The sequence below is a fragment of the Nitrospirillum karajorum genome (assembly GCF_036348415.1).
In the GTDB taxonomy this organism is placed as follows: domain Bacteria; phylum Pseudomonadota; class Alphaproteobacteria; order Azospirillales; family Azospirillaceae; genus Nitrospirillum; species Nitrospirillum amazonense_B.
This window is the reverse complement of sequence record NZ_JAZBQB010000002.1, coordinates 991,912-1,222,597: the sequence shown is the minus strand read 5'-3', so window position 1 is coordinate 1,222,597 and position 230,686 is coordinate 991,912. Positions and strand designations below refer to the sequence as shown.

Annotated in this window: 172 protein-coding genes, 12 pseudogenes and 1 riboswitch (1 of these 185 cut by a window edge); of the genes and pseudogenes, 114 read left to right on the top strand and 70 right to left on the bottom strand. The window is 65.8% G+C overall.

Features of this window, described 5'->3' with window-relative positions; translation table 11 throughout:
* Window positions 1-201, bottom strand: the start of a protein-coding gene (locus tag UCD39_RS12885) for a glycosyltransferase family 2 protein (RefSeq protein ID WP_330496397.1). It extends 1,884 nt beyond the left edge of the window; only the first 201 of its 2,085 coding nucleotides appear in the window; it begins with the start codon at window positions 199-201; the stop codon falls past the left edge of the window.
* 191 nt (window positions 202-392) lie between these two features.
* Window positions 393-3,113, bottom strand: coding sequence for a response regulator (locus UCD39_RS12880; RefSeq protein ID WP_330496547.1), 2,721 nt, complete (start codon window positions 3,111-3,113; stop codon window positions 393-395).
* Between the two features lie 243 nt (window positions 3,114-3,356).
* Between UCD39_RS12880 and UCD39_RS12875 the strand changes: the two genes are divergently transcribed.
* Entirely contained in the window at window positions 3,357-5,420 is a 2,064-nt protein-coding gene (locus UCD39_RS12875) for a methyl-accepting chemotaxis protein (RefSeq protein WP_330496396.1), read from the top strand.
* A gap of 58 nt (window positions 5,421-5,478) precedes the next feature.
* Complete coding sequence (locus UCD39_RS12870; RefSeq protein ID WP_330496395.1) at window positions 5,479-5,943, top strand: GNAT family N-acetyltransferase; 465 nt, start codon at window positions 5,479-5,481, stop codon at window positions 5,941-5,943.
* A 161-nt stretch (window positions 5,944-6,104) separates the two neighbouring features.
* Here the strand turns inward: UCD39_RS12870 and UCD39_RS12865 are convergent, their stop codons facing one another.
* The gene (locus UCD39_RS12865; RefSeq protein WP_330496394.1) at window positions 6,105-6,527 is read right to left on the bottom strand and encodes a rhodanese-like domain-containing protein; all 423 of its coding nucleotides are present in this window, start codon (window positions 6,525-6,527) and stop codon (window positions 6,105-6,107) included.
* Between the two features lie 192 nt (window positions 6,528-6,719).
* On the opposite strand from UCD39_RS12865, the gene UCD39_RS12860 reads away from it, so the two are divergent.
* From UCD39_RS12860 to UCD39_RS12840, 5 genes are all read left to right on the top strand, one after another.
* Window positions 6,720-7,067 carry a VOC family protein gene (locus UCD39_RS12860; protein WP_330496393.1) on the top strand — a complete coding sequence of 116 codons (348 nt, stop codon included), beginning with the start codon at window positions 6,720-6,722 and terminating at the stop codon, window positions 7,065-7,067.
* A 127-nt stretch (window positions 7,068-7,194) separates the two neighbouring features.
* Window positions 7,195-7,557: a hypothetical protein gene (locus UCD39_RS12855; protein ID WP_330496392.1), complete on the top strand. Its 363-nt coding sequence runs from the start codon at window positions 7,195-7,197 to the stop codon at window positions 7,555-7,557.
* Window positions 7,554-7,907 (top strand): hypothetical protein, encoded by a 354-nt coding sequence (locus UCD39_RS12850; protein ID WP_330496391.1) that lies wholly within the window; start codon window positions 7,554-7,556, stop codon window positions 7,905-7,907. Before UCD39_RS12855 ends, UCD39_RS12850 begins: the two co-directional genes overlap by 4 nt.
* 75 nt (window positions 7,908-7,982) lie before the next feature.
* Complete coding sequence (gene ftrA, locus UCD39_RS12845) at window positions 7,983-8,984, top strand: transcriptional regulator FtrA (RefSeq protein WP_330496390.1); 1,002 nt, start codon at window positions 7,983-7,985, stop codon at window positions 8,982-8,984.
* A gap of 217 nt (window positions 8,985-9,201) precedes the next feature.
* On the top strand, window positions 9,202-10,299 hold the full coding sequence (locus UCD39_RS12840) for an IS5 family transposase (protein WP_330495033.1): 1,098 nt from the start codon (window positions 9,202-9,204) through the stop codon (window positions 10,297-10,299).
* Between the two features lie 138 nt (window positions 10,300-10,437).
* On the opposite strand, the gene UCD39_RS12835 is transcribed toward UCD39_RS12840, so the two are convergent.
* Window positions 10,438-10,809 carry a hypothetical protein gene (locus UCD39_RS12835; protein WP_330496389.1) on the bottom strand — a complete coding sequence of 124 codons (372 nt, stop codon included), beginning with the start codon at window positions 10,807-10,809 and terminating at the stop codon, window positions 10,438-10,440.
* A gap of 228 nt (window positions 10,810-11,037) precedes the next feature.
* Here UCD39_RS12835 and UCD39_RS12830 point away from each other — a divergent pair, with 228 nt between their 5' ends.
* Both UCD39_RS12830 and UCD39_RS12825 read left to right on the top strand, forming a co-directional pair.
* Window positions 11,038-13,344 (top strand): beta-glucosidase family protein, encoded by a 2,307-nt coding sequence (locus UCD39_RS12830; RefSeq protein WP_330496388.1) that lies wholly within the window; start codon window positions 11,038-11,040, stop codon window positions 13,342-13,344.
* A gap of 110 nt (window positions 13,345-13,454) precedes the next feature.
* Window positions 13,455-15,076, top strand: a pseudogene (locus UCD39_RS12825) (GMC family oxidoreductase).
* A gap of 15 nt (window positions 15,077-15,091) precedes the next feature.
* Here UCD39_RS12825 and UCD39_RS12820 read toward each other — a convergent pair.
* Window positions 15,092-15,421 (bottom strand): ArsR/SmtB family transcription factor, encoded by a 330-nt coding sequence (locus UCD39_RS12820; protein WP_330496387.1) that lies wholly within the window; start codon window positions 15,419-15,421, stop codon window positions 15,092-15,094.
* Window positions 15,422-15,544: 123 nt separating this feature from the next.
* Between UCD39_RS12820 and UCD39_RS12815 the strand changes: the two genes are divergently transcribed.
* From UCD39_RS12815 to UCD39_RS12800, 4 genes are all read left to right on the top strand, one after another.
* Window positions 15,545-16,291, top strand: coding sequence for a glucose 1-dehydrogenase (locus UCD39_RS12815; RefSeq protein WP_330496386.1), 747 nt, complete (start codon window positions 15,545-15,547; stop codon window positions 16,289-16,291).
* Window positions 16,292-16,412: 121 nt separating this feature from the next.
* Window positions 16,413-16,871 carry a putative toxin-antitoxin system toxin component, PIN family gene (locus UCD39_RS12810; RefSeq protein ID WP_330496385.1) on the top strand — a complete coding sequence of 153 codons (459 nt, stop codon included), beginning with the start codon at window positions 16,413-16,415 and terminating at the stop codon, window positions 16,869-16,871.
* Entirely contained in the window at window positions 16,868-17,113 is a 246-nt protein-coding gene (locus tag UCD39_RS12805) for a toxin-antitoxin system HicB family antitoxin (RefSeq protein WP_330496384.1), read from the top strand. Before UCD39_RS12810 ends, UCD39_RS12805 begins: the two co-directional genes overlap by 4 nt.
* Window positions 17,114-17,348: 235 nt before the next feature.
* On the top strand, window positions 17,349-19,865 hold the full coding sequence (locus tag UCD39_RS12800; protein ID WP_330496383.1) for a PepSY domain-containing protein: 2,517 nt from the start codon (window positions 17,349-17,351) through the stop codon (window positions 19,863-19,865).
* Window positions 19,866-20,012: 147 nt separating this feature from the next.
* On the opposite strand, the gene UCD39_RS12795 is transcribed toward UCD39_RS12800, so the two are convergent.
* Window positions 20,013-21,071 carry a LacI family DNA-binding transcriptional regulator gene (locus UCD39_RS12795; protein WP_330496382.1) on the bottom strand — a complete coding sequence of 353 codons (1,059 nt, stop codon included), beginning with the start codon at window positions 21,069-21,071 and terminating at the stop codon, window positions 20,013-20,015.
* Window positions 21,072-21,694: 623 nt separating this feature from the next.
* Between UCD39_RS12795 and UCD39_RS12790 the strand changes: the two genes are divergently transcribed.
* The 4 genes from UCD39_RS12790 to pgmB all read left to right on the top strand — a co-directional run bounded on the left by UCD39_RS12790 (window position 21,695) and on the right by pgmB (window position 28,892).
* On the top strand, window positions 21,695-24,133 hold the full coding sequence (locus tag UCD39_RS12790; RefSeq protein WP_330496381.1) for a TonB-dependent receptor: 2,439 nt from the start codon (window positions 21,695-21,697) through the stop codon (window positions 24,131-24,133).
* 148 nt (window positions 24,134-24,281) lie between these two features.
* Complete coding sequence (locus tag UCD39_RS12785; RefSeq protein WP_442943631.1) at window positions 24,282-25,760, top strand: MFS transporter; 1,479 nt, start codon at window positions 24,282-24,284, stop codon at window positions 25,758-25,760.
* Window positions 25,761-25,918: 158 nt separating this feature from the next.
* The gene (locus tag UCD39_RS12780; RefSeq protein WP_330496379.1) at window positions 25,919-28,261 is read left to right on the top strand and encodes a glycoside hydrolase family 65 protein; all 2,343 of its coding nucleotides are present in this window, start codon (window positions 25,919-25,921) and stop codon (window positions 28,259-28,261) included.
* On the top strand, window positions 28,248-28,892 hold the full coding sequence (gene pgmB, locus UCD39_RS12775) for a beta-phosphoglucomutase (protein ID WP_330496378.1): 645 nt from the start codon (window positions 28,248-28,250) through the stop codon (window positions 28,890-28,892). The genes UCD39_RS12780 and pgmB overlap by 14 nt, the downstream gene beginning before the upstream one ends.
* A 61-nt stretch (window positions 28,893-28,953) precedes the next feature.
* Here pgmB and UCD39_RS12770 read toward each other — a convergent pair whose 3' ends face one another.
* The 5 genes from UCD39_RS12770 to UCD39_RS12750 form a co-directional block, all read right to left on the bottom strand.
* Window positions 28,954-29,226: a hypothetical protein gene (locus tag UCD39_RS12770; RefSeq protein WP_330496377.1), complete on the bottom strand. Its 273-nt coding sequence runs from the start codon at window positions 29,224-29,226 to the stop codon at window positions 28,954-28,956.
* Window positions 29,208-30,896 (bottom strand): RiPP maturation radical SAM C-methyltransferase, encoded by a 1,689-nt coding sequence (locus UCD39_RS12765; protein WP_330496376.1) that lies wholly within the window; start codon window positions 30,894-30,896, stop codon window positions 29,208-29,210. Before UCD39_RS12765 ends, UCD39_RS12770 begins: the two co-directional genes overlap by 19 nt.
* 399 nt (window positions 30,897-31,295) lie before the next feature.
* Complete coding sequence (locus tag UCD39_RS12760) at window positions 31,296-31,544, bottom strand: Os1348 family NHLP clan protein (RefSeq protein ID WP_145727543.1); 249 nt, start codon at window positions 31,542-31,544, stop codon at window positions 31,296-31,298.
* Between the two features lie 119 nt (window positions 31,545-31,663).
* Entirely contained in the window at window positions 31,664-33,754 is a 2,091-nt protein-coding gene (locus tag UCD39_RS12755; protein ID WP_330496375.1) for an ATP-binding protein, read from the bottom strand.
* Between the two features lie 221 nt (window positions 33,755-33,975).
* Complete coding sequence (locus tag UCD39_RS12750) at window positions 33,976-35,670, bottom strand: ABC transporter substrate-binding protein (RefSeq protein WP_330496374.1); 1,695 nt, start codon at window positions 35,668-35,670, stop codon at window positions 33,976-33,978.
* A 294-nt stretch (window positions 35,671-35,964) separates the two neighbouring features.
* Between UCD39_RS12750 and UCD39_RS12745 the strand changes: the two genes are divergently transcribed.
* The 7 genes from UCD39_RS12745 (at window position 35,965) to UCD39_RS12715 (ending at window position 48,511) form a co-directional block, all read left to right on the top strand.
* Window positions 35,965-37,326: an SAM-dependent methyltransferase gene (locus UCD39_RS12745; protein ID WP_330496373.1), complete on the top strand. Its 1,362-nt coding sequence runs from the start codon at window positions 35,965-35,967 to the stop codon at window positions 37,324-37,326.
* Window positions 37,327-37,597: 271 nt separating this feature from the next.
* Window positions 37,598-41,344, top strand: coding sequence for a two-component regulator propeller domain-containing protein (locus tag UCD39_RS12740; protein ID WP_330496372.1), 3,747 nt, complete (start codon window positions 37,598-37,600; stop codon window positions 41,342-41,344).
* Between the two features lie 268 nt (window positions 41,345-41,612).
* On the top strand, window positions 41,613-42,452 hold the full coding sequence (locus UCD39_RS12735; RefSeq protein WP_145731899.1) for a p-hydroxycinnamoyl CoA hydratase/lyase: 840 nt from the start codon (window positions 41,613-41,615) through the stop codon (window positions 42,450-42,452).
* Between the two features lie 153 nt (window positions 42,453-42,605).
* Window positions 42,606-44,060, top strand: a complete 1,455-nt coding sequence (locus tag UCD39_RS12730; RefSeq protein ID WP_330496371.1) for an aldehyde dehydrogenase — start codon at window positions 42,606-42,608, stop codon at window positions 44,058-44,060.
* 97 nt (window positions 44,061-44,157) lie between these two features.
* Entirely contained in the window at window positions 44,158-45,978 is a 1,821-nt protein-coding gene (locus tag UCD39_RS12725) for a feruloyl-CoA synthase (protein ID WP_330496370.1), read from the top strand.
* 247 nt (window positions 45,979-46,225) lie between these two features.
* The gene (locus UCD39_RS12720) at window positions 46,226-46,765 is read left to right on the top strand and encodes a MarR family winged helix-turn-helix transcriptional regulator (protein ID WP_330496369.1); all 540 of its coding nucleotides are present in this window, start codon (window positions 46,226-46,228) and stop codon (window positions 46,763-46,765) included.
* Between the two features lie 175 nt (window positions 46,766-46,940).
* Window positions 46,941-47,023: riboswitch (Fluoride riboswitch) on the top strand.
* 129 nt (window positions 47,024-47,152) lie between these two features.
* Window positions 47,153-48,511: a voltage-gated chloride channel family protein gene (locus UCD39_RS12715; protein ID WP_442943630.1), complete on the top strand. Its 1,359-nt coding sequence runs from the start codon at window positions 47,153-47,155 to the stop codon at window positions 48,509-48,511.
* Window positions 48,512-48,523: 12 nt separating this feature from the next.
* Here the strand turns inward: UCD39_RS12715 and UCD39_RS12710 are convergent, their stop codons facing one another.
* The 3 genes from UCD39_RS12710 to UCD39_RS12700 all read right to left on the bottom strand — a co-directional run bounded on the left by UCD39_RS12710 (window position 48,524) and on the right by UCD39_RS12700 (window position 51,760).
* Window positions 48,524-49,381 (bottom strand): ParB/RepB/Spo0J family partition protein, encoded by an 858-nt coding sequence (locus tag UCD39_RS12710; protein WP_330496367.1) that lies wholly within the window; start codon window positions 49,379-49,381, stop codon window positions 48,524-48,526.
* A complete protein-coding gene (locus tag UCD39_RS12705) occupies window positions 49,371-50,357 on the bottom strand; it encodes an AAA family ATPase (protein WP_276509090.1) in 987 nt (328 codons plus the stop codon). The genes UCD39_RS12710 and UCD39_RS12705 overlap by 11 nt, the downstream gene beginning before the upstream one ends.
* Before the next feature lie 263 nt (window positions 50,358-50,620).
* A complete protein-coding gene (locus UCD39_RS12700) occupies window positions 50,621-51,760 on the bottom strand; it encodes a replication initiation protein (protein ID WP_330496366.1) in 1,140 nt (379 codons plus the stop codon).
* Window positions 51,761-52,947: 1,187 nt separating this feature from the next.
* Between UCD39_RS12700 and UCD39_RS12695 the strand changes: the two genes are divergently transcribed.
* The gene (locus tag UCD39_RS12695) at window positions 52,948-55,176 is read left to right on the top strand and encodes a hypothetical protein (protein WP_330496365.1); all 2,229 of its coding nucleotides are present in this window, start codon (window positions 52,948-52,950) and stop codon (window positions 55,174-55,176) included.
* Window positions 55,177-55,198: 22 nt separating this feature from the next.
* On the opposite strand, the gene UCD39_RS12690 is transcribed toward UCD39_RS12695, so the two are convergent.
* From UCD39_RS12690 to UCD39_RS12655, 8 genes are all read right to left on the bottom strand, one after another.
* Window positions 55,199-55,624: a GtrA family protein gene (locus tag UCD39_RS12690; protein WP_330496364.1), complete on the bottom strand. Its 426-nt coding sequence runs from the start codon at window positions 55,622-55,624 to the stop codon at window positions 55,199-55,201.
* 8 nt (window positions 55,625-55,632) lie between these two features.
* On the bottom strand, window positions 55,633-56,910 hold the full coding sequence (locus UCD39_RS12685; RefSeq protein ID WP_330496363.1) for an NAD(P)/FAD-dependent oxidoreductase: 1,278 nt from the start codon (window positions 56,908-56,910) through the stop codon (window positions 55,633-55,635).
* 22 nt (window positions 56,911-56,932) lie between these two features.
* A complete protein-coding gene (locus UCD39_RS12680) occupies window positions 56,933-57,904 on the bottom strand; it encodes an NAD-dependent epimerase/dehydratase family protein (RefSeq protein WP_330496362.1) in 972 nt (323 codons plus the stop codon).
* Complete coding sequence (locus tag UCD39_RS12675; RefSeq protein WP_330496361.1) at window positions 57,904-58,656, bottom strand: SDR family oxidoreductase; 753 nt, start codon at window positions 58,654-58,656, stop codon at window positions 57,904-57,906. The genes UCD39_RS12680 and UCD39_RS12675 overlap by 1 nt, the downstream gene beginning before the upstream one ends.
* A 19-nt stretch (window positions 58,657-58,675) precedes the next feature.
* A complete protein-coding gene (locus tag UCD39_RS12670) occupies window positions 58,676-60,004 on the bottom strand; it encodes an FAD-binding oxidoreductase (protein ID WP_330496360.1) in 1,329 nt (442 codons plus the stop codon).
* Window positions 60,005-60,007: 3 nt separating this feature from the next.
* Window positions 60,008-61,456, bottom strand: coding sequence for a UbiA family prenyltransferase (locus tag UCD39_RS12665; RefSeq protein WP_330496359.1), 1,449 nt, complete (start codon window positions 61,454-61,456; stop codon window positions 60,008-60,010).
* A gap of 289 nt (window positions 61,457-61,745) precedes the next feature.
* Window positions 61,746-62,063 (bottom strand): hypothetical protein, encoded by a 318-nt coding sequence (locus UCD39_RS12660; RefSeq protein ID WP_330496358.1) that lies wholly within the window; start codon window positions 62,061-62,063, stop codon window positions 61,746-61,748.
* A 12-nt stretch (window positions 62,064-62,075) separates the two neighbouring features.
* Window positions 62,076-62,330, bottom strand: coding sequence for a hypothetical protein (locus tag UCD39_RS12655; RefSeq protein ID WP_330496357.1), 255 nt, complete (start codon window positions 62,328-62,330; stop codon window positions 62,076-62,078).
* Between UCD39_RS12655 and UCD39_RS12650 the strand changes: the two genes are divergently transcribed.
* The 6 genes from UCD39_RS12650 (at window position 62,323) to UCD39_RS12625 (ending at window position 69,715) form a co-directional block, all read left to right on the top strand.
* The gene (locus UCD39_RS12650) at window positions 62,323-62,988 is read left to right on the top strand and encodes a calcium-binding protein (protein WP_330496356.1); all 666 of its coding nucleotides are present in this window, start codon (window positions 62,323-62,325) and stop codon (window positions 62,986-62,988) included. The two genes, UCD39_RS12655 and UCD39_RS12650, sit on opposite strands and share 8 nt — an antisense overlap.
* 210 nt (window positions 62,989-63,198) lie before the next feature.
* A complete protein-coding gene (locus UCD39_RS12645) occupies window positions 63,199-63,912 on the top strand; it encodes a hypothetical protein (protein WP_330496355.1) in 714 nt (237 codons plus the stop codon).
* 13 nt (window positions 63,913-63,925) lie between these two features.
* The gene (locus tag UCD39_RS12640; RefSeq protein ID WP_330496354.1) at window positions 63,926-67,006 is read left to right on the top strand and encodes a glycosyltransferase; all 3,081 of its coding nucleotides are present in this window, start codon (window positions 63,926-63,928) and stop codon (window positions 67,004-67,006) included.
* A gap of 14 nt (window positions 67,007-67,020) precedes the next feature.
* Window positions 67,021-67,617: a class I SAM-dependent methyltransferase gene (locus tag UCD39_RS12635; RefSeq protein WP_330496353.1), complete on the top strand. Its 597-nt coding sequence runs from the start codon at window positions 67,021-67,023 to the stop codon at window positions 67,615-67,617.
* The gene (locus UCD39_RS12630) at window positions 67,614-68,921 is read left to right on the top strand and encodes a glycosyltransferase family 4 protein (protein ID WP_330496352.1); all 1,308 of its coding nucleotides are present in this window, start codon (window positions 67,614-67,616) and stop codon (window positions 68,919-68,921) included. Before UCD39_RS12635 ends, UCD39_RS12630 begins: the two co-directional genes overlap by 4 nt.
* A gap of 137 nt (window positions 68,922-69,058) precedes the next feature.
* Window positions 69,059-69,715: a hypothetical protein gene (locus UCD39_RS12625; RefSeq protein WP_330496351.1), complete on the top strand. Its 657-nt coding sequence runs from the start codon at window positions 69,059-69,061 to the stop codon at window positions 69,713-69,715.
* A gap of 10 nt (window positions 69,716-69,725) precedes the next feature.
* Here UCD39_RS12625 and UCD39_RS12620 read toward each other — a convergent pair whose 3' ends face one another.
* The 3 genes from UCD39_RS12620 to UCD39_RS12610 all read right to left on the bottom strand — a co-directional run bounded on the left by UCD39_RS12620 (window position 69,726) and on the right by UCD39_RS12610 (window position 75,466).
* Window positions 69,726-72,533: an ATP-binding protein gene (locus UCD39_RS12620; protein ID WP_330496350.1), complete on the bottom strand. Its 2,808-nt coding sequence runs from the start codon at window positions 72,531-72,533 to the stop codon at window positions 69,726-69,728.
* 132 nt (window positions 72,534-72,665) lie between these two features.
* On the bottom strand, window positions 72,666-74,222 hold the full coding sequence (locus tag UCD39_RS12615) for a hypothetical protein (RefSeq protein ID WP_330496349.1): 1,557 nt from the start codon (window positions 74,220-74,222) through the stop codon (window positions 72,666-72,668).
* 242 nt (window positions 74,223-74,464) lie between these two features.
* The gene (locus UCD39_RS12610) at window positions 74,465-75,466 is read right to left on the bottom strand and encodes a LysR substrate-binding domain-containing protein (protein ID WP_330496348.1); all 1,002 of its coding nucleotides are present in this window, start codon (window positions 75,464-75,466) and stop codon (window positions 74,465-74,467) included.
* A 137-nt stretch (window positions 75,467-75,603) separates the two neighbouring features.
* Between UCD39_RS12610 and UCD39_RS12605 the strand changes: the two genes are divergently transcribed.
* The 3 genes from UCD39_RS12605 (at window position 75,604) to UCD39_RS12595 (ending at window position 78,984) form a co-directional block, all read left to right on the top strand.
* Window positions 75,604-76,230, top strand: a complete 627-nt coding sequence (locus UCD39_RS12605; protein WP_330496347.1) for an FMN-dependent NADH-azoreductase — start codon at window positions 75,604-75,606, stop codon at window positions 76,228-76,230.
* 148 nt (window positions 76,231-76,378) lie between these two features.
* Window positions 76,379-76,837 carry a DUF1810 domain-containing protein gene (locus UCD39_RS12600; RefSeq protein ID WP_330496346.1) on the top strand — a complete coding sequence of 153 codons (459 nt, stop codon included), beginning with the start codon at window positions 76,379-76,381 and terminating at the stop codon, window positions 76,835-76,837.
* Between the two features lie 74 nt (window positions 76,838-76,911).
* Window positions 76,912-78,984 carry a multicopper oxidase family protein gene (locus tag UCD39_RS12595; RefSeq protein ID WP_330496345.1) on the top strand — a complete coding sequence of 691 codons (2,073 nt, stop codon included), beginning with the start codon at window positions 76,912-76,914 and terminating at the stop codon, window positions 78,982-78,984.
* A gap of 56 nt (window positions 78,985-79,040) precedes the next feature.
* On the opposite strand, the gene UCD39_RS12590 is transcribed toward UCD39_RS12595, so the two are convergent.
* Window positions 79,041-79,490, bottom strand: coding sequence for a helix-turn-helix domain-containing protein (locus UCD39_RS12590; RefSeq protein WP_330496344.1), 450 nt, complete (start codon window positions 79,488-79,490; stop codon window positions 79,041-79,043).
* A 742-nt stretch (window positions 79,491-80,232) separates the two neighbouring features.
* Between UCD39_RS12590 and UCD39_RS12585 the strand changes: the two genes are divergently transcribed.
* Complete coding sequence (locus UCD39_RS12585) at window positions 80,233-81,927, top strand: methyl-accepting chemotaxis protein (protein WP_330496343.1); 1,695 nt, start codon at window positions 80,233-80,235, stop codon at window positions 81,925-81,927.
* 45 nt (window positions 81,928-81,972) lie between these two features.
* Here the strand turns inward: UCD39_RS12585 and UCD39_RS12580 are convergent, their stop codons facing one another.
* On the bottom strand, window positions 81,973-84,048 hold the full coding sequence (locus UCD39_RS12580) for a M1 family metallopeptidase (protein WP_330496342.1): 2,076 nt from the start codon (window positions 84,046-84,048) through the stop codon (window positions 81,973-81,975).
* 415 nt (window positions 84,049-84,463) lie between these two features.
* Here UCD39_RS12580 and UCD39_RS12575 point away from each other — a divergent pair, with 415 nt between their 5' ends.
* The 4 genes from UCD39_RS12575 (at window position 84,464) to UCD39_RS12560 (ending at window position 89,315) form a co-directional block, all read left to right on the top strand.
* A complete protein-coding gene (locus UCD39_RS12575; protein WP_330496340.1) occupies window positions 84,464-85,948 on the top strand; it encodes a methyl-accepting chemotaxis protein in 1,485 nt (494 codons plus the stop codon).
* Window positions 85,949-86,098: 150 nt separating this feature from the next.
* Window positions 86,099-87,622: a cryptochrome/deoxyribodipyrimidine photo-lyase family protein gene (locus UCD39_RS12570; RefSeq protein ID WP_330496339.1), complete on the top strand. Its 1,524-nt coding sequence runs from the start codon at window positions 86,099-86,101 to the stop codon at window positions 87,620-87,622.
* Between the two features lie 17 nt (window positions 87,623-87,639).
* Window positions 87,640-87,789: a DUF2256 domain-containing protein gene (locus tag UCD39_RS12565; RefSeq protein WP_211101984.1), complete on the top strand. Its 150-nt coding sequence runs from the start codon at window positions 87,640-87,642 to the stop codon at window positions 87,787-87,789.
* Window positions 87,786-89,315 (top strand): cryptochrome/photolyase family protein, encoded by a 1,530-nt coding sequence (locus UCD39_RS12560; protein ID WP_330496338.1) that lies wholly within the window; start codon window positions 87,786-87,788, stop codon window positions 89,313-89,315. The genes UCD39_RS12565 and UCD39_RS12560 overlap by 4 nt, the downstream gene beginning before the upstream one ends.
* Window positions 89,316-89,318: 3 nt before the next feature.
* Here the strand turns inward: UCD39_RS12560 and UCD39_RS12555 are convergent, their stop codons facing one another.
* Together UCD39_RS12555 and UCD39_RS12550 are read right to left on the bottom strand one after the other, a co-directional pair.
* Window positions 89,319-90,170 carry an oxidoreductase gene (locus tag UCD39_RS12555; RefSeq protein WP_330496337.1) on the bottom strand — a complete coding sequence of 284 codons (852 nt, stop codon included), beginning with the start codon at window positions 90,168-90,170 and terminating at the stop codon, window positions 89,319-89,321.
* A gap of 130 nt (window positions 90,171-90,300) precedes the next feature.
* Window positions 90,301-91,203, bottom strand: a complete 903-nt coding sequence (locus tag UCD39_RS12550; RefSeq protein WP_330496336.1) for a LysR family transcriptional regulator — start codon at window positions 91,201-91,203, stop codon at window positions 90,301-90,303.
* 229 nt (window positions 91,204-91,432) lie between these two features.
* Here UCD39_RS12550 and UCD39_RS12545 point away from each other — a divergent pair, with 229 nt between their 5' ends.
* Together UCD39_RS12545 and UCD39_RS12540 are read left to right on the top strand one after the other, a co-directional pair.
* Window positions 91,433-92,848 (top strand): aminotransferase-like domain-containing protein, encoded by a 1,416-nt coding sequence (locus tag UCD39_RS12545; protein WP_330496335.1) that lies wholly within the window; start codon window positions 91,433-91,435, stop codon window positions 92,846-92,848.
* 182 nt (window positions 92,849-93,030) lie between these two features.
* On the top strand, window positions 93,031-94,440 hold the full coding sequence (locus tag UCD39_RS12540) for an esterase/lipase family protein (RefSeq protein WP_330496334.1): 1,410 nt from the start codon (window positions 93,031-93,033) through the stop codon (window positions 94,438-94,440).
* A 281-nt stretch (window positions 94,441-94,721) separates the two neighbouring features.
* On the opposite strand, the gene UCD39_RS12535 is transcribed toward UCD39_RS12540, so the two are convergent.
* On the bottom strand, window positions 94,722-95,576 hold the full coding sequence (locus tag UCD39_RS12535; RefSeq protein ID WP_330496333.1) for an SDR family NAD(P)-dependent oxidoreductase: 855 nt from the start codon (window positions 95,574-95,576) through the stop codon (window positions 94,722-94,724).
* Between the two features lie 437 nt (window positions 95,577-96,013).
* Here UCD39_RS12535 and UCD39_RS12530 point away from each other — a divergent pair, with 437 nt between their 5' ends.
* The 8 genes from UCD39_RS12530 (at window position 96,014) to UCD39_RS12495 (ending at window position 103,158) form a co-directional block, all read left to right on the top strand.
* Window positions 96,014-97,747 (top strand): IlvD/Edd family dehydratase, encoded by a 1,734-nt coding sequence (locus UCD39_RS12530; protein ID WP_330496332.1) that lies wholly within the window; start codon window positions 96,014-96,016, stop codon window positions 97,745-97,747.
* On the top strand, window positions 97,747-98,691 hold the full coding sequence (locus UCD39_RS12525) for a 2-dehydro-3-deoxygalactonokinase (protein WP_330496331.1): 945 nt from the start codon (window positions 97,747-97,749) through the stop codon (window positions 98,689-98,691). Before UCD39_RS12530 ends, UCD39_RS12525 begins: the two co-directional genes overlap by 1 nt.
* Window positions 98,692-98,730: 39 nt before the next feature.
* Window positions 98,731-99,360, top strand: coding sequence for a 2-dehydro-3-deoxy-6-phosphogalactonate aldolase (locus UCD39_RS12520; protein ID WP_330496330.1), 630 nt, complete (start codon window positions 98,731-98,733; stop codon window positions 99,358-99,360).
* Between the two features lie 93 nt (window positions 99,361-99,453).
* Window positions 99,454-101,019 (top strand): sodium/sugar symporter, encoded by a 1,566-nt coding sequence (locus UCD39_RS12515; RefSeq protein WP_145731818.1) that lies wholly within the window; start codon window positions 99,454-99,456, stop codon window positions 101,017-101,019.
* Window position 101,020: 1 nt separating this feature from the next.
* The gene (locus tag UCD39_RS12510; RefSeq protein ID WP_330496329.1) at window positions 101,021-101,956 is read left to right on the top strand and encodes an SMP-30/gluconolactonase/LRE family protein; all 936 of its coding nucleotides are present in this window, start codon (window positions 101,021-101,023) and stop codon (window positions 101,954-101,956) included.
* A 30-nt stretch (window positions 101,957-101,986) separates the two neighbouring features.
* Entirely contained in the window at window positions 101,987-102,430 is a 444-nt protein-coding gene (locus tag UCD39_RS12505; RefSeq protein WP_330496328.1) for a FadR/GntR family transcriptional regulator, read from the top strand.
* Window positions 102,427-102,714, top strand: coding sequence for a FadR/GntR family transcriptional regulator (locus UCD39_RS12500; protein ID WP_322486246.1), 288 nt, complete (start codon window positions 102,427-102,429; stop codon window positions 102,712-102,714). The genes UCD39_RS12505 and UCD39_RS12500 overlap by 4 nt, the downstream gene beginning before the upstream one ends.
* Before the next feature lie 48 nt (window positions 102,715-102,762).
* Window positions 102,763-103,158 carry a methylglyoxal synthase gene (locus UCD39_RS12495; protein WP_330496327.1) on the top strand — a complete coding sequence of 132 codons (396 nt, stop codon included), beginning with the start codon at window positions 102,763-102,765 and terminating at the stop codon, window positions 103,156-103,158.
* A 726-nt stretch (window positions 103,159-103,884) separates the two neighbouring features.
* Here UCD39_RS12495 and UCD39_RS12490 read toward each other — a convergent pair.
* The gene (locus UCD39_RS12490) at window positions 103,885-104,472 is read right to left on the bottom strand and encodes a DUF4142 domain-containing protein (protein ID WP_330496326.1); all 588 of its coding nucleotides are present in this window, start codon (window positions 104,470-104,472) and stop codon (window positions 103,885-103,887) included.
* Between the two features lie 196 nt (window positions 104,473-104,668).
* Between UCD39_RS12490 and UCD39_RS12485 the strand changes: the two genes are divergently transcribed.
* The 11 genes from UCD39_RS12485 to rfaD all read left to right on the top strand — a co-directional run bounded on the left by UCD39_RS12485 (window position 104,669) and on the right by rfaD (window position 120,423).
* The gene (locus UCD39_RS12485) at window positions 104,669-106,462 is read left to right on the top strand and encodes an HAD-IIIA family hydrolase (protein WP_330496325.1); all 1,794 of its coding nucleotides are present in this window, start codon (window positions 104,669-104,671) and stop codon (window positions 106,460-106,462) included.
* A 168-nt stretch (window positions 106,463-106,630) separates the two neighbouring features.
* Entirely contained in the window at window positions 106,631-108,598 is a 1,968-nt protein-coding gene (locus UCD39_RS12480) for a M61 family metallopeptidase (protein WP_330496324.1), read from the top strand.
* A gap of 315 nt (window positions 108,599-108,913) precedes the next feature.
* Complete coding sequence (locus UCD39_RS12475) at window positions 108,914-109,504, top strand: helix-turn-helix domain-containing protein (RefSeq protein WP_330496323.1); 591 nt, start codon at window positions 108,914-108,916, stop codon at window positions 109,502-109,504.
* A gap of 113 nt (window positions 109,505-109,617) precedes the next feature.
* Entirely contained in the window at window positions 109,618-113,268 is a 3,651-nt protein-coding gene (locus UCD39_RS12470) for a hydantoinase B/oxoprolinase family protein (protein WP_330496322.1), read from the top strand.
* On the top strand, window positions 113,268-113,948 hold the full coding sequence (locus UCD39_RS12465; protein WP_330496321.1) for a DUF969 domain-containing protein: 681 nt from the start codon (window positions 113,268-113,270) through the stop codon (window positions 113,946-113,948). The genes UCD39_RS12470 and UCD39_RS12465 overlap by 1 nt, the downstream gene beginning before the upstream one ends.
* The gene (locus UCD39_RS12460; protein ID WP_330496320.1) at window positions 113,945-114,901 is read left to right on the top strand and encodes a DUF979 domain-containing protein; all 957 of its coding nucleotides are present in this window, start codon (window positions 113,945-113,947) and stop codon (window positions 114,899-114,901) included. The genes UCD39_RS12465 and UCD39_RS12460 overlap by 4 nt, the downstream gene beginning before the upstream one ends.
* Window positions 114,898-115,926: a DUF2891 domain-containing protein gene (locus UCD39_RS12455; RefSeq protein ID WP_330496319.1), complete on the top strand. Its 1,029-nt coding sequence runs from the start codon at window positions 114,898-114,900 to the stop codon at window positions 115,924-115,926. Before UCD39_RS12460 ends, UCD39_RS12455 begins: the two co-directional genes overlap by 4 nt.
* Window positions 115,927-115,956: 30 nt before the next feature.
* Complete coding sequence (locus tag UCD39_RS12450; protein WP_330496318.1) at window positions 115,957-116,859, top strand: homocysteine S-methyltransferase family protein; 903 nt, start codon at window positions 115,957-115,959, stop codon at window positions 116,857-116,859.
* Window positions 116,856-117,761, top strand: coding sequence for a DMT family transporter (locus UCD39_RS12445; RefSeq protein ID WP_330496317.1), 906 nt, complete (start codon window positions 116,856-116,858; stop codon window positions 117,759-117,761). Before UCD39_RS12450 ends, UCD39_RS12445 begins: the two co-directional genes overlap by 4 nt.
* Before the next feature lie 103 nt (window positions 117,762-117,864).
* Entirely contained in the window at window positions 117,865-119,334 is a 1,470-nt protein-coding gene (gene rfaE1, locus UCD39_RS12440) for a D-glycero-beta-D-manno-heptose-7-phosphate kinase (protein ID WP_330496316.1), read from the top strand.
* Between the two features lie 102 nt (window positions 119,335-119,436).
* A complete protein-coding gene (rfaD, locus tag UCD39_RS12435; protein ID WP_330496315.1) occupies window positions 119,437-120,423 on the top strand; it encodes an ADP-glyceromanno-heptose 6-epimerase in 987 nt (328 codons plus the stop codon).
* A 21-nt stretch (window positions 120,424-120,444) separates the two neighbouring features.
* Here rfaD and UCD39_RS12430 read toward each other — a convergent pair whose 3' ends face one another.
* On the bottom strand, window positions 120,445-121,377 hold the full coding sequence (locus tag UCD39_RS12430; RefSeq protein ID WP_330496314.1) for an alpha/beta hydrolase family protein: 933 nt from the start codon (window positions 121,375-121,377) through the stop codon (window positions 120,445-120,447).
* Between the two features lie 767 nt (window positions 121,378-122,144).
* Between UCD39_RS12430 and UCD39_RS12425 the strand changes: the two genes are divergently transcribed.
* Genes UCD39_RS12425 through mmsB form a run of 3 tightly spaced genes read left to right on the top strand, consistent with a single transcriptional unit; the run spans window position 122,145 to window position 125,748 of the window.
* Window positions 122,145-123,656 carry an aldehyde dehydrogenase family protein gene (locus UCD39_RS12425; protein WP_330496313.1) on the top strand — a complete coding sequence of 504 codons (1,512 nt, stop codon included), beginning with the start codon at window positions 122,145-122,147 and terminating at the stop codon, window positions 123,654-123,656.
* A gap of 29 nt (window positions 123,657-123,685) precedes the next feature.
* Window positions 123,686-124,828, top strand: a complete 1,143-nt coding sequence (locus tag UCD39_RS12420) for an acyl-CoA dehydrogenase family protein (protein WP_330496312.1) — start codon at window positions 123,686-123,688, stop codon at window positions 124,826-124,828.
* Between the two features lie 29 nt (window positions 124,829-124,857).
* Window positions 124,858-125,748: a 3-hydroxyisobutyrate dehydrogenase gene (gene mmsB, locus UCD39_RS12415; RefSeq protein WP_330496311.1), complete on the top strand. Its 891-nt coding sequence runs from the start codon at window positions 124,858-124,860 to the stop codon at window positions 125,746-125,748.
* Between the two features lie 45 nt (window positions 125,749-125,793).
* Here mmsB and UCD39_RS12410 read toward each other — a convergent pair whose 3' ends face one another.
* Genes UCD39_RS12410 through UCD39_RS12400 form a run of 3 tightly spaced genes read right to left on the bottom strand, consistent with a single transcriptional unit; the run spans window position 125,794 to window position 128,077 of the window.
* A complete protein-coding gene (locus UCD39_RS12410) occupies window positions 125,794-126,507 on the bottom strand; it encodes a nucleotidyltransferase family protein (protein ID WP_330496310.1) in 714 nt (237 codons plus the stop codon).
* A complete protein-coding gene (locus UCD39_RS12405; protein ID WP_330496309.1) occupies window positions 126,504-127,088 on the bottom strand; it encodes a D-sedoheptulose-7-phosphate isomerase in 585 nt (194 codons plus the stop codon). The genes UCD39_RS12410 and UCD39_RS12405 overlap by 4 nt, the downstream gene beginning before the upstream one ends.
* On the bottom strand, window positions 127,088-128,077 hold the full coding sequence (locus tag UCD39_RS12400) for a GHMP family kinase ATP-binding protein (protein ID WP_330496308.1): 990 nt from the start codon (window positions 128,075-128,077) through the stop codon (window positions 127,088-127,090). The genes UCD39_RS12405 and UCD39_RS12400 overlap by 1 nt, the downstream gene beginning before the upstream one ends.
* Before the next feature lie 584 nt (window positions 128,078-128,661).
* Between UCD39_RS12400 and UCD39_RS12395 the strand changes: the two genes are divergently transcribed.
* The 23 genes and pseudogenes from UCD39_RS12395 to UCD39_RS28505 all read left to right on the top strand — a co-directional run bounded on the left by UCD39_RS12395 (window position 128,662) and on the right by UCD39_RS28505 (window position 154,294).
* Window positions 128,662-135,339: a glycosyltransferase gene (locus UCD39_RS12395; protein WP_330496307.1), complete on the top strand. Its 6,678-nt coding sequence runs from the start codon at window positions 128,662-128,664 to the stop codon at window positions 135,337-135,339.
* A 5-nt stretch (window positions 135,340-135,344) separates the two neighbouring features.
* The gene (locus UCD39_RS12390) at window positions 135,345-136,511 is read left to right on the top strand and encodes an acyltransferase family protein (RefSeq protein ID WP_330496306.1); all 1,167 of its coding nucleotides are present in this window, start codon (window positions 135,345-135,347) and stop codon (window positions 136,509-136,511) included.
* A 238-nt stretch (window positions 136,512-136,749) separates the two neighbouring features.
* Window positions 136,750-137,217: a GtrA family protein gene (locus tag UCD39_RS12385; RefSeq protein WP_330496305.1), complete on the top strand. Its 468-nt coding sequence runs from the start codon at window positions 136,750-136,752 to the stop codon at window positions 137,215-137,217.
* 37 nt (window positions 137,218-137,254) lie between these two features.
* A complete protein-coding gene (locus UCD39_RS12380; RefSeq protein ID WP_330496304.1) occupies window positions 137,255-138,076 on the top strand; it encodes a glycosyltransferase family 2 protein in 822 nt (273 codons plus the stop codon).
* Window positions 138,063-139,049: a lysylphosphatidylglycerol synthase domain-containing protein gene (locus UCD39_RS12375; RefSeq protein WP_330496303.1), complete on the top strand. Its 987-nt coding sequence runs from the start codon at window positions 138,063-138,065 to the stop codon at window positions 139,047-139,049. Before UCD39_RS12380 ends, UCD39_RS12375 begins: the two co-directional genes overlap by 14 nt.
* On the top strand, window positions 139,046-140,527 hold the full coding sequence (locus UCD39_RS12370) for an aminoglycoside phosphotransferase family protein (protein WP_330496302.1): 1,482 nt from the start codon (window positions 139,046-139,048) through the stop codon (window positions 140,525-140,527). The genes UCD39_RS12375 and UCD39_RS12370 overlap by 4 nt, the downstream gene beginning before the upstream one ends.
* Complete coding sequence (locus tag UCD39_RS12365; RefSeq protein WP_330496301.1) at window positions 140,524-140,949, top strand: HAD family hydrolase; 426 nt, start codon at window positions 140,524-140,526, stop codon at window positions 140,947-140,949. Before UCD39_RS12370 ends, UCD39_RS12365 begins: the two co-directional genes overlap by 4 nt.
* An 11-nt stretch (window positions 140,950-140,960) precedes the next feature.
* Entirely contained in the window at window positions 140,961-141,695 is a 735-nt protein-coding gene (locus UCD39_RS12360; RefSeq protein WP_330496300.1) for a glycosyltransferase family 2 protein, read from the top strand.
* 39 nt (window positions 141,696-141,734) lie between these two features.
* Complete coding sequence (locus UCD39_RS12355) at window positions 141,735-142,370, top strand: hypothetical protein (protein ID WP_330496299.1); 636 nt, start codon at window positions 141,735-141,737, stop codon at window positions 142,368-142,370.
* 60 nt (window positions 142,371-142,430) lie between these two features.
* The gene (locus UCD39_RS12350; RefSeq protein WP_330496298.1) at window positions 142,431-144,182 is read left to right on the top strand and encodes a glycosyltransferase family 39 protein; all 1,752 of its coding nucleotides are present in this window, start codon (window positions 142,431-142,433) and stop codon (window positions 144,180-144,182) included.
* A gap of 602 nt (window positions 144,183-144,784) precedes the next feature.
* A pseudogene (locus UCD39_RS12345) lies at window positions 144,785-145,580 on the top strand (IS256 family transposase); the annotation flags it as partial.
* Window positions 145,581-145,642: 62 nt separating this feature from the next.
* Window positions 145,643-145,957 carry a transposase gene (locus UCD39_RS12340; protein WP_330496297.1) on the top strand — a complete coding sequence of 105 codons (315 nt, stop codon included), beginning with the start codon at window positions 145,643-145,645 and terminating at the stop codon, window positions 145,955-145,957.
* Window positions 145,954-146,466: an IS3 family transposase gene (locus UCD39_RS12335; protein ID WP_330496296.1), complete on the top strand. Its 513-nt coding sequence runs from the start codon at window positions 145,954-145,956 to the stop codon at window positions 146,464-146,466. The genes UCD39_RS12340 and UCD39_RS12335 overlap by 4 nt, the downstream gene beginning before the upstream one ends.
* A 549-nt stretch (window positions 146,467-147,015) precedes the next feature.
* The gene (locus UCD39_RS12330) at window positions 147,016-147,441 is read left to right on the top strand and encodes a reverse transcriptase domain-containing protein (protein ID WP_330496295.1); all 426 of its coding nucleotides are present in this window, start codon (window positions 147,016-147,018) and stop codon (window positions 147,439-147,441) included.
* Window positions 147,438-148,529 (top strand): reverse transcriptase domain-containing protein, encoded by a 1,092-nt coding sequence (locus UCD39_RS12325; RefSeq protein ID WP_330496294.1) that lies wholly within the window; start codon window positions 147,438-147,440, stop codon window positions 148,527-148,529. Before UCD39_RS12330 ends, UCD39_RS12325 begins: the two co-directional genes overlap by 4 nt.
* A 67-nt stretch (window positions 148,530-148,596) precedes the next feature.
* A pseudogene (locus tag UCD39_RS12320) lies at window positions 148,597-149,052 on the top strand (IS3 family transposase); the annotation flags it as partial.
* Between the two features lie 482 nt (window positions 149,053-149,534).
* Window positions 149,535-149,837 (top strand): annotated as a pseudogene (locus tag UCD39_RS28510) (IS5/IS1182 family transposase); the annotation flags it as partial.
* A gap of 108 nt (window positions 149,838-149,945) precedes the next feature.
* Window positions 149,946-151,183, top strand: a pseudogene (gene istA / locus UCD39_RS12310) (IS21 family transposase).
* Entirely contained in the window at window positions 151,180-152,028 is an 849-nt protein-coding gene (gene istB, locus UCD39_RS12305) for an IS21-like element helper ATPase IstB (RefSeq protein ID WP_330496293.1), read from the top strand. The pseudogene istA and the gene istB overlap by 4 nt, the downstream one beginning before the upstream one ends.
* Window positions 152,029-152,085: 57 nt before the next feature.
* Window positions 152,086-152,412 (top strand): annotated as a pseudogene (locus UCD39_RS12300) (transposase); the annotation flags it as partial.
* A 185-nt stretch (window positions 152,413-152,597) separates the two neighbouring features.
* Window positions 152,598-153,305 carry a hypothetical protein gene (locus tag UCD39_RS12295; RefSeq protein WP_330496292.1) on the top strand — a complete coding sequence of 236 codons (708 nt, stop codon included), beginning with the start codon at window positions 152,598-152,600 and terminating at the stop codon, window positions 153,303-153,305.
* 342 nt (window positions 153,306-153,647) lie between these two features.
* A complete protein-coding gene (locus tag UCD39_RS12290; protein ID WP_330496291.1) occupies window positions 153,648-153,962 on the top strand; it encodes a transposase in 315 nt (104 codons plus the stop codon).
* On the top strand, window positions 153,959-154,294 hold the full coding sequence (locus UCD39_RS28505) for an IS3 family transposase (RefSeq protein ID WP_442943626.1): 336 nt from the start codon (window positions 153,959-153,961) through the stop codon (window positions 154,292-154,294). Before UCD39_RS12290 ends, UCD39_RS28505 begins: the two co-directional genes overlap by 4 nt.
* A gap of 95 nt (window positions 154,295-154,389) precedes the next feature.
* Here UCD39_RS28505 and UCD39_RS12285 read toward each other — a convergent pair whose 3' ends face one another.
* Window positions 154,390-155,487, bottom strand: a complete 1,098-nt coding sequence (locus UCD39_RS12285; protein ID WP_330495033.1) for an IS5 family transposase — start codon at window positions 155,485-155,487, stop codon at window positions 154,390-154,392.
* An 83-nt stretch (window positions 155,488-155,570) separates the two neighbouring features.
* On the opposite strand from UCD39_RS12285, the pseudogene UCD39_RS12280 reads away from it, so the two are divergent.
* The 5 genes and pseudogenes from UCD39_RS12280 to UCD39_RS12260 all read left to right on the top strand — a co-directional run.
* Window positions 155,571-155,702 (top strand): annotated as a pseudogene (locus tag UCD39_RS12280) (IS3 family transposase); the annotation flags it as partial.
* A gap of 631 nt (window positions 155,703-156,333) precedes the next feature.
* A complete protein-coding gene (gene ltrA, locus UCD39_RS12275; protein ID WP_442943625.1) occupies window positions 156,334-157,848 on the top strand; it encodes a group II intron reverse transcriptase/maturase in 1,515 nt (504 codons plus the stop codon).
* A 67-nt stretch (window positions 157,849-157,915) separates the two neighbouring features.
* Window positions 157,916-158,371, top strand: a pseudogene (locus tag UCD39_RS12270) (IS3 family transposase); the annotation flags it as partial.
* A gap of 31 nt (window positions 158,372-158,402) precedes the next feature.
* Window positions 158,403-158,570 (top strand): hypothetical protein, encoded by a 168-nt coding sequence (locus tag UCD39_RS12265; RefSeq protein WP_330496289.1) that lies wholly within the window; start codon window positions 158,403-158,405, stop codon window positions 158,568-158,570.
* A gap of 98 nt (window positions 158,571-158,668) precedes the next feature.
* Window positions 158,669-159,451, top strand: coding sequence for an IS5 family transposase (locus UCD39_RS12260; RefSeq protein WP_330496288.1), 783 nt, complete (start codon window positions 158,669-158,671; stop codon window positions 159,449-159,451).
* A 72-nt stretch (window positions 159,452-159,523) separates the two neighbouring features.
* On the opposite strand, the gene UCD39_RS12255 is transcribed toward UCD39_RS12260, so the two are convergent.
* The 6 genes from UCD39_RS12255 to UCD39_RS12230 all read right to left on the bottom strand — a co-directional run bounded on the left by UCD39_RS12255 (window position 159,524) and on the right by UCD39_RS12230 (window position 167,925).
* Entirely contained in the window at window positions 159,524-161,011 is a 1,488-nt protein-coding gene (locus tag UCD39_RS12255; RefSeq protein WP_330496287.1) for a M20/M25/M40 family metallo-hydrolase, read from the bottom strand.
* 89 nt (window positions 161,012-161,100) lie between these two features.
* The gene (locus tag UCD39_RS12250; RefSeq protein WP_330496286.1) at window positions 161,101-162,249 is read right to left on the bottom strand and encodes a phosphatidylinositol-specific phospholipase C1-like protein; all 1,149 of its coding nucleotides are present in this window, start codon (window positions 162,247-162,249) and stop codon (window positions 161,101-161,103) included.
* A 68-nt stretch (window positions 162,250-162,317) separates the two neighbouring features.
* Window positions 162,318-164,570, bottom strand: coding sequence for a GH92 family glycosyl hydrolase (locus UCD39_RS12245; protein WP_330496285.1), 2,253 nt, complete (start codon window positions 164,568-164,570; stop codon window positions 162,318-162,320).
* A 45-nt stretch (window positions 164,571-164,615) separates the two neighbouring features.
* A complete protein-coding gene (locus UCD39_RS12240) occupies window positions 164,616-165,335 on the bottom strand; it encodes a TonB-dependent receptor domain-containing protein (protein ID WP_330496284.1) in 720 nt (239 codons plus the stop codon).
* A complete protein-coding gene (locus tag UCD39_RS12235; RefSeq protein WP_330496283.1) occupies window positions 165,317-166,807 on the bottom strand; it encodes a TonB-dependent receptor plug domain-containing protein in 1,491 nt (496 codons plus the stop codon). Before UCD39_RS12235 ends, UCD39_RS12240 begins: the two co-directional genes overlap by 19 nt.
* A gap of 428 nt (window positions 166,808-167,235) precedes the next feature.
* A complete protein-coding gene (locus tag UCD39_RS12230; protein ID WP_330496282.1) occupies window positions 167,236-167,925 on the bottom strand; it encodes a TetR/AcrR family transcriptional regulator in 690 nt (229 codons plus the stop codon).
* Window positions 167,926-168,104: 179 nt separating this feature from the next.
* Here UCD39_RS12230 and UCD39_RS12225 point away from each other — a divergent pair, with 179 nt between their 5' ends.
* Together UCD39_RS12225 and UCD39_RS12220 are read left to right on the top strand one after the other, a co-directional pair.
* Window positions 168,105-169,919: a DUF885 domain-containing protein gene (locus UCD39_RS12225; protein WP_330496281.1), complete on the top strand. Its 1,815-nt coding sequence runs from the start codon at window positions 168,105-168,107 to the stop codon at window positions 169,917-169,919.
* 72 nt (window positions 169,920-169,991) lie between these two features.
* Window positions 169,992-171,089, top strand: a complete 1,098-nt coding sequence (locus UCD39_RS12220; RefSeq protein ID WP_330495033.1) for an IS5 family transposase — start codon at window positions 169,992-169,994, stop codon at window positions 171,087-171,089.
* Between the two features lie 186 nt (window positions 171,090-171,275).
* Here UCD39_RS12220 and UCD39_RS12215 read toward each other — a convergent pair whose 3' ends face one another.
* The 4 genes and pseudogenes from UCD39_RS12215 to UCD39_RS12195 all read right to left on the bottom strand — a co-directional run bounded on the left by UCD39_RS12215 (window position 171,276) and on the right by UCD39_RS12195 (window position 177,803).
* Window positions 171,276-171,716, bottom strand: a complete 441-nt coding sequence (locus tag UCD39_RS12215; RefSeq protein ID WP_330496280.1) for a TM2 domain-containing protein — start codon at window positions 171,714-171,716, stop codon at window positions 171,276-171,278.
* A gap of 217 nt (window positions 171,717-171,933) precedes the next feature.
* Window positions 171,934-173,432: pseudogene (locus UCD39_RS12205) on the bottom strand (efflux transporter outer membrane subunit).
* Window positions 173,432-176,607 (bottom strand): annotated as a pseudogene (locus UCD39_RS12200) (efflux RND transporter permease subunit). The pseudogenes UCD39_RS12205 and UCD39_RS12200 overlap by 1 nt, the downstream one beginning before the upstream one ends.
* 14 nt (window positions 176,608-176,621) lie before the next feature.
* Window positions 176,622-177,803, bottom strand: a complete 1,182-nt coding sequence (locus UCD39_RS12195; protein ID WP_145731762.1) for an efflux RND transporter periplasmic adaptor subunit — start codon at window positions 177,801-177,803, stop codon at window positions 176,622-176,624.
* Window positions 177,804-178,031: 228 nt separating this feature from the next.
* Here UCD39_RS12195 and UCD39_RS12190 point away from each other — a divergent pair, with 228 nt between their 5' ends.
* A complete protein-coding gene (locus UCD39_RS12190) occupies window positions 178,032-178,754 on the top strand; it encodes a TetR/AcrR family transcriptional regulator (protein ID WP_330496278.1) in 723 nt (240 codons plus the stop codon).
* Between the two features lie 17 nt (window positions 178,755-178,771).
* Here UCD39_RS12190 and UCD39_RS12185 read toward each other — a convergent pair whose 3' ends face one another.
* Window positions 178,772-179,080, bottom strand: coding sequence for a hypothetical protein (locus UCD39_RS12185; protein ID WP_330496277.1), 309 nt, complete (start codon window positions 179,078-179,080; stop codon window positions 178,772-178,774).
* Between the two features lie 240 nt (window positions 179,081-179,320).
* Between UCD39_RS12185 and UCD39_RS12180 the strand changes: the two genes are divergently transcribed.
* Together UCD39_RS12180 and UCD39_RS12175 are read left to right on the top strand one after the other, a co-directional pair.
* A complete protein-coding gene (locus UCD39_RS12180) occupies window positions 179,321-179,956 on the top strand; it encodes a TetR/AcrR family transcriptional regulator (RefSeq protein WP_330496276.1) in 636 nt (211 codons plus the stop codon).
* Between the two features lie 70 nt (window positions 179,957-180,026).
* Window positions 180,027-180,620 (top strand): 3'-5' exonuclease, encoded by a 594-nt coding sequence (locus UCD39_RS12175; protein ID WP_330496275.1) that lies wholly within the window; start codon window positions 180,027-180,029, stop codon window positions 180,618-180,620.
* A gap of 154 nt (window positions 180,621-180,774) precedes the next feature.
* On the opposite strand, the gene UCD39_RS12170 is transcribed toward UCD39_RS12175, so the two are convergent.
* The 3 genes from UCD39_RS12170 to UCD39_RS12160 form a co-directional block, all read right to left on the bottom strand.
* Window positions 180,775-182,646: a hypothetical protein gene (locus tag UCD39_RS12170; protein WP_330496274.1), complete on the bottom strand. Its 1,872-nt coding sequence runs from the start codon at window positions 182,644-182,646 to the stop codon at window positions 180,775-180,777.
* A gap of 815 nt (window positions 182,647-183,461) precedes the next feature.
* Complete coding sequence (locus UCD39_RS12165) at window positions 183,462-184,403, bottom strand: glutaminase (RefSeq protein ID WP_040843375.1); 942 nt, start codon at window positions 184,401-184,403, stop codon at window positions 183,462-183,464.
* Between the two features lie 179 nt (window positions 184,404-184,582).
* A complete protein-coding gene (locus UCD39_RS12160) occupies window positions 184,583-185,302 on the bottom strand; it encodes an ArsR/SmtB family transcription factor (protein WP_330496273.1) in 720 nt (239 codons plus the stop codon).
* 132 nt (window positions 185,303-185,434) lie between these two features.
* Between UCD39_RS12160 and UCD39_RS12155 the strand changes: the two genes are divergently transcribed.
* The 7 genes from UCD39_RS12155 to UCD39_RS12125 all read left to right on the top strand — a co-directional run bounded on the left by UCD39_RS12155 (window position 185,435) and on the right by UCD39_RS12125 (window position 194,476).
* The gene (locus tag UCD39_RS12155; RefSeq protein ID WP_330496272.1) at window positions 185,435-186,265 is read left to right on the top strand and encodes a metallophosphoesterase family protein; all 831 of its coding nucleotides are present in this window, start codon (window positions 185,435-185,437) and stop codon (window positions 186,263-186,265) included.
* A gap of 633 nt (window positions 186,266-186,898) precedes the next feature.
* Window positions 186,899-187,264: a c-type cytochrome gene (locus tag UCD39_RS12150; protein ID WP_330496271.1), complete on the top strand. Its 366-nt coding sequence runs from the start codon at window positions 186,899-186,901 to the stop codon at window positions 187,262-187,264.
* Window positions 187,265-187,327: 63 nt separating this feature from the next.
* Window positions 187,328-188,731: a D-arabinono-1,4-lactone oxidase gene (locus UCD39_RS12145; protein WP_330496270.1), complete on the top strand. Its 1,404-nt coding sequence runs from the start codon at window positions 187,328-187,330 to the stop codon at window positions 188,729-188,731.
* The gene (locus UCD39_RS12140; RefSeq protein WP_330496269.1) at window positions 188,724-190,037 is read left to right on the top strand and encodes an alanine racemase; all 1,314 of its coding nucleotides are present in this window, start codon (window positions 188,724-188,726) and stop codon (window positions 190,035-190,037) included. Before UCD39_RS12145 ends, UCD39_RS12140 begins: the two co-directional genes overlap by 8 nt.
* Before the next feature lie 147 nt (window positions 190,038-190,184).
* Complete coding sequence (locus UCD39_RS12135; RefSeq protein WP_330496268.1) at window positions 190,185-192,485, top strand: TonB-dependent receptor; 2,301 nt, start codon at window positions 190,185-190,187, stop codon at window positions 192,483-192,485.
* Between the two features lie 128 nt (window positions 192,486-192,613).
* Window positions 192,614-194,047 (top strand): coniferyl aldehyde dehydrogenase, encoded by a 1,434-nt coding sequence (locus UCD39_RS12130; RefSeq protein WP_330496267.1) that lies wholly within the window; start codon window positions 192,614-192,616, stop codon window positions 194,045-194,047.
* Between the two features lie 42 nt (window positions 194,048-194,089).
* Window positions 194,090-194,476: a hypothetical protein gene (locus UCD39_RS12125; protein WP_330496266.1), complete on the top strand. Its 387-nt coding sequence runs from the start codon at window positions 194,090-194,092 to the stop codon at window positions 194,474-194,476.
* 39 nt (window positions 194,477-194,515) lie between these two features.
* Here the strand turns inward: UCD39_RS12125 and UCD39_RS12120 are convergent, their stop codons facing one another.
* From UCD39_RS12120 to pcaF, 4 genes are all read right to left on the bottom strand, one after another.
* A complete protein-coding gene (locus UCD39_RS12120) occupies window positions 194,516-195,739 on the bottom strand; it encodes a GGDEF domain-containing protein (protein ID WP_330496545.1) in 1,224 nt (407 codons plus the stop codon).
* A 178-nt stretch (window positions 195,740-195,917) separates the two neighbouring features.
* The gene (locus UCD39_RS12115) at window positions 195,918-196,589 is read right to left on the bottom strand and encodes a 3-oxoacid CoA-transferase subunit B (protein WP_330496265.1); all 672 of its coding nucleotides are present in this window, start codon (window positions 196,587-196,589) and stop codon (window positions 195,918-195,920) included.
* A 17-nt stretch (window positions 196,590-196,606) separates the two neighbouring features.
* Window positions 196,607-197,290: a 3-oxoacid CoA-transferase subunit A gene (locus tag UCD39_RS12110; protein WP_330496264.1), complete on the bottom strand. Its 684-nt coding sequence runs from the start codon at window positions 197,288-197,290 to the stop codon at window positions 196,607-196,609.
* Window positions 197,291-197,307: 17 nt separating this feature from the next.
* Window positions 197,308-198,513 carry a 3-oxoadipyl-CoA thiolase gene (pcaF, locus tag UCD39_RS12105; RefSeq protein ID WP_330496263.1) on the bottom strand — a complete coding sequence of 402 codons (1,206 nt, stop codon included), beginning with the start codon at window positions 198,511-198,513 and terminating at the stop codon, window positions 197,308-197,310.
* A 255-nt stretch (window positions 198,514-198,768) separates the two neighbouring features.
* Between pcaF and UCD39_RS12100 the strand changes: the two genes are divergently transcribed.
* Window positions 198,769-199,533 (top strand): IclR family transcriptional regulator domain-containing protein, encoded by a 765-nt coding sequence (locus UCD39_RS12100; RefSeq protein WP_330496262.1) that lies wholly within the window; start codon window positions 198,769-198,771, stop codon window positions 199,531-199,533.
* Between the two features lie 3 nt (window positions 199,534-199,536).
* Here UCD39_RS12100 and UCD39_RS12095 read toward each other — a convergent pair whose 3' ends face one another.
* Both UCD39_RS12095 and UCD39_RS12090 read right to left on the bottom strand, forming a co-directional pair.
* Window positions 199,537-201,765 (bottom strand): helicase-related protein, encoded by a 2,229-nt coding sequence (locus UCD39_RS12095; RefSeq protein WP_330496261.1) that lies wholly within the window; start codon window positions 201,763-201,765, stop codon window positions 199,537-199,539.
* A gap of 89 nt (window positions 201,766-201,854) precedes the next feature.
* Window positions 201,855-202,622: a substrate-binding periplasmic protein gene (locus UCD39_RS12090; protein ID WP_330496260.1), complete on the bottom strand. Its 768-nt coding sequence runs from the start codon at window positions 202,620-202,622 to the stop codon at window positions 201,855-201,857.
* A 190-nt stretch (window positions 202,623-202,812) separates the two neighbouring features.
* Here UCD39_RS12090 and UCD39_RS12085 point away from each other — a divergent pair, with 190 nt between their 5' ends.
* Entirely contained in the window at window positions 202,813-203,037 is a 225-nt protein-coding gene (locus tag UCD39_RS12085; RefSeq protein WP_330496259.1) for a hypothetical protein, read from the top strand.
* A 102-nt stretch (window positions 203,038-203,139) separates the two neighbouring features.
* Here UCD39_RS12085 and UCD39_RS12080 read toward each other — a convergent pair whose 3' ends face one another.
* The 3 genes from UCD39_RS12080 to UCD39_RS12070 form a co-directional block, all read right to left on the bottom strand.
* A complete protein-coding gene (locus tag UCD39_RS12080) occupies window positions 203,140-204,300 on the bottom strand; it encodes an efflux RND transporter periplasmic adaptor subunit (protein WP_330496258.1) in 1,161 nt (386 codons plus the stop codon).
* A gap of 19 nt (window positions 204,301-204,319) precedes the next feature.
* Window positions 204,320-207,535, bottom strand: a complete 3,216-nt coding sequence (locus UCD39_RS12075; RefSeq protein ID WP_330496257.1) for an efflux RND transporter permease subunit — start codon at window positions 207,533-207,535, stop codon at window positions 204,320-204,322.
* A gap of 229 nt (window positions 207,536-207,764) precedes the next feature.
* A complete protein-coding gene (locus UCD39_RS12070; protein ID WP_330496256.1) occupies window positions 207,765-208,949 on the bottom strand; it encodes a glycosyltransferase 87 family protein in 1,185 nt (394 codons plus the stop codon).
* Window positions 208,950-209,294: 345 nt separating this feature from the next.
* Between UCD39_RS12070 and cobU the strand changes: the two genes are divergently transcribed.
* The 4 genes and pseudogenes from cobU (at window position 209,295) to bluB (ending at window position 212,602) form a co-directional block, all read left to right on the top strand.
* On the top strand, window positions 209,295-209,813 hold the full coding sequence (gene cobU / locus UCD39_RS12065) for a bifunctional adenosylcobinamide kinase/adenosylcobinamide-phosphate guanylyltransferase (protein ID WP_330496255.1): 519 nt from the start codon (window positions 209,295-209,297) through the stop codon (window positions 209,811-209,813).
* Window positions 209,814-209,833: 20 nt separating this feature from the next.
* Window positions 209,834-210,463 (top strand): cob(I)yrinic acid a,c-diamide adenosyltransferase, encoded by a 630-nt coding sequence (gene cobO / locus UCD39_RS12060; protein WP_330496254.1) that lies wholly within the window; start codon window positions 209,834-209,836, stop codon window positions 210,461-210,463.
* A pseudogene (locus UCD39_RS12055) lies at window positions 210,463-211,952 on the top strand (cobyric acid synthase). Before cobO ends, UCD39_RS12055 begins: the two are co-directional and overlap by 1 nt.
* Window positions 211,949-212,602 carry a 5,6-dimethylbenzimidazole synthase gene (bluB, locus tag UCD39_RS12050; RefSeq protein WP_330496253.1) on the top strand — a complete coding sequence of 218 codons (654 nt, stop codon included), beginning with the start codon at window positions 211,949-211,951 and terminating at the stop codon, window positions 212,600-212,602. The pseudogene UCD39_RS12055 and the gene bluB overlap by 4 nt, the downstream one beginning before the upstream one ends.
* A 5-nt stretch (window positions 212,603-212,607) precedes the next feature.
* On the opposite strand, the gene cbiB is transcribed toward bluB, so the two are convergent.
* A complete protein-coding gene (gene cbiB / locus UCD39_RS12045; RefSeq protein WP_330496252.1) occupies window positions 212,608-213,591 on the bottom strand; it encodes an adenosylcobinamide-phosphate synthase CbiB in 984 nt (327 codons plus the stop codon).
* A gap of 16 nt (window positions 213,592-213,607) precedes the next feature.
* Between cbiB and cobD the strand changes: the two genes are divergently transcribed.
* Complete coding sequence (gene cobD, locus UCD39_RS12040) at window positions 213,608-214,648, top strand: threonine-phosphate decarboxylase CobD (RefSeq protein WP_330496251.1); 1,041 nt, start codon at window positions 213,608-213,610, stop codon at window positions 214,646-214,648.
* A gap of 18 nt (window positions 214,649-214,666) precedes the next feature.
* Here the strand turns inward: cobD and UCD39_RS12035 are convergent, their stop codons facing one another.
* From UCD39_RS12035 to UCD39_RS12025, 3 genes and pseudogenes are all read right to left on the bottom strand, one after another.
* Window positions 214,667-215,599 carry a substrate-binding periplasmic protein gene (locus UCD39_RS12035; protein ID WP_330496250.1) on the bottom strand — a complete coding sequence of 311 codons (933 nt, stop codon included), beginning with the start codon at window positions 215,597-215,599 and terminating at the stop codon, window positions 214,667-214,669.
* A 124-nt stretch (window positions 215,600-215,723) separates the two neighbouring features.
* Window positions 215,724-216,224, bottom strand: a complete 501-nt coding sequence (gene ybaK, locus UCD39_RS12030) for a Cys-tRNA(Pro) deacylase (protein ID WP_330496249.1) — start codon at window positions 216,222-216,224, stop codon at window positions 215,724-215,726.
* Between the two features lie 32 nt (window positions 216,225-216,256).
* Window positions 216,257-217,062, bottom strand: a pseudogene (locus tag UCD39_RS12025) (alpha/beta hydrolase).
* A 444-nt stretch (window positions 217,063-217,506) separates the two neighbouring features.
* On the opposite strand from UCD39_RS12025, the gene asnB reads away from it, so the two are divergent.
* Window positions 217,507-219,429 (top strand): asparagine synthase (glutamine-hydrolyzing), encoded by a 1,923-nt coding sequence (gene asnB, locus UCD39_RS12020; RefSeq protein WP_330496247.1) that lies wholly within the window; start codon window positions 217,507-217,509, stop codon window positions 219,427-219,429.
* 42 nt (window positions 219,430-219,471) lie between these two features.
* Window positions 219,472-219,768, top strand: coding sequence for a putative quinol monooxygenase (locus tag UCD39_RS12015; protein ID WP_145731707.1), 297 nt, complete (start codon window positions 219,472-219,474; stop codon window positions 219,766-219,768).
* A 7-nt stretch (window positions 219,769-219,775) separates the two neighbouring features.
* Here UCD39_RS12015 and UCD39_RS12010 read toward each other — a convergent pair whose 3' ends face one another.
* Entirely contained in the window at window positions 219,776-220,801 is a 1,026-nt protein-coding gene (locus UCD39_RS12010) for an NAD-dependent epimerase (protein WP_330496246.1), read from the bottom strand.
* 169 nt (window positions 220,802-220,970) lie between these two features.
* Between UCD39_RS12010 and UCD39_RS12005 the strand changes: the two genes are divergently transcribed.
* The gene (locus UCD39_RS12005) at window positions 220,971-221,195 is read left to right on the top strand and encodes a hypothetical protein (RefSeq protein WP_145731703.1); all 225 of its coding nucleotides are present in this window, start codon (window positions 220,971-220,973) and stop codon (window positions 221,193-221,195) included.
* Window positions 221,196-221,211: 16 nt separating this feature from the next.
* Here the strand turns inward: UCD39_RS12005 and UCD39_RS12000 are convergent, their stop codons facing one another.
* The 6 genes from UCD39_RS12000 to UCD39_RS11975 form a co-directional block, all read right to left on the bottom strand.
* The gene (locus UCD39_RS12000) at window positions 221,212-221,661 is read right to left on the bottom strand and encodes a toll/interleukin-1 receptor domain-containing protein (RefSeq protein WP_322485969.1); all 450 of its coding nucleotides are present in this window, start codon (window positions 221,659-221,661) and stop codon (window positions 221,212-221,214) included.
* Window positions 221,662-221,919: 258 nt separating this feature from the next.
* Window positions 221,920-224,994 (bottom strand): multidrug efflux RND transporter permease subunit, encoded by a 3,075-nt coding sequence (locus UCD39_RS11995; RefSeq protein WP_330496245.1) that lies wholly within the window; start codon window positions 224,992-224,994, stop codon window positions 221,920-221,922.
* A gap of 92 nt (window positions 224,995-225,086) precedes the next feature.
* On the bottom strand, window positions 225,087-226,343 hold the full coding sequence (locus tag UCD39_RS11990) for an efflux RND transporter periplasmic adaptor subunit (RefSeq protein ID WP_330496244.1): 1,257 nt from the start codon (window positions 226,341-226,343) through the stop codon (window positions 225,087-225,089).
* Between the two features lie 475 nt (window positions 226,344-226,818).
* Window positions 226,819-227,385 carry an arsenate-mycothiol transferase ArsC gene (locus UCD39_RS11985; RefSeq protein ID WP_330496243.1) on the bottom strand — a complete coding sequence of 189 codons (567 nt, stop codon included), beginning with the start codon at window positions 227,383-227,385 and terminating at the stop codon, window positions 226,819-226,821.
* Window positions 227,386-227,419: 34 nt separating this feature from the next.
* Window positions 227,420-227,932 (bottom strand): arsenate reductase ArsC, encoded by a 513-nt coding sequence (locus UCD39_RS11980; RefSeq protein ID WP_145731693.1) that lies wholly within the window; start codon window positions 227,930-227,932, stop codon window positions 227,420-227,422.
* Window positions 227,933-228,130: 198 nt separating this feature from the next.
* Window positions 228,131-229,543, bottom strand: a complete 1,413-nt coding sequence (locus UCD39_RS11975) for a methyl-accepting chemotaxis protein (RefSeq protein WP_330496242.1) — start codon at window positions 229,541-229,543, stop codon at window positions 228,131-228,133.
* 320 nt (window positions 229,544-229,863) lie between these two features.
* Here UCD39_RS11975 and UCD39_RS11970 point away from each other — a divergent pair, with 320 nt between their 5' ends.
* The gene (locus UCD39_RS11970) at window positions 229,864-230,637 is read left to right on the top strand and encodes a ferredoxin--NADP reductase (RefSeq protein WP_145731689.1); all 774 of its coding nucleotides are present in this window, start codon (window positions 229,864-229,866) and stop codon (window positions 230,635-230,637) included.
* Window positions 230,638-230,686 lie beyond the last annotated feature (49 nt).

The window sequence follows — 230,686 nt, the reverse complement described above, 5'->3', positions numbered from 1 at the left end:
CCAACGCAAAGGAGATGTCAATCGCCAGCTGTGCGATTTATGGATCAGCGCCAACTCCTGGCGCAGGACACTCCTGTCTGCGTCGGATGCCTGCAATTGATATGTGCGCTCATCCACCAACTGATTGAGACGCTCAATGTTGAGATCACGATCCGCCAGCTCGCGGACAAGTTCCGCAATGCGCTCGTCCCGCTTATCCAATGTGAGCGCTTGGCCACCCCCCTTCGGGGAGGCTGGCATTTCTGTCAAGGGCATCGTGACTACCAACAAATTATTCCAAATATATCTCAGCCGATCCGCCAAATCAGACAATTACTTCAATGAACCGGATAGACAAAGAAGCCCTGGTTAAAATATAGAGAACAGACATTTCTGTCAATAAACCCCACCAGTTATTCAGCTCCCCTCACTGCAGCGGAAAGAGGTTCACCGCCAAAGCGCTCTGCTACCGCGGCCCAGCCCTGGCGCCCCGCCGTGACAGTATCATCCGCCAATGACAATATTCGGTCGGGCTGCCGGTCCGGAGCGAGACAGGCGGCGTGCAGCGCCTCGCCCAGGGCCTGCAGCCGCTTAAGACCCGCGCTGCCCGCCGTTGAAATCAGATCGTGGGCTTCAGCGCGTAACCCGTCCAGGTCGCCTCGTGCCCGTAAAGCCGCCACCCGGTCCAGCCGTTCATAGCCGTGCGCCACCAGGCTGGCGATCAGGCCGCGGAATTGATCACGGCCGGCGATCGCCTCCAGCCGCCGCAGGACGCTCTCGTCCAGCACCGGGGTGGACGCCAGGGGATCAACCGCCGCCGCCCGGGCGGGTTCGTGAGGCGAGGTGCTGGTCCAGCGCGCCACCGCCGCCAGGAACTTCCCCTGATCGAAGGGCTTGGCGACGACGTCGTCCATGCCCGCCTCAAGGTATTCCTCCCGCATGCCCGCCATGGCATTGGCTGTCAGGGCGATGATGGGCACCCGCTCATCCGCGTGTCTGGCCCGGATCAGGCGGGTGGCCTCCAGCCCGTCCATACGCGGCATTTGCACATCCATCAGGATCAGGTCGAAGACAGCGCCCGGCGCCGTGGCCGCACGCACGCCTTCCTCGCCATCCTCCGCCAGGGTCACGTCGTACCCTTCCTTGCGCAGCATCAGTAGGGCGACCTGCTGGTTTATCTGGTTGTCCTCGACCAACAGCACACGGCGGCCCGTGGCGCCAGCCGCTGTGACCGGGGCAATCCCTTCGCTGCCCGCCTCCTTGCCGGGACCGGTCGACACCTGGCTCAGGAACAGGCGGCTCAGGACGTCCAGAAGGGTTTGGCGCCGCACCGGCTTGGCCATCACGGCCGCGAAGACATCGACATCCGCGTTGCCCCGGTCGATCACCCCGAAGGAGGAGATGAGGACCAGCTTGGTCTCGGCAAAACGGCTGTCACTCCGGATGCGCTGGCCCAGGATGTCACCCCGCCCGTCCGCCATGGCGAAATCCAGCAACACCAAGTCCGGCGGTTGGCCTTCCGCCCAGCTCCGCTCCAGCGCCTCAAGGGCGGATGTGGCCCCATCGGCCAAGCTGACCACGAGGCCCAGGTCGCCCAGGGCACGTTTCAGGATTTTCTGGTGCAGGGGGATGTCGTCGACCACCAGCACCCGCAGGCCCCTGATGCCGCCCGCCAGGGTATGCCGGTCCACCAGCGTGGCGGCCACCGGGCGCAGGGGAACGACGAACCAAAATGTGCTGCCCTTGCCGGGATCACTGTCCACCCCGATTTCGCCCCCCATCAGTTCCACCAACTGACGGCAGATGGACAAGCCCAGGCCGGTGCCCCCGAAACGGCGGGTGATGGAGCTGTCCGCCTGGTTGAACTTCTGGAACAGGCGGGCGCGCTGCTCCGGCGGAATGCCGATGCCGGTATCGCTGACGGCGATGCGCAGACGGCATCGGCCATCGGCATCGGCGACCGCGCTGGGGGCGGCCGCGCCGGATGCCAGGCCGATCTCGATGGCGACGGAACCGCGGCTGGTGAACTTGATGGCGTTGGCGACCAAATTGGTCAGGACCTGGCGCACGCGGGTGGGATCGCCGCGATAGGCGCCATGGGCCGCGTCCTCGACGTAGCAGACCAGGTCCAGCCCTTTTTCCGCCGCCTTCGGCGACAGCAGCATGGCGACGCCATCGGCCAGTTCATCCATGGAAAAGTCGATCTCTTCCAGATCGACCTTGCCGGCCTCAAGCTTGGAAACGTCCAGGATGTCATTGAGGATGGACAGCAACATTTCGCCACTGTCGTGAATGGCGGAGGCCAGCATCCGTTGCTCGCCATCCAGCTTGGTGTCCAGGATCAACTGCGCCATGCCCAGCACCCCGTTCATGGGCGTGCGGATCTCGTGGCTCATGTTGGCCAGGAATTCGGATTTGGCGCGGCTGGCCGCCTCGGCCGCGAGGCGGGCGTGGTCGCGCTGTTCCGCCAAGGTCGCCATTTCCAGCGCCTGGGCCTGGAGCGCCGCCTCGGCGCGGCGGCGCTCCGCCACCTCGACCTCAAGCCGGGCGACGGTGGCCGTCCGTTCCTCCAGCAGGAGCTGCTTTTCATGGAAGCTGAGTTGCTTGCCCAGCGCCCCGCCCAGGGCCTTGGCCATCATCTGAAGCAGGGCCACGTCCTCGGACGAGAAGGCGTTGGGTTCCGTGCCCATGACCTTCAGCACCCCGACGGCGCGCCCCGCCTCGAACAACGGCGCGCAAATCATGGAACGGACACCCACGGTGCGGCAGGCGGCCCGGTCCACGCGGTCATCGGTTTCACTGTCCGCGCACATCAGGACCCTGGCGGTCTCGACGCAATAGCCGGAGAGGCTGCCCTTGCGTTTCAGGCGCACACCGACGAACTGGGACACCGCACCGCTGGCGGCGCGATAGACCATGTCCTCGCCCTCGGCCAGCTCGACCACCGCGCCCTTGGCCCCCGTGAGGCGCTGCAACCGGTCCACCACCGTCTGCATGAAGGCGCCCAGGTCCAATTCGGAATCGGCCAGCAGGGACTGGGTCAGCACGACTTCGCCCAGGCGCTCCACCTGATGCTCCAGCGCGCGGATACGATCCGTCTCAGACACCGACCGGGTCACGCCTGCCTCTTCCACGCTCAAGCTGTCGCCCTTAGCTATATACCAATGACCACTATACGTAAGCCGCGATCAGTGGGCATCGTCAGAATTGGAACTTCGGGATTATCTTTGGCAGTAAACGTTGTGCGAGGCCGCCAATAAAGGGGCGGCAAAGGCCAGCACACCCTGGCCCGTTCATACATCCTTAACCTTGGCACTTTAACGCTACTTTCAGTGGAAGCACCCTCTGTCCCGTAAAGGCCAGCCAGAAGGTACCCAATGAATATCAGCAAGACAGTCTTGTCCGGTATTGGCGGCGTCGCCGCCTTGGCCGTCGCCTTGTCCGGCATCATCGCCTTCGTCGCCGCCCGCGACCTGGCGGCCCAAGCATCCGCCGGACGCTACTTGGCCGCCTATGGCCAAACCTTGAAGCTGGGCGCGCTGCTGGCCTCGGAACGCAGCGCCTGGAACGCCGCCTTCAGTGCGGAAGGGTCCGCGGACACCGGCCCCGGCAGCGCGCAAGCCAAGGCGATGGCGGCCACGGATGCCGCCCTGGCGGAGGCGCGCGCCAGCACAGCGGCGGCGCACCTGGACCTTGCCGGCCTGGCGCAGGCGGAAAAGCTGCTGGCGGACACGCGGGCGGGCGCCAAGGCCGCGACGGCCCAGACCAAGGCCGACCGGCCCGCCGACGCGGCCGGTCGCATGCAGGATGGCATCGCCGCCACCGCCACCGCCGTCGACCACGCCGCCGACCTGGCCTTCCGCCGCACCGCCGCGGCATCGGCCGACCTGACCGTCCCCTTGCAGATCGCCGCCATGGCGCAGGACCTGCGCGCCGCCGCCGGTACCCGTTCCGCCATTCTCAGCCTGTTCCAATCGGGGCAGACGCTGGACGCGAAGCGCCTTCACACCGCCACGCAGCTGACCGGCCAGGTCGCCACCCTGTGGCGCCTGCAAAAGCAGGCCGTCGCCAACCTGGGCAGCCCCGCCAAGCTGGCAGAGGCGCTGACGACCGAGGAAAACACCCTGATCAAGGAGGGTGAACCGCGCTACCAGGCCATCCTGGAGGCGGCACGCACCGGCGGCCCCAGCCCCATGGACAATGCCGCCTGGCGGGCCTGGACCAGCCCCATGCTGGACAACGCGCTGATCCTGCGCGACCGGGCGCTGGAAACCGCCCGGGACATGAATGAGGAGGCCTTGGGCGACGCGCGCCTGCAACTGTTGCTGGGCTGTCTGACGCTGGCCTTCGTGGCCGCCATCACCGCCCTGGTGGCCTGGGTGCTGCGCCGGCGCGTGACCCTGCCCATCAAGGACCTGACCCAGGCCATCACCCGCCTGGCGGAGGATGATCTGGATGTGCACATCGCCGCCCCCCGTGTGCAGGACGAGGTGGGCGCCATGGCCACCGCGCTGACCGTGCTGCGGGACAACGCCGCCAAGGCCCGCGCCACCGAGCGCGACGCCGCCGCCGCCCGGCAGGCGGCGCTGGATCGCGCCCTGGCGGTGGATGGCCTGTGCCGCACCTTCGACAGCCGCGCCAGCGCCGGCCTGAACGCCGTGGAGGAAGCGGCCGGCCACCTGGCCGCCACTTCCGCCGCGATGACGGAAACGGCGCAGCAATCCAGCCGGCAGGCGTCCACCGTCGCCAGCGCCGCCCAGACGGCCTCCAACGGCATCAACACCGTGGCCGCGGCGGCGGAGGAACTGTCCGCCTCCATCGCCGAGATCAGCCGCCAGATGGCGCAGTCCACCACCATCGCCAACGAGGCCATGGTCAAGGCGGAGGAGACGGACCACGCCATTGCCGCGCTGGCCGCCGCCAGCGCCAAGATCGGGGAAATCGTGGGCCTGATCACCGCCATCGCCAGCCAGACCAACCTGTTGGCGCTGAACGCCACCATCGAGGCGGCCCGGGCGGGCGAGGCCGGCAAGGGCTTCGCCGTGGTGGCGTCCGAGGTGAAGCATCTGGCCAACCAGACGGCGCAGGCGACCGAGGACATCACCCGCCAGATCAACGAGATCCAGACGGTGACGCGCAGCGCCGTGGACGGTGTGCGCGCCATTTCCGACGTCATCCACACCATGGGCGGCATCACCTCCGGCATCGCCGCGGCGGTGGAGGAGCAGGGGGCCGCCACGCGGGAAATCGCCCGCAACGTGCAGGAGGTGGCCGCGTCCACCCACCAGATCACCGCCAGTATCGATGAGGTGCGCGAGGCGGTGGAGCAGTCGACCACCGTGGCCGGCGACCTGCGCCAGGCCGCCACGTCCATGACCGACAGAGCGGAGCGGCTGAAAAGCGACGTGGCGGGCTTCCTGGGCGGGGTGCGCGCCGCCTGATCTGGTCAAGCGGTGCGTCCCGCCTTAAAAGGATTTCCCGCAACGACGGGGAAGCCCCATGGCGCCGACGCACCGCCCATTGACACCGGATGACCTGGACCTGGTGTGCCGGCACCGGGCCGCCATGTTCCGCGACTCCGGCCGCCCGGAGGCCGCAATCACGGCCATGGTCACCCCCTTTCGCGCCTGGCTGGCGCCCCGCCTGGCCGATGGACGGTACTTCGGGTTCGCCTTGGCCGATGCCGATGGCGCGGTCGTGGCCGGCATAGGCCTGATGGAACTCGACTGGCCGCCCCACCCGGCGCATCCGGAGGAGGCGCGGCGGGGCTATGTCCTGAACGTCTATGTCGAGCCTGGCCACCGGCGCCAAGGCCTGGCCCGCCGCCTGATGACCTTGGCGGAGTCGGCGTTCCGTGAGCGCGGCATCGCCTACGCCGTCCTGCATGCGACAGCCGCCGGCCGGCCCTTGTATGAGCAGGCGGGATGGGCCCCGACCACGGAAATGGCCAAGGCCCTGATCTGATCGCTCATACCAAGTAGCGATGATCCTGACCTATGGCCAGGCTCATCGCCCTCAGTCGCCGGCGCCGCCATCCGGCGGCTTGGCTTCCGCGCCTTACGCCGCGCGGCGGCAGTCGCCGCCGATACCAAGGAGCGATGAATGGAAATCATCGCTCCTTGGTATCAGCCGCGCGCCAGGCCCAGGCCCTCGTCGATCCAGCCGGTCAGGCCGCCGATCATCTCCTTCACTGGGCGCCCCAGGCGCGCCAGCTTCAGCGCCGCCTTGGTGGAGCCGTTACAGTGCGGGCCGGCGCAGTAGACGACGAACAGCGTGTCCGCCGGGTAGTCCGCCAACCGCGCCTCGGTCAACTGCCGGGTCGGGATGTTGACGGCGCCCGGCACATGACCGGCGGCGAACAGGGCGGGGGTGCGGACGTCCAGCAGCACGAAATCCTTGGTCTCCTGGGTCGTGGCGTGCCAGACGTCGGCGCAGTCGGTCTCAAACGCCAGTTTGGCGGCGAAATGCGCCACGGCGTCGTCCGGCGCGGCGGCGGGCGTCTTGGCGACAACGGAGGGGCCGGCGGAAATGAGAGCGGGGTCGGCCATGGCGGGATCTCCTGTCAAACGGTGGCGATGGCCCTTTGTCCCCGATGCGGCGTTCGGCCGCCAGGGGCACGCCCGCCAAAAGACGGGTGGTTCCGGCCAACATCCCGCTGACTGTCCTACTGACAGGGGCTGTCATCAACCTGGGTTAAGATTCTCCCATCGACGACAACCGCCGACAGGAAGACACACCCCATGGCCCGGCCCAATTACAGCGAACTGCCCACCCGCGACCTGGCCGCGTCGCGGACCTTTTATGAACAGGCCTTCGGCTGGTCCCTGACCGGCTTCGGCCCCACCTACGCCTGCACCATGACCGGCGACGTGGACATCGGCCTGCAGGCCGACGCGGCGGAGGCGACCCAGGCCCCGCTGACGGTCATCCAGGTGGACGCGCTGGAGGAGGCACTGGCCGCCGTCAGCGCTGCGGGCGGCACCATCGTCCGCCCCATCTTCAGCTTTCCCGGCGGCCGCCGCTTCCACTTCACCGACCCCTCGGGCAACGAGTTGGCGGTGATGCAGGCCCAGGCCCACCAGGACTGACCCACGCGTTGTGCGCAAGGCTGGGACGGCGCGGTCCTGCATCAAAGGGTGGCAGGCCGGCGTTAAAATGCGCCCAACGCGGGTGACCCACGGATCATCGTAGGCTCCACCCGGATGGGAGGTTCCCGTGGTTCATACCCATTCCCTGCCCAGCCTGGCCCTGCTGTTGCTGATCCTGGGGGCCCTGTTCACCTTGGGCTTCGGCGTCGTGCTGTTTCATGTGCCGGGGGAGCCCGCCGTGCGGCGCGCCATCCTGCCCTATTACTGCGCGGTGCCTGTCGTCCTGTTCGGCGCCGCGCTGCTGCTGAGCGTGGGCCTGGCCCAGGGCTGGCCCGGATTATTGCTGATGGGCGGCATCGCGGCCGTGGCCCTGGCCACGTCCCGAGTTTGCAACCACTGCGGCATCGCCGCCCAGCCCCGCAGCCTGATCCCACCCAAACACTGCGCCCGTTGCGGCCAGGCGTACAGCGACGCGGGGGACGCCCGGTGAGTCCGGCCTGGACCGTCATCGGCGGCATCCTTCTGGGCCTGGCCGTGGCACCGCTGGCCGCCGCCATAGCCTGGTGCCATCTGGTTCCCGGCAACCCCGTGCGGCGCAACCGGACCTATCACTGGCTTTATGTTGGCATCGCACTAGCCGTCTTTCTTTACGCCTGGGCGTGCTGGGGCTGGACGCAGGCTTGGCCTTTGGCCCTGGCCGCGCCCTTCATGATCGGCGGGGCCTTGACGGGATTCCGGCTGTGCCCCGCCTGCGGCATCGTCAGTGGCCGCGTCGTCCGGCATTGTCCGCAGTGCGGCGCCGCCATAAGGGCACCGGGCGGTGAGGGCACGCCGCCATAGCCATTCCGCCAATAGGCGGGTATTTCCGGCCAAGCCGCCACCAGCCCCTGGCGCCCCTGGGGCGCTGGTGTTTTCATGGCATCCATGACTCTGCACCGCCCCGCTCCAACCGCCCCGACACCCCCGCGCAACCGCGCCGTGGCCGTGCTGGCCTATGACGGGCTGTGCACCTTCGAGTTCGGGGTGGCGGTGGAGGTGTTCGGCCTGCCCCGGCCGGAGATGGCGGACTGGTACCAGTTCCGCGTCTGCGCGGCCGAGCCCGGCCCCCTGCGCGCCGTGGGCGGCATCCAGGTGCTGGCGGACGGCGACGTGCGCGACCTGGCCGCCGCCGGTACCATCATCATTCCCGGCTGGCGCGGCAAGGATGCCCCGGTGCCGCCGGCCCTGCTGGATGCCCTGCGCCAGGCGCACGCGGGCGGGGCGCGGCTGGTGTCCATCTGCTCCGGCGTTTTCGTCTTGGCGGCGGCCGGCGTGCTGGCGGGCAAGCGCGCCACCACCCACTGGCGCTATGCTCAAACCCTGGCGGAGCGGTTTCCCGACATCCGCGTGGAACCCGATGTGCTGTACGTGGACGAGGGGTCGGTGCTGACCTCCGCCGGCAGCGCCGCCGGGCTTGACCTGTGCCTACACATCGTGCGGCGCGACCATGGCGCCCGCATCGCCAACCAGGTGGCCCGCCGCCTGGTCATCCCGCCCCACCGCGACGGCGGCCAGGCGCAGTTCGTGGAGGCGCCCCTGGCCGATGAGGCCGCCCCCCTGTCCGCGCTGTTCGACTGGATCCGCCGCAACCTGGACCAGGATTTGACCCTGGCCCGCCTGGCGTCCCAGGCGCGCATGAGCGAGCGCAGCCTGGTGCGCCGCTTCCGCGAGGCCGCCGGCACCAGCCCCAAGGACTGGATCCTGACGGAGCGGCTGGGCCGCGCCCGCACCCTGCTGGAGGCCACGTCCCTGTCGCTGGAGCAGGTGGCGGCGGAGTGCGGATTCGGCGGGGCCGACACCCTGCGCCACCATTTCCGCGCCCGCCTGCGCACCAGCCCCACGGCCTATCGCGCCCGCTTCGCCGCTGCGGCCGAATAGCCGCCCGTCACGAGTCCGGCCACCCGCAGGAGAAGGCCCTTAGAGCAAGATGCGATCAGTCGTGATCGCATCTTGCTCTTAACCTGTTCATGATAGAGCGGATTTACACGATCAGGTGACTCCACCTGATCGCGTTCCGCTCTAACAGGATGCGGAAAAACCCTTCCGTCTGAGTTCCTGTCGTGATTCGCTTCCTCATGACGCTGAGGAGGATGGGATGCGTGGCGGAGACATTCGGACGGAAGGCTTGTTTTCGTACGTGAGTTGCGAAGCGCGTGTTCCGCCAAGGCATCCGCTTCGGGCGATCCGGGCGATCTGTGACGAGGCGCTGGAGGTTTTGTCGCCGGACTTTGAGGCGATGTACGCGAAGGTGGGTCGTCCTTCGATCCCGCCGGAGAAACTGCTGCGGGCGCTGCTGCTCCAGGCCTTCTATTCGGTCCGGTCGGAGCGACAACTGATGGAGCAGATGGACTACAATCTGCTGTTCCGCTGGTTTGTCGGGTTGGCGATGGACGCCCCGGTGTGGGACGTGACGGTGTTCACCAAGAACCGTGAGCGGCTTCTTGGAGGCGACGTCGCGGCGAAGTTCCTGGGGGCGGTGGTGGCCCAGGCGCGAGGCCGGAACTTGCTGTCGGACGACCACTTCTCGGTGGATGGCACGCTGATCGAGGCCTGGGCGTCGATCAAGAGCTTCCGGCCCAAGGATGGCGGTGGCGACCCGCCGGGCCCCGGTCGCAACGGGGAGCGCGACTTCCACGGGGAGAAGCGCTCCAACCAGACCCACGCGTCCACCACCGACCCTGAAGCCAAACTGTACCGCAAGAGCAATGGCCAGCCATCGCGCCTAGCCTACATGGGGCATGTGCTGATGGAGAACCGCAACGGCCTGGTGGTTGGTGCGACGCTGACCCAAGCGACCGGCACCGCCGAACGCGAGGCGGCGTTGGCATTGGTCGACGGGCTGAAGCCGACGCGGCGGATCACCTTGGGCGCCGACAAGGCCTTTGATGCGCGTGAGTTCGTCCGGGAACTCCGTGCCCGCAAGGTGACGCCGCATATCGCCCGGAATGATCACCTGACCAAGACCGGGGCGCGGCGCACGTCCGCCATTGATGGACGCACCACCCGCCACCCCGGCTATGGCGTGTCCTTGCGTATCCGCAAGCGTATTGAGGAGGTCTTCGGCTGGATCAAGACCACCGGCACCTTGCGCAAGACGCGCCACAAGGGAACCGATCGCGTCGGCTGGGCCTTCATGTTGACCGCCGCCGCCTACAACCTCGTCAGACTGCCCAAGCTGATGGTGGCGGCCTGACCATGCCCGGATTCCGCCTGCAAACGGCGGAAGCCGGGGAAGATGGCCGCAAAAGCGGCCCGTAGCCCCTCGATCAAGCCTTCAATCGGCTTGGCTCATGGGGAAAGGGGCCTTAACGCTCCATTCTTCCGCACCCTGCTAAAGGCTCCCGCCGTGGGCGTTCACGGCCGCCAGGACGGCGGCGACATCCTCCGCCACCGTCTGATGGCCACCGCCCACGACCAGCGTCGCCTTGGCCGTGCCGCCCGGCGGGATTTCCGTGGGCAGAGGCGGTCGCACCAGCGAGACCGAGGACCCGCGCACCCAGAGGGGCGATCCGTCGGGCCGGGTCAGCCGCGCGAAATCCGCCTCCACACCCAGACGGGCCAGCAGGGCGTCCGGCGCCTCCGCCGTCGCCACCGCCTCCCCCAGGCCGCCCAGCGTCGTGCCGCCGGGTCCGCCCGTCAGCGTGCCAATATTCCCGGCGTCGATGTGAATGGTGATGCCTGCGGATGTCCTGATCTCGGCCATGCCTGTCCTCCCCTCACGATTTCCCCCAGCCAAACCCGGCGCCGGCGGACGGCATAGACGCGCATTGGGAGGTCCCCCATTCGGCCCCATCCAGGCCCCATTCCGCCTGCCCCACAAACCGGTTGCGCGCCCCAGAGGCGAACCCTTAGAGTGCCCGCCATATGACAAGGTTGTCATATGCTCCGCCGGGCCCGTCCGGCGGCAATAAAATCCAGGGAGTATCCGTCCATGTCCCGCGCCCCCCTTCGCCGCCTGGCCGCTGGCGCCGCCCTTTGCGCCCTTGCCGCCGGTGGCGCGCTGGTTTCCCCCGCGCATGCCCAGATCCCGCTGGAAGCCGAAATGTCGGCGCGGGCCACCGCCGCCGCCGTTCCGCCCACCCCGTCGGTGCCGGGCCCCTGGATGGATGCCAAGCTGTCGCCGGATGAGCGCGCGCGCCTGCTGGAAAGCCAACTGACGCTGGATGAGCGCATCGGCATGCTGCACGGCATCATGGCCCTGCCCTACAAGATCGACCGCCTGCCGGACGGGGTGGTCTGGTCCGCCGGCTACATCCCCGGCGTGCCGCGCCTGGGCATCCCCGCCCTGCGCGAAACGGACGCCAGCCTGGGCGTCACCACCCCCCACCGCCTGCGTCCCGACGGCGCCACGGGCCTGCCCGCCGGCCTGGCCATCGCCGCGACGTGGAGCCCGGAGCTGGCCTATCAGGGCGGCGCCATGGTGGGCGACGAGGCGGCGCGCAAGGGCTTCAACGTCCTGCTGGGTGGCGGCGTGAACCTGACGCGCGAGCCCCGCAACGGCCGCAACTTCGAATATCTGGGGGAGGACCCGCTGCTGGCCGGCACGCTGGCGGGCCAGGCCATCCGCGGCACCCAGGACCAGCACATCGTGGCGACGGTGAAGCACTTCGCCATCAACAGCCAGGAGTCCAGCCGCCGTGCCGTGAACGCGGTGATCGACGAGGCGTCGCTGCGCGAAAGCGACCTGCTGGCCTTCCAGTTCGCCATCGAGGCGGGCAAGCCCGGCTCCGTCATGTGTTCCTACAACCGCGTCAACGGCCCCTGGGCCTGCGACAATGATTTCCTGCTGAACAAGGTGCTGAAGGGCGACTGGGCCTATCCCGGCTGGGTCATGTCCGACTGGGGCGCCACCCCGGCGTTGAGCGCCGCCATGAACGGCCTGGACCAGCAGTCGGGTGAGCAGATCGACAAGGAGGTGTTCTTCGACAAGCCGCTGAAGGCGGCGGTCGAGGCCGGGCGGATTCCGGCGACCCGCGTGTCGGACATGGTGCGGCGCATCCTGCGCTCCCTGTTCGCCACCGGGGTATTCGACGTGAAGGCCCCCACCGGGCCCATCGACTTCCAGGGCCATGCCGACCTGACCCGCACGGTGGCGGAGCGCGGCATCGTGCTGCTGAAGAACAAGGGCGGCGTCCTGCCCCTCGCCAAAGGCAAGCGCATCGCCGTCATCGGCGGGCTGGCCGACGCCGGCGTGCTGTCGGGCGGCGGGTCGTCCCAGGTGCTGGCGGCCGATGGGCCCAACCATGATTACAAGAACGGCGCCTTCATCCACATCGGCGGCACCGGGGAACTGGTCCACATCTCCGACGCCGTCTACCAGCCCGACGCGCCGCTGAAGGCCATCGAGGACAAAGCCGGCAAGGACGCCGTGTTCTTCGCCGACGGCCGCTACGTCAGCGAAAGCGTGGCCGCCGCCAAGCAGGCGGACGTGGTCCTCGTCTTCGCCACGCAATGGAACATCGAGGGTCAGGACGTGCCGGACCTGACCCTGCCCCAGGGCCAGGACGCGGTGATCGCCGCCGTCGCCGCCGCCAACCCCAACACCATCGTCGTGCTGGAAACCGGCGGCCCCGTGGCCATGCCCTGGCTGGACAAGGTGGCCGGCGTGGTGGAGGCCTGGTACCCCGGCATCCGGGGCGGCCAGGCCATCGCCAACATCCTGTTCGGCGACGTCAACCCCTCGGGCCACCTGCCCATCACCTTCCCCCGGGATGAAAGCCAGTTGCCCAGCCCGGAGCTGGCCGGTTTTTACGAGCGCGACCGCACCAAGCTGATCGACGCGCATTATCCGGAGAAGGCGGACGTCGGCTACCGCTGGTACGCGGCCAAGGGCCTGACGCCCCTGTTCCCCTTCGGCTATGGCCTCAGCTACACCACCTTCGCGCAAGGCGGGCTGAAGGCCGCCGCCGGCGCCCATGCCGGGGAGGCGATGAAGATCAGCTTCACCGTCACCAACACCGGCGCCCGCCCCGGCCAGGACGTGGGGCAGGTCTACCTGGTGTCGGGCCCGCAGGGGAAGCGCACCCGGCTGTTGGGCTTCGGCCGCGTGGACCTGAAACCGGGCGAGCGCAAGACGGTCAGCGTCACCGTCGACCCGCGCCTGCTGGCCGATTTCGATGCGCAGGCCCATGAGTGGAAGGTGGCGGCCGGCAGCTACACCGTGGCCCTGGGCAGCGACGCCCTGACCCTGGGCGAGACGCAGACCGTGACGCTGAAGGCCCAAACCCTGAAGCCGTGATCCTGAAGCTGCTGTGACTCTTGGCCTGGCAAGCGCCCTCTCGGCGCTTGCCAGGGGGCTTGTGGACGGCCGACACTGGCGGGAAACAACCGCCTGGGAGGGCCACCCGCATGACCACCGCCACCGCCGAAACCGACATCTTCGACTACATCGTCGTGGGCGCGGGTTCGGCCGGGTGCGTGCTGGCCAACCGGCTGTCGGCCGACCCAGGCGTGCGCGTGGCCTTGGTGGAGGCCGGGGGCAAGGATGACTGGATCTGGTTCCACATCCCCGTCGGCTATCTCTTCGCCATCGGCAACCCCCGCGCCGACTGGATGTTCAAGACCGAGGCGGTGCCGGGCCTGAACGGCCGCAGCCTGGCCTATCCGCGCGGCAAGGTGCTGGGCGGCTGCTCGGCCATCAACGCCATGATCTACATGCGCGGCCAGGCCGCCGACTATGAGGGCTGGCGCCAGATGGGGTTGCCGGGCTGGGGCTGGGACGATGTGCTGCCCACCTTCCTGGCGCAGGAGGACCATGTGGCGGGCGCCAGCCCCTTCCATGGGGCCGGCGGCGAATGGCATGTGGACCACCCCCGCATCCGCTGGGCCCTGCTGGACGCCTTTATCGACGCCGCCGGACAGTGCGGCATTCCCCGCACCGAGGATTTCAACCAAGGCGACAATGAGGGCTGCGGCTATTTCCAGGTGAACCAGAAGGGCGGCCGGCGGTGGAGTGCCGCCCGCGCCTTCCTCGACCCCGTGCGCCACCGCCCCAACCTGACCGTCATCACCGGCACCCTGGCGGAGCGCCTGACCTTCGACGGCACGCGCGTCCGCGGCGTGCGCCTGCGCACCCCGCACGGCCCCCGCACCCTGGCGGCGCGGCGGGAGGTGGTGGTGGCCACCGGCGCCGTGGCGACACCGGCCCTGCTGGAACGCTCCGGCATCGGCGCCGGCGCGCGGGTGCGCGACCTGGGTGTCGCGGTCATCGCCGACCGGCCGGGGGTGGGGAGAATTTGCAGGACCACCTGCAACTGCGCCCCATCTTCAAGGTGACCGGCGTGCCCACCCTGAACCTGCTGTACAAGTCCCTGCCCCGCCGGGCGTGGATGGCGCTGGACTATGCCCTGCGCCGGCGCGGGCCCCTGACCATGGCGCCGTCGCAACTGGGCGCCTTCACCCGCAGCGGGCCGGAATACGCCACCCCCAACCTGCAATTCCACATCCAGCCCCTGTCGCTGGACAAGTTCGGCGATACCCTGCACCCCTTCGGCGCCTTCACCGCCAGCGTCTGCAACCTGCGCCCCAGCAGCCGGGGCAGCATCCACGCCCGTGGCCCCGACCCCGCCGACGCCCCGGTCATCCAGCCCAACTACCTGGCGACGGAGGAGGACAGGCGGGTGGCGGTGGACAGCCTGCGCCTGGCCCGCCACATCGCCCAGGCCCCGGCGTTGGCCGCCTTCCAGCCGGAGGAGTACAAGCCCGGCGCCCATCTGCGCAGCGACGCCGACATCGCGCAGGCCGCCGGCGACGTGGGCACCACCATCTTCCACCCCGTGGGCACCGCCCGGATGGGCAGTCCCGACGATCCCCTGGCCGTCACCGACGCCCGCCTGCGCGTCATCGGCGTGCAGGGCCTGCGCGTGGCCGACGCCTCGGTCATGCCGCGCATCACCTCGGGCAACACCGCCGCCCCCACCATGATGATCGCGGACCGGGCGGCGGCAATGATGGTGGAGGACGCGCGGTAGCTTTGGCCGGTGTCCCTATGCCCCTGCCTTCGCGTAGGCGCTCAGGATCGCCGCGATGAGGCCCGGGAAGCGCTGATCCACCTCGGAGCAGCGCGAATGGTTGCGCATCTCCACGCCATGCCGCTCGCACCGGATCAGGCCGGCCTCGCGCAGCACCTTGATGTGGTGGGACAGCGATGATTTGGGGATGACCCGGTCACCCACCGCCGCGAACGCGGAGCATGCCTGCACACAGCCCATACCCGCGATCTGGGTGAAGATCGCCGCCCGCACCGGATCGGACAGGGCGTGGAGGATCGCTTCCGGTCGTACGTCGTCAAGCGTGGGGTGAAAAAGGGGCCTCATGATTTTTTTAATATGTGGGGGGTTGTTGGCCGGTTCAATAGTTCCGATATTCCGAACTAAGGGACAAAGCCGGCATCCTGCGGCTGACCCCAGTTCGGCCCCCAATTCAAAGGAATGGAAAACATGGGAAAGCTTACCGATAAGGTCGCCGTGGTGACGGGCGCGTCCAAGGGCATCGGCGCCGGCATCGCCAAGGCGCTGGCGGCGGAAGGCGCCGCCGTGGTGGTCAATTACGCGTCGAGCAAGGCCGGCGCGGACGCGGTGGTCCAGGCGATCACGGCGGCGGGCGGCAAGGCCATCGCCGTGCAGGGCGACGTCACCAAGGCGGACCAGGCGCAGGGCCTGATCGACACGGCCGTCAAGGAATTCGGCCGCCTGGACATCCTGGTCAACAACTCCGGCGTTTATGAATTCGCCGCCATCGGGGAGGTGACCGAGGCCCACTACCGCCGCATCTTCGACGTGAACGTGCTGGGCCTGCTGCTGACCACCCAGGCGGCCGCGAAGCACCTGGGCGAAGGGGGCAGCATCATCAACATCTCCTCCGCCGTCACCAGCCTGTTCGTGCCGAACTCGGCCGTCTATACCGGAACCAAGGGCGCGGTGGACGCCATCACCGGCGTGCTGGCCAATGAGTTGGGCCCGCGCAAAATCCGCGTCAACGCCATCAATCCGGGCATCGTCGAGACCGAGGGCACGCAAGCCGCCGGGTTCGTCGGCTCCGACTTCGAGCAAGGCATCGTGGCGCAGACCCCGCTGGGCCGCACCGGCCAGCCGGACGACATCGCGGCCATCGCGGTCTTCCTCGCCTCAGACGACGCCCGCTGGCTGACCGGCGAACGCCTGACCGCCAGCGGCGGCCTGCGCTGAGCGGGATGCCTGCTTTCCGTCGTGTGCTCCCCTTTTGGGGAGCACACCGCAATCGACGGGGAATGCCCTCAATGATCAAGCCGTCGTTTCCTTAGGGTGACATCACCAACGACATCAGCCTATGGACGCCCGGGACGATGTCATATACGATATCATCATTGTGAAAATCGTCATCGACACCGACGTCCTGTTTGCCGCCTTCAACAGCCCGGATGGGGCTTCCCGCCGCCTGCTGCTGGATATCATCGACGGCAAGGCGTCCCTGCTGCTGTCCGCGACGTTGTTGCTTGAATACGAAGCCGTGCTCACCCGACCGCACAATCTCGAACAATTTGGGATCGGGGTTGCCGACGTGCTGGCCGTTCTTGATGAGTTGGCGCGAATATGCGTGCCCGTGGCCTTCGACTACCGCTGGCGGCCATCCGCCAACGACCCCGATGACGACCATGTCGTTGAGACGGCGGTCAACGGGAACGCGGACGTGGTCGCAAGCTTCAACCTGTCGGATTTGGCTGCTGGTGTTCGGCGCTTCGGGATCGAGGTGGAACGGCCGAAGGATGTTCTCAGGAGGTTGAAATGAGCAGTTTTCCGCTACGCATACCCGACGACCTGAAGGCAGAGGCCGCACGCTTGGCCGATATCGCCGGCGTCAGTCTGAATCAGTACGTGGCAACGGCCCTGGCATCCCGCGTTGGCGCGCAAGCGGAAGCGGAACGGTATTTCAGGAAAAGGGGCGCCCGCGCGATTCCCGGCCGTGCCAAAGAGGTGCTGGAGCGGTCCGGTCAGGGCAATGCCCCCCGTGACGATGACCGGCTGGAGTGACAGGCCATACATGTTTGTGGCGATATGGAACCGGCGGACATACAGGAATGAGCCCGACTGGCGACACCGCCCAAAGATGAACGACCGAATGTCTCGACATCGCCGCGCCGCATGCACCCGGCAGTGTGATCAGCCGGTCAGTTGACGCCCCTTCCCAACCCCCGGCCAGCCCGCTATAAGAGTTGCGAGTGATTTGCAATATCGGGCGATGGGACGTCGCCCGGGGGACGTGACCGTGACCAGCGTGACCAGAGACCAGGCCGGCGGCGATGCCGGGACCAGCCAGAGCAGCCGTGCGCCCATTAAGGTAGGGCGATTGTTCGGCGGGGGTGTCAACCGGGCGGGCGGCATCACCGGGCGGTGGGTGGTCTATCAACTGCACTGGCTGCTGGGCATCACGCTGGGCTTCGTCCTGGCGCTCATGGGCATCACTGGCGCCACCATGAGCTTCGAGGACCAGATCATGCGGGCGTTGAGCCCCGGCGTGGTCACGGTGGCACCCCGCGAAGCGCCGGTGCTGACGCCCGACGCGCTGCTGGCCCGGGTGCGGGCGCAGCGGCCGGAGACGCGGGTGGAGGGGGTGTTCCTGTCCGCCCGCACGGATGAGGCGGCGCGCGTGCTGTTCGCCGGCGGGATGGGCGGCAACCGGGGGGAGCGCGCCTATGTCGACCCCTATGACGGCACGGTGCTGGGCCACGCCACGGGGGAGGAGTTCTTCGCCTTCGTCCGCCGGCTGCACCGCTGGCTGGCCCTGCCCGGCAATGGCGACGGCATGGGCCGGCAGATCACCGGAGCGGCGGTGATGGCCCTGCTGTTCTTCTGCGCCTCGGGCCTGTACCTGCGCTGGCCACGCCGGCCGCTGGACTGGCGCGCCTGGCTGGCGCTAGACACGGGGGCCAAGGGCCGCGCCTTCCTGTGGTCGCTGCACGCCGTCATCGGCACCTGGGTGCTGCTGGTCTATCTGGTCATCGGCCTGACGGGGCTGTGGTGGTCCTATGACTGGTATCGGGACGGCGCCACCCGCCTGCTGACCGGGCAGCCGCTGCCGGCGCGGGAGGAAGGCCCCCGGGGCGAAAGGGGTGCCGGGAAGCGCGACAATGGCGCCGCCCCCGTTTCCATCGACACCGCCTGGGCCGCCTTCCTGGCGCGTGAGGGGGACCGGTACGCCACCGCGCTGGTGAGCGTGCCGGGCAAGCCGGGCGCCCCGGTGCGCGTGCGCTATCGCCCCGTGGGCGCGCCGGCGGACCAACCGCTCGATGAGATGGCGCTGGACGGCGCCACCGGGGCCGTGACCTCGGAAAGTCATTTCGCCGACAAGGCGCTGGGCGCCAGATTGCTGGCCGGGGTGTTGACCCTGCACCGGGGCACCTATTTCGGCACCGGCGGGGCCGTGGTGTTCATGGCGGCGGCCGGGGCCATGCCCCTGTTCACCATCACCGGCCTGCTGATGTACCTGGACCGCCGGCGCAAGAAAAAGGCGGCGCGGGTGGCGCGCGATGGGATGGGGGATGGCGCCGCAGGCCCGCTGGCGTACCCCACCGCTGACACCACCCTGACCATCGCCTATGCCAGCCAGACGGGCACGGCGGAGCAGTTGGCCTGGCGCACCGCCGGCGTGCTGCGCGAGGGCGGCCGGGCGCCGCAGGTGCTGCCCCTGGCCAAGCTGGACCTGAAGGCCCTGCGCGGCCGCCTGCTGGTGGTGGCCAGCACCTATGGCGAGGGGGAGCCGCCGGACGACGCCCGCGCCTTCGCCAAGAAGCGCATGGCCGCCCCCGCCGATCTGGCCGGGGTGGACTTCGCCGTGCTGGCCTTGGGCGACCGGCAGTATGAGACCTTCTGCGGCTTTGGCCGCGCGCTGGACCGCTGGCTGGGCGAGAGCGGCGCCACCCGCCTGTTCGACCCGGTGCTGGTGGATGACAACGACGCCGACGCCCTGCGCCAATGGCAGGGGCAGCTGCGCGCCCTGGGTGCCGGCGCCACTCCCGACTGGGCGCCCGACGCATACGGCCGCTGGCGCCTGGCGGAGCGCCGCCTGCTGAACCGGGGCAGCCCCGGCGGCCCCGCCTATCACCTGTCGCTGGAACCGCTGGACCAGCCCATGCCCGTTTGGGCCGCCGGCGACATCGCCCAGATCCTGCCCGGCAACGACAGCGGCGCCCACCACCGCGACTATTCCATCGCCAGCCTGCCGGCCGAGGGCCGCGTGGACCTGCTGGTGCGGCAGCAGACGCGGCCCGACGGCACCCTGGGCCTGGGTTCCGGCTGGCTGACGGCCGGCGTGGCGGTGGGGGGCGAGGTGCGGATGCGCCTGCGCGCCAACCCCGGCTTCCACGCCCCGTCCGGCCCGGCGCCCCTGATCCTGGTCGGCGCCGGCACCGGCCTGGCCGGCCTGCGCGGCCACCTGAAGCACCGCCAGGCCCTGGGCCTGGGCGACGCCTGGCTGCTGTTCGGGGAGCGGCATGCCGCCACCGACGCCTGGCATGCCGAAGAGATCGCCGCCTGGCAGGCGGACGGCACCCTGGCGCGCGTTGATCTGGTCTATTCCCGCGACGGCCAGGGCTATGTCCAGGATCGCCTGGCGGCCCAGGGGGACATTGTGCGCGTATGGGTAGACCGGGGCGCCGTGATATACGTCTGCGGCAGCCTGGAAGGCATGGCCCCGGGCGTGGACCGGGCGCTGGAAGCCATTCTGGGCCGCGACCGCCTGGACGCGCTGACGGCCGAGGGGCGCTATCGGCGGGATGTGTACTGAGGTCCTTTTACAAGCAATGAGCCCACCTCATCGCTTGTCAGGCCGCGACGGCGGCCGCCGGAGATTTCCGGGGGGCCGAAGGCGGACTGGAAATCGAGGACAAGCCCAGGGCCCGGATGGGCCCGCCCGGCGTCTGAGGGACAAAAACTAAGTCGCCCGCACCACCAGCCGCGTCGGCAGGATCAGCGACTCCGGCCGCTCCCCGTTGATCAGCGCCAGCACGCTCTGCGCCAGCCGCACGCCACCCTCCGTCCAGTCCTGGTGGACCGAGGTCAGGGCCGGGGTGTTGAAGGCGGCCATGGGGGTGTCGTCGTAGCCGATGACGGACACGTCGTCCGGCACGGTCAGCTTCGCCTCCGTCAGGGCGCGCATGGCGCCCAGCGCGATGGCGTCGCTGCAGGCGAAGATGCCGTCGAACCCCCCGGGGGTATTGGCCAGCAGGCCCCGCACCGCCGCCACGCCGGCGTTGAAGGTGAAGTCGCAGGGCGCCAGCGCCACCAGCGCCGCCCCGCCGGCGGCCAGCGTCTGGGTGAAGCCGTGCAGGCGTTCCGCGTTCTCGCGGTGGTGGGTGTCGCCCAGGAAGACCAGGCGGCGGCGCCCCGTCTCGACCAGGCGGGCGGCGGCCAGCGCCCCGCCCTGGTGGTTGTCGCTGCCCACGAAGACCGGGTCCATGCCCGCCTGCGGCGCCCCCCACACCACCAGCGGCACGCCCATGGGCAGCAGTTGGCGCACGGCGGTGTCGTCCGCGCCCTGCCCCAGCAGGATGGCGCCATCGGCCGCCTGCACCGCCGCCGCCGGCTGTGACGCCCCGGTGGTCAGCAGCACGTTGTAGCCCGCCACCGTCAGTTCCTGGCAAATGCCACCCAGCAGGTCCAAGGGAAAGGGGCCGGACATGGGGCGTTCGGGCGACGGCGTCATGTCCACCACCACGGCGATGGTGTGGCTGCGCTGCAGGCGCAGGTTCCGCGCCGTGGCGTTGAAGCGATAGCCCATCTCGCGTGCCAGTTCCTGGATGCGGCGGCGCGTATCCTCGCGCACGGCGGGGCTGTCGCGCAGGGCCCGCGACACGGTGATGATGGACACCTGCGCCTTGGCCGCCAGATCGGCCATGGTCAGCCGGCCGGCGTCCGCGCCGTCCGGCAGGGCTGGGACCGGGGTCGGAGATGGCGGCGCCGGGCGGGCGGACTTGGCGGGGCGCAGGCTCATAAGCGGTTCCAGGAAAGACGGGAGGCCGGTGAAGGGGGCACACCTGCGGAAGACTGTTCCATAGCCGAGGCCCGCTTGCCAAGCCGGGGTTGCTGCATGGGAACCCGAGTCGCGTCATCCCTTCCCCTGGAATGGACGTTTCGGCCCGCGTAATCCCCTATGCCGGGAAAGGGCCCCGGGACACCGCACCGCACCAGTCCCCGGTGTCGGCACCCCCGTAGGCGTAACAGCGAATGACATCGATAACAACACCGGCGACGCCCGCGCCGCCCGATGCCCGGATGCGAGGCCCTGAAATGCCAAGGATTTAAGACAGCGGCTGACTTCTCCGGCGGATTTGCTGCGTTTGCGAAGCGCAACCGCAGCAATGGATGCCGACGTGCGGGACGATTCCGCACCCCCTCCAGGCCGTCACCGGCAAAATGATATCGATGTCTTGTTATCGATGTCATCCAATGTTATCGAAGCGTCATTCAAGCAAGGGTGGCAGGCGATCCCTCAAGGACGCGCCATCCCGATAAGAAGCCTTGGGTCAGGGCGCGACGGGGCGAGCCAGTCCAAGTCACGATCACACCAAGACATAAGGGGAGGGAAGGATGTCACATCCACATAGGATAGGTGCGTTGTTGGGCGGCGTCGCGTTGGCGGCCCTGCTGATGCCGGCCGCGGGCCTGGCCCAGACGACCAGCACGGCCCAGGCGCCGCAGGCGGCCAGCGGCGCTTCGGAAGAGCTGCAGGAAATCATCGTCACCGGCACCGCGCGCAGCGACGGCATGAAGAAGCTGGACGCCAGCTTCGCCATCAGCACCATCAAGGCCGAGGACATCGTCGCCCAGCAGCCCAACGGCACCGCCGACCTGCTGAAGCTGACGCCCGGCCTGTGGGTGGAATCGACCAGCGGCACGGCCGGCCCCAACATCGACGTGCGCGGGTTCCCGGGCGGCGGCGACGCGCCCTTCATCACCATGCAGATCGACGGCTCGCCCATCTATCCGGCCCCCACGCTGTCCTTCATGGACAACTCCACACTCATCCGCCTGGATGACACGGTGGAGCGGGTGGAGGTGCTGCGCGGCGGCCCGGCCACCGTCTTCTCCAACGCCCAGCCGGGCGCCACGGTGAACTTCATCCAGCGCAAGGGCACGGACACGCCGGAAGGCAGCATCCGCCTGACCGTGGGGGATGAGGGGCTGTACCGGGTCGACACCTATTACGGCGGCCCCATCACCAAGGACCTGAACTTCATGGTCGGCGGCTTCTACCGCTATAACGAGGGCATCCGCAGCACCCAGTTCCCCGCCGACGACGGCGGCCAAGTGGTGGCCAACGTCACCAAGAAGTTCGAGAATGGCGAGTTCACGTTCTATGGCCGCCGCACGGACGACAGGAACGCCTTCTACACCGCCATCCCGCTGGTCAGCAGCAACGGCGGCAAGGACATCTCCGCCTTCCCCGGCACCGATCCGGGCACCTTCAGCCTGTACAGCAACGCCGTCCGCAACGTCACTATCGAGACCGGCCCCGGCCAGTCCAAGAACCTGGACATCGGCGACGGCCGCGGCATTCAGCTGACCACCCTGGGCAACACCCTGGACCTGGACCTGAAGGGCTGGCAGCTCAGCAACAAGATGAACTTCGTCACCGGCCGGGCCTTCACCCAGTCGGAATTCACAGGCTCGAACCCTGAGACGCTGGGCCAGTTCATCAGCGACACCGTGACCTCGGCCAACGCCAACGCCGCCGTGGTGGCGGCGGCCGGCGGCATCGCCACCGGCGGCTCGGCCAAGATTGTCGGCTCCGGTGCCGCCCTGACCAACATGAACCAGCAGGTCATCGCCGTGGGCATGTGGTCGGTGGACAAGCGCATCCAGTCCTTCACCGACGACGCGCGCCTCAGCCATGAGCTGTTCCCCGGCAACACCCTGACGGTGGGCGCCTATTTCGCCCAGTATTCGTCCAAGGACCAATGGTACCTGGGCAACAACTACCTGCTGACCATGACCAACCACCCGCAGGCGGTGGACGTGGTGCTGAACAACGGCGCCAAGGCCTCACGCGGGGGGCTGACCTCCGGTTCCTTCTACGCGCTGGACGCCAGCTATGACGGCACCGCCGTGGCGGGCTTCATTTCCGACGAATGGAAGATCACGCCGGACCTGCGCATCGACGCCGGCTTCCGCATGGAACACCAGAGCATCAACGGCACCATCAGCAACGACAGCACCGGCGATTTGGATAACAACCCGCTGACGCTGTACGACAACGCCGCCAGCTACACCAACGGCACCTATTACGGCGTCAGCTCGCACCGGACGGAGCCGTCCTGGACCGTGGGCGCCAACTACTACCTGACCGACGATCTCAGCGTGTACGCCCGCGTCAACAGCGGTCATGAGTTCCCGCAGTTCGACGCCCTGCGCGGCGGCGATTACCAGATGGTCAACATCCAGCAGCAGGAAGTGGGCCTGAAGACGTCGTCGCACTACTACAGCGCCTACGTCACCGGCTTCCACAACACCTTCTCCGGCCTGTTGTACCAGGCGGAGGTGGTGAACCCAGACGGCAGCGGCAGCCTGATCAACGAGATCTATGGATCGGAAGCCTGGGGTGCGGAGTTCGAGCTGGCGGTGCGGCCCGTCACCAACCTGACGGTCAGCTTCCGGGGCACCTATCTGGATGCCAAGTACCAGGACAACCCCAGCTTCAACGGCAACCAGGTGCTGCGCCAGCCCAAGTTCCAGTTCTCCATCGCGCCGTCGTATGAGATCCCGCTGGATTGGGCCAGCCTGCGCCTGTTCGGCACCTACACCCATGTGGGCGACCGCTACGGCGACCCGGACAACCAGCAGCCGCTGCCGGCCTATGACACCCTGGACCTGGGCGTCTCGGCCGAGTTCGACCGCTACACCGTCCAGCTGACCGGCACCAACCTGACGAACGAGCTGGGCATCACCGAAGGCAACGCCCGGGTGGTCGGGTCCGGCACCAGCAGCGGCGGCGTCTTCCTGGGCCGCCCGCTGTTCGGCCGGTCCATCCACCTGAGCGCCGCGGCCAAGTTCTGACCCGCGTGAGTTCCCGGCCCTCCGCATCCGACAAGCGGGGGCCGGGGTGTCATGGGGCCGTCGCCCCGAAAGACGGCCCCTGGGGATGGGCGGGCATTGCCCCGATCTTTGTCCGCCCATCCTCCTTTTGCTTTCCTTCGGCCTCCCCGTGAAGGTGACCCTGCCCGTGCCCAATGCCGCCACCATCGCCCCGCCGCCCGCCGCCCTGACCGAAACCGACATCCCGGCCCGCCTGGACCGCCTGCCCTGGGGCCGGTTCCACAGCCTGGTGGTGGCGGCGCTGGGCATCACCTGGGTGCTGGACGGGCTGGAGGTGACGCTGGCCGGCGCCGTCGCCGGCGCCATGAAGGAAAGCCCGTCGCTGGCGCTGAACAACGCCCAGGTTTCGGCGGCCAGCAGCGCCTATCTCATCGGCTGCGTGCTCGGCGGCCTGTTCTTCGGCTGGCTGACCGACAAGCTGGGCCGCAAGAAGCTGTTCAGCATCACCCTGCTGGTCTACCTGACCGCCACCGCCGCCACCGCCTTCAGCTGGGATTTCACCAGCCTGCTGGTCTTCCGCTTCCTGACCGGGGCCGGCATCGGCGGCGAATACGTGGCCATCAATTCGACCATCCAGGAGCTGATCCCCGCCCGCGCCCGCGGCTGGGTCACCCTGGTGATCAACGGCAGCTACTGGCTGGGCGCCGCGCTGGGCGCCGTCGGGTCCGTGGTGCTGCTGGACCCGCATCTGCTGGGGCCGGACATGGGCTGGCGCGCCAGCTTCTTCACCGGCGCGGTGCTGGGCCTGTTCATCCTGCTGCTGCGCCGCGCCATCCCGGAAAGCCCGCGCTGGTTGATGACTCACGGCCGCGTGGCGGAGGGGGAGGCCATCGTCGCCCGCATCGAGCGCGCCATCCAGGCGCGGGGCCAGGCCCTGCCCGCCGCCGGCCCGCCCGTGCGCCTGCGGGAGCTGCGGACGGTGTCGACCGCCGCCGTGGCCAAGTCGCTGCTGCGCGACTATGGCCGGCGCACGGTGCTGGGCCTGTCGCTGATGACGGCCCAGGCCTTCTTCTACAACGCCATCTTCTTCACCGAGGCCCTGGTCCTGACCTCGTTCTTCGATGTGCCGTCCAACGATGTCGGCTGGTACATCCTGCCCTTCGCGGCTGGCAACTTCCTGGGTCCCCTGATCATCGGCCGCTTCTTCGACACCATCGGCCGGGTGCCCATGATCGCCGGCACCTATGCCCTGTCAGGCGTGCTGCTGATCGGCACCGGCATCCTGTTCCAGCAAGGCCTGCTGACCGCCACCACCATCACCCTGGCGTGGAGCGTCATCTTCTTCTTCGCCTCGGCCGCCGCCAGCTCAGCCTATCTCACGGTCAGCGAATGCTTCCCGCTGGAAATCCGCGCCGTGGCCATTTCGCTGTTCTTCGCCTTCGGCACCGGCCTGGGCGGCGTCTGCGGCCCGCTGGTGTTCGGCGCGCTGATCGACACCGGCTCGCGCACCAACGTGCTGTGGGGCTACGTCCTGGGCGCCGGCCTGATGATCGCCGCCGCCATCACCGAACTGGTCCTGGGCGTCAAGGCGGAGGGCCGGTCGCTGGAGGACGTGGCCGCCCCGCTGTCCTCCACCTCCTCCTCGTAAGCCGCCGACGGAACCAAAGGGCCAACGCCCGAGTTACCTCCATCCCCCGGCGGCCCAAAACATCCCTGCCCCCAACCTCCCGATCAAAACCACGTGGATCAGCCCGTGACAGCCTCCCTCCCCCCTTCCCCGTCGCCCCGTCCGCCACCGACCCCTGGGTGGTCATCGCCCGGGGCGAGAGCCCGGCGGCGCTGAAATGCACCGAATCCCTGTTCACACTGGGCAACGGCTTCATCGGCGTGCGCGGCGGCGTGGAAGAGGATGCGCGCTCCACCGCCCCGGTCGTGCATCTGAACGGCGTCTATGAAGTCACGCCCATCACCTATCATGAGAAGGCGCCGGGCTTCGCCGAGGCCAGCGACACCCGCATCCCGGTGCCGGATGGCACCCTGATCGGCCTGACCATCGAGGGCGAGCCGCTGGATCTTTCCACCGGCACCGTGCTGGCACACCACCGCTGGCTGGATCTCCGCACCGGCGTCCTGCACCGCAGCTTACGCTGGCGCTCCCCCGCCGGCCGCACGGTGCGGCTGGCGACCGAGCGTCTGGTGGTGGAGGACCACCCCGGTCCCGTCGTCATCCAGTACCAGGTGACGGCGGAGGACTTCACGGCGGAAGTGGTGGTGGATTCCTGCCTGGCCCCGCACCAGCCGCCGGCGGCGGACGCGGCCGGCGTGCACGACCCACGCGTCGGCCCGCAACTGGCGGCCCTGGCCTTCCGCCGCTGGATCGTGGAGGACGGCATCGACGGCATGGTGCTGCGCACCGGCCGCAGCCGCCAAGGGGTGGCCGTTGTCATGTCCCATGCCGTGACCCTCACCGGCGGCGGCCCCGTTCTGGTGAACAGCCTGCGCGACCAGGGCATCGTCAGCCACACGGTCCGCGCCACCCTGGCGCCGGGGGCCGTCCTGACCCTGGTGAAGAGTGTCGCCTATGCCGCCGACAAGGGAGAGGACAGCACCCCCGCCGATGACGCGCTGGCCGCCGCCGCCGTGGCGGCGTTGCGCCGGGCGACCGCCATCGGCCTGCCGGGCCTGCGCCAAGCCCGGACCCAAGCCCTGCAGGATTTCTGGCTGTCCTCGGACATCGCCATCGACGGCGCGCCGGAGCTGGAGCGCGCGGTGCGCTTCAACCTGTTCCAGCTGTTGCAGGGGGCGGGGCGTGATGGCCTGACCTCCGTCGGCGCCAAGGGGCAGAGCGGCGAAGGCTATGAGGGCCATTACTTCTGGGATGCCGAGATCTTCGCCCTGCCGGTGTTGGTCTACACCCGGCCGGCGGTGGCCCGCGCCATCCTGGAATACCGCCACCGCACCCTGGACGGCGCCCGCGCCCATGCACGGGCCATGGGCCACCGCAAGGGCGCCCTCTATCCCTGGCGCACCATCGGCGGGGCGGAGTGCTCCGCCTATTTCCCCGCCGGGTCGGCGCAGTACCACATCAACGCCGACATCGCCCACGCGGTGCGCCAGTACATGGACGCCAGCGGCGACGACGATTTCCTGGTGCGCCACGGCGCCGAAATCGTGTTCGAAACGGCGCGCCTGTGGCTGGACATGGGGCACTACAATCCCCGCCGCGGCGGCCGGTTCTGCATCCATGAGGTGACGGGGCCGGACGAATACACGGCCATGGTGGACAACAACCTGTACACCAACGCCATGGCCCAGGCGCACCTGGAGTACGCGGCCGAGGTGGCCGCCCGCCTGGGCCGGGAAAAGCCGGAGGCGTTCGCTCGCATCGCCGCCGCCATCAGCCTGGGTGCCGAGGAGGCGGAGGGCTGGGGCCAGGCGGCGGCGGCCATGTACCTGCCCTATGACGAGGCCAGCGGCCTCTACCCGCAGGACGACAGCTTCCTGGACAAGAAGCCCTGGGATTTCGCCGGCACGCCCGCCAACCACCACCCCCTGTTGATGCACTATCACCCCCTGGTGCTGTACCGCCACCAGGTGTGCAAGCAGGCGGATGCCGTCCTGGCCTTCTGCCTGCTGCCCCATCGCTTCGAGCCGGAGGCCGTGCGCCGGTCCTTCGCCTTCTATGAGGCGGTGACGGTGCATGACAGCACCCTGTCGGCGGGGGTGTTCGCCCTGCTGGCGGCGCGGCTGGGCCAGATGGACAAGGCGCTGGCCTATTTCAAGGACACCGCCCTGGTCGACCTGGACGACCTGCACCACAACACCGGCCACGGCCTGCACATGGCGGCCATGGCCGGCAGTTGGATGGCCCTGGTCCAGGGCTTCGCCGGGCTGCACGCCCTGGGCGGCACCCTGCGTTTTACCCCCACCCTGCCCCCGGGTTGGTCCGGCTATCGCTTCCGCCTGGATTTCCGGGGCAACCGCATCGAGGTCGCCGTCGGTTGCGACGCCGCAACCAGCTATCGCCTGCTGGCGGGGCCCGGCCTGGCGCTGAGCCACCATGGCCAGGTCGTGCACCTGACGCCAACCACCCCGGAACAGGTGGCCCCGGAACAGGTGATGGAGGGCGCCCGCCATGCCACGCTTTGACGCCGTGCTGTTCGACCTGGACGGGGTCCTGGCCGACACCGCCCACATCCACTTCGCCGCCTGGCGCCGCCTGGGGGAGGAGCTGGGCATCCACCTGGAACCCACGTTCGAAGAGAAGCTGAAGGGCGTCGACCGCATGGGGTCGCTGGAGCTGATCCTGGCCCACGGCGGCGTCACGCGGACGGCGGAGGAAAAGCGGGTGCTGGCCGACCGCAAGAATGGCTATTACACCGCCGCCGTCGCCGAGCAGACGCCCGACGACCTGCTGCCCGGCGCCCGGCGGGTGCTGGAGGAGGCGCGCGACGCCGGGTTGAAGATCGCGCTGGCCTCCGCCAGCCGCAACGCCCCGCCCCTGCTGGAACAGCTGGGCATCGCCCCCCTGTTCGACGCCATCGCCGACCCGGCGGCGGTGAAGGCGCCCAAGCCCGCGCCGGACCTGTTCCTGGAGGCGGCGCGCCTGGTGGGGGTGGCACCGGACCGCTGCCTGGGCATCGAGGATTCGGTGGCAGGCATCATCAGCATCAAGGATGCCGGCATGGTGGCGGTGGGCATCGGCGATCCCACCGTCCTGACGCGGGCCGATTACGTGGTGCCCACGACCGCGCAGCTCCACATCGGCGATTTCCTATAACGCGCCCCTTATCCTTACCGCCTGGGGGCCCGGAACCCGGCGCCGGCCCTTGCCGCGAAGGTCAGGCCACCGGCTCCGCCACCTGCTGGGCGTGGTGGAAATAGGACCGCCCCCAGGAGGCGCGGATTTCCTCGTGCCGGGGGGCGCGGGCGAAACCGGGCTGGCGCAACGGCAGGGCCAGCAGTTCGTCCCCCTCGCGCAGCAGCAGGTCCAGCGCCTCCAGCTCGGACACGGCAGCGGTAACCACGTCCGCGCCGAAGCGGGGCGCCAGGAGTTTCAGCAGGGGCCCGACACCCTGGATTTCCGCGCAGGCCGCTAACACCGCCGTTGCCACGGCATCCAGCTCATGCCGGCGGGGGGGCCGGCACGCCCATCCTCCACCACCGCCGTTCCATCGGGTGCCGGGGTGAAGGTCAGCGTCGCTTCGCCCTTCCGCCACCGCTCCAGCTCTGCCGCCAGGGCGGCATGGGCCGCAGCCAGATCTTCGTCCGGCCGCTCCGGCACCATATCGAAATGATAGGCCAGGCGCGCCAGGCTATCGGCGTCGTGCGGGTAGATGTGGGCATAGCCCGGCACAGGCTGGATGGTGACGCCGAAGGCCGCCGGGTCGTTGAAGTACGGGCTGAACCGGTCGGCGCGCACCCGGTGGAAACCGCCGGGCGGATGCAGGTGCGTGATCTTGGGCACCACCGCCGCCGCCGCGCGATAGTGGTTCGCCGTCTCGCCCGGGAAGCCGTAGAGGTGGGACCAGTCCACCAGCACGCCGGCCTCCGCCGCCAGGCGCAAGGTCTGGACGTTGCGCAGCAGGGTGGTGCCCTTGCGCATCAGGGCCAGCACGGGGGTGCTGAGGGATTCCACGCCCGGCTGTATCTTGCGCACGCCGGCCTGGCCCAGCAGGGCCAACTGACCCGCCCGCAGGTTGGCCTTGACCTCGTAATGCAGCAGCAAGGGCCGGTCCAGCGCCGCCAGGCGGGGCAGGAAGTCACCGAAGTAGCGGCTGTCCAGGATGTTGTCGACCACCATGATCTCGCGCCCGAAGCGATCCGCCACGGCGGTCAATTCGGCATAGGCGCGGTCCTGGCTCTTGCTGCGGTAGGCCATGCCCAGGCCGTTCAGGCCGCAGAAGGTGCAATGGTGCTTCTGCCCCCACCAGCAGCCGCGCGCGCTCTCAAACAGCGGGAAGGCGGGAAAGCGCTCCGCCACCGCCGGCAGGCGGGCGCGGTCGGCATAGAAATCGGCATAGTCCAGGGCCGGCAGGCTGTCCATGTCGGTGATCATGCCGGCCGGCGCGGTGGCGGGGACGGTCGCGCCATCCCGCCCGCGCGCCGTGGTGCCGGGCAGGTCCGCTAGGTCAAGCCCGGCGGCGTGGCGCCGCACCAGCTCGGGCAACACCTCCTCCGCCTCGCCCCCCACGACAACGTCGATGAAGGGATAGCGGCGGTGCAGTTCCACCCCCATCTCATCACTACAATTGGCGCCGCCGAAGACGATGAGGATATGGGGGTGCGCCGCCTTGATGCGCCGCGCCAGGGCCAGCGAGGCCATGGTCTGCTGGAAGGAGGTGGAGAAGCCCACGACGGCATAGCGCGACCAGTCGACCAGGCCGAAGCAATGCTCGATAAAACCGGGGGCCTTGGTGCGGGCCTCCAGGATTCCCATCAGGCGTTGCGCGCTGAAATAGCGGCCGTAATCCCCCGCCATGAGGCCATTCAGGAAGGTGAAGGGCTCCGCCTGCGGCGTCCCATGGGCCGCCCCCGCGAACACCCAGTCCCCCACCATGGCCAGGAAATAACGGCTGTCCTCGACCGCGGCATAGGCGTCGAAACCGATATAGTCCGCGAAATCCAGATAGAAATGCCGGATATCCGCCGCCATCCCCTGGCGGGCCAGCGCCCCCTTCAGCAGGGACAGGCCGATGACGGGGTAATGCAAGGCGGCAACGGGCATGGCCACCAGCAGGGTGCGGCCGGCACCGCTTTCAATCGCTGCCGATCCATCGGCCATGTGTGCGCTCAAACTTTAGAGACAAGCCCGATTGCCACTGAACGAGTTCAGCAACAATCGGGTCAGCTGCCTGGACTAATGGGATATCAATACCAGACACTAGGAATTGGAAGGTTCGCAGCGGGCAGCATTTCCTCGTCTTGAATGTCGTGCTCATTGAGAGCACGGAGGAAAGCGTCGCTCGCCTCGGAAGCGGAAAAACCCAGGGCTACCAAACTTGAATTAATATGATCAGCAAATGTTTGCGCCATAGAAGCATCCCCCGATCTTTTAGTTCACTCGAACAGAGCACACGAAAAGCTAAAGCAGAGGCAGATTCATCTGAAAACTAATTTCAATCATGCGAATGTATTGAAGATTGGGCCCGCCACTTAGAGCGGGACCTTATCTTTAGGGTTGTCAGAACCAGGAATTGGGCAGCGGATTGGCCGCGAAGAAGCCCTCGATATCGCTGGCAGCATCGCTGAATGGCTGGTTTCCCAGCTTGGCAAAGAAAGCCAGGGCTTCGGGCGAGGCCTTGAAGCCGAGGGTGGCAAGCGTCCCCGGGATGTCAGCCAGGAACTGCTTACGGAAGCCGGGCTCCAACAGCGCCCGTCCCAGGACCTTCTGCACATCCTCGGGAGACATTTCACGTAAAAATTGCGTCATTTTTCCCTCATTTTTCACGCACAAGGCAAATTATTATGCATCTTATACTATTAACAACGGACGATATAGCCCTTAATGGGTGTCAAACATCAGCACGTGCCCTTATGGGGGTAGATTCCCTATACTGTCAGTGGTGGTATTTGAATCGTTACGCGGGTTCCGCCGTCCGCTTCGCTCGCCACCACCAGATTGCCTTTTAGCCGCTGCGTCACCTGATTGAAGGCAACGTGCAGCCCCAATCCCGGGTGGCCGCTGCCACGGGCCGTCGTAAAAAAGGGCTCGAATACATGAGCAAGAGCGTCGGCGGGAATGCCACAGCCATTGTCTGCGACCGTCAAGACCACACTGCCGAAAGTATCCATCACCACGGAAACCGTAACCTCGCCGCCCTGCCGGGCTAAAAAGGCATGGTCAATGGTATTCGCCAGAATGCGCGTCAAAGCGTCCGTCAGCAGCTCCGGCACCGTGCGTATACATAGCCCATCTTCTATTTCAAGAGACAGATGAATACCGCCCTTGTCGAAAGCGGGCCGGAAAAGAGCGACCACATCCGTCAGCAAAATGGACAGATCGGTATCCAGGATACGGCCGTCGCCCTCGGCGACGGCAACGGCGGAAAAACTTTTGACCAAGGTCGCGGTGCGGACGGCATTGCGTTCCACGACCAACGCCAAGTCGCTCCATTCGGCAATACCTTGCTCAAGGGCGGCTCGTGTCAGCCTGCCCTCGCCCATGGCAGCTTTTAGATCCGCGACCCCGCCATGCAGACTTCCAGCAGCCGTCAATACAATACCCAAGGGGGTGTTGATCTCATGCGCCACGCCGGCGACCAAGCGGCCGAGCGACGCCATCTTCTCCTGCTGGACGAGCTTGTCCTGGGTCGCCCGCAACTCCGCCAGCGTCGCTTCCAATTCGTTATAGGAACATGCATTGGCGATGGCGATGGCCGCATAGGCGCATGCTGACCGCAGAACCTCGGCGGTCCGCAGGCCATAGGCGTCGATGTCCCGGCTTTGGGCGGTGATGAGCCCCAGCACGCGGCCGGAGACCACCAGCGGGCACCATATGGCGGCCTGGATCGGCCCACCATTTAATCCACCGGGGGTAATGGCCGCCGCCCATCGCTGCGCTTCCTCCCCCTGGATCAGGACTTCCTTCTCCTGGTTAAGGGCCCGGGCGGCTGGTTCGTTGATGACGGATAGGGCCCGAGGGGCAATGGAAATAGGGACGCCGTGCAGGATGAAGCGATCGAACAACAGCTCCCGGCCATCCCCTGACCGCCGGGCGATACCAAAGGCATCCATTGGGATAAGATCGGCCAAATGCTGGTGAAGCGCCTCGTGCACTTCGGCCAAGTCTAGAGTAGCCGTCAGCGCCCGGCCAGCATCACCCAATTGCCGCAAAGTTTCCGCCGAGTCAGCGAGATCGCTATTCGCCTGACGCAGTTCCGCCGTTCGCGCCTCCACCTGTTGCTGCAGCAATTCGGAATTGATGCGCAGGCGCTGTTGGTACCGGCCGATCAACCAAGCCAGTATCGCTACACCAAGCATGACCGCCACCGCCGAATACAGGAAGGTGCGCACCGTTTCAGCGGCTTGCCGTGTCGCCTCCTCCGCCTTGGACTGAGCGTCCTTACCGGTTTCCATGACGATCTGATTCAGATCGACCTGCATACGGCCGAACACTGCCCCAAAAGGCTCGATGAAACTTACCGTGCTAGCGAAATCTATGCTCAGCATGGAGCCGACCCAGGCGACGGCACCTTTATAATCGGCCAAGCTGTGGAGGATTTCGTCCACGCGCGGCCGCTGGCCGGGCGTGGCGTACAGGTTGCGATAGGATTCCAGATCGGCGGCCAAGAGATCGACCTGCGCCGTGATCGCCCCCAATTCGACCGACACATCGACGGCTTGCCGCCCGGCCGACTTGACCGCCAGCAGCCGGTTGAAACGCGCGTTTACAGCCTGGACCCGTGTATTGATATCCGACAGCTTGACGCTGCTGGCCAGGTTCCGGTCGACGATCTGATCGATGGCGCCGGTTAGACGGTAAAGGGTCCGTTCACCGGTTCCAAAAAGGGCGACCATCAGGAACCCCGCCGCCAGGACTGGCAGAAGGATACGCAGGGCCGCCCGGATGCGCGCACCCTGTCGCAACGATGCCAGGACGCCAGCTCCCCGCCGGCCCATATCGACGCTATCGCCCCGCACCAGTGCTCCCAATTCTATCACCCGCCTGGCTTTTTGGAGACCGCTGCCACAGCCTTCATGGAGCTACGGTCATAGCACCCGCACCAGTTGCGTCACAGAGTTATTTAACGACTGGTGAGCGTCGCCACATTGCCTTGGGAGATCTCCATTTTGATGCCGCCCACTCGGACAATGAGTAGCCCACCCGAGCCCCGACGACGCAGGGCTGTCCCCAACCGCCCTCACGGCCGTGGGTGCCAATACTCTACCGGCGCCGACGCGAAGCTACGCGCATCCACCGCACCGTCAATGCGCTTGTTCGCCAACGTGATCACCGTGCCGAACCACAGCGGCAACGCCGGCAAATCATCCGCATAAGCCTTTTGAACCTCCGTCAGCGCTTCGCGCCGGGGGTCAACGGCACAGCCCGCCTGGGTCAAATGATCCAAGGCGTCGTCCAGCGTCTTGATCCGCACGGCGAAATAGTTATTCCCCCGCTTGCCGTTGGCGGCGTTCGGAATCATCGTCGAATGGAACCAGAATCTGGCGGCTTCCAACCCCCCTTCCAGGGATTGGGAGAAACCGACAAGCCCGGAATACCGCTGGGTCGTATCCACGGCATCGCCAGACAGGGCTGCGTCTTCGACCAGATCGACTTGCGCGCCAACGGCCTGCCAAGCCTCCGCGAGGCGCGGTGCCAATTGAGGCCAGGGATGGTTTCCGCGATACCGCAGCTCAAACCTGAGCGGCGAGCCGGATATGTTATATCGCATACCGTCACGCCCCCTAAACCAACCAGCTGCGTCGAGGAGTTGATTGGCCTTGGCCACATCGAACGGATATCGGCTAACTGGCGCGTATCCGGGCATGAAGGGACTTAATAAGCTTTGAGCGACCGTCCCCTTCTTATCCAAGACTGAACTAACTAGGGCATCGCGATCCAGACTAAATAATAAAGCCTTCCTGACCCGCAAGTCGGAAAAGATAGGATTGGTGAAATTGACCTTCATGTGAACAAGAAAATCGGATGGTGCATAAAAGGCATTGTACCTATTTGCTAGGTCCTTGGCTAATCGGTTACCGACATCGAAAGTCAGGGTAGTGAAGACGTCAACTTTTCCAGCACGGACAGCTGTTTCAAGAGCGAATTGGTTGGCCAAAACCAAGATATCAACTTTTTCATAGGACGGCTTCTGGCCTGGCCAGTAAGTATTCTTCTCGAGGTGCAAGGCTGTGCCGTCAGTGGCCACCACCCTATAGGGGCCATTGTAAAGACCAGGGGTTCCAGGTTTCCTCTCGTAGAGGGAGTTTGAGAAGTATTCTAGAGGATTATTTAGCCAAATCGGCTTCTCCAAATGAGCAGGAATGAGCGGCGGCACCGACAACTGATCGCTACACGCGGATCCTATGTAAACGACGTTGAACTGCCTCTCATCAATAATCTGGATTGACTGCACATTGATGATACGTTGGTCGGAGTCGGCAAGGCCGTGGCCGGTGTTTGTTAGAACGTCCCAGGTAAACGCGACGTCAGCCGTCGTTATGGCGACACCATCGCCCCATCGCGCATCTGGACGGATGACGTAATGCGCTACCGTACGCCAGGTTCCGTCCACATTGCGCACCGTCCGTAAGGAGCCATTGGTCTCGGTGGGGACCGAGACGCAATAAATGCAGGTCAGTCCCTCCGGGCCAACCTCCAGAAGTGGCCGGTTGACGAAGCGCTTCACCGTGACATGACCGAATTCATCACCTTGAAGTGGATGCAAGTTCACTGGCCAGCTGCCGATGACGGCCGTTGACACCGTTCGCTCTGTCTTGATGGTCGCACATGCTTGGCCACACCAATGGACTCCGGCCACCATCACCAAAAAGCCAAAGCCAAGGCAGCCAAGCACGCGATTCAGCCGCATCCGAAAAAAGCCGATGTCGAACAACGAAGCGCCCCTGATCTGCGTTAACGCTAACTCCAGCCACTATGATGCAATTCTCCGCCCGATTGCAAAGGTCCATTAACGCGCCATTGACATTGGATCATTGGCACCGGGGCGAACCGTTAAACGTGCCGCGCGACACATTGGATCTACCCCATCGGACGGCAGACTGTTAGCTTATCTGCCCGCGTACAAACTCAACCGATGGGGGTATTTATGCCGGACACCAGAATTGCGGATGCACACGCGATCCTGTCTGAAACCAAAGCGAAACAATCCAGTGGCAGCCTGGCTATCGTGGGCACCGGCATGCAGGCGTTGGGGCACCTGACCCGGGAGGCCGAGGGCCACATCCGCCATGCCGATGTCGTGTTCCATTGCATCCGCGACCCGCTGATGCTGGCCGATCTTCATGCCTTGAATCCCAACGTCGTCGACCTCACCACCCTGTATGGCGCCGACAAGCGCCGCAGCCTGACCTATGTGCAAATGGCCGAGGTGATGGTGGCCGAGGTGCGGTCAGGCCGCCGGGTCACCGGCGTGTTCTACGGCCACCCCGGTTTCTATGTCGCGCCCGCCCGCCTGGCGCTGACCGCGGCCAAGGCCGAGGGCTATGACACCTGCCTGCTGCCGGGCGTGTCGTCGCTGGACTATCTGTTCGCCGACCTGCGCGTGGACCCCAGCCAGTCCGGCTATCAGGCCCTGGAGGCCACCGACTTCCTGCTGCGCAACCGGCCGCTGGTGACCAGCGGGCATGTGGTGCTGATGCAGGTGGGCCCCGTGGGCGACCTGTTCCGGCCGGTGACCGACAACCTGGAGCGCCGCGCCATCCTGTTCGAGCGCCTGATCGAGATTTACGGCGCGGATCACCCCTGCGTCGACTATGTCGGGGCCACCCGTCCCGGCCAGAAGCCCGTGCTGCGCCGCCTGAAGCTGGGCGCCTATAGGGACCCGGCCAATCTGAAGCGCCTGAGCAAGGCCAGCACGCTGTACATCCCGCCCAAGGACAGCCTGGACAATGACATGGCCATGGCGGAGCGGCTGGGCATCGGTGCCATCGTGGGCAAGCCCCTGCCCGCCCCGACCGAACCACAGGCCCCCATCACCCTGGTGCCGTCCGCGCCGCCCGCCATGTCCGCGGCCTATTTCAAGGCCATGCAGCAGATCGCTCTGGACCCCAACTCCGCCCAGGCCTTCCGCGCCGACCCGGTGCGCTACGTCACCAGCTTCGGCGCCCTGAACGCCGATGAACAAGCCTGGCTGGCGGCGCTGGGCAAGTCCGCCGCTCCGGTCGCGGCACCCGTGAAACTCGCCACCACCGTCGAGGATCTCCAGGAGCAGAACGTCTCTGTCGAAGACCTTCAGGAGCAGAACGTCTCCGTCGAGGACCTCCAGGAGCAGAACGTCTCCGTCGAAGACCTTCAGGAGCAGAACGTCTCCGTCGAGGACCTCCAGGAGCAGAACGTCTCCGTCGAAGACCTTCAGGAGCAGAACGTCTCCGTCGAGGACCTCCAGGAGCAGAACGTCTCCGTCGAAGACCTTCAGGAGCAGAACGTCTCCGTCGAGGACCTCCAGGAGCAGAACGTCTCCGTCGAGGACCTCCAGGAGCAGAACGTCTCCGTCGAGGACCTCCAGGAGCAGAACGTCTCCGCTGAATAGAAGCGGGTGAAATCACTGCGGGGGCTTGGCAAAAATTCTGGATGCGGCATCGTATTGGACTGGCCTGCCAGGGCCCCGTCTTCACCATGAGGCGCTGATTGCGATGGATGGATCAATGGTCACGCTGACACCATGGTTCGACGTGTAAGTGAGCGCCATGCCCGACTTGCCTGGGAAAATTCGCCAATCACTCGGCAAAATCAGGCGCATGGGCGCCCTGGCCGCTATCTGCCTATCCATAATCACGCCGCTTCCGGCTCATGCGGCGGAAATGTGGCATGAGTCGATCATCGATCTGTTCACCCGACACAACGAAGACAGGGGCGGCAGCATCGAATACATCACCGCCATCGAGCAGGATCGGGAAGGCTACCTCTGGGTCGGCACAGCCAATAACTTGGCCAGATTCGACGGATATCACTTCAAATCTTATGGTGGCGGAGCAACCGGCCCCTACGGCCTGCCCGACAGCAACATCCGCACCCTGCATACCGACACCCAAGGACGGCTTTGGGTGGGCACCAGCGCCGCCGGCCTGGTGCGCTACGACCCGGCCACCGACCGTTTCGTGCGGATACCATTGGAAATCATGGGCCATATCGATGTCCGAAGCATCGAGGATGACGGCGACGGCGGCCTTTGGGTGGGAACGGAAAGCGGCCTGGATCATCTATCCGCCAACCAGACGACGGCCGATCACCTGCACGGCGTGGACAACCCGGCCGGTGGGGTCGTGGGTGACAAGGTCCAGGCGTTGAAGCGGGATCACCGGGGCTATCTATGGGTGGGCACGGCCAATGGCCTGGCCTACCTTCCGCCCGGTCAAACGGAATTCCGCAACATCCCCCTGCCCCGCGCGGCCGCTATGGACGGCGTCACCGCTCTGTATGAGGATGGGCATGGCCGCTTATGGGTGGGCACCAGCCGTCATGGCGTGCTGCTGGTGCGGCTGGACAAGGACGGCGTGGTCGAATTCCAGCCCCTGCCGGCCCCTTTCACCAGCGTGGCCGGGGACTGGGTCAGGACCGTTCTGGAGATCGCGCCGGACATCTTTTGGGTCGGCACCATGGGCAGCGGCATCCTGGAAGTCGACCTGGCGAGCGGTACGGCCAAGGCCATCAAGCGCAACCGCACCGTTCCCGACAGCCTGCTGAACGACAATGTCCTATCGCTGTACAAGGACAAGTCCGGGTTGATTTGGGTTGGCACCTACCAGGGGCTGTGCCGTTTCGATCCCACGGCGCAAGCCTTTCGCTTCCTGACGCCGATTTCGGCCAATCCCCAGACGGAGGATCGCAGCGCCCATTCGATGATGGTTTCCCCCGATGGCAAGCTGTGGCTGGGGCGCGGACGCGGTGGGGTCGATGTGCTGGATGCCACCGGCCAGCTTGTCTCCCACCTGGCATCGGATCCCGACAACCCCGAGCATGCCTTGCCACCGAAATCGGTCCGATCTTTCGCGGTACAACAAGATGGCACCGTCTGGATCGGCACCCGCGACGGCCTGTATCGTACCGATCTGAACGCCGGCGCGGCGCGCTTGGTGCGGGTCGCGGGTCTGGATACCAGCCTGAACATCTCCAGCCTCGTATGGGATGGTAGCCAGCTATGGATCGGCGACGCCAACATCGGCGTCTGGTCCTACAACCCATCCACCGGAGCCGTCCGCCCCCTGGGCCAGGGTGACGGCGGCTTGCGCGACCAACGCATCACCGTGCTGCTGCCGGCGGAAGATCATGGCCTTTGGATCGGCACCTACAGCGGCCTGTATTTGGCCCAAACGGATACCGGCAAGGTGCGAAAGATCGACCTGGACAGCGGCAACCCCACCACCCTGACCAGCCACAACATCGCCGCGCTGGCAACCGACCGCCAAGGGCGGCTGTGGGCCGCCCTCTATGGCCAGGGCGTCGCCATGGTGGGCCGGCCAGAGGCCAGCGGCCGGCGGCCAGTGAATTTCCTGGCCAGCGACGTTGACCCCCAACTGGCGACCGCCAATGCCGTGGCCCAAGACGTCGATGGCTTCATCTGGGTGTCCACCGACACCGGCGTGGTCCGTATCGACCCCATCACCATGGCCATTCGTACCTTCCAGCGGCCTGACGGCGTATGGCTGACCAGCCATTGGTCCAACTCCGTCGCCACCGGACCCAATGGCGAAATCCTGTTCGGCGCGGAGGATGGCGTCACCCTGATCCACCCCCGCCTGCTGGCGGACTGGACTTATGTGCCGCCGGTGGTGGTGACCCAGGCCTACATCGGGCGCCGGCAGGTACCGGGCTGGCAGGTCGCGCACACCACCACACCCCTGACGGTCAATCCAGACGAACATGGCTTCCGTCTGGAGGTCGCATCGCTGGACTTCTCCGCGCCGGAGCGCAACCGCTATGCCTACAAACTGGAAGGCCTGGACCGGGATTGGCAGGAGATCGACGGCAACTGGCGGCAAATCGCCTATACCAGCCTGCCGCCCGGCAACTACGCCCTGCGGGTGCGGGGCAGCAACCGCAGCGGTCAATGGTCCAGCGCGGAAGTGACGGTGCCGCTGGCCATCCTGCCCGCCTGGTACCAGACCTGGTGGGCGCAAATCCTGGGCATCGCGGGCCTGGCCGGGGCCGTGGGCCTTGTGGTGCGCGGCCGCACCGCCATCCTGCGCCGCCGCCAGCGCGAGCTGGAGGCGGTGGTGGCCCAGCGCACGACGGAACTGACGGAAGCGAACGCGGCCCTGACCCAGTCCGCCGCCATCCTGCGGCGCCTGGGCGATGCCGGCCAGGACATCACCGCCACCCTGATCCTGGACGCCGTGCTGAGCACACTGAAGCGCTATGTCGGTGAATTGCTGACCGGCCACCGCCTGGTGCTGTACCGCCTGCAGGGCGCTTACCTAGAGCCGGCGACGGCGGATGGCAGCGCGGTGGAGCCCGTCTATCTGGACGACCCGCTGTCCCTGCCAGCCCGCGCCGCCCAAAGCCGGCAGGAGCTGACGGAGACGGTGGAGGACGGTGTGGCCCTGGCCTACCCGCTGGTGGTGGAGAACCGCGTGCTGGGCGTGCTGGTGGTGGTCGCCGACCATGCCTATGGCGACCGCGAGCAAATGATCTTCCGCACCTTGTGCGCCTACAGCGCCATCGCGCTGGAGAACGCCGAATCCTACCGCCGCGCCGAAACCGCCTGGATGGAGACGGCGCAGGCCCTGGCCGATTTGCGCACCACCCAGTCCAAGTTGATACAGCAGGAGAAGATGGCCTCACTGGGCCGGCTGGTGGCGGGCGTGGCGCATGAGGTCAACACGCCCCTGGGCGTCGTGCTCACCGCCGCCGGCAGCCTGCGCGGCAGCCTGGAGGATGTGCGCGACAACATCGCCCAGGGCAAGCTGACCCGCAGCGCGCTGGAAACCGGGCTGGAGGAATGGTCCGATCTGGCCGACCTGGTCGAGCGCAACACCAAGCGCACGGCGGCCCTGGTCAAGAGCTTCACCGCCATCGCCGCCGAGGATGGCGAAAGCAAGGTGACGGAGGTCGACCTTTCCACCCTGCTGCCCGACGTCGCCGATGTGGCGCGCACCGCCCTGGCCCAGGGCGCCATCGAGCTGACGGTGGACGTACCCTATGGCTTGGTCGTTTCCACGGTGCCGGAATCCCTGGTCAATGCCCTGACCCACATCCTGGCGAATACCGCCGACCACGCCTTCGACCCCGGGTCCCACGGCCATGTGACGGTCACGGCCTCGGCCGAAGGCGGCGTGGTGATGATCTCCGTCGCGGACAATGGCCGGGGCATCCCGGCCGACGTGTTGCCTCACATCCTCGACCCCTTCTTCACCACCGCCCGTGGACGCGGCCATCCCGGCCTGGGCCTGCATGTGGCCTACAACCACGTCACCCAACGGCTGAAGGGCAATTTGACGGTGGACAGCGTGCCCGGGCAGGGGACCACGGTCACCCTGGTCATTCCGTCGATGATCGCCGCCAATCAGAGCGCCACGGCGGCTGACCGCCTGCGCGCCTTTCGTGCCTGAGCCCTGACACCCTGATTCCGCCCGGCGTACCGGCGGCCTTCCCATTTGCCACCCGTCACCGTTTGCGACGTCGCAAACGGCAACGTCGGTCCGTGGCTGGCAATCGGGGTCGGGGCCGGATATGGAAGATCGTCCGCGAGATTTATTGCGCCCATAATAGTTATCTTCTATAAGTTAATCGTCGTCCGGACATGAAGGGCCCAGCGTCCGCGCATCGCCCGCCCGGAACGGCCGCCGGAGGAAATGCAGCCAAGGAGCCTAGAGGCCCATGTCCCAGTCTAAGTATGCGGATCGCTGGAAGACCGTCCTGGTCGATGTCGTGGATGGTATCGCCTGGGTCACCCTGAACCGTCCCGACAAGCGCAACGCCATGAGCCCCACCCTGAACCGGGACATGGTCGACGTGCTGGAAACGCTGGAGCTGGATGGCGACGCCCAGGTGCTGGTGCTGACCGGCGCCGGTGACGCCTGGACCGCCGGCATGGACCTGAAGGAATATTTCCGCGAGACCGATGCCGGCCCGGAAATCCTGCAGGAAAAGGTGCGCCGCGACGCCTCGACCTGGCAGTGGCGGCTGCTGCGCATGTATTCCAAGCCCACCATCGCCATGGTCAACGGCTGGTGCTTCGGCGGCGCCTTCTCTCCCCTGGTGGCGTGCGACCTGGCCATCTGCGCCGACGAGGCGGTGTTCGGCCTGTCGGAGATCAACTGGGGCATCCCGCCCGGCAACCTGGTGAGTAAGGCCCTGGCGGACACTATCGGCCACCGCGCCGCCCTGCACCTGATCATGACCGGTGAAACCTTCACCGGCCCACAGGCCGCCCAGATGGGCCTGGTGAACAAGAGCGTGCCGCGCGAACAGCTGCGTGACGAGGTCACCAAGCTGGCCCAGGTGCTGCTGGCCAAGAACCCCGTGGTGCTGCGCGCCGCCAAGCACGGCTTCAAGCGCTGCCGCGAACTGACCTGGGAGCAGAACGAGGATTACCTGTACGCCAAGTTGGACCAGGCCCAGTTGCGCGATCCGGAAAAGGGCCGGGAGCAGGGCCTGAAGCAGTTCTTGGACGACAAGGCCATCAAGCCGGGCCTGCAAACCTACAAGCGCGGTTGACGAACCGGTAGGGGGCGGAAACGCCCCCATGCGGTAAGGATAAAGCCGCCACCCTTACGCCCCGGGGGCGCATCCTTACGCCCTGGGGGCAGGGATGCGCGTAGGCGGCCAGACCAAAGTACCAGCAGAACAATAAACCCAGGGAGGGTTGCCATGAGCACGACGACAGGCCTGCTGATCGGAGGGCGCGACGTACCCGCCGCCGACGGCGCCACCTTCACCCGGACCAACCCCGTCAGCGGCGAAGGGGTGACCATCGCCGCCGCCGCCACCCTGGCCGATGCCGACACCGCCGTGGCGGCCGCCCAGGCCGCTTTCCCAGCCTGGTCCGCGCTGAGCCCGGGGGAGCGCCGCCAGCGCCTGATGAAGGCTGCGGACCTGATGGACGCCCGCACCAAGGACTTCATCGCCATCGGCGCGGCCGAGATCGGCGGCATGCCCAACTGGTACGGGTTCAACGCCATGCTGGCGGCCAACATGCTGCGCGAAGCGGCGGCCATGACCACCCAGATCAACGGTGAGGTCATCCCGACCAACGTGCCTGGCAACATGGCCCTGGCCTTGCGCCAGCCTTGCGGCGTGGTGCTGGGCATCGCCCCCTGGAACGCTCCCGTCATCCTGGGTACCCGCGCCATCGCGACCCCGTTGGCCTGCGGCAACACCGTGGTGCTGAAGGCCAGTGAGCAGTGTCCCGCCACCCACCGCCTGATCGGCCAGATCCTGCAGGATGCCGGCCTGGGCGATGGCGTGGTGAACGTCATCACCAACGCCCCTGCCGACGCGGCCGCCATTGTGGAACGGCTGATCGCCAACCCGGCCGTGCGCCGGGTGAACTTCACCGGCTCCACCGGCGTGGGCCGCATCGTCGCCCAACTGGCGGCTAAGCACCTGAAACCCGCCTTGCTGGAACTGGGCGGCAAGGCGCCACTGCTGGTGCTGCACGACGCCGACCTGGACGCGGCGGTGAACGCCGCCGCCTTCGGCGGTTTCTTCAACCAGGGCCAGATCTGCATGTCGACCGAGCGCCTGGTGGTGGACGCGCGCGTCGCGGACACCTTCGTGGCTAAGCTGGCGGCCAAGGCGCGTACCTTGACGGCCGGCGATCCCTCCGCCCCCGGCTCCATCCTGGGGGCCCTGGTGAACGTCCAGGCCGGTCAGCGCATCAAGACCCTGCTGGATGACGCCGTCGCCAAGGGCGCCCGCATCGCCGCCGGTGGCGGGATCGAGGGCGCCATCATGCAGGCGACGGTGGTGGACGGCGTGACACCGGACATGAAGCTTTACGCCGAGGAGTCCTTCGGGCCCGTCGTCGCCGTCATGCGCGTGGACGGGGATGAGGACGCCATCCGCGTGGCCAATGACAGTGAATACGGCCTGTCGGCAGCCGTGTTCAGCCGGGATGTCGCCCGCGCCCTGACCCTGGCCCAGCGCATCGAGTCCGGCATTTGCCACATCAACGGCCCCACCGTGCATGACGAGGCGCAAATGCCCTTCGGCGGCGTGAAAAGCAGCGGCTATGGCCGCTTCGGCGGCAAATGGGGCGTGGCCGAGTTCACCGAGCTGCGCTGGGTCACCATCCAGACGGGCCCGCGCCACTATCCCATCTGACCCCCCTCAACCGGCCATCCTTACCGCTTGGGGGATGGCCGGTCCCTTATCGCTTGCGTCCTTCCCCTCCCCATCTCTTCATCGGAGATCAGGCAAAGTGACCCGTGCGGCCTCCCCTTCCTCTGCCGATGCGCGCTACCGGGCGGTATCGGTGAACCCCCTGCCGGTAAGGCTGCGCCAGGAACCCGGCGGCGTCTGGCACCTGCTTTGCGCCGAGGCCCTGGCCCCCTACCCCCGGCATTTGCTGGAACGGCTGGAGGCTGTGGCGGCCACCGATCCCGACCGCACCCTGGTGGCCCAGCGGGGACCGGACGGCGCCTGGTGGCGCATCAGCTACGCCGGCATGCTGGCCGACGCCCGCGCCATCGGCCAAGCCCTGCTGGATCGCGGCCTGACGGCGGACCGGCCGGTGGTCATCCTGTCCGGCAACAGCGTGGACCATCTGCGCGTCGCCGCCGGAGCACTTTACGCCGGGGTGCCCCATTGCCCCGTCTCCACCGGCTATTCCCTGCTGTCCCGCGACTTCCAGAAGCTGCGGCTGGTCATGGAGACGGTGACGCCGGGGCTGGTTTTCGTCGACAAGGCGCCAGCGTACGCCGCCGCCATCGCCGCGGTCGTGCCGGCGGATGTGGAGATCGTGGCCTCGTCGGGGTCCCTGCCCGACCGGGCCGTCACGCCGCTGGCGGACCTGCTGGCGGCCACGCCCACCACCGTGGATGCCGTCTATCAGGCCCTGACGCCGGACACGGTGGCGAAATTCCTGTTCACCTCCGGCTCCGCCAGCACCCCCAAGGCGGTCACCACCACCCAGCGCATGCTGTGCGCCAACCAGCAGATGCTGCTGCAGAGCTTCCCCGTGTTCGGGGAAGAGCCACCGGTGATCGTGGATTGGCTGCCTTGGAACCATACCTATGGCGGCAGCCACAATGTCGGCATCGCCCTTTATAACGGCGGCAGCTACTACATCGACGATGGCAAGCCGACGCAGCAGCACTTCGCCGAAACCCTGCGCAACCTGCGTGACATTTCCCCCACGGTGCATTTCAACGTGCCCAAGGGGTGGGAGGATTTGACGGCCGCGCTGGAAGAGGACGCGGCACTGCGTCACTCCTTCTATGCCCGCATGCGCATGTTCTTTTTCGGGGGCGCGGGCCTGTCGCAGGCGGCCTGGGACCGGCTGGACCGCGTGACCGAGACGCACTGTGGCGCCCGCATCCCCGTCTTCGCCGGCTTGGGCATGACGGAAACCTCCCCCTCCTGCCTGTTCACCACCGGCGGCTTTTCCCTGGGTGGCAGCGCCGGCGCCTTGCTGCAGGCGGGTTATGTCGGGCTGCCCGCGCCCGGTTGCGCCGTCAAGCTGGTGCCCGTCGGGGACAAGCTTGAGGCACGCTTCGCCGGGCCCCACGTCATGCCCGGCTATTGGCGGGCGCCGGATCGTACGGCGGCGGCGTTCGACAAGGACGGCTATTACCGCACCGGCGATGGCGTGCGCTGGCTGGACCCGACGCGGCCGGAATTGGGCCTGGTCTTCGACGGCCGCCTGACGGAGGACTTCAAGCTCTCCTCCGGCACCTTCGTCAATGTCGGCCCCCTGCGCGCCCGCGTGATCACGGAGGGCGCCCCCTATGTCCAGGACGTGGTGATCGCCGCCCCCGAGCGCGACGACCTGGGCTTGCTGATTTTCCCCAATGTCGAGGCCTGCGCCGATCTGGCCGCGCTGCCGGCCGGGACGCCGATTGGCGACATTCTGGCCGCCCCCCGATCCGCCGGCAGTTCCAGGCCCTGGTGGACCGCCTGGCGGCCACCGCCACCGGCAGCGCCAACCGTGTGGCCCGCGCGCTGGTGCTGGCGGACGCGCCGTCCCTGGACAAGGGTGAGGTCACGGACAAGCGGTCCATCAACCAGCGCATGGTGCTGACCCAACGAGCGGCCCTGGTCGACGCCCTGTACCAAGGCACCGCGCCAGGGATATACCGCCCGGCCCCATCCTCATGAGCATACCTCGCGGCCAGCACGACGAATGGTGGTTTCCCTGGACGGGCATGACAATTAACAGGATAATTTAACCAATACTATCGGCCGCGCCGTCGCGGCTGATATAAGGGCCTGGAACCGATCATTCGCGCCACGCCGCAACGCCCGCCCCGCTTTTTGAGACCGCCCCCATGCCGGCCCTGAAGAACCATAAATCCGCCTCCGATGACCTGACCCTTGATGCCCCCGCGCGGGCCGAGGACGGCCCGGATGAGGCCCTGCCCACCGTGGGCAAGGTCGAAACGACGCTGGATTGCTCCAAGCTGGAGCGGTTCGTGGGTTTCAACCTGTCGCGGGCGGAAACCCTGGTCCGGCGCCTGGTGCTGGAGCACCTGGCCCCCTGCCAACTCACCCTGGCGGAATTCTCTCTGCTCAGCCTGGTGAGCGTGAACAAGGGCGTCAACCAACGTCAGGCGGGCGAAGTCCTGGAAATCGCCCCGCCCAACATGGCGCACCTGGTGGATCGCCTGGCCAACCGCGGCTTGCTCAAACGCGTGCGCGGCCGCCAGGACCGCCGCGTGCAGATGCTGAGCCTGTCGGAGGCGGGGCAGGACCTGCTGGCCCATGCCGAAAGCCTGGTGGAAGAACAGGAAGCCAAGGTTTCCTCCGTACTGACGGCGGAGGAGCAGAGCCAACTGCTGGCGCTGCTGAACAAGGTCCGCCTGCTGTGATGTCGGCCCGACTCGGGCCATGGCGCAAGTTAAACCGGATTTAGATTTTTTTCCGGCCCGAGAATATCAACGAATCGGCAAAGGAACGCCGATTCGATATCGCCTAACCGTACGCGAATCGAAATGCCCCCCGTCCCACGATCACTGTTGACAGACGGCATGGGCGCCCGTAATAGCTGACCCCGGCAATGGATTTCTGCCTGGCCGCGCCACGCGGCCGAACCGCTCCGCCCTGGGGCTGATGATTCCTACCTTCGGTGTTTGTCACCTGACGGTCGGAGTCCATCTGCAGTGTCCTCGCCCCATCCTTACCTCACCACATCCCGGGTTTCCTCGATGCTTCCCCGCCGCCTGTTGGCTTCGTGGGCCGCGCAAACGCGCGCCCTGATGAAATGGCTATGCCTGATCGGCCCGGTCGCCGCCGCGATCGGTAGCGCCTGCGCCCTGTTCCTATGGAGCCTGGACCAGGCGACGCGGCTCCGCTTCGACCACCCTGCCCTGCTCTACGCCCTGCCTGTGGCCGGGGTCGCCATCGTCTGGGTTTATGGCCGCTTCGGCGGGCGGGCCGATGGCGGCAACAACCTGATCGTGGACCAGATCCACCAGCCCGGGGCCGGCGTGCCCTTGCGCATGGCGCCGCTGATCCTGGTCGCCACCGTGGTCACCCACCTGTTCGGCGGCTCCGCCGGGCGGGAGGGCACGGCGGTGCAACTCGGCGGCAGCTTGGCCAGCGGGTTCAGCCGGCTGATGAGGCTGTCCGCGGCGGAAGGCCGGCTGGTGCTGATGGCCGGCGTGGCCGCGGGCTTTGGCGCGGTCTTCGGCACGCCCATCGCCGGCGCCATCTTCGCGCTGGAAGTGCTAAGCCTGGGTCAGGTGCGGTATGAGGCGCTGCTGCCCTGTCTCATCGCCGCTCTGGTGGGCGACTGGACCTGCCATGCGTGGGGCATCGAACACACTTCCTACGCCATCGCCGCCGGCGACGCCGGCTTTCATATCCAGGGCTGGCTTCTGGCCAAGGTGACAGCGGCGGCAGTGATTTTCGGACTGGCCGGACTGGCCTTCTCAGAAGCCCTGCACGCCGCCGCCGCCCTGGTCCGGCGTCTTTGCCCGCACCCGTTGCTGCGCCCAGTGTTGGGCGGCCTGCTGCTCATCGCCCTGGTCCAGGTACTGGGCACGCGGGACTATCTGGGCCTGGGCGTCTGGTCCGCCGACCCAGGCGCGGTCACCCTGCCCGGCCTGTTCCAGCCGCCCTATCATCCCTTCAGTTGGCTATGGAAAGCGTTGTTCACTGTCATCACCCTGGCCACCGGCTTCAAGGGGGGTGAAGTGACACCGCTGTTCTTCATCGGCGCGGCCCTGGGCCATGCCCTGGCCGGCGTGCTGGACGCCCCGCTGGACCTGATGGCGGGCCTGGGCTTCGTCGGCCTGTTCGCCGCCGCGGCCAACACGCCGCTGGCCTGCACCCTGATGGGGATAGAGCTGTTCGGCGCAGCCCATACGCCGTACATCGCCGTCGCCTGCTTTGTTGCCTATGCCTTCAGCGGCCATTCAGGCATCTACCTGTCGCAGCGCGTCGCCGTGCCCAAGGTAGGCTTGGCATCATCCTTACCGCTTGGGGGCACGCTGCGGCAGGCGCGGGAATTACCCCTGGCCCCGGCCACTTTGGGCCGGCGGCTTCGCGTCCTGCTGAAGCGGCAATTGCGACGTCGCAATCATGGAAAGGCGCGGCCAGGTATCATGACCTGACCGCATTCCGGTTTAACGGAGAAGTTCATCCAAGCGGAGGCGCAGCCGCTCCAGCCGCTGACGTTCCTCCGGCGCCAACCCGGAGGGTCCGACCGCGACCTGCGCCAAGTCCCGTTCCATGCGCGTGATCAACCGGCCGGCCGACAGCACCTCCTTGGGTGTCGCCGCTTGCGGCTCGGTCGGCTTGTTGGCGGCACGCAAGGCCTTGATGGTGGCGCCACCCTTGATGAGCGCCCACAGCCGGTGACGCGCGGCATCATCCTCGGCATCCGCCAGGATGAACAGATGGCTCTTGGTCACCTGGTCACGATACTCGGGATATTCCGCCAGGATAGCCTCTGGCAGGCGCACCAGGGCCAACAGGCGCGACACCTCGGACTTGCTCAGGCCGACAGCTCCCGCCAACTGGTCCTGGGTATAGCGGTGCGTCTCACCCAGACGGCTCAGGCCCCGCGCCACCTCCAGCGTATCCAAATCCTGGCGCTGGAGGTTCTCGATCAAGGCGATCTCGTCCAGCCCACCCTGGGTGACGATGGCGAAGATGGTGGCCTTGCCCAGCAGGCGATGGGCGCGCCAACGGCGTTCGCCCGCGGCGATGAGATAGCCACCCTCCGTCCGCTTGCGCACGACGATGGGCTGGATCAGTCCCTGCGCGCCGATGCTGTCCGCCAGTTCGCGCAACGCGGTCTCATCAAAGTGACGGCGCGGCTGATCGGGGTTGGGGAACACCTGGTCCAGGTCCAGTTCCACCAGCTCCGGAAAATCCTCCGACGTGCCGTACAGCTTGTTCAGCGGCTTGGACGTGGCTGGCAACAGGCTGGCCGCCGTCGCCGCCAGGGCGGGATTACTGCGGGCCAGTTTACGCGACATGGGCAACGTCCTCTCCATCCGCCTCAAGCAAGGCTTGGGCAACCTCGCGGAAAGGTGCCACGGTTGCGGGGTCTGATGCCACATCGATGGTGGGCTGCCCGGCGGCCACGGACTGGGGGAAGATGGTGGCGCGCGGCACCGGCGTGAAGATGCGGATGGCGCCGCCGAACCGCGCCTCCAGATCGGCCAGCGTGGCGCGATCCTGGGTGTGGCGGGCGGTATACATGGTAGGCAGGATGCCGATGACGCTGAGATCGGGATTGCCGCGGCGGCGCACCTTGCTGATGGTGTCCAGCAGCAGGGGCACCCCCATGAGGGCCAACATCTCCGTCTGCACGGGAATCAGCACGCCGTCGGCCGCCGCCAGGGCGTTCAGGGTCAGCATGCCCAGATGGGGCGGGCAGTCGATCAGGATGTAATCATAGGCCCGGCGCACCATGGCCAGCCGTTCGCGCAGGACCAGGGTGCCCATAGGCTCGGCGATCAGTTCCGTCTCCGCCGCCGACAACAGGATGGTGCTGGGCAGCAGGTGGAAGCGGCCCTCGCACACCGGCACGGCCGCCTGGCCCGTGGCCTGGTCCTTCAGCATGACGTGATAGGTGGTCTTGCCCGCCTCCGACATGTCGGCCTGGCTGATGCCCAGGTGCACCGTGGCGCTGGCCTGGGGATCGGCGTCCACCAACAAGACGCGTTGGCCCAGGGCCGCCAGGGCGGCGCAAATGTTGACGGAGGCGCTGGTCTTGCCCACGCCGCCCTTCTGGTTGGACAAGGCGATGATGGTGGCCGTCTGGCGAGCGCGGCGGCGCGGGGTCAACAGGTCGATGACGGCCTGGGGAATCTTCTCCCCGCCGGTCTCCCAGCGACTGATACGGCCCTTGTCATACTTCCGGCCCAGACTGGCGTTCAGCCAATCAGCGAAGGTCTGCTGGGTCTCGCCCCGCGCTTCCCGCGCGCTGCGCAATGCGGCGCCATCCATGGCTAGTCCTTCCCGTGTCGAGGCCGATTCAGTTGCCGCAGCATACGAATGTCGGTCAAATCATGTCAACAAGGGGTGTTGTGTTACGTCAACGTCACAGCACGGGTTGCGACGTCGCAACTACTGCGTGGTCCCGCACCCTTACGCCATGGGGGCGGGGTCCGCGCCCCTGTCCTTACGGCGTGGGGGCGCCTTTATATCGACGCCGTTGATGGTGCCGGATGTCAGCGATATCAGGACCCCGCGAATGCTGGCCTCATGGTTCATGCGCGCGGTCTGCGCCGTGGCGGGGTGGCCGGCCAACAGCACCAGGCGACGCTCGCCCCGCGCGGTTTCCTCAATGCGTTCCACCTCCAGGTCACGCAACAGTGGCGCCGGGACATTCTTGGCCAAGAGCGCGTGCCGGGCGGCGGCCCACAGGGCATTGGCATCATCGGCGTCGGGCAGGGGGGAGGTGCCTCGATCGCCGCCGGCTCCAGCTTCTCCACCTTGCCGGTGCGCCGCGCGCGACGGCCCACGCTGTGGCGTTCTCGTTCCAGGAAGGTGTCGGCCACCTCATCCTCATCCTTGGCGAAGAAGTCCAGCGTGACTTCCTCCACCTTCCGGCCCCGGCGGACCATCTTGGCGTCCGGCATCTCGACCCGGAAGGGCGCCAGCTGGTTAACCTCGGCGATGGCGCGATCGATGGTGCGGGTGCGCAGGATGCCGAAATCCTTGTAAGCCCCCTCCGGCACGTTCAGCAGGCGGCGCAACGTGTCGATATCCAGCGCCAGGGACGGGAAATCCATCTGATAGCGTTGCATGCCGATCTCATAGAGCTTCAGCGCGTAGGTGCTGGTGACCTTCACCATGGCCGGGCCCGAGAGCCGCGCCCACAGCTTGGACGCGCGCTGCAGTTCCAGGAAAGCGTCGGTGAACTGGAAGTGGATGTCGGCGCTGTCGCTCTCGATCTCCTCCTCCGGCCGGACATAGCTGCTGAGGATGCGCAGCTCGGCACGCGACCGGCGACCGCGGAAAGGGCCGATGACCACCAGGCTGGATTCGTAGATTTCCTTCACGGCGTCGAAAATACGCTCGTTGCCCTTGTGGTTGCCGCGCACGACCTTCTTGGGCAGGCGATAGAGCTTGTTGGCGAAGTTCTGGCTTCCGGCCAGATGGATCATGAAGTTCAGCATCTTTTGCGCGGGCAGGGACAGGCGCGATCCATTGGCGGGGTAGGAATACACCGCCTCCGCCGCCTTGATCAGATGCTTGTAGCCGTCCCGCTCGAACGTCGTCGCCGCCACCTTGGCCGTCAGGCCCAGCGCGTTCTCCTCCGCCAACGCCGGCACGGAGGTGTCCATGCCGCCGTCCATGTCGATGACGATGCCCGGTCCCGCCACGTCCTGCGGCCGATAGGGCATGAGGGCGTCCCTGGTCGCGGCCGTTGCGGGCGACACCAAGCGGTCAGCCGCGGGCCCCGTCGGCGTTGAGACCGACGGCCTCAAGACCGGTTTATCGCTTTTGCGCGCCATGCCATCATCCCGTGAACGAATGGCCGCACTGTAGGGGCTTCCTTACATGGGCCGCAAGTAAGGAAAGGGTGGAAACGCCTTATTTCCCAGTTCCTTACTCCCCGGGGGCGATATCAACGCCGCCCCTTACGCCCTGGGGCGGCAGGCGACTCGCCCCGACCGGTAGGGATATCGCCCCCAGCTGGTAAGCATAAGGTCGAAAAACCGCAGGGTTTGCCAGGGTTTGCGCGTCCTAGAATCCTTTTTGAAAGGGAACACTAAAAATAACCGTTCGTTTTGGGGGTAAAGCGGTCAACCAAGGACCGCCCCCGTGTGCCCTTAATCCCCCGGTTTCCGCGACTCGTCGATGTAAGGACGGGCATGGGCAGTCCGTCCGAATCATTCGGCGAATGCGTATAGCAGAGCCATCCTTACCCGCTGGGGGGAAGTGGTGCCGTCTCGGTGCCGTGAAGGCGATATCCTTACCGCCTGGGGGCGGGCCGACATAGATCCTTACCGTTTGGGGGAGTGCGCAATTGGTCACTCACCGACAAGCAAGCCGATAAACGCCTGAAATGGCTGGTGAAGGAACCGCTTTTCGGACTTTTGACCGGCATCAAGGACGTAACGCGGCCCGACACCCCCCCAAGCGGTAAGGAAAGACGGGCCCGTGCTGGGAAACTCAAGGAGTTGCGACCCCCCAGGAGGTAAGGATATCCGACGATCCTGGTGACAAGAATTGCTCAAACCCCTCCGGCCGCGCCTCGCCCCCGGGGAGTAAGGATGAAAAACGGTGTCCGAGTCTCTGCGTTGGTTCCGCTTCCCCCGAGGAGTAAGGATGGCCTTCGCTTCCAGACAGACGCTGATTCTGGCCCTTACATCGCCTTTTGGCATTAACTGTCCCCAGTTGCGTCCTATGGGCTTAGTTGGTGCGCCGCGGTCTGCCGCTTAGTCGGTCATCGCTTCTGAATTCGCACGGCGGACGGAGCCTTCGATCGGTACAACGCGATGTGGCGGCGCTTGAACTTTCTGGCGTCGTGGTGGATAAGCTGGTTCCATTGCTCGGCGTTGGGAATTGAGTGAGGATGGCAATGTCTATGAGTTTCAACGAAGTTACCGGCGATATAAAAAAAATATCTTCTTCAATTTATAATAAGGCGCAGTTTATATTTGCGATCCCCCTTTTTCTATTAGGGGCATCAATCTTTATATCTACGATATGGGCGTTGGCCCATTTCGGGAGCACCGTACTGTATTGGGATCAATGGGACGATCTAAACTATATTCGGAAGTTTTCTGATGGGAGCCTGAGATTCTTCGATCTTTTCAATCAACACAACGAGCATCGCATATTTTTTCCTCGATTAGTTTTCTTTCTAGACTATTTCATTTCAAAATCGACCAATTCTGTCGATTTTACGGCAAATATCTTAATTCAAGTCTGTGCACTTTTCTTGTTAGGAGCCCTCTATAAAAAGATGGAGCGGAACTGGTTCGTCTTCGTCTCGCTGGTTTCGATAGCAGCGGCAATGATCTTTTCGTTGGCCCAGTACGAGAATTTCTTGTGGGGATTTCAGGTCCAGTTCTTTGGTATCACTGCCGCCGCTACAGCGACGTTCTTCTTCTTTGGCCTATCGGTCGAGCGCGAGCGGGCGGGTCGGTCCCCCTGGGGGTACCGCGTGGCGGCGTATGGTTGCGCGTTCGTCAGCACCTATACGCTTTCCAACGGCGTGTTGGCCCCCATGCTTCTTATACCTATGGCGCTTTTCCTAAGGGTCGGTCGGGCCGGCATTATCGCCACCGTATTCTGCGCCGTGATACTTGCCCTGTCGTATTTTCTGCACTTCCACCCTGTGGAAGGGCATTCGCCATACATTTATTCGTTACAGCATCCGGTCGAGTATATCCGTTATGTCTGTGGATACCTGGGCAATGTAACGGTGTTCCTGGACAGCAATGGTAGGGCGGAGCCATATACGGTTGTCGTCGTGTTCGGTGCCATCGGATTGCTGTTGAGTGTGGGGGCTCTGGGGCGAACGGTATTGGGCCGGGACCAGGAGGTGCCGCGGGTCAGCTTGCTGGCGGTCATCCTGTTCATTACCGGCACCGCCATGGTGACCGCGCTGGGGCGCATCACCTTCGGTTTGGGACAGTCGCTGTCCAGCCGCTATGTCACGCCCGTGTCCATCTTTTGGGTTGCGCATTTGTTCTACTGGATGCCGCTGCGGGTCCAGGGGCGCGCCAGCAGGGCCTTATCCATCATCGTGGGGGTAATCGCAGCCTTGGTGGCCACGAGTTCCATCCGCGGCCATTTGGACGGATTGCAGGATGCGGGAACCCAGGCGCTTATTCGTGCCCGAGCGCGCGATGCCTTTCTCAGCCAGGTTCAGGACCCAGACAGCTACAGGGCCGTCTATCCGGTGGACCGGACCATCATCGAACAATTGCCGTTTCTGCGTGAGCGACATCTCAGTGTTTTCGCCGATGAGGCGAACCGCATTCTAGGGCGGAACCTGGCGGAAATCGCCACGGTCCTACCCGATAATGCGTGCACAGGCTCCATCGACAGGTTGATCATGCTGTCTTCTGCCGACAACCAGGCCAGCTTTGTCACCGCTGGCTGGGCTTGGTCGATGGTCGATGGAAGCGCCGCCGATCGCTTGGTGTTCACGGATGGCGCCGGTACCATCCAGGGCTTCGCTGGCGGCGGCTGGGACCGCAAGGACGTACCTCAGGCGCTGTCCCAAGTCACCAGTGACGCCGTCGGTTGGCAGGGCTTCCTGAAGGCCTCGGCTAATCAGCCGGTGAACGCCTACGCCATGCTTCCCCACCATCGGGCTTGCAAGGTAGCAGGGACAGTCACAGCTGCTGTACTGTCAGGGTATGTTCCCATGAATGCTCTCGGCGCGCCCCTCGTCATGTCTGGGGCGCCCACCTTGGCGGGGGGATGGACCAAGGACGGTCAGAACGCTGTCGCCGGCCCGTCGCCGGTGCCCGATCCTGTTTATGGTTCCTGGAGTGGCGCTGACAGTAATATTGGTGAGCTGCGCTTTGGGTCTTTCGTGCCTCCCAAATCCCACATTGTCTTTCCCATCGTGACCGGCCCCCATACGGAGGGGCTGATGGTGGTGTTGATCGATGAGGCCACGGGGGCGGAGGTTGCCCGGTATTCTTTCGAGGTTTCCACCACGTGGACGGCCATGGACCTGCAGATACCGGAAACAGCGGTCGGCAAGCCCATGGTGCTGGCCTTCCGGGACCAGGGCGGCGGCTGGGGGCAATGGTTTGCCGTCGGCGCTCTTCATGAACGGTCAGGTGGCCCCTGACCACCGTCGTTCCGGCGGGGGCTTACTTGCGGAACGAGAAGTGCCGGTGGCCAAAGTAACTGGTCACAACCGGGGACAGGACGCCGATGATGTGGGCAATGTCCTCGGCGTGCCAGGTCAGGCCCGCCGCCGGGAAAGCTAGGCGGGCCAGCCCCTCGCTGACCAGCCAGACCTGTGCTGCCGCCACGGCGTTTACCAGGCAGAAACGGATGAATTCCTCATGCGCCTTGCGCCCCGACGCTTCGAACACGAAGCGGCGGGACAGCAGGTAGGCGGTCACCATGCCGAACAGGTAGGCCACCAGCACCGCTATCTCGAACGGCATGACCCGGTTCAGCAGATACCGGGAGACCACGTTGACGCCGGCGGAAAGGCCCCCCACCAGCAAAAAGCGGGCGAATTCACTGGCCATCAGCCTGTCCATGGGTGACGCGGGGCGCTTTTCCATTGCAGGGCTCATAGCGCGTCCACCATGCGCTTGGCGAAGCGGATGCTTTCCGCGATGCCCCGATCCTCGGGGTAGTAGTAGCAGGTGTCCGCCACCTGTAGGCCGGCGACCTCGGTCTGCACCGGTGGCAGCTTGTCCAGGAAGTCGGGCTCGCATACCGGCTGGGCATAGCGCAGGCGCCCGACATGGGTGTCGATCAGGTCGGCGTCGGTCAGGGCCGGGTTCAGGCGCCGCACGCAGGCCATCGTCTCCGCCACGAAGTCAGCGTCCGTCCAGCCCCACTTGGGATGGCTGTGGGGCATGTAGTAGGGGATGTAGACCACCGTGTCGGGCAGGGGCCGCAGGTTGGAGAACTCGATGATGCCGGGGATCTCCATCGTCGGGTCGTTCACGTTCAGCCAGAAGTGCCGGGTAACCGGCCGCTTCAGTTTCAGCATGACGCAGACCACGCCGATGTTCTTGATGGCGTCGTACTTGTCCTTGGTGGACTGGGTGAAGGCCGGGACGAGGCCCGCCACGTAGGGCGTGGGCACGGTGCAGATGACGGCGTCGGCGGGGAAAAATCCTTGCGCCGTGCGCACGCCGGTAACCCGGCCGCCCTCGGCCACGATCTCCTCCACCTTGGCGCCCAGATGCAGGCTGCCGCCCCGCCGCGCGATGTCGGCGGCCAGGGCCTGGACCAGGGTTTCGGACCCGCCCTCCAGATACCCCAGCTGTTCCTTCATCAGGGACTGGCGTGAGTTGCCGATGCGACGAATGCGGGTGGCGATCCAGCTGGCCGAGACGTTATCGGCGAATTCGAAGAACTTCAGGTCCAGCAACCGCTTCCACAGCACGTTGAACGGCTTCTCGCCGGCACCGCGCTTGAACCAGGTGGCGGCGTCCAGATGCTCGATGGATTGGAAGTCGCGCGCCTTGGTGGTCAGGAACATCTGCAGGCCCAGGCGCAGCTTGTCGATCGGCCCCAACAGGGGGAAGGACAGCAGGGCCAGCGGATCGCCCCAGCGGTAATGCTTGCCGTCGATGAAATAGCCCATGGAGGTGGTGCGCCATTTCAGCGTGTCGGCGATGCCCAGCTCCGCCAGCAGGTCGAAGGTCGGCTGGTCCGACTTGCAGATGAAATGGTAATAGCGCTCGATGCTGAGGCCGCCGAAATCGAAGTGCGCCGCCATGCCGCCGGGCTGGGTGTCGACCTCGTAGACCGCCACTTCATGGCCAGCCTTCAGGGCATAATGGGCGGCGGCCAGGCCCATGGCGCCGGCGCCGATGACGGCAAGTTTAGCCATTGCGGGAAACCCTTCGGGAAAATCAGAAATCGAGGACGACGCCAGCGTAGCGCGGGTCGTTGAAGGTGACGGACAGTGCCTCGTCCAGGGGGGTGGAGCGCACGCCGAAGATGCCGGGCCAGTCGATGACGATGAATTCGTCGGGGGTAACCAGGGCCTTCAGCTGCTTGGTGGTGAAGGGCGGGTTGCGATCGACCAGGGCGTAGACTGACAGCAGCGCGTGGAACAGGCCATAGGGGATGCGCAGCAACGGTGTCTTGGCGCCCACCGCCTTGCGCAGGGCGCGGATCAGCTCGATGTAGGTGATCTTTTGCTGGCCCGAGATGTCATAGGTACCGGTGCGGCGGCCTTCCAGGCAGGCGATGATGATGGCGCTGAAATCCCCCACGTACAGCGGCTGGCGGATGTAGCGGCCGGATCCGGGAATGGGGAAGACCGGCACCTTTTGCATGAAGCGGGCGAGCCAGCCCAAGTGCTTGCGGTCGAACCAGCCGAACATCAGCGTGGGGCGCAGGGTGACGTGGGGGATGGGGCAGGCATCCACCAGCTTTTCCTGCGCCTTCTTGCTTTCGGTGTAGAAATCCACCGCCATGGAGTTCACGACGGAGGAACTGGCGTGGATCAGGTAGGAGACACCGGCCGCTTGCATGGCGGCCAGCACCCGTTCCGTCGCTGTGATGTTGTTGTCCTCGAACTCCGCCCAGTCCAGGCCGCCGATCTGGGCGTGCATCTGGATCAGGACGGCGGCACCCTTCAAACTGTCCTGCCAGCCGTCCTCATGGGCCAGGTCTGCCTGGATCACGGTCAGGTCCGGGTGCATGCGCGCCAGCGCCGGGGTGTTCGACGGATGCTTGTCGATGCAGACGATGTTGGTGTAGCCGGCGTCTTTCAAGCGGACCACCAGGTTCTGGCCCACCAGGCCGGCGGCGCCGGTGATGACGATCTTGCCCGTGGACTTGTCGGTGCGGCTGGGCATCAGGGTTTCATCCGCCATTAGATTTTCATCCGGTTGAAGATGGCTCCGGGCAGGTTGCGGATGATCATCATGATGCCCATCCAGAACCAGGGGGTGTAGAGGGTCGTGGTGCCCTTGGTGGCCGCCGTGTCGATGTCTGCCGCCACCTTCTCAGGCGTCGCCCACAGCGGTCCACCCTTGGCCAGGCCGTCGGTCATGGGCGTGTCGATGAAGCCGGGCTTCACCGTCAGCACCTTCACCTTCGTGCCGGCGAAGCGGTGGGCCATGCCTTGCGCGAACAGGGCCAAGCCGCCCTTGGCGGCACCATAGACATAGTTGGACTGGCGGCCGCGATCACCGGCGACGGACGCTATGGCGATCAACGTACCCTCGCCTTGGCGCTCCAGGTGGTTGGCCGCGACCGTCAGCCAGGCGCAGGCGCTGGTCATGTTGGTGGTCAGCTGGCGGGTCATCTCGGTGATGTCCCTCTCGGCCGCCTTCTGGTCGCCCAGGATGCCATAGGCCACCAGGACGGTATCCACCCTGTCTTCCAGCTTCGCCGACATCGCCGTCCACGCGGCGTCGAAGCCATCTTGGGGCAGGGCGAGATCCACCAGGGCCACGTGGGCGTCCGCTGCCCCCCGCGCCTTCAAATCCGCGGCAATGGCCGCCAGCCGCTTGGCGTCGCGACCGGCCAGCACCAAGCGGGCACCGCGCGCGGCGTGCAGCCGGGCATAGCGCTCGGCCACGGCGGAGGTCGCCCCCAGGATCACCACGTTCTGTCCGGTCATCTCGTTCACGCCTGTTCGCTTATTGGGTTTGGAAGCTCCGGTCCATCCGCCGCCAGAAGTCGGACATGAAGGCCGGATCGAGGTGTCGCTTGAAGTCCGCCAAGTCGGGGTAACCTGCCGCGAACAGATTCGCCGGCATGCGGGCGTCCTTGGCCGGATAAAGGCGTCCGCCAGCGGATGCCACGATGCGATCCAGGTCGGCCATCAGCGCCAGGGTGCGCGCGCCCTGGTTGGGGAAGTCCAGGGCCAGCGTGGTGCCGGCCATGGGGAAGGACAGGAGGCCCGCCGGGGCGATGTCCCCGAAATTCTTCAGGACAACCAGGCAGGATCCCGTACCCGACGCCGCGATTCTGGCCAGCAATTCCGTCACGGCCTCACGTGCCACGGCTGGTGGCACCACGCACTGGTACTGATAAAAACCCTTTGGTCCGTAGACCCGGTTCCAGTGATGCACACCATCCAAGGGATAGAAGAAGCCATCGAAATGGCAACGGCCGGCGAAGGTCGCGCCCGGGCGGCTGTAATAGGCTGCGTTGAAGGCGCGTAAGCTCAGGCCGTTGATCAGGCTGATGGGCGGGGTCAGGGGGACCGCCAGCTTGGCGCGGGCCGGCTGGGCCAAGCGGGGGCCGTCCGCCGCGTGGCGCCCGCGTGAGAAGATGCCCCGACCCAGGGTCGCACCCTGGCTCAGGCAATCGACCCAGGCCACGCTGTACGGCCAGTCCAGGCTTTCCGCCGCCAACTCGAAGAAGCGGTCGACATGGTCGAAGCGGAGGTTCTCCACCTCCATGTCGGAAGAGGCGATGGCCTGCAATTGGATCTCCACCCACTCGATCAGGCCCGTCAGGCCCAGGCCGCCGATGGTGGCGCGAAATAGGTCGGCATTCCGGTCGGGCCCGCATTTGAGGACCTCTCCGTCGGAACGCCGCAGGCCGAGGGCGCGAACATGGTGGCCGAAGCTCCCCGCCACATGGTGGTTCTTGCCATGCACGTCATTGGCGACCGCACCGCCCAGGGTGACGAACTTGGTGCCCGGCGTCACGGCCACGAACCAGCCGCGCGGTATGGTGATGGTGTGCAAATCGGCCAGGCTTAGTCCTGCGTCCGCGCGCACGACCCCGCGGGTTGTATCGAAGAAATGGCACCGGTCCATGCGGCGGGTGACCAGCAGGCCACCACCGCCGTTCAGCGGGCTATCCCCGTAGGAGCGGCCCAGGCCGTGGGCCAGCACACTGTTCGCCTTTTCCAGAAGGCTGGAAAGGACGAGTCCCGCTTCCTCGCGGAAGGCGGGCGTCGCCACCTCATGCTCGACAGCGGCCAGATTGCCCCAGGATGTGATCAGCTGGCGCATGGGTCACACCGCCGCCAGGACGATGGCGAGCATGATGGCGCCGGTGACCAGGCTGGTCCGGTCGGTGGCGGCGAAGACCACGGGATCGTCATGCAATTCGCCGCGATGGGCCAGCAGCAGGAGACGGCTGATCCAATACAGCAGGGGCGCGCAGGCCAGCCAGAGCAGCGACGGGTTGCTGTACAGGGCATGGACCTCGGGGCTGTTGAAGTAGAGAGCCAGCACCAGGACGGAGCAATAGCCGCTGGCGCTGGCCAGGCCGGACAGGATGCTGAGATCCTCCAGCCGATAGCCGCGGCCCTTGGGGTTGCCCTTGTTGGCCTTCAGGCTGCCAACCAGCTCAATATAGCGCTTGATCAGTGCCAGGCAGAGGAAGACGAAAACGGAGAAGCCGAGCAGCCAAGCGGACGAAGGACGCTCAATGGCGGCGCTGCCCGCCAGAATGCGCAATGTATATAGTCCCGCCAGAGTCAGAACATCGATCAACATATGTCGCTTGAGATACAGCGAGTAGGCCAGGGTGATCACATAATAGGCGGCCAGCACCGCCAGGAAATTGATGGACACCAGCAGGCCGCACAGGGCCGATACGGCCAGCAGCAAGGGCACCAGGGCCGCCCCCTGGATCAGCGGCAACCGGCCGCTGGCCAACGGCCGGTTGCGCTTGGTGGGATGAGCCCGGTCATTGGGCAGGTCCAAAAGGTCATTCAACAGATAAGCGCTGCTGGCGGCCAGGCTGTACGCCAGGGCGGCCAGCAGGCTGTCGATGATGGTCACGCCGGTCAGGTCATGACTGGCCAGAAGCGGCACGAACACCAGCAGATTTTTCAGCCACTGGTGGACCCGGATCGCCTTCAAGTAGACCTTCACCCCGGCTTGGGGCACCGGCAGCTCCACGGCGTCATGGCGTTCCGCCATCAACCGTCGCACCAGCCGGGTGGGAGCGTTGGTGACGATCGCCGTCCGGCACCGACGCCAGACCGGCATATCCACCCAATCGTTGCCGATGTAATCGAAGCCCTTGTCGCCGAACTCCCGGCACAGCAACTCCGCCTTGTTCGGGCCCGAGAGGTTAAGGTTTTCGTCTGAGCCGAACACCCCATCCACGAACCCGAGGTGTTCGGCAAGCGCCTTCACCAGCCTGTGGTTCGAGGCAGAGGCCAAATAGATCCGCCGACCTTTGGCTTTCTCGGCCAGGAGAAAATCGATAACCTGCTGGTTAAGCGGTACCGTGGATACATCCAGATCCGTTTTATTTGATAGATAATCTTTAAGCCATGCTTTGCTGCGCAGCGGCAAGCGCCAGACGCCCAGCGCGCCGATGGGGTTGCTGGAAAGCAAGGTAAAGAAATTCTCAAGAAGAAGGTCAGAGCGGATAAGCGTGCCGTCGATGTCGACCACCAAGGGCACTGGTGCGATTTGCGCCGCGGGCTTGCTCTCAGCACCGTTCATTGAATGCCTAGCCTCTGTGGATATTACGGCCATTGTGTTGAATATATGAGAAAATTTATACTCTCATAGCCGAGCTGTGAAAGGACTGCGCGGAAAGAGCCATAGCGATGATGGGGCGTCAATCCTTAAATGGCCGATTTCCGTCCAGGTATGGAGGAACATGGCGGCGCAGGTTCATTAACCTTGGCCCTGGGGGGCGAGGGGGATCGACCGCGAATCGCTGCACCCGCGAAGGCGACGGGACGCGCAGCAAGCGGCTCAAGCCGCCGTTGCCAGAGGCAACCCCCGCCTAATGGTATAGGCCGAATGGCATAAAAACATTGCTGTTTTGCCATGTCCTGTCGTTGGCGGCGCGGCGCGGGGTGCTCAAATCTAAAATTAAAGCGATAGTTTTCTTGAATCCGGCTTGTGCGCCGCGAGCCGCGTGAATTATACCTACAACCACGCGGGGCTGGCGGAACGCGTTAATAAATTCGCCATGGGGTTTTAACGTATACGTCAGCGCCGCAGCGGGCTGCGGTTCAATAGTGGTGAAGTGACGTTTAAGCGGGGATATAATCATGCCAACTGTCACCGGTGGTGTTAGCGTCACGACGGCGCCATCCATTTCCCAGGCCAGTCAGAATGCTCTGGCCAACGCCTTGAACAGCGTCATCGCGGCTAGCGGCACGCTGAGCATCACGACTGCGGCGCCGACATCATCCACCACTCCGACGGCGACGTTGTCCTCCACCATCACCTTTGGCACCGCGAGCGTGTCGTCGGTGAGCAGCGTGGTCGTCAGTGGTGGATCGTCCACCACGCCGACGCTGGCCGCTGTGGATCTATCAAAGACGGCGGCCGGCACGGTCGGCAGCAGCAGCGTCGTGACCAACGTTTCCGTTGATCCCACCTTGACCTCCGTCGTCCTGACTGGCACCGCCGCCGGCAATACGACCGCGCTGTTCCTGGACGGCAACAGTGGTGGCAAGGTCGTGGTCGGCGACGCCGGCAACAACTTCCTGGTGCTGAGCGGCTCCAGCACCGTTGTTGGCTCCGGTACGAACACCATCATTACCGGCACTGGTAATGACAGTGTCATCGGCTCCGCCACCAACGATGTGATCACGTCGAGTGCCGGTAACGACATCATCAACGGCGGTGCGGGTAACGACGTCATCGACGGTCGCACCAGCAACGGTGCCGACACGCTGGGTGGTGGCTCGGGCAACGACACCATCTATGCCAGCGGCGGCGGCAGCTACATCATCGGCGGTACGGGCAACGACTCCTTGGTTGGCAACGCCGCCGGCAAGGACGTCTTCATCTTCAGCCCGGGCGATGGCAACGACACGGTGTCGGGCTTCAACCCCTCGCAGGATACGCTGGCCTTTACTTCTACCAATTACGGTGGCAAGTCGCTGGACCTCATCTCGCTGATCAACAATGCGACCGTGAGCAACGGCAACACCACCTTGACCTTGCCGGATGGCTCTACCATCACGGTCCAGGGTGCCACGGGTGTGAACATCAATTGGTTCACGGCCAAGTAATTGGTCAGTTAAACAGCTTAATTAAGCTATGGCGGGCCATTGGCCCGCCATAGTCTTACTTGCTTTGTGGGCTCTCAGCCGGCAGTATTCGGCAACTCTCCACCTTCTTATTGGTAGACGATGCAGCCAAACACTCTGGCGCCAGCCGAAACATCGGCGGTCGTAACGTCATCACCCGACAGTGATCCGGTTCGGGCCACGCCCAAGGTCATGGCCCTACCAGAAGGGACCTATTACATAACCGCCCGTCTGAGCGAGGCGGGGCGCCAGCAGATCAAGGGTGTTAGTTTCCCCTCGGTTCAGGTGTCTTCGCTCTCCCAGGCCGGTTATGCGCCACTGCAATTTCTGACCCCCGCTGGGCTCAATACCTCAGCGTGGCTCAATGGCTCGGAAGGGGTGGCGCTTGTCGTCACTGCGCAATCCGCGCCCTTGCTGATAACCACCTTCACCCTGAGTGGTCAGCTTTCCTCATCCATCTCCGTGGGCGTTCAGCGGTTGGGGGATGAGACGATCCCCGCGACCCTTGATGTTCGTCTGATTGCGCATATTCAGCGCATGGGGGACCGCGCGTTCGCTGGTGGTGAATGGGCATCGGCGGGTGACCACCTGTTTTGGATCGAAGCCTTCACGGTCGGCGGTTCGCCGGAACTGGCCGAAGGGCTGGAATATTGTGCGGCCAATCCGATCGATCCAGGCGCTACCTGGGTCAAGGCCGGCACGCTGGCGGGCATTGCCGGCCGTGGTCTGCCACTGTTGGGCGCCGGTTTCCGCCTGGTCGGCCGGTTGGCGAATACCCATCGGGTGGACTATGCCGTGCGGTTCCTGCGCCAGGGCGATGTCACGGGGCAAGACGGCGTCATGTGCCGCTCGTCGCAGCCGCAAGATCCGCTCATGGCCCTGAAGGTCGCGGTCCTGCCCCGTTAAGGCTACTCGCCAGATGTCCGACACCGTGGTTGCGCGCCAGCGCCAAATACTGGCGGACATCGATGCGGCATTATCCCGCCGAGACTATGAAGCGGCAACCGCGCTGAGCCTGGAGGCCGTGTTGTGGCCCGAGGCCCGGCTTGAGGCCCTGCGCCACCTGGTACAGGCGGCCCTTGGCGCGGGACGCCTGGACGATGCGGCCCACCGCGCGGCCCATTTGGCCCGGTCCAGTGGCATTGCCGCTGATATGGTTCTTGAAGGGGTCGTCGCGTTAGGCCGTGGACGGATGGAACACGCCGCCTCCTGCTTCACGCGGGCCCTCGATCTGGACGGCGCCCATCCCCTGGCGGCGGTGGGCCTGTCACAGGCGACACCCCTTTCCTCGCCGGACTTCCCGGGCATTCTTGAGCGTGTCATACCCGCGCTTTGCTGGAACGCGGAAACCAACGAAACCTGTTTGGGCATACTGCGCGGCTTGGTGGCATCCGGTGCCGTTCCAGCCGTGGCTTACCCCTGTGGCGGCCGCATCGATGGCGTGGCCGGGGCGTCGGCTCAACGGGCTGAACTGCGCTGGAACGGCTTGGTGCTGGCCCAGATGCCTCTATCCGTGACAACGGCTGACGCGCCCCTGCGTCCGTTCAGTTTTACCGTGCCGACGGCCCTCGCCGGGCGCGCCAGATTCGACATCGTCGTTGACGGCACGCGGGCGCTGGGAGCGCCCTTGGAGCCCACCGCCACCCAACCTCCTCGCCTCATCGCACGCGCCATGCGGATCGCTGAGGAGGAAGGGAATGGCTTGATCGTGCGGGCTTGGGACGCCGCGTGCCCGACCCGGCCCGTTGCTCTGGACCTGTTGGGGCCCGACGGTCAGCCGCATCGTTTGGTATTCCGGCCCGAGGCGGGCGCCAAGCCGGCGGATGCGCAAACCGTGCCGATGCTGGCTGTGGAAGAAGGGGTGCGGGGGATTTTTCCATCGACCCAGGAGCCTGTGTATTGGCCTGCAGGCATTCTGGGGTCGAATTCGGAGCGCCGCGCGCCACGGCACCGCCCGGGTACTGGAATCCGGGGCCTGGACCAGGCGTCCCTCCGGCCTGTCGATGTCATCGTCCCGATTTATGGTGACGCGGACGTCACCCGGGCCTGCCTATCGGCGCTACGCGACAGCCTGGAAGGCGCCTACGCCCGTCCCGCGACTGAAATCATTCTGATCGTTGATGCCCCCGCGGACGCGGCTGTGGTGGCGCTGGTGGATGAGGTGGAGGCCCGGGGCTGGGCCACCGTGCTACGCAACGCCTGCAATCTCGGCTTTGTGCGGACGGTCAATCGCGGCATGGCCTTGCACCCTGATCGTGATGTGGTGCTGCTGAATGCCGATGCCATGGTTCACGGCGATTGGCTGCACCGGTTGACTTTGGCCGCTTATCAGGACGCCGCCATCGGCACGGTGACCCCGTTGTCCAATGACGCCACCATCTTCAGTTATCCTGATATCGGTGGCACACCCTTGGCCAACGCCCCGATACCGTTCCTGGATGGCTTGGCTGCGGCGACATTGGCCGGCCAAACCGCCGATATGCCCACTGGCGTCGGCTTCTGTTTCTATATACGGCGGGATTGCCTGGACGACGTTGGTTATTTCGATGCCGAAACATTTGGCCAGGGCTATGGTGAAGAGAATGATTTCTGCTGGCGGGCGCGGGCGCGCGGTTGGCGCCATGTCGCCGCCCTGGACATCCTCGTTGGCCATGTCGGGGGCTCGTCCTTCGGTGCGGAGAAGTCGGACCGCATCGCCGCGGCCATCAGGACCCTGAACCGCCTTCATCCCGACTATGAGCCGGCGGTGCACGCGCACATCGCCGCGGATCCGCTGTTGCCGGCGCGGCGCGCCCTGGACCTCGCCTGGGCTCAAAGCCTGGGCCCGCGGAATTGCCTTGTGGTTTGCCCGGCCTTGGGCGGCGGAACGGATCGCTTTGTCAATGACCAGGTGGCGACCTTGACCGCGGAAGGGGTGGGGGTCGTCGTTCTGCGGGCTGAAGGCTGGCAGCAGCCCGTCACCGAGAGGGGAGACATAGGGCAGGCCAAGCCGCCCCGGGTATTCCTGGAAATACCGGACATGCCGCAACTCCGATCTTTGGTTTACAAAGGCGCAGCCGGGTTGCCACAGCTGATGCTCGACTTGCGCACCCTCGGGGTGGATCGCATGGTCGTGCACCATGTCATGGGCGTTCCGTCCATATTGTTGGACATGCTGGCCGGCCAGTGGCCATACGAGGTCTACGCGCACGACTACGTATGGATCTGCCCCCGGATCAACCTGGTCGATGGCAGTGACCGCTATTGCGGTGAGCCACCGGTATCCGTGTGCGAGACCTGTGTCCTGAGCAACGGGCACAGGCTCCACCCGACGGATTTGTCCGTCGCGGCATGGCGTCGGTCCATGGCGGCTTTTTTGGCCAGGGCGCGGCGGGTTGTCTGCCCGACGCAGGACACGGCGCGCCGCCTGACGACCCATCTAGCCCCTCTCGCCATGGCGCAATCGCCGGGTGCGACCATTCCCGTGGTGGTGCGGCCCCACCCCGATCTCGAGGTGCCCCCCGTCCCGCTTCGAGCCGATCCGGCCTATCCGTCTGCTGTCAGGGTGGCCGTCCTCGGCGCCATCGGCATGGTCAAGGGGTACGATGTGCTGCTGGATTGTGCGCGGGATGCCCAGGCGCGGAACCTGCCCCTGGAATTCCTGGTGGTGGGCTATACCCAGGATGACACGCCTTTGCTGGAAACCGGCCGGGTTCGGGTCGCGGGGCGCTATAGCCCGGAAGAGGCGCCGGATCTGCTGCGCGCCAGCCAATCCCATCTGGGTTTCCTGCCCTCGATATGGCCGGAAACCTGGTCTTACACCTTGACCGAGATGCTGGCCGCCGGCCTGACCGTCGCCGCCTTCGATCTTGGCGCCCAGGCCGAGCGCCTGCGCCACCATGGCCGTGGCATGCTGATGCCGCTGGGGGCGCCGCCGTCGCGTATCAATGATGCCCTGTTGGAATTGGCGCGTCGCCAGGGGATAGTACCGGCAGGCAGCAGGGGGTCGGCCTCCCCGTGAGTTCGGAATTGAGCATGACCCTAGTATCCTGCGTTTCGCGCACCGTCCTGCACGTCGGCTCCGGCGTTTACAGGCCGGATAAGCTGCACAGTCTGTTTTCAAGCAGCGAATGGCGTGAGGTGCGGGTCGATATCGATCCCGCCGTGCGGCCCGACATCGTCACATCGATCACCGATCTTTCCATGGTGGCCGATGCCAGCGTGGACGCCATCTGGTCCTCCCACAACGTCGAGCATCTGCACGCGCACGAGGTGCCGGTGGCGCTGGCGGAGTTTCGGCGGGTGCTGAAGGCGGATGGGTTCGCCTTGATAACCTTGCCGGACCTGCAGGCCATCGCCCGCCTTGTGCTTGAGGACAAGCTGGATGAGCCCGCCTATATGTCTGCGGCCGGTCCGGTAGCCCCGCTCGACATGGTGTTCGGGTTGCGCGCTTCCATCGCGCACGGCAATCACTATATGGCACACCACACCGGCTTTACCGCGCGAACCTTGGGCAAGGCGCTGCTGGATGCCGGATTCGGCCATGTCAAGGTCACCAGGGATGAGGCCAGCTTCAATCTCTGGGCGATCGCTTACGTTACCCCGCCGGCGGGTGTCGACACCGCATCATGAGGCTGCTGTTCGTTCACCAGAACTTCCCGGGCCAATATCGCCACTTGGCCATCCGCCTGGCCGCGGCCGGGCATGAGGTCGTTTGCATGGGCGACCAGGCGAACTGTTCCGACCTGCCCCTGCCGTACGGCATGCTCATGGTTCGTTACCCATCGCCTGCCGGCGCCACCCAGGGCATCCACCATTATGTCGCGTCCTTTGAAGCCGCGGTCCGGCGGGGGCAAACCGTCCTGCGCGCCTGCATGCAGTTGGCACAACAGGGTTTTATTCCCGATGTGATCTGCGCCCACCCGGGCTGGGGGGAAGCCCTGTTTCTGAAGGACGTGTTTCCAAAGGCGAAGCTGCTAGCCTACCTGGAGTTCTTTTACAATGCCCACGGTGCGGATGTCGGCTTCGATCCCGAGTTTCCGCCGGTCTTGGATGACGTTTTCCGCATCCGCATCAAGAACAGTGTGTTGTTGCACGGGCTGCAGGCCATGGACGCGGGCATCACGCCCACCCGGTGGCAGGCGCAGTGCCTTCCGGCCGATTTCAGACGCCGGGTCGCCATCGTGCATGACGGCGTGGATACCCGCCTGGTTTGTCCGGATCCGGCTGCGGTGCTGACGGTCACGCCCGACGGGGCCGCCACCCCCCTGGTGTTGCGGGCGGGGGATGAGGTGATCACCTTCGTCAATCGCAACCTGGAACCCTATCGCGGTTTCCATACCTTCCTGCGCGCCCTGCCGGAATTGATGCGGCAGCGGCCCAACGCGCAGGTGGTGATCGTGGGCGGCGACGACGTCAGCTATGGCACACGCCCGCAGGACCATCCCCACTATCGCGCGAAGTACATGGCGGAGGTGGGGGACCAACTCGACCTCGCGCGCGTCCACTTCCTGGGCAAGGTGCCCTATGACACCTTCCTGTCGGTGCTGCGCGTGTCGGCTGTCCATGTCTACCTGACCTATCCCTTCGTGCTGTCGTGGTCCTTGATGGAAGCGCTGGCCAGCGGCTGTCTGGTGGTCGCGTCCGACACGGCACCTGTGCGTGAGGTCATCAAGCACGGTCAGAACGGCCTGCTGGTCGACTTCTTCTCGCCCCAGGGGTTGGCGCGGACCGTCGCCGCCGCCTTGGCGGATCGCGAACGGCTGGGGCGCCTGCGCCACCGCGCGCGGGAGACGATCGTGCAGCGATATGACCTGGAAACCGTATGCTTGCCGACGCAAATGCGCTTGATTGACGACTTGGCGGCGGGTCGCTGGCCGACGCAGCGGGTATCACAGCGCCCCGCCACGCCCAAGGACGCCGCCCCCAGCGCGTAAGGAAAGCGGTTTATCGACAGGTTCCTGTCAGGAAAGGCGTGGAAACTGGGGTGGCCCGCGCCATATTGGAAGCGGGTACCCGATGCGAAAAGGATCGGGTTGGCGCGTTCCCGGCGCCGTTCCTGGAGTTGAGATACATGCCTGCCGCCCCGACATCGAAATTTCCGGCCAAATCCTTGGTGTCCGCCCTGGCCTTGGCCGCGGTCTGTTTCGCGATGGGCGCCCGCGCGCAAACCCAGGCGGTGGCGACACCCGCCGGCGCGGCCAGCGCCCCGGTCAATGCCATTGACGAGGGGCCGACGCGTCCGCCGGTCCTCGACGGTCCGGGTGTCGCCACCGCCGATGGACGGGACGATGGTGTCGTGGCCGCGCGCCCGCCAGAGGATGATGGCTGGAAATCCAAGGACACCAACTGCCGCGTCGGGGGCAGTGTCACCATGGGCATCGGCTTCGGCGGCGGGATGATCGAGCGCGGGGCCGGCGCCACATTGAACTATGGCGAAGATGGCAATCCGTTCCGCCCCTGCCAGGACACGGGCATCGCGTTCTCACTGTCGGTATCCCAAGGCAACGTCACCGGCCACCCGCGCAATGGCGCCTGGGGTGGGGGCGGCTGGGGAGGTCCCTGGGGTGGGGTGCCCGGCGGTTGGGCGGATGGCGGCCTGAATGGCGCCTATCCTTACTACGGTGGCCCCTATTCCTACGGCGGCGCCTATGCGGCCCCCTACGCCTATGGCCGCTGGCTGGACCGGGGCAGCATGGACAGCTGGTTCCCCAGCCGCATCCACCCCTGACGGGAGGCGCTCAGCGACGCGTGTCGTACAGTGCGTCCAGCCGATCCATGAGGGCCTTTACCGACAGGGGTTTGATGAAAAACGCGTCGGCGCCGCCGGCGCGCGCGGCGGCCTCGTCCACGTTGGCGCTGTAGCCAGTGCATAGTACGCAAATCAGCCCGGGATGACGGCCCTTGGCGGCATGGATCAGGCTCATGCCCGTCATGCCGGGCATCACCTGGTCGGTGATCAGGGCATTGAAGCCCGACGCCTTGTCAGATAGCAGATCCAGCGCGGCCCGGGGATCGCCGCACACGGTGACCTCATGGCCCCGACGGCTCAGCCCCTCCCGCAGCAGTTCGCCCATGGCCTCCGTGTCGTCAACCACCAAGACCCGCAGGATGGCGGGGGGAGCGGTGCGGGCTGCTTCGGATTGTTCGTCGGCCGCAGCCATGGCCGCCGGCCCGGAAAAGCTGGGCCCGGAAAAGCTGGGCAGGGTGATCCGAATGACGGTGCCGGCACCCAGCCTGCTGGCCACGGCCAGGCCGCCGCCATGCGCTTTCACGATGCTGAGGACGTTGGCCAGGCCCAGCCCGGTGCCTTTGTCCTGCCCCTTGGTGGTGAAGAAGGGCTCGAACATGCGGGCCAGGTGGTCCGGGGGCAGGCCGCTGCCTTGGTCGGCGACATCCAGCACCACGTGTGGCACCCCCGCCGGCGCCGGGACAATTTCCGCGGTCGCCCAGTCCGGTGGGAAAGCGAAGGGAAGGGGGCCGCGGTTCAGGCGGATGCTGATGTCACCGGCATCGCCCCGGCGGGCGTCATGCGCGTTGATCACCAGGTTCATTAGAACCTGCATCATCTGGGTCGGGTTGGCACGCAGGGGGGGCAGACCCTCCTCCGCCGTGCAGGTCAGGCGGGTGGTGGCTGGTACGGTCGACCGCAGCACCACCTGCGCGTCCTCGATGATGGTTCGGGCCGGCACCACCTCCTGCACCCCGGCATCGGTGCGGGCGAAACCCAGGATTTGCCGTACCAGATCCTTGGCGCGAGTGCCCACCTCCAGGATGCGGTCGGCATAGCCCCGCGCCGCCGAACCCGCCGCCAGATCGGTGGACAGGAAGCCGGCATAGCCCAGGATGGCACCCAGAAGGTTATTGAAGTCATGGGCGACGCCACTTGCCAGTTGGCCGACCGTTTCCAGCTTGTCCTGTTGCAGGATTTGCCGTTGCAGCACCTGGCGTTCCCGTTCGACACGGTCGCGCTCCGATACATCGCGCGCCACCACCAGGATATCGCCGCCGGGGTCTATGCTGGCGGTGAACTCCACCGCTTCCACCTCATAGCCCGTCAGCGTGGCCCAATTGTCGATGCGTCCCTTCCATACACCCTTATGGGCCAGGCTGACGCCGATCTGCTGGCGCAAGGCCGCCAGCGCCGCCGCTGTTTCCGGTGTAACGAACTGCGAAATGCGCCGGCCCAGCAGATCCTTCGCGTCGGTAACGCCAACCAGGGTCAGCGCCTGGTCGTTGGCATAGAGCACGTCGTAATCCCGGCTCATCATGTAAATGGCGTCATGTGCCACGGCGATGCAGGCGGCGACCCGCTGCAGGTCGCGACGCAGGCTGTCGCGCTCCACCAATGTCCGGCGGAAATCCTCCAGCCCCCGGGCGAGGTCGCCGATGACGTCGGGGCGGTCCTGGTCGGGCAGGGTCCGGTCGTAATCCCCCTGGCGCAGGCCATCCACTCCGGCCTGCAGGCGCTTCAGGGGCTTGGCCACGATCAGGCGCACGGCCGCCACCATCAGGCCGGTCAGCAGCAGGGCGCAGAGCACGCCCGCCACCAGGATGGCGGTGCGGATGCCGGCGAAGGGCCCCGCCAGCCGGTCCAGCGGCACATCCATGACCAGCAGACGCCGCCCTTCGCCGGGGAAGAGATCCACAGGCCAGGTGAAGCGCTTCAGGCGCGTCCCATCGGCCAGGCGGCGCTCCAGGCTGTAAGGTTGCGCCTGGTCGACGAACACCTGCTCCCCAATCGAAAATTGATCGCCCGGCCCATTGCCGAAGGTGGCGGTGCTGCCCACCAAAGCGTGGTCGGAATGGTAGACCCAAACCTCCGAGGTGTTGATGATGGCGACGGGCGCGCCAAAGGGGCGGTGGCCGTCATAAATGCGGGCGCGGGCCTTCTGGTCCAGGTCGATGCCGGCCACGCCGATGACCCGATCGCCCATCATGACCGGATAGGCATGTGACACCACGATGGTCGGCACGCCCAGGATGGGAAATTCGTGGGGGGGCAGGATGGTTAGGCGGTGGCGCCGCGCGGCGCGGGCATAATAATCCTGGACATCGAAATCCGCCGGCGGCGGGGCCAGGCGCACCGTGCCTTCCTGGCTGCTGGCGTGCAGGGCGTAGCGGCCGGTGCCTGGCATCCCCACCTGCGCGTCATTGGCCGCCAGCCCCGCAGCGTCGGGCCCCAGCGCGTCCGGCTCGGCATAGAACCAGATGCCCGCGACCTCGGGATGGAAGGCGGCCGCCTGGCGCAGGTACTCCGTGACCTGCCGGCGGTCGCTCAATGTCTGGCGCCCGCCTTCGACTTCGCGCGTCGCCGCCAGCGCGGAGACCATGCGGGCGGTTCCCTCCGCAAGGGTCATCGCCTCCTTCACGCTGGCGCTGATGGCCAGGGCTTCACGCTGGGCGGTGTCGCGGCCATAGTCGTTGACGAAGCGCTCCACCACCTGTTGGCTCAGGTGCACCGTCACCAGGATCATCCCCCCCAGCATGATGCCGGCGGCTGGCAGGATGGCCAGCAACAGGCGCACGGGGAGGGAGAGGCGGATCATCCGCGATTCCATTGTTTGCGCCGCCGCCGGCAGGCGATCATGCGGGGCGCTGGCGTGGCAGGCGGCAAGGGGAGCTGAAGGCACGGAAAAAGCGTAACGCAATCAACGCGGATTTACGCCTTACCAAGAAGGTCAGGGTTGCTGGGGACCTGTCAGGTCGACAGGGGCCAGGTCCATCACCATGATATCCGGCGCCAGGATGTCGGGCAGCACAAGGTCGGCGCCGGCCCCCACCACCGGCAACGCCACCCCCCGCGCCAGCCGGCGACGCAACCGGATCCACGGGCTCGACGTATATGGCGCCGGGGGTGGCGCCGCGACCTCTTGCGCGCCGTTCGCCTGGCGCAGGCGCCGGTCGATGGCCAGCGCGAAGACCGGCACCATCCATACCAGGCGGTTCTGGTATCGGTCGTGCGGGTTGGACAGAGCCCCGCAGATAAGGGCGTTGCCGGCCAGCGCCGCCCAGAGGAAGACCAGCGCCCCCAGCGCCACGCCGTCCCGACGCCTTACCGCTTGGGGGATCAGCGCGCCCAGCGCCGCCAGGGCCAGGAAGGCCAAGGGCACCGTCAGGTAATTGGAAAGATCGGCCATGCCGGGGGTCGGCCCCTCGCTCTGCTGGTCGGCCTTGAGGAAGGCGGCCTCGGACGCCGGAAGCACGCGATGCATGACCGCTCGGGTGCTGTCATGAAACTCACCCAGCCCATCCCCTGATTGGACGCGGAAGAACTGCTCCACGCCGGCCTGTAGGGATGACAGGGCCAGGGCCAGGGGGTAGGTCCGCATCACGGCCAGGTTGATCCGCCCGGCCTCCGCCGCCATGCCCTGCCATCCGCCCAGCGCCACCAGGGGTGATTCCTCGCCCCACAGGAATTCATCCGCCGTGGCGGGCAGGCGGTGGCGATACCGGCACAGGGCGTAGGCATGCGGGTCTTCGGCGCACCGCTCGTCCAGCAGGCGGCGCACCTGCCCCTGTTGCAGCAGGCTGCCGAACAGGAACAGGGGCCCCCCAGGCGTCAGGCGGGCCTGGCCGGTGACGACACCATTCAACAGGGGCAGGGCCAGCATGCTGCCCAGCACCATGGCGGTGGCGGGAAGCAGGCGCAGGGTTCGCCAGGATCGCGGGTGCCGTGTCAGCATGCCGGCGGCCTTCATCGCGGCCAGCACCACGATCAGGCCCCCGCCCAGGGCCATGCCGGACATGTGCGACAACAGCCCGACCACGCCCACCATGGCGATGCCCATCCGTTGACCCCAGGACAGCCAGGCCCAGCGGAAGGCCAGCAGCCACAGGCTGCCCACCACCAGGGGAATGGCGAGGTCCGGCATCAGCTGGGCGGTGTACCAGGCCATGCCGGTGCCCAGCGACAGCACGGCCACCAGGCCCAGCAGGGCGGCGCCATCGCGCGCCGCGTCCGTCCGTCCCCGGTTCGGCATCAGGCCGGCGCTCAGGTGGCGCAGCATCCATAAGGTCAGCAGGCTTTGCGCCAGCACCGGCCCCCACAGGGTGCGCCAGTTCAGGGACGTCGCCTGCAGGAACAGGCCATAGGCCAGGGATCGCCCCTCGACCAGCTTATGGTCCGCCGCCGCTTCGATGTAGCCGCCGGTGTCGAAAAACACGATGGGGAAGCCGTTGAGGAGCGCCGGCCACAGCATCAGCGTCAGCGCGCCGGCCATGGTCAGCACGGACATGAGGGAAGTCGGCGCGGATTTGGCGCGGGCACACGCACGCAATCGCGCGCCCAGGCGGCGCGCGCCCAGGTGACGGACAAAAGACGACCCAGGCATGGCGGATGGGTCCCCCAAACCGAAATTTCCCCGGAATTCTTATGGTTAACGCCCTAATAGCGCCGCTGGGGCGCGGCGCTGTCAAGGGTAAAGGGCCCTATGATTGCAAATCTGCGGACGGGGTGGCTTTGCCGCCACGCGGCGGTTTACAGCCCGCCACCGATCCAGGCCGCGTTGGCGGGGCAGGGGGCTGTCGGGCGGTTGGCGAATTCCGCCGCCAGGGCGTCGATGAAGCCGCGCACCGCGGGCACCAGCCCCCGGCGGGAGGGGAACACGGCATGCACCACCCCCGCCGGCAGGGTCCAGCCGGGCAGCAACGCCTCCAGCGTGCCCTGGGCCAGGTAGGCGTCGATGACGAAAAGGGGCAGTTGGGCGACGGCGATCCCGGCCAGCGCCGCGTCGCGCAACAGGCCCATATCCTCGGTGATCAGGCGCGGCTGGTGCGGGACAACGCGCAGGATGCCGTCGGGACCGTACAGCCGCCACACATAGTCCCCGCCCGTGCGCGGCATGTCCGCGGCCGGCAGCGCCGCTAGCTCCTCCGGGTTGGTGGGCCGGCCATGACGGTCCAGGAAGGCCGGGCTGGCCACCAGGGCCGACCCGTGGCTTTCCAGCACCTTGACGATCAGGTCGCTGTCCTCCAGCGGCGGCATGCGCACACGGATCGCCAGGTCATAGCCTTCCTCGATCACGTCGACACGGCGGTTGCTGGCCTCCAGCCGGATGGTCACGCGCGGATGCTGGGCCATGTACCGGGTGACCACGGCGCCGACCCGGGTGGGCACCAGCGCCGTCGGGCAGCTGACGCGGACGGTGCCTTGCGGTTCCGCCCGGGTGCGATCCACCGCCTCCTGGGCCGCCTCCGCCTCCGCGATCATGGCCAGGCAATGGGCGTGATAGGTGCGGCCCACATCGGTGATGGCGAAGCGGCGAGTGGACCGCTGCAGCAGCCGCACGCCCAGCTGCTCCTCCAGCATCGACACGCGGCGGCTGAGGGTGGACTTGGGCACGCCCAAGGCCCGCTCCGCGGCGGCGAAACCGCCATGATCCACCACCTGGGCGAAGTAATAGAGGTCGTTCAGGTCGCGCATCGTCGGCCCCATCATCCCGCCGGACTGGCGGGATTTATTGTTCCAGTCGTGGAACATAGAGTGCGAAATCCGCCCCCTGATGGCAAGGGCGTTCCAATGGCATTCTTAAGGGGTCTTTTGGCGGCCGGTGAACCGGCGCCCCAATCGGAACGCCAGCTGCCAGAAGGTCAGCTGCCAGAACGAAAGCATTGATCATGAAGCTCCTGCACATCGATTCCAGCCCCTTGGCCCAGGCCTCCGTTTCGCGCCAGCTGACCGCCGCCGTGGTCCAGGCCTGGCAGCAGGCCAACCCGTCGGGTGAGGTGGTGTATCGGGACGTCGCCGCCGATGCGCCCGCCCATCTGGATGGCGAGTTGCTGGCCGTTGCCAAGTTCGGCGCCGACCAGAACCTGACCCCCGCCCAGCAGGCGGAACGCGCCCTGGTCGATACCCTGGTGGATGAGCTGCTGTCGGCCGATGTCGTGGTCATCGGCGCGCCCATGTACAATTTCTCCGTCCCCAGCCAGCTGAAGTCCTACCTGGACCGCCTGGCCCAGCCCGGCCGCACCTTCCGCTACACCGAGTCCGGCCCCCAGGGCCTGGCCGGCGGTCGCAAGGCCATCATTGTTTCCACCCGTGGCGGCAAGTATGCCGGCACGCCGTATGAGGCGGCGCTGGACCATCAGGAAGCCTATCTGAAGGGCTTCCTGGGCTTCCTGGGCATCACGGACGTCGCCATCGTCCGCGCTGAGGGCGTGGCCATGGGTCCCGATGCCAAGGCCGGCGCGCTGGAGGCCGCGAACACCCAGATCGGCGGCCTGTTCCTGGCCGACGCGGCGTAAGGCGCCGGCGGCTTCTGAACAAAATCCCCCTGTCGATGATTGATGGCCGGCGCCCCTACACCCAAGGGGCGCCGGCTTTCTTTTGGGCCTCGGGATATACTGCCCCATCCGTCCGCGATGGGCTCGGTCACAGCACGGGAAGGGAACAATGGACCACCGCCGCGACCAACCCAACGACCTGCAACGCTTCGTCGATGCCCAGAACCCCCAGCTGGATACGGTGATCCACGAACTGACGGCCGGGCACAAGCGCAGCCACTGGATGTGGTATTTCTTCCCACAGCTGGCCGGACTGGGACGAAGTGCGACGTCGCAACTGTACGCTCTTGCCTCCCTCGATGAGGCGCGGGCTTATCTGGAGCACACCATCCTGGGCGGTCGGCTGCGCCAGTTGACCGCCTTGGTCAACGACCTGCCAGGCCACGATCCGGTGGCGGTGTTCGGTGAGGTGGACGCGCTCAAGTTCCACTCCAGCATGACCCTGTTCCACCTGGCGGCGGGGGACTACGACAGCCTGTTCCAGGACGCGCTGGACAAGTACTTCGCCGGGGTGCCGGATCAACGGACGCTGGATTTGGCGGCCCAGTCGGCGCGTCTGCCTGTATAAGTAGTGAAATATGGATTCGTGCGCGCATGTCGGGCAATATCCCGCCCCGGGATTACGCCGGTTGGGGAAGCGCCATGTCCATTCTCGCTCTTTTGGGCCGACAGGCCGTGACTGTCGGAATTGTCGGCGGCCTGATGGCCGCCCTGCCGGCCGTGGCTGGGGAATTGATCCAGCCGGCACCAATGCCGATGGTCGATGGGGTGGCCCATCTGGAGGCCCGCCCTCAAATCTTCACCCTTCCCAACGGGGACGGAGCGTCGGTGCCGGTGCAGGTCAATGCCTTCGTCAGTTTTGGCGACCTGAGGGGCGCGGCGCTGAAATCGGCCATGGCCGCGCCCAAGCGGGGGCCCGGGCCGGCGCTGCCCACGAATGAGCTGCTGGCCGGTCCCACCCTCCGGGCCCATCCGGGCGACACGCTGGACATCCTGTTCACCAATGGCTTGCCCTTTCAGGTGGACCAAGGCGACGCGGCCATGTTCAACGCCGTGCCCCACGGCTTCGACGTGCTGAACCTGCATACCCACGGCCTGCATGTCAGTCCGCAGAAGGACAGCGACAATGTCTTGCTGAACCTCTATCCGGCCGGCACGCCGGACAGCGTCCTGGCCCTGTGCGCCCAGCACGCCGGGGGCGACACCAGCCTGTGCCACAAGGGTGAGTTCCACTACCACATCAAGATCCCGGATCAGCATCCCGCCGGCACCTATTGGTACCATCCGCATAAGCACGGGGCGGTGGCCCTGCAATTGGCCAGCGGCATGAGCGGCGCGCTGATCATCCAGGATGAGAAGAACGGCATCGACAGCCTGCCGGCGGTTCGCTCCGCGACGGAAAAGGTGATGCTGCTGCAAAGCATTGAATACGGGCCGCCGGCCAATGCCCAGGCCATCCCGCAACAGGTGACCTGCAAGAGCGTCTACCCCTTCGCTTCCTGCGACTACGCCGGCGGGCCCAAGCCGCCGCCGGTCAACAACCCGAACGCGAAGCTTTCGGTCAACGGCCAGCTCAATCCCACGGTCACCATGGTGGCGGGAGAGGTGCAGCTGTGGCGGGTGGTGAACACCACCGTGGGCGCCGTGGTGCCCATGTGCCTGGTGCCGCAGGATAAGGGGGACACGGCACCGTCCCCCGCCGCCTATGTTCTGGCGGCCGATGGCGTGCCGGTGCAGCGCCCCTTGGCCGAGGGGGAGGAGGATCTGCCGCTGCGCCTCGGGCCCCCGGTGCCCAAGCCGGATGGCAAGGGCGTCATCAACAATGAATTGCTGTTCCTGGCGCCGGGCCAGCGGCTGGACCTCATGGTCAAGGCCCCGACCAAGCCAGGCCGCTATGTGCTGGCGCAGCCGGCGCTGGGCAAGGTGGTGGAGCGGCAACAGTCCTCCGAGGCTCCCCTGGTCCGGTTCCCTGGCATGGACGCCCTGTGCCAGCCGGGCCCGGTGCCCGATGCCCAGCGGGTGCTGATCGTGGAGGTGGTGGCGCCCCCCGGACCCCTGGGGCCAGTGTCCACGGCCCTGCCCACGCAGACGGCCTTGAACCGGCTGTACGCACCGGCCACCTTGGTGAAGGCACCTGATCGGCCCACTTCCCCCACCCAGGGGGTGGTTTTCGGCTTCACCAGCGGCACCTACGCGGAATCCGCTGGTGGCGCCTCGGTGGTCAACGGCCGGCCCTTCAACGGCGATGGCGGGCCGCAGCGCATCCTGACGCTGGGCCAGACGAACCTGTGGGGTGTGATGAGCGCCGCCGACACCCACATGTTCCACATCCACACCAATTCCTTCCAGGTGGTGAGGCGCGGCACGGTCGACTATGCCTTCCCCATCTGGCGGGACACGGCGCTGATCAACTGCGCCCCGGCGGTCGGGGGGAGCAACTGCACCTTCCCCGGTGGGTTGACCAACGTCGACGCCAACACCGGCTTCAATTACGGCGAGGTGGTGCAGTTCCTCAGCCAGGCCCTGGATTACACCGGCGCCATCGTCATGCACTGCCACAACACAAGCCATGAGGATAACGGCATGATGGAACTGGTGGAGATGGTGGCGCCGGGCAAGGCGCCCACCATCCTGCCGCATCATCACCATGAACAGGCGGCCGAGGGCTATGGCGTGGGAGGGCCCCGACCCACCACCGGCCTGGCACAACACTGAGGCAGGCTGGAAGGCGGGCCGAATGGTCGACCACCAATGAAGCCGTTCGGCTTCTTTCAGGGCAGGCCCGGTGTGCTGGCGTCGTCCTGTGACGGGGGGCCAGCCAGCCAATCATATCCTTTGATCAGCCAGTCGGCCAATTCTTCCGGCTTTTGTTGAAGGGTGGCCGGCTGGCGAATGACGGTGTCGATGAAGGCCTGGAACAGGCTGCGTAGACGCGGACGGTCAAGGGACGCCAATGTCTCCGGCAAGGGGGGGGATGTCCCCTCCGGCAGGGGCAACCGCATTTCCCCCATCCCTGATATCAGCCAATCCAAGGAAACGCCGTAGACCTCCCGCATGGCGATGAGGACCTCCACGGTCGGCAGGGCGACGCCACGCTCGTAAGAGCCCAAGGTGACGGGGTGGGTTTTCAGCCGTGACGCGGCTTCGTTCCGCCCCATGGCGCCCCGGGCGCGGATCAGCCGTTCGGCGAAAGGGGTCTTCGGTTTCAGCGGACGGGCCATGGCACCTGCACCGGCTCATATCCGATGGGACGGCATCACGACGCCGCAGGGCGGCCGACTCCCGCAGGTCAGACTTGTTTGAAGCCATATAATTCTATTCGGACGATAAAACGGCTTGCAATGAAGCATAAACGCTGTAAACGTGGCAGGCATTAAAGCTTTCTCCAGGGTCGGTGGCTTGTCACGGCGGCACCCCGCCATGGCCAGAAACGGACGGACATGTGACCTGCCTGACAATGCCGGCTGCGGCATGCAAGGAAACAGCAGCCGGACTGATGCCGTTGGCGCTATGTTGCCAAGCATCGGCTTCAGCTTGATTGTTCAGGGTAAAGAAAAAACTAAATATCGCAGGCGTTGGAAACGGCAGTCATCAAACATAATTCCCGTTCGCGCCTATTCAGTTGCACGTGGCCCGCGCTTCAATCCGCGGCCACTCACGGATATGCGTGGGGCTGTCTCATGGAACTTTCTGTGCCTGTTGTTCCCCATCCCCAGCTTCCGCCCGGCGGCGCGATTGCCCAGGCCGTACGCTACGGCCACGCCGCGCCCCTGGGCCCGCATCCCGACGCCAGCGTGCGACGATTGGAAAGTATAGCGCGACCTTCCGGCGATCAGGCAAGCGAAGTGCCCTGACATCGCCACCTACACGGAAGATCCGCCCGCGCGTCACCGTCACTGGCGCCGCGCCTCGATTGTAAATCCCTGAGCTTCACGGGAAGGTGGCTGACCCATGCTTCGAAATATGCGTTTGGTATATAAAATCCTGACATTGGTCGGCGCTCTGGCGCTGGTCGTGGGCGGGTTGGGCTATACCGGGTACAGCAATGTCCGGCGCCTGGGTGTCGCAGGTATGGAAATTGACGCGGCGGACGGGCTGGCGCTGCGGGCCGCGCGGGTCAACCAGGCGCTGGTCGCCCTCAGCCGCTCTGAATATCGGGTGGGCATGAATGCCAGCCCGGCCAACGTCGCCGAGGCCCAGAGACTGGTGGATGCCAACCGCGCAGCGTTCGAAAAGGGTCTGGACGACCTGCGGCGCAGTGTGGACAGCGACCGTGAACGCCGCCTGGTGGCGGACATCGAGGATCAGTACCGCACCTACCTCAAGGGTATGGACCAGACCTTCACCCGCGCGCGGGAACTGGGGCGCGACATCACCCTGAGCGAGGCCCAGAAGGAGGTGATGCGGGCGGTTGAGGAAAATCGTCCCGTCGCCGATCGCCTGCAAGCCGTGGTCAAGGCGGCGGCGGACTATTTCGATGAGCAAGGCACGCGCACCGCCGAGGCCGGCGTGCGCACGGCGACGACCGCACAGACCGTCATGCTGGTCGGTTCCGCCCTGGGCATCGCCGTCGGCTTGGGACTGGGCCTGCTTATCGGCCACACCGGCATCGCCCAGCCCATCGGCCGCATGGTCGTCTGCCTGCGCCGGCTGGCCGAAGGCGATGTGAACCTGACCATCTTCGGCATTGGCCGGCGGGATGAGTTGGGGGAGGTCGCCCAGGCCATGCAGGTCTTCAAGGACAACATCATCCGCAACCGGGAGATGGAGGCGGCGGCCAAGGCTCTGGAACAGCGCGCCGCCGAGGAAAAGAGGCGGGCGATGAACGAATTGGCCGACCTGTTCACGGCCAGCGTCGGCGGGGTGGTCGACTCCGTTTCCTCCGCCGCCGTTGAGTTGACCTCCACCGCCGCCGCCATGTCCTCCATCTCCGAGGAAACCAGCCGTCAGGCCACGGCCGTGGCTGCCGCCGCCGACCAGACGACGGCGAACGTGCAGACCGTTTCCACGGCCGCTGAGCAGCTTTCCGCCTCGGTGGGGGAGATCAGCGGCCAGGTCAACCAATCGGCGCGCATCTCCACGGCGGCGGTTGATCGCGCGCGTGCGGCCAATGAACAGATCAAGGGCCTGGCCGGCGCTGCCGACCGTATCGGCCAGGTGATCGGCCTGATCAACGACATCGCCAGCCAGACGAACCTGCTGGCCTTGAACGCCACGATCGAGGCTGCGCGTGCCGGTGAGGCGGGGCGTGGTTTCGCTGTCGTTGCCGGTGAGGTGAAGTCGTTGGCCAACCAGACGGCGCGGGCCACCGACGACATCGCCGCCCAGGTCGTCGCGGTCCAGACCTCCACCCGTCAGGCGGTTGACGCCATCGAAGGCATCGCCGGGGTGATCAACGATCTCAACCAGATCGCCGCCGGCATCTCCTCGGCGGTGGAGGAGCAGAGTGCCGCGACGCGTGAGATCGCCCGGAACGTGGATGAGGCGGCCAAGGGCACCCAGGATGTCTCGCGCAGCATCTCGGGCGTCACCGTGGCGTCGGAGGAGGCGGGCCAGTCGGCCACGCAAGTGCTGGAGGCGGCCAACGCCCTCAGCCGCGACTCCGAGACCTTGCGCACCCAGGTCAACGACTTCATCGCCAAAATCCGCGCGGCATGAAGACAGGGGGCTGGCGCGTGGTCCGCGCCGGCCCCCCTTCCCAGGTTATGGCCGCATTTCCCACACGTCATTGGCCCGGTTGGTGTCGGGCAGGGCGTGGTCGGGGTCGATGGTGACGCGGGTGATGGCGGGGCCGCCGTCCAGGCGCACCGTGGCCTCCGCCGTGCCGCGCCAGGTTTCCACCGGAATGCGCAGGTTGCGCTGGCTGCCGTCGGCGTAGTCCACCCGCAGGATCGCCGGCAGGACCAGGCGGTCCAGGGCCGCCAGCGTCACCAGGGCGCCCTTGTCCGGGCCGCCCTCGGCATAGGCGACCTTGCGCACGGCGAAATCCACCGCCCAGTTGTTGAGGTACCAGCCGCGCCAGAACCACGTCAGGTCCTCACCCGCCCCTGATTCCATGGCGCGGAAGAAGTCGGACGGCGAGGGGTGCTTGTACGCCCAGGCGCGGATGTAGCGGCGCAGGGCGGCGTCGAACCGCTCCGGCCCCAGGATCTGTTCCCGCAGCAGCACCAGGCCCAGGGCCGGTTTGAAATAGCTGACGGGGTGGCGGTACTTCTCCGACACGCCATCGGGGGCGTTGATGATGTTGGGGGCGGCGGCGTCGGTCAACAGCGGCAGGATCTCGTCCACCGGGTTGCCACCGCCGGGCGCATATTCACCGTCACGCTTGGGCGCGTATTCGCCGTGGTTGAAAGCGTCCTGGGCATAGATGTCGATGAAGGTGTTGGATCCCTCATCCATCCAGGCGTCGCGCCGCTCGTTCGATCCCACGATCATGGGGAACCATGTGTGGCCGATCTCGTGCGTGGTGATCCAGTACAGCTTCTTGCCCTCATCCTGGAAGCCGTCGAACACCATGCCCGGATATTCCATGCCGGCGCCGTGGCCGCCCAGGTTCACGGCCACCGGCCAGGGATAGGGGAACCATTGGCTGGAGAAATGCTCGATGGAGGCCTTCAGGTATTCCGTCGACCGGTTCCACTTGTCCGGCCCCACGCCCTCCACCGGATACACCGACATGGCCAGGGCGTGCTTGCCCTCCGGCAGGTTCACGCGCGCCGCGTCCCACACGAAGGCGTTGGAGGCGGCGAACACCACGTCGCGGGTGTTCTTCATGCGGAAATGCCAGGTCATTTCCCCGGTCGTGCGGGGACGGCTTTGCGGGTCCGTCACCTCCTCCGGTGTGCGGATCAGGACCGTGGCGTCGCTGGCGCGGGCTTGGTCCAGGCGCTTCACTTGCGTGGGGGTCAGCACCTCCGCCCCGTTCACCAACTCGCCCGAGCCCGCCACCAGCATGGTGGCCGGCACGGTGACGGTGTAGTCGAAGTCGCCGTACTCCAGGTAAAACTCCGCCCCCAGATAGGGCAAGGTGTCCCAGCCGCGCAGGTCGTCATAGACGGCCATGCGCGGATACCACTGGGCGATCTCATAGATCTCGCCGTTTTTGGTCGGCGTGTGGGCGGTGCGCCCACCCCAGGTGCCCGGGATGGTGTAGGCGTAGTCGATGTGCAGGGCCAGCTTGCCGCCCTTGGCCGCCAGCGGCTTGGGCAGGTCCACCCACAGGCGGGTGTCGTCGACATGGAAGGGCAGGGCGATCACCTTGCCGTCGCCAAAGGAAACGGCGACCGCCTTGATGATGAAGCCGTCCGTGTTGCCACGGCTGGGCCGCCCACCGCTGGCCACCGCCGCGCGCGCGTCCTTGCGATAGATGTTCTGGTCCAACTGCAGCCACAGCCGGTCCAGCGCGTCCAGGCTGTTGTTGGTGTAGCGGATGACGGCGTTGCCGCTGATGGCGGGGGTGTCGGGCTTGGACAGATCCAGACGGGCATGCAGTTCGTAATCAGCCCGGTTCTGCCAGTAGGCGGGGCCCGGCAGGCCGCTGCCCGAGCGGTATTGGTTCACCGCCTGAGGCAGGGTCAGGGGCGCGAAGGCGTCGAAGGGACGATAGGTGGTCGCCAGCGGCGCTTCCGTTTCCGGCGGCTTCTCCAGCTGTTTCGTGGCCTGGGATGGCCCCTGGCCCGCGCCGGTCGCCCCACCGACCTGACCCAGACTTGAAGCCGGCGCTGCCAAAATCGAGAGGAGGGCAAGGGGTGCGGTGTGACGAAGCCAGGGTTTGGTCATGGAGGGCGCGGCCTTTGGTCGGGGTTGCTGCGCAGGTTTGGTTAACCCGCGCGGGCGGCCGCCCCCCTGCCAAGGGACGGTCAAGATCATTAAGCCCCTGGCATGATGATGTATTTTGGCGGCGGGGGAAAGTCCGGCCCATAGGCGTTTCTTGTCCCACTGTGCATGCCGCCGGGATTGGCCAAGGTAACCCAATGGATAGTATGCACTTTGGTATATAAAGAAACGCAACTGGACACATCCCAGTATTCAAAGTATGTTCATGCAAACCAAATCCCAGAACAATCCTCGATTTCGACCAATTTTCTTTCTGGTCGGATGTTGACGATTTTATGGACTTGCGGCTTTAACCATTTTGACGGGCAGATTATTAACCATTATTTAAATGGTTCGGTCTGCCATGCGGAGTTGCTTGATGTTCTTGTCCTTCCTGACACGGCGCGCCGATGAGACGAAGGCGACGCTGGCGGCGCTTGCCAAGTCCCAGGCCGTGATCGAGTTCGCGCTGGACGGCACCATCCTCACCGCCAATGACAAGTTCCTGAAAACCATGGGCTATACCCTGGCGGAGGTGAAGGGCCGGCACCACAGCCTGTTCCTGGAACCGTGCCAGAAGGATAGTGCGGAGTACCGCCAGTTCTGGGAATCGCTGCGCCGGGGCGACTATCAGGCCGCCCAGTTCAAACGCAGGGGCAAGGGTGGGCGCGAGGTCTGGATCGAGGCCACCTACAACCCCATCCTGGGCCGCGACGGCCGGCCCTACAAGGTGGTGAAGTTTGCCACCGACGTGACGGCGGCGAAGCGGGAGCAGGCTGACCTGCTGGGCCAGGTGACCGCCATCAACAAGTCGCAGGCGGTGATCGAATTCACCCTGGATGGCACCATCCTGCGGGCCAACGACAATTTCCTGAACGCCATGGGCTACACCCTGGCGGAGGTCGAGGGCCGGCACCACAGCCTGTTCGTGGAAGCGGGCCAAAAGGAGAGTGCGGAATACCGCCAGTTCTGGGAGGCATTGCGCCGGGGCGAGTATCAGGCCGCGCAGTTCAAGCGCCTGGGCAAGGGCGGGCGCGAGGTTTGGATCGAGGCCACCTACAACCCGATCCTGGACCCCGATGGAAAGCCTTACAAGGTGGTCAAGTACGCCACCGACATCACCCGTCAGGTGCGCATGCTGGGCGACCTCAAGCGGCTGATCGACAGCAATTTCTCGGAAATTGATGCTGCCGTCGAACAATCAGTCCGCCGGTCCGAAGGGGCCGTGGCGGCGGCGGACCAGACCGCAGGCGCCGTCCAGGGCATTTCCGCCGGTGCCGAGCAGTTGGCCGCCTCTACCCATGAGCTGACGGCCAACATGACCCAATCTCAGCGGGCGGTCGACAGCGTGGCGGCGGAGGCGGCGGCCGCTGGTGCCGCGACCGAGCGCCTCAACGCCGTCGCCCAGGCCATGGAACGGGTGGTGGATGTGATCCGGGCTATTGCCGGCCAGATCAACCTGCTGGCCCTGAATGCCACCATCGAGGCGGCGCGGGCGGGCGAGGCTGGAAAGGGCTTCGCCGTCGTGGCGACGGAGGTGAAGAACCTGGCCAACCAAGCGGCGTCCGCGACCCTGGAAATCTCGGGCGAGATCACGGGCATGCAGTCCGTGGCGGGCGAGGTGGTGGGGGCCCTGGACAGTATCCGCGGGTCCATCGACACCGTCCGGGAACAGGTGACCACCGCCGCCACCGCGGTCGCGGAGCAGGGGGCCGTCACGCTGGAAATGTCGCGGGCCATGCAGCGGACCGCCGGTGTCGCGGAGACCATGACCCAGGACATCACCGCCATCGGGCGCGCCATCCGCCAGGTGGAAAGCATGGTGGACAAGACCCGCGAGGCGGCGCGCATCCTGGTGCAATAAGCTTCTGTCCCGTGGATCTGGGCCCTACCGGGAGCCGTGCCACTGGCCTGGCCATGGCATGGCACAGCGCCGGTGATCCGGCGGGCGCCCCTTCCCCGTAGAACAGCCGCCGGGCCTTGTGCCGGCGCGGTGTCGAAGGGGAAGGGTGCCATGACCTACAGCGTCGTCTGGTTCAAACGCGACCTGCGCCTGGAAGACCATGCCGCCCTGCATCAGGCGGCGCTGCGGGGGCCGGTGCTGTGCCTCTATGTCATCGAGCCCAGCCTCTGGCGGCAGCCCGACGCCGCTAACCTGCACTATCAGTTCATCCTGGAATGCCTGGCCGACCTGGCGGACAATCTGCGCCAGCGCGGGGGCGCCCTGCATGTGGCGACAGGCGAGGTGGTGGAGGTGCTGGGGCGGCTGTACCGCCAAGCCCCCTTCACCACCCTTCATTCGCATGAGGAAACCGGCAACGACCTGACCTATCGGCGGGATCGGGACGTGGCCCGGTGGTGCCGTGAGCGGGGCGTCGCCTGGCATCAGGTGCCGCAGTTCGGCGTCGTGCGTCGTCTGGCCGACCGGGATGGATGGCAGGCCGCGTGGGAGGCGCGCATGGCGGCGCCCCCTCTGTCGGCGCCGGCGGCCCACTTCCTGCCACCGCCCTGGACGGAGGGCCCGCCGCCCGCGCCGGTCGCCCTGGGCCTTGAGCCGATGGACGCGCCTCTGCGCCAGGCCGGCGGTCGCCGCCGGGGCCTGGCGATCCTGGACAGTTTCCTGGACGACCGCAGCGGCCGCTATCGCGGTGGCCTGTCCTCCCCGCTGTCGGCGCCCACCGCCTGTTCCCGCCTGTCGCCCTATTTGGCCCAGGGGGCGCTGAGCCTGCGCGAGGTGGTGCAGGCCACCCGGAATCGCCTGGCCGACCTGCCCGATGGGCCCGATCCCCGGCGGCAGGGGCTGGCCGCCTTCCTCAGCCGCCTGCACTGGCACTGCCATTTCATCCAGAAGCTGGAAAGCGAACCGTCGCTGGAATGGCGCAACCTGCACCCCGGCTATGATGGCCTGCGGGAAGGGGAATGGAACGAGGCCCATTTCCAGGCGCTGGTGGCGGGACGCACCGGCTGGCCCCTGGTCGACGCTTGCGTCGCCATGCTGCGCGAGACCGGCTGGATCAACTTCCGCATGCGGGCGATGCTGGTGTCCGTGGCCGCCTATCCCCTGTGGCTGCACTGGCGCCCCGTGGGCCTGTGGCTGGCCCGCCAGTTCCTGGACTACGAGCCCGGCATCCATTGGAGCCAGATGCAGATGCAATCGGGCACCACGGGCATGAACACCACCCGCGTCTACAACCCCCTGAAGCAGGCCCGCGACCACGATCCCCACGGCCAATTCGTGCGCCGCTGGCTGCCTGTCCTGCGGCGGGTGCCGGACAGCTGGCTGTTCGAACCGTGGCGCATGCCGGCTGATGTGCAGGCCCGCTGCGGGGTGCGGGTGGGGCGGGACATTCCCATCCCCCTTGTGGATTTGGAGGCGGCAACCCGCGCGGCGAAGGCGCGCGTCCATGGCTTGCGGGCCCAGCCGGCGGTCAAGGCCGTGGTCCCGGCGCTGGTCGACCGCCATGGCTCGCGCAAGCCGTCGCCGTCCCGCCCCCGGCCGCGTCCCGCCCCGCGCGGGCAACTCAGCCTCGATTTGTGATTCCGGGACACGACACCATGCGCATGCGGCGGAAGTCCGATCTGCCCACCAAGACCTGCGTCCAGTGCGGCCGCCCCTTCGCCTGGCGGCGCAAATGGTCGCGGGTGTGGGAGGAGGTGAAATATTGTTCCGACCGCTGCCGCCGCGCGGCCCGGGGCCAACCATGACGACCTTGCGCCTGATCCTGGGGGACCAGCTCAACCCCCGCCACCACTGGTTCGACCAAGTGGACGACGGCGTGGTGTACACGCTGATGGAGGTGCGGCAGGAAACGGACTACGTCCGCCATCACGCGCAGAAGATCCTGGCCATCTTCGCCGCCATGCGGGACTTCGCCCGCCACCTGCGGGCGGCTGGGCATCGGGTCGATTACCTGGCGATCGACGATCCGACCAACCGCCAGGCCCTGCCCGCCAACCTGGACCTGCTGCGCGGGCGGCATGGCGCCACGGCCTTCGAATACCAGGCGCCGGACGAATGGCGGCTGGACCGCCAGCTGGCCGACTATGCCCTGCGCCTGGGGCCGTCGGCCCGCATGGTGGACACCGATCATTTCCTCAGCGCCCGCGATACCGCCGCAGGCTTGTTCCAGGGGCGGCGGCGCTGGCTGATGGAGCATTTCTACCGCCACATGCGCCGCGTCCACGGTGTGCTGCTGGAGCCGGATGGCAGCCCAGTAGGCGGGCAGTGGAATTTCGACCATGACAACCGCAAGCCCTGGCCCGGCTTGCCGGCCGAGCCCGAAGACAGCCGCCCGCGCCACGATCACGCCGCCCTGTGGCGCGCCATCACCGTCGCCGGGGTGGACAGCTTCGGCGATCCGATGACCGACCGGCTGCCCTGGCCGCTGAACCGGGCCGAGGCGCTGGCGCAACTGGAGGCCTTCTTGGCACGGGGGCTGCCGCATTTCGGCGATTACCAGGACGCCATGAGCACGCGCGGCTGGCGCCTGTTCCATTCCCTGCTGTCCTTCGCCCTCAACACCAAGATGCTGTCGCCGGCCGAATTGGTGGCCGGGGCGGAACAGGCGTGGCGCAGCGGGGCGGCGCCCCTGGCGGCGGTGGAAGGGTTCATCCGCCAGATCCTGGGGTGGCGGGAATATGTACGCGGCGTCTACTGGGCCCACATGCCGGGGTACGACCAGCGCAACGCCTTGGGCCATGACCTGCCCCTGCCATCCTGGTTCTGGACCGGCGAGGTGTCCATGCGCTGCCTGGCGCACGCGGTGGGGCAATCGCTGCGCCACGCCTATGCCCACCATATCCAGCGCCTCATGGTCATCGGCAACTTCGCCCTGCTGGCGGGTCTGGACCCGGCGGCGGTGCACCGCTGGTATCTGGGCGTCTACATCGACGCCTTCGAATGGGTGGAACTGCCCAACACCCTGGGCATGAGCCAGTTCGCCGACGGTGGGCTGATGGCCACCAAACCTTACGTCTCGGGGGCGGCCTATATCGACCGCATGGGCGACTATTGCCGGGGCTGTCCCTATGACCGCAAGGCGCGGGTGGGGCCGCGCGCCTGCCCCTTCAACGCCCTGTACTGGGATTTCCTGGACCGGCACTCGGCGGCGCTGTCCGCCAACCCCCGCCTGGCGCTGCCCTACCGCCAACTGGCGCGCATGGACCCCGCCGATCGATTGGCGCTGCGCTCGCAGGCGGCGGAGACGCGCCGCCGCTTGGAAACGCTGTGACCTTTACACCGGGAAGTCGGTGCCCAGGGTGACGTCCCGCCACCCCGCCAGATCGGCGGTGAAGGCCTGCTGCCGGGCCTGCACGCGGTTCCAGGCATCGGTGCCCAGCACCAAATGCCGGGGCGGGTTGGGGGACAGCACCGCGGCCACGATGGCGCGGGCCCCCCGCGCCGGATCCCCCGGCTGCTGGCCGTTCTGTGCCTGCAGGCGGGCCACCGCCGCCCCGGCGGTCGCCGCGTAATCCGCGATGTCGCTGCCGGTGACGCGCAACGATTGTTCGGTCAGGAAGTCGGTGCGGAAGGCGCCCGGCTCCACCAGCGTTACACCGATGCCCAGGGGCGCCACCTCCTGCGCCAGGCTGAGCGACACCCCCTCCAGCGCGAACTTGGAGGCGGCATAAAGGCCAGACCCCACGCCCGGCGCCAGGCCGGCGATGGAGGTGATATTGACGATGTGGCCGGATCGCCGGGCGCGCATCAGGGGCAGGGCCGCCTGCATCACCGCCACGGCGCCGAAGAAGTTGACCTCGAACATCTGGCGCGTGGCGGTGGTGTCGGCATCCTCCACCGCGCCCAGCAGGCCATAGCCGGCATTGTTCACCACCACGTCCAACCGCCCATGCAGGGCGTGGGCCCTGGTCACCGCATCCCGGACCTGCGCCGCGTCGGTCACGTCCAGCGGCAGGACATGCAGGCTGTGGTGGGGTGGCAGATCGCTTTCGCCATTCCGGGTGGTGCCGATGACCGTCTGCCCCTGGTCCAGCACCGCCTGTGCCAGCTCCCGGCCGAAGCCGCGCGAGATGCCGGTGATGAACCAAACCTTGGGAGCACCGATTGTCGGGGTATCGCTTGCCATGATGCGCATCCTTTCTAAGACCCGGCCCGCCAAAGGGACGGGGGCCGGGGATGCGCCTGAAGATGGAAGCCCACCGCCCTGTGCGGAATGCATCACAATCGAAACGACCTATGAAGCGGCGATTATATAATCAACTGCCGTAGGTGGCGCGGATGAAGTCGGTGAAGACGCGCAGCGGCAGGGGCGTATGCCGCTGCTTGGGATAGCACAGGAAGAATCCGGGAAAGCTGCCCGCCCATTCCTCCAGGATGGTGACCAGGCTACCCTCCTCGACATAAGGCACAATTCGGTCGTCCAGCCACAGGGCGATGCCCACGCCCTGCAAGGCCGCCGCCAGCACCAGGCTTTTGTCGGTGACGATGATGGGGCCCTTCACGGCGACGGAGAACCAGTCACCGTCCGGTTCCTGGAATTCCCAATGGTAGATGCGGCCCGTCTCCGCCCAGCGCCAGTTGATGCAGGTATGGTCCAGCAGGTCGCGTGGGTGCCGGGGCACGCCATGGCGGGCCAGATAGCCGGGTGCCGCGACGGCAACCTGGCGCAGGCTCCCGCCCAGCTTGATGGCCACCATGTCGTCGGAGATCATTTCGCCCAGGCGGATGCCTGCGTCATAGCCCTCGGCCACGATATCGTGGACCACGTCGTCCACCGTGATATCCAGGATGATGTCGGGATAGGCCTGGTGGAACTGCCCCAGGATGGGGGCCAGGAATCGCTCCGCGCCCACGCGGGAAGAGGTCAGGCGCAGGGTTCCGGCCGGCCGTTCGCGCAGGTCGTTCACGTCGGCGACGGCGGCCTCCAACTCCTCCATCACCGGTTTCAGGCGGGCATAGAGCCGCGATCCGGCGTCGGTGACGGACACACTGCGCGTGGTCCGGTTCAACAGGCGCACCCCCAGCCGTGCCTCCAACGCCCGGATGGTCTGGCTGAGGGCAGAGGGGGAAACGTGCAGCTGCGTCGCCGCCCGGGCGAAGTTACCTTGCGCCACGATGGTGGCGAAGGCGCGCAAATCGGCGAACTCACTGCCCCGCATTCTTCAATTCCCAACAGGATCGTCCCTGCGGGGTAACACGGCCGGCGGCTCCGGGCTGTGTCAGCCGACACTCCTGCCCCCCACCGCCGGCGTCTCCACTCGATTGATGGAAATCATGGCATACGGCGATTGCAGGGCTTCCTAATACGAATGTCCGCATACATATAATCCATGCAATCCATTCCGGGGCAAACCATGTCGGGCGATTTCAGGGGCAGGGAGCGACGCGATGGCGGAAGATGAGCTGTGGTTACCCCGGTTGAGCGGCCGGGGCGGGCCGGTCTACCTCGCCATCGCCGATGCCATGGCGGCCGACATCGGCGCCGGCCGGCTGGTGCCGGGGGAGCGCCTGCCCACTCAGCGTGCCCTGGCGGAGGCGCTGGGCATCGACCTGACCACCGTCACCCGCGCCTATGCCGAGGCACGGCATCGCGGCCTGCTGGCGGGCGTGGTGGGGCGGGGCACCTTTATCTCCGACCGGGCGGCGGCGGACATGGCGCCCCTGGCCCAGGGTGATATCGACATGTCCATGAATGTGCCGCCACAGCCTCTGGCCTTGCTGCGGAGCCACTTGGCCCAGGGGATGGAACGGCTGGCGCGGGCGCCGGACCTGGGGCGCCGCTTGGGCTATCGCGCGGCCGGCGGCGGGGCGCAGGAACGCACCGCCGGCGCCGCCTGGCTGCGCCGCCGCTATTCCGCCGGCGGGGCGGCGGCCGCCGCCAGCCCCCATGCCGACCGCGTGCTGGTGGCGCCAGGCGCCCAGGCGGCGCTGCACGCGCTGCTGTCCCTGCTGGCCCAGCGGGCCGACGCGGTGCTGGCGGAAACGCTCAGCTATCCCGGCTTCACCGCCATCGCGGCGCGCCTGGGCCTGCGGGTGGTGGCGGTGGACTGCGATGGCGAGGGGCTGTTGCCCGACGCGGTGGCCGCCGCCTGCCGGGGCACGGGCGCCCGCCTGCTGTATTGCACCCCCACTCATCACAACCCGACCACCGCGACCATGTCGGCGGACCGGCGGCTGGCGCTGGCGGCCGTCATCCAGGCCCAGGGCCTGACGGTGATCGAGGATGACGCCTACGGTGCCCTGGCGGCGGATCCAGGAACACCCTTGTCGGCGTTTGCACCCGACCAGGTCTGGCACGTGTCCACCCTGTCGAAATGCCTGACGCCGGCCTTGCGCACCGCCTATGTCGCGGCACCGGACGCCATCCAGGCCGAACGGCTTGAGGCCGTCCTGCGTACGCAAATGCAGATGTCCTCCCCCCTTGCCGGAGGCTTGGCGGCGGACTGGGTGCTGAATGGCACCGCCGCCGCCTTGGCCGATGCCGTGCGGACCGAGGCCGTCGCCCGCCAGCGTCTGGCGGCGGAGCTGTTGCCCCCGGGCAGTTACCAGGCCCAACCGGACAGCCTGCACCTTTGGCTCACCCTGCCGCCCGACTGGACACCCCACGCCTTCGTCCAGCGCGCCGCCCGCACCGGCCTCACCCTGGTTGCGGGCGACGCCTTCCTGTCATCCGACACCCCCGTGCCCAAGGCCGTGCGCCTGGCCCTGGGTGCTGCCCCCGACGCGGCCGCGTTGAAGGGCGCGCTGATCCGGGTGGCCGGGTTGCTTGAAGGGCCGAAGGGGGGCGCCTTGGGGGTGGTGTGACGGCGTAAAGGGGCGGCTTCGGACTGAAGATATTCTACGGGTTTGGACATGTCGGACGTGTCCGACGACTGTTCGGGGCACCGGCGGTGTAGCTAAGTCATTGAATAAGTGAATTTCTCAGGTGGTATGAAAAATGCTGAAACATGTGCGTTAACTAAAATTCCTCAAAAAGGATGCGCATCATGTCTGACAGTATCGACGTTATTATTGTGCTTCCGGGCCTTACCGGCAGCACCCTAGGTGAAAGCCAGAACTCGCTGCTTCCGCTTTGGCCGAGCGGCGCACTTGCCGCCGCGACCGCAACGGCGACGACTGGCTTGGCCTTTTGGGTCAAGGATGCTGTTGCAAGCCTTGGGGGCGCGCTTTGGCCAATTGAACCGTTAGGAGCCAGCAAGGGGGACTTCTATGGACAGTTCCTTAATTCCCTGGCGACGAGTTTAAACGATGCCGGTGGCGATTATTCCGTTGCCTATACGAGCTGGCCAACCATTAATTACGAAGAATCAAATATATATAATGTTGAATACACCTGGTTAAATTCTGAAAACGGGAATAAACTTAGTGGTAATAGCCTTATTGGGTGGGCATATGATTGGAGGCAGGACAATATAGTCTCTGCCAAAATGCTGCAGAACCTGTTGTATAACCTTTGCCACGCGAACGACAACATCGGCTCAATCACCCTGATTGGGCATAGCATGGGTGGCGTTGTGGCTCGTTGCTATCTTGAAAGCGTTGGCACCAATGACCCATGGTTTTCAAAGATAAGTCAATTTATCAGCCTCGGGACTCCTGCTTACGGAGCTCCTCTTGCCCTCAATTGTATCACTGCACCGGTACCCTCTATTGCTACGAGCGCCCTGGCCTCGACCGTCATTCTCAGTGATCCCACATTTCCGATTTCCAACGGCGGCAACTGGCTTCTGAATGCTCTGGGGGAACTTAGCTCCTTTATCCAGGCGGCAATAGTGCAGAACATGCAGTATATTATTCTGTCGACCCTCAATTATTCAGCCAAAAATGGTCTCGCCAATCCCGGTACTGGACCCTATCAGTTGTTACCGCCTCCGGAAGTCGGCTTTATCGCCGTAGAAGGAGAAAGTGCTGAGCAGCCGATTTCCCCGTTTTCCAAATTGCCAGGTTCTATGCAGGAATATCTGGATAATATCCATCCATTTGAGACAAATTATGTTGCTGCGCAAAATCTATGGAATAGTCTTACCTATTCCGGAAGCACGCCAGTTCCATACAACTGCGTATATGGGATTGTCAGTTCAGCTTACACGAGCCCAAATGTGAAGTTGACCACGACTATTACGGAGATGACTTACTCCAGCAGTTCGACCCCCCCCTTTAGTGCGACGGCTACTGACGGCGGTGGGGACACCGTGGTTCCCTATTGCAGCGCAAGTTATTATGCGCCGAACCTGGGTCCGGATCTCAAAACTATACCGCCCCAGAATCCGTCGCTTGCAAACCCGCCGCTTCAGGTTAACGCCGTGGTGGGCTTCGACGGCGTCGATCATGATAATATGCCCAACTTCCCCCAAGTTCAGACTCAAATCATGAAATGGCTCGTGCCTAATTCCTAATTTCTGGTACAAGCATCCAGACGGAATTGGTATAGCTTCCGTCCCTAAGTAGATCGCCCGATGGCCACTCTGCCTGTGGCACTTTATTCCGGGATAAAGGTGATGAGGCAGCCATAACGGATTCCGTAATCGGCTATATTATTAGAGCGGGATGCGATCACGCGTGATCGCGTCCCGCTCAATTTTCCCATTACCCTGGATCGATGGCGCAAAAGACCATTCAGGAACGGGTGGACCATTTACTTTGCGGCAGGGTTCAGAAGCACACCGGTGTGACGTGTTCAGCCCATGGTGCGCCCCCCATCCACCACCAGCGACTGCCCCGTCATCATGGAGGAGGCGCGGGACGCCAGGAACAGCACGGCGCTGGCGATGTCCTCGCCGGTCAGGGGGCGCTTCAGGCATTGGGCGGCCAGGGTTTCGGCCAGGGCTTCGGGCGTTACCCACAGGCGCTGCTGCCGCTCCGTCATGACCCAGCCGGGCACCACGGTGTTGACGCGGATGCCGTCGGGGCCGAATTCGCGGGCCAGGGCCCGGGTCAGGCCGGTGACGCCGGCCTTGGCCGCGACATAGGCCGGATAACCGGCCAAGCCCAGGTTATGGGCGGTGGACCCCAGGTTGACGATGGCGCCGCCGCCGGCGGCCTTCATGCCCGGCGCCAGGGCCTGGGCCAGGAAGAACTGCGGGCGCAGGTTGATGGCCAGATTGTCGTCCCACTCCGCCACCGTGACATCGGCGGTGGCGTGGCGGTCGTCGCGGGCAGCGTTGTTGACCAGCACGTCGAAGGCGCCCATCTGCGCCTCCGCCTCGCGCACCTTGGCCTGCAGGGCTTCCACGTCGCGCAGGTCGCAGCGCAGGAACAGGGGGCGTTGGCCGGTCGCGGCCTCCACCGCCTGCACCAGGGCCATCGCCGATGCCTCGCGCAGCGCGATAAAGGCGACGCGGCAGCCCTGGGCGGCGAAGGCATGGGTGAGATAGGCGCCGATTCCCGACCCGCCGCCGCTGATCAGCACGGCTTTGCCCGCCAGGTCGCCATAGACCGGGTACAGGTGCTGGGTGATGCCTTCCGGGGTGGTGGGCGGCGGTTCCGCCGGCATCTCGATGGGGCCGGTGGCGGGCGGGTTGCTGTCGGGCATGGCGGCCCCCTTTTTCCAGAAAGGGCCGTCAGGCCCGGATGATCAAGGATAGTTAGGACGCGGCCGCCGGTGCCGCAATCGCCCCCGATCGGCCAGACCACCAAATCCCCTTTACAGGCGGCGTTTTTGTCCGATAAATCATATTAAGAACCGGAGGATGAACGCCGGGTCATCGGTCCATGCCGTCGCCCGTCCGGGCGGCCATGATGCCGAAGGCCGGCCGCCAGACCTCCTACCATAACGGCATTGGGGTAGGGAAACGGCGGGTGCGGGCGGTTCTGTTCCAGCCCCCATCGGAACGCCGCGGGCGACCGGTCACTGGCCATCCAGGCCTGCGCCAGGCCTTTGGGGCGCTGGCCCAGGCCCATGGGCGTTCCGGCCATCATCCCACCCTGGCAAGCGACGCGGGCCGGCGGCCCCAAGGTGGACGGTAGACGATGACCGACGACGGCAAGCGGAAGTTACGCAGCGCGCACAGCTATGGGAAACTGGACCGGGACGGGTTCATCCACCGCAGCTGGATGAAAAACCAGGGCCTGCCCGGCGACGTGTTCGACGGCCGCCCCGTCATCGGCATCTGCAACACCTGGTCGGAACTGACACCCTGCAATTCCCACCTGCGCGAGGTGGCGGAGCATGTGAAGCGCGGCGTGTGGGAGGCCGGCGGCCTGCCGGTGGAATTCCCCGCCATGTCGCTGGGCGAGACGCAGATGCGCCCCACCGCCATGCTGTTCCGCAACCTGCTGGCCATGGAGGTCGAGGAATTGATCCGTGGCAACCCCATCGATGGCGTGGTGCTGCTGGGCGGTTGTGACAAAACCACCCCTGGCCAGATCATGGGGGCGGCCAGCGTCGACCTGCCCACCATGGTGATCTCCTCCGGTCCCATGCTGAACGGCAAGTATCGGGGCAAGGACATCGGCTCTGGTACCGACGTGTGGAAGTTCAGCGAGGCGGTGCGCGCTGGCGAGATGACGCTGAAGGACTTCATGGGGGCCGAGGCCGGCATGTCCCGCTCGCCAGGCACCTGCATGACCATGGGCACCGCCTCCACAATGGCCTGCCTGATCGAGGCCATGGGCCTGTCGCTGCCCTTCAACGGCACGCTGCCGGCCATGGACGCCCGCCGCCGCGCCATGGCGCATGAGACGGGCCGCCGCATCGTCGCCATGGTCAAGGACGACGTGAAGCCGTCGCACATCCTGACCCGCGCCGCGTTCGAGAACGCCATCCGCGTGCACGCCGCCATCGGCGGGTCCACCAACGCCGTGATCCACCTGCTGGCCCTGGCCGGCCGGCTGGGCGTGGACTTATCGCTGGAGGACTTCGACGCCTTGAGCGCCGACATCCCCCTGCTGGTGGACCTGCAGCCCTCGGGCCAGTACCTGATGGAGGATTTCCACTACGCCGGCGCGCTGCCGGGCCTGATGACCAAGATCAAGGACAAGCTGAACCTGGACGCCGTCACCGTCGGCGGCATGACCATCGGCGACATCGTGGCCGAGGGCGAGGTCTACAACGACGAGGTCATCCGCCCCAGGACCAACCCGGTGAAGCCGGTCTCGGGCATCTGGGTGCTGCGCGGCAACCTGGCGCCCGATGGCGCGGTGATGAAGCCCAACGCCGCCTCGCCCGAGTTGTTGACCCATCGCGGCCGCGCCGTGGTGTTCGACACCATCGAGGATTTCAAGGCCCGCATCGACGATCCGGCGCTGGAGGTGGACGAAACCTCCATGCTGGTGTTGCGCGGCTGTGGTCCGAAGGGGTATCCCGGCATGCCGGAAGTGGGCAACATGCCCCTGCCGCCCAAGCTGCTGGCCAAGGGGGTCAAGGACATGGTGCGCATCTCCGACGCCCGCATGAGCGGCACGGCCTTCGGCACCGTGGTGCTGCACGTGGCCCCCGAATCCACCGCCGGCGGGCCGCTGGCCCTGGTGCGCACCGGCGATGAGATCGAACTGAACGGCCCCGGCCGCAGCCTGTCCCTGCTGGTGGATGAGGCCGAGCTGGCCCGCCGCCGGGCCGATCTGGCGGCTCAGCCCGCCGCGCCGATCCCGGCGCGCGGCTATTACCGCCTGCATGTCGAGCATGTGATGCAGGCCGACAAGGGCTGCGACCTGGACTTCCTGGTGGGCGCCAGCGGCGACCGCGTGACGCGGGAATCGCACTGATGAGCCAGCCTGTCTTCATCGCCGGCGATTGGGGCACCAGCAACCTGCGCCTGTCGCTGGTTGATGCGGACGGTGCCGTGCTGGACACCCGCACCGGTCCCGGGGCCGCCGCCGTGCCGGCGGGTGGCTTCCCCGACACGGTGCGGGGCCTGCTGGCCGACTGGGATGCCGCCCATGGCCGCCTGCCCCTGCTGCTCTGCGGCATGGTGGGCTCCACCCTCGGCTGGGTGGAGGTGCCCTACGCCGCCACCCCGGCGGGGGCGGCGGAGATCGCCGGGCATCTGCATGCCATCGATCTGCCCTTCGGAAGTGACGGGGGCCGGCCGGTCTACATCGCGCCGGGCGTGAAGGGCACCAACTTGCAGGGAGCCCCCGACGTCATGCGGGGGGAGGAGACCCAGGTGCTGGGCGCCCTCATCACCCATCCGGATCTCGCCACGGGGAACCATCTGCTGTGCCTGCCCGGCACCCATTCCAAGTGGGTCGATCTGGCGGACGGCCGCATCACCGGCTTCACCACCGCCATGTCGGGTGAGATCTATGCCCTGTTGTCCAAGCACAGCACCCTGGCGCGCGGGGCGGCCGACTGGGATGGCACGCCCGATGCCGGTTTCCGCCAGGGCCTGGCCCGGGTGGCGGAGGCGGGCGCCGACGTCCTGCACCTGCTGTTCGAAACCCGCGCCCGGCAGATGGCGGGCGTGCTGAGCCCTAAGGACGCCTTGGGCTTCCTCTCCGGCCTGGTCATCGGCGGCGATGTCGCCGCCATTCTGGCCCGGCACCGGGCGCTGGGCAGGCCGGCGCCCGCGCGGGTCGTCCTGGTCGGCGCCCCGGCGCTGAACACCCTATATACCTTGGCATTGGCCAGCCACGGCGTGGCCGCCCTGGCGCTGAACGGCGCCGAGCAATCCACCGCCGGCCTGCTGGCCTATTTCCGCCGCCTGTGAAGGGCCGTCTGTGAAGGCCCGTCTGTGAAGGAACGCGTCATGACCGAAGCCTGGTTGAAGCATATGCCCGTGGTGGCCATCCTGCGCGGGGTGACGCCCGATGAGGTGGTGGCCGTGGCCCGCACGCTGCACGACGCGGGCATCCGCGCCATCGAGGTGCCGCTGAACTCGCCGGAGCCGCTGCGCAGCATCGAACTGCTGGTGCAGACCTTCGGTGACGATTGCCTGGTGGGGGCGGGCACCGTGCTGTCGCCGGACAAGGTGGACGCGGTGCGCGCCGTGGGCGGCCAGCTGATTGTCTCGCCCAACGTCGACGTCTCGGTCATCGCCCGCACCGTGTCGCTGGACATGGTGTCCATGCCCGGCTTCTCGACCGGGACCGAGGCCTTCGCCGCCATCGGCGCCGGCGCCCGCCACCTGAAGCTGTTCCCGGCCAGCAGCCACGCGCCCGGCCATGTGAAGGCGCTGAAGGCCGTGCTGCCGGCCGATGTCGCCGTCTACGCCGTGGGCGGCGTCACGGCCGCCAACCTGCAGCCCTGGGTGGATGCCGGCGTCACCGGCTTCGGGTCCGGCGGCGACCTGTACAAGCCCGGCGTGGATTTGGGTCAGATGGCGGAGCGCGCCGCCGGCCTAGTGGCGGCGGTCCGCGCCGCGCTGAAGCTTTCGTAAAGTCTGTTACAAGGACCCGCCACCAGGGACTTGCCACCAAGGCGTTTCCCGGTGGCGGCTGACTGCGTCCAATATAAACAGGGGGGTACGCCGATGGGTTTGGCGACGATTGATATCGCGGTGCTGGGCGTCTACGCCGTGTTCATCTTTTTCCTGGCCCAGTGGGTGTCGCGGGAAAAGGCCGGGCATGAGAAGAACGCCAAGGACTATTTCCTGGCCGGCCGCTCGCTGCCCTGGTGGGCCATCGGCGCCTCGCTCATCGCCGCCAACATCTCCGCCGAACAGATCATCGGCATGGCCGGTTCCGGCTACAAGGTCGGTCTGGCCATCGCTTGTTATGAATGGATGGCGGCGCTGACCCTGATCCTGGTGGGCAAGTTCTTTCTGCCCATCTTTCTGGAAAACCAGATCTACACCATGCCCCAGTTCCTGGAGCAGCGGTACGGCTCCAGCGTGCGGTTGACGCTGGCGGTGTTCTGGCTGGGCGTCTACGTCTTCGTCAACCTGGCCTCCATCCTGTGGCTGGGTTCCATCGCCGTGAACGCGGTGGCGGGCGTGGACCAGATGACGGCGCTGGTGGTGCTGGGCGTGTTCTCCTGCGCCTATTCCCTGTTCGGTGGGCTGAAGGCCGTGGCGCTGACCGATATCGTGCAGGTCACCCTGCTGGTGCTGGGCGGCCTGATCATCGGCTATCTGGCGCTGAACCAGATCTCCGGCGGCCAGGGCGTGCTGGCGGGCTTCCATCAGCTGACGCTGGCGGTGCCGGAGAAGTTCCAGCTGATCCTGACGCGCGACAACCCGAACTATAAGGACCTGCCCGGCATCTCCGTCCTGGTGGGCGGCTTGTGGGTCATGAACGTGTCCTACTGGGGCTTCAACCAGTACATCATCCAGCGCGCGCTGGCCGCCAAGTCGGTGCGTGAGGCGCAGAAGGGCGTCGTGTTCGCCGCCTTCCTGAAGCTGCTGATGCCGGTCATCATCGTGCTGCCGGGCTTGGCCGCCCTGTTGCTGGTGCCCAACTTGGCGACGCCGGACCAGGCCTATCCGGAGGTGATGAAGATGCTGCCGGCGGGCCTGAAGGGCCTGGTGTTCGCGGCCCTGGTCGCGGCCATCGTCGCGTCGCTGGCGTCCAAGATCAACAGCGTGGCCACCATCTTTACCCTGGACCTCTACGCCCATGTGAAGAAGGACGCCAGCCAGCATCACCTGGTGGCCGTGGGCCGCATCGTCAGCGTGGTGGCCGTGATCATCGGCATCGTGGTGGCCAAGCCCCTGCTGGGCAACTTCGACCAGGCTTTCCAGTACATCCAGGAATTCACTGGATTCTTCACGCCGGGCATCTGCGTCATCTTCCTGTTGGGTATGTTCTGGCCGCGCGCCAATGCCGCCGGCGCCCTGACGGCGGCCATCGGCTCAGCCGTGCTGTCGCTCGCCCTGAAGGTCTGGCTGCCCGAGCTGCCGTTCATCGACCGTGTCGGCGTCACCTTCCTGGCCTGCCTGGCCGCGGCGGTGGTGGTCTCGCTTGCCGCCCCCGCCCTGCAGGTAAGCCAGATCAATGTCAAGCTGAAGGGCATCGACTATTCCACCAGCACAAGCTTCAACCTCGCGGCCCTGGTTGTTCTGGTGATCGTCTCCGCCCTCTACATCACCTGGTGGTAACATGACGACCGCTGGTCCCCTGCTTGATGCCCCGCTGATCGCCCGCTTCGCCCTGGGCAACACCCTGGGCGAAGGGGTCACCTGGGATGAACGTGACCAGTCGCTGTGGTGGACGGACATCCATGAGCGGCGCCTGCACCGGCTGGACTGGGCCAGCCGCGCGGTGGAAACCTTCACGGCGTCGGAACGCGTCTGCTCCTTCGGCTTGATCGAGGGCGATTCCGATCGCCTGGTGGTGGCGTTCGAAAGCGGTTTCGCCCTGTTCACTCCGCGCACCGGCGCTCTGGAGTGGCTGGCGCGGCAGGACCTGCCCGCCGGCGTCCGCTTCAACGACGGCCGGGTGGACCGCCAGGGCCGCTTCTGGGCCGGCACGATGGTGGAGGATGAGCACGCGCGGGCGGCGGGCACGCTGGCCGGCGCGCTCTATCGCCTGGATGGGCGGAACCGGGCCACGCCCCTGGTGCACGGCGCCCTCATCTCCAACAGCCTGTGCTGGAGCCCGGACGGCACGCGCATGTACTATACCGACGGTCCCACCCGCCGCATTCGCGTCTTCGATTACGACCCGGCCACGGGCACGCCGTCGAATGAAAGCGTTTTCGTGATGACGGAAGAGGGGGCCTACCCCGACGGCGCCAATGTCGACGCCCAGGGCCATGTGTGGAGCGCGCAGTGGGGGGCGTCGCAGGTGGTGCGCTATGCCCCCGACGGCCGCGTTTCCGGCGTCATTCCCGTGCCCACGGCGCGCGTCAGCTGCGTCGCGTTCGGTGGGCCGGACCTTACCCTGCTGTTCGTCACCACGGCGCGGGAAGGCATGACAGAGGCTGAGATCGCGGCCGATCCCGATGCCGGCACCCTGTTTGTGTATGATATCGCTAACATCGGGGTGCGCGGTCTGGTGGATAGTGGGTTCAAATTGGCGTCGGCGGGGATATAAGCTGTTGTGTGAAATCATGTGGGGGAAGGGATGATTGCCAAGTTTCGCGGCCAAAACCTGACATTCGCCATCGTCCAGGACCTGGGGGCCGCGATCGTTACCGGGACCTACAGTTCCGACAAGCCTTTCCCCATCGAGGCTGACCTCTGCAAGCATTACGGCGCCAGCCGCAGCGTGCTGCGGGAGGCGGTGAAGATGCTGACGGCCAAGGGGCTGTTGCGCGCCCGCCCGCGCCAGGGCACCTGGGTCGAGCCTGAGGAAAGCTGGAGCCTGCTGGATCCCGACGTGTTGCGCTGGATCCTGGAACGCAAGTTCTCCCTGCCGCTGCTGGCCGAATTCACGGAAATCCGCCTGGCCGTGGAACCGCTTGCGGCCCAGTTGGCCGCCGCCCGCGCCACACCGGCGGAGAAGGCGGCCATCAAGGTCGCCATCGAGCGCATGTACGCGGCGGAACGGGGGAGGATGATCCCCTGATCACCGACATCAATTTCCACGTCGCCATCCTGAAGGCCAGCGGCAACCGCTTTTACCTGCAGTTGCGGGAACTGATCGACACGGCCCTGCGTTTCAGCATCCGGCGCACCAACCAGTACAAGGGCGTGCGACTGGCCAGCGTGGCCGACCACAACGCCGTGGCCGAGGCCATCCTGGCGGGTGATCCCCCCCGGGCCGAGGCGGCCATGCGCTACCTGATGCAAGAGGCGCTGGACCTGCTCGCACGCGGGGAGGAGGCCGAGGGCCAGGCTGTCGCCTCCTGACCCCGCCGCCTCTCACAGCCGCCCATCATTTTCCCGGAGACTGGATCCATGCGTGAGGACGGACGCCGCGCCATCGGCCTGATCGCCCATGACGGCAAGAAGCAGGCCATGGTGGACTGGGCCCTGGCCCATGCCGACTTCCTGCGGGTGGCCAAGATCTACGCGACCTCCTCCACCGGCACCCGCGTGGCGGAGGCGATCGACGGCCTCGACATGACCCGCCTGCGCAGCGGCCCGCTGGGTGGCGACCAGCAGATCGGCGCCATGATCGTCGAGGGCAAGCTGGACATCATGATCTTTTTCGTCGATCCCCTGGGTACCCTGCCGCACGATGTGGACGTGAAGGCCCTGATCCGGCTGGCCACCCTGGCCGACCTGCCCTTCGCCTGCAACCCCGCCACCGCCAGCCTGCTGGTGGCCGGGTTGGCGCATCCAGCCGCCTGACGGTGCCCGAAGGCTATTCACCTATCATTCTCGATCGGAAGACTTCGGTGCCGTCCTGGGAGCTATAGATCCACTCGAAGAAGCGATTGATGTCATTTAGAGCGGCGTGGTGTATTTATGGTGGCTTCTCTAATATTTCTGAGGGCATCAAAGTTGTCCTGGAGCGCTGTAAATGTTTGAGATCATTTTGGACAACAAGCGCTATATTTCAAATGTTCTATTTTTTATAATTTCTAAATTGTTTCGGGTGGCTATTTGTATAGAAGCAGAAAGATACCGCGCCCACCAAAAAATAATTTGTTTTGTAAACCTCATTCTGGCGTTCCTGTCCAGTGCGGCGATTATATATAGGTCGTCGGGAGTTTTTCGTGATGGTTACATATTATCACGCGCGGTGTTTTGTGCTTATATAGCATATACAATTATCAGATTTTTCATTATAAGATCTATATTCGTTAGCATGGATAAACCATATAAAATATTGGCCATTCCACCGGAGTTGCGCTCCGATTTCACATTTTATTATTCGGGATTTGCTGTGTCTTCTTCGGCAGTCATCGCCGATTCTTTCGGGGTAGAAAAGGCATTAATTGCTCTAATGTGTATATTTCTCGCTATCTTGGCAGTATTCTCGCACACTGGGATGGGGTTGGGAAAAAGAGAAGACTCCTAGGAAAAAGGGCGGCCGCGACGGGCCGCCCTTTCCCGCGCCGCTGCGGGCTGCCTTTACTTCGTCTTGTCCAGCGTCCTGGCCATCTGCAGGTGTTGGGCGATGGTGGGTTCCGTCTTCGCGGCCCAGTCCTTCAGGGCCGGGTTGTCGCCGCCCTTGGCATAGCGCTGGAAGGCCGAGTCCGCGTCCTTGTGGGCGCTCACCTGGTCCTCGCGGTATTGCTTTACGAAGTCGGCGCCGCTCAGGCCCTTCAGCTTGTCCAGCTTCTTCTGGTGGCTGTTGTCCAGGGCGGTAGGGACGGTCGCCTGCACCGTTCCGCCGGTGACGATGGCCTTCAGTTCGGTGGATGTCTTCTGATGCGCCTGGATCATCTGGTTGGCGAAGGACTTGGTGGCCTCGTCGCCCTTCTGCTGCGCCAGTTCGCTGGACTGGATTTCGAACATGTCGCTGATGGCGACCTCCTTCACGAAATCCTCGGTGCGCGGGGTGACGCCCAGCACGGAATTGGCGCCGGTCTTCTCACCCATGGACTTGGCCTTATCGCCCACGGAATCCTGCGCCGCCGCCGGGGTGGCGAGGGCGGGCGCGAACAGCATCAGGCACAGGGCGGAGGCGGCGGCCGCCTTGCCGGTCAGGGTCCTCATGGTGGCAACTCCTCAGGATGGGACAGGGTGGGGGTGGCGGCCCGGCCGGGCCGCCCATGACCCGACCACAAGCGCCGAGCGGCGCATCCGGTTCCGCCGCGCCCCTGTTGCGCGGGCGCTGGCCACCCCCCTATGGTGATTCCCCGCCGGGACGCTGGCGGTAGCAACGCGACGGGCGGGGGTGGATTTGGCCCAGGTGGTCATTCTTGTGGGTGACGCGGAGTTGCCTGCCTTGGCGAATGTGGACGGCACGCCCCTTTTGGGCCGCCAGTTGGCGATGATCGCTCGGTCCACCCTGCGGGACGTGGTGGTGGTCACCACCTCCGCCGCCATCGCCGGCCAGTGCGGCGATGGGGAACGCTTGGGCCTGGCGGTGCGCGCCGTCGCGCCCGACCAGGTGGTGGCCCTGCTGGCCGAAACGGTCGTGGTCCTGCCCGGGGACGCCGTGATGGAGGTGGACCTGGATCGGTTCCTGGATCACCACCATCGGCATGGCGCCGCCGTCACCCTGTTGGTCCAGCCCAGCGACCATCCCCACCAAGACGACCTGGTGATGGCGGAGGATGGCCGGGTCCTGGGTTTCCGTGTCCCGCCCCCGGTCGGTGACTTCCATAATCTGGCCTGGACCGGCCCCGCCGTGATCGAGCGCCGGGTGCTGGACGGCGACCTGTCCATCCGCGCCCCGGTGGAGCGGCTGCTTTCAGCCGGTCGCCCGGTGCGGGGTTATCGCAGCCCCGAATATGTCCGCCGGATCGTGTCAGCCGATGACCTGGAGCGCGTCCGCGCGGATGTGGCCGTCGGCCTTCCCGACCGCCTGTCGCTGCGCTCACCCCAGCCGGCCGTGTTCCTGGACCGCGACGGCGTGCTGAACGTGGAGCGGAGCCACATCCGGACAGTGGAGGCGCTGGAACTGATCCCCACGGCCGGGCCCGCGCTGGCACGGCTGAACCGGGCCGGCTTCCGCACGCCGGTGGTCACCAACCAGGCGGCGGTGGCCCGGGGGCTGTGCAGCCTGGAAACGCTGGATGCCATCCACGCCCGGCTGGAAACTGAGTTGGCCGCCCAGCATGCCCATGTCGACCGGATTTACTTCTGCCCGCATCATCCCGATCCCACGCTGCCCGGCGGGGTGCCATCCCTGTTGATCCGCTGCGGGTGCCGCAAGCCCAAGCCGGGCATGGTCCACGCCGCGGCGGCGGACCTGAACATCGACGTCGCGCGCTCCTGGATGGTGGGCGACAGTTCCAGTGACATGGGCTTGGCGCGGGCCTGCGGCATGGGCGGCATCCTGGTGCGCGACGGCCATGGCGGGCGTGATGGCAAAAGCCCGGCCCAGCCCCACGTCATCGTCGATGACCTGGCCGACGCCGTGCGCTTCATCCTGGATATTTGGCCGGGCCTGTCGGTCGAACTCGACCGTCTGGCGACGGATATCCAGGCGGGGGACGTGGTGCTGATCGGCGGCCTGGCGCGGGCGGGCAAGAGCCTGCTGGCGCAGTGCCTGTCGCTGCGGCTGCGGCAGTCGGGCCGCGCCAGCGTGGTTATCGGGCTGGACAGCTGGCTGAAATCCCGCGACCAGCGCGGTATGGGCGTCCTGGGCCGGTATGACCTGGAGGCCGCGCACCAGGCGCTGACGGCGCTGGCGCGGCGGGAGGCGCCCGTGACCCCGCCGCGCTATGACGTCTGGACCCAGACCAGCCATCCGGGGCGCGAGGCGGTGACGCTGGCGCCGGACGACATCCTGATCGTCGAGGGTGTGCCGGCGCTGACCCAGCCGGCGTGGCGCGCCCTGGCCACCCGCCGCCTTTACATCGTCACGGACGAGGCGGGGCGGCGCCGGCGTTTCCATGCCGAATACCGGCGCCGGGGTTGGTCGGATGACGTCATCGAGTCGACCTACGAGGACCGGTTGCGTGATGAGCGGCCCATCGTCCTGGCCAGCCGTGCCCACGCCGATGCGGAGATCACCCTGGACGGGCTGCTGGGGTAAGGGAATCCCCCCTTCCCGGCGGGCCAAAAGCGGATCAAAAATTCCGCCATTCAAATTATTAAGAAAACAATACAAGATTTTTACACATGATTTGAAGGACTAAGCTAACATTTGCTCCATGCCAACATGCCTGCGCGGGGCGGGCCTACAAGATGGGGTTTTAAGTCCGTGAAGTCTGCCGTCCTGTCCCTGGCCGCCGTGTTGGCGGCCGGTACCGCCCTGATGAGCCCGCTGTCGGCCGTGCCGGTCCGGGCCGATGAGGTCCAGCCGCAGCCCTATCCCGCCGCGGCCCCCATTCCCGAACCACAGGACGTGGCCTATCCCGGCACCATCCGTCTGCAGGTCGACGCCACCGATACCGAGCGGCGCATTTTCTGGGTGAAGGAAACGGTGCCGGTGGCTGGGCCGGGCCCGCTGACCCTGCTGTATCCCAAGTGGCTGCCCGGCAACCATTCCCCCACCGGCGCCATCGACAAGCTGGCCGGCCTGATCATCCATGCCAAGGGCGGGGCCGCCGACGGGCAGCGCGTGGAATGGCAACGCGACCCGGTGGAGGTCTATGGCTTCCATGTCGACGTGCCCAAGGGCGCCACGGCGCTGGAGATGGAATTCCAGTTCGTGTCGCCAACGGCGGACAACCAGGGCCGCATCGTCATGACGCCGGACATGTCCAACGTTCAGTGGAACGCGGTGGCACTCTATCCCGCCGGCTATTTCACCCGCCGCATTCCCGTCGAGGCCAGCATCAAACTGCCGGAAGGCTGGGGCTTCGGCACAGCCTTGGACGTGGCGAAGCCGGCGGGCAAGGATGGCGTGACCACCTTCAAGCCCGTGCCGTTCGAAACCCTGGTGGACAGTCCCATGTTCGCCGGCCGCTACTACCGCCGGCTGGATCTGGATCCGGGCGGGCGCTCGCCCATGCATCTGAACATCGTGGCCGACCGGCCGGAGCTGCTGGAGGCGACGCCGGACCAGATCGCCGCCCATCGGGCCCTGGTGGTCCAGGCGGACAAGCTGTTCGGCGCCCGCCACTATGACCATTATGAGATGTTGCTGGCCCTCAGCGACAAGCTGAGCCACATCGGGCTGGAGCATCACCGCTCCAGCGAGAACGGCACCACGCCGACATACTTCACCGACTGGAACAAGTCGGCGGGGCATGAACTGCTGTCCCACGAATACACCCATTCCTGGAACGGCAAGTTCCGCCGCCCGGCGGATCTGTGGACGCCCAACTTCAACGTGCCCATGCGCGACAGCGGCCTGTGGGTGTATGAGGGGCAGACCCAGTTCTGGGGCTGGGTGCTGGCCGCCCGCGCCGGCCTGACCACCAAGCAGCAGGCGCTGGACAATCTGGCCGGGGTCGCCGCCACGCTGGACACCCGTGGCGGCCGCGCCTGGCGCGATCTGGCCGACACCACCAACGGCCCCATCGTGGCCATGCGGCGTCCGGCGCCGTGGATCAGCTGGCAACGCGCCGAGGATTACTACATCGAAGGCCAGATGGTGTGGCTGGACGCCGACAGCCTGATCCGCGAGCGGTCGGGCGGCAAGCGCTCGCTGGATGATTTCGCCAAGGCCTTCTTCGGCATCAACGACGGCAGCTACGTGCCGGTGACCTACACCTTCGACGACGTGGTCAAGACGCTGAACCAGGTGGAACCCTATGACTGGGCGACCTTCCTGCGCACGCGCCTGGAAACCCACCAGTCCGCCCCGCTGGATGGCCTGGCCCGTGGCGGCTACAAGCTGGTCTACACCGATCAGCCCCTGTCCGAGGCCAGCCGTGCCAATGAGGCGCCGGGTTCCCTGAACCTGACCTATTCGTTGGGCCTGGCCTTGGACAAGGGCGGCACGCTCACGTCGGTGCAGTGGAACGGCCCCGCCTTCAAGGCCGGCCTGATCATCGGCACGCAGGTGGTGGCGGTCAACGGCACCGCCTATGACGCGGAACGTATGAAGGCGGCGGTCACCGCGGCCAAGGGCCAGGGGCCGGCGGTGGAGCTGATCGTTAAGAACGGCGACCGGTATCGCGTTGTGCGCATCGATTATCATGACGGCCTGCGCTACCCGCATCTGGAGCGGGTGGAGGGCACGCCGGCGCGTCTGGATGACTTGCTGGCCCCCAGGGCCTGATCATGGCGTTTTACCCCCGGCCTGAAACGGCCGGGGGTGAGCGACATAAAATGTCGCCGATACTGACTTCCACGCAATGCTGGTCCCATGTTCCGGGGGTGGACACGGAAGAAAATTATCATATGGTGTCGGCGCTAAATTCTTGGCGTCAAATATTTTGACCTCCCACACCTGTTTGGTGTCAGGGCGGGCGGAAGAAAAAACAGGACCGGGGCCGAACCAACGGCCCAGGGCAGGGGCCTGAGCGTTTCAGATGGGGGTGGGGCGGCCGGGGCTTCCCGGCGTCGGCCCGTTGAGGAAGATCGAGGAATCCCGATGCAGATTTTAAGTGCCCGGGCGAAAAAGCCGTCGATGCCCATAGGGGAGCAAATCCGCAAGCGTCGCAAGGACATGGGCCTGACGCTGCAGCAACTGGCCGACCGCTCCGGCCTGTCGGCGCCGTTCATCAGCCAGGCCGAGCGCAACCTCAGCGTCCCGTCGCTGGTGTCCCTGCTAGCGCTGGCCGAGGCGCTGGAGGTCGACATCTCCTTTTTCATGCAGGTGCCCAACACCGGCACCATCGTCCACCGTGCGGCCAAGCCCAACATCATCGAGGTGGACAGCCCCGTCCAGTACATCGACCTGGCCTCGGACCTTGATGATCGCAAGCTCGACATCATCATGATGAGAATTCCGCCGGGCCACGCCTTCCCGGTGGACACCCGCAATGGCGAGCATTTCCGCTACGTCCTGTCGGGGGAGCTGTACGCCACCGCCGGCAACACCCGCACCACCTTGAAGGCCGGCGACAGCATGCATTTCGATGCCCGCATGAAGCACACGGTGGAAAACCGCACCGAGGAAGAGGCCGTGCTGCTGTACGTCGGCACCCCCAGCGTCTTCAAGAAGGCGCAGCGCGCCAAATGAAAGCGCGTCCTCGTGGGGCGATTGGATAAAGTATCCTGTAATCCCGGCTTGGCCTGGGCCGGCGGCGCTTGCTAGGGTGGCGCCGGCAGGGTAGGTCTGATGAAAGACGGGACATGGCGGCAGTGCATCCGGAAACGGGCGGATCGGGCTGGGAATTCTGGGTCGATCGCGGCGGCACGTTCACCGACGTGGTGGCCCGCCGGCCTGACGGCCGGCTACTGACCGCCAAGCTGCTCTCGGAAAATCCCGAACAGTATGAGGACGCCGCCGTGGCCGGCATCCGGTCGCTGCTGGCCGCCCATGCCGATTTCCCCGCCACCATCGATGCCGTGAAGATCGGCACCACCGTGGCCACCAACGCGCTGTTGGAACGCAAGGGCGAGCCGCTGGTGCTGGCCATCACCCGGGGCCATGCCGATGCGCTGCGCATCGGCTATCAGGCGCGGCCCCGCCTGTTCGACCGCCATATCCGCCTGGCCGACAGCCTCTACACCCGCGTGGTCGAGGTGGCGGAACGGGTGGACGCCGACGGCGCCGTCCTGACGCCACTGGATGAGGACGCGACCCGCCGCGACCTTCAGGCCGCCTACGACGCGGGTTATCGTGCCGTGGCCGTGGTGCTGATGCACGGCTACCGCTTTGACGCCCATGAGACGCGGGTGGCCGCCATCGCGCGGGACATCGGCTACAGCCAGGTGTCGGTCAGCCATGAGACCAGCCGCCTGATCAAGCTGGTGCGTCGGGGCGACACCACGGTGGTGGACGCCTATCTGTCGCCGGTGCTGCGCCGCTATGTCGATCAGGTGTCGGGCGCCCTGCGTGAGGGCGGTAAAGACGCCCGTCTGCTGTTCATGCAGTCGAACGGCGGCCTGGTCGATGCCCGCGCCTTCCAGGGCCGCGACGCGGTGCTGTCCGGCCCCGCCGGCGGCATCGTCGGCATGGTCGCCACGGCGGTGGAGGCCGGGTTCGACAAGGTCATCGGCTTCGACATGGGCGGCACCTCCACCGATGTGTCGCACTACGCCGGCACCTATGAGCGCACCTACGAGACCATGGTGGCCGGTGTGCGCCTGTGCGCGCCCATGATGAACATCCACACCGTGGCCGCCGGCGGGGGCAGCGTCTGCTCCTTCGACGGGTCGCGCTTCCGTGTCGGCCCGGAATCGGCGGGGGCGGTGCCCGGCCCCGTCTGCTACCGCCGGGGCGGGCCCCTGGCCGTGACCGACTGCAACCTGATGCTGGGCAAGATCCAGCCGGCTTTCTTCCCCCAGGTCTTCGGTCCCGACGCCGACCAGCCCCTGGATCTGGCCGCTGTCGAGGCCCGCTTCCAGGCCCTGGCCGCCGAGGTCCAGACGGCGACGGGGGAGGTGCGCACGCCGCACCAGTTGGCGGAAGGCTTCATCACCATCGCGGTGGAGAAGATGGCCAAGGCCATCAAGGAAATCTCCGTCCAGCGCGGCTATGACGTGGCCCAGTACACCCTGGCCTGTTTCGGCGGCGCCGGGGGCCAGCACGCTTGCCTGGTGGCCGATGCCCTGGGCATGACGCGGGTGATGATCCACCCCTTCGCCGGGGTGCTGTCGGCCTATGGCATGGGCCTGGCCGATTTGCGCGTCATCCGCGACCGCACGATCGAACAGCCGCTGTCGGCCGACCTCGACCTCTCCACCCCGGCCCAGGCCCTGGCGCGGGAGGCGAGGGCCGACTTGGCCGCCCAGGACGTGCCGGTGGCGGATGTCGAGGTGGAACTGACCGCCCGCCTGAAATACGCCGGCACGGACACCGGCCTGACCGTGTCCTTCGGGGACGCCGACCTTCTGGCCGACGCCTTTGCCGAGGCGCATCGCCGCCGCTTCGGCTTCGTCGCCCCGGGCAAGACCGTGGTGGTGGAGGCGCTGTCGGCCGAGGCCATCGGCCATCCCGGCCGGGGGCGTATCGCGGGCCCTCAGGCCACCGGCGGCGGCGATCTATCGCCCCTGGCCACCGTGCGCACCTTCATGGCGGGGGCTGAGGCCGACACCCCCGTCTATGACCGCGCCACCCTGGCGCCCGGCAATCAGGTCGATGGCCCCGCCCTGATCCGTGAGGCCACGGCCACCACGGTGATCGAGCCTGGCTGGCGCGCCCGCGTCGACGGCCACGCCAACCTGATCCTGGAACGGGTGGTGGCCCTGGCACCCCGCACCGCCATCGGCACCACCGTCGACCCGGTGATGCTGGAGGTGTTCAACAACCTGTTCATGGCGGTGGCGGAGCAGATGGGCTACGCCCTGCAGAACACCGCCTATTCGGTCAACATCAAGGAACGGCTGGACTTCTCCTGTGCGCTGTTCGACCGCGGCGGCGGGCTGATCGCCAACGCGCCGCACATGCCGGTGCATCTGGGCTCCATGGGTGACAGCGTGCGCGCCATCGTCGAGGCGCGGTCCCGGGACGGCCGGGGCCTGCGGCCCGGCGACGTCTACATGTTGAACGCGCCCTACAATGGCGGCACCCACCTCCCCGACGTCACCGTGGTCATGCCGGTGTTCGATGCCGACGGCAGCCTGCTGGTGTTCGTGGCGGCGCGCGGCCATCAGGGCGATATCGGCGGCATCACCCCCGGCTCCATGCCGCCCAACAGCCGCACCGTGGAAGACGAGGGCGTGCTGATCGACAATTTCCTGCTGGTGGAAGGCGGACGTTTCCGGGAGGAGGAGACGCGGGCGCTGTTGGCCAGCGGCCGCTACCCCGCCCGCAACCCCGACCAGAACATCGGCGACCTGCGCGCCCAGGTGGCGGCCTGCGCCAAGGGGGCGGAGGAAATGGCCGCCATGGTGGCGCAGTTCGGCCGCGAGGTGGTCGAGGCCTATATGGCCCACATGCAGGATAATGCGGAGGAGGCGGTGCGCCGTGTCATCGGCGTGCTGAAGGATGGCACCTTCCGCTATGAAATGGACAATGGCGCCGTCATCCAGGTGGCCGTCACCGTGGACCGGCAGGCGCGCCAGGCAGTGGTGGATTTCACCGGCACCAGCGGGCAGTTGGAAACCAACTTCAACGCGCCGCTCAGCGTCTGCCGCGCTGCTGTGCTCTACGTCTTCCGCACCCTGGTGGATGACGAGATCCCGATGAACGAGGGCTGCTTGAAGCCCATCGTGCTGAAGGTGCCGCCCGGCTGCCTGCTGAACCCCGCCTACCCGGCGGCGGTGGTGGCCGGCAACGTGGAAACCAGCCAGGTGGTGGTGGACGCGCTCTATGGCGCCCTGGGGGTCATGGCCGGGGCCCAGGGCACCATGAACAACTTCACCTTCGGCGACGACGCCCGCCAGTATTATGAGACCATCTGCGGCGGGTCCGGCGCCGGCGCCGATTTCGATGGCACCAGCGCGGTGCAGACGCACATGACCAACAGCCGCCTGACGGACCCCGAGGTGATGGAGGTGCGCTACCCCGTGCTGGTGGAGCGCTTCGCCATCCGCCACGGCTCGGGCGGGGCCGGGCGCCATCGCGGCGGGGACGGGGTGGAGCGGCTGATCCGCTTTCGCGCCCCCATGACCGCCGCCATCCTGTCCAACCGCCGGCGCGTGCCGCCCTTCGGCCTGGAGGGCGGCGGATCCGGCGCCCCGGGCGTGACGGAGGTGCATCGCGCCGATGGCACGGTGCGGGTGCTGGCCGCCACCGATACCGTGGCCATGAACCCGGGCGACGCCATCCTGGTGAAGACGCCAGGGGGAGGCGGCTTCGGCGGCGGCTATGGCAAGACGGGCGAGGGCAACGCCTGATGCTCAGCCTGGTCGGCATCGCCATCGTCGCCGCCGGTTTCGCCGTCCGCCTGAACCCGCTGCTGGTGGCGGTGGCGGCGGCCTTCGGCACCGGCCTGGCCGCCGGCATGGGCGTGGTGGAGATCGTGTCGGCCTTCGGCCGCCTGTTCAACGCCAACCGTTACATCTGCCTGGTCTATCTGTTCCTGCCCCTGATCGGCCTCCTGGAACGGCTGGGCATCCAGGTGCAGGCGCAGCGCCTGATCGGGCGCCTCAAGGCCGCCACGGTGGGACGCACCTACCTGGTGTTCTTCATCCTGCGCCAGGTTCTGGCGGCGCTGGGGGCCAAGGATCTCAGCGGCCATGCCCAGATGGTGCGTCCCGTGCTGGCCCCCATGGGCGAGGCGGTGGCCGAGGAAAATCTGGGCCGTCCCCTGGCGCCGCCGGAGCGCGCGCTGGTCCGCGCCCATGCGGCGGCGGCGGAGAACATCGCCCTGTTCTTCAGCGAGGACATCTTCGTCGCCATAGGCTCCGTCATCCTGATCAAGGGCTATCTGGCCGCCAATGGCATCGAGGTCAGCCCGCTGGACGTCTCGGTCTGGGCCATTCCCACCGCCATCGTGGCGGTGGTGGTGCATGGCGGCCGCCTGCTGCTGTTGGACCGTCGCCTGAAGGCCGGAAAAGGGGCGGCGGCGCCATGATCGGCATCAGCGTCGCCTATGACTTGGCCGGCCTGATGTTCGCCGCCATCGCCTGGCGCGCGGCGCGCGATGCCGGCAACCCCCGGCGCCTGGGCGCCGGCCTGTTCTGGGCCCTGTTGGCGCTCAGCTTTCTGGCCGGTGACCATCTGGGCGATCTGGGCAACGGCGTCCTCGTCCTGGCGCTGGCGGTGCTGGGCGGCTTCGGCCTCATGGGCCGGGGGACGGAGGCCTGCGCCCCGCGCGAGGCGCGCGAGGAACAGGCCCGGCGGTGGGGCTATTGGCTGTTCCCCGTCCTGTTCCTGCCGCCGGTCATCGCCTTGGCCGGGACGATCTGGGGCCCGGCCTTGACCTGGAACGGCCAGGCGCTGGTGGACCTCCGGCAGGGCACCCTGATCTGGCTGGCGCTGGGCATTGTCGCCGTGGGGCTGGCCACGGTGACCGTCACCCGCCAGCGGCCGGGCGCGCCCCTGCGTGACGCGCGGCGCCTGGCGGAGCTGGTGGGCTGGGCCATCATCCTGCCCCAGGTGCTGGCGGCGCTGGGTGGCATCTTCGCCCTGGCCAAGGTGGGGGACGCCGTGGCCCTGCTGGTGGGCCAGCACCTGACCCTGGACCACCGTTTCCCCCTGGTGTGCGCCTACACCGGGGGCATGGCGCTGCTGACCATCCTCATGGGCAACGCCTTCGCCGCCTTCCCGGTCATGACCTCGGGCATCGCCCTGCCGCTGCTGGTGGGCCGGTTCGGCGGCGACCCCGCGGTCATCGCCGCCATTGGCATGCTCTCGGGCTTCTGCGGCACGCTGATGACGCCCATGGCCGCCAATTTCAACATCGTCCCCGCCGCCTTGCTGGAGCTGCCGGACCGCAACGCCGTCATCCGGGCGCAGGTGCCGACCGCCCTGCTGGTCCTGGCGGCCAATACCATCCTGATCCAAATCCTGGGTTTCCCCAAATGACTGAAAGCGCTTTCCCTGGCCTGTCCGAGGCTCGTGCCGTCCAGTTCGCCGAAATCGCGCTGGGCCATGTCACGCGGGAATATCCCAACATCATTACCCACATGCTGAACGGGCCGGAGGATGCGCGGACGCCGCGCGCCCTGCATCCCATCTTTTTCGGCAGCCTGGACTGGCACTCCTGCGTCCACGGCCATTGGCTGCTGGCGCGTGTCTTGCGGCTTTATCCCGACAGCCCGGTGGCGGACCGCATTCGCGCCCTGTTCGCCGACAGCTACACGCCGCAGAAGGTCGCGGGCGAGCTGGCCTATTTCCAGCGGCCCAACACCGGCACGTTCGAGCGGCCCTACGGCTGGGCCTGGTATCTGCTGCTGGCGGCGGAATTGCGCCGCACCGGCATGGGGGCGGTGGGCACCGCCTGGGCCACGGCGCTGGCGCCCTTGACGGCGGAAATCGTGGGGCGGCTGAAAGCCTACCTGCCCAAGGCGACCTACCCGGTGCGCACGGGCCTGCATATCAACACCGCCTTCGCCCTGACCCTGTCCGTGGCCTATGCCCGCCGCCGGGGGGACGATGGCCTGGCCGACCTGATCACCCGGACGGCCCAGGCCTGGTATGGCGACGACGCCGATGCCCAGGTGTGGGAGCCGTCGGGCACCGACTTCCTCTCCCCGGTGTTGACCGCCGCCGTCGCCATGGCCGCCGTGCTGCCGCGCCAGGATTTCCGCGCCTGGTTCGCCCGCCTGTTGCCCGGCGTGGCGGCGGGCCGGCCGCAAACGCTGTTCACCCCGGCCACGGTCAGCGACCGCAGCGACGGCACCATCGCCCACCTGGACGGCCTGAACCTCAGCCGCGCCTGGTGCTGGCGGGCCATCGCCGCCCAACTCGATCCGGTGGACCCGGTCGCGGCGCAGGCGCGGGCGGCGGCCGATACGCATCTGGCCGATGCCCTGCCGCACCTGGAGTCTGATTATATGGGCGAGCATTGGCTGGCCAGCTTCGCCGTGCTGGCCCTGGATGGGGTGTGACAGGACGGCGTGCAAACGGGGGAGGGTGAGATGGGACGGGGTACTATTCTGCTGGACGGTGGCATGGGACGGGAATTGCAGCGCATGGGCGCGCCCTTCCGTCAGCCGGAATGGTCGGCCCTGGCGCTGATCGAGGCGCCGGACTATGTGCGCCGCGCCCACGACGCCTTCCTGGAGGCCGGCGCCGACATCATCACCAGCAACAGCTACGCCCTGGTGCCCTTCCATATCGGGGAGGAGCGGTTCGCCGCGCAAGGCGGGGCCCTGGCCTCCCTCGCCGGGCGGCTGGCCCGGCAGGCGGCGGATGCCAAGCCCGGTGCCCGCGTCGCCGGATCCTTGCCGCCGCTGTTCGGCTCTTATCGCGCCGACTTGTTCGACGCCGCTCGCGCGGCGGATCTGCTGGCCCCGCTGGTCGGGGGCCTGGCGCCCCACGTCGACCTGTGGCTGGCGGAAACCCAAAGCGCGGTGGCGGAGGTGCGTGCCGTGCGCGCGGCTTTGGGGGACGCGTCGGGGAACGATGCCAAGCCGTTGTGGCTGTCCTTCACGCTGGAGGATGAGGCGGCCGACGCCGCCACCCATCCCCGCCTGCGCGGGGGCGAGACGGTGGCCCAGGCCACCGAGGCGGCGCTGGCCCTGGGCGCCGCGGCCCTGCTGTTCAATTGCAGCCAGCCTGAGGTCATGGGGCCGGCGCTGGCCGCGGCGCGGGCCGCCGCCGGCTCGCCGCTGCCCCTGGGCGTGTACGCCAACGCCTTCCCGCCGCAGCCCAAGGACGCCACCGCCAACGATGGCCTGGATGAATTGCGCGCCGACCTGACGCCTGCCAGCTACCTGGACTGGGCACGGCGCTGGGTGGATGCTGGTGCTGCCATCGTCGGGGGCTGTTGCGGCATCGGGCCCGACCATATCCGGGCCCTGGCGGCGGCTTTGCCGTGAGGGGCGCCGAGTCCGCCGCCCTCCGGGCCCGCGTGCTGGGGTGGACCGCCCCCTGGCTGTTCATCCTCATCTGGTCCACCGGCTTTCTGGTGGCCCGCGCCGTGCTGCCCTATGCCGATGTCCAGCTGTTCCTGCTGGTGCGGTTCGGGCTGACGGCGCTGGTCTTCACCGCCGCCACGCTGTCGCTGCGCATCACCTGGCCCCGGGGCCGGCGCGTGGGGCTGCACCTGTTGGCCGGCGCGCTGATGCAGGGCGTCTATCTGGGGTTCTCATACTGGGCCATCGCCCAGGGCCTGGCCGCCGGCGTCATGGCTTTGCTGGGCGCGTTGCAGCCCCTGTTCACCGCGCTCATCACCACCCTGGTGTTCGGGCAGCGGCAGGGCGCCCGCGCCTGGGCCGGCCTTGGCATCGGGTTCGCCGGTGTCGCCTGCGTGCTGGCGCCCAAGCTGGCGTTGCACGGCGCGTCAGGCGGTGGGGGCCTGTCGCCCCTGGGGGCTGGCCTGGCGCTGCTCAGCGTGTTGGGCGTGACCATCGGCACCCTGTTGCAGAAGTCCTCGCTGGCGGGGGATGACCTGCGGCCGGCCGGGGTGCTGCAAAACCTGGGCGCCGCCGCCGTGGTGTCGGTCCTGTTTCTGACGGTGGGCACCCCGGAGTGGGATGCGCACCCGGTGCTGTGGGCCGGCTTGCTCTGGTCCATCCTGGGTCCCTCGGTCATCGGCATCTCGCTGCTGGTGTGGATGGTGCGGCACGGGGGCGCCACCCGCGCCACGGCCTTGATCCTGCTGGTCCCCCCGCTGGCGGCCGTGGAGGCGTTCCTGCTGTTCCACGAAACGCTGACGCCCCTGCAACTGGTCGGTTTCGCCCTGGCCCTAGCGGGCGTCGGCTTGGCGCGCCGGGGGTGATGGGAGGGCCGCGAAGCGGGGACTTCACCGGCGCGCGCAGTGTGATACGGTGCGGCCCAAGGGCCTCCGAGGCCTATTGTTCTGATCTGGGAATAGGAATGCCATGAGCCGCTTTGCCGGTTTGAGTTCCACGGTCGAGGCCCTCGCGGGGGGCCGGGTCATGGTCATCGGCGATGTCATGCTGGATCGCTTCGTGCGCGGCAAGGTGGGACGCATCTCGCCGGAGGCGCCGGTACCCGTGCTGCGCAACGCGCAGGAGGATGTGATGCTGGGCGGCGCCGGCAACGTGGTGCGCAACATCACGGCGCTGGGTGGCCAGGTGGTCTTCGGTGGTGTCCTCGGCGGGGATGCCGCCGGCGTGCGCGTAAGCCAGCTGGTGGCGGCCGACGACCAGGTCACGTCCATCCTGCAGGTGGACAACCAGCGCCGCACCTCGGAAAAGACCCGTTTCGTCGCCGATGGCCATCATCTGTTGCGTTCCGACTGGGATAGCGAGCTGGCGGTGGCGGCGGACGTGCATGCGGCCTTGGTCACGGCCGTGGCGGCCCATGTCGCCGATGTCGACGTCGTCATCCTGTCCGACTATGGCAAGGGCGTGTTCACCCCCTCCGTGCTGCGGCAGTTGATCGAGCTGGCGCGCGGGGCGGGCAAGCCGGTGATTGTCGATCCCAAGAGCGCCGACTATTCCATTTATCGCGGGGCCACCCTGGTGACCCCCAACCGCGCCGAACTGGCCCTGGCCGTGGGCCACAGCCCCAGCACGACGGACGGCATCGTGGCCGCGGCCATCACCCTCATGCGCGACCATGGCATCGAGGGTATGCTGGTTACCCGGAGTGAGGAGGGCATGACCCTGGTGCGGGGCGATGGCACCTCCCTCAATGTCCAGGCGGAGGCCAAGGAGGTCTTCGACGTTTCCGGCGCCGGCGACACGGTGGTGTCGGTCATCGCCGCGGCGCTGGCCACCGGGGCGGATATCGCCGATGCGGTGCGCTTGGCCAATGTCGCCGCCGGGTTGGTCGTGGCCAAGGTGGGCACGGCCGTGGTGACGCCGGCCGAGTTGCTGCACGCCCTGGCCGAACAGGACGACCGCCAGAACCTGTCCAAGCTGCTGGGCGGCGCGGAACTGCGGGAGCAGATCGCGCGGTGGCGCCGCCTGGGGCTGAGGGTTGGCTTCACCAATGGCTGTTTCGACCTCATCCATCCCGGCCATGTCCAGTTGCTGGCCGCCGCGCGGGCGACTTGCGACCGCCTGATCGTCGGCCTCAATTCCGACGCCTCGGTGCGTCGCCTGAAAGGGCCCGAGCGTCCCATCCAGGACGAACGGTCGCGCGCCATCGTGCTGGCCGCCTTCGGCTCGGTCGACGCCGTCGCCCTGTTCGAGGACGATACGCCCCTGGCCCTGATCACCGAGATCCTGCCCGACGTGCTGATCAAGGGGGCGGACTACACCATCGACCAAGTGGTGGGTGCCGACGTGGTCCAGGCCAACGGCGGTCGCGTGGCCCTGGTGGAGCTGGTGCCGAACCAGAGCACCACGGGCATCGCCAAGCGTATCCGGGTGACGGGCTGACCTGTCCCCCGGATGGCTTGCTCCGGGCGACCCGGTCCCCTATCAAGACCGTGCCGGCGCCGTCCAGGGAACCGGCACGGATTTTATGGGAAGTGGCAGTCCATGATCATCGTGACCGGCGGCGCCGGCTTCATCGGGTCCAATCTCGTCGCCGGCCTGGAACAGCGGGGCCTGGGCCCGATCGTCGTGGTCGACCGGCTGCGCCAGGGCGACAAGTGGCGCAACATCGCCAAGCGGAACCTGCACGATATCGTGACGCCGGAACAGTTGCCGGAATTCCTGGACCGCCATGGCGACGCGGTGGAGGTCATCTTCCACATGGGCGCCATTTCGGCGACCACGGAAACCGACGCCGACCGGGTGGTGGAGAACAACTTCCGCCTGACGCTGGACCTATGGTCGTGGTGCGCCGCCACGGGCGTGCGCCTGATCTACGCCTCCTCCGCCGCGACCTACGGCGACGGCGCCCAGGGCTTCGACGATAATTCCTCCGCCGAGGCGCTGGCCCGCTTGCGCCCGCTGAACCCCTATGGCTGGTCCAAGCACCTGCTGGACCGCCGCGTGCGCGCCGCGATTGATCAGGGGGATCCCGCGCCGGCGCAGCATGTGGGCCTGAAGTTCTTCAACGTCTATGGCCCCAACGAGTATCACAAGGGCGCCATGCGCTCCGTCCCGGCCAAGCTTTATCCCCAGATCACGGGCGGTGAACCGGCGCGGCTGTTCGCCTCCGACCGGCCGGACTACGCCGATGGCGGCCAGTTGCGCGACTTCATCTGGGTGGGCGACACGGTCGACGTCATGCTGTGGCTCCACGACAACCCGGGCGTCAGCGGCCTGTTCAACCTGGGCACCGGCAAGGCGCGCAGCTGGAACGACCTGGCCCACGCCTTGTTCGCCGCTGCGGGCCAGGAACCACGCATCGACTACATCCCCATGCCCGACCACCTGAAAGGCAAATACCAGTATTACACCCAGGCGGACATGGGCCGCCTACGCGCCGCCGGCTACGACCGTCCCTTCACGGAGCTGGAGGAGGGCATCCGCCGCTACGTCCAGGACCACATGGGGTCGCCGGATCCGTATGTGTGACCGGCCCCGGTCACCGTTCGTTCAGTTCCCCAGCTTCTGCAGCCAGTTGATCACCGCCGCCTCCAGCGCGATGCGGTGATCGGACCAGCCATGGTCGGTGGCGGCGTGGCCGGTGGTGATGCGGTTGCCGCCGTGGGCGCGGATGCCGGCCACCAGGGCGTCGGTATGGCTGGCCAGTCCATCGTCGGATGTCAGCGCCAACAGGGGCGTGCCCGTCAGGCGGGCGGTCAGCGGGGCGGTGGCGAAGGCGTCGGCATGGCTTTCCATTTCCTTGGCCATGCTTTCCGGCGTCACGCCCGCCAGGGATTTGCGGTTGTCGGCCGCCAGCGCCACCAGCTTGTCATGGGGCAGATGGGCGATGACGCCGATGTCACCCATGGAAATCAGAATCAGGCCGGCCAGCGCGCCATCCTTGGCCGCCGTGTGGACGGCGGTCCACGCCCCCATGCTGTGCCCGGCGATGACCAGGCGGTCGGTGGCTATCCCCATGTCCTGGGCATGGGCGGGGTCGCGAAGGTAGGCCAGGGCTGCCGCCGCGTCCTCGGGATTATTGGCGAAGCGGAAGCTGCCGGGGCTGCCCCATGAGCCGCGATAGTTCAGGGTGACCACGTTCCAACCGGCGCGGCGCACCGCCTGGGCCAGATCCAGGTTCTTCTCATTGCCGGGCAGGCCGTGCAGCAGCAGCAGGGTGGGGTGGGGTCCGGCGCCGGATGCCAGATAGGCCACGCCGTTGATCTCCACCGGATGCCCGTTGCGCGCGCCTGTGGGGATGTGCAGCACCGCCATGCGTGCCGGATGCTGGCTGTCGGGCGTGGGGTCGGCGCCGATGGCGGCCGGAATGGCTTGCGTCCCCAGATCGACGGAACCCGCCGGTGCTTTCGCTCCCGCCGGTGTTCCCGTCCAGGCGGATAGCACGCACAGGGCCATGGCCACGGCAACCGAATACCTACGCATGATTGTCCAAATCCCCCCAATTTTCCCGACGCCATCCTGGCGTATCGGCCCCGCCGGGGGAATCGGGAACATCGGGCGTGTCGGCGGATATGGGGAAAAAAGAAGCCGGGGCGACGCGCGCCCCGGCTTGGGGAGATAAGACCCTGGGAACGGGAGGGTTCTCTCAGGGCCATCGGGTAACCCCTGCCGGACCATGAGCGGGCCTCTGCAGGACTTGCCAGATGCGATATGCCGACAGGGTCGGCGAAGCTCGGGCGATGGGGTGAAGGCGAACGGGCGGCACCAAGGCCAGCCTGTCATGCGCCGCAGCGGCGGCACGACATCGTCGGGTGCTTCTTCCCCATCATGGTCGATCGATCCCGTAGGACCGTTCGCTTGGGATAAATAATATTTATATCGCCTCTTGTCGTCAAGCGACTTTTGTTAGCGGTAACAAATTTAAATGGCGTTACATCCGCGGCCGTTGGCGCTACCCCCGTAATCCGTTCGCCAAGCGCACGTCGGTCATGTCGGTCTGACCATCGTTCGGGCTCCACCCCTGTGCCCATTTTCCCCGAGGTCGGCCGGAGCGTCGGTGTTTTTATGCACAGCGGTTTCGCGCACTTGCCCCTATAACGCCCGGATCACCACCTGGATACTGGCGCCCTTCGCCGTCGCGCGCCATGTCTTGACCTGACGGGGCTGGGCCCCCAGCCGGTTTCCGGCATCCGGGGCCGCCCCGAAGCGGAATAAACAGGCCCGAACCAGAATAAACAGGAGTGAACCCTATGAGCACCGCCACTCCCACCCAGGCCCTGGCTCCGCAGCTGGATCCCTATGCCCTGGCCGCCGACCTGTCGGGTAAGCACCTGATCGGCGGCCGTCTGGTGGCATCGGCCTCGGGCAAGACCTTCGACGTCATCAACCCGGCCAAGGGTGATGTCATGGGCCGGGCCGCGTTTGGCGAGGCTGTCGACGTCGATGCCGCCGTGGCCGCCGCCGTCGAGGCCGGCTTGACGTGGAAAGCCATGCCGGCGCGCGAGCGGGGCCGTCTGGTGGCGGAATGCGGCCGTCTGCTGACCGCGCATACGGAAGAACTGGCCCGCCTGGTGGCGCTGGAGACGGGCAAGGCCCTGCGCACGGAAAGCCGGGTCGAGGCCGGCGTGCTGGCCGACGCCTTCACCTTCTATGGTGGCCTGGGCGGTGAACTGAAGGGCGAGACGGTGCCCTTCAATCCCAAGATGCTGACGCTGACGGTGCGGGAGCCCCTGGGTGTGGTGGGCGCCATCATCCCGTGGAACGTGCCCATGATGCTGATGGCGCTGAAGATCGCGCCGGCGCTGGTGGCGGGCAACACGGTGGTGGTGAAGTCGGCGGAAGAGGCGCCGTTCGCCGTGCTGCGCGCCTGCCAGATCATGGCCCAGGTGCTGCCGGTCGGCGTGCTGAACATCCTGTCCGGATTCGGCCCCGAGTGCGGCGCGCCGCTGGTGGCCCATCCCAAGGTGGCCAAGGTCACCTTCACCGGCTCGGTCGAAACCGGCCGCATCGTCAGCCGCACGGCGGCCGATAAGCTGATCCCCGTGACGCTGGAGCTGGGCGGCAAAAGCCCCATGATCGTCATGGGCGATGCCGATCTGGACCAGGCGGTGGCGGGCGCCGTCACCGGCATGCGCTTCACCCGCCAGGGGCAGAGCTGCACCGCCGCCAGCCGCATCTTCGTGCATGACAGCCTGCACGACGCCTTCGTGACGGCGCTGAAGGCCAAGGTGGACGCCATGGTCATGGGCGACCCCCTGGATGAGACGACGGACATCGGCACCATCGTCTCGCCGCGGCAGTTCGACCGCGTCCAGGGCTACATCGCCGAGGGCAAGCGCACCCCCGGCGCCACCGCGCACGAATGCTCCGCCCTGCCCACCGACACCGCCTTGGCCAAGGGCCTGTATGTCCGCCCCGTCATCTTCACCGGCATGACCAACGACAGCCGGTTGGCGCGGGAGGAGATCTTCGGGCCGGTCACCTGCGTCATCCGCTTCACGGACTATGAGGACGTGATCAACCAGGCCAATGACAGCGAGTTCGGCCTGGCCGCCACCATCTGGACCCGTGACCTGAAGACGGCGCTGGACGCCACCCAGCGTCTGCAGGCCGGCCTGGTGCAGGTGAACCAGAACCTGGTGGTGCAGCCCAACCTGTCCTACGGCGGGGTGAAGTCCTCCGGCCTGGGCAAGGAGGCGACCTTGGAGGCCATGCTGGAACACTTCACCCACAAGAAGACCATCATGCTGAACATGGCCTGATACGGCATAAGAACAGGGAGGGTAGGGCCATGGACTTCCGCATGACGGAGGAGCAGTCGGCGTTCCGCGACATGGCGCGGGACTTCGCCGCCGAGCATTTGGCACCACACGCCGCCGAATGGGACGAAAAGGAAATCTTCCCCCTCGACGCGTTGCGCGCCGCCGCCGCCCTGGGCATGGGCGGGCTGTATTGCGGGGAGGAGCATGGCGGCTCCAGCCTCAGCCGCCTGGACGCGGCCTTGTTGTTCGAGGAACTATCCGCCGGCTGCGTCGCCACATCGGCCTTCCTGTCCATCCATAACATGGCGGCGTGGATGATCGATCGTTTCGGAAGCGACGCGATCAGGGCCAGGTACCTGCCTGGCCTTATGACCATGGATCTGGTGGCCAGCTATTGCCTGACGGAGCCAGGATCCGGCTCCGACGCCGCCGCCTTGCGCACCAAGGCGGTGCGCGAGGGCGACCATTATGTGCTGAACGGCTCCAAGGCCTTCATCTCCGGCGCCGGCGTCTCCGACCTCTATGTCGTCATGGTGCGCACCGGCGGTCCGGGCCCCAAGGGCATCTCCGCCCTGGTGGTGGAGAAGGGCACGCCGGGCCTCAGCTTCGGCAAGAAGGAAAGGAAGATGGGCTGGAACTGCCAGCCCACCGCCCAGGTGATCTTCGAGGACTGCCGGGTGCCGGTGGAAAACCGGCTGGGGGAGGAGGGGGCGGGCTTCGGCATCGCCATGAAGGGGCTGGATGGCGGACGCATCAACATCGCCTCCTGCTCCCTGGGCGGGGCGCGGGCCTGCCTGGACCTCGCCACCCGTTACATGGGTGAGCGCGAGGCCTTCGGTCGCAAGCTGGCGGATTTCCAGGCCCTGCAGTTTCGCCTGGCCGACATGGCGACGGAGCTGGAGGCCGCGCGCCTGATGGTGCACCGCGCGGCGGCGGCCCTGGACGCCGGCGATGCGGAGGCGACCACCTGGTGCGCCATGGCCAAGCGCTTCGCCACCGACGTGGGCTTCCAAGTGTGCAACGAGGCGCTGCAGCTGCACGGCGGCTACGGCTACATCCGCGAATACCCGCTGGAACGCTACGTCCGCGACGTCCGGGTGCACCAGATCCTGGAAGGCACCAACGAGATCATGCGTCTGATCATCGCCCGCCGCCTGTTGGCGAAGGGTTGAAGAATAATCATTACGGGAGAGGAACGATCATGAGCCGCATCGCGTTCATCGGCCTGGGCAACATGGGCCTACCCATGGCCCGCAACCTGCTGAAGGCCGGCCACACCGTCGTGGGCTTCGACCTGGCGCCACAGTCGCTGGCCGCCCTGGCCGAGGCGGGCGGTGTCATCGCCGGGTCCGTCGGCGATGCCGCCTCGGGTGCCGAGGTGGTGGTGACCATGCTGCCCGCCGGCCGCCATGTGCGCGGCGTCTATGAGGATGCCGGCAACGTCTTCGATACTGCGGCCCCGGGTGCCCTGCTGATCGATAGTTCCACCATCGATGTCGACAGCGCCCGTGCCGTGGCCGCCGCCGCCGCCGCGCGCGGCTTCGCCATGGTGGATGCCCCCGTTTCCGGTGGCACCGGCGGGGCCGCCGCCGGCACGCTGACCTTCATGGTGGGCGGCAGTGACGAGGCCGTGGAGCGGGTGCGGCCCTATCTGGCGCAGATGGGCAAGACCGTGGTGCACACCGGCGGGCCGGGCACCGGGCAAGCGGCCAAGATCTGCAACAACATGATCCTGGGCATTTCCATGATCGCCGTGTCGGAGGCCTTCGCCCTGGCCGACAAACTGGGCCTGGACCGGCAGAAGCTGTTCGACGTCAGCTCCACCTCCTCCGGCCAGTGCTGGTCGCTGACCAGCTACTGCCCGGTCCCTGGCCCTGTGCCGACCTCCCCCGCCAACCGTGATTACGCCCCCGGCTTCGCCGTCGATATGATGCTGAAGGACCTGAAGCTGGCCCAGGCGGCGGCGGCCTCCGCCGGTGCCGCTACGCCCCTGGGCGCCAACGCCGCGGCCCTATACGCCTTGTTCTCTGCTGCGGGGAATGGGCATTTGGACTTCTCGGCGATCGTGAAGATGTTGGGGGGCGGCAAGTAGGTCCCGCAGGGGGGGCGCCTTGGCGGGACTGCCGCCGGGGCGCCCTTACCGATGGCGCAGGGCCTTCAATTCGGGAATGCGCGTCTGGGAATGGGCGTAGTCTTCCGGGATGCCGATGTCGATGAAGTCGCCGCGCACGGGCACGGCCGCCACCCTCAGCTCCGACAGGCGTGGCTGCAGGAAGTCGGTCTCGATGGAGAACCGTTCCGGCAGGGGCCAGCGGTCCAGCAGCGACCGCCGGAACAGATAGGCGCCGGCGTTGACGGCCCCCGGCCGCCCCGGCGCCTTTTCCCGGAAGCCGGCCAGCCGGCCGTCGATGATGTCCACTAGCCCATAACGCCCGCAGTCGTCCACATGGCAGATGGCCATGGCCATGTCAGTCACCGGGTCGCTCAGCGCCGCTTCCATCCCGTCGGCCGGCAGGTCGAAATAGGTGTCGCCGTTCAGCGCGAAGAAGGTTGCGCTCTTCGTCAGGCGGGCGGCCTGCCAGATGGCCCCGCCGGTGCCCAACGCGTCCTCCTCCACCGCATAGTGGATGGCCATGCCGGCGAAGCTGTCGCCGTAGGTGGCGGTCACCTTGTCGTGCATGTAGCCCACGGCCAGCACGACCCGGGTGAAGCCCTGGTCAGCCAGCTGCTCCAGCTGCCAGGTCAGGAACGGGCGGCCGGCGACGGCGGCCAGCGACTTGGGCAGATCGCTGACCACGGAGCGCAGGCGGGTGCCCAGCCCGCCCGCCAGGATGACCGCTTCGCGCATCATGCCGCCTTGGGGAAGATGCGCTGCTCGATCAGGCCGCAGATCATGTGGCCCAGGGCCTCATGGCCCTCCTGGATGCGCGGCGTGTGGGTGGACGGGATGCGCAGGCAATGATCGCACAGCGCCAGCATGTCGCCGCCGGTGGCACCGGTGAAGCCCACGGTCTTGACACCCCGCTCCTTGCAGGCGGCCAGGGCCCGCACGATGTTCTTGGACCGACCCGAGGTGGAGAGCGCGAAGAACACGTCCCCCTCCCGACCCAGCGCCTCGATTTGGCGAGCGAAGCTGTAGTCGTAGCCGTAATCGTTGCCGATGGCCGTCAGGATGGAGGTGTCGGTGGTCAGGGCGATGGCGGCCAGGCCCGGCCGGTCATAGTTGAAGCGGCTGACCAGTTCGCCCGCCCAGTGCTGCGCGTCGGCGGCGCTGCCGCCGTTGCCGGCGAACAGGATCTTGTTGCCGGCCTGAAGCGCGGCGACGCTCAGGTCCACGACATCTGCGACGCGCTGACACAGGTCGCGGTCTGCCTGCATGGCCTGCAGCACCTGGATGGTGGCGCCCAGTTCCCCTTGGATCGCTTCGATCATCACGCTCTCCACGCTTTCGCCCCTTCGGAAGTGAAATAACAGGCGGACGCCGTGCCGCCGAACTGCTCCAAAGCCTTGATAACCTTCTGCCGGCATTCGGGTGGCGCCAGGAAGAACATAAAACCGCCGCCACCGGCGCCCGACATCTTACCCGCGAAAGCCCCGGCCTCGCGCGCCGCCTGGTCGACGGCGTCGATGTTGGAATTGGAGATGGATTTGGCGCTGCGCTTCTTGGCTTCCCAGCCCGCCTGCAGGGCGCGGCCCAAGGCCGGGACGTCGCCGCGCAGCAGATGCTCCTTCATAGCCACAGCCTCACGCCGCAGGGCGTGCATGGCGTCGATGGAGGCCTGCTGGCCGGTTTCGACGTTGCTAACCTGCTCGGCGATGATGTTGGCGGATTCGCGGGAAACGCCAGTGAAGTACAACACCAGGGACGATTCCAGTTCGCTGATGATCCAGTCCTTGACCCGCAGTGGGTTAACGAGCACCCGGTCTTCGGCATAGAACTCCATGAAATTGAAGCCGCCGAAGGTCGCCGCGTACTGGTCCTGCTTGCCGCCCTTCAGGCCCAGGTCCTTGCGCTCGATGATGTAGGCCAGATGGGCCACGTCATATTCACCCAGCGGCAGGGCGAAAGCTTCCACGAAAGCCTGGACCATGGTCACGACCAGGGTCGAGGACGAGCCCAGGCCGGAACCGGCCACGGCGTCCGAACTGGTGCGCAGCCGCAGTGAAAGGGGGGCGCCACCGAGATAGTCGGCGACGATACGGTTGTACACCGCTTTGTGCAAATCTAGCTTGCCGTCTGGAGGTAGATGCGGCGCCGTGTCGTAGGTCGTCGTCTCGTCCCGATCCAGCGCCTCGAAAACGATCTTGCCGTCACCCGTCATTTCCAGCGTCGCGTATGAGTATTTGGAAATGGTGACGTTCAGGATGGCGCCGGTATGCAGATCGCAATAAGGCGAGACATCCGTGCCACCGCCGGCCAAGCCTAACCGGAGCGGGGCGCGGGCTCTGATCTGTGTGCCGGGTTTCAGATTTATTACGGCGGATGGCATGAATTCTCCTTAATAAAGATAAATCACCATGTAACCTTGGCCCGGCAATATGTAGTCGGGACGAGGCAGCGGCCATCTGCGAAGCCGATCTTTGGCTCCTGGCAACCATGTCACAGCGCCACCGCGCCCCACAGGTGCCATCGGTGATGGCGCAAGGTCAAGCGGGTGCTATGGATAGCGCTCGTCGAGGTGATGTAGAGCCTTGCTTCCCTCCCACCTTGCCGTGTGGTCGCGAGGTGGTCTGGGGGACCGGAGGATGGCGATATCGCTTGAGTGGCCTGGGCCGATATGATTAGTTCCGCAGCAGGATGCTTGCGGTCTTGGGCGTGCCCCTTGCCTGGGAACAGCGGGTGGAGCCGTGAGTTGAAAGGACCGCCTATGCGAATGGGGAACGTTCTTCACCATTAATTTTATTGGCGTCGTGGTTGCGAGACTGCCATATTCCACGCTAATCCGCGTGAACGAGGTACGTAAAATTCTCGTCCATCATTTATTTTTTGTTGACTGGTGCAAATATGACCGAAATTCCTGAGCTGATTTACTGGCGAAAAGGTGAAAAAGAACAGAACTTCGGCGACTCACTCTCATCTATTATATTCGAGAAACTTTTCTATGTGATAACGGATGATAACCAGCCAGTCCGTATTATTGGCAGCTCCATACATGATTGGTTTAGCCCGTCACCTGAAGAGGTAGCCGCCGGGAAGACCGTGGTGTTTTGGGGATGCGGCATCCGTGAACGCGGTGGCCTGTCGGATGCAAACTATCAGAACATAGACGTCCTTACTGTCCGGGGGCCGATTTCCGCCAAGGAATTGCGCCTGGGGCGGGATGTGCCCTTGGGCGATACCGCGCTGGTTATGCCGGCCCTTTATCAGCCTCGTTTACGTGCGGAGTTCCGGGGCAAGTCAGTCTGCATACCCCATTTCCATGATCGGCGGCCGGACGATGAGCTGTTGGCGAAGTCCGGTTGTGATTTGGTCCTGCGGCCCAATATCCGCAATGGCGCCGCAGCCATCTATGACTTCATCGACGCTGTGTACTCCGCCGACTTTGTGCTGAGCGCCTCGTTGCATGGCGCTATTATCGCGGCGGCTTATGGACGTCCCTTCGCCTATGGCAATTTCGGCTCTATTGACTTACCTTTGAAGTGGGAGGATTTCGCTCGTTCGGTTGACATACCCTGCCAATTCTTCGATGAATTGGCGCCGGCGCGTTCCTTTTATCAGGATCAAATAAAGGACTGTATTTCCATCCCGTCCATGTGGCCGGCCTTGGCAAGAGCCCCATTCCTGATACGGTACGAGGCGCTTCTTCAGATCTTGGCTTACGAGGTCAGCCGCTTGAAGACGGGGGAAGCCACCGTCGATCTACGGGACTGCGTGACCACCTTTTCACGTCAGGCGGCACATTTTGACGCCATTTCCCAGAAGGCCTTGGGGCGTGCCAAGGCGCAGGCCGATGCTATCCGCACCCTGCAGACGGAGTTGGAGCGCGCCACGGCCCTAGCCGAGACGAAGGCCGCCGTCGCAAAGGAGCTTGAAGACCGGAGCGAGGAACTTCGCGCCCTGCTGGCCGAGCAGATCAGCATATCCGATCAGAAGGCTAATGCCGACCGGCATGCCTTCCAGCTGATGATTGACGACCTGGGTCAGCGCAAGGCCGAGTTGGAAACCGGAATGGCGGCGCTTCGTGAAAAGCTGGAGGCGAACGATCGAGTCCAGGAGCAGATCCGTATTGAGCTTGATGCCAAGCTGGCTGCAGCCACGAGTAAGGCTCAGGTAGAGATTGAGCAGGCCCGTCAAGAAGCCGCCGCCGCCCAGGCCGGATTCGAGCGGCGTCTTGCACAAATGCAGAAGGAGGCCGGCGACGCGGCGCGTGCTTCCGAAGCATTGGAGCGGCGTCTCGAGCAAGCGCAGCGGGAGGCCCAAGGCCTGAGGCTTGCTTCCGAGGCCGACCGCCTGCGTCATGGCGCGCAGATTGGCGAGTTGGAAGGCGCCTTAAAGAACGAGAATGACGATCTGCGTCAACGCCTCGACGCCGTACGGCACGCGTTGCAACGTCGGGAGTGGGAGGATTCTGACTGCCGCGCCCGCTTAAAGGGTCAAATTGAAATCCTGCGCAAGTCGCTGGAATCCGAACAGGTTGCCTTTGGGCGTCTTAATGTTGATCTTGCCGATACGGTCACCCGCAACAGACGGGAGATGGCTAGGACACGCCAGGAATTGGCGGTGGCGCGGCGCCATGCCCGGTCGTTGTCAGCTAATTTGGCCTTAACTGAGAGCAAACTGCGGCAGTTCACCGCCGATTCCCAACATCGGGGCCTGAGCCAAGCGAAGGCGCATTTCGGACATCTCCGCAGAGCGGCCGCGGATTTGTGGGCGTTCCGAGCGACGGACGTCTGGCGGAACCAGAAAAAGCTAGCGGCACTGGAGGTTTTGGTCCGGCAATCCGGCTTGTTTGATCTGAATTGGTATTTGGTGGCGAACCCGGATGTCCCCGGACTCGGTGTGGATCCACTGCGTCACTATCTGTTGGACGGCCAGACGCGACGTAGCCCCAACCCGATTTTCGACGCGGGCTATTATTTGGCGACCTATGAAGATGTGCGCCAGTCGGGTTTGAATCCCCTAGTTCATTATCTGGTGGAGGGGGCGGCTCGTGGATATGATCCCCATCCTCTGTTCCGCACCGCCCACTATCTATCGCGTCATCCTGAGGCGGTCGCGTCGGGCACGATGCCGTTGGCGCATTATTTATCGAAGGGGGAGGCCGCTGCTGATTGCCATCCTCTATTCGACGACCGATATTATGCCGCGTCTGGCGCCGAGATCAAAGGCTCCGGCCTTCCACCGCTTGTTCATTATCTGACAATCGGTGTTGAACTGCGCCTTAGCCCCAACCCGATTTTCAATGCTGAATGGTATGTTGCCCAATACCCGGATGCAGCCGGTACGGCGCTAGATCCCTTGTCGCATTATCTGGTGGTGGGAGCCGCCGCCGGGTACGATCCACATCCCCTGTTCAGTTGCGCGCATTACGGGCAGGTAAAGCCGGATGTCGCGACCTCTCCGCTGACGCCACTTGAGCATTATTTCCTGCCGGAGAACGCAGCCGGTCCCGCTCCCCACCCGCTGTTCGATGGCGCCTATTACCTCAGCACTAATCCAGACGCGGCCGGCTTCAATCCCCTGGCCCATTATCTTTGGATAGGCGGGCCCGAAGGACGGTCGCCGCATCCGCTGTTCGATAGCGCTTCTTATTTCAATAAGTACCCGGACGCGCGGTCATCGAGCCTAGACCCGCTGTCGCATTATCTGGCCGTAGGTGCTGCGGCAGGCTACGATCCCAATCCACTATTCGATGGCGCTTATTATCTGGCGTCGCATCCAGAAGTTTTGGCATCTAGCCAGAACCCGCTGCTGCATTACTTGAATAAAGCTGGTCAGGCCGGCATCAACCCGCATCCGCTGTTCGATGGCGCCTACTATTTAAGCACCTACCCGGATGTGAGGCAGTCGGGCCTTAATCCATTGGTGCACTATCTTCGCCTGGGGGGCCTCGAAGGCCGCCAGCCTCACCCGTTGTTCGATGGCGCGCACTATCTGGCGACCTATCCTGATGTGGCGCAGGCGGGTTTCAATCCTCTGGCACACTATCTACAGTCGGGTGGGATCGAAGGCCGTCAGGCACACCCGCTGTTCGATGGCGCCTATTATCTGGCGACATACCCGGACGTGGCACAAGCAGGTCTCAACCCGCTGATGCACTATCTGCAGTCCGGCGGGCTCGAAGGCCGTCAACCCCACCCGCTGTTCGATGGCGCGTACTATCTGGCGGCCTATCGGGATGTGGCACAAGCAGGTCTCAACCCGCTGGTGCACTATTTGCGTTTGGGGGGCCTTGAAGGCCGCCAGCCTCACCCGTTGTTCGACGGCGCGCACTATCTGGCGACCTATCCAGATGTGGCACGGGCGGGTATGGTGCCGCTGGTTCACTACATGCAGACGGGCGGGCTCGAAGGCCGCCAGCCGCACCCGTTGTTCGATGGCGCCTATTACTTGGCCACGTACCCGGACGTGGCGCAGGCGGGTTTCAATCCTCTGGCACACTATCTACAGTCGGGTGGGATCGAAGGCCGTCAGGCACACCCGCTGTTCGATGGCGCCTATTATCTGGCGACATACCCGGACGTGGCACAAGCAGGTCTCAACCCGCTGATGCACTATCTGCAGTCCGGCGGGCTCGAAGGTCGTCAACCCCACCCGCTGTTCGATGGCGCGTACTATCTGGCGGCATATCCAGACGTGGCGGAAGCGGGGACCAACCCGCTGGTGCACTATCTGCAGTCCGGTGCGCTTGAGGGCCGCCAGCCTCATGTGCTGTTCGATAGTGCCTACTATCTGAGCACTTATCCAGATGTGATGCAGTCGGGCTTGGATTCGCTGGCGCACTACATGCAGTCGGGTGGGCTTGAGGGACGCAGACCCCATCCGCTGTTCGATGGCCTCTGGTATTTGGGGGCTTATCCAGACGTGCGCGCGGCCGGTGTCCTTCCTCTGGAGCACTATCTACGGCTGGGGGGCCTGGAAGGTCGACAGCCGCATCCGCTGTTCGACGGCGCCTATTATCTGAGCACTTATCCAGATGTGCGTGCGGCCCGCCAAAACCCGTTGGCGCATTACCTCCTGTCCGGCGCTGAGGAGGGCCGCAAGCCCCATCTCCTCTTCGACGGCGCCTACTATCTTAGCCTCTACCTGGATGTGCAGGCGTCGGGGATGAATCCGCTGGTGCATTACATGCAGGCCGGCGGGGTGGAGGGCCGTAAGCCCCATCCATTGTTCGATGGGGCATATTACTTGATGCGTCGTCCAGACGTACGCGCGACGGGGGTGACTCCGCTGATCGACTATCTGTACGCGCCGCCGGAACATACGACCGATCCTAACCCCACTTTCGATACGGCCTACTATCTGGCGAACAATCCAGATGTAATCGCATCGGGAACCAATCCGCTGGTGCATTACCTGACGGTGGGCTTGCCGGCGGGACGCCTGGCTTATCCGCCCGCCGCGCTGCGCCGCCGCTACATCGACGAAGGGTTCAATCCAGATTGGTACGCCATGCGGTACAGCGATGTGGCTCTGTCAGATCTGCATCCGCATGCGCATTATCTGCTGAAGGGATATTCCACGGGCCAGCCGGCGCTAGCGGGTCAACCGGCCCAGGTCCCCATCGCTCAGCAGGAAATGCATTTTCCCAGCGTGGCCGATCCCCTCGTCACCATCGTCATTCCTGTTTACAAGAATGTGGCGGATACGCTGCGCTGCCTGCATTCCATTTGGAAGCAGCATGAAAACACGCGGGTCTCCTATTCGATCGTCCTGGCGGATGACTGTCCAGACGTGCCGACCTTGCCCTTGCTGGAAAACATCACGGGCATCACGGTCATTGAGAATGAGCAGAACCTGGGCTTCCTGCGGAACTGCAACAACGCTGCCCGGGGCCTGACCTCCGAATTCATCGTTTTCCTGAACAACGATACGGTGGTAACGCCCGGCTGGCTTGACAGCATGGTGGCGGTGGCGCAGCACGATCAGGCCATCGCCATGGTTGGCTGCAAGCTTCTGAACGCGGACGGGACTGTGCAGGAAGCTGGTGGCATCATCTTCCGTAATGGCTGGGGCCACCCCTTTGGTCATGGCGATGATCCCTTCAAACCCGAATACAATTATGTCCGGGAGGTTGATGTTGTCACCGGCGCCGCATTCTTGGTGCGCCGCAGCCATTTTGAAGAGGTGGGGATGCTGGACACGGCCTTCGCGCCAGCATTCTATGAAGAATTCGACTTGGCCTTCGCGTTCGCGAATGCGGGCTACAAGGTCATCTATCAGCCGGCCAGCGAGGTTTATCACCTGGGCAGCGCATCGTATGGCGTGGCCTTGCGGAACAAGCTGTCGACCATCAATCACGACAAGTTCTGCCGCAAGTGGACGCATCGCCTGAAGAATCAGGCGGTGGGCAAGGATGATTTGGCCGCAGCACGTGAACGGCAGGCGCCCAATGGCGTCGTGCTGGTCATCGATGATTTCGTGCCGAAATATGACAAGCACGCCGGGGCCTTGACGGTCTTCCAGTACATCCAGATGCTGACGGAAAAAGGGTTCAAGGTTATCTTCCTGCCCGACAACCGTGAGGCGATCCAACCATATACCCGGGTAATGCAGCAATTGGGGATCGAGGTCTTGACGGGCGACTTCGTGCTGGAGGATTGGCTGCGGCAGAACGGCTATCTGATCGACTGGGTCTGGGTGGCCCGGCCGGATGTGGCCAAGAAGTACATCGATATCTTGCGGTGCCTCACCTATGCCCGGGTGATTTATTATACGCATGACCTGCATTTTCTGCGGGAGGCGCGCCATTATGAGGTAGATGGCGATGCCTGGGCGTTGGAGGAAAGCCTTCGGCTGAAACCGCTGGAAACCTGGCTCTGCCAAACGGTGGACTGCGTCACCACACCTAGCAGCGAGGAGGCCAAGATCATCGCGGATCTCGCGCCCGGGCAAAGGATTGAAGTCCTGCCGCCTTATTTCTACAAGCCTGCGGGCGTGGGCGCGCTGGTGTCGACAGATGATATCGAAGAACGTGACACCCTGATTTTCGTTGGGGGATTCGACCACGTTCCCAATGTGGACGCGGCCATACTGTTGGTGCAGGAGGTCATGCCGCTGGTTTGGCAGGAAGTGCCCGAGGCTCGGGTCTGCATCGTCGGCAACAACCCGCCAGCCAGTGTCAAAGCGTTGGCTGGCGACCGGGTGGAGGTGACGGGTTACGTTCCCTATGTCGAACCCTATTATCAGCGCTCGCGCATGTCGGTTAGCCCGTTGCGCTATGGCGCCGGTGTGAAGGGCAAGATAGTGGCCAGCCTAGAGGCGGGCATCCCCGTGGTGACGACCACGATTGGGAATGAGGGCATCAACCTGAAGCCCGAGGTGGAGGCACTGGTTGCTGACGACCCGGCGGATATCGCCAACTGTGTGATTCGTTTGTTCCAGTCGCCTGAATTGACGCGGTCGCTGTCCGAAGCGGGGAAGAAGATTATCGCGGAGCGCTTCTCGGAGGAGCGTGCCTATCAGGCTTTCCTGCTCGCCCTAGGCAAGGTGGAATGCCCTGAAATTCGTAAAATAGCGTGATAATCATGCCTAAGTGGAAAGCGATACTATCGGGTCTTTTCGGCGCGCCTGGCACGCCGACCAAGGTCGATACCTTGCTTGACCGGGATCGGAACAATCTCGACGTCGTCCGCTTGTTCGCGGCGCTGGGGGTCATATTTGGCCATTCCTATGCTCTATTTTCCAATGCTGCGGGTTATAGAGAGCCGTTCGCCGCCCTGACAAAATTCGATAATTTGGGCGGATTGTCGGTAACGCTGTTTTTCTTCATCAGCGGCTTTCTGATCCCTGCCAGCTTCGTCAATTCAAAATCGCCTTTCCGCTATGCCTTGATGCGCGTGGCCCGGCTTTGGCCGGCGGCGACTGCCTGCATGGCGGTCGCGGCGTTCGTGATTGGCCCCTGGGTCAGTACACTAAGCCGGGCGGACTATTTCGCGTCGCCGATGCCGTGGGGATATTTCAGGGACGGGATTAGACTCTACCTGACACCTATCTATTTGCCTGGTGTCTTTGAACATAACCAGTATCCTCGCGTCGTCAATGGATCGATCTGGTCGCTTCCATTGGAACTGACGTGCTATTGCTACGTCTTCGTCCTGGGCTTGGTTGGTGCCTTCAGTTCCCGGGCACGAACTAACCTGCTGTGTCTGATCCTGATCGTTATCCACTTCACCTTTCCCCAGAAGTTATTCTATTTTGTGACTGATGATGACAGCACCATCAGGCTGGCGGCGGCCTTTCTCACCGGCACGTTCTTCTATGCGAACCGAAAAGTAATCCCGGTGGATTGGCGGGCGTTGCCGATTTTGTTCGCCGCTTGGTGGATGAGTCGCGCTACGCCGCTGTCGATGTATTTATTCTACCTATTCTGGTTTTATGCAGCGGTAGTGGCGGCCTGTTCGCGCTCTATCAAGGCCGCAGTGCGTCTGCCCGGTGACTATTCATACGGAGTTTATCTGTACGGCTTTTTGACACAGCAGACCCTGAACCACTTTTATCCCAAGCTGCCTGTCTTCACCGGTATGCTGCTGTCGATGGCGATGGCGCTTCTGCTGGGAGGGCTATCGTACCATTTGCTGGAACATCCGGTGATGGGGGGGCTCGTTGGCTGGTTCGTGTGGGAGCCGGTTGGCATGAACGAGGCGCACAGATGCTGGACCTTGTGGGATCTTTCTCCAAGGCGCGGCCCCTGAAGCGCGACGAGCCTGTCGCCTAAAGAGGTGTGGATGTAAAGAGGTGTAGATGGCGTGAAGGGGCCATCTGTGACAGAAGCGTTTTGCGGCGCTGGCGCGTGCCGCCGATATGCTTGTCTTGGCTGGATCCGGCAAGTATGGTCCAGTCGTCATGGGGACTACACTGGCGCCGTTGGCCTCTTCGCCGGAGCGAACCGCCGGGCTTCGGGCCTTTGGGATTTGCGATGGGTGGCCGGGAATGTGCGCGCTTGAACTAAGGGGCGAAAAAGGTCTTAGCCGTAAGGATTTGCGGGTCCATCGCTTCGCGCTTGTGTCCGGGGTCGGCTGGTGCATCGATTTGGGAATGATGAGCGGCTTGGTGGCGCTGTGCATTCCGACGTTCTTCGCCAACCTGGTTGGCGCGTCGCTGGCCATCAGCTTTGTTTTCCTGGTTTCTCAACGTCGCATTTTCATACATGACGGGCATGTCCTTGGCCGTCAGTTCCTGTACTACTGCCTATGGCAGGCTGCAGCGGTTCCGTTGGCGTCGTTGGCCATCGCCAGTTTGGCGCCCCTTATCGAGGCGACCGGCCTATTGCAGTTGCTGCCCATCCATGGACGGGTTATCGCCCCGGTGATCGCCAAGGCGCTTGTTACACCGGTCACATTGTACAGCAACTATTTATTCATGAGCTGGTTGCTGGAACGTAGATTGGCTTGGTATTGAAGGATGCTTGTGAGTGAATTTGTGGAGGTCCTGTTTTATGTCTGACAAAATTCTTTTGTTTATTCCCATGTATAATTGCGCTCCGCAGATTCCGCGCGTTCTCAATCAACTCCGTGATCCAGAGGTGGCTCGGCATTTCAGTGGAGTGATCTGCGTCGACAATCAATCGACGGACGATACCCTGGCCCAGGCTCGAGCGGCGCTGGCGATGGTCCCGGTCGCCCACCGGATTCTTTTGCGGAATGACGGCAATTATGGGTTGGGTGGCTCCCACAAGGTTGCCATTCAGTATGCCCTTACCCATGGCTACAGCCATCTCGTCGTGCTGCATGGTGATGACCAGGGGCATGTGGGCGACTTGGTTCCCCACTTGCGGGACGGCAGTTACCGGACGGTTGATTGCTTGTTGGGTGCCCGTTTCATGAAGGGGGCGCGCCTACAAGGCTATTCGCCACTGCGTACCGTCGCCAACATCGTGTTCAACGGCCTTTTTTCGCTGGTGACCGGCAACAGGCTCTACGACCTCGGTTCCGGCCTGAACCTTTACAAGGTGTCCATCTTCAAGGATGGTTTCCACCTCAAATATGCGGACGATCTGACCTTCAATTACTATCTGCTGATCGGCAGTTGCCAGTTGGGAGTCAGCCTGCGGTTCTTCCCACTCGCTTGGCGGGAGGATGACCAGATTTCCAATGCCAAGCTGTTTCGACAGGGCCGCCGGATGCTGCTCATGCTTTATCATCGATTGACCTCTCCGCAGGCCTTCCTGGCGGGTGAACATCGGGCGGTGGCGCGGGATGGCTATCCGTCGACGATTGTCGATCGGTGGAACGATGCCGCACGTTATGAAGCCGTCTAGCTTTAGCGCCCGGCAAGGGTGGCTTATCGTTCTGCTGCCACCTGCGGCCTTGGCCGCCTATCTCATCGTCTCGCCGCAATCTTTGGATGCGCAGTCGGTGGAGGTGGGAAGCGGTTGGTTGATTTTGGCTATTTTCCTTTATGCCCTTGCGCATGTCGTCCGGGCATTGCGCCTGGCTATCATCGCGGCACCGGTCATTGGAGGATCGGCGCGGACCATGTTCCTGTTGCACTTCCAGGTGACGCCGGTCTCTTTCTCGCTGCCGTTCAAGTTGGGGGATATCTATCGGTTGCAGCAGCTGGGGGGGCCCGCTGGCGAATGGGCGCGGGCTTTGCTTGTCATTCTGGTGGAGCGCATGATGGACGCCTTCGTCCTGTCTGCGCTTTGCCTGGCGCTGTTCGTGCGCGACAGTACGTTCCCGCCCAACTTGCTGATGATCGCCGTGGTCCTCTCCACCGCGATTGTTTTAGCCATGCTGGTGTTAGTGGCGGCCGGCCCGACCCTGACAAGCCTGCAGAAATATCTGTTCCGTTATCATATTTCCCAGAATGCCCGGATCGCCCTGCGCATAATCGTCTCCTCCCGGCGGGCGATGATCGTAGCGACAGGGGCGTTGCGCGGCAATTTGCTGCTGCTGATATTGCTGTCGATTGCCATCTGGTGTTGTGAGTGGGGATGTCTCGCGTCCCTGGTGAGCGAGATGAACGGCAAGGGCGGAGCCATCCTGATCAATGTCATCGCGATGGCCCTGTCATCCGGCGACGCGGTACTGCTGCCGCAAACCCCTGGGCGCCTGTATCTGTTGGTTGCGCTGGCTGTTATGGCGCTGACTTGGCCAGTGGCGACATATTTCTATCTGAAACGTCTCAAAGCATCCCCGCGGCGGCTCACGGCCACGGGCGTTCCGCCGCTTTCCGTGGTGCGTTTGCCGCGTCGCGTCCGCTTCAACGTTCCTCGGGCCAAATCATCATGAGTTACACGCTAACGATCATATACGATGACCGTCAGGCGCCGCCCGCCGAAATCGAGGGCATCATCGGCGCGGTTCGCTATTCCGACATTCTTCGGCGGCGCACCACGCTGGGGCAGGAGGTGCTGAAGATCGCGGAAAAGGGCGGGGCGTTCGATTTCTTCCACTTGGTAGATGATCGCGATGCCATCTTCCTTAGCGAGCTGGTCGAGGCCAGCCCCTATGAACGGCTCTTCCTACGGCTGCCATCCTGCCTTATGCCCATCCGTCAAGCCGTTCTGAGTGATTTCATTGCCCAGGCGGAGTTTGCCCCCGGAACGATCTTTCTGGCGCCACTGATGGAGGGCGAGGCCGCCAGCCTTTTGACGGCCAAGGACTTGATGCCCGTTCTGCGGCAACATGGCCCGACAACGGTCAGGGACTATCTGCTGGGCCTGTCGCGCAGCGCGGTGGTCATGGATAACCCCTTTGGCTTCGTGGATCTCCGCCAAGCTGGTGATTTCCTGTCCTTCATGAGCGGGGCCACCGAGACACGGGCGTTCAACTCCAACTACATTGAGCGGCGCTCCCTGCGCAAGAGCTCGACCGACCGCCACAAGATGGCGGCCGAATATGGCTTCTTCCATGTGGTGCCCGAGGCTCTGAAGCCATTCCTGCTGGCGACCTACGATTTCAAGGACGATGGTGAACGCGCAAGCTACGCTATGGAGCGCCTCGCCATTCCCGACGCCGCGCTGCAACTGATCCACCACGCCTTCGATCAATCGTCCTTCGCGACCTTGTTGGAAAGGTTCATTGATTTCATTGATGCCCGCCCTCGCCGCGATGCCGGGGTGGATGCTGTCCGGGCGAACGCGCGCGACGCCATCCTGGGCAAGATGAACCGGCGCCTGAAAGATTTCCTCGCCTTGTCGGAAGGACGCCGGCTCAATGAAATTCTGCTGGCGTGCGGGCCCTGTGGCGGTTTGGAAGAGATGGCCGTTCGCGCGGGCGCGTTGATCGAAAAGGCGATCGCCCGCGACACATCCGCCGGTCTGGTTATTGGCCACGGGGATGCCTGCTTTTCCAACATCTTGTTCGATCGGCGCACCGGCCTGATGCGGCTGATTGATCCGCGGGGTGCCCGCACCTTGGACGAGGGGTGGATGCACCCAGCCTATGATTTGGCCAAGTTCAGCCATTCCATCCTCGGTGGCTATGATTTCGTGAACAACGATCTGTTTGATTGCCAGCTTGGCGCTGGCCTGGGGTTGGGCCTTGCCCTGAAGGACGGCGGACCGCCGCCGGATCTGCAGGAGCAGTTCACGCGGATGCTGGATGAGCGGGCGCTGGCTGGGGGCGTTGATCGTTCGATCGTCCGATCCTATGAACTGTCGCTTTTCATGTCGATGCTTCCCCTGCACGTCGACCATCCGCGCAAACTGGCTGGCTTCGCCCTGATCGCCGCCTCCCTTATTTGCGACCTTGAAAGAGAAAAATGATCTCTGAGAAGAATGTGCTGGTGGTCGACATTGATGGGACGCTGTGTCCCATCAAATTGGCCGGGCAAAGCTATCAAGATGTTCCGCCTGAACCGTTGATGGTGGAGAGGCTGCGGCAGCTGGCGGCGGAGGGATGGCGCATCATCCTGCATTCGGCTCGGGGAATGCGGACCTTCCAGGGCAACACGGGTGAAATCAACCGCGCCCATCTGCCTGTGCTCCTCGACTGGCTCACGGTTCATCAGGTGCCTTTCCATGAAATTCACATGGGGAAGCCCTGGCCGGGCGAGAATGGTTTTTACATTGATGACCGGGCGGTGCGCCCGCGTGAGTTCCTGGAGATGTCGTTCGAAGAACTGGACGCCATCTGCGTCCGTGATCGTGTCGCTCGTCATGAAGAAGGTGCCGAATGTCAGGAGTGATGGCCATAACGATGGCTGGCTTCGGCTCACGCTTCGCCAAAGCGGGCTACAAGCTTCCGAAATATCGTATCGAGGTATTCGGGCGGCCGCTTTTCGACTGGTCATTGATGTCGCTCAGCGCGTTTCAGCAAGCTGGTTGGACGTTTTCTTTCGCGGTCCGGGCGGAAGATGATGCCCGGCATTTCATTGAGGAACGGTGCCACGCCTTGGGGCTCCCTATCGGCCATTTCCTGAACCTTGACTCGCCAACGGATGGACAGGCTACCACGGGTCGACTGCTGGCAGAGATGGCCGCTCCAGATCAGCCGTTCGCGATCTTCAACATCGACACTTTCGTGCGGCCGGGCAGCATGGCGCCACAGGCGATATCGTCGGATTGCGGTGGATGGGTACCCTGTTTCCCCGGCGAAGGAGACAAGTGGTCCTTTGTCCGCGTGAACGAAAGCGGGGTGGCGGTTGAGCTGCGTGAAAAAGTCCGCATTTCACCGCACGCCACCGTGGGATTTTATTGGTTCAAGTCGGCTGAACTATATCTGCGCGCCTACCGTCGGTTTTTTGCCCAGGGTGGTGAGGAAATGGGTGAGCGCTATGTTGCGCCGATGTACAATCAACTGATTGCGGATGGCCAGATCGTGCGCTTACAGATGCTGGAAGTGGGGGATGTTGGCCAACTGGGTACGCCCGAGCAAGTCGCCGACTTTGAACGGATGCCGCCGCCGGCGGCTGTACCTTATATTGCGTCTTGAATACGCGATGATGTCGACTGCGGTGTGAGGGAGATGGCTGTGGGGGATAAGATCTGTCCGCTGGATCTGGTGGACGGCCAGTCCGTCAAGCAGTTTTATGATCTTGATGAATCCACCCGCGTCGCGCTGACGGAAGCGGCCATCGCTGAGGGACGGACCCTCATGCTTAGATGGCGATCCCTACTCGCCGAGAGCACTTGTGGCTGGACGCCGCGGGCGGCGGCGGCGGGGCAGCTGCTAAGCGGTTGCCGGTCAGTGGCTGACCTCGGATGCGGGACCATGAGTTTGGAACGGTTCCTTGCCCCCGGGACGCGGTATCAGCCGATAGATGTTGTTGCACGGGATGAACGTACCATCGTCCTGGATGTCAATGCTCCCGATATGGTGGGTTTCCCGGTTGCTGACGGGGTGGCCGGCCTTGGTCTGTTGGAATATGTCCATGATGTGCCCAATTTGCTTGACCAGTGTGCCCGCACCTACGCTACTGCCGTGTTCTCTTACAATGTGACGGATGCCCGGGATCCTTTGTCCAATCGCTTGGCGCACGCTTGGGTCAATTCCTTTACTCAGGCTGAACTGGAGAGTTTGTTCGTTGCCGCTGCTTATGTCATAGAGGTGCGCGAGGTGATCGATGATCGCCAAGTGATGTGGCTGTTACGGCACTCTATTACTTAGCTAGATATCGTTATGAGTTCTTCCGCGGGTTTAACCGTGCTGATTGGGATGTATTAAGACATGGCATTTGACGGCTACCGAATTGATGAGCCTATTGACCGGCGCGTCGTCTTTAAATCACTCTTGCGCAGATGGATTGTCAATCCGCGCTTTGCTCTGGCTGTCTTTGGAATCCTGTCCCTTGCCTATATGTCCGTTCCGGGACTTTACATGGATGCGGTAAACCCGGATTACTTGGCATTCGTGCCCTCTAAACCTGGTGGCTTTATTCCGGCATGGCTTTATCCTGACAATATTCTTTTTCCTGATTTTCGGCACCCTCTCCTAGCATCCCTGTATGGCGGAGCGACGCCGGGCTATATTGCCATGGTCTTCTTTGGGATCTTCGGGCATGGCCTGGCGTCATTGCGCCTTTTGCACATTTGCTATGGCCTGGCTATTCTTTCCCTAGTGTATCTGCTCTTGCGCTCGTCAACTGGACGCTTGGGCCTAGCGGTTGTGGCGATTTTGATTCTTGGCACCGACCCCTCATTTATATTCGCTTGGCGCACCCAGTATTATCTTCAGATATTTCCCCTCCTTTTTTTCATCCCAGCACTTTTCTTGTTGTCACGGACCCTGATTCAACAGCGGGATGAAAGCAAGGTGATGTGGGGTCGCTTTCTCCTAGCGGGTTTCCTGGCTGGATTCAGTGCCTGGAGTTACTTCATATATGCTTTCTACACGGGTGCCATTCTCGCCGTCCTGGTTTTCCTTTTGTGGTCGCGGCGCACCGTCATGTGGAAGGCGGCCCTTTGCTTTCTTTTAGGTGCAGCTTTGGGTGAGTCTCCCTTTATTTACGCCCATCTCTCCATTCCCTTACAGGTGGGTATTGCCGGCTATATTGAAGATCTCCGGTATCTCCAAAGCGGTTATGGCGTTCTGAATGGCCAAGCCGACACGATCTTTCAGCGCTTCAGTCATGTGCTAGACTTATGGTTTTCTGTGTCTGGCGGTCTGCCGCTAGAAAGGGTAATGTATGGGGAAGAAATGTCGCGCATGATGGATGCGGATTTTCTTGCGCGCCGTACCCCTAATTATGGTCCATGGGTGATCGCGGCTTTCCTTGGCGTGATAGCGGTCCTTGCGGCGGCGCTGAAGTTTTCCTCTGCCGCGCGTGCCCGCGTGCTTCAGTCGCCCAAGGGGCGGCGGTCGGTTTACCTGCTCATTATGATCGTAGCGGTCATGATCGCGCACTTCATCTTCGGCATGGTGATGGGGCGCCCACTGAAGTATCAGCACTATGCGATGTTGCTGATTCTGATGGATATCGGCGCCTTTACCGCCCTTGCGATCATTCTTTCCATCTGTTCGCCGGTGTGGCGTATTCGCTGGCCGCTTGCAGGAATCTGTGGGTTCGTTATTCTTGTGAATGTCGTCCATACTTATGGTATCTACGAGCATCTACAGAAGACAGGCGGCCGGGCCGAGTATACCGATGTTATTAATCGCGTCGGTGAATATGTCCAGGAACTGCCGCAGGATGCCATCGTCGCCTTCCCTCAGTGGGGCTACTGGATGGGTGCCTTGATCATCGCAGGGGCGGATCGCGAGGTTTGGGAAGCCACCACTGTGGACGCGCTGATCAAGCGCATTAACGAAAGCCCCTTCCGGCACAGAAACTTTTACATCCTCGTTAGTGCCAATGATCCGACGGCTTTGGATAGGATCGCGGCGGCTACCGGGCTTACCTTGACAGGGACGCGCGTGTTCAGTGATCGGGCCGCTGTGCCCCAGGCGATTGTCGGATCGTTTAAGGGGGGGCCGAACTGACGCGTGCTTGAGCCCATTTGAGGGAGCGCCGGCTTTGTCGGCGACATTCTCCAGTCGCCCGTGAATAATCGCTAAGCCCCTGATGAGGCGGCGGTTTCGGCGCCCGGTCAGTAATCGGATTTGCAGGAAAGCGGGGGCTCGACCTCCGCTTTCTTGCGATTTGGGGATCCCCTTTTGGGCCGTTTCGTGATTCGATTCCCCCTGTGAACAGCGGTGGGAACAGGCCATGTCACGACCACGGGATACCCGTCAGAAAGACCTTCTGCGTCCAGCCCTGGACCAGATCATCGACCTGAAGCATCCACTGGGTAAGACCGGACGTAAGCGTCCGGCCTTGGCCGTGTTGCGCCTTTGACGATGGCTGCGGAAGCTTGGCCGTCGGGATTCCTTCTGGAGGGGTCCAGAAGGAGGGAACGTGGCGGGGGCGACACTGCTGGCGCGTCGGCGGGTCACGTCCCCCCGGGTGGTGTAGCAGGCGCTGGCGCCGGGGCAGCCCTGTAGGACGGCGTAGCCGGCCGGAAGGGCTGCCCCGGCGGGCGGTCATCGTGGGGTCTTCGGTAAAGTCTGGTCACCACAACTATCCCCAACCGAGGGAGACCACGATGACCGACGAGATGATGGCACTGCGCAGCATGCTGGAAAAGGGCGCAGACGCTGATGTGCTGAGACAGATGATCGGCTTTGCCGCTGAGCGGCTGATGGAGTTGGAGGTCCATGCCCTGACCGGGGCAGCGCCGGGGGAACGGTCGCCCGACCGCCTGGTCCAGCGCAACGGTTACCGCGACCGCGACTGGGAAACCAGGGCCGGCACGGTGGAACTGCACATCCCCAAGCTGCGCAAGGGCAGCTACTTCCCAGATTTCCTGGAACCCCGCCGCATGGCGGAGAAGGCGCTGACCGCCGTGATCCAGGAGGCCTACATCCAGGGTGTCTCCACCCGCGCCGTGGACGACCTGGTCCAGGCCATGGGCATGACCGGCATCTCAAAGAGCCAGGTCAGCCGGCTGTGCGAGGAGATCGATGGCCGGGTGAAGACCTTCCTGGAACGGCCGCTGGAAGGCGACTGGCCCTACCTGTGGATCGACGCCACCTATGTGAAGGTCCGCCAGAACGGCCGGATCGTCTCCGTCGCCGTCACCATCGCCGTGGCGGTCAACACCAACGGCCGGCGTGACCCGAAGGGCAGCGCGGAGCAGCAAGATCCTGGGCATGGACATCGGCACCTCCGAGGCCGAGACCTTCTGGGTGGAGTTCCTGCGCAAGCTCAAGCGCCGCGGCCTGGGTGGCGTCAAGCTGATCATCTCCGACGCCCATGAAGGCATCAAGGCCGCCGTCGCTCGTGTGTTCCGCGCCACTTGGCAGCGTTGCCGCGTCCACTTTATGCGCAACGCCCTGGCCTGAGCCTTCTCCGAATTGGTGGACACCTTCGCTAAGCTCGGCGACGAGCCAGGAGGTTTCCCATGACGACAGCCCGCCGTTCGTTCACGGATGAATTCAAACAAGAGGCCGTGGCGCTGCTTGAGAGCAGCGGCCGACCGCTGGAGCACATTGCCCGGGAGCTGGGCATCCAGCCATCGATGCTGCGGAATTGGCGCCGCCGTGTGGATCGGCCTGGGCAGGCGCCGCAGGTCCCCAAACAGCAGGCGGTGCCTGCCCAGGCCGTCGCCGATCCGGCCGCTGAGATTGCCCGGCTGCGCCGCGAGAATGAACGCTTGAGAATGGAACGGGAGATTCTAAAAAAAACGCTCTCCATTCTCTCGGAGCCCCTGAAATGAGGTTCCAGATCATCGAAGATTGCCAACATGACTACCCGGTCCGGGTGCTTTGCTCGGCCTTGGGCGTATCGCCGTCTGGATATTACGCTTGGCGGCAGCGGCCGGAAAGTAACCGTGCGGTGGCTAACCAACATCTACTGGCGGATATTCGTCGCATTCATGACCACCATCGGGGACGGTACGGCGTGCCGCGCATCCACGCCACCCTGCGAGCCGAGGGCCACGCCGTCAGCCGGGGCCGCGTTGAGCGGCTGATGCACCGCCACGGTATCAAGGCCAAGAAGTCTAAACCGTTCCGGGTGTGCACCACCGACAGCAAGCATGACTTGCCCATCGCTCCCAACCGCCTGGACCGCGACTTCGCCGCCGCCGCGCCCAATCAGGTCTGGGTGACCGACATCACCTATGGTGCGCCTCGTCCCGGATGGTCCGGGGTGCATATGACTGGAATGCCAAGGAGAAAGGAGGAATTGAACGAACGCCGTGCCCTCTGCTGTGAGGGGGCATGAGCCCAAGCGGCGGTGACCTGTCGTCAACTGGCAGGGTGACGTAGCCCGCAGGAAAAGGGGATTGAGGCGAAGCCGTTACGCCGAGATGGTTCCCGAGGCTGAAGTGCTGGAAGGTTGAGGAACACGAACCGGTTAAACCGCATCCGAGGGCTGAAATGTCGCCTTCGCCTACACGGCTTAACAGGCGGAATGCCGATGGTGCCGTCGGACACGTAAGCCGGCGGCATCCGAACTCGGGCGCAGATGTAAGGCGCCCCGAGGGGACCATGGGGAGAACGCAGCCAGACCATGGATCGGTGTCGACTTGCGGGACGCAAGGACAAGGACTGCGACCGGCAACCTCCCCAGCGCGTGAACGTCCAGCATATGAACGAGGGAAGGCGTGATGGAATGCCAAGGGAGTTGGCCCCGATGCCCATCACGCTGGCGGAGTCCTCGTAGTAGTCCGCGACAGGGAAAGCCTGTCACATGGCGAAGGAGGACAGTTCAACCGGCTTGGCGCGCAAACTACCTGACCCAACGAGGTGAAGACCTTTGATAATCAGCGAAATGCAGCACAAGCTCGCGACATGGGCCGAGAGCGACCCGAACCGCCGGTTCGATCGTCTCCTCCGGCTCGTGGCCGATGGGGAATGGCTTGCCGAAGCCGCCCGGATCGTCCTGGCGTCGAGTGGCGCCAAGACACCGGGCATTGACGGAATGGACAAGCGGTGGATGCAGGCTGAACTGGGGGAACACCTGGCCAGCCTGCGAACGGACCTGCTGTCGGGGGACTACCGCCCACAGCCGGTCAAGCGACTCTATATTCCCAAAGCCAACGGCAAGACACGACCACTGGGTATTCCGACCCTGAGGGACCGCATCGTCCAACGCGCGATGCTGATGGCCATGGAGCCGATCTGGGAAAGCGACTTCCATCGCCTCTCCTACGGCTTCAGACCGGAACGCAGCGTACATCACGCCGTCCGGACGTGAAGCTCCAGTTGCAGGATGGGGACGCCGGAACGAGGGGACGCTGGATCGTCGAAGGCGATCTGGCGAGCTACTTCGACACGGTTCACCACCGGCTTCTGCTTCACTGCGTCCGGCGGCGCATTCGGGATGATCGGTTCATCGATCTGCTCTGGCGTCTCCTGAAGGCGGGCCACGTTGACCGTGGCCTGTTCGTGGCGTCGAGCGAAGGGGTTCCGCAAGGCGGCGTGTTGTCGCCGCTCCTGTCCAACATCATGCTCCATGAGTTTGATGTGTGGCTGGAGGCGAAATACCTGAGCGCGAAAGCCCGCAAGGACCGCTGGGCCTGGAACTTCGGCATTCAGCAGGGGCGCCCCATCACGGTTCGAGAGAACCGGCAATGGAAGCCCGCTGTCGCCTACTGCCGCTATGCCGATGACTTCGTCGTCATCGTCAAAGGGACAAGGGCGCAAGCCGAAGCCATCCGCGAGGAATGCCGGGCCTTCCTGGAAGGTCGCCTGAAGCTGACGTTGAATATGGGCAAAACCCATGTCACCCACGTCGACGACGGGTTCGTCTTCCTCGGGCACCGGATCATTCGCAAGCGGGGGTCGAACGGGGGTATGTCCGTGGTCACCACCATACCCAAGGAGAAAGCCAAGACCTTCGCCCGTCGTCTGGTCGAGGCCCTCTCCGGCAATCATGATGTTGCCGCGGTGGACATGATCGACAGCCTGAACCGCCAACTGGTGGGATGGGCCGCGTTCTACAAGTTCACCGACTTCACGGCGCGCACGTTCCGGCGCATCGACACCGTCGTGTTCTGGAAAATGGCGCACTGGCTGGCGCGGAAATATCGCTCCCGCATCAAGCCATTGATGCGGAAATGGTACCACGCTCCAGCCACCGGCCAGGCGAAGACTTGGCTGGTCTATGGCCGAAGCAATCGGGGAAATCCCGTCGGCAAGGCGTTGCGTCGACTGGTCTCCAGCCAGAAGGCGCAGTTCCGGTGGCGGAACCCGGAGCGAAATCCCTACATCTTCAGGGACGAACTCCGAAACACCGTCACCTCCCGCTATCATGATGTCGCCATGGCCCTGCGCCAAGGTTGAAGGGAGAGCCGTATGCGCTGAAAGGTGCACGTACGGTTCGGGGAGGGGAAGCGCCCCAGCGCTTCCTACTCCACTGCCGACCGACGAGGGCTGGCTCTACCTCGCCGTCGTCCTCGATCTGTTCACCCGCAAAGCCATCGGATGGGCCATGCGCGATCATATGCGCACCGAATTACCCCTGGCCGCCCTCACCATGGCCATTCAGCGTCAACGACCGGCCAAAGGCCTCTTGCATCATTCTGATCGCGGCAGCCAATATGTCTCCGGTGTCTATCGCAAGGCCTTGGAAAAACACAGTATCACCCAATCCATGAGCCGCAAGGCCAACTGCTGGGACAACGCCCCAATGGAAAGCTTCTTCGGCACCCTCAAGGACGAACTCGTCCACCAGACCCACTACACAACCCGCGATGCCGCCAAACGTGACCTGTTCGCCTACATCGAAGGATACTATAACCGGCAGCGCATCCACTCCACTCTCGGATACATCACCACGGAACAGGCCGAGCGAAAGGCCGCATAACCAGGTGTCCACTTAAGCGGGGGAAGGTCACCTCCTGCCATCTTCAGCCAGCGGCATCACGGATGAAAGGCTGCCCTCGCCGGAGGGGTACGGTGGCCCAGGCCACCGGCGCCCTCAGCACCAAGGACTTGGCGCGGGTGGCGGTGGACACCACCGTCCAGCCCAAGGCCATCGCCCACCCCACCGACGCCCGCCTGACCCACAAGGCCATCGAGAAGCTGGTCGGCTTCGCCAAGGACAACGGCATCACGCTGCGCCAGAGCTATCTGCGCGTGGCCAAGAAGGCCGCCATCATGGTCGGCCGCTACACCCACGCCCACCAGCACAAGCGGGCCAATCGCCAACTGAAGTTCCTGCGCACCCGCCTGGGCCGCCTCATCCGCGACATCAACCGCAAGATCGCCGCAAAGGGGGACGCCGAGGCTCCGGCCCTCCTGGCCCGCTACGGGCCCTTACGCGACCTGGCCATCAAGATCAGCATGCAGACCCAGCGCCAGCGCGGGCAGAAGGTCTATTCCCTCCACGCCCCCGAGGTCGAATGCATCGGCAAGGGCAAGGCCCGCGCCCCCTACGAGTTCGGTTGCAAGGTCAGCGTCGCCGTCCCCATCACCAAGCCCAAGGGAGGGCTTTTTGTCCTCCATGCCCAGGCTCGCCACGGCAATCCCTTCGACGGACACACCCTCGCCAAGGCCGTCGCCGGCATCAAGGCCAACACCGGGCGCGATCCAGACCGGGTCCACGTCGACTGTCAGTGGCGGATGAATATTCCCCAGAAGTGGCGCCTGAATTTCCCCCAGTTTCGCTGACCGGCGAGGTCCCGGGGGGCATGCCCCCCGGGACCTCGCGGCCGCTGGTCACCCAGACTGTCCTCGCAGGAGCGAGGGAGGGGACTGGTGGTCACACTTGGGGAACTCGTCATGATCCTGGAACTCGCCCGTGAGGGGCAGACCGTCTCCGCCATCGCCCGGCAGACCGGCCTGGACCGCAAGACCGTCCGTCGCTACATCGCCCGGGGGCTGGAGCCGCCCCGCTATACCCCCCGGCCGCCCAAGCCCACGGTGGTTGGGCCCTATGAAGCCTACCTGCGCCAGCGGGTGATCGCGGTGCCCGGGCTGAGCGCCTGCCGTCTGCTGCGGGAGATCCAGGCCTTGGGCTATCCCGGCGGCTATACGGCGGTGAAGAACTTCCTGCGCACCGTGCGACCGGCGGCAGCCAAGGGCTATGAGCAGCGGTTCGAGACGCCGCCAGGGCATCAGGCCCAGGTGGACTTCGCCCACTTCAAGACCAGCTTCACGGATGAGCCCGGCGCGGAACGGGTGGTGCGGCTGTTCTCCCTGGTGCTGGGCCACAGCCGCATGCTGTGGGCACGCTTCGTCGCCCGCCAGGACCTGGCCACCGTGCTGAGGTGCCATATCGCCGCCTTCCAGGCCCTGGGCGGCGTGCCCGCCCGCATCCTCTACGACCGCATGAAGACCGCCGTGCTGGGCGAAGCGGTGGAGGATGACGGCGCCGATGGCAGCATCGCCTACAACGCTCGCCTGCTGGACTTGGCCACCCATTACGGCTTCCTGCCCAAGGCCTGCAAACCCTACCGCCCCAAAACCAAGGGCAAGGTCGAGCGGCCCTTCCGCTACATCCGCCAGGACTTCTTCCTGGGACGCACCTTCCGCAACCTCGATGACCTCAACGGCCAATTGCGCCAATGGCTGGATCAGGTCGCCAACATCCGCCGCCACGCCACCAGCCCGTTCCCGCAATCCCTTATGCCACCGTGCTGTCCCTGGAACGCCGCATCACCAAGGACGGCATGGTATCCGTCGGCGGCAACCTCTATTCCGTCCCCGACAGCACCCGGCGCCGCGCCGTCGAAGTGCAACTCACCGCCGACCAGGTCCACATCCTGGAGGAAGGCCGCCGGATCGCCATACACCCGGTGCTGGAGGGCCGTGGGCGCCGACACCTGATCGCTGGGCACCGCGTCCTGCCGCCACCCGTCAACAGCACGACACCCCGGCAAAGTGTTCCCCAGGCGCCACCACCACGGCGGCCCGGCGAGATCGTCACTCCGCGCGACCTGGCGATTTACGATGCCGTTGGCCGTAACCTCGCCCAGCGGGAGGTCTCGCCATGAGCGCCACCCTCGACAGCATCCGGCGCCACCTGGTGGGCCTGAAGATGCCGCGCGCCCTGGAAGCGCTGGACCATGTCCTGCGCCAGGCCGAGCGCGGCACCCTCACCACCCTGGAGGCCATTGACGCCCTGCTCGGCGAGGAACTGGCGCTGCGGGAAGCACGCCGTGTCAAGGCCGCCCTCCAGATGGGCCGCCTCCTCACCGTCAAGACGCTGGCGGGCTTCGACTTCGCCTTCCAACCTTCCCTCGACAGGGACCGTATTCTGGCCTTGGCCCAACTGGACTTCATCGACCGGCACGAAGTCCTTCACCTCCTGGGCCAGCCCGGATGCGGCAAGACCCATCTCGCCACGGCCCTGGGCGTCGAGGCCGTCAAGACGGGACGTTCCGTCTACTTCACCACCCTGGCCGACCTCATCGCCTCCCTGGCCAAGGCCGAACGCGAAGGCACCTTGCGCGAACGCCTGCGCTTCCTCTGCCGCCCCCAGCTCCTCATCGTCGATGAGATCGGCTACCTCCCCGTCGTGCCCGGCGGCGGCAACCTCTTCTTCCAGCTCGTTAACGCCCGATACGAGAAAGGCGCCATGGTCCTCACCTCGAACCGCGGCTTCGCCGAATGGGGCGACGTCTTCGGCGACACCGTCGTCGCCACGGCGCTCCTCGATCGCCTTCTCCACCACGCCATCGTCGTGCAGATCGAGGGCGCCAGCTACAGGCTACGTCAGCACGCCGACCTCATCCCCGAAAACGTCCGGCGAAGACCCGATACCGCGCCGCTCCAAGCCATCCGAAAACGTGGAAGACCGCCGAAAGTGAGGCCCGCCGACACCCATCCAATCAATTAGCCAAACAAACCATCTGGGGATTTTTAAGTCGCCACTTCTGGGGAAAATCACTTCGCCGTTTACATCGACAAGGGCTATCGCGGGCACAACCATCCCAACAAGTTCAAGGTCTGGATCACCGGCCAGGTCCGAAGGACCACCGCCGCCATCAAGCGGGAGATGAAACGCAGGGCCGCCATCGAACCCATCATCGGACACCTCAAGGCCGAACACCGCATGGGACGCAACTACCTCAAGGGTCGCAGCGGCGACCGCATCAACGCAATCCTCGCCGCCGCCGGCTTCAACTTCCACCTCCTCGTCAGGTGGCTCAAATACCTTTGGCGTGCCCTCTTCCTGGCTCTCCAAGTCCAAAGCAAAATAGCCCTGATCAGCTCCAATTGAGCCAATCAGGGCCATTCTTCACAGGCGACTCTCCAAACGGCCTAGGCCTGGAATGTATTAATGGTCTAAAAGACTATGCTTATAGGCTATTAATCTGCTTATTGAAGCAGGGGGTTGTTTTGTGAAAAATACCACATCGCTTTGCCCCTGGGCATTCTTTTTGGGTGTAACTGGAGCGATTGTCGTTGCGCGATGTTTTTTGCCACACGCATCATAAATGTGCCTCTAGATGGCTGCTGGCCTATTTCGAAGAGGTTGCAAAAATAAATAGCTTTAGTTTTCACCACACTGACTATTCTGATGAAGTTCAGAGGACAGGGGCCACTGTCTCACTGTTTGGCAATTCCGTTTATCATCGTGCCGCCCAGGCTGACTTAAGTGGATTCCACATCATTCGCAATCCCGCGAGCGTTCTTCTGTCGGGGTATCATTCGCACCTGCGCACTCATGGCGAGGATGGCTGGCCGGAGCTTTCGCTGCAGCGGTCGGCGTTGAGGGCCGTTGATGACGAGGCCGGGCTGTATTTGAGTCTGGCATTCATGGAACGTTGGGATATGAATGCACGCGCCCCGGGCCCTTTGGCAGCAATGCGCACCTGGCGTTATGATGATCCCCGTTTTAAGACGATCCGGGTTGAAGACTTGGTGAAGACACCAGATAAATATGCTCGCGGGATTTTTGGGCATGATGCCATTTTGCCAGAAAACGAGCAGTTCGCCTTCAAGATATTTGCTCAAGAGCGCGAAGTTGGCCAAATCGACATCAGCTCCCATTACCGGAGCGGTGATCCAGATGAATGGAAGCATGTGTTGCCCACGCCCATTATCGAGTATCTGAAGCGGCACTACGAAGACGTGCTCGCTTCGTATTATCCAGATGTTCTCGCCGCCTAAAGCCTGCGGCGTCTAATTCTACTGTGTCATAAGTGGCGCCTTTGGTGGCAGCATGGACATCGCGGGAGTGTTTTGGCGAGAGCCCGTGCGATGGTTATGCGCGTGGTTGCGATGGAGGTCGGAACGTGGCGCTATTCCCGCGACAGCGGGTTCGTTTGTAAAAGTCTGGATTAAATCTGACGTTTTGCTGAAATGGCGGGGTGATGTTGCCGCTGCCGGGGCATGCCCCGGCAGCGGCGGCGATTTGTTTGGAGCCCGCGATGACGAGGGATCAAAAGGTTGAGCCTTCTCCGAATTGGTGGACACCTTCGCTAAGCTCGGCGACGAGCCAGGAGGTTTCCCATGACGACAGCCCGCCGTTCGTTCACGGATGAATTCAAACGAGAGGCCGTGGCGCTGCTTGAGAGCAGCGGCCGACCGCTGGAGCACATTGCCCGGGAGCTGGGCATCCAGCCATCGATGCTGCGGAATTGGCGCCGCCGTGTGGATCGGCCTGGGCAGGCGCCGCAGGTCCCCAAACAGCAGGCGGTGCCTGCCCAGGCCGTCGCCGATCCGGCCGCTGAGATTGCCCGGCTGCGCCGCGAGAATGAACGCTTGAGAATGGAACGGGAGATTCTAAAAAAAACGCTCTCCATTCTCTCGGAGCCCCTGAAATGAGGTTCCAGATCATCGAAGATTGCCAACATGACTACCCGGTCCGGGTGCTTTGCTCGGCCTTGGGCGTATCGCCGTCTGGATATTACGCTTGGCGGCAGCGGCCGGAAAGTAACCGTGCGGTGGCTAACCAACATCTACTGGCGGATATTCGTCGCATTCATGACCACCATCGGGGACGGTACGGCGTGCCGCGCATCCACGCCACCCTGCGAGCCGAGGGCCACGCCGTCAGCCGGGGCCGCGTTGAGCGGCTGATGCACCGCCACGGTATCAAGGCCAAGAAGTCTAACAGGGTGCGGAAGAATGGAGCGTTAAGGCCCCTTTCCCCATGAGCCAAGCCGATTGAAGGCTTGATCGAGGGGCTACGGGCCGCTTTTGCGGCCATCTTCCCCGGCTTCCGCCGTTTGCAGGCGGAATCCGGGCATGGTCAGGCCGCCACCATCAGCTTGGGCAGTCTGACGAGGTTGTAGGCGGCGGCGGTCAACATGAAGGCCCAGCCGACGCGATCGGTTCCCTTGTGGCGCGTCTTGCGCAAGGTGCCGGTGGTCTTGATCCAGCCGAAGACCTCCTCAATACGCTTGCGGATACGCAAGGACACGCCATAGCCGGGGTGGCGGGTGGTGCGTCCATCAATGGCGGACGTGCGCCGCGCCCCGGTCTTGGTCAGGTGATCATTCCGGGCGATATGCGGCGTCACCTTGCGGGCACGGAGTTCCCGGACGAACTCACGCGCATCAAAGGCCTTGTCGGCGCCCAAGGTGATCCGCCGCGTCGGCTTCAGCCCGTCGACCAATGCCAACGCCGCCTCGCGTTCGGCGGTGCCGGTCGCTTGGGTCAGCGTCGCACCAACCACCAGGCCGTTGCGGTTCTCCATCAGCACATGCCCCATGTAGGCTAGGCGCGATGGCTGGCCATTGCTCTTGCGGTACAGTTTGGCTTCAGGGTCGGTGGTGGACGCGTGGGTCTGGTTGGAGCGCTTCTCCCCGTGGAAGTCGCGCTCCCCGTTGCGACCGGGGCCCGGCGGGTCGCCACCGCCATCCTTGGGCCGGAAGCTCTTGATCGACGCCCAGGCCTCGATCAGCGTGCCATCCACCGAGAAGTGGTCGTCCGACAGCAAGTTCCGGCCTCGCGCCTGGGCCACCACCGCCCCCAGGAACTTCGCCGCGACGTCGCCTCCAAGAAGCCGCTCACGGTTCTTGGTGAACACCGTCACGTCCCACACCGGGGCGTCCATCGCCAACCCGACAAACCAGCGGAACAGCAGATTGTAGTCCATCTGCTCCATCAGTTGTCGCTCCGACCGGACCGAATAGAAGGCCTGGAGCAGCAGCGCCCGCAGCAGTTTCTCCGGCGGGATCGAAGGACGACCCACCTTCGCGTACATCGCCTCAAAGTCCGGCGACAAAACCTCCAGCGCCTCGTCACAGATCGCCCGGATCGCCCGAAGCGGATGCCTTGGCGGAACACGCGCTTCGCAACTCACGTACGAAAACAAGCCTTCCGTCCGAATGTCTCCGCCACGCATCCCATCCTCCTCAGCGTCATGAGGAAGCGAATCACGACAGGAACTCAGACGGAAGGGTTTTTCCGCATCCTGCTAAACCGTTCCGGGTGTGCACCACCGACAGCAAGCATGACTTGCCCATCGCTCCCAACCGCCTGGACCGCGACTTCGCCGCCGCCGCGCCCAATCAGGTCTGGGTGACCGACATCACCTATGGTGCGCCTCGTCCCGGATGGTCCGGGGTGCATATGACTGGAATGCCAAGGAGAAAGGAGGAATTGAACGAAGGCCCTGCCCTCTGCTGTGGGGGGGCATGAGCCCAAGCGGCGGTGACCTGTCGTCAACTGACAGGGTGACGTAGCCCGCAGGAAAAGGGGACTGAGGCGAAGCCGTTACGCCGAGATGGTCCCCGAGGCTGAAGTGCTGGAAGGTTGAGGAACACGAACCGGTTAAACCGCATCCGAGGGCTGAAATGTCGCCTTCGCCTACACGGCTTAACAGGCGGAATGCCGATGGTGCCGTCGGACACGTAAGTCGATGGCATCCGAACTCGGGCGCAGATGTAAGGCGACCCGAGGGGACCCATGGGGAGAACGCAGCCAGACCATGGATCGGCGTCGACTTGCGGGACGCAAGGACAAGGACTGCGACCGGCAACCTCCCCAGCGCGTGAACGTCCAGCATATGAACGAGGGAAGGCGTGATGGAATGCCAAGGGAGTTGGCCCCGATGCCCATCATGCTGGCGGAGTCCTCGTAGTAGTCCGCGACAGGGAAAGCCTGTCACATGGCGAAGGGGGACAGTTCAACCGGCTTGGCGTGCAAACTACCTGACCCAACGAGGTGAAGACCTTTGATAATCAGCGAAATGCAGCACAAGCTCGCGACATGGGCCGAGAGCGACCCGAACCGCCGGTTCGATCGTCTCCTCCGGCTCGTGGCCGATGGGGAATGGCTTGCCGAAGCCGCCCGGATCGTCCTGGCGTCGAGTGGCGCCAAGACACCGGGCATTGACGGAATGGACAAGCGGTGGATGCAGGCTGAACTGGGGGAACACCTGGCCAGCCTGCGAACGGACCTGCTGTCGGGGGACTACCGCCCACAGCCGGTCAAGCGACTCTATATTCCCAAAGCCAACGGCAAGACACGACCACTGGGTATTCCGACCCTGAGGGACCGCATCGTCCAACGCGCGATGCTGATGGCCATGGAGCCGATCTGGGAAAGCGACTTCCATCGCCTCTCCTACGGCTTCAGACCGGAACGCAGCGTACATCACGCCGTCCGGACCGTGAAGCTCCAGTTGCAGGATGGGGACGCCGGAACGAGGGGACGCTGGATCGTCGAAGGCGATCTGGCGAGCTACTTCGACACGGTTCACCACCGGCTTCTGCTTCACTGCGTCCGGCGGCGCATTCGGGATGATCGGTTCATCGATCTGCTCTGGCGTCTCCTGAAGGCGGGCCACGTTGACCGTGGCCTGTTCGTGGCGTCGAGCGAAGGGGTTCCGCAAGGCGGCGTGTTGTCGCCGCTCCTGTCCAACATCATGCTCCATGAGTTTGATGTGTGGCTGGAGGCGAAATACCTGAGCGCGAAAGCCCGCAAGGACCGCTGGGCCTGGAACTTCGGCATTCAGCAGGGGCGCCCCATCACGGTTCGAGAGAACCGGCAATGGAAGCCCGCTGTCGCCTACTGCCGCTATGCCGATGACTTCGTCGTCATCGTCAAAGGGACAAGGGCGCAAGCCGAAGCCATCCGCGAGGAATGCCGGGCCTTCCTGGAAGGCTGCCTGAAGCTGACGCTGAATATGGGCAAGACCCATATCACCCACGTCGACGACGGGTTCGTCTTCCTCGGGCACCGGATCATTCGCAAGCGGGGGTCGAGCGGAAGGATGTCCGTGGTTACCACCATACCCAAGGAGAAAGCCAAGACCTTCGCCCGTCGCTTGGTCGAAGCCCTCTCCGGCAATCATGATGTTGCTGCGGTGGACATGATCGACAGCCTGAACCGCCAACTGGTGGGATGGGCCGCGTTCTACAAGTTCACCGACTTCACGGCGCGCACGTTCCGGCGCATCGACACCGTCGTGTTCTGGAAAATGGCGCACTGGCTGGCGCGGAAATATCGCTCCCGCATCAAGCCATTGATGCGGAAATGGTACCAAGCTCCAGCCACCGGCCAGGCGAAGACTTGGCTGGTCTATGGCCGAAGCAATCGGGGAAATCCCGTCGGCAAGGCGCTGCGTCGACTGGTCTCCAGCCAGAAGGCGCAGTTCCGGTGGCGGAACCCGGAGCGAAATCCCTACATCTTCAGGGACGAACTCCGAAACACCGTCACCTCCCGCTATCATGATGTCGCCATGGCCCTGGGCCAAGGTTGAAGGGAGAGCCGTATGCGCTGAAAGGTGCACGTACGGTTCGGGGAGGGGAAGCGCTCCAGCGCTTCCTACTCCACTGCCGACCGACGAGGGCTGGCTCTACCTCGCCGTCGTCCTCGATCTGTTCACCCGCAAAGCCATCGGATGGGCCATGCGCGATCATATGCGCACCGAATTACCCCTGGCCGCCCTCACCATGGCCATTCAGCGTCAACGACCGGCCAAAGGCCTCTTGCATCATTCTGATCGCGGCAGCCAATATGCCTCCGGTGTCTATCGCAAGGCCTTGGAAAAACACAGTATCACCCAATCCATGAGCCGCAAGGCCAACTGCTGGGACAACGCCCCAATGGAAAGCTTCTTCGGCACCCTCAAGGACGAACTCGTCCACCAGACCCACTACACAACCCGCGATGCCGCCAAACGTGACCTGTTCGCCTACATCGAAGGATACTATAACCGGCAGCGCATCCACTCCACTCTCGGATACATCACCACGGAACAGGCCGAGCGAAAGGCCGCATAACCAAGTGTCCACTTAAGCGGGGGAAGGTCACATGGCAACACCTCTGTGGCTGGAGACGCCCCACTCTACTCCTCAGTTTGGGACGGGGGTGGTCCATGCCATCAAATGGGCCGTGCAGCGCGCCCGTTACATGACCCTTGAGACCATCGCCCCGCTCAGCGATGATACAACCATCATGTTGGCCACCATGGCCGCATGATCCTCCCGGCCAGACAAGCTGGAGAGCACGACGCCAAGGCGCAAGCTCACCACCCCCGGGGACATGATCGATTCCGACTGGAAGGGAGGTCGGGATCGATGTCGACGCGGATGACGGAAGAGGACTGGGAGCATACGCTGTCGGTGTTTCGCGCTTGCCTGCCGCGGCGCGGGCGCAAGGCCGGTGACGATCGGCTGTTCCTGGAGGCGATGCACTTTTTCACGGTGGAGAATGTGCGCTGGCGGGCGTTGCCGGAAGCGCTTCGGACACTGGAACTCGGTATGGAAGCGCTTCGACCGGCTGAGCAAGGCGGGCGTGTTCGAGGCCTTTTTCGACACGCTGGCGGCGACGAGCGCGTCGGCTCACCTGATCCAGATGTTCGACTCCACCATCGTTCGCGCCCACGTCTCGGCAGCGGGCGCAAAAGGGGGCAGCAAGGCCAGGGGCTCGGCCGCTCGCGCGGCGGGTTCACGACCAAAATCCACGCCAAGGCGGACAGTTCAGGCGACATCATCGCGTTCGACCTGACCGGCGGCGAGGCGTCGGACGCCCGCCATTTCGAGACCCTGCTCGACATCGGGCCGGACATCACGCCGCGCGCGGCGCTTGGCGACAAAGGCTATTCCAGCAAGGCCAACCGCGCCGCAGCGCGCGTTCGCGGCATTGTCCCAGTGATCCCCTACAAAGCCAACGAGAAGAACAAGCCCGTCTTCTTCGCCAAGACCCTCTACAAGGCACGCTCCCGCATCGAGCAGGGCTTCGGGCGCATCAAACGCTTCAAGCGTGTCGCCTTGCGCTGCGAAAAAACGGCTCAGAATTTCCGATCCATCGTCTCCTTCGCTGCCGGCCTATGCTTGATCAAATTCGTCCACACGACCTAGCTATCAGGCGCGGGATTGCGGTGTGGTCACGGGAGGATCACACCGCATGAGGGCGCTACTGCCATCCCCATTCTATCCCGCGTACTTCTTCACCACCGCGTACAGGAACTCCCGTCCCTCATAGAGCGATCGCACGCGGATGCGTTCGTTCAGGCCGTGGACGCCGCTGCCGTCGGGGTCGCGGAACATGCCGCTGAGGCCGTAGGTGGCGATGCCGGCGGCGTTCAGGAAGCGGCCGTCGGTGGCGCCGGTGGACATGGTGGGCACCACCGGCACGCCGGGCCACATCTTGGCTGCGACCTCCTTCACCGGGTCCAGCACCGTGGGCGTCAGGGCCGGCGGTGGGGACACGGGGCTGGGCTGGCCCACCGCCGTCACCTTGATGGCCGGATCGTCCAGCACCTTGATCAGGGTCTGGCGCACCTCCTCCAGCGGCTGGCCCGGCAGGATGCGGCAGTTGACGTTGGCCTGGGCGTGCTGGGGCAGGGCGTTGGGCGCGTGGCCGGCGGTCGCCATGGTGGCGACGCACGTGGTGCGCAGCGTGCTGTTCCAGCCCGGATCCTGGCTGATGCGGGTGATGGCCGCCGGATCGGGGTTGTCCTTGGTGGTGGCGATCATGTCGGCCCCGACCGCTCCGCCGATGACCGGGGACAGGGCGGTGAAATAGGCCTTGGTCACCGGGTTCAGCGCCACGGGGAAGTCAAAGGTCGCCAGCCGGTTCAGGCCTGCCGCCAGGTGATAGATGGCGTTGTCCTTGCTGGGCCGCGAGCTGTGGCCGCCGGGATTGGTCGTTTCCAATGTGAAGTCCTGGTAGACCTTCTCCCCCGCCTGGATTTCCAGGGCCAGATACTTACCGTCCTTGTCCAGGCGGCCGCCAGCGCCCTCGTTCAGGGCGAACTCGGCGTCCAGGGCGTCGCGGTCATGGGCCAGCAGGTACTGCACCCCGTCGAAGGTGTCGCTGGTTTCCTCGCCGCAGGTCAGCGCCAGCTTGATGGTACGCTTGGGCCGGAACCCTTCCTGGCGCAGCCGGACCAGCAGGTCAGCGAAGACGGCGGCCATGGCCTTGTCGTCGCTGCTGCCGCGCCCGTAGAAATAGCCGTTCTCCTCCACCAGGGTGAAGGGGTCGCGCTGCCAATCCTCGCGCTTGGCCTCCACCACGTCGATGTGGGCCAGCAGCAGGATGGGCTTGGCCGCCGGATCGGTGCCCGGCAGCACCGCCGCCAGCGCGCCGTCCTTGGGCCGCCCCTCCGGTACCAGCACGCGCACGTCGCTTTTCTTCAGGCCGATGGCGGTCAGGCGGTTGGCGACGGCCTGGGCCGCCGCCGTGCAGCTGCCCGACGACAGGGTGGTGTTGGTCTGCACCAGCTGTTGGTACAAGTTACGAAAGGCCACCCAGTCGGGCCGGGTCAGATCGACCGTGATGCCTTTGCCATCGGGGGCCGTCTTGCCCGCGTCCGCGGCGAACGCCATGCCACTCATGCTGAGGCTCAGCGCCGTGCCCAGGGCCAAGATGGGGGCCAAGGTGGGGGCCAGTGCCGCCCATCGCGTCATCGTCTTCATCGCCTGCCGCTTCCGATGTTCTTGTCAGCAGGAAGAATAGATAACGGTTTCAGGCCCCTGGCAAGCGCGCTGTCCCCCGTCGGCCGCCTTTAGCGGTCCAGCCCCTGGCTGACGCAGTTTGCGCCGGCCGTCACCGGGTTGCAGCGCGCCGCCCCACCGCCGGGCAGGCTGACGACGAAGCCGGTCGCGGCCGGTTCGGACGCCGGATAGTCCGTGCTGACCATTTGCGCGCCGCTGTCCAGCGCCATGTCGCGCCGGCGGGTGTCGTTGGCCCGCGCCTCCTTGGTGTCGGCATCCGACCGGGTGCGGACCAGATAGCCTTGGCGCACCAGGGCGGTGATGGCGTCGCCGGGGCCGTCGTTCATCTCAATGAAGGCGGCATCGTCGCTGGCGACGCCATTGGGATCGACCTTGGCGTTGGTGAAGGCGACACGGCCCTTGAGGCTGGGATGACCCTCCAGATAACGGGCGCTGATGACGCGCTGATCCAGCAGGAAGACGACCTTGCCCCGCGCCTCCTCCAGGCTGGGCCAGCCGCGCGTCCGCACGGCGGCGTTCAGGGTGGCGGCATCGCCCCGCACCCGGTCGGGGGTGATGATCTCATCCGCCTTGAACACCGACAGGATCTCGCGGTCCAGCGCGTCCAGGCCGGCGGGGGTCAGCGCCTCCGGCGTCACGGTGGGGAAGGACAGGGACAAGGTCTCCTCCTTCGTTTCCAGCAGGATGAACAGGGGGACATGGCCCGGGTGCGCCTGGGACCAGGCGCGGATTTCGGCCAGGCAGGCGGTGAAGGGCTGGCAGGTGCTGCGGTAGTCCACATCCTGGACATGCATGACCTTGAAGCCCGGCTTGTCCATCAGGTGGTTGGGATCGAAGGGCGGGTCCGCCGGCAGGCCGGCCCGCGCCACCAGCCCGGGGCCGGCGGGATGGGCGTACAAGCCGCCCTTGCTGTCGGCGAAGATGTCGAGTTCCACCTGGCGCACCCCGGCGGTGAGCTGGGAGGTCAGATCCTGATGACGGTAATCCAGTGCCGCGTACAGCTCAGGACGGGTCTTCTTCCATAGCACCGACTCGCTGGCGGCGATGCCGGCGTGATAGCTGTTGTGGGTGCCGATGACCTGTATCTGGTTCATGGCCACCGCACCCGCGGCGGGCTTTTTTTCCGGGGCCTGGGCGGCGCACGCGGTAAGGGTCAGGGTGGCGGCGCCGACCAGCAGCAGCGAACGGGGGAAAGGCATGGGAAGGCTTTCTCGAAAGGGTTCGGGGCGAAGGCTTAACCGCGTTTGGTTTCAGGACGGTGACGGCCTCAGGACTGCGACGCTGGGACACACAGCATGGGCTGGTCGGCCGTCGTGTCGGACAGGGAGGGTGGCGGCGTGCCCGTCCCCCAGCGCGTGGGCTCCGGCCCCATGACCAGCTCCAGCACGCCCCCGTCCTTGATCTGGCCATGGCGGAACCAGTTGGTCTCCAGCGGCTGGCCGTTCAGGGTGGCGGACTGGACGTAGCGGTTGAACCGCTCCGCATCCAGGTTATGGGCGATGACGCGGAAGTGCTTGCCCCCGCCCAGGTCCAAGTCGGCTTCGGGGAAGCTGGGCGTGCTGATCAGGTAGACATCCTGGCCGGCGATGGGGAAGAAACCCAGCATCTGGAAGATCAGCCAGCTGGACATGGCGCCGGAATCGTCGTTGCCGGGAATGCCGCCGTGGGTGCCCAGGAATTCCCGTTCCAGGGCGTAGACCGTCATGTCGGCGGTGCGGTCGGGCCGGCCGATCCAGTTGTAATAGAGGGGCAGCAGGAAGCCCGGCTCGTTCGACATGTCGAAATGCCGCTTCAGGAACAGCGTGTCCAGCCGGCGCAGGAAGCCGGCCTTGCCGCCGGACAGGGCCACCAGCCGCGCCACGTCATGGGGCGCGTACAGCGAATAGGTCCACTCATCCCCCTCATAAAAGAAGTCGGGCCAGGTGCCGCGCTTCAGGGTGTTGGGCTCGGCCCAGCTGCCGTCCGGGTTGCGGGGGCGCAGGAAGCCCTTCACCCCCTCCTTCACCAGGGTCGGGTCCCACAGGTTGGCCCAGTTGCCGGAGCGCTGGGCGTACAGCTTGGCCTCTTCGCGTCGCCCCAGCCCGCAGGCCAGCGTGGCGATGGCGAAGTCGTCGTAGGCATATTCCACGGTGCGGGAGCCTGACCGCTCGTTGGCCAGGCTGAGATAGCCCTTGGCGTTGTATTCCATCAGGCCGCCGCGCCCCCATTTGCGCGGGTCCTGGGGCGGCACCTCCGCATCCTTGCGCATGCCGGCATAGGCGGTCTTGTAGTCGATGCCGGTCAGGCCCTTCACATAGGCGTCGGCGATGACCACCTCGGCATTGCTGCCGCCCTGGGTGCGGCCGGTGTCGTTGCCGCTGCGCCCATCGGGCAGGTAGCCCTCATGCCGGTAGATGTCGACCAGCGACCGCACCAGGTCGCGCTGCCGCTCCGGCGCGATCAGGGTGAGCAGGGGGCCGGAGGTGCGGAAGGTATCCCACAGGGTGTAATAGTCATCGTAATAGGGCTCGGTCGAGGTCCAGCCGGGGTTCTCGCCCGTGCGGTCCGACGGCATCAGCATGGTGTGGTACAGGGCGGTGTACAGCTGGCGGCGCTGGTCATCGCTGCCGCCCGTCACGGCGATAGGGGACAGCGCCTTGTCCCAGGCGGCGGTCGCCTGGGCGCGGGCGGCGTCGAAGTCCCAGCCGGGCGCCTCCGTCTCCACAGTGTGGCGGGCCTGGGCGGCGCTGATGAAGGACAGCCCCACCTTCACCTGCACCATGTCGCCCGGTTGGGCATTGAAATCGACGCTGGCGCCGATGGGCTGGTCGCCGTCCACCCTGGCGGTGGCATCCCGGGATGGCGGTCCGCCCGCCCAGGTGCGCACTCCGGCCGGGGCGTGGTCGACCTCCATATGGAAATAGACCTTGTACTCCCGGCCCTCGTTCCAGCCCCCGGTATAGCGGCCGACGCCCTCGATCACGGTGGGGGAGATGACCTTCAGTTCGGCGCCCAGGAACTTCTGGGATTCCGATCCTGGCCCCTTGTTCAGGATGGCCGCCAGGTTGACGGTGACATGGGCGTCGCCGCCGGCCAGGAAGGTGTAGCGGTGCAGGCCCACGCGCGGCGTGGCCGTCAGCTCCACCCGTGTCTGGTAGCGGGTCAGGGTCGCGGCGTAATAGCCGACCTTGGCCACCTCATCCACCCGCACCGACTTGATGTCGGCGGGGGTGACCTCGCCGATGACGGGGGCCACCAGGATGTTGCCGTACTTGCCGGAGGCCCCGCTGAGGTGCAGGTGGCTGAACCCCAGCACCCGCCCCGTCCCAGCGTAGCCCGACCCGATGTGGAAGCCGTCGAAGGTTTCCATATCCGGGCCGACCTTGACCATGCCGAAGGGCAGGGCGGCGCCCACGAACACCTCTCCACCCCAGTCGATGCCCAGATAGGGGTAGACCGCGTCGCTGGGCCCGGCTGCCTGCGCGGGACCTGTGGCGCAGGCCAGCAGGAGGGTCGAGACCAGCAGCATCTTCTTCAACATCGGCATCGCTCCGTCGGATGGCAGATGGCGGACAGGGGGAAACGATCAGAAGCCGACGGTGACGGTGCCCATGTAGTTGCGACCCGGCAGATAGTAGAAGGTGGGGTTGGTCAGGTTGCCGCTGCCCTCGGTGGCCGTGCGGTTGTTGAACAGGTTGTTGATCATGAAGCTGACCTTCAGCCGGTCACCCATCTTGTACCCCACCACCACGTCGCTGAACTGATAGTCGGGCAGCTTGACGTTGGGGTTGTTGTCGGCGCGCTGGCCGGTGCCGGCATAGCGGGTGCCGACATACTTGGTCAGGAAGGATCCGAACCAGTTGTCCTTGTCGTACATCAGGCCATAGGCCAGGGTGCTGCTGGGGGCGTTGGCGATCTGCAGGCCGGTGGCCTTGACGGCGGCGCTGTTCAGGCTGCCGTTGGCGGTGACGGCCAAGCCCTCAATCAGGGTGTAGGTCACCTCCGCCTCGATGCCCTTGTAGATGACGCCGCCCTGGTTGAAATACACCGTGGTGTTGGCGATGCCGTTCACCGTTTCCAGGTCGCTGCTGACCTTGTTGCGGAAGTTGATGTAATAGCCGTCGATATCGGCCACCAGCCGGTCGGTCTTGTAGACGAAGCCGGTCTGGTAGTTGATGGTCTGCTGCGGGCTGACGCGGTTGGCGCTGGACCCGGTGCTTTCCAGCACGCTGACCTGTGGCGCCTGGAAGCCCATGGCCCACTGGGCGTACACCGCCATCTGGTCGTTCAGGCGGTAGTTGACCATGGTGGAGCCCAGGTCGGCGCTGTAGTCCCCCGATTATTGTAGGGCGCGAAGTTTAGCGTGCCCTGGAAGGTGCGCGAGAAGTCGATGTGCTTGAAGCCGGGGATGATGGTCAGGTCCGGCAGCGGATGCCATTCCAGCTCGACGAAGGGCTGGGTCGTGTCGCTTTCCGTGATGTAGTTGTTGATGACGCTGCCGAATTTACGGTAGGGCGTCAGGGCGGTGATGACCCCGGTGGCCAGGTTGTAGGACTGCTGGAACTGGGTGTCGCGGGCATGCTCCGCCCAGACGCCGGTGCGGACCGTGGCGGAGAGGAAGCCCTCGCCCACATCCTTTTCCAGCTTGGCGATGTCACCCCACGCCCGGTAATACCCCTGGTTATGGGCACCGGGCACGCCGCTGGACAGCAGGGCCGCGTTGGGGGTGGCGCCGGTCTGGTCGGCGCCAGCGATGGCCTTGTCATCCAGAGCGTAGGTGTAGGCCTTGTTGTCGAGGCGCAGGAAGCCCAGGTCGCTTTGCACCCCGATATATTCAAAGTCCGCCTTGCGGTGGTCGACGTTATAGTCCCGGTATTGCTGTGAATTGGGGTCGTCGTTCAGGTTGGCGAAGGACTTGCCGAACTTGGCGGTGGCCGCCCGCGTCTGCTGGGTGAAGTTGTTCCAGGTCAGGTCGCTGTAATCGGCGAACAGGGTGACGGTGGTGCTGGCGCCCACGGGCTGCCGCACTTTGACCAAGGCGTTGTCGCGGTTCAGGCCGGCATAGTTCAGCAAGCCGTCCGACTGGGTGTGGTCATAGTCCAGCAGGACGCGGGTGCCCTGGGTGTCGGCGATGGCGCCCGTGTTCACGGCGCCGTTGCCTTCAAAGCCGCCGCCGCTGCCGAAGCCCACCATGGCCTTGCCACCGAAACTCTCCGCCGGGGAGTTGGAGGACAGGGCCATGGTGCCGCCGAAGGTGGCGTTGCCCACCGTGCTGGCGGTGCCGGGGCCGCGGTCCACCACCACATGGTCCAGGGTGGGGGCAGGGAAGAACGAGGTGGTGGCATGGCCGAAGGCGTTGGGATCGCCGAAGGGGATGCCGTCGAAGGTGACGTTGTACTCACCGTCCTGGAAACCGCGGACCGTGGCGTTCTTGCTGGACAGGCCCATGCCGTTGGGGCTGGAACTGCTGGCGCTGGGCGCGAACTGGGCGATCGCCAGATAGTCGGATATGGGCGAGGCCACGTCCTGGATGAAGTGGCTGTTCAGCAGCGATTGCGGCTGTACCGCCGACAGCGAGGCCTGGCCCACCGCCAGATTGGTGGCCGTGCCCCGCTCCCGGTTCGCGCTGATCACCAGCTCGGGCGTCGTGGCGTCGGCGCCGGCCGTAGCATCGGGCGTATCCGCGGTGGTGACGTCGGCGGCGCGGGCGGCCGAGGGGGTGATCAGGGGGGCTGCCAGCGCGAGGACGGACGCGCTGAGCATAAGCAGGCGGCGCATAAGGGGCTCCATCAGGTCAAAGGGGGCCATTCACCCATCCAGATGGAATGGGCGTGGCCGGTTCTGGTTGGGACGACGCCAAGCCGGGGGCCGGGCGTGTCCTTGCGATAAGAAGGAAAATTGAAAAATTAAAATGACGCCAAAGCGTCATCCTCACGAAAGAGGATGGGTGCCATAAAGACCAAGATTTATTGCGGCACGCGCCCATATCGCGGGTGCACGCGCTAATTACAGGCGGGCGAATGCCAGCCGGACCCAAATCTACCTACGGATGTTTTGTCGTTTTTCGAGCGCCGTTGCGTTCGGTAGCGAAAGCTACTGAATAACTATTGCCGATTTATGTCGGTGTTGCTTAATTTATTGGAACAAGGAAGACGTGTCTTGACCGTAGCGGGACGCCACCAAAGCGTTCCTATCCGGTGACGGCGTCAGTCCGCGGCGGCCAGCGCCGCCTCGCGCTCGGCGAACTTGGCGAAGTAGCGGACCACCATGTCCGCGATTTCCCGGTTGATCCGGTTGTCGTCCAGGCCCGGCTCGTCAAACACCATTTCCGTGGCGCTGTACATCACCTCGACCGCCAACCGGGTGGCGAGGCGCAGCTCCGCGTCACTGGTATGCGGGTAATGGTCACGGATTTCCTGAAAGGACCGCTCAGCCACGAAATTATGGGATTCCAGGCGCAGTTGCTGCAGCGCCGGAACGGCGCGCAACGCCCGCAGGACCCAGACGCCCCCCAGGCAATTCCGCGCGATGTCGTTGGTGACCTCCTGGATCTGGCGCAGGCGGTCGGCTTGCTGCTCCGGCGTGTCCTGCGCCGGCATCGGATGGCTGGCCTTCACCCAGGCAATGTAGGCGGCGTTCATCCGCTCCATCATCCGGACGCCCAGTTCCTTCAGCACGGCGTATTTGTTGGGGAAGTAACGGTACAGCGCGGGTGGCGTCAGGCCGGCGCGGGCGCAGATCAGGTTGGTGGATAGCCGTTCAATGCCAACCTCGCCCAACAGCAGGGCGGCGGCCGACAGGATCGTCTCCACTGTATCGATGGACCGCTTCTGGACCGGCGTCTGCTTTTTGCTGAGATCCGGCATGGGTGTCGCATCGAGAGGGCGGGACGGCATTGCTTGTCCTGGGCTGCGGCCTTTGGTGCCGGAGTTTCATTGCGTCAACGGGGGAAACGCAGCCGCACTCTAGGGGGCGGCCGGGGCGCGTTCAAGCGCTGGCGCCGGGCCGGCTTTCATCCCTCAAAATTTTGCGCATACTCTCCCGCAAAACAAGGTTCGACAGTTGGGAGAGCTTCATGATCGATCGTCGTCAATTCCTGGCCGGCGGTACCGCCGCCGTCGCCGTGTCGTCCGCCCTGCCCGCATGGGCGCAAGGGGCTGGCGCCTCGCTGACCGCCTTGCTCGAAACCTTTTTTCAGGAGGATTTGCGGCGCCGGCCCGAGGCGGCGACCAACCTGGGCCTCGATACCGGGGAGCTGTCCGCCTTGCGCGGCCGTCTGGCCGACCGTTCCGCCGCCGGCCTGGCCGCGGAGCGTGAGGCCACGGCCAGCCAGATGCGCCGCCTGGCCGGCATCGACCGTCGCGCCCTGGCCGGCATCGATGCCGTCAATTACGACTGCGTCGCCTATGTCCTGTCCAACCGCCTGGAAACGTACAAGCGCTTCGACTTCGGCCGGCCGGGCGAACGCTCCCCCTACGCCATCAGCCAGTTGACCGGCTGCTATCAGTCCACCCCAACCTTCCTGGATACCAAGCACCCCATCACCGCCAAGGACGACGCCGAGGCCTACCTGTCGCGGCTGGAGGCCTTCGCCATCGCCCTGGACCAGGATACCGAGCGCCTGGATCATGACCGGGGCGCGGGCGTGGTGGCGCCGGATTTTCTGCTGGACACGACCCTGACCCAGATGCGCGCCCTGCGCGTCGACGCCGACATGTCGGATCTGGTGTCTTCCGTGGCGCGCCGAGCCAAGGCCAAGGGCATCGAGGGCGACTGGGCCGCCCGCGCCGCCGGCATCTACACGTCCAAGGTGCTGCCGGCCCTGGACCGCCAGATCGCGGCGGTGGAGGCCGCACGCAAGCAGGCGACGCACGACGCCGGCGTCTGGCACGTCAAGGACGGCGACGCCTGGTATGTCGACGGCCTGCGCGCCAACACCACCACCACCCTGTCGCCGGAGGAGGTGCATAAGATCGGCCTGGACCAGGGTCGGGAGATCACCGCCCGACTGGATGCCGTGCTGAAGGCGCAGGGGCTGACCCAGGGCACGGTGGGCCAGCGCATCAAGGCCCTGTACCAGGACCCCGCCTCCTTCTATCCGAAGACGGAGGAGGGGAAGGCCCAGCTCATCGCCGACCTGGGTGTCCGCCTGGCCGATGTGGTCGGCCATTTGCCCCACTACTTCTCCATCCTGCCCAAGGCCAAGGCGGAGGTGAAACCGGTGCCGCCGCAGATCGACGCCGGTGCGCCGCTGGCCTATTACCAGTCGCCCTCGCTGGATGGGAACCGCCCGGCCGCCATCTATTTCAACCTGCACGACACCGGCGAATGGCCCAAATGGGCTCTTCCCACCACGCTGTACCACGAGGGCATCCCCGGCCATCATCTGCAGGTGGCCCTGGCGCAGGAGACGGCGGGCATCCCCCGCTATCGCTCCAACATGTTCTTCTCCGGCTATGGCGAGGGCTGGGCGCTGTATGCCGAGCAACTGGCGGATGAAATGGGCCTCTACGACAAGGAACCCATGGGCCGGGTCGGTTATCTGAAGTTTCTGCTGTTCCGCGCCGGCCGCTGCGTCATCGACACCGGCATGCACCACAAGCGGTGGAGCCGGGAGAAGGCCGTGCGATACATGGTCGAATTGACGGGCGATACCGAAAGCGCGATGACGCGGGAAACCGACCGCTACTGCGCCTGGCCGGGCCAGGCCTGCAGCTATAAGATCGGCCACACCATGTGGCTGCGCCTGCGTGACCAGGCGAAAAAGGAACTGGGGCCGAAGTTCGATATCCGCGAGTTCCACCATGCCGGCCTGTCATCCGGCAGCATGCCGTTGGACGTGCTGTCCCTGGTCATCCAGGACTACATCACGGCGCGCAAGGCGGTCTAACAGGATGCGGAAAAACCCTTCCGTCTGAGTTCCTGTCGTGATTCGCTTCCTCATGACGCTGAGGAGGATGGGATGCGTGGCGGAGACATTCGGACGGAAGGCTTGTTTTCGTACGTGAGTTGCGAAGCGCGTGTTCCGCCAAGGCATCCGCTTCGGGCGATCCGGGCGATCTGTGACGAGGCGCTGGAGGTTTTGTCGCCGGACTTTGAGGCGATGTACGCGAAGGTGGGTCGTCCTTCGATCCCGCCGGAGAAACTGCTGCGGGCGCTGCTGCTCCAGGCCTTCTATTCGGTCCGGTCGGAGCGACAACTGATGGAGCAGATGGACTACAATCTGCTGTTCCGCTGGTTTGTCGGGTTGGCGATGGACGCCCCGGTGTGGGACGTGACGGTGTTCACCAAGAACCGTGAGCGGCTTCTTGGAGGCGACGTCGCGGCGAAGTTCCTGGGGGCGGTGGTGGCCCAGGCGCGAGGCCGGAACTTGCTGTCGGACGACCACTTCTCGGTGGATGGCACGCTGATCGAGGCCTGGGCGTCGATCAAGAGCTTCCGGCCCAAGGATGGCGGTGGCGACCCGCCGGGCCCCGGTCGCAACGGGGAGCGCGACTTCCACGGGGAGAAGCGCTCCAACCAGACCCACGCGTCCACCACCGACCCTGAAGCCAAACTGTACCGCAAGAGCAATGGCCAGCCATCGCGCCTAGCCTACATGGGGCATGTGCTGATGGAGAACCGCAACGGCCTGGTGGTTGGTGCGACGCTGACCCAAGCGACCGGCACCGCCGAACGCGAGGCGGCGTTGGCATTGGTCGACGGGCTGAAGCCGACGCGGCGGATCACCTTGGGCGCCGACAAGGCCTTTGATGCGCGTGAGTTCGTCCGGGAACTCCGTGCCCGCAAGGTGACGCCGCATATCGCCCGGAATGATCACCTGACCAAGACCGGGGCGCGGCGCACGTCCGCCATTGATGGACGCACCACCCGCCACCCCGGCTATGGCGTGTCCTTGCGTATCCGCAAGCGTATTGAGGAGGTCTTCGGCTGGATCAAGACCACCGGCACCTTGCGCAAGACGCGCCACAAGGGAACCGATCGCGTCGGCTGGGCCTTCATGTTGACCGCCGCCGCCTACAACCTCGTCAGACTGCCCAAGCTGATGGTGGCGGCCTGACCATGCCCGGATTCCGCCTGCAAACGGCGGAAGCCGGGGAAGATGGCCGCAAAAGCGGCCCGTAGCCCCTCGATCAAGCCTTCAATCGGCTTGGCTCATGGGGAAAGGGGCCTTAACGCTCCATTCTTCCGCACCCTGCTAAGTCCGGAAAAGGGGTGCGCGGGTTCAGCCGGGTACCCCCTCCTATCAGAACCAGGCGCGTTTGCCGCGCACGTACACCGCTTCGAATTCCTCATCCGGCTTCACGATGTAGATAATGGCCTCGATCAGGGCGATCAGGCCGATGATGACCGACGGGATGCCCAGCAGGATGAAGCCGAACAGGAACACCAGCAGCATGATGATGCCGGCGGTGTTGTAGCCCAGATAGAATTTATGGATACCGAAGGTGCCAAGGAAGAAGGCAAGCAGGCAGGCCACCAGCTTGTTCTTTTCAGCAGGCGCGGACGCCACGGCGTAGATCTGTTGGGCGACACCGTCGACGCCCACGAAGTCTACCTTGCGGCCGTTCGCCGGCTCCGTCTCCGACCGCCAGTCAGAACGGCTGAAGGTATAGCGTTGTCCGTCGGCGCCACTGATGATGCCGTCGCCGGTCTGCGCGGAATAAGACAGAATGGTCCCCAGCATTGTTCCCCAACCCCATGCCTGTTTTGCCAGCGACCTATGGCTGGCATCTCTAGGTAGAATAACGGCATGCGATGTGGAAGGGAAAGGCGCCTGATGCGCAGATTTGGCCGCAAGGCGTGAGGACGTGACTTTAACCGACGAAACGGTGGGGGGATACGCGTGGCGCCCCCCTCCTGCGGGACGGGCGCTGTCCGCAGGAGGATGACACCATCAAGGCTCAGTTCGCGGCGGCCTCCACCGCCGGCGCTGTCTCCGACCCGCCCAGCACCTTGAACAGGGTGACCCGGTTTTCCAGCAGTGACAGCTGCACGGAAATACGGTTCTGCTGGGCGCTGTACAGGCTGCGCTGGGCGTCCAGCAGGGTCAGGAAGCTGTCGACGCCCCGTTCATAGCGCTTGTTCGACAGGTCGTAGGTAAGTTGGCTGGACTTCACCAGCGACGTTTGGGCCGTCAGTTGACGGTCCAGCGTGCCGCGGGCGGCCAGGGCGTCCGCCACCTCGCGGAAGGCGGTCTGCACCGCCTTCTCATAATTGGCCACGTCGATGTCGCGGGTGGCCTTGGCGGAGTCCAGGTTGGCCTGGTTCTTCCCGTTGTCGAAGATGGGCACGCTGATGCTGGGGCCGAAGCTCCAGGCGCTGCTGCCCGGGGCGAACAGATCGGTTAGGCCGGCACTGGCCGTGCCGTAGCTGCCGGTCAGCGTGATCTGGGGAAGAAGGCCGCCCGGGCGGCGCCGATGTTGGCGTTGGCCGCCTTCAGCGTGTGCTCCGCCTCGCGGACGTCCGGCCGGCGCAGCACCAGGTCTGACGGCAGGCCGGCCGGCAGGTCGCCCAGCACGTCCTGGTCGTCCAGGCTGGCGCCCTCGATCTCCGCGTCGGTCAGGGGTGTCCCGACCAGAAGTTCCAGGGCGTTACGGTCCTGCGCCACCAGGCGGGTGTATTGCTCCAGATTGGCGCGGGCGGTGTCGACGGAGGTCTGCGATTGCGCCAGGTCCAGGGCGGAACTGCTGCCCCGATCGAACATGCGCTTGTTGCGGTTGTACGTCTCCTCCTGGGTGCGGAGGGTGTCCTGCGTCAGGGCCAGCAACTGGCGGTCCGACACCAGGGTCAGGTAGGCGTTCGCCACCTCCGCGATCAGGGACAGGCGGGTGGTGGCCGTGGCCTCCGCCGTCGACAGGTATTGTTCCAGTGCCTGCTGTGACAGGCTGTGGACCCGGCCGAATAAATCCAACTCGTACGAGGTGACGCTGACCTGCGCCTGGCTGGAATTGTAGGTGATGCCCTTGGTGCCGGAGCCCGAGGCGCCTGCCGACGCCCCCTGGGCACCCAGGGCGGAGATGGGCGTACGGGCCCGGGTGGTGCTGCCGCCGGCGTTCAGCGTCGGCAGGGTGGCCGCATCCTGCACACGGTAGTTTGCCCGCGCCACTTCGATGTTCAGCAGGGCCACGCGCAGGTCGCGGTTGTTCTCCAGTGATTTGGCGATCAGGGCCTGCAGCCGGGGGCCGCGGAACACGGCTTTCCAGCTATCCGGTCCCTGAAGCGGCGAGGGCTTGCCGGGCGCATCCGCCGGTTCATACGCCTGGCCGGTGGGCCAGGCGTTGGGAACCGGGCTTTGCGGCCGGGTGTAGTCCGGCGCCAGGGAGCAGGCCCCCAGCGAGGCGGTTGTCAGCAGCAGGGCGGTGAAGGCCGCGATGCGCTTGGGGATCGAAAACACGGTCATCACGGATGTCCTGCGGTGTCATGGCCCGGGGCGGTGGGGGCGGGCGTGCCCGAGGCGGGGGTGCCGGGGGAGGGCCGCTTGCCGAAGCGCCGAAGGACCGAGACGAAGAAGACGGGAACGAAGAAGATGGCGAGGAAGGTGGCCGAGAGCATGCCGCCCATCACGCCCACGCCGATGGCGTTCTGCCCGCCGGAGCCGGCGCCGTTGGCCACGGCCAGCGGCAACACGCCCAGGATGAAGGCGAAGGACGTCATCAGGATGGGACGCAGACGCTGCCTGGCGGCGGTGACCACGGAGGTGATCAGGTCGTGCCCTGCCTCATACTGCTCCTTGGCGAACTCCACGATCAGGATGGCGTTCTTCGCGGACAGGCCGATGGTCGTCAGCAGGCCGACCTGGAAATAGACGTCGTTGTCCAGGCCGCGCAGCCAGGCCGCGGCCACCGCGCCGATGACGCCCAGCGGCACCACCAGCATGACCGACACCGGGATGGACCAGCTTTCATACAGGGCCGCCAGGCAGAGGAAGACGATGGCCAGCGAGATGGCGTAGAGGGCGGGGGCTTGCGAGCCCGACAGCCGTTCCTCGTACGACAGGCCGGTCCATTCGTGCCCGATTCCCGGGGGCAGCTTGGCGGCCAGCCTTTCCATCTCCGCCATCGCCTCGCCCGTGCTGTGGCCGGGGGCCGGCACGCCCTGGATGTCGCGCGACGACACGCCGTTGTAGCGCTCCAGCTGGGGTGAACCGTACTGCCAATAGGCCGTGGTGAAGGAGGAGAACGGGACCATCTGGTTGCTGGAACCCCGCACGTACCAGCGGCTGATGTCGCTGGGCAGCATGCGGAAGGGGGCGTCCGCCTGGGCGTAGACCTTCTTCACGCGGCCCTTGTCGATGAAGTCGTTGACGTAGGACGACCCCCAGGCGGTGGACAGGATGCCGTTGATGTCGGACAGCGACAGCCCCAGGGCCGTGGCCTTGGTCTGGTCGACCTTCACCCGCAGCTCCGGAACATCCTCCAGGCCGTTGGGGTGGACCTGCATCAGCACGGGGCTCTGCGCCGCCATGCCCAGCAGCTGGTTGCGCGCGGCCATCAGCTTTTCATGGCCCAGGCCGGCGCGGTCCACCAGTTCGAAGTCGAAGCCGGAGGCGTTGCCCAGCTCGATCACGGCCGGCGGCAGGATGGTGTAGATGGAGGCGTCGCGATAGGCCATCAGCTTCATCATCGCCCGCTGGGCGATGGCGCCGGCCTTCTGGTCGGCCCGGGAGCGTTGCGACCAGTCGCGCAGGTTGACGAAGGCGAAGGCGGAGTTCTGGCCACGGCCGGCGAAGTTGAAGCCCACCACCGTGAACAGGCCGGCCACATTGTCCTTCTCATCGACCAGGAAGTGCTTTTCCATGGCCTTGGCCGCTTCCAGCGTGCGCTCGGCGGTGGCGCCGGGGGGGGTGGCGGCCTGGACGAACAGGAAGCCCTGGTCCTCGTCCGGCAGGAAGCCGCTGGGGATGCGCATGAACAGGAAGACCATGCCCGCGACAATGACGCCATAGACCAGCAGATAGCGCAGCGTGCGGCGGCTGACATGGCCGACGGCGTTGCCATAGCCGTTGGACAGGCGGTTGAAGCCGCGGTTGAACCAACCGAAGGGGCCGGTTTCCACGGCACCGCTGCCATGGTGGGCGGCGGGCTTCAGCAGGGTGGCGCACAGGGCCGGGGTCAGGACCAGGGCCACCAGCACCGACAGGGCCATGGCCGACACGATGGTCAGCGAGAACTGGCGGTAGATGGCGCCGGTGGACCCGGAGAAGAAGGCCATGGGCACGAACACGGCCGACAGCACCAGGGCGATGCCGATCAGGGCGCCGGTGATCTGGCCCATGGATTTGCGTGTGGCCTCGCGGGGGACAATCCCTCCTCCGCCATCACGCGCTCCACGTTCTCCACCACCACGATGGCGTCGTCGACCAGCAGGCCGATGGCCAGCACCATGGCGAACATGGTCAGCGTGTTGATGGTGAAGCCGAAGGCCGACAGCACGCCGAAGGTGCCCAGCAGCACCACCGGCACGGCGATGGTGGGGATCAGCGTGGCCCGCCAGCTTTGCAGGAACACGAACATGACGATGAAGACCAGGACGATGGCTTCCAGCAGCGTCTCGACCACGTCATGGATGGACAGGCGCACGAACGGCGTCGTGTCGTAGGGGTAGGCGACCTCCAGCCCCTCGGGGAACAGGGGGCGCAATTCCTCGATCTTGGCCTTGATGGCCTTTTCCACCTGCAGCGCGTTGGCGCCGGTGGTCAGCTTGATGGCCAGGCCGGCACCGGGATGGCCGTTATAGCGCGCCTGGGTCTCATAGCTGTTGCTGCCCAGCTCCACCCGCGCCACGTCCTTCAGCAGGACCTTGGAGCCGTCCTGGTTCACGCGCAGGATGATGTCGGCGAACTGCTCCGGCGTTTCCAGCCGGGTCTGGGCGATGATGGTGGCGTTCAGCTGCTGCCCCTGGACGGAGGGCAGACCGCCGACCTGGCCGGCGGACACGGCCTTGTTCTGCACGCCGATGGCGCTGGTCACGTCGGCCGCCGTCATCTGAACGGCCGCCAGCTTGTTCGGGTCCAGCCAGACGCGCATGGCGTGCTGCGGGCCGAACAGGGTGATATCGCCGACACCGTCCAGACGGCTGATGGGATCCTGCAGGTTGGACGCGACGAAGTCGCCGACATCGGTGTCGTTCAACTGCCCGGTGGGGGAGAAGAAGGCCAGCACCATCAGGAAGTTCTTGGCGGACTTGCTGACCTGCACGCCCTGCTGCTGCACTTCGGTGGGCAGCAGCGGCGTCGCCAGCTGCAGCTTGTTCTGCACCTGCACCTGGGCGATGTCGGGGTCGGCCTCGGCGTTGAAGGTCAGGGTGATGGTGACGTTGCCCGAGCTGTCGCTGGTCGAACTCATGTAGCGAAGATGATCGATGCCGTTCATCTTCTGCTCGATCACCTGCGTGACCGTGTCCTCCAGCGTCTTGGCCGAGGCGCCGGGATAGCTGGCGGTGATGGCCACGGAGGGTGGCGCGATGCGGGGGAACTGCTCGATGGGCAGGCTGTTGATGGCCAGCGCGCCCGCCATCATGATGACGATGGCGATGACCCAGGCGAAAACGGGCCTGTCGATGAAGAATTTTGACATGGGGTGGCCCTGCCTTACAGCGGCTGCGGGGTGGCGGGGGCGGCCGCCTGGGGCTTCACCTCATCCGCCTTCACGTCCGCGCCGGGACGCAGGCGCTGGACGCCTTCCACCACCACGCGGTCACCGGCGTTCAGGCCGCCGGTCACCACCCACTTGTTGCCCTGCGCCTGGGTGGTGGTGACGGGGCGGACGGTCGCCTTGTTGTCCTGGCCCACGACCCAGACGGTGGTGCCGCCGTCGGCGCCGCGCACCACGGCCTGTTGCGGCACCAGCATGGCCTGGTCGCGCACGCCTTCCTCAACCCGCGCCCGCACGAACAGCCCCGGCAGCAACTCCGCCTTGGGGTTGGGCACGGTGGCGCGCAGCGTGACCATGCCCGTGGTCTGGTCCACGGTCACGTCGGCAAATTGCAGGCGGCCAGGCTCGCCATAGGGTTGGTCGCCCAGGCCGTCGATCAGCAGGCTGATGGGGGCGTCACCCGCCGTGGCGCCCTTCACATGGCCGGCGGCGATCTCCTGGCGCAGCCGCAACAGGTCGACGCTGGACTGGGTGACGTCGACATACATCGGGTCCAGCTGCTGCACCGTGGCCATGGCCGTGGTCTGGTCGCTGGTGACCAGGGCGCCTTCCGTCACGGAGGAGCGGCCGATGCGACCACTGATGGGGGAGTAAACGCGGGTGTAGTCCAGGTTGATCTGGGCGGTCTTGACCTGGGCGCGGGCGGCGTCCACCGCCGCCAGGTCGGTCGCCAGGCTGGCGGTGATGTCGTCGTAGTCCTGCTTGGACACGGCGTTCACGGTCACGAGGTCGGCATAGCGTTCCGCCTTGGCCTTGACCGACTTCACCGTCGCCTCCGCCTGGGCCAGGCTGGCCTTGGCGCTGGCCAGCGCCGCCTCATAGGGGGCGGGGTCGATCTGGTACAGCTGCTGGCCGGCCTTCACGTCACCGCCCTCGGTGAATAGCCGCTTGAGAATGACGCCGCTGACCTGCGGGCGCACCTCGGCGACGCGGAAGGCGGAGGTGCGGCCGGTCAGTTCCGTCGACAGGGTGACGGGCTGCGGCGTCACGGTGACGACACCCACGGAGACAGGGCCCTGGGGCGGCGGCGCTTGCTTCTTCTCGCCGCATCCGGCCAGCGTGATCGCCGCGACCGACAGCGTCGCCACCATGGCCACCTTAGGAATGTTGAGTGTCATCAATGCCTCTTCGACGAAAGCCCGCCCCCAACCCCGCCTGTCTGGATGTCGGCGAAAACGCACCTCAGTCAGGAACAAACCGGAAGTGGTAAGGGAACGGGGAAAAAGATAGGCAAGGGTGCATCGTACGGAAGCCCTGACCTTGCCGAATGGTGGTTTCGTACTGTATTATACAGTACAGTCCTGTGATGTGCGTCACCGGGCCATTGATTAAGCTATGAAATTACGATGACCAGCCCCTCACGCCACGCCGCGCCCGCTTCCAGCTATCCTTCCGAGACAGCCTCCCTCCCGGCCGCGGCATCCCCGTCCCAGCCGCCATCACCCCCATCGGATGCGCCCAAGCTGGGACGCCGGGCGGAGGCGCGGCGAGCCGCCATGATGGATGCCGCGCTGAAGGTCTTCATGGAAAAGGGGTTCGAGCGCACGACCCTGGGCGACATCGTCGCCCTGTCCGGCGGTTCCCGCGCCACGCTCTACGACCTGTTCGGCGACAAGGAGGGCTTGTTCCTGGCGGTGCTTGAGGTCGTGACGGCCCACATCAGCCAATTGATGAACGACATCGCCGAAAGCTGCGGTCCGCCGGAGGAGGTGCTGCTGCAATTCGGCACCTCGTTGCTGGAGGCGCTGGTGCAGCCCGATGTCATGGCCATGAACCGCATCCTGGTGGCGGAGGGGCGGCTGTTCCCCGATCAGCTGGAAGGCTTCTTCCGCAGCGGGCCCGACCAGGCCCGCGGCAAGGTCGCGGCCTATCTGCGCCGGGCGGCGGATCAGGGGGTGATCGTGGTGGACGATCCCATGACCGCCGCGCACATCTTCTTCGGCATGGTTACGGCGGGATATTCGTTCGAGGGGCAGATCAATCCGGCCCGCCTGGGCGACGCCGCGGACCGCCACGAATATGTCCAGCAGGTCGTGCGGCTGTTCCTGCGGGGCCTGTGCCCCCGCTGACACCCCCTCGTGAAGGCTCAGTCCTGGCGCGGGGCCTTCTGGTTCAACTGGACGAACAGGGCGATCAGCGCGGCGGCCGCGGCGGCGAAAGGCGCGCCGATGAACCATACCATCAGGAACATGTACTGCGACACGCCCAACAGCAGCAGGACGACCGCCAGCAGAATGATGGCGCCCAGGGCCGCGAAGGCCATGGACCAACTGACGATGGACAGGCAGGCCACCGTCGGGTCGTGGGCGTCGCCGTCCGCGTTCTCCCGGGTTGGGCCGATCGGACCTTCGCCCGTCAAACCCTTGCCGAATGAACTGTCTGTGGTGCCGGTCATTGTGGGTCCAGCAATCTTGTCTCCCGCGAATGAAAGAGTAGCACCACGCGCCACCGAATCCAGTGGTCTGGCGCTATACGGGCGTATGGCCGCGGACATATGGGGGCTGGCCGCGTCGATGGCCCATGGCGTTCCGCCGCCGGACGCGGTAGTCATGGGGCGCCACAGGCGGGCGCAGTAGGCGCCGCGCCGTTTTCCCGCCGCCGACCGCCTCGCCCACCAGCCTCAGCCGCCCGACCCGTGACCGCCCCAGAACCCGCCTCCGCCGCCTCCACCCCGGGTCCCGCCCTGACCGGCCGCGCCGCAGCTACGCGCCAGCGCCTGATGCAGGCCGGGGCCGAGTTGCTGGGCGAGGTGGGGATCGAGCGCATCTCCACCAACCAGGTGGCCAGCCGCGCCGGCGTGACGCCCCCCGTCTTCTACCGCCATTTCAAGGACAAGTACGACCTGCTGGCCGCCCTGGGCGGCGCGCTCATGGAGTCGCAGAACGACATCCTTTACGACTGGCTGGAGCGTAGTGCGCCCGCCGGCTTTGAAGAGCTGATGCAGAACCACTATCAGTTCCTGCTGTCCACCATCCAGGCGACGGCCGCCGTGCCCGGGGCGGTGTGGATCATGCGGGCACTGCGCGCCGTGCCCTCGCTGACCGCCATCCGCCTGGCCTCGCACGAGATGGTCACCGACCGCATCTGCCGCGCCATGGGCCCGTTGTTGCCTGATATGAATCCGGCCGAATTGCGCTTGCGCACCCGCATCGCCGTGGACGCCGGCTACGCCGCCGTGGAGATGGCTCTGGACGACCCCACCATGTCGCCGGAAAGTGTTTGCCGCGCCCTGACCGACATGTGGATGGGCGGCCTGCGCCACGGGGTGTGAGGCTGGGCTGATACCGATGCCCGGTGCGCGCCGCCGGCGATGGGAAATAACACACGGGGTTGGACAAGTCTTGAGTAAGGCGGGAAGCGTCGGCACTGGCCGCTGGGTGGCCATGGACATCGAGATGACCGGCTTTCGTCCGGTGGATGGGCGCAGCATCATCGAGGTTTCGGCGGTGGCGGTTTCGCCGTGCGGCGGTGGCGGGCATGTGCGCGAGGCGTGCAGCTGGCGGATAAATCCCCGATGCCCGTTGAATCCCATCGCCATCGGCGTGCACGGCGTCCGGGCGGAGGACCTGGCCGATTGTCCTGACTTCGCCGATGTGGCGGCCGACGTCCTGGCCTTCATTGGGGCCGACCCCCTGGTGTTCCATGGCGCTTCGGGCGACGTCGCCTTGCTGAACCAGGAACTGGCGGTCGCCAGCCTTCCGCCCCTGTCCAACCCAGTCATATGCACCGAAACCCTGGCCCGCCGCCGTTGGCCGGGCGAACGGTCGCGGCTCCCCCTGGTGGCCGAACGGCTGGGCTGTGCCGTGTGGACACGCCATAAAAGGCGCCGCCGGCAGGACGGCGGCGTCACCATCACCGGCGATTACCCCTACAAATCCCGGGCCGATGCCGAAATGACGGCGGACATCTGGCTGGCCCTTGGAGCTGCTTGTTAACTGGCCAGAGATTGGATGCGGACCAGCGCAGTGTCTGCTTGGCTCTATATTAATTCGATAGGGTAATTTGATTGTGTCTGCTCAGAATTCGGAGTTGCGTATAAATGGCGGTGCCCTTGGAGAAGAACGCCGCCATTTGCCTGAGAATGCAGAATTATTCAGATAATGGGTCTATAGCCGCGGCAATGGCTGCGGCATACTGTGCCCATGTCTGCTTTGCGGCGCCCCCCGCGATGTCCTGTGTACACCAGAATGAGCCGCCGGTTGATCCCCACTTTTTCAGGTTCTTTTCCATGATATCCGGTGACATGGTGTCATCCAGGATTGGCAAGATGAAGCCGTTGCCATTAATCAGCCCGGTTTGGCCGAAATTTGCCACCAGATAGCTGTTGAGGTTCGCGGTCCAGGTGGCGGGGTCATTGCCAGTACCACCAGCATACGTTTGCAAGTTCATGCCAACCACGGGTTGTGGGTAGGTGGGATTGAAGGGGGTACTATTCAGCCCTGAGTAGATGCTGGCGAGCGCGGCGAACCATTCTGATTCGTTTGTGAATGGGCAGAATGTGAACGCATAAGTGACTTTCGGGCTTTGGGCCAATCCATATTGGTAGAGCTGGACGATCAGCGGAACCACGGCCGACACCGCCGCATCCTCATTGTCCATATCAAAACCAACGGTTGTAATTTCTTTACTAAGTCCTTGCACATGGCTGGCGATCGCCGCGAAGTTAGCGATCAGGTTGGTGGCCGCGCTTCCTTTGGCGCTCAGGATCGTCTGGATATTTGTGAAGGTGTTGTTGGCCGTCGTGTTTGATCTCGCACCACCAAGGGAAAGCCAAACGCGCTGGCAATTCCCTTTCGTCGTACCGGCCCCGATAATCGGATCAAGAATAGCTTTCACATTGTCAGTGTTCAGAGTTCCTTTAGAAGCGAGAACATCGCTTCCCAGGCCATAATAAACATCGCCGGTCAAGTCGTGAACTGTCAGGCTAAATATAATATAGTCAGTGGTTTCTGTGCCAACAGCGTCCTTGACCGTCGCGCTGTTGGTCGATGAGTCGTCTAGGCCATTGATGTAGGCGCCATTGAACAATAAAGCCGTACCCGAGGCGATCGCCTCTGCATAGTCCGCCCACGTGTTGCTTACCGCGCTCGTGGCAATATCCTGCGTACACCAGAATGAACCCCCGGTTGAGCCCCATTCCTGGAAATTCTTTTCCATGGCGCCCGGTGCCGTGCTGTCATCCTGGATCGGCAGGATGAAGCCGTCACCCGTCGCTAGCCCGGTAGTGCCTGGGTGTGACGATACATATGTATTCAACATTGCGGTCCATGCAACCGGATCATTGCCAGCGCCACCAGCATAGGTTTGCAAGTTTATGCCAACCACGGGCTGAGGATAGACTGGATTGGCGGTGTCGGGGTTTAATGCTGAATAGACATCGGCCAGCGTTGCGAACCATTCAACCTCATTCGTGAATGGGCAATATGTGAAGGGATAGATGATTTTTGGACTCTGGGCCAACCCATATTGGTACAACTGGACTACCAGCGGAACGACAGCATTTTCCGGTGCGTCCTCATTATCGAGGTCGAAACCAACGAATGTGATCTTGCTGCTGAGCCCTTGGACATGGTTGGCGATAGCCGCAAAGTTGGCGATCAGGTTGGTGGCCGCGGTAGACTTGGCAGCCAGAATCTTCTGGATGTTCGTAAAGGTTTTATTGTTTATGGTACTTGATCCGGCGCCACCAATTGAAAGCCAGACACGCTGGCAATTACCTGATGTTGTGCCAGCTTTGATGACCGGATCAATTATATTATTAACATTCGTTTTGTTTACTGTGCCATTAGAAGATAAAATATTTTTGCCGAGACCATAATAAACATCTCCTGTTTCATCATGGACAGTAAGGCTAAATATAATATAGTCTGTCGTATTCGTGCCAGAAACAATTGAAACTGTCGCGCTATTGGTTGAGGGAACATCAAGTCCGTTGATGTATGCGCCATTAAATCCAATCATATTCGGCCTCCTATTTTCGAGTTTTTGGATTATCTTGATTGCGACAAGAAACCGCCCTTGCTGACGGAGTGATAAGTGGTCTCCCTCGGGGCGGCACGCGGTGTAGGGATAAAAGGGCAGTAGGTTTGGTCCTCCCAGCGGGGCGAATTGGACCTGTCCCGCAGGCGCCTTCGCAGCATGATCTGTGCCATTAGGAATAGTGAATATTAACAATGACTTGCTTCTTGTCGTGACCATGGCTGACAATGACCGACATGTCCGACGTGTCGGGCCTTGTGGCCGGGCGTAGATGGCTGCCATGGCCGGTCATGTCCGCTTTCCGGCAAAGCGCAGACAGCTGTCGCGCCAGCGTCGCCTACTGCGTCTGGGCCGTAGACTCAATTGACTAAACGAAAGCGCTTCCGACCTCGGTTGTCACGGCACCCATAGTTTGCCTCATGTGATCTATTAACTTCTTGATAAGAAATGGAATTTTTCGTGGCTCGGCTACAATATTCTCGGAAAACAACCCACAGAATGCGGCAAAAAAAGTCCGCCGATAGCGGGCTCAACGACTTCGAAATGTGAAGCATACCCTCTGAGCTTCCGTCCTCAGGTAAAAGGAGGATTCGCTGTCATGTCGCAGCCGGAAACTGGAAGAACTGCGGGGCCCTGATCGCCTCAGCGCAAATCGGAATGCGGCTTGGGCGCCGATCTGTACAGCCACTGGTTTATTCTATTTGGATCAGCCGGGTCGTTTGATTGCGCCGCTTCACACACGACGAACCAAACCCTCGGTAAGATCCCGACGCTTCCATCCAGGCCGGCACCCCGCGTCATCGATCTGACAGGCGGCCTGGGTTAAACAGGCTCCACCCCGTGGCCTCGGCCAGACGCTCCAGAGCGAGGCTGCCCAGCTGGGAGTTGCCGTTGGCGTTCAGGCCGGGGGACCAGACGGCGATGGAGGCGCGGCCTGGAACGATGGCCAATATGCCGCCGCCGACACCGGACTTGGCCGGGATCCCGACGCGGAACGCGATGTCGCCGCTGGCGTCATAATGGCCACAGGTGAGCATCAGGGACAGGATGCGGCGGGCTCGTATAGACGAAATGGTGCGGCCGCCTCCCGGATGGCGACCATCCAGCATCAGGTAGCGTCCGGCGGCGGCAAGCTGGCGGCAGGTCATCTCGATGGCGCAGGCATGAAAATAGGTGCCCAGCACGAGGTCGGGCGCATGCCGCAGCACGCCATAGGATTTCATGAAATGGGCCAGGGCCCGGTTTCGTTCGCCCGTACGCTCCTCCGACCGGGCGACCTCCTCATTGATGGCGATGGACTCATCCTCCGCCAGATAGCGGACGAACTGGACCAGTTCGCCAATGGCCTCGCGGGGCGGATGCCCCGCCAGATTCACATCCGTCACGACGATGGCGCCGGCATTGATGAAGGGGTTCCGCGGAATGCCCCGCTCCGCCTCAAGCTGGACGATGGAATTGAACGCCGTGCCGGAGGGTTCCCGCCCCACCCGTTCCCACAGCTGGTCCCCCGCCTTGCCCAGGGCCAGCGTCAGGGAAAAGACCTTGGAGATCGACTGGATGGAAAAGCCGACCTCATCATCCCCGCCGGCATGGCATTCCCCATCGACGGTATAGACCGCCATGCCGAACCTGGCGGGGTCGACCTTGGCCAGGCTGGGGATGTAGGTAGCGACCTTGCCACGGTCGGGCGCGGCTCGCATCTCGTCGACGATGTCCTGGATGATACCTTGGAGAGTCACGGGCGCTGCCATATCAGACGGGCGGGAAAGGGGCTGGTGCCCCGGCGGTTGGGCAGGGTAGCAGCCTCGCCCCACAGCGTCACGCCGCCACCGGGCCGGTCCCGGCGCCCGCTCCATGCCAATTCACACCGTTGACGCAATTCCCTGAAGATGAATGTCGCGGCGGAGTGATTGACAGGTTAGATGCTCGGCCGTTCGGCTCGCAAAGCCCATTCGTCGATGCCGAGTTCCTGTTTGAAGTTCTTCCAGCCCTCGCGTGTGACTTCGACGATGCGCGACGAAGGTGCGCGGCGTATCCATCCCTTGGTGCAGAGGAGGGCCGTGAATTGGACGCCGAGCGGACCGGCCACGTGATGTTGTCGCTCGGTCCAGTCGAGACACTGCCGTGCGAGGTCGCGTCGGCTTGATTTAATCCTCGCCATGTCAAGGCCCAGGGTCTCGAACCATGCCGCTCCGGCTGGGGTCACCTCGAACCGCTTGTCGGCTGCTGGCGTCAGGAACCCTCGGTCTTGCAGGCCGCAGGCGACAGCGACGCCAAGACGACCTGCCAGGTGATCGTAACAGCAACGCGCAAATCGGAGCCGCTGTGCCTCGGGGGCCGGCACCTTGCGGCGAACGGGTTCCCTAGATGCGATGGACGCAAGACTTTCCAGCGCAAGCGCCACATGAGGGCCGCCGAGCCGGTAGTAGCGATGGCGCCCTTCCGTTTCCACCGTCACGAGACCGCCGAGGAGGAGTTTGGCGAGGTGCGAACTGGCCGTTTGCGCCGTGACTCCCGCCGCATGCGCCAATTCACCAGCCGGCCTCGCGCGGCCATCCAGCAGCGCGACGAGCATGGCGGCGCGCGCTGGATCGCCGATGAGGAAGGCGGAGTTGACGACGTTTGGCTGCAGGCCCATGGCCGAGGCTCCTTATGATCACGCACCACGATAGCACGAGGAAATGTCGCCATCCTTCGATGCAGATCGAAGCACCAGAACCGATCCGCTGCATAGGCTCCGTCTCGAGAAACTCAACGATGGGACATGCCGATGACCAACGATGCCGATGCTGAAGCTCGCTTTATCCACGACCTTCGGCACGAGACGATGAGAGGTGCGGCTGTGACCAGAACCGTCATCGCCCATGTGACCGACGCCCACCTCGGACAGCGCCTGGCGAGCAGCGGCGAAGTCGCGGGCGACAAGATGCGCTATGTGGAAGAAGCGGACGCGCACACGGCGCACCTGCGGCGCGTCCTCGACGACATCACCCGGAAAGGGATCACCGAAATTGTCTTCGGCGGAGACATCGGCACGACCGCGGCCGTGCCGGCGTTTTTCGGAGCGATGCGAGATCACGATTTCTCACCGTTGATCGTCCTCGGCAACCACGATGCCTATGCCAGCGTCGCGCCCTGGTGCAACGCTGGCGCCATCGAAGGGAAGATGTGTTCGTCAACCGACAAGGGGCCATGGCGACGGATCATGCTCGACTCATCCGACAACATGATCGGCGAACGTCAACTCGCCTGGCTTGCGAACGCGCTGGAAAGCGTCCGGCGGGCCGCCGTCTTCGTCCACCACCCCGTCTTCGAAATTGACACGCCGATCGACCGGTCGCCGGCGGCGCTGCGCGACCGCGCCGCTCTTCAGGCGCTCCTCCTCAGTGTGGGTCCTGATTGCGAGGTCACGCTGTTCTGCGGCCACTATCACATGGTCGATGAGCGTCGCGACGGTAATGTTCGGCAGTTCGTTACGCCGGCGGTATCTTATCAGATCACAAAGAAATCGGACGAGATCGAAGTGGACACTTCAACCTTCGGCTATAGGATCATCGAATTCGATGATGATAAGGTCCAGACCCAGGTCATACTCCTGTAAACTGTACCCGGCACCGCCTCGTCCAGGCGGGCGCCCTGGGCCAGAACGTCCGCCCCCTGCCCACCGGGGATGCCGGATGTGCGTTCGACCGCTCAAGGCAGCGATATTGGCGGACGCGCGGACCCAGAAGTAGAGTCTGCGGCGACGTTGGACGATGTATGGGATAAGGGTCACAGCCCGCGCCTCCGCGTGTATCACATACGTGTGTCACACGGCTTTTTGGCGAAAGGCGAAATCTAGAGCCAAATCAAGCCATTAGGCAAAATTTGGCGTCCCCTACGGGAATCGAACCTGAATTCTCGATTTTGCGTTCCATCACCTTGCCGTGCGCACGGGGTGGTTTCGGTAAATCTCATGGATTTCTAGCTACTTATGCAGCGGCGACGGATTGGTCTGTCACCGAGGTTCTGCTGTCGCCGCCAAACTATGGTGTCATTTGAGGCGAGCTACGGCCCCAATTGGCCAAACTATGGGTGCCGTGACAACGACATCGATTACCCCCTTGCCCTCACCCCAAAGTTTAGTTATCACTAACAGAAGTTAGCGATGACTAACGCCATGCCCGCGATAGACGGAGTGGCGACGGGGAGTTCCATGGGCTGGGGCATCGGGCATTTTCCGAAACGGGCGCGCTTGTCCGCGTCCATCCTGTTGGCGGTGATGGCCGGCGGCTTGTCCGCCTGCGACAAGGCGCCAGCGCCGCCGCCGTCGGCGGAGACGCTGGCGGCATTGCGGCCGGCGGACCCGCGTCTGGCCGGGCTTTATGAGGCCAGCTGCAAGGCCTGCCACGCCAATCCGGACTCCGGCGCCCCGCTGGTAACCTATGCCACGGCCTGGTCGCCGCGCTGGGCCAAGGGGCCAGACGCCCTGCTGAAACACACGCTGGAAGGCTTCAACGGCATGCCGGCGGGCGGCCAATGCTTCTCCTGCACCGCCGACGATTACCAGGCGCTGATCCGCTTCATGGCCGGGCAAACGCCCGCCGCCAAGACCAACTGAACGACCCTTCCCAACGGGCCTTCCCAGAAGGGCCCTATTCCCTAGGGGGAACCGGACCGAACCATGCTGACACGGCGTACCCTGTTTCTGTTGATGGGCGGCACGGCACTGGCCGCCGGTGGCGGCGTGGCGGCCAGCCGCGTGGGCGTGCAGCCGGAACCGCCGGCCCCTCCCAGCGTCGACGCGGGCGGTCACCTGCTGTGGCGCAACTGGTCGGGCATCCAGCACTCCTATCCTGCCAGCCGGGCCGCCCCGGCGGATGAGGGTGAATTGGCCGACCTGGTGCGCAAGGCCCCCGGGCCCATCCGCGCCGTAGGCTCCGGCCATTCCTTCATGCCGTTGGTGCCCACGCCCGGCACGTTGGTGACGCTGGACCGCATCGCCGGGCTGGATGGCCATGACGCGGACGCCCTGACCGCCCATGTCCGCGCTGGCACCCGGCTGGCCGACCTGGGGCCCGCCCTGGCCGCCGTGGGGCAGGAGATGCCCAACCTGCCCGACATCAACAAGCAATCGCTGGCCGGCGCCCTGTCCACCGCCACCCATGGCACGGGCGTCACTCTGAAAGCGCTGCATGGCAACGTCCAGGCCTTCCGCCTGGTGACGGCCGATGGCCAGGTGCTGGAGTGCAGCCCCAGCCAGAACGCCGACCTGTTCGCCGCCGCCAAGGTGGGATTGGGCACCTTCGGTATCCTGACCCGCGTGACGCTGAAGAACAGCCCGGTCCACCGCGTGGAACGGCGGGTGTGGCTGCAACCGGTGGAGCAGACCCTGGCGGAATGGCCCACCCTGCAGGGCCAGCACCGTAATGTGGAGTTCTATTACCTGCCCTTCACCGGCATGACCGCCGTCATCACCCATGATGAGACGGACGCGCCCGCCACCCCCCGGCCGCCCACCCAGGACAACGACGCGGTCATGAGCCTGAAGGCGCTGCGCGACTGGCTGGGCTGGTCCCCCGCCATCCGCCGCCGGGTGGCCAAGCATGTGCTGTCCGGCCTGGAGCCGGAGCGCGTGGTGGCCGAAAGCTGGCAGCTGCTGTCCAACGAACGCCCCATCCGCTTCAACGAGATGGAATTCCACCTGCCGCGCGAGGCGCAGGTGCAGGCCCTGAAGGACGTGATCGAGGCCATAGAGACCCGGCGGCCCGACGTCTTCTTCCCCATCGAGGCGCGGGTGATCGCGCCGGACGATGCCTGGCTGTCGCCCTTCCACGACCGCCCGTCCGGTTCCATCGCCGTCCACGCCTATTACAAGGACGACTATCAATTCCTGTTCGACGTGGTGGAACCCATCCTGCGGCGCCATGGCGGCCGGCCGCATTGGGGCAAGCTGAACACGATGAAGGCCGCCGATTTCATCGCCCTTTATCCCCGCTTCCGCGACGCCATGGATATGCGCCGCCAAGTCGACCCGGAGGGGCGCTTCCTCAACGATTATCTGCGGGGGGTGTTCACCGATGCGTGACGACTATGGACAGCGGCCCAGCCGCCGCCGAGTGTTGGCGGGCGGTGTCGCCGGCGCCGCCGTGGTGGGGGCCGGCGCCCTGGCCTGGCCGGCGGGCGACCATGGCGGTGGGCACGACGCCTATTTCACCGGGCTGTCGGCCGCCCTGACCAAGGCGGGGGTGGCCCAGCCGGTGCTGGTGGTGGACACCACGCGGCTGGACGCCAACATCAAGGCGGTCAGCGATACCCTTGGCAAAGCGGGCAGCCAGGCGGGCGGTCAGCCCAAGGGCCTGCGCATCGTCGTCAAGTCTCTGCCCTGCCACGACCTGATGGACCGGGTGGCGGCGGGATTGAAGACCAAGCGCTACATGGTCTTCAACCAGCCCATGCTGGTGGAGATGGGCGCGCGCCTCCCCGACGCCGACATGCTGATGGGCAAGCCCCTGCCGGTGGCGGCGGCCGCGGCCTATTACGACACGCTGGGCGCGCAGGCGCCGGGGCCGCAATGGCTGATCGACACGCCGGAGCGCCTGGCCCAGTACACGGCCATGGCCAAGGTCCGGGGCGTGGCGCTGTCGGTCAATTTCGAGATCGACGTCGGCCTGCACCGGGGCGGCCTGACCGATCCGCGGGACCTTGCCGCCCTGCTGGCGACCCTGGACCCGGCGGTCACCGCCTGCGGTCTCATGGGCTACGACCCGCATGTCGCCAAGATGCCGGGCATCTTCGACATGCGGGGCAAGGCGCTGGCCCGGGCCAAGGACCTGTACGCCCGGATGGCCGCCGTGCTGCGCGAGAAGGCGCCGCTGAAGGAAGGCCAGGCGCCCTATACCTTCAACACGGCGGGCAGCCCAACCTATGCCCTGCACACTGACGATCCGGTGGCGACGGAGGTGGCCGTGGGCTCCGCCTTCGTGAAGCCCACGGATTTCGACATCGACACCCTGGCCCATCACCAGCCGGCCTGCTTCATCGCCACCCCGGTCCTGAAGGTGGAGGAGCCGGCGCTGATTCCGGGCCTGGAAGGCTTGGCGGGCGTGGCCGCCTTTTTCGACCCCAACACGGCCCGCGCCTTCTTCGTGCAGGGCGGCCACTGGCTGGCCAATCCCGTGTCGCCACCCGGCCTGCAGCTCAGCGGCCTTTACGGCCGGTCCAGCAACCAGGAGCGCTGGTCGGGATCGCGCCGCGTGCCGCTGAAGCCGGACGACTGGGTGTTCCTGCGCCCCTCGCAGAGCGAGGCGGTGCTGCTGCAATTCGGGCCGCTGCTGGCCTATGACGGCGCCGCCATCACCGGGCGATGGCCGGTATTCGAGATGTCCGCCTGATGGCGGCGCCCGGCGATTGAGGGGGCATTTGAGCGGTCACGATCAAATGCCGCGCGGATTAATACCCCCCGGCGGGCACCGGGGCTGAACAAAGAAAAAGTGGGTAGGGCGGTTGCGCAACGACGGAACCAGAACAGGGAGCCAACCATGACGCGAATGGACAAGACGGGCATCGGCCGGGCGGGTATTGGATTCATGCTGCTGTCGGGTGTGGCGCTGGGCGCGCTGCACGGAACCGCCCGGGCGCAGTCGGCCTCGCCGGCCGACACGGACGGGGTGTTGCAGGACATCGTGGTCACGGCGCAGAAGCGGTCGGAGAATTTGCAGGACGTGCCGGTGGCCATCACCGCCCTGACGGCCGAGACGCTGGAGAAGATGGACGTGCGCGATGTGCAGGATCTGCCGGCCCTGACACCGGGCCTGCAGATCAAGACGTCTGACGCCAGCGCCAACCCCAAGGTCTTCATCCGCGGCGTGGGCCTCAACGATTTCAACGCCAATGCCGCGGGCGCCGTCGGCATCTACGCGGATGGCGTCTTTGTCGCCTCTCCCCTGGCGCAACTGGGGCAGTTCTTCGACCTGGAACGGGTGGAGGTGCTGAAGGGTCCCCAGGGGACGCTGTATGGTCGCAACACCACCGGTGGCGCCATCAACATCACCACACGCCAGCCCACCTTTGAGACCACCAGTGACGGCAGCCTGGAATATGGCCGCTTCAACGAGGTGAAGGCGGAGGCCGGCGTGGGTGGCGCCCTCATTCCCGGCAAGCTGGCGATGCGCCTGGCGGGCGTCTACCAGCGCGACGACGGCGACACCTACAACCGCTACACCAACGACTATGTCAACGCCGTGAACCGCTGGGGCGGGCGGGCCAGCCTGCTGTTCACACCCACCGACGATCTCAGCGTCACGGTGCAGTTCCATGGTGGGCAGAACCGGGGCGACAGCCGGTCCTTCCAGTCCCGCCCCCTGATCCCGCAGGACGCCGCCGCCGCCGGCCCCGGGGGCCTGTGCGCGCCCGGCTATTACGCCTCGGGCCTGTGCACCGACGCGCTGGGCTATGCCGACACCGACAACAACCCCTATGCCGGCGCCTATAACGTCAAGGGCAAGGACAAGGTTGACACCTGGGGCGCTTCCGTCAACGTGCGCTGGGACGTGGGCAAGGCCACCCTTTATTCCATCACCGGCTTCGACAGTGCCGAGCGCAGCGATCTTGAGGATACCGACGCCAGCCCCAACAACCTGCTGACCAGCACCTACAAGGCCACGCAGCACGACGTGTCCCAGGAACTGCGGGTGGAGGCGCCGCTGGGCGACAAGTGGCGCGCCGTGGCCGGCGCCTATTTCCTGCATGACTATCTGAACACCTCCAGCCAGTACGACATCCTGCGCGACCTGCGCCCGATGTTCGTCACCGACGACAACCCCACCGGCTTCTCGCTGGAAAACAACGTGGCCACGGTGGGCTATCCCTATACCCAGATCAGCGACAGCTACGCCGCCTTCGGCCAGGTGGACTATCAGCTGACCGATCGGATCACGCTGACCGGCGGTCTGCGCTATTCCAAGGACGACAAGGATTTCCGCTATCGCAGCACGGTGGAGGAGGTGGTGGACGTCTTCAGCTACGCCGCCTCCAAATCTTTCGACAGCGTGTCGGGCCGCGCCTCCGTCCAGGTGAAGCCCACCGACGACGTCATGGTCTATGCCAGCTACAACCGCGGCTATAAGAGCGGCGGCTTCTTCGGCGGCTACACCCGAGACCCGGCCGATCTGGCGCCCTACGCCGATGAGACGCTGGACGCCTATGAGGTCGGCGCCAAGACGGAGCTGTGGAACAAGCGCCTGCGCCTGAACGCCGCCGGCTTCTATTACGACTACAGCAATTTGCAGGTCTTCCAGATCGTCACCCGCGACGGCATCCCGACCCAGACCTTCAACAACGCCGCCAACGCCCGTCTCTATGGCGTGGACGCCGATATCACCGTGGCCCCGCTGAAGGGGCTGGAGATCAGCCTGGGCGGCGAGTACCTCAACAGCGAATACCTCAATTATGTCTCCGAAGGGGAGAGCCTGTCCGGCAACCGCCTGCCTTCCGCCCCGCGCTGGACCCTCAGCGGCCTGGTCAGCTATGACCAGCCGTTGGACGGATCCAACGGCAAGGAGGCTGGCACGCTGAACGCCAGCGTCAACGTCTCCTATCGGTCGCTGGTCTATTTCGACAGCCACAACCTGTCACGGCTCAGCCAGTCCGGCTATTGGCTGACGGACGCGCGGCTGGGCTGGACGGCACCCAACGGCACCATCAGCCTGGGCCTGTGGGTGCGCAACCTGTTCGACCAGACCTACATCATGGATATCAACAACCTGGACAGCTTCGGCCTGGATTCCATCAGCATGGGTTCCCCCCGCCGCTTCGGCGGCTACCTGAGCTGGCATTTTTAGCGTTCCTCAGACGCCGGCAGGCCCGTCCGGGCCTTTGGCTGTCCTCGATTTCCAGTCCGCTGACGCTCCCCGGAAATCTCCGGGGCCGGTCGTCGCCGGCCTGAACCTTTAGTTGGATGGAGAGGGTGATGATGGCGGTGCAGCAGGGCGGCGCGGCTGACCTGGCGGTGGTGGAGCAGGCCTTCAACCGTCTGCGGGCGGCGGCGCGGCAGGATGCCTATCCCTCGGCGGAGCGGCGGCGCGACTGGCTGGCGGCGTTGGAACGGGGCTTGGTCCGCCGCCGCGACGCCCTGGTCCAGGCGGTCGACGCCGACTTCGGCGGCCGGCTGGCGCATGAGACGCTGTTCGCGGAAATCTTCGTCAGCCTGGAGGGCCTGCGCCACGCCCGCCGCCACCTGGCGGGCTGGATGCGGCCCCGCCGCCGGTCCGTGCCGCTGACCCTGGGGCCTGGCCGCGCCCGGGTACAGCCGCAGCCCGTGGGCGTGGTGGGGATCATCGCCCCGTGGAATTATCCCTTGTTCCTGGCGCTGGGCCCGCTGGCCGGGGCGCTGGCCGCCGGCAACCGCGTGCTGCTGAAGCCTTCGGAACTGACGCCCCGCACCACCGCCCTGATCGCCGACCTGGTGGCGGAGGCGGTGGGGCCGGACGTGGCCACCGTGGTGTCCGGCGGGCCGGAGGTGGGGGGCCAGTTCGGCCGCCTGCCCTTCGACCATATCCTGTTCACCGGTTCCACTCGAGTGGGGCGGCTGGTCATGGCGGCGGCGGCGGAGAATTTGACGCCCGTCACCCTGGAACTGGGCGGCAAGTCGCCGGCCCTGGTGCTGCCCGACGCCGACCTGACGTCGGCCGCGACCGACATCGCCTATGGCAAGTTCACCAACGCCGGCCAGACCTGCGTCGCGCCCGATTACGTCCTGGTGCCCCGGGCGCGCGTCCAGGACTTCGTGGCGGCGCTGGCGGTGGCCGTTCCCGGCTATTTCCCGCCGGGGCAAGGGGCCGACCAAGGGGCCAGCGCCATGTCCGCCGTCTTCGGCGCCGCCGGCCGCGCCCGCATGGCCGATCTGGTCGCGGAGGCCAAGGCCCGGGGGGCGGAGGTGCGGGAACTGGGGCCGCCGGTGCCGGGCCTGGCCCTGGGGCCCGCTGTGGTGCTGGACCCGCCCGATGACATCACCCTGCAGCGGGAGGAAATTTTCGGCCCCGTCCTGCCCATCGTGCCCTATGACGACGTCGACCGGGCGATGGACTATGTGCGCGACCGGCCCCGGCCGCTGGCCTTCTATCTGTTCGGCCGCGACCGCGCCCTGATCGACCGGGCGCTCAAGACCATCGCCGCCGGCGGCGTGGTGGTCAACGACACCTTGATCCATGTGGCGGTGGAGGATTTGCCCTTCGGCGGCATCGGGCCCAGCGGCATGGGCCGCTATCACGGCCGCGACGGTTTCGACACCTTCAGCCACCTGAAGGCCGTGTTCGACCGCAAGGGCCCCCGCCTGGACCGCCTGGCCCGCCCGCCGCTGAAACCTTTGCACCGTTGGCTGATCAAGCTGTTGATCGGGGGTTAGGCGGCGCTGGCGCCGGGGCCGCCCGCGCCCTATCTTTCGCGCATGCTGAGACGGCTGCCCCCAACCCGCGCACGGTTCGCCATCGCCCTGCTGGTCCCGTTGCTTGCCACCGCCGCGGCACGCGCCGACGTGTGGGACTACGCGCGCTCGGCCGGGCCCATCATCGGCCAGGCCAAGGCCTGCGGCGCGGCGCCGGCGCGCACGGATCATGCCTCCGACCAGGTGCGGGAGCTGCTGGACCTGACGGCGCCCAATGCGGATGAGCGGCGCAAGGTGGGCGAAATGTTCGATTTCCTGGTCAACACCGCCGTCACCATGCAGAACCAGGCGCCCAACCGTGACGATTGCCCCGAGGCCCTGGTGACGTTCGCCGATCTGGAACGGCGCCTGCCGCTGTGGCGCGAGATGCTGACGCCCCGCAAGCCTTGACGGAAGGCGGCCCCTGGGCCTTTGCCGGCCTTTGGTCCCCTACGCGCCCCAACCGGGGAGGATCAGCGGCTGCACGGGGTGGGAGCTGCCGCGCTCAGGCATGGTGGGCCCCAGGCTCAGCGTCTCCGTCCGGTTGCGGCCCGTGTCCTTGGCCCGATATAGCGCCTGGTCGGCCGTGGTCACCAGGTCGTCCCAGGTCTGCCCGTCCGGACCCAGCGTGGCGACGCCGATGCTGACGGTGCAGCGCACCGGTCCCTGTGGCCGCTCCAGAGTGATGGTCGCCACGCGGCGGCGCACCCGCTCCGCCACCGACCAGGCGTCCTCCAGCCCTGTTTCCGGCAACAGGGCCATGAATTCCTCACCGCCCACGCGGGCCAGCACATCGCTGCGCCGCAGCTCCTCCTCCAGCGTATCCGCCACGGCGACCAGCAGGGCGTCGCCCGTGCCATGGCCCCAGCGGTCGTTGACCGTCTTGAAATGATCAATGTCGATCATCAACAGCGACAGCGCCCGGTGGTGGCGCAGGGCGCGCGACACCTCCATCTCGCCCGCCGCCCACATCACCCGGCGGTTGGCAACGCCGGTCAGCGGATCCTCGCGCGCCTGCTGCATCAGGTCACCATCCAGACGTCGGCTGATCATCCACAGATAGCCATTGGTGACGGTGGTGGTGACGCAGATGACGACCAGGCGGGTCATAACCGTCATGGCCTGGGGTTCCTGCGCCGTGCCGTTCCAGTCGATCACCAGCGCCCAGCCGGCGCGCGCCAGGGCCAGAACCGCCCAGACGGCATAGATGCCGGCGGTCACGGTGGCGGCGGGATGTAGGCTCCGCTCCGCCTGGCGCAGCAGGTGCCAGGCCATGGCCGCCGACAGGGTGGCGAAAAACAGGCTGCCGGCCAGGATGCGTCCCCGGCTTTCCGGCGCGCCCACGGTGAACCACAGGAACATCGCCGCCAGCATCACGCCCACGGCCAAGACCGGCCCGGCCTCGCGCGCCGGCCGGCCCAGGAAGCGGAGCACGCCGACATAGGCCAGGCCATAACCGGCGAAGATCAGGAATTGGCTGGAGAGCAGCCCCAGCCAGGGCGGCAGCCAACCCAACGGGTTGGCCAGCGCCAAGCCTGCGGCCTGGGCGAAGCCGGACACGGCCCAGTAGGTAAGGCCCGCCTGGCGGGGCAGGGACAGTGCCGCCATCAGCAGGCATAGGGCCGCCACGATCTGCAGCAGCGTGTTGACGATCAGCAGGCTGGGGACATCCATGTCCACGCAAGCGCCCTCCCACCCCGGATAGCCGGTCCGGCCAACCAGAGGCCGGACCCGCATCGAGGATAGGAGAGGTGGGATCAACCTACAATGGTACGAAGCTTCCCGTCTGGCCGATCTTCCGGTTAGGTCAAGGGCTTAGGCCGGCCGATTCGTCCTGTTGTTCATATGCTGTTTACGCGTTGGGGTGGCTGGTGGCCGTCAGCGCCAGGCCGGACAAGGCCGCCAGCGCCTCCAGCGTCAGGCCCGGGCACAGCTCGCGCACGGCGAAGCCGTCCGCCGTCACGTCCAGCACCGCCAGGTCGGTATAGACGCGGGTGACGCAGCCCAGGCCCGTCAAGGGATAGGTGCAACGGTGCACCAGCTTGGACTGTCCGTCCTTGGTCAGGTGCTCCATCATCACGAAAACCTGGCGGGCGCCAACGGCCAGGTCCATGGCCCCGCCCACCGCCGGGATGGCGCCGGGCTTGCCGGTGGACCAGTTGGCGATGTCGCCGTTCTCCGCCACCTGGAAGGCGCCCAGGATGGCGATATCCAGGTGCCCGCCCCGCATCATGGCGAAGGACAGGCTGTGGTCGAAGAAGGCGCCGCCGTCCAGCAGCGTCACCGGCTGCTTGCCGGCGTTGATCAGGTCGGGGTCCACGGCGTCGGCGGCGGGCTTGGGTCCCATGCCCAGGATGCCGTTCTCGCTGTGCAGCAGGATTTCCTTGTTGGGCGACAGGTGGTTGGCCACCAGCTCGGGCATGCCGATGCCGATATTGACGACCGCGCCATCCTCGATGTCGTTGGCGATGCGGGCGGCCATCTGGTCGCGGGTCCAGGCGATGTAGCTTGTGGTCTGGGTCATGATCCGGCTCCTTGACCTCAGGCGGCGGCGCGGGCGGACTTGCCCACGGCCACCACGCGGCTGACGAATATCCCGGGCAGGACGATGGTCTCCGGGTCCAGCGTGCCCAACTCCACGATCTCCTCCACCTGCGCCACCGACACCTTGGCCGCGGACGCCATGATGGGGCCGAAGTTGCGCGCGGTCTTGCGGAAGACCATGTTGCCCCAGCGGTCGGCCAGCCGACCCTTGATGAGGGCCACGTCGGCGTGGATGGGGTATTCCAGGACATAGCCCTTGCCGTCGATGACCCGCGTCTCCTTGCCCTCGGCCAGCGGCGTGCCATAGCCGGTGGGGGTGAAGAAGCCGCCGATGCCGGCGCCGGCGGCGCGGATGCGCTCCACCAGGTTGCCCTGGGGCACCAACTCCAGTTCCACCTTGCCGGCGCGGTACAGTTCATCGAAGACGAAGCTGTCGGTCTGGCGGGGGAAGGAGCAGACGACCTTGCGCACCCGGCCCGCCGCCAGCAAGGCGGCCAGGCCGGTGGTGCCGTTGCCGGCGTTGTTGCTGACGATCGTCAGGTCCCGGGACCCCTGCTCGATCAGGGCGTCCACCAGTTCCATGGGCATGCCGGCGTTGCCGAAGCCGCCCACCATGACGGTGGCGCCATCGGCGACATCGGCCAGGGCCTCCAGGGCTGAAGCGTGGACTTTGGATAACATATTGGTATTTCCTTTCCTCAGACCCGTTCGATGATGCTGGCGATGCCCTGGCCCACGCCGATGCACATGGTGCACAGGGCGCGTTTGGCATCCGACCCGGCCAGTTCATGGGCGGCGGTGGCGACCAGGCGGGCACCGGACATGCCCAGGGGATGGCCCAGGGCGATGGCGCCGCCGTTGGGGTTCACCCGCACGTCGTCGTCGGCGATGCCCAACTGGCGCAGCACGGCCAGCCCCTGGCTGGCGAAGGCCTCGTTCAACTCCACCACATCGAGGTCGCTGACGGTCAGGCCCAGGCGGGCCAGCAGCTTTTGCGTCGCCGGGGCCGGGCCGATGCCCATGACGCGCGGCGGCACGCCGGCGGTGGCCGCGCCGACGAAGCGGGCCAGGGGCGTCAGGCCGTATTTGCGCACGCCCTCGGCGGACGCCAGCAGCAGGGCGGCGGCGCCGTCGTTCACGCCGGAGGCGTTGCCGGCGGTCACCGTGCCGTCAGGTTTCACCACGCCCTTCAGCTTGGCCAGCGCCTCCAGCGTCGTGTCGGGGCGGGGGTGCTCATCCACCGACACCACCTTGGGGTCGCCCTTGCGCTGGGGGATGGTGACGGGAACGATCTCCCGCTCGAACCGCCCACGGGCCTGGGCGGCTGCGGCCTTCTGCTGGCTGGCGATGGCGAAGGCGTCCTGGTCGGCGCGAGCGATGCCGAAGTCCTCGGCCACGTTCTCGCCTGTCTCGGGCATGCTGTCGACGCCGTAGGCCGCCTTCATCGCCTTGTTAACGAAACGCCAGCCGATGGTGGTGTCGAAAATCTCCGCCTTGCGGGAAAAGGCGTCCTCCGCCTTGCCCATGACGAAGGGCGCGCGGGACATGCTTTCTACCCCGCCGGCGATCATCAACTCCGCCTCGCCCAGGGCCACGACGCGGGCGGCCATGGCCACCGCGTCCATGCCCGACCCGCACAGCCGGTTGACGGTGGTGCCGCCCAGGCCCACGGGCAGGCCCGCCAGCAGCAGGGCCATGCGGGCCACGTTGCGGTTGTCCTCACCCGCCTGGTTGGCGCAGCCGAAGACGACGTCGCCCACCACGTCCCAGTCCACTGCGGCGTTCCGCGCCATCAGCGCCCGCAGTGGCACGGCCGCCAGATCGTCGGCGCGCACCGACGACAGGGCGCCGCCATAGCGCCCAATGGGGGTGCGGATCGCATCGCAGATGAAGACTTCGGTCATGAACACCCACTCCTTCGTCATCGCGGGGGCAAGGGGCTGACCGGCGTCCTGGTGGCAGTCACCTGGTCGGTGATCGCGCGGGGCGTCTTTTGCCGTTCCCTCCCCGGGGAAGCCATCGGCCGCCTTTTTCCGGCGACCGCATATTTTTGTTCGTCTAGCGTACAAATGTCCGTATAATGAACATCACAATGGACCTGACGCCACGGCCTGTCAACGGCCCGTGGGCGGGGCACCTGCATGGTGGAGGCGCGGCCGATGACCGAGGTGGATGTGGAGACGGGGGACGAGGGGGGCGAATTCGTGCGCGCCCTGGCGCGCGGCCTGTCGGTGATCGAGGCCTTCGGCGCCACCCACACGCCCATGACCCTGACCCAGGTGGCGAAACGGGCGGAGGTGACGCGCGCCACCGCCCGGCGCCTGCTGCACACCCTGTGCGCCCTGGGCTATGTCGCCTTCGATGGCAAGCTGTTCAGCCTGCGGCCCAAGGTGCTGAACCTGGGCCTGGCGTACCTGTCATCCCTGACCCTGACGGGTGTCGCCCAGCCCTTCATGCAGGAACTGGTGGCCCGGGTGCAGGAATCCTGCTCCATCTCCGTGCTGGACGGCACGGACATCGTCTATGTCGCGCGCGTGCCGATGAAGCGCATCATGTCCATCGAGATCAGCATCGGCACCCGCCTGCCGGCGGCCCGCACCTCCATGGGGCGGGTCCTGCTGTCTGCCCTGCCGGATGCCGAGCTGGACGCCATCCTGGCCGCCACCCCGGGCATCGCGGCGGACGCGGTCAAGGCCGCCGTGCGCCAGGCTGGCGGCCAGGGCTGGGCCCTGGTGAACCAGGAGTTGGAGGAGGGCCTGCGCTCCATCGCCGTGCCCATCCGCGGGCGGGGCGGGGCGGTCATCGCCGCCATGAACGTCAGCACCCATGCCTCGCGGGTAAGCGAGGCGCAGCTAAGGCAGGAGTTCCTGCCGGCGCTGCAAAGCACGGCGGAGCAGATTTCACGGGCGCTGAGTTTCGCCTGATCGTTACTTCCGCTTGGGCCCGTAGCGCTTCCTTGGCGCTCCCCTGAAACCGGGCTTGGGCTTGTTGGGCCCTTCGCCGCCGGCGCGGGCGCGGCTGCGCATGGCCAGGACCTGGGCCAGGCGCTCGGCCACGGCGGCGCGGCGTTCGGTGACGGCCTCGCGGTCGGGGAAGTAGGTGGGGAACTTGCGGGTGGCCCAGTAATAGAGGTCGCAGATGCGCGACTGCGCCTCCAGCCCCAGATCGTCCAGGCTGTCGATGCGCTTGCCGGCCACGTTGTCCAGCAGCAGGGGCTGTTCCCGCTCCAGCGCGCGGCAGATGCCGTAGACCAGGTCGGCGTCGGTCTCGCGGTCCAGGTCCGCCGGCATGAACAGCAGGGTCAGGCGGCGGGCGAAGTCCAGGCGCCGGGCGTCCAGGGCCACCGCCATCTTACGCACCGGCGCCAAATCGGCCAGGGCGTAGGGGGAGCCCTTGGTGTCGGCGGCGGCGAAGCAGTCCACCAGCGGCACCAGGCGGTCCGTGCCGACGTAGGTGGCCAGGCGTTCCATCATGGCGCGGGTGGGCCGCAGGGTCAGGGCCAGGGCGGCGTGCACCTTCTCATCCGCCGCCTTGTACATATGGCGCAGGGCGTTGGGGCTGCCGCGCCCGACCACGCCGTATTCCCCCACCTCGAACTTGCCATAGCGGCCGGCGCGACCAGCGATCTGCCGCACCTCCGACCCCGACAGGGGGCGCACCTCATGCCCGTCGAACTTCTCCAGGCTGGTGAACAGCACCCGGCGCACGGGCAGGTTCAGGCCCATGCCGATGGCGTCCGTCGCCACCACCACGTCGGCCTCGCCGGTGGTGAAGCGCTCCGCCTCCCGCCGGCGCACCTCGGGCGCCAGGGCGCCATAGATGACGGCGGCGCTCAAGCCCTTGGCGCGGATCGTTTCGCGGACGGAATGGACCTCGCGCCGGGAAAAGGCGATCAGGGCGTCGCCGGCCTGCACGTCGCTCCACTCCAGCCGGCGGTCGATCAGCTTCAGCGGCGTCTTGCGCTCCAGCTCCACCACCTCCAGGGGCTCGCCCAGATACTGGGCCATGCGCTCGACCACCGGACGGATGTCGGGGGAGCCCAGCAGGAACACCGTTTCCGCCGGCACGCCGACCAGGGCGGCCGACCAGGCCCAGCCACGCTCCGCGTCCGCCAGCATCTGGACCTCGTCGATCACCGCCACGTCCAAACGGCTTTCGGGATCCAGCATCTCGACCGTCGAGGCGGTGATGCGGGCGCCGGGCACGCGGATCTCCTCTTCGCCTGTCACCAGGTTGGCGGCCACGCCCTCCTTGTTCAGGCGGTCCATGATCTCCAGCGCCAGCAGGCGCAAGGGCGCCAGGTAGGCGCCGCTGCGGGCGTCCTTCAGGGCCTGCATGGCGCGGTGGGTCTTGCCGGAATTGGTGGGGCCCACCACCAGCACCAGGCGGCGCGGCATGCTGCGCGCCAGGGGGAACAGGTCCTCATAGCGCTTCAGGTCGAAATGGCTGTCGACGAAGCTGCGGCCGCGGGCGTGGATGCGGTCCTGGGCCCAGCCCGCCACTTCCCGTTCCCAGCGGCGCAGCACCGACGGCGCGTCCGTCAGGTGGTGGGTGGCCCGCCACAGCCGGTCCCGAATCTCGGCCAGGGCGTCGGCGTCGCTCGAAACCTCCGCCTCGATCTCCGTCAAGCGACGGGCCAGGCTGCCTTCGGCGTCGCGCCGACGTCCATTCAGCTTGCCGTCGGTGCTGACCAGATCGACCAGGCCCGCGCCGTCCAGGTCCGACAGCTCCCCCACGGAAAAGGTGCGGTCCACGTTCAGGCGATAGGGATGCGGGAAGCTGGGCAGCCGCACTTCCAGCCGCTGGGTGACGCGCACGCGATCGGGCACGATGGCCGGGGTGATCTCAAATCCCGCCTCGCGCAGCGGCGGGCGGGCGGCGGTCAGCAGGGCGGGGCGGGCCACGGCCTCCGCCGCGCGGCGCTGGATGGTGGCCAGCAGCTCTTCCTGCCGGCCCGCCTCCACCCACACCTGCTCCTTATCGGGCAGCACGAGGGGCAGGGGCACCAAGCCCATGGCCGCCGCCTGCTTGGGGCGCACCAGTCCCAGCTGGGCCAGCGTGGCGCAGCCTTCCTCCGTCGTGGCGATGGCCAGCAACAGGTCGGGGTCCCAGGTGTGGGCTTCGGAATCGGTGGCGGGGGATGTGTCGGGCGTCATCGCAGCGGGAAAGACCGGGCAGGGCAAGAGGTTCCGCCTTTATGGGCCGCCCCGCCGCCGCCGTCCACCCGTCTTGGCCAAAGGCCGGTTCAGGGCATGCTCGCCAGCGCCTTGTCGAACGCGGCGATCACCTCATCGCTCACCGTCGCCGCGCACATGATATGGCCTGCGCCAACGGCGGACAGTTCGGGGAAGTGGGTAATGACGAGATCATTGGGGTTTACACCAGCTGATACCGCCGCCTTCTGGGCATCATCCGGACCTGAAACGATGGTGTAGTCGATGTGGCCGGCCGCAACCATCTTGACCAAGTCAGCGGGGGTGCCGCGGATGGGGCGTACATGGTTCGCTTCCTCGGAAGCCAGGCGATCAAGTTCAGGTCCCTTTGACGCGCCCAACATGTTGCCATAAACCCGGGAAGGGTCCCTGATAAGGCTTTGGAACGTGGGATAAGATCGGATCCAGTCCTCGCCCTTGCGGGTAATCACAAGCCAATCGGCGCCGGGGAATAGTGGGCTGGTGAACTTGAACCGAGCTTCCCGATCCGGTGTTTTGATCACGTTCGGCGTACAGGCTGCGCGACCGTCCTGCAAGTCCGCCAAAATGCGGTTACGGGGAATGGGCCCAAGCCAGCTGATTTCATATCCGGCCAATGAGGCCAGGGTTTCAACCCTGCGGGCGATTGGACCTTTTACTGCCTCGCCATCTGACGTGCCCTGCAGGAAGGGACCTACGTCCGGGTAGAGGAACTGGATGACCGGTTTTTCGCTGGGCTGATCCGTCACCCCGGATAAGGCCGTGCCACTCGCGATAACGCTTAAGAGCAAGCTGCCAATTAAACTCGCGGTGGCGCCCACGGCTCAGGCCCCCAGGTGATGGAAATGGACGATAGGATGGGTCATTTCTGCCTACTCGCCAAGAGACGTTATTACCGGTAGGCAACAATAATATTGCCTAAGACTGTGGCGCCATTTCCCTAATAGCCCAAATCTTAACGGATTAACAATGGCTTGGCGTTTTTGGACCTGTAAACTGTCCTGATGGTAGATGGCCGCGAAGTTGGCACAGTGCTTGCTCACCAAGTTTCCCGCCTGCCGCCGGGATGGTTCCGGACGGCGCTATGATGGGGGAAAAGTGATGTCTTTCAAGAAGATCGCTGCGGCTTGCCTGATCCTCGCTGGTATCGGCATTTATGCCAGCAACCATGTGACTGCTGAGCGTAAGGTCGCGTCCGTTGCGCCGATCGAGTGCAACGGCTGCGAGCCCTGGTAAACGTCCGCTTCACTGTGATGCCTGGCACCGGCACTATCCGGTGCCATAGAAAACGGCCGCCCCCAGGGCGGCCGTTTGCTTATCCGATGCCAGGGGCGGGGCCTATTTGGCGCCCGCGTCCTTGGGCGCGTCTTCCGCCACCGTCACGGCGTCGCCGTCGTTCAGCATGGTGTTGGGGTTCAGCACCACGCGGTCCTTGTCGCTGACACCGCCCACCACCTCGACCGTGGTGTTGAATTCGCGGCCCAGGGTCACGGCGTGGAAGCGCACCTTGCCCTCGCCATCGACCACGGCGACGCGCTTGCCGTCCGGCCGGGTCACGATGGTGTTCACCGGCAGGGCCAGGACCTGGGCGCCGGCCTGGGGAAAGCGGGCGTTGCCGCGCATGCCCGCCGGAATGGTCAGCTCGGGATTGGGCAGGTCCGCCTCGACCCGCATGGTGCCGCTGGTGCTGTCCACCGCGTGGGAAATGCGCACCACCTTGGCGGGGAAGGTGCGGCCCGGGAACTCCACGAAGCTGGCGTCCACCGGGGTGCCCACCGCCACGGCGGGCACCTGGCCCTGGGGCACGTCGATCACCAGGCGCAGGTGATCCTGGCGCGACACCTGGTACAGCGCCTTGCCGCTGCTGGCGTCGGCCACCACCAGATCGCCCTGTTCCACCAGGCGCTGGGTGATGATGCCGTCGATGGCCGTCGTCACCGTCTTGTAGGCGGTCAGCTGTTCCAGCCGCTTGACGTTGGCGATCGCGGACTCCAGGTCGGCCTGGGCGGCGTTCAGGGCGGACTCGCGGGTGTCATAGGTCTCCCGCGTCACCCAACCGTCGCCCAGCAGGGATTTCGACCGGCCGTAGTTGGACTTGGCCAGCGCCAGGTTGGCTTCCGCCTGATGCTGCGCCGCGCGCGCCTGCATCAACTGCTGGTCCTGGTCGGGCGCCTCGATCACGGCCAGGGTTTGGCCCGCCTTGACCATGTCGCCGATATCCACCAGGCGCTTGCCGATATAGCCGGAGACGCGGGCGTACACGGTATACTCGGTCAGGGCCTGGGTCTGGGCCGGCAACAGCAGGCCATCCGATGACTTCACCGGCTTGGGGTTGGTGGTCTTCACCTGCAACGGCGCCTGGGGGCGCGCTTCCGGCGGCGCCTTGGTGCCGCTGGCCAAGTGCGGGGCCGACACCATGCCGATGGCGGCCAGGGCCACGACGGCGGTGCCCAGCATCCAGGTCCGGCGGCGGGTGGTGGTCTTAGGGGCGGCGCTCATCATCATCAAACTCCTAAAATCACTCGGCGGCCGAGCCGGCGGGCATGGGGTGGGCGGCGACCACGGCGTGGCGCCGGCGGTGCAGCAGGACATACAATGCTGGAACCGCCAGCAGCGTCATGGGCGTGGAGAACAGCAGGCCGCCCATCACCGCGCGGGCCAGGGGGGCGTTCTGCTCCCCACCTTCGCTCAGCGCCAGGGCCATGGGGATCATGCCCAGCACCATGGCCAGCGCCGTCATCATGACAGGACGCAGGCGGGCGCCGCCGGCCTCCGCCATGGCATCCACGGGTGTCAGTCCCTGCTCACGCCGCTGGTTGGCGAAGGACACCATCAGCACGCTGTTGGCGGTGGCGACGCCGATGACCATGATCATGCCCATCAGCGCGGGCTCGCTGAACGTGGTGCCGGTCAGCAGCAGCATGACGGCGCCGCCCAGGATGGCGGCCGGGGTGGCCCCCAGCACGATCAGCGGGTCCAGCCAGGATTGGAAGTTCACCACCATCAGCATGTAGACGAACACCACGGCCAGGGCCATGCCGGTGGCGATGTCGCCGTAGGCCTGCTGCATGGTCTTGATCTGGCCGCCCATCTCGATGCGGTTGCCGGGCTTCAACTGGGGACGCACGGCGTCGATGGCGGCCGTGATGTCGCGGCCGACGGACCCCAGGTCCCGGCCCGAAACGTTGGCGATGACGTCATAGCGCGGCGAGAAGGAGGTGCGGCTGATGTCCGCGGCCACCTTGGTCGGCACCAGCTTGGCCACGTTGCGCAGCAGGACCGGGGTCGACAGGCGGGTGGAGTGGATGGGGGTGTTCAGCAGGTCTTCCGGCGAGCTGATCAGGCGCTGGGGCGACTGCACCACCACCGGGTAGATCACCAGCGAGTTGACGTCCATCCAATAGCTGGGATTGACCACGCCGGAGGACGCCAGCGACACCAGCACCTCCTGCGCCACGTCGTTCTGGGTCAGGCCCAGTTCGGCGGCCCGGGCGCGATCCACCTCGATGCGATAGCCGGGGGTGGCGGTCACCTGGCGCAGGGTCACGTCCACCAGGCCGGGAATGTTCTTCAGGCGCTGGCGCAAATCGTCGGCGATCAGGGCGTTGGGGCCCCGCGCCGTGCCGATGATGCGGATGTCGATGGGGGTGGGGACGGCGCCGTTCAGGATCTGGCTGGTGATGTCGCCCGGCTTCTGGAAAATCTCCACGCCGGGGAAATCCTTGGCCACCATGGCGCGGATCTGCTCGACATACTCATGGGTAGGACGCGACCGCTTGTCGGTCAGGGCGCCCAGGATTTCACCGTCGGCGGAACTGACGGTGACGCTGTCGGTCAGGCCCAGGTTCACGGGGTCGGGCAGGCCGATGTTGTCGATGATCAGGCCCAGCTCCTCGGGCGGGATGATCTTGCGGATCTCCCGCTCGATGGCGCCGAACTGGCGCGACGCCTCCTCCAACCGGGTGCCGGCGGGGGTGCGGACGTGCAGGCGGAACTGCCCCGCGTCGACCTCGGGGAAGAAGTTCATGCCGACGAAGGGGATGGTGGCGCCGGCGCAGGCCAGCAGGACCACGGCGAAACCGACGACTGCCCAGGGCCGCGACAGGCCGCCGCCCAGCACCCGCAGATAGCGCTGGCGCAAATGTTCGAAGCCGCGCTCGAACCCGGCATGGAAGCGGGACCAGGCGCCCGCGACGCCCGTGGCGGGCCGCGCGGGGCCCTGATGATCCTCCTCGCCATGGCCGTGGCCGCGCAGTTCCGCCGGCAGCATCCAGGCGGCCATGGCGGGCACCAGGGTCCGCGACAGCACGTAGCTCATCAGCATCGAGGAGATGACCGCCAACGCCAGTGGCGAGAACAGGTACTTGGCGATGCCATGCAGGAAGAAGATGGGCACGAACACGATGCAGATGCACAGCGTGGACACCAGCGCCGGGAAGGCCACCTCGTCCGAGCCTTCCAGGATGGCCTGGCGCAGGGGCTTGCCCATGCCGATGTGGCGATGGATGTTCTCGATGGCCACGGTGCCGTCGTCCACCAGGATGCCGATGGCCAGCGCCAGGCCGCCCAGGGTCATGACGTTCAGGGTGTGGCCCGCCATCGACAGCACGGTCACCGCCGTCAGGATGGACAGCGGGATGGAGGTCAGAACGATGGCCGTGCTGCGCCAGCCGCCCAGGAAAAGCAGGATCAGGATGGCCACCAGCGCGCCGACGATCAGGCCCTCGTGCTGGATGCCCTCCATGGCGTGCTTGATGAAGGTGGTCTGGTCGAACAGGGGTTCGATGCGCATGCCGGCCGGGGCCGCCTTGCGGATGTCCGGCAGGCGGCGCATGACCTCGTCCACCACCGCCAGGGTGCTGGCGCCGCCCAGCTTCATGATGGTCAGCAGCACGGCGGGCTGGCCATCGGCGTGCACCACGTTGGTCTGCACGGCGGCGCCGTCGCGCACGTTGGCCACGTCGCGCATGAACACGGTGCGGCCGTTCACGTCGCGCAGGGGGATGTCGTTGAAGGTGTCGACGGCTATGGGCGAGCTGTTCAGACCCACCTGGTACTCGGTGTCCCCGATCTTGGCGGTGCCGGAGGGCAGGTTCAGGTTCTGGGCGGAGATGGCCTTGTTGACGTCGTTGGGCGTCAGGCCATAGCTGCGCAGCTTGTCCGGGTTGATGTCGACCATGATTTGGCGCGCGTTGCCGCCATAGGGCAGCGGCAGGCGCAGGCCGGGGATGTCGCTGATCTGTGAGCGGATGGTGATGCGGCCGTAATCGTACAACTGCGCCTCCGACATGGTGTCGGATGACAGCGCCAGCTGCAGGATCGGCACGGAAGAGCGGCTGTACTGCACGATCAGCGGCGGCTGCGTGCCGGTCGGCATGCGCTTCAGGATGGTCTGCGAGATGGCCGAGATCTGGGAGATGGCCAGGTCGATGTTCACGCCCGGCTGGAACGTGGTGCGGATGATGCCCACGCCGTTGGACGTTTCGGATTCCACCTCCGCCACGTTGTCGGCGGTGTTGATGATGGCCAGTTCACCAAAGGCGGTGATCTTGCCGGTCATCTCCTGCGCGTCCAGGCCCGAATAGCTCCACACCACGGTGACCGTGGGGATTTCCACCTCCGGGAAGATGTCCGTGGGCATCTTGAACAGGCTCAGCACGCCCAGCAGCGTGATCAGGCCGGCCAGCACGGCGAAACTGTAGGGGCGCCTCAGGGCGTAGGCGACAATCCACATGGGGAGGGGGCTCCGGCAACGCGATGCGAAAAAGTGCAACGCCACGCCCAGGGGCCAGGGTCGCCCCCCGCCCGGCACAGCCCGAAATAATTAACGCGCTTAAAGGATCAGGGGAACCTACTTCGATACGCAGCGGTTCGAATTTAGGCATGCCTATACAAATTGCCGCTCTTCCATGCTCACTGTGGCCGGCGTCACTGCAATTTTCCAGAAGGGAGTATAGGGCGGATCAGCTTTGGGTGGCCAGTGTCTCCCCAGCGGTATCGCTGTCGGTGGGCGTCGGGTCGGTCAGCGACGGCACCCAGCGGACAACCACATACAAACCAAATCCGCAGGCCAGCAGCGGCTTGAACCAGGTGGTCGTGGCCAGGTGCAGGTCCCGCGTCCACACATGGGTGGTCAGGGCGAAGCACAGCAGTACCAGCATCCAGCCCAGGGTGCGGTTGCGCCGGATGTGGAATTCCCAACCGGCGAAGGCCCCGGCGACCAGTGCCATGTCGCCGAAATGGCCCAGCACGGTGCGGGGATTGAACAGCAGCAGATACGTCACGATCAGGGCCGCCACCGTGGCACCCGCGCGCGGCGCGGGCAGGCGGCTGACCGTACCGCGCGCCAGCACCAGGACGGCCACGCCGGCCAGGGCGCGGATGGCGGTCTGCACGGTCAGGTCCAGCGGCAGGCCCAGGGTGGCCAGGCCGTTGGCGAAATCATGCCAGACGCCGCCGCCGGGGTTGGCGCTGCTCATGGTCTTGCGCACCAGTTGGCCATATTCGCCCAGGGCGTACCCGGGGTTCCAGTGCGCCAGCGGCAGAACCAGCGCCGCCGCCAGCCATAGCGCCAGATGAAGGCGCAGCGCCGGCCACAGGGCGAAGGCCAGCAGAACCAACGCCAGGGCCTGGGGCTTGAAGGCGCCGGCCAGCACCAGCAGGAAGGCGGCACGGCGCCAATGGCCTTCGGCGATATCGGCCAGCCCGCCCAGCATCAGGCCCAACATCAGGAATTCCGTCTGGGCGCCGCGCAGGTCGACCACCCCGATGGGCAGCGCCGCCAGCAGCGCGACACCGAACACCCGCTGCCAATCCGCCGGCGCCAGAAGGCGGCACAGCCGCGCCACGCCCCACCAGCAGACGGCCAGCAGGCTCAGGCGCCACAGCGCGTCCCCCAGCAGTGGGGGCAGGTAGGCCCAGGGTGTGAACAGGACGGCGCTGGACGGCAGGTAGAGGAAGCCGTTGATGCCGTCCTCGTAAATTTCTGTTCCGCGCCACCAGGCCCAGGTGGCCTCGGCATAGATATGGAATTCCGAAACGAAGCGTCCGCTTATGACCTGCGCTTCGATCGCCACCAGGGCGATGGCCCACAGGGCAAGGCCAATCGCCAGCGGGCGGGCAAGGGGGGAAGCGGGCGGGCGGGACATGGTCAGGCTAGACCTATTTCATAGGTAATAGGCAGTATGGCCTAACAGGTACCACCTTAGAGCCCAAGTTCAAGGCCAAACCTGGCTGCTTACATATTTGTGATAAAATGTCGCAATTCCCCGCCATGCTGGGTGGCGGCGGGTCGCCGTAAGGTTGCCGTGGTCGGCGCCTTCACGGGCCCATATCGCGGTCGGGGGAGGGGAACGCCCGCGCCGGGCGTTTCGCGACCCGCGACTCCAGGCCAACGCCCCGGTCTTCCTTCAACACTCGACAGACGCGCGCGTTCGCGCTCTTTTGCCCGTCACGACGGTCGTGGGTGCCACTTGGCGGGAAGAGGTGGGAACGTGGAGTACGAGGCCATACCGGGCGTGACCCTGGTTCTGGGGGGCGCCCGCTCCGGTAAAAGCCGCTTCGCCGAGGGGCTGGTCACCCGCCTGCCCGGTCCCTGGACCTATGTCGCCACCGCTCAGGCCTGGGATGATGAGATGCGGGACCGCATCCGCCAGCATCAGGCCGACCGTGCGCCCGGCTGGACGACGGTGGAGGCGCCGCTGGACCTGGCTGACGCCCTGTCGCGCCATGGCAACGGACCGCTACTGGTGGATTGCCTGACCCTATGGCTGACCAACGTCATGCTGGCCGACCGCGATGTGCCGGCGGCGTTCGCGGCGCTGGAGGACGCGCTGGCCGCCTGCACCGGGCCCATCGTGCTGGTGGGCAACGAGGTGGGCCTGGGCATCGTGCCCGACAACGCCCTGGCCCGGGCCTTCCGCGACCATGCCGGCCGCCTGCATCAGCGATTGGCGGTCCTGGCATCGCAGGTCTTTCTCACGGTGGCGGGGCTGCCACTGAAAGTGAAATAAGTTCGCAGAGGGAGGACAGCATGACCGAGACGCCCGAACAGCCCCTATCCGATGAGGACGCCGCGCGCCATCGTGAGAAGATGCGCAAGCGCAAGGCGGTGCAGGATGCGCGCGTGGCCCAGGCGACGCAGGAAAAGGGCCTGCTGATGGTCCATACCGGCCCCGGCAAGGGCAAGACCACGGCGGCGCTGGGCATGATGCTCCGCACCGCCGGCTATGGCTTGCGCGTTGGCTTCATCCAGTTCGTGAAGGGCAATTGGGCGACGGGGGAGCAGGCGGCGCTGGCGCGCTTCGCCGACCTGATCGACCACCATGTGATGGGGGAGGGCTTCACCTGGGATACCCAGGACAAGGCGCGCGACATCGCCGCCGCGTCCCGCGCCTGGGACCTGGGCCGGCGCATGCTGGCCGATCCCCAGTACCATCTGGTGGTGCTGGATGAGATCAACATCGTCCTGCGCTATGGCTATCTGGACGTGGCCGAGGTTCTCGCGGGGTTGAACGCCCGTCTGCCCGACACCCACGTCCTGCTCACCGGCCGCAACGCCAAGCCGGAAATCATCGAGGCCGCCGACCTGGTGACGGAGTTCCAGGCGGTGAAGCACCCCTTCCAGGCCGGCATCAAGGCGCAGCGCGGGATCGACTTCTGATGGCGGACGCAGCATCGGGCGCCCGCGCGCTGATGATCCAGGGAACCGGGTCTGACGTCGGCAAGTCGCTGCTGGTGGCGGCGCTGGCGCGGGCGTACAGCCGGCGTGGCCTGCGCGTGCGGCCCTTCAAGCCGCAGAATATGTCCAACAACGCTGCCGTCACCCCGGACGGGGGGAGATTGGGCGGGCCCAGGCGCTTCAGGCCCGCGCCTGCGGCGTGCCGCCGTCGGTCGACATGAACCCGGTGCTGCTGAAGCCCCAGACGGATGTGGGCGCGCAACTGGTGCTGCGGGGCCGGGTGATCGGTACTGCCGGCGCCGCCAGTTATCAGCGCCGCAAGGGGGAGTTGCTGCCCGCTGTGCTGGAGAGTTTCCACCGCCTGCGCGGCCAGTGCGACCTGGTGGTGGTGGAGGGGGCGGGCAGCCCGGCCGAAACCAACCTGCGCGCGGGCGACATCGCCAACATGGGCTTCGCCCGCGCCGCCGGCGTTCCCGTTGTGCTGGCCGGCGACATCGATCGCGGCGGCGTCATCGCCAGCCTGGTGGGCACCCATCGTGTCCTGGATGCCGACGACCGCGCCCAGATCCGGGGATTCCTGATCAACAAGTTCCGGGGGGATATGCGCCTGTTCGACAAGGGCGTGACGGAGATCGAGGCGCGCACCCACTGGCCCTGCTTCGGCGTCATGCCGCACCAGCCGGCGGCGGCCCGCCTGCCGGCCGAGGACGGCATGGACCTGGCGCGCTGGGCCCGGCGGCTGTCCGGCGGGGCGTTGCGCATCGCCGTGCCCATGCTGTCGCGCATCGCCAACTTCGACGACCTCGACCCCCTGCGGCTGGAACCGGGTGTGACGGTGGAGATGGTGCCGCCCGGCCGGCCCCTGCCGGGCGACGCCCACGGCGTCATCCTGCCCGGTTCCAAGGCCACGCTGGCCGACCTCGCCTTTTTCCGCGCCCAGGGCTGGGACATCGACCTGGCCGGCCATATCCGGCGCGGTGGCTGGGTCTTGGGCCTGTGCGGTGGCTATCAGATGCTGGGCCGCTCCTTGGCCGACCCCGATGGCATCGAGGGGCCGCCGGGCGCCGCCCCCGGCCTGGGCTACCTGGATGTGGAAACGGTGCTGGCGCCGGCCAAGACGCTGCGCGCCGTGACGGGGCGGGACGCCGCCACCGGCGCGGCGCTGACCGGCTATGAAATGCACCTGGGCGTGACCCGGGGCCCGGACCGCGCCCGGCCGCTGTTGCACCTGGATACCGATGGCGGTGATTGGGTGGCGGAGGGGGCGGTCAGCCTGGACGGGCGCATCGCCGGCACCTATGTCCACGGCCTGTTCGGGCACGACGACCAGCGGGCCGCTTGGCTCCGGCGATGGAACGCGGCCCCCGGCCTGGACAGTTATGATGGTACGGTGGAGGCGGCGTTGGATGAGCTGGCCGAGGCCGCCGAACGCCACCTGGATCTCGACGCGCTATGGGCCATCAGCCGATGAACGCACCCGACAAGCCTTGCCCCGACTTCGACGCCGATTTTCGGGGTCATTTCCGTGACCTGCTGGTGTGGCGGCGCGATGTGCGGCGCTTCCGCACCGATCCGCTGCCCGATGGCTTGCTGGAACGCCTGCTGGACTTGGCCTGTCTGGCCCCGTCCGTGGGGCTCAGCCAGCCCTGGCGCTTCGTCCGGGTGGATGATCCCGCCCGCCGTGACGCCGTCCGGGCGGAGTTCGAGCGCTGCAACGCCGAGGCGCTGGCCGCCCAGGCGCAGGATCGCGCCCACCTGTACGCCAGCCTCAAGCTGGCCGGCCTGCGCGAGGCGCCGTGCCACCTGGCTGTGTTCGTCGACCCGGACCCGGGACAGGGCGCGGGCCTGGGGCGCCGCACCATGCCGGAGACCCTGGCCTATTCCGCCGTCGCGGCCATCCAGACCCTGTGGCTGGCGGCACGGACGGAGGGGGTGGGCCTGGGGTGGGTCTCGATCCTGCGGCCGGAGGTGATGAACGGTCTGCTGGAGGTGCCGCAGGGATGGCGGCTGGTGGGCTATCTCTGCATCGGCTATCCCGCCGAGCCCGACGATGTGCCCGAACTGGAACGCGCCCACTGGGAACACCGGCACCCGCTGTCCGAGGTGCTGTTCCAAAGATGAGGGCTTTAAAGCGCCAACACCAGCGCCAGGCCCCACAGCAGGGCCAGGCTGCGGCGGTAGAGGCTGAGCCCGGCGTCGATATCCGCGGCGGTGGCGTCGGCGCGGCCGTCGCCCATCCAGTGATCGTCCACCCGTACGTCGCCATAGGTGCGCGGCCCCGCCAGCCGCAGGCCCAGGGCGCCGGCCATGGCCGCTTCCGGCCAGCCGGCGTTGGGGCTGCGGTGCCGTCCGGCATCGCGCTGCACGGCTGTCAGAGCCGCCTTGGCGCCGGCTCCGCCCCGCGTCCAGGCCGCCAGGATCAGCAGCAGGGCGGTCAGGCGGGAGGCGGGCAGGTTCACCAGGTCGTCCAGCCGGGCGGCGGCCCAGCCATAGGCCTCATGCCTCGGCGTGCGGTGGCCCACCATGCTGTCGGCGGTGTTGATGGCCTTGTAGGCCAGCAGGCCCGGCAGCCCGCCCACCGCCAGCCAGAAGACCGGCGCCACCACCCCATCGGAGAAGTTCTCCGCCAGGCTTTCGATGGCGGCGCGGGCCACCCCGGCCTCGTCCAGGCTGGCCGGGTTGCGGCCGACGATATGGGACACCGCCTCGCGCCCGCCCTCCAGCCCGCGCTGGCGCAGGGCGGCTGGCACGGCGGCGACGAAGCGGTGCAGGCTGCGCTGCGCCAGCAGGCTGCTGGCGGTCAGGCCGGTGACCAGGGTTCCCCAAAACTCGCCCAATCGGGACAGCAGGGCCTGCGCCGCGACGCCGACGGCCAGCGCCACGCCCACCAGCACCAGCTCCGCCCCCACGCCGGCCGCCTTGCGCACCGTCGCCGACCGGCTGGTCCGGTTCCAGGCGCGGTCCAGCCGGCCGATCAGGGCACCCAGCCACACCACCGGATGGCGGATGCGGGCGTACAGCGCGTCGGGATAGCCCAGCAGGGCCTCCAGCGCCAGGGCGGCCAGGGTCAGCCAGGGCAGTGCGGGATACAGGGCGGGAAAGAGCGTCATGGACCAGGGGTTTAGCATGAACGACGCCGCCGCGCCGCAGGGGCGTGACGGCATCCGGCACGGCGGCGACCTGACCCAGGCCGCCCGCCTGTTCCCGGACGCGCCGGCACCCTGGATCGACCTCAGTACCGGCATCAACCCCTGGCCTTATCCACTGCCGACCTTGCTGCCTTCCGCCTGGACCGCCCTGCCCACACGCGGCGCCATGGACGCTCTGCTGGTGGCGGCGGCCCGGGCTTATGGCGCGCCAGGGCCGGACAGCCTGGTCGCGGCGCCCGGTTCGGAACTGCTGATCCAGACCCTGCCGCGCCTGCGGCCCCGGGGGGAGGTCGCCATCGTCGGTCCCACCTATGGCGACCATGCCCGTGCTTGGTCGGCCGGCGGGCACCGGGTACGGCTGGTGCCCACGCCGGACGGGGTGCTGAACACCGCCGATGTCCTGGTGGTGTGCAACCCCAACAATCCCGACGGCCGGGCCTGGGACCCCATGGCGCTGCTCGACCGGGCGGCCGACCTCGCCACTCGGGGCGGCTGGCTGGTGGTGGACGAGGCCTACGCCGATCTCGATCCCAGCCGCAGCCTGTGCGGCCATGCCGGCCGGCCAGGGCTCATCCTCCTCCGGTCTTTCGGCAAGTTCTTCGGCCTGGGTGGCCTGCGTCTGGGCTTCATCCTGGCGTCGGCGCCGCTGCTGGACGCCGTGCGGACGGAACTCGGCGCCTGGGCGGTTAGCGGCCCGGCCTTGGCCGTGGGCGCGGCAGCGCTGGCGGACCTGGACTGGCAGGCGGAGACCCGGCGCCGGCTGGCCGTGGCGGCCGATGCCCTTGACGGCATGGTGCGCGGGGCGGGTTTGCCGGTGGTGGGCGGCACCGCCCTTTATCGCCTGCTGGACGCGGGCGATGCGCAGCGTTTGTGGCGGCATCTGGCCCAGTCCGGCCTATGGACCCGGTCATTCCCGGAGCATAGTGGCCATGAGGGCTGGCTGCGGCTGGGCCTGCCGCCGGACCGGGATGCGGTGGACCGTCTCGCGGGGGCGCTGGCGTCCTTCACCAAGCCGTGAGGGGTCCGGTGTTTGGCGTCAGGGCGGCTGGCCCCCCAGCCAGTAGTTGCTGGGCAGGGCCGCCGTTTCCGGTGATTGTAACGGGTTGGGAATGACGATGCGCCGCCGCCCGTCCAAGTCCGCGTTGGCCATCAACTGGCGGATAAACGGTGCGTTGTTGAAGTAGTTCAGGAAGGAACCGTCCTGGTAGGCCCGCGCCAGCCCCCGCTCCACGATCCGGGCCAGGGCCGTGTCTTCCTTGCGGGTGAAGAAATACATGTCGAAGGGATAGACCAGGACCAGGGATTTCTCCACCGCCAGATCGGGGAAAGCCGCCTGGCGCGACGCCAGCTCCCCATAGATTTCAAAAGCGCTGCGCGGCAGGTAATCCACGCGCCCATGCTGCAACACCGAATACAGCAGGTCGTACCGCAGCGCCTCCACCGGCAGGCCGGCGGCCCGCATGATGTCCACGTCCGGCCAACCCATCCCCTGGACCGCGGTCAGCCGGCGCAAATCCTCTAGCGTATGGACGGCGGAGAAGCGGTCCTGGTCCGCCTTGCGGATGATGAACAGCCGGTGGCCCAGCAGGCCCCGGGTCAACGGCATACGGATGGGATTCAACTCCCGTTCCATCTCCGCCGTGGTGCCCGTCCAGATCAGGTTGATTTCCGCGCCGGCGCGCAGGGCGGCGATGGCGCGTGAATGGCCCATTACCCTTTCGCTGGCGTGCAGTTCATAGCGCACGCCCATCTTGTCCAGGGCCAGGCGCAGCAGCCCCAGGGGATAGAGGCTGCGCGTGTCCTCCCCGTCATCGCTGTAGCGGGGGTAGACGATGACCAGGGGCGCTTCCGCACTGGCCGGCGCATCAACGGCCTGGGCGCGCCCGGTCGTGAACAGGGCGGCCAGAAACACGATGCAGATCATCCCGACCGCACGCAGCACCGGGGCGAGGCGGCTGGTTTCGCGCATGGGCTCCCCCTCCGACGGCGTTTACCCGCACCGTCAGGATGACCTCATGTTCGATCCGGTCGCCGCCTTTGGCAACGGGGCATGAAAAGTTCATGCGGTTGGGTTTACTAGCGGCCCCGAATGACTACGGCCCCTGACGCACGGTGATATCGGCCCACTGGGCGTCGGCGGCCTTGACCAGGTCGGCCGGGGCCAGCGCCAATTGCAGGCCCCGCCGGCCGCCATTCACGATGATTTCAGCCAGCGCTTCCGCCGAGCGATCCAGGAAGGTGGGAAGCTTGCGGCGCTGGCCCAAGGGGCTGATGCCGCCCACGACATAGCCGCTGCTGCGTTCCGCCACCGCCTGGGGCGCCAGGTCGGACTTCTTGGACTTGGCGGCGGCGGCCAGGGCCTTCAGGTCCAGCCGGGCCGCCGCCGGGATGATCGCGCAGGCCAGGCCCGGGGCCGGACCGCCTTCCAACTGACAGACCAGCGTCTTGTAGACCAGCGCTGGGTCCAGGCCCAAGGCCTCCGCCGCCGCCAGCCCGATGGCGGCGGCGTTGGGATCGTAGTCATATTCCAATAGACGATAGGCGGCACCCGCCGCCTCCACCGCGCGCACCGCCGGTGTTCCCTTGGTCGCCATGTCGCGTCCCCCTTTGAACCGGGGTCAGCGTATCAAATCCCAGCGCCGTCGATGAAATTGTAAATATCGAAGGAAGCCAGTCCCTTGGCGATGTCGCTCACGGCCTTGTGCGCCTGGGGCAGGCGTCCGCCCAGGGTGATGAAGCCGTGCACCATGTCGGGATAGACCGTGTGCAGCACCGGCACGCCGCTGCCGGCCAGGCGGGCGGCATACTCACGCCCCTCATCCTGCAGCACGTCCAGGCCGGCGGTGAGGATGACGGCGGGGGCAGCCCGGCCAGGCTCTCGGCCAGCAGGGGCGACAGGCGCCAGTCGCGGCGGTCGGCGCCAGCGGTGTAATTGTCCACATACCACAGATACTGCTCCCGGCTCATGAGATAGCCGGTGGCGCGACGGTGGTGCGACGGGCGGTCGGCGGTGAGATCGGTGCAGGGATAGATCAGCACCTGGGTCTTCAGGTGCGGCCCGCCCTCATCCCGGGCCTTCAGGGCCAGCACGGCCGCCAGGTTGCCGCCGGCGCTGTCGCCGGCCACGCCGATGGCCAGCGGGTCTATGGCCAGCCGCTCGGCGCTGGCGGCCAGCCAGGTCAGGGCGGCCCAGGCGTCATCCAGCGCCGCGGGGTAGGGGTGTTCCGGCGCCAGGCGATAATCCACCGCCACCACGGTATGACCGGACGCTGCCGCTAGCTGGCGGCACAGGATGTCGTGGCTTTCCAGGTTGCCGATGGTCCAGCCACCGCCATGCAGGAACAGCAGCGCTGGCACTGGACGCCATCCGAAGCTGGCGCGGTACACCCGCACGCGCAGGGGGCCGCCCGGCCCGCCGATGATCTGGTCCATGACCGAGGCCAAGGCCGGCGGCTCCGGTGCCAACGGGCGGCGGCTTTCGACATAGCCGGTGCGCAAGATATCCAACGGCACATCGCGGAAGCGGGTAGGCCCCATGTCGCGCAATAGCTCGGCCAGCGCCGGCGGCACATCGTCCGGCACGAAAAAGGCGGCGTCATCCTCAGTCGGCGTCGGGGCGGAACTGGCGGCCATGGCACCCTCACAAAATCACGATATGGCACAGTATGTTGTCTCATAAACACCTAGTCAACATGTGATATTGATAATATCACATCTATAAAATGTTATATTCATGGAGTGACACCGCCGTCGATCCAGGCGCCTGGATAACGCCTTAAGGCCCGCCATCGGCGCAATTCGCTGGCGGGTCACCGGTAAGGCCCTGTATTCCTGAACATCCCCCGGGCGGGGGAACCGGAACCACGGGGCGGGACGATGTGCGGCATTGCGGGGCTTTGGGTATTCGGCGGCGCGGATGGCGCCCGGCTGGCACGCCAGGCTGGGGCGATGATCGACCGCCTGGCCCATCGCGGGCCCGACGACCGGGGCGTCTGGCAGGATGACGCCGCCGGTGTGGCGCTGGCCAACCGCCGCCTGGCCATCATCGACCTGTCCCCGCTGGGCCACCAGCCCATGAGCTCCGCCGATGGGCGCGTCACCATCGCCTTCAACGGCGAAATCTATAACTACCAGGATTTGCGCCGGCAATTGCTGGGCGAGGGCGTGCTCTTCCGCAGCCATTCCGACACCGAGGTGCTGGTGGAGGCGATCGCCCGCTGGGGCGCCGACCGGGCGCTGGCCGCCTGCAACGGCATGTTCGGCCTGGCCATCTGGCTGGCGGCGGAGCGCCGGCTGATGCTGGTGCGCGACCGCCTGGGGGAAAAGCCGCTGTACTGGTCGCTGGCCAACGGTGTGTTGCTGTTCGCCTCCGAACTCAAGGCCATCCGCGCCGAACTGGGCTATCGCGCCGTGCCGGACGAGGCGGCGCTGGCTGGTTATTTCCGCCATGGCTTCATTCCCGCGCCGCGAACCGCCTTCACCGGCATCCGGCAACTGCCCCCCGGCACCTGCATGACCCTGTCGGCGGAGGGCGCGTCCGAGACGCGCGCCTATTGGTCCGTGGCGGAGGCTGGCCGTCAGGCCTTGGCCGAGCCGTTGGCGCTGCCGGATTCCGAAGCCCTGCGCCGGACGGGCGACCTTCTGGCCGACGCCGTGCGCCGGCGCATGGTCTCGGACGTGCCGCTGGGTGTCTTCCTGTCCGGTGGTATCGACAGCGCCCTGGTGGCGGCCCTGATGCAGGAACAGAGCGCCACGCCCATCCGCAGCTTCACCATCGGGTTCGAGGAGGCGGTGTTCGACGAGTCCGCCGCCGCCGAGGCCACGGCCCGGGCCCTGGGCACCGATCACACCACCCTGCGCGTGACCGCCGCCGACGCGGTGGACCTGGTGCCCCATCTGGCCGGCATGTATGACGAGCCGTTCGCCGACATCTCCGCCATTCCCACCGCCCTGCTGTGCCGCCTGGCGCGCCGGCAGGTGACGGTGGCGCTGTCGGGTGACGGTGGGGACGAGGCTTTTGGCGGCTATTCCCGGCATTTGTGGGCGGGGGCCGTCGCCCGCTGGCGCCAGCGGCCGCGCTGGCTGCGCCAGGGGCTGGCGCGCCTGGATGCGGCGTTGCCCGACGCCTGGATCGACGGTGCCGCCCATCTGCTGAGGCCGCACCTGCGCCAGCCAGCCGACAAGGTGGGCAAGTTCCTGGCCGCCGTGGCGGCGGTGGACGAGGAGGCGGCCTATATCGCCATGCTGGGCATGAAGGCCGACATCCTGCTGCGCCCTGGCGTCGCGTCTTCCAACCCAACCTTGGTCCTGCCCGACGGTGGCGACCCCGCCCTGCGCCTGCAGTTGCGCGACCTGGCCCGCTACCTGCCCGACGGCGTGCTGGTCAAGATTGACCGCGCCAGCATGGCCGCGGGACTGGAGGCGCGGGCCCCCTTGCTGGACCCGCGCGTGGTGGAATGGGGCCTGCGCCTGCCGCTGAACCAGCGCCTGCGCGATGGGCGGGGCAAGTGGATGCTGCGCCGCCTGCTGGCGGACCGTATCCCGTCGGGGCCCCCCTCAGGCGTCGTGGCCGCCCCCAAGACCGGCTTCGGCGCACCCCTGGGCACTTGGCTGCGCGGCCCCTTGCGCGACTGGGCGGCCGGGCTGATCGAAGGCGCCGCCGGCGACGGCCTGATTCAGGGCCCGGTGGCCTTGGCCCTCTGGCGGCAGCATCTGTCCGGCCGGCATGATCACGCGGGGCGGCTATGGACCATCCTGTCCTATCTGTCGTGGAAGGCGACGGTGGCCCATGCCGACTGACCTTCCCCCCTATCCCCAACCCTTTTGGAAAGGAACAAGTCCATGACCCATCCCGTGAAGATCACGGCCGTCCTGATCGCCCGGCCGGGCAAGCTGGATGAGCTGAAGGCCCTGCTGGCCGGCATGGTGGCGCCATCGCGCGGCGAGCCCGGCAACCTGCGCTGGGACATCTGGCAGGATCAGGCCGACCCCAACCGTTTCGTGCTGGACGAACTGTACGTGGACAACGCCGCCATCGCCGCGCACCGCGCCACGACCCACTTCCAGAATTACCTGTCCAAGATCAACGATGTGGCCGAGCGCACGGCCATGGTGCTGGACCCGGTCGAGGTCGCCTGACGGCCCGTCACACTGGCTGTTGGGCCGCGTGATAGGCGCGGAACCACTCCACGAACCGGCCCACGCCCTCCTCGACCGATGTGGCGGGGGCGTAGCCGATATCGCGCGCCAGGTCGTCGATGTCGGCCCAGGTGGCGGGCACGTCGCCCGGCTGGATGGGTAGCAGGCGGATGTCCGCCGTCATGCCCAGCTTCTCCTCCAGCAGGCGGACATAGCGCATCAGGTCCACCGGCCGGTCGCTGCCGACATTATAGAGGCGATAGGGCGCCACGCCGCTGCTGGCCGGGTCGGGCTTGGCGGCGTCCCAGGCGGTGTCGACCGTGGGCGTGCGGTCCAGCAGGGCCAGGATGGCGGACACCACATCGTCGATGTAGGTGAAGTCGCGCCGCATGCGCCCCTCGCCATACACCTCGATGGGCCGACCCTCCATGATGGCTTGGGCGAATTTGTACAGCGCCATGTCGGGCCGGCCCCAGGGACCGTAGACGGTGAAAAGCCTGAGGCCGGTGACGGGAATGTGGAACAGGTGGCTGTAGGAATGGGCCATCAACTCATTGGCGCGCTTGGTGGCGGCATAGAGCGTCATGGGGTGGTCGGCCCCGCCATGCGGGCTGAAGGGCATGGCGGTGCTGGCCCCGTAGGCAGAACTGGTGGACGCGTAGACCAGATGGCCCACGGCCCCGGCGCGGCATCCTTCCAGGATGTTGGCGAAGCCTACCAGATTGCTGTCCACATAGGCCGCCGGGTGGTCCAGGCTGTAGCGCACACCCGCCTGCGCCGCCAAGTGCACCACCCGGGTGAAGCGGTGGGTGCCGAACAGCGCCGCCACCGCGGCGCGGTCGGCCAGGTCGATGCGCGCTTCGGTAAAGCCGGGAAAGGACCGCAGGCGATCCAGCCGCGCCTGTTTCAGGGCCACGTCATAGTAGGGGGTCAGGTTGTCCAGCCCCACCACCGGCACGCCCTCCCGCAGCAAGGCCAAGGCCACATGGTTGCCGATGAACCCGGCGCTGCCGGTGACCAGGACGGGGGACATCGTAAGGGATTTCCTGCGGCAAGATCTTGGAAGCGTTCGCGGATAACTCCTGCCTACCACGTTCGGATGCGGAGCGCGACAGTCGGCTTGATGCTGCATTCCAGGGTGGGACCGGTTCGGCACGTATCTTGCGTTAACGGCATATGTATTGAGTGTCACAGGTGCCGTTATGGAAAACATCATCCACTATGATGCCGAGGAAATCCGCCGCAAACTGGAGCGTGCGGCCGATGAGCTGGACGCCGCGGGCGATCCCATTTTGGCTCGCAGATTGCGAGAAATTGTCGATTTGGATCGCGCCGGCGATGGGGTGCCCTCCATGCGCCTGGCCGGCGACCGCCCGCGGGGCTGGACGCCCGTGGTGGTGATGGGGGGGGCCGCCGGTCGCGACTGAGCGTGCCGTCGCTGTCTCAACTGGCCAGAGGGGTGCGTTCCAGCACGGCCCGGCGGATGGCCAGCGCGACCTCGTGCAGGGCCTGGTCCTGGTCCGGCCACAGCGTGACGGGCCGCCCGTCGCGCGGCACCGCCAGCAGGTGACGCAAGGGCGTGGACAGCCAGTCGCAGGCCCGCAGGATGACGGGGATCACACGCGCCCGTCCCGCCCGGTGGCGGTCGACCGCGTGCTGCATCTCCCCGTCATGGCAGGCGGGGGATGCCAGGAAGTCTGGACTGACCAGCAGCAGCACCACATCTGCCTCAGCCAGGGCGGTGCCGATGCCGTCCTCCAGCGCGTCGCCGGCCAACAGGCGCCGGTCATGCCAGACCGCCACGCCCTGGCGCTTCAGCGGCGCCAGATGCACCTCCAGCCGGTCGCGCAATGCCTCGTCGACATGGGAATAGGATATGAACACGCGCACCACGGCAGCCCTCCGCCGATACCACACTTAAGGATTTTCCGGGTGCTGGCGCGTGCGGGTGGCTCCCGCGACGGGGCCGCCGGCCAGCACGGCGCGCCGGTCCCCCACGAACCATATTGTTCCTCTTTTGTTCTCGTGTCAACGCGACCACCCCGGTGCGAAAGGGGTCGGCCGTTTGGCCAGGATGGTGGGGCGGCGCCAAAAGAAAACGGCCGGGGAATGCCCCCGGCCGTTTCCATACTCAACACTCCTGAAGCGCCGTCAGGCCACCTCGGCGATCTCCCGCAGGCGCCGTGAGCTGGCGGCCGCCTTGTGGTCCTTGGCCAGCAGGGTGTAGACCGCCGGCAGGACGAACAGGGTGAACAGCGTGCCGATGGACATGCCGGTCACCACCACGAGGCCGATGGAGAAGCGGCTGGCCGCCCCGGCGCCGGACGCGATCAGCAGGGGCAGCAGGCCCACCACCATGGCGGCGGTGGTCATCAGGATGGGGCGCAGGCGCACCCGGGCGGCATGCAGGATGGCCTCCCGTCGGGCCAGTCCTTCCTTCACCTGCATCTCGTTGGCGAATTCCACCAGCAGGATGCCGTGCTTGGAGATCAGGCCGATCAGCGTCACCAGACCCACCTGGGTATAGATGTTGATCGAGGTGATGCCGATGAACAGCGGGATCAGCGCGCCGCAGATGGACATGGGCACGCTGACCAGGATGACCAGCGGGTCGCGCAGGCTTTCGAACTGCGCGGCCAGCACCAGGAAGATGACGATCAGCGCGAAGCCGAAGGTCATGGCCAGCTGGTTGCCTTCCTCCACGAACTGGCGGGTCTGGCTGAGGTAGCTGTGGCTGAAGCCCGCCGGCAGCTGCTTCACCTGGTCCTCCAGGAAGGCCACCGCCTCGCCCATGGACACGCCCGGCATGGGCACGGCCTGGAAGGTGGCGGAGTTCATCTGGTTGTAGTGGGTCAGGGCGTTGGGGTCCGTGCCCTCTTCCAGGCGCAGGAAGGTGGACAACGGCACCTGGTCGCCGGTGACGGAGGTGACGTAGAAGCGCCTCAGTTTGTCCGGCGTCAGGCGGTCGATGCGCGGCACCTGGGGGATGACCTCGTACGACCGGCCCTGCAGGTTGAAGCGGTTGACGTAGTTCTCACCCACCATCAGGGCCAGGGTGTCGCCGATGCTGGCCATGGTGACGCCCATCTCGTTGGCCTTGGCCCGGTCGATGTGGATGCGTACCACCGGCGTGTTGTAATCAAGGTCGCTGTCCACCACCAGGAACTTGTGGCTGGCGACGGCGGCGGCCTTGATCTTCTCCATCGCCTCATAGATGGCGGGGAAGCCCTGGGTGCCGTTCAGCACCATCTGCACCGGCAGGCCGCCGGTGGTGCCGGGCAGGGGCGGCAGGTTGAACACCAGGGCCTTCTCGCCGGGCACCTGGTTGAACGCCGCCTGCAGCGCCGCCAGTGATTCCTGGATGGGGCGGTCCCGCTCCCCCCACGGCTTCAGCAGCACGCCGGCGATGCCCTGGCTGGTGCCGGAGGTGCCGCTGATCAGGAAGCGTTCCCGCCCCTCGGGCAGGGTGCCGCCGGCGGCGTCCAGCTGCTGGGCGTAGTGCTGGGTATAGTCGATGTTGGCGTATTGCGGGCCCTTGAACATGCTGAACAGGATGCCCTGGTCCTCTTCCGGGGCCAGTTCCGACCGGCCGTGCAGGTAGAGGTAGGGGATGCTGGCCAGCACGACCACGGCGAACAGCAGGATGACGGGGCGATAGTCCAGCGCCCGGGTCAGCCGGCGTTCGTAGAAGTTGGCCAGCCCGTTGAAGGCGCGGTCGACGAAGCGCGAGAAGGCGGTGTGGTCACCGCCCTTGGGCAGCAGCACCGACGCCATCATGGGCGACAGGGTCAGCGCCACCACGCCGGAAATGATCACGGCCCCCGCCAGGGTGAAGGCGAATTCGCGGAACAGGGCGCCGGTAACGCCGCCCAGCAGGCCAATGGGGGCATAGACCGCCGCCAGGGTGATGGTCATGGCGATGACGGGACCCGCGATCTCGCGGGCGCCAACCAGGGCCGCCTGCACCGGCGTCTTGCCCTCCTCCAGATGGCGGTAGACGTTCTCCACCACCACGATGGCGTCGTCGACCACCAGGCCGATGGCCAGCACCATGGCCAGCAGGGTCAGCAGGTTCAGGCTGAACCCCGCCGCCAGCATCAGGCTGAAGGCGCCGATCAGCGACAGCGGGATGGTGACCACGGGGATCAGCACCGACCGCAACGAGCCCAAGAACAGGAAGATGATGACGATGACGATGCCGATGGCCTCGATCAGCGTGTGCTCCACCTCGCTGATCGAGGCGTTGATGAAGTTGGTGGCGTCGTAGGCCACCTTCATCTCGATGGCGGGCGGCAGGTTGCGCTGAATCTCCGGCAGGATCTTCTCGCGCACGTTCTGCACCATCTGCAGCGGGTTGCCCGTGGGCGTCACCTGCACGCCGATGAACACGGCGTTCAGGCCGCTGAACATGACGGCGCTGTTGGTGTTCTGCGCGCCCAGCGAGATGGAGGCCACGTCCTCCAGCCGCACCACGGCCCCGCCCGAGGCCTTCACCACCATGCGGCGGAAATCCTCCACGCTGGTCAGGTCGGTGTCGGCGGTGACGTTGGACACCGTGAACAGGCCCTTCACCTGGCCCGGCGCCGACTGCACGTTGTTGTTGCGCAGGGCATTGGCCACGTCGTCGGCCGAAACCCCGCGCGCCGCCATGCGGTTGGGGTCCAGCCACAGGCGCATGGCGAAGGTCTGGCCGCCCAGGATGTCGGCCGACGCGACGCCATCGACCGTGGCGATCAGCGGCTGCACCACGCGGGTGAGGTAGTCGGAGATGGCGGAGCCCTGCAGTTCCTTGGACGCGAAGCTCAGGTACATCACCGCCGTGGTGTCGCCCGTGGACTTGGTGATGACCGGGTCGTTCGCCTCTTTCGGGATCAGGTACTTGACCTGCTGCACCTTGGCGATGACGTCGGTCATGGCCTGGCTGGGGTCGTAGTTCAGCTTGACGTAGACCGTGACCGTGCTCTGCCCCTGCACGGAACTGCTGGTCATGTAGTCGATGCCGTCGGCGCTGGCCACCGCCTGCTCGATGGGGGTGGTGATGAACCCCTGCATCAGGTCGGCCGTGGCGCCTGGATAGACGGTGGTGATGCTGATGGTGGTGGACGACAGCTTGGGATACTGCCGGATGGGCAGGGTCGACATCGACCGCAGACCCACCAGCAGGATCAGCAGGCTGACCACCAGGGCCAGCACCGGCCGTTTGATGAAAAGATCGGTGAATTTCATGGTCGGGGTGTCCCCTGGAACCGGCCGCGCGTCAGTTGAGGCGCGGCCGGTCCCGATTTACAGGTCAACGGCGGTGTGTCAGGGGCGGGGTATCAGGGGCGCGGTGTTTCGGCCGGGGCCGGCGGGGCCCCTTGGTCCGACAGGGTCACCGGGGCGCCGTTCTGCAGCTTGTTCTGGCCCACGGCCACGACGCGGTCGCCCGGCTTAACCCCGCTCAGCACCACGACCTTGCCGTCGGCGCGGTCGCCGGTCTTCACGAAGACGCGGTCGACGTGCAGGGCCTGCTTGCCATCCTCGCCGTTCACGGGCTTGCCGTCCTTGTCCACCGTGGGGCGGACCACATAGACGCTGTTGCCGTACAGCGAGTAGTCCACCGCCGTCTCCGGCAAGGTGACCTGGTTGGGAGTGACCGGCAGCACGACGGTGACGTTGCCGAACATGCCGGGCTGCAGGGCGTGGTCCTTGTTGGGGATGGTGGCTTGCAGCTTCACGGTGCGCGTGTCGCTGCTGATCTGCGGATCGATGGCGGTGACGGTGCCCTGGAACACGCGGCCGGGGTAGGCGTCCACGGTGACGCGCACCGTCTGGCCCACCGCCACGCGGCCGCGCTCGCCCTCCGCCAGGGTGAAGTTGACGTACAGTTCATCCAGAGCGGTCAAGGTGACGACGGCGTCGCCGGCCTTGACGTACTGGCCCACGTCCACCTGGCGCACGCCCAGCACGCCGTCGAACGGCGCCCGCACCAGCAGTTGGGCGATCAGGGCGTCGGTCTTGGCGATGTTGGCGTTGGCCTGGGCCAGCACGGCCACCTGCTGGTCCACCGTCTGCTGCGAGGTCGCCTGCTTGGCCACCAGGGCGCGATAGCGGGCCAAGTCCAACTCTGCCACCTTGGCCTGGGCCTTGTAGTTGGCCAGGTCGCCCTGCTGCGGCTTGTCGTTCAGCTGCAGCAGGGGCGTGCCGGCGGTCACGGTGGCACCCGACTGGAACAGGATCTTGGTCACCGACCCGCCGACCTCCGGCGTCACGGTGACCTGGTGGACGGCCTGCAGCGTGCCCACGGCGGGCAGCAGTTGCGGCACATCCTCCGCCTTGGCCACGGCGGTGGCGACCGGCGGCGGCGGCGGCGTCATCTTTTTCAGGATTTGGCCGATCATCGCGGGCCTGACGCTGCGGTCAAAGTACACGAACAGGCCGCCGATGATGGCCAGGACAATCACCGTCAGGATCATGAACAGGGCGATGCGCGGCGGCCGCTGCTGTCCGCCCTGGCCCCGGTATTCCGGGCGGGACAGGCCGGTCATCGGCGCGTCCGGTTTCGGCACGGTGGTCACGGTCGATTGGGATTCCATGGTCTCGGTCTCGCTCGGCGCAAATATTCCCGTCACCGGCGGGCATGCTCCCGCCGGCTGGGCGTTGGTGTCGGTGTCGAAGCCGCACGCGTCAACACGTCGCCGCGGGTGGCCCGGGCGATGGTCGGCCGCCGGATGCGAAGGACCATTCCTTTAAGGTCCTTCCAGACCACCAAACCCCGGAAACCCTGGGGCGGGCGGCGACAGCCGGCAGCGGTGCGCTTTCGTAAACGATGGCCTGTCCCCGGCGATCCGATGCCCCCGCACCCGATCCCTCCGATCCCATGGGCCCTCATTATTGCGCGGACTATGGGCAGGGCTGTCGATACTGCCAGTGAGCGGTGTCACAACCGGCCGGGGCTTTTCAGGGAATCCGGAAAAAATGCAAGGATTGCTCCGGCTGGCCGAATGATCCGGCCTGTTGTGGGCTTTTGTCCCGCCGTGATCCAATTATCCAGCCCGCGCCGTACCACCGTCAGCCGGCGCTGCGCAGGCCTTCGTCGGACTCCTCATCCCAGTGGCTGAGCGCCAGCAGGCAATGCGCGGGCAGAACGGCCAGCAGGTCGATCCGTCGGCGCAGGTCTTGGAAAACCGCGTCCACCACCGCCTCGGGGTCGGCGGCGACGCCGGGGTCCAGGCTGGGATCGGGATCCGGCAGGGCCCAATGGGCGGTCACCGGCTGGCCCGGCCAAGCGCCGGCCATGCCGGTGGCCGCCAGTTCGCTGACGGTGATGACGATGTCCACCGGCGGCGCCTCGGGCGCCATATATCTGTCCAGCGGCTTGGGGCTTAGGTCGTCGGTTGCCACGCCCTCCGCCCGCAGGCGGTCCAGGACGAAGGGGTTCATATGGTCGACGGGGGTCAGGCCGGCGCTGTGGGCGTCGAAGCGATGACCAGCATGGTGGCGCAGCAGCGCTTCCGCCATCAGGCTGCGGCCGGCGTTCACCCGGCCCACGAACAGGACGCTCAGGCGGCGTTCCGTGCCGGCACGGCTTGGCTCGGGCGCGGGTTCATCCCGCATCGGGCTGTCAGGCGGCATCATCGGATCCTGGGGTTGCGGCTTGGCCGGGCAGGGGTCAGCCCGCCGCCGCCCAGCCCTCCTCACTATTATGCATCGCGGCCAGCGTCTCGGCCGTCAGCCGGGCCAGGCGCTGTTCCGGCAGGGAACAGAAGATGCGCACCCGCCGCTCAATCATGCCGAACAGCAGGTTGAACAAGGCGCGCTGTTCCACCTCGGACCCCTTGAAGCCCTGCGGGTCCGGGAACCCCCAGTGGGCGATCATCGGATGGCCCGGCCAGGCGGGTGCCGTGGCGCCGGCGCTGGCGTCACAGGTGTGGAAAATGAAGTCCATGGGCGCCACATCCGGGCCGGCGAACTGGTTCCAGGACTTGGGGTGCAGGCCGTCGGTGGAAATGCGGGCCTTGGTCAGCAGGTCCAGGGCGATAGGGTTGCATTCCGGCAGCGGGTCGGACCCCGCGCTGAACACCACGAACCGGTCACCGCCCCAATGACGCATGAGCGCCTCGGCCATGATGCTGCGGGCGGAGTTGAACTGGCACAAGAACAGAACCCGATAGACTGTCGCCATGTCGCTTCATTCCCCCTCTGGCCCCTCTGGCCGACGGCTTTCCCGCGCCGGGGGCCTCCATCGCCCCAGGGTCAGGAACCGTGGCCCTGTGCCGCCCGCCCCCTGGCGCGGCACATTTAACCGGATGCTAACCCCAGCGTATGCCAGTCTTGTGACGCTGGTGTTGCAGCCCGGCGAAAAGGGACGAGGTCACCTCAATCAAGCGCGGTAACAGACCCGTAGTCCCCCCCACAGGCGGCCGCGCACCCAGATGGGGGCGGAGGCGTCCTTCATCAGGGCATAGACGCCGCCGCCCATGTCGCGGCGATAGGTCTGCAGCAGGAAGGGGGCCGTGTTGCTGCTGGCCGCCGCGGCGCTCTTGTCGGGGTAGATACGGCGGTTGCGCCCATAGGTGGCGTTCCATACCGGATCGGGGCCATGCGGCTTGCTGAATTCCGGATTGTGGCAGGGGATCAGGCGGTTATGGTCCGTGGGCGCGCAGAAGATCATGCGTGGGTCCATGGACATGACGGGATCGTGCAGCGGCGTCACCGCCTTGTCCAGGAAGGGGATGTAACGGGTCATGTACTGCTGCGGGTTGGTCCCCGCGATGGGCTTCAGGTCTTTGTCGAACAGGTCGTCCAGGGTCAGTTCGCCGTTTGCCAGGGCCTGCTCCATGCGCTCGGAAATCTTCGCCGCGACCTCGCGGGCCTTGTCGATGAAGGGCGTATCCTCGGTCGTGTAGCCGGAGGTGGCGGTCAGCATCATGATGGCTTCCGCCCGGCTCAGGGTGCGGTCCAGGTGAGCGGTGCCCTCCTTCAGCGCCTTGCTGGACAGTTCCGCGTCTCGGTGCAGGGCATCCACCGTTGAATGGAAGCCGCCGCAGCGCTCGGCGATATCGCCGGTGGCATTGGCGATGGCGGTGGCGTTTTCCTCCACTTGGGCGACGGCGGCGCCCACCGTCTCCACCGCGCGGCCGATGGTGGCGGTACTGCGGCCCACACGCTCCGCCTGTTCCGATCCAGTCGCCATGCGGGCGGTCAGGCGCCGCACCTGCTCCGTCAGGGCCTTCAGGGTGGCGTCGATCTCCGCCGTGGACTCCGCCGTCTGGCGGGCCAGGGCCTTCACCTCGGTGGCGACGACGGAGAAGCCGCGGCCGGCCTCGCCCGCGCGGGCGGCCTCGATGGTGGCGTTCAGGGCCAGCAGGTTGGTCTGGGCGGCGATGCGGTTGATGTCGCTGGAGACGCGGGCCACCCGTTTCATGGCCTTTTCCAGCCCGCTCAACTCATCCGCGCTGGCGTTCACCGCTTTGACCAGGTCGCCAATGGCGGCCAGGGACTGGCGGATTTCCTCCGTCGAGGCGTCGACATCCCGCCGGGCGCCAGCGGCGACCCCCTGGGTCGCTTGCGCCATGCCGGCGATGCTGCGGTTGCTGCTGACGATGTCGCGTGACGCCGCCTGTATCCCGGCCAATTCGGCGGTCTGGCCGTCTATCGCCTTTTCCACTTGGTGAATGCTGCCTACGACGTCGGCGATGTCCACGCTCAGACGGCCGACCTCCGCAGCGATGTCGGCGATCAACGGGCCCGCATCAACGCGCGCCTGGGTAAAATGAAGGGTATCCACGGCCATGTCCTCTCCCCACGGATCAAGGCGGTCATTCTGCGCACCAGTCCGTAAACAAAAAGCAAACAACCCCCAAACGAAGGAGGTGGCCCGAAAGGATAGGCAATTTAACGGAAATTACTCTCATCCTTTGGTTGATCACACAATGTGGTGGGGAAGGGGATAATTTTCCAGAATCGCCTTGTAATACCACACCATTCGACCAGATATGCAGTCGCAGCGATCCAGGGCAGTGTATTTTCGCATTTGCGGAAGGGCGGGGAACCGCCATTCTCCCCGGCTTGAAGCGATGTTTTCCGGTGAGTCAGGAAGAGGGTATAGCGAGGATGAGCGCGTTTCTGTCCGGCAAGGTCACGCATGTCCATCATTGGACGGACAACCTGTTCAGCTTCCGGCTGACCCGCGACCCGTCCTTCCGCTTTCGCAACGGCGAATTCACCATGGTGGGCCTGCAGGTGGACGGCCGTCCGCTGATGCGCGCCTATTCCATGGCCAGCACCAATTATGAAGAGCATCTGGAATTCTTCAGCATCAAGGTGCCGAACGGCCCGCTGACCTCCCGCCTGCAACACATCCAGGAGGGGGATGAGGTGCTGTACGGCCGCAAGGCCACCGGCACCCTGCTGCTGGACAACCTGCTGCCCGGCCGCACCCTGTACATGCTGGGCTCCGGCACGGGCCTCGCTCCGTTCATGAGCCTGATGAAGGACCCGGACGTCTACGAGCGCTTCGAGAAGGTGGTGGTCACCCACACCGTGCGCCGCGTGGCCGAGCTGGCCTACTACGACGACATCACCAAGCACCTGCCGAATGACGAGTTCATTGGCGAGATGCTGCGCGACAAGCTGGTCTACTACCCCACGGTGACGCGGGAACCCTTCCGCACCGAAGGCCGCCTGACCGACCTGATCAAAAACGGCAAGTTCTTCGCTGACATCGGCGAGAAGCCGTTCGATCCGGCCCAGGACCGTGTCATGATCTGCGGTGGCCCCGGTGTGCTGAAGGACCTGCAGGACCTGTGCGAGGAAGCCGGCATGCGCGAAGGTAGCTCCAACGAGCCCGGCCACTACGTCATCGAAAAGGCCTTCGTGGAGCGCTGATCCAGCGATCCCCGTCGGTATGGTTCACGGCCGCGCTCCCACCCGGGGC

Excerpts from the sequence above, each read along its gene's own strand:
- UCD39_RS12875 (WP_330496396.1), top strand. The coding sequence starts at position 3,357 with ATGAATATCAGCAAGACAGTCTTGTCCGGTATTGGCGGCGTCGCCGCC.
- UCD39_RS12870 (WP_330496395.1), top strand. The coding sequence starts at position 5,479 with ATGGCGCCGACGCACCGCCCATTGACACCGGATGACCTGGACCTGGTG.
- UCD39_RS12865 (WP_330496394.1), bottom strand. The coding sequence starts at position 6,527 with ATGGCCGACCCCGCTCTCATTTCCGCCGGCCCCTCCGTTGTCGCCAAG.
- UCD39_RS12860 (WP_330496393.1), top strand. The coding sequence starts at position 6,720 with ATGGCCCGGCCCAATTACAGCGAACTGCCCACCCGCGACCTGGCCGCG.
- ftrA (WP_330496390.1), top strand. The coding sequence starts at position 7,983 with ATGGCATCCATGACTCTGCACCGCCCCGCTCCAACCGCCCCGACACCC.
- UCD39_RS12840 (WP_330495033.1), top strand. The coding sequence starts at position 9,202 with ATGCGTGGCGGAGACATTCGGACGGAAGGCTTGTTTTCGTACGTGAGT.
- UCD39_RS12835 (WP_330496389.1), bottom strand. The coding sequence starts at position 10,809 with ATGGCCGAGATCAGGACATCCGCAGGCATCACCATTCACATCGACGCC.
- UCD39_RS12830 (WP_330496388.1), top strand. The coding sequence starts at position 11,038 with ATGTCCCGCGCCCCCCTTCGCCGCCTGGCCGCTGGCGCCGCCCTTTGC.
- UCD39_RS12820 (WP_330496387.1), bottom strand. The coding sequence starts at position 15,421 with ATGAGGCCCCTTTTTCACCCCACGCTTGACGACGTACGACCGGAAGCG.
- UCD39_RS12815 (WP_330496386.1), top strand. The coding sequence starts at position 15,545 with ATGGGAAAGCTTACCGATAAGGTCGCCGTGGTGACGGGCGCGTCCAAG.
- UCD39_RS12810 (WP_330496385.1), top strand. The coding sequence starts at position 16,413 with ATGGACGCCCGGGACGATGTCATATACGATATCATCATTGTGAAAATC.
- UCD39_RS12805 (WP_330496384.1), top strand. The coding sequence starts at position 16,868 with ATGAGCAGTTTTCCGCTACGCATACCCGACGACCTGAAGGCAGAGGCC.
- UCD39_RS12795 (WP_330496382.1), bottom strand. The coding sequence starts at position 21,071 with ATGAGCCTGCGCCCCGCCAAGTCCGCCCGCCCGGCGCCGCCATCTCCG.
- pgmB (WP_330496378.1), top strand. The coding sequence starts at position 28,248 with ATGCCACGCTTTGACGCCGTGCTGTTCGACCTGGACGGGGTCCTGGCC.
- UCD39_RS12765 (WP_330496376.1), bottom strand. The coding sequence starts at position 30,896 with ATGGCCGATGGATCGGCAGCGATTGAAAGCGGTGCCGGCCGCACCCTG.
- UCD39_RS12760 (WP_145727543.1), bottom strand. The coding sequence starts at position 31,544 with ATGACGCAATTTTTACGTGAAATGTCTCCCGAGGATGTGCAGAAGGTC.
- UCD39_RS12740 (WP_330496372.1), top strand. The coding sequence starts at position 37,598 with ATGTGGCATGAGTCGATCATCGATCTGTTCACCCGACACAACGAAGAC.
- UCD39_RS12735 (WP_145731899.1), top strand. The coding sequence starts at position 41,613 with ATGTCCCAGTCTAAGTATGCGGATCGCTGGAAGACCGTCCTGGTCGAT.
- UCD39_RS12730 (WP_330496371.1), top strand. The coding sequence starts at position 42,606 with ATGAGCACGACGACAGGCCTGCTGATCGGAGGGCGCGACGTACCCGCC.
- UCD39_RS12720 (WP_330496369.1), top strand. The coding sequence starts at position 46,226 with ATGCCGGCCCTGAAGAACCATAAATCCGCCTCCGATGACCTGACCCTT.
- UCD39_RS12715 (WP_442943630.1), top strand. The coding sequence starts at position 47,153 with ATGAAATGGCTATGCCTGATCGGCCCGGTCGCCGCCGCGATCGGTAGC.
- UCD39_RS12710 (WP_330496367.1), bottom strand. The coding sequence starts at position 49,381 with ATGTCGCGTAAACTGGCCCGCAGTAATCCCGCCCTGGCGGCGACGGCG.
- UCD39_RS12705 (WP_276509090.1), bottom strand. The coding sequence starts at position 50,357 with ATGGATGGCGCCGCATTGCGCAGCGCGCGGGAAGCGCGGGGCGAGACC.
- UCD39_RS12700 (WP_330496366.1), bottom strand. The coding sequence starts at position 51,760 with ATGCCCTATCGGCCGCAGGACGTGGCGGGACCGGGCATCGTCATCGAC.
- UCD39_RS12695 (WP_330496365.1), top strand. The coding sequence starts at position 52,948 with ATGAGTTTCAACGAAGTTACCGGCGATATAAAAAAAATATCTTCTTCA.
- UCD39_RS12690 (WP_330496364.1), bottom strand. The coding sequence starts at position 55,624 with ATGGAAAAGCGCCCCGCGTCACCCATGGACAGGCTGATGGCCAGTGAA.
- UCD39_RS12685 (WP_330496363.1), bottom strand. The coding sequence starts at position 56,910 with ATGGCTAAACTTGCCGTCATCGGCGCCGGCGCCATGGGCCTGGCCGCC.
- UCD39_RS12680 (WP_330496362.1), bottom strand. The coding sequence starts at position 57,904 with ATGGCGGATGAAACCCTGATGCCCAGCCGCACCGACAAGTCCACGGGC.
- UCD39_RS12675 (WP_330496361.1), bottom strand. The coding sequence starts at position 58,656 with ATGACCGGACAGAACGTGGTGATCCTGGGGGCGACCTCCGCCGTGGCC.
- UCD39_RS12670 (WP_330496360.1), bottom strand. The coding sequence starts at position 60,004 with ATGCGCCAGCTGATCACATCCTGGGGCAATCTGGCCGCTGTCGAGCAT.
- UCD39_RS12665 (WP_330496359.1), bottom strand. The coding sequence starts at position 61,456 with ATGAACGGTGCTGAGAGCAAGCCCGCGGCGCAAATCGCACCAGTGCCC.
- UCD39_RS12660 (WP_330496358.1), bottom strand. The coding sequence starts at position 62,063 with ATGGATGGCGCCGTCGTGACGCTAACACCACCGGTGACAGTTGGCATG.
- UCD39_RS12645 (WP_330496355.1), top strand. The coding sequence starts at position 63,199 with ATGGCCCTACCAGAAGGGACCTATTACATAACCGCCCGTCTGAGCGAG.
- UCD39_RS12640 (WP_330496354.1), top strand. The coding sequence starts at position 63,926 with ATGTCCGACACCGTGGTTGCGCGCCAGCGCCAAATACTGGCGGACATC.
- UCD39_RS12635 (WP_330496353.1), top strand. The coding sequence starts at position 67,021 with ATGACCCTAGTATCCTGCGTTTCGCGCACCGTCCTGCACGTCGGCTCC.
- UCD39_RS12630 (WP_330496352.1), top strand. The coding sequence starts at position 67,614 with ATGAGGCTGCTGTTCGTTCACCAGAACTTCCCGGGCCAATATCGCCAC.
- UCD39_RS12625 (WP_330496351.1), top strand. The coding sequence starts at position 69,059 with ATGCCTGCCGCCCCGACATCGAAATTTCCGGCCAAATCCTTGGTGTCC.
- UCD39_RS12620 (WP_330496350.1), bottom strand. The coding sequence starts at position 72,533 with ATGATCCGCCTCTCCCTCCCCGTGCGCCTGTTGCTGGCCATCCTGCCA.
- UCD39_RS12615 (WP_330496349.1), bottom strand. The coding sequence starts at position 74,222 with ATGTCCGTGCTGACCATGGCCGGCGCGCTGACGCTGATGCTGTGGCCG.
- UCD39_RS12610 (WP_330496348.1), bottom strand. The coding sequence starts at position 75,466 with ATGTTCCACGACTGGAACAATAAATCCCGCCAGTCCGGCGGGATGATG.
- UCD39_RS12605 (WP_330496347.1), top strand. The coding sequence starts at position 75,604 with ATGAAGCTCCTGCACATCGATTCCAGCCCCTTGGCCCAGGCCTCCGTT.
- UCD39_RS12600 (WP_330496346.1), top strand. The coding sequence starts at position 76,379 with ATGGACCACCGCCGCGACCAACCCAACGACCTGCAACGCTTCGTCGAT.
- UCD39_RS12595 (WP_330496345.1), top strand. The coding sequence starts at position 76,912 with ATGTCCATTCTCGCTCTTTTGGGCCGACAGGCCGTGACTGTCGGAATT.
- UCD39_RS12590 (WP_330496344.1), bottom strand. The coding sequence starts at position 79,490 with ATGGCCCGTCCGCTGAAACCGAAGACCCCTTTCGCCGAACGGCTGATC.
- UCD39_RS12585 (WP_330496343.1), top strand. The coding sequence starts at position 80,233 with ATGCGTTTGGTATATAAAATCCTGACATTGGTCGGCGCTCTGGCGCTG.
- UCD39_RS12580 (WP_330496342.1), bottom strand. The coding sequence starts at position 84,048 with ATGACCAAACCCTGGCTTCGTCACACCGCACCCCTTGCCCTCCTCTCG.
- UCD39_RS12575 (WP_330496340.1), top strand. The coding sequence starts at position 84,464 with ATGTTCTTGTCCTTCCTGACACGGCGCGCCGATGAGACGAAGGCGACG.
- UCD39_RS12570 (WP_330496339.1), top strand. The coding sequence starts at position 86,099 with ATGACCTACAGCGTCGTCTGGTTCAAACGCGACCTGCGCCTGGAAGAC.
- UCD39_RS12565 (WP_211101984.1), top strand. The coding sequence starts at position 87,640 with ATGCGCATGCGGCGGAAGTCCGATCTGCCCACCAAGACCTGCGTCCAG.
- UCD39_RS12560 (WP_330496338.1), top strand. The coding sequence starts at position 87,786 with ATGACGACCTTGCGCCTGATCCTGGGGGACCAGCTCAACCCCCGCCAC.
- UCD39_RS12555 (WP_330496337.1), bottom strand. The coding sequence starts at position 90,170 with ATGGCAAGCGATACCCCGACAATCGGTGCTCCCAAGGTTTGGTTCATC.
- UCD39_RS12550 (WP_330496336.1), bottom strand. The coding sequence starts at position 91,203 with ATGCGGGGCAGTGAGTTCGCCGATTTGCGCGCCTTCGCCACCATCGTG.
- UCD39_RS12545 (WP_330496335.1), top strand. The coding sequence starts at position 91,433 with ATGGCGGAAGATGAGCTGTGGTTACCCCGGTTGAGCGGCCGGGGCGGG.
- UCD39_RS12540 (WP_330496334.1), top strand. The coding sequence starts at position 93,031 with ATGTCTGACAGTATCGACGTTATTATTGTGCTTCCGGGCCTTACCGGC.
- UCD39_RS12535 (WP_330496333.1), bottom strand. The coding sequence starts at position 95,576 with ATGCCCGACAGCAACCCGCCCGCCACCGGCCCCATCGAGATGCCGGCG.
- UCD39_RS12530 (WP_330496332.1), top strand. The coding sequence starts at position 96,014 with ATGACCGACGACGGCAAGCGGAAGTTACGCAGCGCGCACAGCTATGGG.
- UCD39_RS12525 (WP_330496331.1), top strand. The coding sequence starts at position 97,747 with ATGAGCCAGCCTGTCTTCATCGCCGGCGATTGGGGCACCAGCAACCTG.
- UCD39_RS12520 (WP_330496330.1), top strand. The coding sequence starts at position 98,731 with ATGACCGAAGCCTGGTTGAAGCATATGCCCGTGGTGGCCATCCTGCGC.
- UCD39_RS12515 (WP_145731818.1), top strand. The coding sequence starts at position 99,454 with ATGGGTTTGGCGACGATTGATATCGCGGTGCTGGGCGTCTACGCCGTG.
- UCD39_RS12510 (WP_330496329.1), top strand. The coding sequence starts at position 101,021 with ATGACGACCGCTGGTCCCCTGCTTGATGCCCCGCTGATCGCCCGCTTC.
- UCD39_RS12505 (WP_330496328.1), top strand. The coding sequence starts at position 101,987 with ATGATTGCCAAGTTTCGCGGCCAAAACCTGACATTCGCCATCGTCCAG.
- UCD39_RS12495 (WP_330496327.1), top strand. The coding sequence starts at position 102,763 with ATGCGTGAGGACGGACGCCGCGCCATCGGCCTGATCGCCCATGACGGC.
- UCD39_RS12490 (WP_330496326.1), bottom strand. The coding sequence starts at position 104,472 with ATGAGGACCCTGACCGGCAAGGCGGCCGCCGCCTCCGCCCTGTGCCTG.
- UCD39_RS12475 (WP_330496323.1), top strand. The coding sequence starts at position 108,914 with ATGCAGATTTTAAGTGCCCGGGCGAAAAAGCCGTCGATGCCCATAGGG.
- UCD39_RS12470 (WP_330496322.1), top strand. The coding sequence starts at position 109,618 with ATGGCGGCAGTGCATCCGGAAACGGGCGGATCGGGCTGGGAATTCTGG.
- UCD39_RS12465 (WP_330496321.1), top strand. The coding sequence starts at position 113,268 with ATGCTCAGCCTGGTCGGCATCGCCATCGTCGCCGCCGGTTTCGCCGTC.
- UCD39_RS12460 (WP_330496320.1), top strand. The coding sequence starts at position 113,945 with ATGATCGGCATCAGCGTCGCCTATGACTTGGCCGGCCTGATGTTCGCC.
- UCD39_RS12455 (WP_330496319.1), top strand. The coding sequence starts at position 114,898 with ATGACTGAAAGCGCTTTCCCTGGCCTGTCCGAGGCTCGTGCCGTCCAG.
- UCD39_RS12450 (WP_330496318.1), top strand. The coding sequence starts at position 115,957 with ATGGGACGGGGTACTATTCTGCTGGACGGTGGCATGGGACGGGAATTG.
- rfaE1 (WP_330496316.1), top strand. The coding sequence starts at position 117,865 with ATGAGCCGCTTTGCCGGTTTGAGTTCCACGGTCGAGGCCCTCGCGGGG.
- rfaD (WP_330496315.1), top strand. The coding sequence starts at position 119,437 with ATGATCATCGTGACCGGCGGCGCCGGCTTCATCGGGTCCAATCTCGTC.
- UCD39_RS12430 (WP_330496314.1), bottom strand. The coding sequence starts at position 121,377 with ATGCGTAGGTATTCGGTTGCCGTGGCCATGGCCCTGTGCGTGCTATCC.
- UCD39_RS12425 (WP_330496313.1), top strand. The coding sequence starts at position 122,145 with ATGAGCACCGCCACTCCCACCCAGGCCCTGGCTCCGCAGCTGGATCCC.
- UCD39_RS12420 (WP_330496312.1), top strand. The coding sequence starts at position 123,686 with ATGGACTTCCGCATGACGGAGGAGCAGTCGGCGTTCCGCGACATGGCG.
- mmsB (WP_330496311.1), top strand. The coding sequence starts at position 124,858 with ATGAGCCGCATCGCGTTCATCGGCCTGGGCAACATGGGCCTACCCATG.
- UCD39_RS12410 (WP_330496310.1), bottom strand. The coding sequence starts at position 126,507 with ATGATGCGCGAAGCGGTCATCCTGGCGGGCGGGCTGGGCACCCGCCTG.
- UCD39_RS12405 (WP_330496309.1), bottom strand. The coding sequence starts at position 127,088 with ATGATCGAAGCGATCCAAGGGGAACTGGGCGCCACCATCCAGGTGCTG.
- UCD39_RS12395 (WP_330496307.1), top strand. The coding sequence starts at position 128,662 with ATGACCGAAATTCCTGAGCTGATTTACTGGCGAAAAGGTGAAAAAGAA.
- UCD39_RS12390 (WP_330496306.1), top strand. The coding sequence starts at position 135,345 with ATGCCTAAGTGGAAAGCGATACTATCGGGTCTTTTCGGCGCGCCTGGC.
- UCD39_RS12385 (WP_330496305.1), top strand. The coding sequence starts at position 136,750 with ATGTGCGCGCTTGAACTAAGGGGCGAAAAAGGTCTTAGCCGTAAGGAT.
- UCD39_RS12380 (WP_330496304.1), top strand. The coding sequence starts at position 137,255 with ATGTCTGACAAAATTCTTTTGTTTATTCCCATGTATAATTGCGCTCCG.
- UCD39_RS12375 (WP_330496303.1), top strand. The coding sequence starts at position 138,063 with ATGAAGCCGTCTAGCTTTAGCGCCCGGCAAGGGTGGCTTATCGTTCTG.
- UCD39_RS12370 (WP_330496302.1), top strand. The coding sequence starts at position 139,046 with ATGAGTTACACGCTAACGATCATATACGATGACCGTCAGGCGCCGCCC.
- UCD39_RS12365 (WP_330496301.1), top strand. The coding sequence starts at position 140,524 with ATGATCTCTGAGAAGAATGTGCTGGTGGTCGACATTGATGGGACGCTG.
- UCD39_RS12360 (WP_330496300.1), top strand. The coding sequence starts at position 140,961 with ATGGCTGGCTTCGGCTCACGCTTCGCCAAAGCGGGCTACAAGCTTCCG.
- UCD39_RS12350 (WP_330496298.1), top strand. The coding sequence starts at position 142,431 with ATGGCATTTGACGGCTACCGAATTGATGAGCCTATTGACCGGCGCGTC.
- UCD39_RS12340 (WP_330496297.1), top strand. The coding sequence starts at position 145,643 with ATGACGACAGCCCGCCGTTCGTTCACGGATGAATTCAAACAAGAGGCC.
- UCD39_RS12335 (WP_330496296.1), top strand. The coding sequence starts at position 145,954 with ATGAGGTTCCAGATCATCGAAGATTGCCAACATGACTACCCGGTCCGG.
- UCD39_RS12330 (WP_330496295.1), top strand. The coding sequence starts at position 147,016 with ATGCAGCACAAGCTCGCGACATGGGCCGAGAGCGACCCGAACCGCCGG.
- istB (WP_330496293.1), top strand. The coding sequence starts at position 151,180 with ATGAGCGCCACCCTCGACAGCATCCGGCGCCACCTGGTGGGCCTGAAG.
- UCD39_RS12290 (WP_330496291.1), top strand. The coding sequence starts at position 153,648 with ATGACGACAGCCCGCCGTTCGTTCACGGATGAATTCAAACGAGAGGCC.
- UCD39_RS28505 (WP_442943626.1), top strand. The coding sequence starts at position 153,959 with ATGAGGTTCCAGATCATCGAAGATTGCCAACATGACTACCCGGTCCGG.
- UCD39_RS12285 (WP_330495033.1), bottom strand. The coding sequence starts at position 155,487 with ATGCGTGGCGGAGACATTCGGACGGAAGGCTTGTTTTCGTACGTGAGT.
- ltrA (WP_442943625.1), top strand. The coding sequence starts at position 156,334 with ATGCAGCACAAGCTCGCGACATGGGCCGAGAGCGACCCGAACCGCCGG.
- UCD39_RS12265 (WP_330496289.1), top strand. The coding sequence starts at position 158,403 with ATGGCAACACCTCTGTGGCTGGAGACGCCCCACTCTACTCCTCAGTTT.
- UCD39_RS12260 (WP_330496288.1), top strand. The coding sequence starts at position 158,669 with ATGTCGACGCGGATGACGGAAGAGGACTGGGAGCATACGCTGTCGGTG.
- UCD39_RS12255 (WP_330496287.1), bottom strand. The coding sequence starts at position 161,011 with ATGAAGACGATGACGCGATGGGCGGCACTGGCCCCCACCTTGGCCCCC.
- UCD39_RS12250 (WP_330496286.1), bottom strand. The coding sequence starts at position 162,249 with ATGCCTTTCCCCCGTTCGCTGCTGCTGGTCGGCGCCGCCACCCTGACC.
- UCD39_RS12245 (WP_330496285.1), bottom strand. The coding sequence starts at position 164,570 with ATGTTGAAGAAGATGCTGCTGGTCTCGACCCTCCTGCTGGCCTGCGCC.
- UCD39_RS12240 (WP_330496284.1), bottom strand. The coding sequence starts at position 165,335 with ATGGTCAACTACCGCCTGAACGACCAGATGGCGGTGTACGCCCAGTGG.
- UCD39_RS12235 (WP_330496283.1), bottom strand. The coding sequence starts at position 166,807 with ATGCGCCGCCTGCTTATGCTCAGCGCGTCCGTCCTCGCGCTGGCAGCC.
- UCD39_RS12230 (WP_330496282.1), bottom strand. The coding sequence starts at position 167,925 with ATGCCGTCCCGCCCTCTCGATGCGACACCCATGCCGGATCTCAGCAAA.
- UCD39_RS12225 (WP_330496281.1), top strand. The coding sequence starts at position 168,105 with ATGATCGATCGTCGTCAATTCCTGGCCGGCGGTACCGCCGCCGTCGCC.
- UCD39_RS12220 (WP_330495033.1), top strand. The coding sequence starts at position 169,992 with ATGCGTGGCGGAGACATTCGGACGGAAGGCTTGTTTTCGTACGTGAGT.
- UCD39_RS12215 (WP_330496280.1), bottom strand. The coding sequence starts at position 171,716 with ATGCTGGGGACCATTCTGTCTTATTCCGCGCAGACCGGCGACGGCATC.
- UCD39_RS12195 (WP_145731762.1), bottom strand. The coding sequence starts at position 177,803 with ATGACACTCAACATTCCTAAGGTGGCCATGGTGGCGACGCTGTCGGTC.
- UCD39_RS12190 (WP_330496278.1), top strand. The coding sequence starts at position 178,032 with ATGACCAGCCCCTCACGCCACGCCGCGCCCGCTTCCAGCTATCCTTCC.
- UCD39_RS12185 (WP_330496277.1), bottom strand. The coding sequence starts at position 179,080 with ATGACCGGCACCACAGACAGTTCATTCGGCAAGGGTTTGACGGGCGAA.
- UCD39_RS12170 (WP_330496274.1), bottom strand. The coding sequence starts at position 182,646 with ATGATTGGATTTAATGGCGCATACATCAACGGACTTGATGTTCCCTCA.
- UCD39_RS12160 (WP_330496273.1), bottom strand. The coding sequence starts at position 185,302 with ATGGGCCTGCAGCCAAACGTCGTCAACTCCGCCTTCCTCATCGGCGAT.
- UCD39_RS12155 (WP_330496272.1), top strand. The coding sequence starts at position 185,435 with ATGACCAACGATGCCGATGCTGAAGCTCGCTTTATCCACGACCTTCGG.
- UCD39_RS12145 (WP_330496270.1), top strand. The coding sequence starts at position 187,328 with ATGCTGACACGGCGTACCCTGTTTCTGTTGATGGGCGGCACGGCACTG.
- UCD39_RS12140 (WP_330496269.1), top strand. The coding sequence starts at position 188,724 with ATGCGTGACGACTATGGACAGCGGCCCAGCCGCCGCCGAGTGTTGGCG.
- UCD39_RS12135 (WP_330496268.1), top strand. The coding sequence starts at position 190,185 with ATGACGCGAATGGACAAGACGGGCATCGGCCGGGCGGGTATTGGATTC.
- UCD39_RS12130 (WP_330496267.1), top strand. The coding sequence starts at position 192,614 with ATGATGGCGGTGCAGCAGGGCGGCGCGGCTGACCTGGCGGTGGTGGAG.
- UCD39_RS12125 (WP_330496266.1), top strand. The coding sequence starts at position 194,090 with ATGCTGAGACGGCTGCCCCCAACCCGCGCACGGTTCGCCATCGCCCTG.
- UCD39_RS12120 (WP_330496545.1), bottom strand. The coding sequence starts at position 195,739 with ATGGATGTCCCCAGCCTGCTGATCGTCAACACGCTGCTGCAGATCGTG.
- UCD39_RS12115 (WP_330496265.1), bottom strand. The coding sequence starts at position 196,589 with ATGACCCAGACCACAAGCTACATCGCCTGGACCCGCGACCAGATGGCC.
- UCD39_RS12110 (WP_330496264.1), bottom strand. The coding sequence starts at position 197,290 with ATGTTATCCAAAGTCCACGCTTCAGCCCTGGAGGCCCTGGCCGATGTC.
- pcaF (WP_330496263.1), bottom strand. The coding sequence starts at position 198,513 with ATGACCGAAGTCTTCATCTGCGATGCGATCCGCACCCCCATTGGGCGC.
- UCD39_RS12100 (WP_330496262.1), top strand. The coding sequence starts at position 198,769 with ATGACCGAGGTGGATGTGGAGACGGGGGACGAGGGGGGCGAATTCGTG.
- UCD39_RS12095 (WP_330496261.1), bottom strand. The coding sequence starts at position 201,765 with ATGACGCCCGACACATCCCCCGCCACCGATTCCGAAGCCCACACCTGG.
- UCD39_RS12085 (WP_330496259.1), top strand. The coding sequence starts at position 202,813 with ATGGCCGCGAAGTTGGCACAGTGCTTGCTCACCAAGTTTCCCGCCTGC.
- UCD39_RS12080 (WP_330496258.1), bottom strand. The coding sequence starts at position 204,300 with ATGAGCGCCGCCCCTAAGACCACCACCCGCCGCCGGACCTGGATGCTG.
- UCD39_RS12075 (WP_330496257.1), bottom strand. The coding sequence starts at position 207,535 with ATGTGGATTGTCGCCTACGCCCTGAGGCGCCCCTACAGTTTCGCCGTG.
- UCD39_RS12070 (WP_330496256.1), bottom strand. The coding sequence starts at position 208,949 with ATGTCCCGCCCGCCCGCTTCCCCCCTTGCCCGCCCGCTGGCGATTGGC.
- cobO (WP_330496254.1), top strand. The coding sequence starts at position 209,834 with ATGACCGAGACGCCCGAACAGCCCCTATCCGATGAGGACGCCGCGCGC.
- bluB (WP_330496253.1), top strand. The coding sequence starts at position 211,949 with ATGAACGCACCCGACAAGCCTTGCCCCGACTTCGACGCCGATTTTCGG.
- cbiB (WP_330496252.1), bottom strand. The coding sequence starts at position 213,591 with ATGACGCTCTTTCCCGCCCTGTATCCCGCACTGCCCTGGCTGACCCTG.
- cobD (WP_330496251.1), top strand. The coding sequence starts at position 213,608 with ATGAACGACGCCGCCGCGCCGCAGGGGCGTGACGGCATCCGGCACGGC.
- UCD39_RS12035 (WP_330496250.1), bottom strand. The coding sequence starts at position 215,599 with ATGCGCGAAACCAGCCGCCTCGCCCCGGTGCTGCGTGCGGTCGGGATG.
- ybaK (WP_330496249.1), bottom strand. The coding sequence starts at position 216,224 with ATGGCGACCAAGGGAACACCGGCGGTGCGCGCGGTGGAGGCGGCGGGT.
- asnB (WP_330496247.1), top strand. The coding sequence starts at position 217,507 with ATGTGCGGCATTGCGGGGCTTTGGGTATTCGGCGGCGCGGATGGCGCC.
- UCD39_RS12015 (WP_145731707.1), top strand. The coding sequence starts at position 219,472 with ATGACCCATCCCGTGAAGATCACGGCCGTCCTGATCGCCCGGCCGGGC.
- UCD39_RS12010 (WP_330496246.1), bottom strand. The coding sequence starts at position 220,801 with ATGTCCCCCGTCCTGGTCACCGGCAGCGCCGGGTTCATCGGCAACCAT.
- UCD39_RS12005 (WP_145731703.1), top strand. The coding sequence starts at position 220,971 with ATGGAAAACATCATCCACTATGATGCCGAGGAAATCCGCCGCAAACTG.
- UCD39_RS11995 (WP_330496245.1), bottom strand. The coding sequence starts at position 224,994 with ATGAAATTCACCGATCTTTTCATCAAACGGCCGGTGCTGGCCCTGGTG.
- UCD39_RS11990 (WP_330496244.1), bottom strand. The coding sequence starts at position 226,343 with ATGGAATCCCAATCGACCGTGACCACCGTGCCGAAACCGGACGCGCCG.
- UCD39_RS11985 (WP_330496243.1), bottom strand. The coding sequence starts at position 227,385 with ATGATGCCGCCTGACAGCCCGATGCGGGATGAACCCGCGCCCGAGCCA.
- UCD39_RS11980 (WP_145731693.1), bottom strand. The coding sequence starts at position 227,932 with ATGGCGACAGTCTATCGGGTTCTGTTCTTGTGCCAGTTCAACTCCGCC.
- UCD39_RS11975 (WP_330496242.1), bottom strand. The coding sequence starts at position 229,543 with ATGGCCGTGGATACCCTTCATTTTACCCAGGCGCGCGTTGATGCGGGC.
- UCD39_RS11970 (WP_145731689.1), top strand. The coding sequence starts at position 229,864 with ATGAGCGCGTTTCTGTCCGGCAAGGTCACGCATGTCCATCATTGGACG.